We start from the raw sequence: 223803 nt of genomic DNA, 5'->3' as shown, positions 1-223803 counted from the left end.
GCGGCGGCAGCTGCGCCTGGCGGATGCGCCGCCGGGTATCTTCGAGGCTCTGGCGATATTCGTCGGCCAGCCGTTCCGCTCGCTCGGCGTGGCCCATTGCCTGGCCCATCAACCGAATGCTGGCGAGCTTGACCTCGACGCCCTGGTTGAAGTCGACGACGATGTAAGGAATGTTGAGCCGTTGCAGCACCGGCAGGTAGTTGGCGAAGCCGTCGAGCTGCCACTTCGCCAGGATCAGCAGGTCCGGCCGCGTGGTCAGCAGGCGTTCAAAATCGAAGCTCTGGTTATAGAGCGAACCGACATCGACCAATTGAGCGAGCCGCGGCAGCGCGGCCTGATAGCGCGCCCATTGGCTGGTGCGCAAGGCCCAGTCGCTTTTGGAGAAGGCGACGACCTGTTGATAGCTCTCCGGGCCGTTCACTGCCAGAAAATCTTCGTAGTAAAAGCCGATATAGGCGCGCTGTGCGGGGGCGGTCAGGGTGACGCGACGTCCTTCAACGTCGGTGAGGTGAATTTCAGCTTGTGCGAGGTGGCAGAAAAGCAGCCACGTCGCCAGCATCCAGGCGATACGCGATAACATGATTGACATCCCTTTACGATTAATTGTGATGTTATAATGTAACAATTAATCGTAAGATTCAAACTTTCGTCGTCGATGAATCGGCTGCGGGCACGTCGGATCGCACCCAGCGGATATTGACCCAGAAAGGGTGTGGATAAAATCGCCCGCCGCGATCCTGCGCGGGCGAAGAATTTTTTGTGAGAAATCCCTCCGCCTTGCGCAACAATCGTTTACAATTTGCCAAATCCCGGTCGCGCGCCGTTTTTGTAAAGTTTCGTATTTTTAGTAGGTTAATGACGCGCGACTCTTGAAACTGTGACGAATGCCCATACGATCTAGGGTATCTTGGACAGCGTTTTGTTAACATTTATGAGGAAGTAAACATTTTATGATGCGTATAGCTCTGTTCCTGCTCACCAACCTGGCGGTGATGTTGGTTTTCGGGCTGGTGCTCAGCCTGACAGGAATCCAATCCAGTAGCGTTCAGGGCCTGATGATCATGGCCGGTCTGTTCGGCTTCGGCGGCGCTTTCGTGTCGTTGCTGATGTCCAAGTGGATGGCGCTGCGCTCCGTCGGCGGAGAAGTGATTGAACAGCCGCGTAACGAAACCGAAAACTGGCTGCTGGAAACGGTGCGCCGTCAGTCGCAGCAGGCGGGCATCGCCATGCCGCAGGTCGCTATCTACCATGCGCCGGACATCAACGCCTTCGCCACCGGCGCGCGCCGCGACGCCTCGCTGGTCGCCGTCAGCACCGGCCTGCTGCAGAGCATGAGCCGTGACGAAGCGGAAGCGGTCATCGCGCACGAAATCAGCCACGTCGCCAACGGCGATATGGTGACCATGACCCTGATTCAGGGCATCGTGAACACCTTCGTGATCTTCATTTCACGCCTGATCGCGCAGGTCGCCGCCGGTTTCCTCGGCAACCGCGACGGTGATGGCGAAGGGGAAGGCAACGGCAACCCGATGATTTACTTCGCGGTGTCGATGGTGCTGGAACTGGTGTTCGGCATCCTGGCGAGCATCATCACCATGTGGTTCTCGCGTCACCGCGAGTTCTACGCCGACGCCGGCTCCGCCAAACTGGTGGGCCGCGAGAAGATGATCGCTGCCTTGCAGCGTCTGAAAACCAGCTATGAACCGCAGGAAGCCGGCAGCATGATGGCGTTCTGCATCAACGGTAAATCCAAGTCGTTCAGCGAGCTGTTCATGTCGCACCCGCCGCTCGACAAGCGTATCGAAGCGCTGCGTACCGGCCAGTACCTGAAGTAATCGGCTGAATGAAATGAAAAACCCCGGCTTGCCGGGGTTTTTTTATGGCATGCCTGAACCGCTTTTTCAGCGTCGACGGGGGTTAACGTGGCGCAAGAGCTCCCCGAAGTCCATAAAGCCCGCCTTCGAATAACGCCTGTCGGCCTCTCTGTGCGTTTACCGCCGCGGAGCGAGACGAGGGTAAGCCGCATCCTGGCTGAGTGACGACCGGCTGTTTGGCTTTGGAAGCGCATGTTATATGCTTTGGCGCAATGACATTTGTCCCTGAGGCCCTATGAAAATCAACCACCTTCCCTTGCTCAACGGTGATGAGCCACCGGCGCGCCTAGCGGAATTGACAGGCGGTATCGCCGATGCGGTTGCGGAACTGTTCAACCGGCATGATGACGATGCTGAACGGCCAGCTATTCGCTGGCATTCAGGCGATCTTCACCTCCCGGCATTTTTCCCCGACGAGCACGACAGCCACGATTACGATTACCTGATCGTGGACGGCGATATGATCGTGGAAGGATGCCTGGCGGTATCGCCGCAGCGCGAGGACGGCGGCATTGTCGTGCTGGGGCGGCTGCAGGCGGATACGCTGATTTGCTGGGGCGGACTGGTCGTGCGTGATGATGTCCGCATACGCCATGCCTATTGCAGCTCAGGAAACGACGGTGCGTTCGTGGTGGGGGGGGATCTGACCGCGCTCACCCTGGTAGAGACGGGGGAGTTTATCCATGTCCATGGCGATCTCGATGCGCGGTGTCTCGCTTCGTTGCAGAACTTCGTTCAGGTTGACGGAAACACGCGCTGCGATTGCCGCATCGACAGCGCTCAGGCCGAAGATCTGATCAAGCGCATGTTCGCCCCTGGCTTACTGAAGGGCTTCGAGGGGGTGGATAACGACGGCCAACGCATTGTTGGCTGGTATCCGGATGACGACGCCTATTTAGCGTGTCTACGACAAGGCCGCAGCCCTTTGAGGAGCGGCGACTGACGCCAGGCCTGCGTCGCGCTCGATGTGGCCCGGCTCTTTCTATGCCCGCTATTTCACCTCGCGGCTGGGCTGCGCCGTTTGCGCGGTCGATTGGGTGATGCGCAGGCCGCTGACCGCCGCCGCCAGGGTAGCGAACACCCCAGCCAGGATCAGTGAAGCGTGGGTGCCGGAGGTAGGGAACAGGTTGAACATCAGCGCCACCAGCGCGGCCCCCGAGGTTTGCCCCAGCAGGCGGGCGGTGCCCAGCATGCCGCTGGCGCCGCCGCTGCGGTTGCGCGGCGCGGCGGAGATGATGGTGTGGTTGTTGGGCGACTGGAACAGGCCGAAGCCGGCGCCGCACAGCACCATGCGCCAGATGATGTCCATATTCGACGGCGCCGCCGGCAGCAGCGCCAGCGAAAACAGCCCGAGCGCGAACACCGCCAGCCCAATGCAGCCCAGCAGGCCGGCGTGCACGCGCTCCACCAGCCGACCGGCGATCGGCGCCATCACCACGATCGCCAGCGGCCACGGCGTCAGCAGCAGCCCGGTCGCCACCTCGTCGCGGCCCAACGCGCTTTGCAGGAAGAACGGCAACGACACCATCGCCAGCATTTGCGCAGCGAACGAACAGATTGAGGTGCCCATCGACAGGGCGAAGATCGGGATACGCAGCAGGTCGACCGGCAGCAACGGAAATTCCTGGCGCAGCTGGCGGCGCACGAACACCGCGCCAATCGCCAGCAGCGCGGCAATCTCGCTGAAGATCAGCGTCAGGCTCTGGCCCTGGGCGAAGCCGCTGATGGCGGTGATCAGCAGGCCTAAGGTCAGCGCGTTCAGCACGGCGCTGGTAGGATCGAAACGGCGATTATCGCTTTTTTGGCCGTTAGCCGGCAGGAATTTCATCCCCAGCAGCAGCGCGACGATGCCGATCGGCAGGTTGATGGCGAACAGCCACTGCCAGGATGCGACCGACAGGATAGCGGCCGCCACCGTCGGCCCGGCCGCCGAGGAGCAGGCGACGATCAGCGAGTTGATGCCCATGCCGCGGCCGAGAAAACGCTGCGGGTAGATGATGCGGATCAGCGCGGTGTTGACGCTCATAATGGCGGCGGCGCCAAAGCCTTGCAATACGCGGGCGATGGTCAGCGTGAGCAGCGAGTCGGACAGGGCGCAAAACAGCGAGGTGATGCTGAACACCAGCAACCCGGCCTGATAGATGCGGCGATAGCCGACCAGATCGCCGAGCGAGGCCAGCGACAGCAGAGAGACGGTGATCGCCAACTGATAGGCGTTGACCACCCAAATGGAGCTGGCCGGGCTGGCGTTAAGATCGCGCGCGATGGTGGGCAGCGCCACGTTGGCTATCGCGCCGTCGAGCACCGATACGGTAATGCCGAGGGCGATGGCGAGGATCGCCCCATAGCGTTGCGGGACGGGGAGGCCGTCGGAACAAGGACGCATGTTGGTCTCAGCGGTATTTATTCAGGGGAGTATTATCATGCTAATCATAATCACCTGCGATTGCATGCCCGTTGCCCGCTTAATTGTAAATAGCGGTGAGCAGGCCGGGGTTATCCATTTGGCTTCAATCGCTTAGCGTTCAGCCGCGTTGCGCGCCGCGATCTGTTCCGATTATACTGAAACCCTTGTTTAAATTTCCTGAAACAAAACCGTTAAGTAGGGCATTCACCATGGCTAACGCAGATTCAGACAAGCAACCGGATGCCGTCTCATCCGTGATGAAAGTGTTCGGCATTTTGCAGGCGCTTGGCGATGAGCGCGAGATTGGCATTACCGAACTTTCCCAGCGAGTGATGATGTCCAAAAGCACCGTCTACCGTTTTCTGCAAACCATGAAAGCGTTGGGCTACGTATCGCAGGAAGGCGAGACGGAAAAGTATGCGCTGACGCTCAAGCTGTTCGAACTGGGCGCCAAATCGTTGCAGAACGTCGATCTGATCCGCAGCGCCGACGTGCAGATGCGCGAACTGTCAAACCGCACCCGCGAAACCATCCACCTCGGCGCCCTGGACGAGGACGGCATTGTCTATATCCACAAGATCGACGCGATGTACAACCTGCGCATGTATTCGCGCATCGGCCGCCGCAACCCGCTGCACAGCACCGCCATCGGGAAAGTGCTGCTGGCCTGGCGCGGGCGGGATGAGGTGGCGCAGATTTTGTCGCAGATTGACTTTACCCGCAGCACCGAGCATACCCTGACCAGCGCCGCCGAACTGTTGCCGGTGCTGGATCGGGTGCGTGAGCAGGGATTCGGCGAAGATGTCGAAGAGCAGGAGGCGGGGATCCGCTGCATCGCGGTGCCGGTATTCGACAGGTTCGGGGTGGCGATCGCCGGGCTGAGCATCTCTTTCCCGACGCTGCGCTTTTCCGACGCGGCGCGGGAGGAGTATGTGGCGTTGCTGCACGTCGCCGCCCGGCGCATCTCCGAGCAGCAGGGCTATCACGACTACCCGTTCTGACCGTCATTTCGATGAGCGAGGCGCTGCCATGGCAGCGCCTTGTTGTTATTTCGCGCCGGGCGTCAGCCGCTGAGAAATCCGCTCCAGCACCAGCATCAGCAACAGCGTGGCCGCCACCAGGATCATGGTCAGCGTCGCGCCGTTGGCGATGCTGCCGCGATCGGTCAGGCTGAAGATCGTGACCGGCAGCGTCGCCCAGCTCGGCGGGTAGATCATCATGGTCGCGCCCAGCTCCCCCATCGACAGCGACAGGCTGAGTGCGAAGGCGGAGATCATGTAGGGGGCGATCATCGGTAGGGTGACGTGACGCAGGCGGAACAGCGGCGAAGCGCCCAGGCTGGCGGCGACGTTCTCGTAGTCGCCAGGCAGCCGGGTCAGCCCGGCCATCACGTTGCCGAAGGTAAAGGCGGAAATCAGCACGAAGTGGGCGGCGGGCACGATCAGGAAGGTGCCGTTCATCTGCAGCGGCCCCTGGCTGAACGCCACCAGCATCCCCAAACCGATAGAGACCGAAGGCACCGCGCTGGGAATGAAAAACAGCGTGCCCAGCAGCCGCTGGCCGCGCCCCTGATGGTGGCGCAGCGCCAGCGCCGCCCAGGTGCCGCACAGCAGCGCGAACAGGCTGGCGCTGAAGCCGATAGCCAGACTGGCGACCAGCGCGTCCCAGGAGGCGCCGCTGAAGGCCTGGCGAAAGTGGCTGAGGGTGAAGCCGCTCGGCAGCACGCCGTTCCACTGTTCACTGAGGCTGGACATCAGGATCACCGCCAGCGGCAGGCAGAAGAACAGGGCGAACAGCGTGACCGTCAGCGTGCAGGTCAGGGTGCGGCCGGTGCGAGACCAAATCAACATCGTCAGTTCCTCAGCCCGGCGCGTGCCGCGGCATAGCGGTAAAGGGAGAACAGCCCGAGCGACAGCGCGATATTCACCACGGCGATGGTGCAGGCGACGGCGTAATCCGCCTCCAGAATCGCCTTGGAGTAGACCATCATCGGCAGCGTGGTGACGCCCTTGGCGCCGATAAACAGCACGATGCCGAACTCATTGGTGGTCAACAACAGACACAGGCTGCCGCCGGCCAGCAAGGCCGGCAGTGCGGCCGGTAAAATCACCTGGCGCACCACGCGCCCCGGCCGGGCGCCGAGGATGCTGGCGGCCTCAAGCTGGCTGCGGTCGATCTGCGCCAGCGCCGCCATCAGCGGGCGCATCACCAGCGGCGTAAACACGGTGATTTCCGCCAGGATCACTCCCCAGATGGAGTAAAGAAAGTCGACCGGCGGCAGGGTGAAGCCGAAGGTCGCCATCAGCGTGCCGTTCAGCAGGCCGGCGGAGCCGTAGATAAAGGTGAAGGCCAGCGTGATCAGAAAGGTCGGCATGGCGATAAAGGTATCGATCACTCGGGCGATCAGCCGGCTGCCGGGGAACGGCGTGAATACCAGCAGCAGCGACAGCAGCGTGCCGAGCACCAGGCAGCCCAGCGTCGCCAGCAGCGCGATCTGCAGCGTGTTGAGCAGGGCACCGACAAAGCGGCGGGATTCGAACACCTGTTGCAGCGCGGCGGCGCTGAACAGCCCCTGGTCGTCGGTAAACGCCTGTTTGACGATCAGCGCCAACGGGTAGAAAAACAGTGTCGCCAGCACCAGCAGCGGCAACAGGATCCACAGGCGGCGCGGCAAACGCAGCCGAAAGGACGGACGAATAAGCGTAGAGTCGGTCATGTCAGTCCTCGATCAGTACCGCATCGTCGGGGGCGAAATAGAGCGGCACGCGCTCGCCGATCTGCGGCATCCGGCTGCGATGAGTGGTGACCACGCGCAGCGGATGGCCTTCCGCGTCGAACTGCAGGTGCGTCAACTCTCCCTGCCAATGAATATCATGCAGCGTGCCGATGATGCAGTTGCTGCGCTGGGCATCGGCATCGAGCGCAATGTGCTGTGGCCGGATGCACAGCAGCTTGTCGAAGCCGCGTTGTGCGCCGTAAGTGAAACAGCCGATCACTTTGCCGGCGCAGCTGACGGTGGTCATGCCTTGCTGCGCGGTAGTTTCCAGGGCGGTAGCCGGCAGCAGGTTGGCGCGGCCGAGGAACTCGGCGGCGAAGCGGTTCGTCGGATGGTGGTACAGCGCGCGGGTTTCGCCGTGGGCGATGAGATGGCCGTCGCGCATGATGCCGATCTTGTCCGCCAGCGTCAGCGCTTCGCCCTGATCGTGGGTGACGTACAGGATGGTCAGATCCGGCAGCTCGCGGTGCAGGCGGGCGATCTCTTCCACCATGCTGTGGCGGATTTGCGCGTCCAGCGCCGACAGCGGCTCATCCAGCAGCAATACTTTGGGGCGCACCGCGATGGCGCGAGCGATCGCCACCCGCTGTTGCTGGCCGCCGGAAAGCTGGTTGGGATAGCGCTTGGCGTAGGCGGACATGCCGACGATGGCCAACGCCTCTTCGACGCGCTCGGCGGTCAGGCCGCGCGGCTTGCCCTGGGCGCGCAGGCCGAACGCCACATTGTCCTCGACGCGCATATGCGGAAACAGCGCGTAGTTCTGTACCACCATGCCCAGGCCGCGCTCATAGGGCGGCACGTCGGTGACATCGACGTCACCGATGGCAATACGCCCGGCGGAGGGCTGCACGAAGCCGGCGATCGCCCGCAGCACGGTGGTTTTACCCGAGCCGGAGGGGCCGATCAGCGCCAGCACTTCGCCGGGGGCGATGGTGAGCGTCAGGGGTTTCAGCACCTCGGTGCCGCGATACGACACGCTGACGCGGTCGAGCTGAATGCCCGACGGCCCGGCGATGTCGAGGCTGCTATCCCGCGCCTCGGCGCGGGAAGTGAGGGTAGAAGGCATGGTCAGCGTCATTCTGTCACCTTGTGCCAGCGGGAGATATCGGCGGACAGGCTGCTCACCACCTGGTTCCAGTCCGGCGCCCAGATCTCTACACCCTGCAGCGCGGCCTGCGACTGCCTGAAGTTATCGTCGGTCGGGGTGACATCCTTACGCACCGGCATGCCGTAGGAAATGGCGCTGACGCTGCTCTGGGCTTCTTTGCTCAGCAGGAAATCGATCAGCTTTTTGCCGTTGGCGCTTTGCGGCGCGCCTTGCACCAGGCCGATGTAGTAAGGCAGCACCAGCGTGCTGCGTTTGCCGTCCGGCCCGGCCGGCCAGAACACCTTCACGTTCGGGTTGCTGCGCATCTGCGCCAGGTTCATCTGCAGATCGCCGTTGGCTACCAGCAGCTCCCCCTTATTGACCAGCGCGGTCAGCTTGCCGGTGGAGGCCGAAGGGCCGACGTTGTTGCTTTGCAGCTTGCCGAGGTAGTCGAAACCGGCGTCTTTGCTGCCGAAGCTGTGAAACGCCTGCAGCATCACTGCGGTGCCGTCACCCGCCTGGCCCGGCGTGGAGTACTGCAGCTTATTGCGGAACTGCGCGTCCAGCAGCTGTTGATAGCTGGCAGGCGCCTGCGGCAGCAGTTTGGCGTTATAGATGAAGCTCAGGTAGTTGTTCACCAGTGGCACGAACTGCGGCTGGGCGTCGGCGATCTGCGCCGCATCCTGCGGGGTGAAATCCTGCAGCAGTTTTTCCGCGGCGGCGCGCTGGATGAACGGCGGCAGCGTCACCAGCACGTCGGCCTGCGGGTTGCTGCGCTCCTTCGACAGGCGCTCCACGATGGCGCCGGAGCCGCCTTCGACGTACTGCACCTTGACGCCGGTCGCCTGGGTGAAGGCGTCGAACTGGGTTTGATACCAGCTGTGATCGCCGTCGTGCAGACCATCGGCGGAGTAGACGGTCACCACCGCATCGGCGGCCCAGGCCGGCGCGGCGCCGAGTGCGATGGCGGTCATCACGACCAGACGAGAAAATTTCATAGCTTCAGCCTCACTGTTGCGGGTTAATGCGAAACTGGTATACACCAGATATGCGGCCAAGCTAATCGGCAAATATGACAAACAAATGAAAGCGGCAAAATATATTTGCCTTAAAAGGGGGATCGAGCGTGGGTGAGGAAGGCGGGGCGGCGGGCGCCGGCCCCGTGATAATCGAGGTTAGAGCGTATCGACTTCGATGCGCAGGCTGTCGTGGCGCCAGTATTCAATATCGAAATCGAGGATGCGGCCGTGCTGATCGTAATTCAGTCGACGCAGCAGCAACGCGGGCAAGCCGACCATGGCGCCGAGCGCGTTGGCGGCGCGGTAAGGCAGGGCGGTCGGGTAGAACGACAGGTGCATGTTGCTGTAAATCAAATCGTAATGCTGTTGATAAACCTCGGTCAGGCTGCCGTTGAGATCGTGCCTGAGCAGTTCCGGCACCCGCTGCGGCAGGCAGTGGTTCTCGCAATAGCAGATGGCGCGGCCGTCGGCATAGCGCACGCGGCGCAGCAGATACACCTGATCGAACGGTTCGAGCGCCAGCGGCTGCATGACGTCGAGCGGCACCGTGGTTTTTTCGCCGGACAGCAGCGCGGTGCGCGGCGTGCGCCCTTGCTCCTGACAAAGGCGGTGGAAATTGGTGTTTTGCGTCGGATCCAGCCACAGCCGCTCCGGCGTGACGAACCAGCCGCGACGATCGGCGCGGTAGATGGCGCCGGTGGCTTCCAACTGCGCCAGGCTCTCGCGAATGGTGACGCGGGTGGTGGAGAAGATGGCGCACAGCTCGCGCTCCGAAGGCAGCTTATCGCCGGCCTGCAGCGCGCCGCGGGTAATGCGCGCCTGGAGCTGATCCTTGATCTGCAGGTAGTGAGGCATATCGCCCTGATGTTCTTTCATTTCATCTCGCTATGGCATCGGCCCGACATTCCGGCACGCGCTTATTATACATAGCCAGATGAATTTTTTGTTTCACCGCGCTTTGTCGTTTGACCGGGGCAGGAATTTGCCGCCACAATGATCGCAATCTGGTATAGACCAATAGGTGAATAACATGTCCGATCGTAACTACCTGCTGTTGACCCCCGGCCCGTTGACCACGTCGAAAACGGTGAAAGAGGCGATGCTGTATGACAGCTGCACCTGGGATGAAGATTACAACCTCGGCGTGGTGCAGCGTATTCGTCAACGGTTGGTGGCGCTGGCGACGCCGTCTGCCGGTTATACCTCGGTGCTGCTGCAAGGCAGCGGCAGCTTCGCGGTAGAGGGCGTGCTGGGCACGGTCATCGGCCCGCACGACAAGCTGCTGATCGTCAACAACGGCGCCTACGGGGCGCGGATGATCGAAATGGCGCGGCTGATGGATATCGACCACCACGCTTTCGACTGCGGTGAGGTGAATGAACCGGACGTGGCGGCGATGGAGGCGGTGCTGAAAAGCGATGCGCGCATCAGCCATATCGCCATGGTGCACTGTGAAACCACCACCGGCATGCTCAATCCGCTGCAGAAGGTCGCCGGTCTGGCGGCGCGCAATGGCAAGACCTTTATCGTCGACGCCATGAGCAGCTTTGGCGGCATCCCGTTGGATGTGGACGCGCTGGGCATCGATTTTCTGATCAGCTCCGCCAACAAATGCATTCAGGGCGTGCCGGGCTTCGCGTTCGTCATCGCCCGCCGCAGCGAGCTGGAGAAATGCGCCAGCCGTTCACGCTCGCTGTCGCTGGATCTGTATGCTCAGTGGCGCTGTATGGAGGATCAGGCCGGCAAATGGCGCTTTACGTCGCCGACCCACACCGTGCTGGCCTTCGCGCAGGCGCTGAAAGAGCTGGAACAAGAGGGCGGCATTGCCGCGCGCCACCACCGCTATCAGGCCAATCAGCGGCGGCTGGTGGCGGGTATGCGCGAGCTGGGTTTTGAGACCCTGCTGGACGATGCGCTGCACTCGCCGATCATCACCGCGTTCTATTCGCCAAAGGCTGATACATACCGCTTCGCCGAGTTTTATCAGCGTCTCAAGCAACAAGGCTTCGTGATTTATCCCGGTAAAGTGTCGCAGAGCGACTGCTTCCGTATCGGCAACATCGGTGAAATCTATCCGCAAGATATCGAACGTTTGCTGGCGGCCGTCGGGCAGGCGATGTACTGGAATCAATAAGGATTGACCATGAAACAGATCAACGCAGTGATCCTCGACTGGGCGGGCACCACGGTGGACTTCGGCTCCTTTGCGCCAACGCAGATTTTCGTCGAGGCCTTCAAGCAAACCTTCGATATCGACATCAGCCTGGCGGAGGCGCGCATTCCGATGGGGCTGGGCAAATGGCAGCACATCGAGGCGCTGGGCAAGCTGCCGGCGGTCGACGCGCGCTGGCGGCAGAAGCTGGGACGCTCGATGAGCCATCAGGACATTGACGCGCTGTATCAGGCGTTTATGCCGCTGCAAATCGCTAAAGTGATCGACTTCGCCGATCCCATCGAGGGCGTGCCGCAGGTGATTGCCGCTTTGCGCGAGCAGGGCATTAAAATCGGTTCCTGCTCCGGCTATCCGCGCGCGGTGATGGAAGTGCTGGTGCCCGCCGCCGCGCAGCGCGGCTACGCGCCGGATTACTGGGTCGCCACCGACGATCTTGCAGCCGGCGGGCGACCGGGGCCGTGGATGGCGTTGCAGAACGCGATCGCGCTGGGCATCGATGCGGTGGCGCATTGCGTGAAGGTGGATGACGCGGTGCCGGGCATTGCCGAAGGGCTGAACGCCGGGATGTGGAGCGTCGGGCTGGCGCTGTCCGGCAACGAGTTTGGCGCCACCTGGCAGGAGTATCGCCGGATGACGGCAGGCGAGATAGAGCGCCGCCGCGCGGCGGCCGCCGATAAGCTGTACGCGGCGGGCGCGCACTATGTGATAGACACGCTGGCGCAATTGCCGGCAGCGATCGCCGACATCAACCGCCGGTTGGCCAACGGCGAGCGGCCGTAACGACCGAACGCGGGGCATAAAAAAACCGGGGATTATCCCCGGTTTTTTCGTTCTGAGACGGCGTTAGCGATGCGCCAATTCGACTTCGTCTTCGCTGTCCATCACGGCTTTGTCGGTTTGCTTCATCAGCTGGCTGGTGATGGTGCCCGCCGCCATGGAACCGTTGACGTTCAGCGCGGTACGGCCCATGTCGATCAGCGGTTCGACCGAGATCAGCAGCGCGACCAGCGTCACCGGCAGGCCCATCGCCGGCAGCACGATCAGCGCAGCGAAGGTGGCGCCACCGCCCACGCCCGCCACGCCGGCGGAGCTGATGGTGACGATGCCGACCAGGGTGGCGATCCACACCGGATCCAGCGGGTTGATGCCGACGGTCGGCGCCACCATCACCGCCAGCATCGCCGGGTAGAGGCCCGCACAGCCGTTCTGGCCGATGGTGGCGCCGAACGATGCCGAGAAGCTGGCGATGGATTCCGGCACGCCCAGGCGACGGGTCTGCGCTTCCACGTTCAGCGGAATGCTGGCGGCGCTGGAGCGGCTGGTGAACGCGAAGGTGATCACCGGCCACACCTTGCGGAAGAACTTCATCGGGTTAACGCCGGTGAAGGCCAGCAGGACAGCGTGAACCACAAACATGATGGCCAGGCCGATGTACGAGGCCACCACGAAGCTGCCGAGCTTGACGATATCGTGAATGTTGGAACCGGCGACCACTTTGGTCATCAGCGCCAGCACGCCGTAAGGCGTCAGCTTCATGACCAGACGCACCAGCTTCATCACCCAGGCCTGCAGGGTGTCGATAGCCACCAGCACGCGCTCGCCTTTCGGCTTGTCGTCTTTCAGCAGCTGCAGCGCCGCCACGCCGAGGAAGGTGGCGAAAATCACCACGCTGATGATCGAGGTCGGGCTGGCGCCGGTCAGATCGGCGAACGGGTTTTTCGGGATGAACGACAGCACCATCTGCGGCACCGTCAGATCGGCCAGTTTACCCACGTAGTTGGTCTGGATCGCCGTCAGGCGCGCGCTTTCCTGCGCGCCCTGCACCAGGCCTTCGGCGGTCAGGCCGAACAGGTTGGTGACCAGCACGCCCACCAGCGCCGAGATCAGCGTAGTGAACAGCAGCGTGCCGATAGTGAGGACGCTGATTTTGCCCAGCGAAGAGGCGTTATGCAGCTTGGCCACCGCGCTCAGGATCGAGGCGAACACCAGCGGCATGACGATCATTTGCAGCAGTTGCACATAGCCGTTGCCGACGATGTTGAACCAGCTGATGGATTCTTTCAGTACCGGGTTATCGGAGCCGTACACCAGCTGCAGGCCCAGACCGAACACCACGCCGACCACCAGGCCGACCAGCACTTTTTTCGCCAGGCTCCATTGCTTGTGGCGGGTTTGCGCCAGCAGCAAAAGGAGCGCGACAAACACCAGCACGTTAATCACGAGCGGAAGATTCATCCCCAATGTCTCCAATAATCTTTCTTATAAAAACGACTACGCATCACGTATGTCGCGATGTAAATATCGTAACAGTTTGCTGAGTGGCCTACTTATATCCAAATGGAATTTGATATAGCTTTTTGTGTGTTTTTGTTCGTTTTATATACTTCAAGGTGATGAGTTAGGCGGTTTTTTGTGATCAGAGTCTGATATTTCTGATTTGCTCGACATAGGATTGCACCGGCAGGGTGAAATCACCTTGCCAGCAGATGGCAAACGCCACCAGGCACAGACACAGCACCCGCTCCAGCTGGTTGCCTTTTTGCGAGTTGAGCAGCGGCAGGCGAAAACGCCAGCGGCATGGCCACAACAGCGGCACGCCGGCGGGGGTGAGCATGTCGGCCAACAGATGGCTGAAGTAGCCGATGATCATGGCGTGCAGCGCATCGGCCGGGATCGGCCAGCTGCGCGGTACGTCCAGTTGGAACAGCGCCATGCCGCCGGCGATCGCCAGCAGGCTGTGGGTGAAACCACGGTGGCCGAAGGCGCGGGCGATGGGCAGGGCAATCCAGCGCAGGCGCTGGCCCAGCACCGACTTGGGGTGATCGATGTCCGGCAGCAGCGAGGTCAGCAGCGCGGCGGGTATGATGTGCCACCAGTCGCCGGTAGCCAGCTCTGGCGTCACTTCCGCCTTCTTGGCGAAGATCGCGCAAGCGACAGAGAATATAAGGTGTCCTTCCGCGGTCATGCTGTTGCGATTCCGGCTGGTAAACTGTTAATTTATCCAGTATATGGGAAAATTCCCAGTAGTGGAAGCAGTTACCCTGTAACCAATTGTTTATTTTCCCCTGTTTTACAACGGCTTGTTACGGCAGTGGGTAACAAATCATCGATTTTGACGGGCGAGAACAAAAAGCGGGCAATGGGGGGAGTGAAACGGAAAGCAACGAGCGCGGTTTTACTGCGTGCGGCGGGAGGAAGCGGCGGCCTTGAAGCGCGCTGCGTGGCAGTGACAACGCGCTGCGGGCCGTCGCTTTCCCTGCCATGCAGCATAATGAGAACGTCACGCCAATTCAATAAAATGAAACGGTGTTTCGTTTATTTTGCGGTGCGGATCCCTTTTATGCCGCAGGGCGCCGGTGCCCGGCGCCGCAGAATCAGGCAAAGTGGGCAGGGGTGAGCTGTTCGAGGGTCTCCAACTGGTGATCCGCCAGCGCCCAGCGCGGGTCGTGGCGGTATTCGGCGGCCGGGATCACGATGGAACGCATGCGCGCGGCCTTGGTGGCGATCATGCCGTTAAAGGAGTCTTCCAGCGTGATGCAGCGCAACGGATCGCTGCCCAGGCGTTCGGCGGCGATCAGGTAGACCTCCGGATGCGGTTTGCTGTACGGCAGGTATTCGGCGGAAACCAATTGATCGAAGTAGCCTTCAAGATCGAACATCTTCAGCACCTGCCGTTGCATGTGCAGCGGCGAGGCGGAGGCGAGACCGATGTTCAGCCCCTGGCTGCGGCACAGCTCCAGCGCCTGCCGGACGCCAGGCAGCAGCGGGCGCGTCTCGTGCACCAGCTCGATGGCGCGCTCGATAATCCGCGCCGACACCTCTTCAAGCGTAACCCCTTGCCACGGCATCGCCTGGTACCACATTTTCACCACCAGATCGATGCGCAGCCCCAGCGTGTCCGGCAGCTTGTGACGGTCGGACAGATCCAAGCCCAGCGCGCCGAAGATATCCAGCTCGGCCTGCAGCCACAGCGGTTCCGAGTCGATCAACAAGCCGTCCATATCAAAAATTGCGGTTTCAATGCGTTGCGAATAAGCCATTAGCGGTTAACTCCTGCCGGCGCGGGTGAATGTGCCCGACACTTTATCATCGCCGGTGACGAGACTAAAACCTTTGCCTGCGCGTGTGGCTTTTGCCAAAACGCAGGATATTCCACACCTCGCGCAATTTTAGCCACCATCGCTGGTGTTGACGCTCGGAAACCTGTTGCAACATGCGCGCATAGTCCAGCACCAACCCCGGCGTCCAGGTCATGCTTTCACCGCGGCTGCGCAGTACCGCCAGCATCCACAGGTTGGGATCCAGCACCAGCAGCAGAAAACGGCGCCACAGATGTTTATCGCCCAGCACGCCTTCCAACGCGCTGTCGAGCGCGCCGATGACAGTGGTGGAGCAGTTGCGCCGGGTCAGATTGTAGGTGGCGTCCTGCCGATAACGCAGCCAGAATGCGCGCAGCGCCGCCGGGTTATAGCGGTAGAATTGAATTTTCTTGTCCGGTGGGCACCAGGCGGCGATCTCGCCCGCCAGGTCGGGCAGGAAACGTCCGTCGACGTTGTTCTGTTCGCCGGCGTGCAGCAACTGACGGAAATCCTGAACGGAATGGCTGATGTCGTTGAGTGGGTAGTGGCTGATATACACATCCGGCGCGAGCGCCAGGGCGGCGTGACCGGTGGAGATATTGCCGCCGCCGTCGACCGCCGCGATGTATCGGTCGACGATGTAACGCCGGCGCGGATCTTTAGCCGCGCCAATCGGTGTCCAGACATACACCGTGAGCGGCGCAGTCTCATCCGCCGGGGAGGATGGCTGCCGCGCGGGGTGCTGATTCAGAGAGAAGTTTGTCAGTCTGCGGGCGATACGCAATAAAGCCCAGCCGGAAAGCACCATCATCACGCCGAGGCAAAAGGGCACCGTCATCCGGTGCGGCGCCGGCCAGCCGACAAAGATCATCAACGAAAGCAGGATCTCGCCGCCGCCCGCCAGCGCCACGCCTTTCCATCGACTGTGCTGAATCACCGTGGAGGAGGCGATGCGCACGGCGCCGTCAAGCAGCAGCGCGCTGCCAAACACCACGGTGGCGACGATGTTATCGTCTGCGGGCACGTCCAACGTTAAAAAGGCCATAAAGACAAAACCCAATCCTTTCAGCAGCACCGGCCTGCTGGCCGAAGAGCCGATCACCAGCGCGGCGGATATCGCCACCAGCCCCTCCAGCGCCAGGATGACCGCCAGCGCATCCAGCGCCAGCACGGACCGGCCATCCTGCAGTATGTCGAACAGCATCAGCGCCCCTGCGGCTATCCACAGCCAACCGAACAGCACCAGCAGGCGGCGCTGGCCGTGCAGCGCCTGCGCGCCCAGCAATAAGATAATCAGTCGAATCATGGCGGCCTCTGGCTAAACGGATAACGTTATCTCTTCAATGATAGTGCCCGGATGTCGTTAAGCAGTTGATTTCGGCGAATTCGGCTAAGCTTGTAGCACAGCGGGAATGAAGAAAACGGTGGGCGAGTTTCGCCAACTGCAGGTAGACTTAGCCGATTCGGTTACGTCGCTAACAAGGGGAACACATGACGTATCAACAGGCCGGGCGTATCGCCATTTTGAAACGCATTCTCGGATGGGTGGTTTTTATCCCGGCGTTGCTGTCGACGCTGATTTCCGTGCTGGGCTTTATCTATCAGCACAGTGAAAAAACCAAGGGCATCAACGCAGTGATGCTGGATTTTGTCCACGTGATGGTGGACATGGTGCGTTTCAATACGCCGTTCCTGAACCTTTTCTGGTACAACTCGCCGGTGCCGGACGTGGATAAAAGCCTGTTCAGCGGCGCCAATTTGATGTTCATCATCATCTATATATTGATCTTCGTCGGGCTGGCATTGCAGGCTTCCGGCGCGCGCATGTCGCGTCAGGTCAAGTTCATTCGCGAAGGACTGGAAGATCAGATGATCCTGGAGCAGGCCAAGGGCAGCGAAGGGCACACGCGTCAGCAACTGGAGGAACGCATCACGCTGCCGCACCACACCATTTTCCTGCAGTACTTTCCGCTGTACATCCTGCCGATCGTGATTGCAGTGATCGCCTGGTTCGTGATCCGCCTGTTGGGGCAGTTGGCCGGCGCGGCCTGAACCATGAACGGGGCGCCGAGCGGCGCCCCGGAACGTTATGACGCTTCCGGCTGCAACAGCGCCTCCACCGCACGTTGCGCAGCCACCAAATGCTGGCCGCCGAACAGGTTGCTGCGGTTGAGCAGGTAGTACAGCTGATACAGCGGCTGGCGCTCGATAAATCCGGCCCCCAGCGGCCACACGCTCTGATAGCCGTCGTAGATCTGCGGCGGCAGCTCCGGATACAGCGGCAGCATCGCCAAATCGCACTCTCGGTCGCCCCAGTAGCTGGCCGGATCGAACAGTATCGGCCCGTGGGCGGTCATCGCGCAGTTGCCCGGCCACAGGTTGCCGTGCAGCAGGGAAGGCTGTGGTTGGTGGTGCTGCAAGCGCAGATACACCCGATCGACGATGTCGTCGATGTCGCCGAAGGTCATGCCTTTTTCCGCCGCCAGCTGCAGCTGCCAGCCGATGCGCTGCTCGGCGAAGAATTCCGACCAGCGGCGTTGCCAGGCGTTGGGTTGCGGGGTGGTGGTCAGATCGCTGTCGAAGTCGAGACCGAACTGCGGTTGCTCGCTCCACTGGTGCAAATGCGCCAGCTGCTGGCCCAGGCAGTAGGCGCCGTGAGCATCGAGGGGTTTCAGCTGCTGATACTCCAGCAGCAGGAAGCTGTAATCGCGATCGCTGCCGACGCCGTACACTTCCGGCACCCGCACGCTTTTGCTGCGCGCCAGCAACGCCAGCTGATCGGCCTCGGCGGTGAATATCGGCAGTTGTTCACGGGCGTCGCATTTCACGAACACCTCGTTGTCACCGTAACTCACGCGCCACGCCGGGTGAATGTCGCCCCCGGGCAGTTCAATCCTTTCGCGTATCTCTGCGCTGCCAAGATGTTCACTTAACAGACGGCTAACGGCTTGCCACATGGTATGTCCCCCTCTGTGCTGCCTGATAATTCATTAGGTTAGCGTCTTTCCCGTGGTGAAAACACGACGCGGCGCACAGCCGGCGTCAAAGGCGGCGATTTTTTCAGCGCCTCGCCAGCTCAAAGTATATACCCTATTGATTAATTTAAGCGCAATACCGATTGCAACTTGATGACAACGGATAAGCGAGGGGAGGATAAGATGCGGCGGAGAGCACCGCCGCATCAGAGAGGCGTTTAACTGCCAATGGGGGCGTTTTGGTTACCCTGTAACGGACGCAGCTTGCTGTACAACAAGGCGATCACGAACAGCGCGGCCTGTACGATGACGATGCAGGGGCCGGTGGCGCCGTCGATGTGGAAGCTGATCAGGGTGCCGAGCACGCAGGAGAACACCGACACCACCGTCGCCACCATCAGCATGCGGTCGAAGCGGCGGCACAGCATAAAGGCGATGATGCCGGGGGCGATCAGCATGGCGATCACCAGGATCACCCCCACGGCCTGCAGCGAGGCGACGATGGTCATCGCCAGCAGGCACAGCAATCCGTAGTGCAGCAGCTTGACCGGCAGGCCAATCACCCGCGCATGGTGCGGATCGAAGCAGTACAGCATGAAGTCTTTGCGCTTGAGCAGCACCACCGCCAGGGTGATGCCGGCGATCAGCAAGGTTTGCTTCAGTTCGCCGTCGGTAATGCCCAGCATGTTGCCGAACAGAATGTGGCTCAGGTGCTGGTCGGTATCGATGCGCGAGAACAGCACCAGGCCGAAGGCGAACATGCCGGAAAAGACGATGCCCATCACCGTGTCTTCTTTCACCCGGCTGTTCTCTTTCAGGTAGCCGGTGGCTACCGCGCAAAAAATGCCGGAGAGGAAGGCGCCGATCGCCAGCGGGATGCCGACCACGAACGCCACTACGATGCCGGGCAAGACGGCGTGCGAGATGGCGTCGCCCATCAGCGACCAGCCCTTGAGCACCAGATAGCAGGAGAGCACGGCGCACACCACGCCGGTAACGATGGCGGCGACGATCGCCCGCTGCATGAACGGGTAGGCGAAGGGTTCGCTGAGCAGTTGATACAGGGTGTCCATCAGCGGCCTCCGGTTTGCGAATGTGCCACGCGGCGCCGGGATGCCAGCAGGCCGTGTTTCGGCGCGAAGAAGAACGCCGCCAGGAATACCAGCGTTTGCAGGGTGACGATCACCCCGCCGGTGGCGCCGTCGAGGAAGAAACTCAGGTAGGCGCCGATGCCGCTGGTCAATGCGCCGATGATGATGGCGATAATCACCAGCCGGCTGAAGCGGTCGGTCAGCAGGTAGGCGGTAGCGCCCGGGGTGATCACCATGGCGATCACCAGAATGGCGCCGACGGTTTGCAGCGCGGCGACGGTGCAGGCGCTGAGCAGGGTGAAGAACAGGATCTTCAGCTTCAGCGGCGACAGGCCGATCGACACCGCGTGGCTTTCGTCGAAGAACACCGCCAGCAGATCTTTCCACACCAGGCACAGGATCAGCAGCGAAACGCCGATGATGATTTCCACCTGCAGCACGTCTTCGTCGGCGATGCCGAGGATATTGCCGAAGATGATCGACTGTACGTTGACCGAGGTGGGGTTGAGCGACACGATCAGCAGGCCGACGGCGAAGAAGGTGGAGAAGATAAAGCCGATGATGGCGTCTTCGCGCAGCCGGGTGATGTGGCGCACCAGCGTCATCGCCAGCGCCGCCAGCATGCCGGTGAAGAAGGCGCCGGCGGCGTAGGGCAGGCCGAGGGCGTAGGCGCCGGCCACGCCGGGCACCACCGAGTGCGACAGCGCATCGCCCATCAGCGACCACCCTTTCAGCATCAGGTAGGCGGACAGGAACGCGCAGGCGGCGCCGACGATGGCGCTGACCCAGATGGCCTTCACCATGTAGTTGTAACTGAAAGGTTGCAGCAGAAGGTCCAGCATCAGGATTGTTTCTCCCTGGCCTGGCTGTTGGCCGGCGGATCGCTTTTGGTGTGGCCGTAGAACACCGCCGGGCGTTCATCGTCGGTCAACACCGTGACGGTGCGCGGATCGTTGTCGTCGTGCAGATCCGGGCCGGAAAGGTTGATATGGCGCAGCACGCCGCCGAACGCCTGCTCCAGGTTGCTCTGGGTGAAGGTGGTCTCGGTCGGGCCGGCGGCCAGCACCGTGCGGTTGATGAGGATCACCCGATCGCAAAATTCCGGCACGCTGCCGAGGTTGTGGGTGGAGACCAAAATGAGATGGCCCTCGTCGCGCAGCGCGCGCAGCAGCTCGATAATCGCATTCTCGGTTTTCACATCCACGCCGGTGAAAGGCTCATCCAGCAGCAGCACCGTGCCCTGTTGCGCCAGCGCGCGCGCCAGAAATACGCGCTTCTTCTGGCCGCCGGACAGCTCGCCGATCTGCCGGCCGCGCAGCTCGCTCAGGCCGACGCGCTCCAGCGCCTTGTCGACCCGCAACCTGTCCTCACGTGACGGAATGCGCAGGAAGTTCATCTTGCCGTAGCGGCCCATCATCACCACGTCTTCCACCAGCACCGGGAAGTTCCAGTCGACGTCTTCGGTCTGCGGCACGTAGGCGATCAGGTTCTTTTTCAGCGCGTCCGCCACCGGCTTGTCGCTCAGCGACACCTGGCCGGCGGTAGGCCTGACCAGGCCCATGATGCTTTTGAACAGCGTCGATTTGCCGCTGCCGTTGACGCCGACCAATGCGCAGATCGAACCGCCGCTCAGGGTGAAGCTGGCGTTGTGAATGGCGGTGTGCCCGTTGTTGTAGGTTACGGTGACGTCGTCCACGTTCAATTCAGGGCGGACAAACGGTTCATGGGTCATTGATCGAATCCTTTGGCGATGGTTTGCACGGTGGTGTTAAGCAGGTCGATGTAGGTCGGCACCGGGCCATCGCGGGTGGACAGCGAGTCCACGTACAGCACGCCGCCGTATTTGGCGCCGGTTTCTTTCGCCACCTGCCTGGCCGGCTTGTCGGAAATGGTGCTCTCGCTGAACACCACCGGAATATGGTGGGCGCGCACGGCGTCGATCACCCGGCGCACCTGCTGCGGCGAGCCTTGCTCATCGGCGTTGATCGGCCACAGATAAACCTCTTTCAACTGATAGTCCTGCGCCAGGTAGCTGAAGGCACCTTCACTGGTCACCAGCCAGCGCTGTGCGGCCGGAATGCGCGCCAGGCGTTCGCGCAGCGGGGCGTCCAGCGCGCCGATTTTCTCTGCGTAGGCCTTGGCGTTGCGGTTATAGGTTTCCGCATTGGCCGGATCGTGCTCCACCAGCGCCTTGCGGATATTCTCGATATACACCAGCGCGTTGCTTGGCGACATCCAGGCATGCGGGTTCGGGTTGCCGTTATAGGGCCCTTCGCGGATCGGCAGCGGGGTAATGCCTTCGGTGACTACCGCCGCCGGCACCTGTTTGATGTTTTCGAAGAAACGCTGGAACCAGCGCTCCAGGTTCATGCCGTTCCACAGGATCAGGTCGGCGTGCTGTGCCTTGACGATGTCGCGCGGAGTCGGTTGATAGTCGTGGATCTCGGCGCCCGGCTTGGTGATGGATTCCACCACGGCGGCGTCACCGGCCACGTTCTGGGCGATATCCTGAATGATGGTGAAGGTGGTCACCACGCGCAGCTTTTTTTCCGCCAGCGCGTTTTGGCTGACCAAGGCGGCGCCGAGCAGCAGGCAGGCGAGCATGAAAGGGCGTAACAATGCGGCAGAGCGGGAAGGGCGACTGCGACGAAAAGCGCAACTTATCAATGGCATGATGACGTCTCCTGGTTCAAATGAAAATGATTATCAATATCAATTGAAGCGAAGTCAAGCGCCACTTGCCCACCGCCGGCGGGGTATTTCTCCAACTGAAAAAATAATACCGTCCGGGGAGTTATAGCATTTTATGTATCAGTATGTAACCGCTGAAGGTAGTCCTCACAGCTGCATATCGCCACCTCCGGCTGTTTTCCCAATGCCAACTGCCCGAACCCCTGCGCCAGGCGCAGCACATCCTCTTGATCCAGCACGGTTATGAACGCAAAACTGTTGCTGCCGAGTTCGTGGTGAACGCCATTTTCGTCTGTCACCGACGTGACAAAACCCTCGCGCGTCAATTGCCCGGTCAGCTTCGCCAGGTCGGTTAATCCCTCTTCCTGATAGCGAAAAGTCACCACAAAGCAGCTTGTTGCAGATTGACTCATAAATCACCTCTTGGTATATGGATAGCTTGAGATTAGCCCAAAAAATTACTGCAGGTGTCCTTACAAGTTGTATATGCTACGCAACTCATTGAAAGGAGTGAGGGATTCTGTGAAAACAAAAATAGGTTGCCTTACGGCAATTTTACTTTTGTCGGGGTGCGCCAAAGACCCGCAAACGGCAAGCAATATTTCAGGCAGTGGCACAACGCGCGGCGGTTGGTTAAAACCCCCTCCGCAGGCACCGGTAAACCGCACGGGCACCCCGGTTGCTTATAACGATTACATTCGTCAGGCGGCCAGCAACTATGGCGTTGACGAAACGCTGATTAAAGCGATTATTCAGGTGGAGTCCGGGTTTAACCCGAACGTGGTCAGCACCTCGAACGCAGTGGGATTGATGCAGCTTAAGGCTTCTACCGCCGGCCGCGACGCCTATCGCATGAAGGGACGAAGCGGGCAACCCAGCTCGCGTGAGCTGAAGGATCCGGCGGTCAATATTGATCTGGGAACGGCCTATATCAATATTCTTCAAAGCCAGCAGCTAGCCGGGATCAACAACCCACAGACTTTGCGTTACGCCACCATCGTTTCGTACGTGAATGGGGCGGGCGCCATGTTGCGCACCTTCTCTTCGGACAAGCGCGTGGCGGTCAATCGCATCAATCAGATGAGCCCGGATGAGTTTTATCAGCACATCCAGAAAAAGCACCCGGCACCGCAGGCGCCGCGCTATTTGTGGAAGGTGACCACCGCCTATCAGGCGATGTCGCAGTAATCCTCTCTTTTGTCGAATCGGCCGCTGAACGCGGCCGATTTTGTTTTCGGCACCGTTCCAGCGCGCGACCCACCTCTCATTTTTCGTTATTTCCTCACCGCTTATCGGAAAAACCGCACAAAAAGTTAAATTTACGTTAGCAGATAAATCTTTACGTTCATTCAATAAGTTACCGGTAACATTTTTGCTTTTGTACGCATTCTGACCTTCAATAAATATACAAATAAGTAACAAATTATTTTAAAAACCCGTATCGATCGCAAGGTTGCGGTTAAATAGTTGTGACTATCTTTGGATGGAATGTGACATGTCGAATCATAAAACCAACAATTCGCGGCGCGATTTCTTGTTGAAATCGATGACCTTAATTCCTGCGGCGGTAATTGGTGGCAGCGGCGTTGGCGCGCTGACGGCACCGACACCGGCGGTCGCAGCCTCGAACACCTCAACGCAGAACGATTACCAACCGACCTTTTTCACCCCGGAAGAGTGGGCCTTCATCAAGGCCGCCGTCGCGCGCCTGATCCCGGCCGACGATCGCGGCCCCGGCGCGCTGGAAGCCGGCGTGCCGGAGTTTATCGATCGCCAGATGAATACCCCGTACGCCACCGGCTCCATCTGGTACATGCAGGGGCCGTTCAACCCCGATGTGCCGAAGGAGATGGGCTATCAGCTGCCGCTGGTGCCCAAGCAAATCTACAACCTCGGCATCGCAGACGCCGACGCCTACAGCAAAAAAACCGCCGGCAAGCCTTTCGCCGAACTGGATGGCGCGCAGCAGGACGCCATGCTGCAAAAGTTCGAGTCCGGCGAGGCGGAGTTCCGGCAACTGCCGTCGAAACTGTTCTTCTCCTATCTGCTGCAAAACACCCGCGAAGGTTTCTTCAGCGATCCGATCCATGGCGGCAACAAAGACATGGTGGGTTGGAAGCTGATTAATTTTCCGGGCGCGCGCGCCGATTTTATGGACTGGGTTGAGCGAGGGGAGCGTTATCCCTTCCCACCGGTCTCGATTCGTGGGGAGAGGGGCTAACCATGGCAACGGTAATGAAAAAAGTAGACGCGGTGATCGTCGGCTTCGGCTGGGTGGGCGCGATCATGGCCAAAGAGCTGACCGAGGCCGGCCTCAACGTGGTGGCGCTGGAGCGCGGCCCGATGCGCGACACCTATCCGGACGGTTCTTACCCGCAGGTGATCGACGAGCTGACCTATAACATTCGGCGCAAGCTGTTCCAGGATCTGTCGAAAAGCACCGTCACCATTCGCCATAACAGCAGCCAGACCGCGGTGCCTTACCGCCAGCTGGCGGCGTTCCTGCCGGGCACCGGCGTCGGCGGCGCCGGCCTGCACTGGTCGGGCGTGCATTTCCGCGTCGATCCGATCGAACTGCGCATGCGCAGCCATTATGAAGAGCGTTATGGCAAAAACTTCATTCCGAAGGACATGACCATCCAGGACTTCGGCGTGACTTACGACGAGCTAGAGCCGTTCTTCGACAAGGCGGAGAAAGTGTTCGGCACCTCCGGCACCGCCTGGACCATCAAGGGGCAGAAAGTAGCGCAGAAGGGCGGCAACCGCTTTGCGCCGGATCGCTCCGACGACTTCCCGCTGCCGGCGCAGAAAAATACCTACTCCGCTCAGCTGTTCGAGAAAGCGGCGCTGGAGGTGGGTTACCACCCTTACAACCTGCCGTCCGCCAACACCTCGGATTCTTACACCAACCCGTACGGCGCGCAGATGGGCCCGTGCAACTTCTGCGGTTTCTGCAGCGGCTACGCCTGCTACATGTATTCCAAGGCCTCGCCGAACGTCAACATCTTGCCGGCGCTGCGCATGGAGAAACGCTTCGAGCTGCGCACCAACGCCAACGTGCTGAAGGTCAACCTGACCGACGACAAATCCCGCGCCACCGGCGTGAACTACGTCGATGCGCAGGGCCGCGAGATTGAACAGCCGGCCGATCTGGTGATCCTGGGCGCGTTCCAGTTCCACAACGTGCACCTGATGCTGCTGTCCGGCATCGGCAAGCCTTACGATCCGGTAACTGGCGAAGGGGTGGTCGGGCGCAACTTCGCCTACCAGAACATGACCACCATCAAGGCGTTCTTCGATAAAGACGTGTTCACCAACCCGTTCATCGGCGCCGGCGGCAACGGCGTGGGCGTGGACGACTTCAACGCCGACAACTTCGATCACGCCAAAGAAGGCTTCGTCGGCGGTTCGCCATTCTGGGTCAACCAGGCGGGCACCAAGCCGATCTCCGGCCTGCCGACCCCGCCGGGCACCCCGGCCTGGGGCAGCAAGTGGAAAGCGGCGGTGGCGGATGCCTACACCCATCACGTCTCGATGGACGCCCACGGCGCGCACCAGTCGTACCGCAATAACTATCTGGATCTCGATCCCAACTACAAGAACGTCTTTGGCCAGCCGCTGCTGCGCATGACGTTCGACTGGCAGGAAAACGACATCAAGATGGCGCAGTTCATGTACGACAAGATGGCGCCGATCGCCAAGGCGATGAACCCGAAACTGATCGCCGGCAGCCCGAAAAACGCCAACAGCCACTTCGACACCACCAGCTACCAGACTACCCACATGAACGGCGGTGCGGTGATGGGGGAAGATCCGAAGACCAGCGCGGTCAACCGCTATCTGCAGAGCTGGGACGTGCACAACGTGTTCTCGATCGGCGCATCGGCCTTCCCGCAAGGGCTGGGCTACAACCCGACCGGCACCGTGGCGGCGCTGGCTTACTGGTCTGCCCGCGCCATTCGCGAGCAGTATCTGAAAAACCCAGGCCCATTGGTGCAGGCATAAGGACGGCGAACGATGAAAGCATTTGTACCGGCACTGGTTCTCAGTGCAGTGAGTTTTTCCGTTTGGGCGCAGGACGCCACCGTCAGCAGCGAGCTGATCAAGCGCGGCGAGTACCTGGCGCGCGCCGGTGACTGCGTGGCCTGTCATACCGATGGCAAGAACGGCAAAACCTTCGCCGGCGGCCTGGCGATGGAGACGCCGATCGGCACCATCTACTCGACCAACATCACGCCGGACAAGAAAACCGGCATCGGCGATTACAGCTTCGAGGATTTCGACAACGCGGTGCGTAAGGGCGTAGCCAAAAACGGCAGCACCCTGTACCCGGCGATGCCGTACCCGTCGTTCGCGCTGGTGAAAGAGGACGACATGCGCGCCATGTATGCCTATTTCATGCACGGCGTGCAGCCGGTGGAACAGGCCAACAAGGACTCCGACATCCCGTGGCCGCTGTCGATGCGCTGGCCGCTGAGCATCTGGCGCGGCATGTTTGCGCCGTCGCCGGCGGACTTCGTTGCCGACGCCAAGGCCGATCCGGTGATTGAACGCGGACGCTACCTGGTGGAAGGCCTGGGCCACTGCGGCGCTTGCCATACCCCGCGCAGCATCACCATGCAGGAGAAAGCGTTGAGCAACAGCGAAAGCGACGACTACCTGTCCGGCAGCAACGCGCCGATCGACGGGTGGGTGGCTTCCAGCCTGCGCGGCGACCGCAAGGACGGCCTGGGCAGCTGGAGCGAAGCCGAGCTGACCGAGTTCCTGAAAACCGGCCGTAACGACAAGGCGATCGTGTTCGGCGGCATGAGCGACGTGGTGGAGCACAGCCTGCAATACCTGAGCGACGACGATCTGACCGCCATCGCGCGCTACCTGAAATCGCTGCCGCCGAAAGACGGCAAGCAGCAGGCGGCGCCGGTCGAAGACAGCGTGGCCAAGGATCTGTGGCGCGGCGACGACAGCAAGCCCGGCGCGGCGCTGTATGTCGATAACTGCGCGGCCTGCCACCGCACCGACGGCGTGGGCTACAAGCGCGCCTTCCCGTCGCTGAAGGGCAATCCGGTGGTGCAGACCGAGGACGCGACTTCGCTGATCCACATCGTGCTGACCGGCAACACTACGCCGGCGGTGCAGGGGGCGGTATCCAACATCACCATGCCGCCGTTTGGCTGGCGTCTGAACGATCAGCAGGTGGCGGACGTGGTGAACTTCATCCGCTCGAGCTGGGGCAACAGCGCCAAACCGGTGAGCGCTTCCGACGTAGCCGACGTGCGTAAAGACCGCTCGATGATCCGCGACGAGAAGGAGATGGGCAGCGCCGAGGTGCCGGACCATCCGGACGCGAAGAAATAAACCGCTTAAGGGCTCCGCAAGGGGCCCTTAGTTTTTACTGAGTGCGCCGTTTTTTTCAGCACATTGTGTTCGCAAATCGTCCGTTCAGCCGATAAAACATAGACCCGCAGCGGATTTTTCATTATCCTTTGCCGTCCTTTCATCAGGCGTAAGTATGAAATATCGCTTTAATTCACTGATTATTATTAAAAAACTCGCGGAGAAGGATATCCCGTTAGGCGCAATCGTTGTCGCCGCAGATTAAGGTAGACTGTCTCATGAGTACGATTTCTCCCGATTCAGGCACGCTGACGGCCGCTAAGCCTGCCAAATGGAACAAAACCGACACCGTCTGGATGTTCGGTCTCTATGCGACTGCGGTGGGCGCCGGTACGTTGTTCTTGCCGATCAACGCCGGCCTGAACGGCCCGCTGGTGTTGCTGTTGATGGCGCTGTTCGCTTTCCCGCTGACCTATTTGCCGCACCGCGCGCTCAGCCGCTTCGTGCTTTCCGGCTCCAGCCGCGACGGCAACATTCACGATGTGGTGGTGGAGCACTTCGGCGTGCTGGCCGGCAAAATCATCATGATGCTGTATCTGATGGCGTTCTTCCCGATCGTGCTGGTGTACAGCATTTCGATCACCAACGCGCTGGACAGCTTCCTGATCCATCAGTTCCACGTGGCCCCGCTGCCGCGCATCTGGCTGAGCCTGGCGGTGGTGGTGGTGCTCAATCTGGTGCTGCTGCGCGGCAAAGACAGCATCGTGGCGGCGATGGGCATGCTGGTGTTCCCACTGCTGGTGTTCCTGATGGGCATTTCGCTCTATCTGATGCCGAGTTGGAATACCGCCAACTTCGTGCACGGCCTGGCCGCCACCCGCTTCGACACGCCGGGGTTGTGGCATTCGCTGTGGCTGGCGGTGCCGGTGATGGTGTTCTCCTTCAGCCATGCGCCGATCATCTCTTCCTTCGCCTCGACCCAGAAGAGCCTGTACGGCGACAAGGCGGAACGCCGCTGCGCGCGCATCATGCGCTATAGCTATGTGCTGATCTGCGTTACCGTGCTGTTCTTCGTGTTCAGCTGCGTGCTGAGCCTGTCTCATGAAGACATGCGGCAGGCGAAAGAGCAGAACATCACGGTGCTGACTACGCTGGCCAACAAGTTCTCCAACCCGCTGATCGCCTACCTTGGCCCGGTGATGGCGATGCTGGCGATGGCCAAATCCTATCTCGGCACTTCGCTGGGGGTGACGGAAGGGGCGACCAGCCTGATCGACGGCGTCACGCGCGCGGTCGGCAAGCCGCTCAGCTCGCGCATGACGCACCGCATCTCGGCGGTGGCGCTGTTCCTGCTCACCTGGGCGGCGACGGTGTGGAACCCCAGCGCGCTGCACATCATCGAAACCATCAGCGGCCCGCTGATTGCCGCCATCCTGTTCATTCTGCCGATGTACGCCGTGCGTGCGGTGCCGGCCATGCGCCAGTACCGCGCGGCGAGCAACGTATTCGTGCTGGTGATGGGCCTGATTGCGCTGTCGGCGCTGATCTACGGCCTGATGTGATCCCCTGGGCGCGCCGCTTCCGGCGCGCCTCTTATCCTTCCTTTACACATCCCTTTGCAATTAATCGCCGACATGCCGGGCGTTATCTTTGATAATGCAAGCCATTCTCATTAGTATTTTCTGAATGTATTCATGACTAAGGAGTTTTTCGTGCACCGTCGAATCATTTTGCCGGCGCTGGTTTGCGCCGCCTTGCTCGCCTCTCCGGCGATGGCCACCACTTATCCGCTGACGCTGACCGACACGTCCGGCCAGACGATCACCCTCCAGCAAGAGCCGAAACGCATCGTGGTGCAGGACGGGCGCGACATTCTCACGCTGGCGCTGCTCGATCGCGCCAATCCGTTCGGCCGGCTGGTGGCCTGGAATAACCTGCTGAAGAAAAGCGATGCGGCGACCTGGGATATCTTGCAGAGCAAATGGCCGGGGGCGAAAAACATCATCGATATGGGATTCAGCGATAAGGGTGAAGTGAACCTGGAGAGCGTGATCGCCAAGCGGCCCGATCTGATGATCGCCCAGCTGCGCTCCAAGCCTTCGCTGAGCCAAACCGGCGTGCTGGATAAGCTGAAGGCGCTGAACGTGCCGGTGCTGTTCATCGATACCATGCTCAAGCCGGTGGAAAACACGCCGAAAAGCGTGACGCTGCTGGGGGAAACCCTCAACCGCGAAAGCGAAGCCAAGCAATATACCGATTATTATCAGCAGCATTATCAGGCCATTCTGGCCAAAACGCAGGCGGTGGCACCCAAACCGCGGGTGTTTTTCGAAGCCAAGGCTGGCCTGAATGGGCTGGAGTCCTGCTGCTTCACCCATGCGCACGTCGGCTGGGGGGCGCTGGTCGAGGCGGTCGGCGCGCGCAACATCGGCTCTGCGCTGTTGCCGGGCGCGACCGGCGACGTGGCGCTGGAAAAAGTGATCGCCATGAAACCGGACGCCTACATCGTTTCCGGCTCACAGTGGGCCAGCAAGACCAACGCCGCGGTGCCGTTCGGCTATGGCGTGACGCAGCAACAGGTGGATGAGGCTTTCAACCGCATGAAACAGCGCCCGGGCTTCGCGCAGGTGTCGGCGGTGAAAGAGGGGCGGTTCTACGGCATCTACCATAATTTCTACAACCATCCGTACAACATCGTCGGGCTGGAGTATCTGGCGAAGTTTATCTACCCGGCGCAGTTCCCGGATCTGGATCCGGCCAACACCTACAGCGAGATCCTCAGCCGCTTTACCGAAGTGCCGGAAGGCAAGGGCATTTTGGGCGCGCAGGCGCCGATGGGGAAATAACGGCAACGGGCGCGACGATCGCGCCCGTTTTGTGTGATCAGGCGGCCGGCGTATAGGTGGAGATGATCTCCAGCACGCCGTTGATAATGAACTGTACCCCCATGCACACCAGCAGGAAGCCCATCAGGCGCGAGATCGCCTCGATGCCGCTTTTCCCCACCAGTCGCATGATGGCGCCGGAGCTGAGCAGGCAGCCCCACAGGATCACCGCGACCGTTAGGAAGATGGCGACCGGCGCCACGGCCAGCACCCAGGGTTCAAAACCCAGCGTGTTCGCTTTGACGCTCGACGCCGAGCTGATGATCATCGCGATGGTGCCCGGCCCGGCGGTGCTCGGCATGGCCAACGGCACGAAGGCGATGTTGGCCGATGTCTTGTGGCGCAGCTCGTGCGACTTGCTCTCCACCTCCGGCGCCTCATCGGCGCTTTGTTGCGGGAACAGCATGCGGAAACCGATGAAGGCGACGATCAGGCCGCCGGCGATGCGCAGGCCGGGGATCGAAATACCGAAAGTGTTCATCACCACCTGCCCGGCGTAAAACGCCACCGTCATGATGCAGAACACATAAACCGAGGCCATCAGCGACTGCTGATTGCGCTCTTCGCGCGTCATATTACCGGACAAACCGAGCAGCAATGCCACCGTGGTCAGCGGGTTGGCCAGCGGCAACAGCAGCACCAAACCCAGTCCGATGGCCTGGAATAACTGCAAAATACCCGTCATAAAGTAGACTCCCTGTGCAACGTTCAGGCCGCCAAGCGGCGGCCTACGAGCTAAACAGCCTAGCCTGCCGCGTGCCTGGCGGCAATGGGGATAGCTCGTAACGTTAATTAACCGTCGGCCGGCGTTTCATCATTGCCGTTGCACTCGCCGGCGAGCTCAGGTTCATCCTCACATCCCAACGGGGCGTCGTTGACCGCAATCGCCCGCGGCGCCGAACGCGCACCAAAATGCATCAGCCCCTATAACGTCGTTAATACCGCGCACCCATGATGAGCGCAGGCTGAAAAACGAGCGGCGCTCAGAAAAAATGCACAATTTTTGTGTTTTATGGCCTTTTTCGCCGCAATTGGCCGGTAAAGGCCGACGTTCAGCACCAATTGCTACACCCCGCAGGCTCAGCTGCCTACCATAGGCGCGCTTTAAAACGATAATGAGATTGATTATGCAAGACGAGTTGAAACTTTTACTGGGGAAAATCAGCGCATTCGCGCTTTCCGCCGCCTTCATGGCGGCATTGGTCGGCCTGGTGTTTATCGATGTGCACTGGTTGCATAACTTCGTGCATGAAACCTCGCTGACCGAAGCGGCGCAGGAACTGTTGCTGCTCGCCATCGCCGGCGGTTTTTTCGCCGCGGCCTGGCGGCAGGCGGAACGCCGCTCCGCCTGGATGCTGGTCGGCGGCTTCTTTCTCTGCATGCTGATCCGCGAGATGGACTTCGCTTTCGATGCGTTGTGGCACGGCGCCTGGGTGTGGTTCGCGCTGGCGGTCACCTTGGTCTGTCTGTGCCATGCCGCCAGGCACATTGCGGCGACGGTGCGCGGCCTGGCCGATTTCGTGACGCATCCCGGCTACGGCATGATGTGCGCCGGTCTGCTGTGCATTCTGGTGTTTTCACGCCTGTTCGGCATGAGCGCGCTGTGGCAAACGCTGATGCTGGACGGCTATAACCGGGTAGTGAAAAACATGGTGGAAGAGGGCTGCGAACTGCTGGGCTACGGCCTGTGTCTGTTGGCCGCATTAAGTTATTTGAAAGACGCCTTGAAGTCGCGAAAGGAGAATCGTTAGCTGAAAAATCATGATGTTATAACGAGCATGGTAGCCCGTTTTTCGGGTCAGTTCGCGATCACCCCCAACCCCGCATTCGTGGGGTTTTTTTTACGTTGTTTGAGAATGGGCACAATAGCGACCGTTTGGGCTCGGGTTCGCGGATAGGTATAGTTGTCGCACTGTATATAAATACAGTTTTTTGGCTTGCTGTGTTGGAAAGTGTCAGTAACCAACGATAACCTATTGATATTTAATCATTACAAATTAAGGATTCCATTTATGAGTGATGAATACGAATACGCCGCCGACGCCGCGACTGAAGTCGAAAGCTTTGAACGCCTGCGCCAATTGGCGCCGACGGCCGAAGGCGAGAAAATCAAGCTGCGCAGTTGGCATACAGATAAAGACCTTGGCGGCGGCGAGTTTGTTGGACACTTGGGCAACGCGAGCGATGATGGCGGCATTATTGCCGCAGGCAACGGTTACTATTGGAAGCGCATTCTGGAAAATGAAGTGCACGCCAATATGTTCGGCGCCTTGCCGGCTTCCGTGGATAGTCAATACGACTCCGCGCCGGCGTTCCGCGCCGCGGTTGCGGCGGTCAAAATTCATAACCGCAGCAAGCTTTACTACGAAGGCAACTATAACCTCAAATCCGTCGGCCCAACGGTATATGAGCTGCCGTATGACGACGGTACCGTTTCCCCTAATTTTAAAGCCAAGGGGGAAGTTGACATCGATCCGGAAGAGATTCATACGATGCCGATCGTTTTGGATATTCCGAGCTATGTGGTGTTGGAGGGGCTGGGCAATATCAGTTCAGCGTTGATCTTCACCTGGCGGCGCGGCGAAGGTCCGATCGACACGCAGCAGGCGATCGGCATCTGTTGGCGCGTTGCGGGTTATCCCGCCAAAGACCGCATGACGGACATGGTTCGCGGCGTTGGGTTGGTTAACACATCCATTTCTTCTGCCTTTATCGGTTGCCTGGCGGACGGCGTTTTGTTCTACCGGATCAATTTCCGCGACCTGATTTTCAATAACTGTGGCTTGCCGTTCATCGCGCAGGGCTCGGATGCCGTGACGTTCGCCGGTTCCACCTCTCTGGAGTCATGCATGGCGGGCATCATCATTGGCGGGATGTGGCTGACGCGCAACGATACCTGGGTGGGCGGCAAGTGGGTGCCACCTTATGCCGACGACACCGACGTTTATGCCATGGGCTGGTGCGACTACACCACCTTTGAATTCCTGAGCGGTTCTTATCCTTCCCCTGGCTATACGCCGCGCCATAAGGTGCTTGATGAGTTTTTCAATACCTACTTCTACAAATCAGCCAACTCCGAGCCAGTGGCGAAGGGCGGGCGTTTAACCGCCACGGATTTCCAGGGTATCGTGTCGGACTATAATGGAAAGGATCCGTATCGCGGCGTGGCGGGGCGTTTCTTCATCAACTTCTCTCGTTACAAACGCGGCAACTGCAACGTGCAGATTAAGGACATGAAGGTTTATGGCCCACCGCGCGTACCGGTTTATACGCCACGCATTCAGGGGCAAGATTATTACGGCACTATCGAGAATGCCTACATCGAACGCGTTGGTTTTATCGAACATACCAAGCCCTGGAGCGATGCGAACGATTTCTACAAGAGCCTGGATACCTTTAACCCGGATTATAAAACATGCCCGAACCTGGTCGCTGAAGGGGTGATTGGCGCGCGCAAAGTTACTTTGCAGGGTACGCCATATCGGCCGACATCCCAGGGGATGGCCCACAGCAATACCCGCCAGCATTTTAACATTTGGACCGATGATCTGGAGAAGTGGAAAGAGAACACGAGCAGCTCTGCCGTGATTAACGATTGCCTGGTTTATGACAACAATGGCAAAGGGTGGTGGGTCTGGCGTAATTTTATGGATCGAGTGTTTACTCGTCCGCTGATTTTCAACGAGGATGATGTCGGCAAACTGGAGAAGGCGTTTAAGTGGCGCGTAGACCAGTTGGTGCTCAGTTTGAAATCCGCCGGCGCGACGGTGGCGTCGATCAATGCGAACGCACAATGGTTTAGCGGGTTGGGCTACATTAGCGTGGAGATCCCTATTCCCGACAACGCCGCCAGTGATAACGGCATGCTGTCCGTTACCTGGCTGCCTAAGATTGATCCGGACTCGCCGACGGGTATCAAGGGCACGACGTCCATGGTATCGGGTTACAGCATCGTCACAACCGAGAATATCGACGTCAAGAATGGCGCCGGCACGGTTGTTGGCAGCTTTAGCCAGAAAAAAGAAGTCAAAGGCGTCACCATGAACAATCAGCAGCTCTACCTGCATTCGGATCGCGAGTGCAGCGATGCGGCGCGATTGAAAATGAGTGACTTCAAACCCGGCAGCAGCATTACGGTTCAGATCTGCTTCCCGGCCAAGTTTAACTGGTATTGATTTTTGCAAGCGCTTTAGTTTTAGAGGGAGGGGAGGCTCCTCCCTTTCTTATCAGGCTTTACGCCCATTCAGCGAATTTTTGCTCAATCCTTTGGTGGAAGATGGCCTTTCTAAAGTGATAAACTCATTATCCCGTTATGACGTAACAACATAGTACATTTGAAACTGTGTCTCTATGCGTGTACATATCTGGCAGGGTAAAGCTGGATAGCGTCGATAACATCTTGTAGTTAAACAACATTGTATTTCTTCATGTGATCTGTCGTGTGGGTCACCACTGTAGATAAGGAATTATTAATGCCTGTTATTACTCTTCCTGACGGTAGTCAGCGTCATTTCGACCACCCCGTTTCCCCAATGGATGTCGCGCGCGATATCGGCCCTGGCCTGGCGAAAGCCTGTATCGCCGGTCGCGTCAATGGCGAACTGGTTGATGCCAGCGATCTGATCGAATCGGATGCGCAGCTGGCCATCATCACCATCAAAGACGAAGACGGTCTGGAAATCATGCGCCACTCCTGCGCGCACCTGCTGGGTCATGCGATCAAGCAGCTGTGGCCGGATACCAAAATGGCGATCGGTCCTGTTATCGACAACGGTTTCTATTATGACGTGGATATCGACCGCACCCTGACGCAGGAAGACCTGGATCTGCTGGAAAAGCGGATGCACGAGTTGGCCGATAAGGATTACGACGTCATCAAGAAGAAGGTCAGCTGGCAAGAAGCCCGCGACACCTTCGCTGAGCGCGGCGAAATCTATAAAGTGGCGATCCTGGATGAGAACATCAGCCATGACGATCGTCCTGGCCTGTATCACCACGAAGAATACATCGACATGTGCCGCGGCCCGCACGTGCCGAACATGCGTTTCTGCCACCATTTCAAGCTGCAGAAAACCTCCGGCGCTTACTGGCGCGGTGACAGCAAAAACAAAATGCTGCAGCGTATCTACGGTACCGCCTGGGCAGACAAGAAGCAGCTGAACGCCTACCTGCAACGCCTGGAAGAGGCGGCCAAGCGCGATCACCGCAAGATCGGCAAACAGCTCGATCTGTATCACATGCAGGAAGAAGCGCCGGGCATGGTGTTCTGGCACAACGACGGTTGGACTATCTTCCGCGAGCTGGAAGCCTTCGTGCGCATGAAGCTCAAAGAGTACCAGTACCAGGAAGTGAAAGGTCCGTTTATGATGGACCGCGTGCTGTGGGAAAAAACCGGCCACTGGGAAAACTACAAAGACGCCATGTTCACCACCGCGTCGGAAAACCGCGAATACTGCATCAAGCCGATGAACTGCCCGGGTCACGTGCAGATCTTCAACCAGGGCCTGAAGTCGTACCGCGATTTGCCGCTGCGCATGGGCGAATTCGGCAGCTGCCACCGCAACGAGCCTTCGGGTTCCCTGCACGGCCTGATGCGCGTGCGCGGCTTCACGCAGGATGACGCCCACATCTTCTGTACCGAAGAGCAGGTGCGCGCCGAAGTGAACGAATGCATTCGCATGGTCTATGACGTGTACGGCACTTTCGGCTTCGACAAGATCGCCGTCAAGCTGTCGACTCGCCCGGAAAAACGCATCGGCACCGACGACATGTGGACCCGTGCGGAAGAAGACCTGGCCGCCGCGCTGACCGAGAACGGCATTCCGTTCGAGTACCAGCCGGGCGAGGGCGCCTTCTACGGACCGAAAATTGAATTTACCCTGCATGATTGTTTGGATCGCGCATGGCAATGTGGTACCGTGCAGCTCGATTTCTTCTTGCCGGGCCGTTTGGGCGCGTCGTACGTTGGCGAAAACAACGATCGCGTCGTGCCGGTAATGATTCACCGCGCCATTTTGGGCTCCATGGAACGCTTCATCGGTATCCTGACCGAAGAATACGCCGGGTTCTACCCGACCTGGATCGCTCCGGTGCAGGTGGTGGTGATGAATATCACCGACAGCCAGTCTGATTACGTCCAGCAATTGACCAAAAAACTGCAGGATGCAGGTATTCGCGTGAAAGCGGACTTGAGAAATGAGAAGATTGGCTTTAAAATTCGCGAACATACTTTACGTCGAGTCCCTTACATGTTGGTGTGCGGCGACAAAGAGGTCGAAGCTGGCAAAGTTGCCGTTCGTACCCGCCGTGGCAAAGACCTGGGAAGCCTGGACGTAAACGAAGTCGTAGACAAGCTGCTGAAAGAGATTCGCAGCCGTAGTCTTCATCAACTGGAGGAATAAAGTATTAAAGGCGGAAAACGAGTTCAACCGGCGCGTCCTAATCGCATTAACAGAGAAATTCGCGCGCAAGAAGTTCGCCTAACCGGCGTCGATGGCGAGCAGATTGGTATTGTCAGTCTGAATGAAGCTCTTGAAAAAGCTGAGGAAGCGGGCGTTGATTTAGTAGAAATCAGCCCAAATGCCGAACCGCCAGTTTGCCGAATCATGGATTACGGCAAATTCCTCTACGAGAAGAGCAAGTCGACGAAAGAACAGAAGAAGAAGCAAAAAGTTATTCAGGTCAAGGAAATCAAATTCCGTCCTGGCACCGATGATGGCGACTATCAGGTCAAACTACGCAACCTGATTCGCTTTCTGGAAGATGGCGATAAAGCCAAAATCACCCTGCGTTTCCGTGGGCGTGAGATGGCGCACCAGCAGATCGGTATGGAAGTGCTTAACCGCGTCCGTAAAGACCTGTGTGAAGATATGGATCTGGCAGTGGTCGAATCCTTCCCTACGAAGATCGAAGGCCGCCAGATGATTATGGTGCTCGCTCCTAAGAAGAAACAGTAAGGCTTACAAGTAATGGAACCCGCGCGGCGCTTGCGCTGTGTGGGTTTTATTCGCCCAACTGATTCGTTGTTTAACAATGCGAAGTGGATTTAATTAAAATGCCAAAGATTAAAACTGTACGTGGTGCAGCCAAGCGCTTCAAAAAAACCGGCAGCGGTGGTTTTAAGCGTAAACATGCCAACCTGCGTCATATTCTGACCAAAAAAGCAACCAAGCGTAAACGTCACCTGCGTCCGAAAGGCATGGTGTCTAAAAACGATCTGGTCCTGGTTACCGCGTGCCTGCCGTACGCATAAGCCATTTTTTTTGAATTTAGAATAAGACTTTAGGAGAGAGCATATGGCTCGCGTAAAACGTGGTGTAATTGCACGCGCACGTCACAAGAAAATCATGAAGCAGGCGAAAGGTTACTACGGTGCCCGTTCGCGCGTATATCGTGTTGCCTTCCAGGCAGTAATCAAAGCAGGTCAGTATGCTTACCGTGACCGTCGTCAACGTAAGCGTCAGTTCCGTCAGCTGTGGATTGCACGTATCAACGCAGCTGCTCGTCAGAACGGTCTGTCTTACAGCAAGTTCATCAACGGCTTGAAAAAAGCCTCGATCGAAATTGACCGTAAGATCCTGGCTGACATCGCAGTCTTCGACAAAGTGGCCTTCGGCGCACTGGTTGAGAAAGCGAAAGCAGCTCTGGCGTAAGTCAGTTGAAGAGGGAGCTTGCTCCCTCTTTTAATCTTTGTTTTCAGCGACAAATATTGACTTTTATTGCCCGCCGCTATATCACTGGTGGACAATTATCGACAAGGTACCGCAATCATGCACGCAGCTCTTTTTCGTTTCTTTTTTTACTTTAGCGCCTGATTTCAGGAGGCTTTGCGCGTAAGAAAAGAAACGAAAAGTAGCGCCTAAGCCTCCCTCGTGGAGGCTTTTTTGTTTTTGGCCATCGTCTCGCCTTGCCAGGCGTTGCGGTGAGGGCGGCAGACGCAACGCGGGCCATGCGCCGCGCAGGCGAGCCGGCCGGCCGGCAACGTATTGAAAAGTCTTTGAATAATGGTCAAAGGCGTGTTCGAATATAGATAACAATTACTTAGGGCCATCCCGGCCAGAGGAAGAGGAAAGCAATGCCACATCTCGCAGAGCTGGTTGCCAATGCCAAGGCAGCCGTAGAAGATGCCCAGGATGTTGCCGCGTTAGATTTGGTGCGCGTCGAATATTTTGGCAAGAAAGGTCATTTCACCTTGCAGATGCAGTCTCTGCGTGACGTACCGGCGGAAGACCGTCCGGCGGCCGGCGCGGTGATCAACCAGGCCAAGCAAGAGGTGCAGGACGCGCTGAACGCGCGTAAGAACGCGCTGGAAAGCGCCGCGCTGAACGCGCGCCTGGCGGCTGAAACCATCGACGTCTCCCTGCCGGGCCGTCGCATGGAGAACGGCGGCCTGCATCCGGTGACCCGCACCATCGACCGTATCGAAACCTTCTTCGGCGAGTTGGGCTTTTCCGTTGCCACCGGCCCGGAGATTGAAGACGATTATCATAACTTCGACGCGCTGAACATCCCTGGGCACCACCCGGCGCGCGCCGACCACGATACCTTCTGGTTCGACGCCACACGCCTGCTGCGCACCCAGACTTCCGGCGTGCAGATCCGCACCATGAAGAACCAACAGCCGCCGATCCGTATCATTGCGCCGGGCCGCGTTTACCGTAACGACTACGATCAGACTCACACCCCGATGTTCCACCAGATGGAAGGTCTGATCGTCGATAAAGACATCAGCTTCACCAACCTGAAGGGCACGCTGCACGATTTCCTGAACAACTTCTTTGAAGAAGACCTGCAGGTTCGTTTCCGTCCGTCCTACTTCCCATTCACCGAGCCGTCCGCTGAAGTGGACGTGATGGGCAAGAACGGCAAGTGGCTGGAAGTGCTGGGCTGCGGCATGGTGCATCCGAACGTGCTGCGCAACGTCGGCATCGATCCGGAAGTTTACTCCGGCTTCGCCTTCGGCATGGGCATGGAGCGCCTGACGATGCTGCGTTACGGCGTCACCGACCTGCGCGCATTCTTCGAAAACGATCTGCGTTTCCTCAAACAGTTTAAGTAAGGCGGGAATATCACATGAAATTCAGTGAACTCTGGTTGCGCGAGTGGGTAAACCCGGCCATCAGCAGCGAAGCATTATCCGATCAAATCACCATGGCCGGCCTGGAAGTGGACGGCGTGGATCCGGTTGCCGGCGCGTTTAACGGCGTTGTGGTGGGTGAAGTGGTCGAGTGCGGTCAGCACCCGAACGCCGACAAACTGCGCGTCACCAAGGTCAACGTTGGCGGCGACCGCTTGCTCGACATCGTTTGCGGCGCGCCGAACTGCCGTACCGGCCTGAAAGTGGCGGTCGCCACCGTGGGCGCGGTGCTGCCGGGCGATTTCAAAATCAAAGCCGCCAAGCTGCGCGGCGAGCCTTCGGAAGGCATGCTGTGCTCGTTCTCCGAGCTGGGCATTTCCGACGATCATGACGGCATCATCGAGTTGCCGCTGGATGCGCCGATCGGCACCGACATCCGTGACTACCTGAAACTGAACGACAACACCATCGAGATCAGCGTTACCCCGAACCGCGCCGACTGCCTGGGTATCATCGGCGTCGCGCGCGACGTGGGCGTACTGAACCAGGTGGCGCTGACCGAGCCAGACATGAGCCCGGTGGCCGCTGCGATTGACGCCACGCTGCCGATCCGCGTTGACGCGCCGCAGGCGTGCCCGCGCTATCTGGGCCGCGTGGTGAAAGGCATCGACGTCAAGGCGCCAAGCCCGCTGTGGATGCGTGAAAAACTGCGTCGCTGCGGTATCCGCTCCATCGATGCGGTGGTTGACGTCACCAACTATGTGCTGCTGGAGCTTGGCCAGCCGATGCACGCTTTCGATCTGAGCCGCATCGACGGCGGCATCGTGGTGCGCATGGCGGAAGAAGGCGAAACGCTGAGGCTGCTGGACGGCAGTGAAGCCAAACTGAACGCCGACACCTTAGTGATCGCCGATCATCAAAAAGCGTTGGCGATGGGCGGCATCTTCGGTGGCGAGCATTCCGGCGTCAACGGGGAAACTCAGGACGTGCTGCTGGAATGCGCCTTCTTCAGCCCGCTGTCGATCACCGGCCGCGCGCGTCGTCACGGCCTGCACACCGACGCTTCTCACCGCTATGAGCGCGGTGTCGATCCGGCGCTGCAGTACAAAGCGATGGAACGCGCCACGCGCCTGCTGCTCGATATTTGCGGCGGTCAGGCCGGCCCGATTATCGACGTGACCCACGAGAACGAACTGCCGAAGCGCGCCACCATCACGCTGCGCCGCGAGAAACTGGATCGCCTGATCGGCCACGTGGTGCCAAGCGAGCAGGTCAGTGACATTCTGCGCCGCCTGGGTTGCCAGGTGACCGAGCAGGGCGACAGCTGGCAAGCGGTCGCGCCAAGCTGGCGTTTCGATATGGAGATCGAAGAGGATCTGGTGGAAGAAGTGGCGCGCGTTTACGGCTACGACAACATCCCGGATGTGCCGGTGCGCGCCGATCTGGTGATGACCCAGCATCGCGAAGCCGATCTGACGCTGAAGCGCGTGAAGACCATGCTGGTCGATCACGGTTATCAGGAAGCGATCACCTACAGCTTCGTCGATCCGAAGGTGCAGGCGCTGCTGCACCCGAATGAAGAAGCGCTGATCCTGCCAAGCCCGATTTCGGTAGAAATGTCGGCGATGCGCCTGTCGCTGTGGACCGGCCTGCTGTCTGCGGTGGTGTATAACCAGAACCGCCAGCAGACGCGTCTGCGCCTGTTCGAAAGCGGCCTGCGCTTTGTGCCTGATAGTGCGGCAGATCTGGGTATCCGTCAGGATGTCATGCTGGCGGGCGTGATCGCCGGCCATACGCACGATGAACATTGGGATCTGGCGCGCAAGCCCGTCGACTTCTATGATTTAAAAGGGGATCTGGAGTCCGTCCTCGAGCTGACCGGTAAATTATCCGAAATTCAGTTCCGGGCGGAAGCCAATCCGGCCCTGCATCCAGGGCAAAGTGCGGCGATTTATTTGCACGGCGAACGCGTAGGTTTCATCGGTGTGGTTCACCCGGAACTTGAACGTAAACTGGATCTTAACGGCCGCACCGTGGTGTTTGAACTGGAGTGGAACAAGCTTGCGAGCCGCGCCGTGCCTCAGGCGCGGGAGATTTCGCGCTTCCCGGCAAACCGCCGTGATATCGCCATTGTGGTGGCTGAAAACGTCCCCGCAGAAGATATTTTGGCCGAGTGTAAGAAAGTTGGCGTAAATCAGGTAGTTGGCGTAAACTTGTTTGACGTGTACCGTGGCAAGGGCGTGGCAGAAGGTGACAAGAGCCTGGCTATCAGTCTGGTATTGCAGGATACCGCTCGTACACTGGAAGAAGAGGAGATAGCCGCTACCGTTGCAAAATGCGTAGAGGCTCTAAAACAGCGATTCCAAGCATCCTTGAGGGATTGAACCTATGGCGCTTACTAAAGCTGAAATGTCAGAACACCTGTTTGAGAAGCTTGGGCTTAGCAAACGGGACGCCAAAGACCTGGTGGAACTGTTCTTTGAAGAGGTCCGTCGGGCTCTTGAGAATGGCGAACAGGTAAAACTGTCGGGTTTTGGCAACTTTGATCTGCGTGACAAGAACCAACGTCCGGGGCGTAACCCGAAGACCGGCGAAGACATTCCGATTACGGCGCGCCGTGTGGTGACCTTCCGTCCGGGGCAGAAGCTGAAAAGCCGGGTAGAAAACGCCAGCCCGAAAGGGTGAGTGACGTGACATCAAAAAAGGCCGCTTGCGCGGCCTTTTTCTTTTCTGAGACAAAATTCAGCCCATTCCTAATGGGCAATGCATGAATTAAGATTATTCATTAAATCACCTCGGCGAAAATTTATTTAATCTAAATTACGGAGTATTCTTATATCTTATTTTGTGTGGTGAGCAGCCATATTTATTGTTTCAATAACGGCCGTAATAATGGCCAGGGCCGTCGCCGCGGTGGCCACCGCCCCCGTGCGGGCCCCAGCAGCAGGCGCTCAGGGTTGAGGCCAGGGCTACAACGGTCAGCAGCATACCGATACGTTTAATCATCTTATAATCCTCCGGTGGAAATCCATTTAACTATAATTGCCGCGCCGCTTGAGAGACGTCAGTTATTCGTTAAATCTTGTCAGTGGTTATGATAATTAAAGGTGGCGGCAAACAGTGTAGGGATTGTGTAAGGCCGTCGAAAACAATCTGAAAATAGGCATCGGTGAGATAGTCGTTAAATAAGCACGCTGATATAACCACTGCAGCAAGAAAATAGAGTGAGAAGGTGAAATGAAAAAGATCCTGTTGCTGGTGTGTTTCCCGCTGTTGCTGCCGCTGGCGGCGAAGGCCGATGTCTCCGTCGATATCAACGTGCCGGGCGTTTCTCTGCATCTGGGGGATCAGGACCGTCGCGGCTACTACTGGGATGGCTACGACTGGCGTCCACCGCAGTGGTGGCATGCGCACCAGGGCCGCGGCCTGGGTGAGCGCAATGCGCGCGGTATGTACTGGGACGGCGGACGCTGGCAACCTTCGCCGCCGCGTGGCTATGAGCATCGTGGGCCGGAACGCAGCGGCAATCCATTCCACGGCGATCGCGATAGTGGCGACCACGACCGCCGTCATGACGATCGCGGTGACCATGACCGCCGCGATGGCGGCCGCGGCCAACCTTATCCACCGGGCAACTCCGGCCCGCATCGTTAATCCCTGAGTTTATCGGCGGCTGGTTTTGCCATCATTGTTGCGATGACGGGCAAGGCCAGTTGCTGCTTTCCTGAGCCACTATCTACGCAAGACTTCCCCTTGCGGCGTTAACCCCCTAATATTCGACTCAAACGTCAATTATCCGGCCACGACAGCGGCCGGCAGGGAACCGCCGCGCATGCCAACCAGCCGTACCTTCACCTTACTGTTGCAACATCAACGCTACCGCGATAAACGCCAGCTCAGTCTGTTGGCGCTGGGCGTGGCGGTGGCGTTGCTGGTCAGCCTTTGCGCCGGCGACCAATGGATATGGCCGTCAGAGTGGTTCAGCGATCGAGCTCAACTGTTTGTTTGGCAACTGCGTTTGCCGCGCGCGCTGGCGGTGATGCTGGTCGGCGCCGCCCTGGCGGTGGCGGGCGCGGTGATGCAGGCGCTGTTTGAAAATCCTCTGGCGGAGCCCGGTCTGCTGGGCGTAGCTAACGGCGCCGGCGTAGCGCTGGTGCTGACGGTGTTGTTGGGGCACGGTTTGTTGCCGGTGGCGCTGATGAGCGCCGCCGCGATAGCCGGTGCGCTGGCGATGACCTTCTTATTGCTGGGCTTCGCTCGCCGGCGACGTCTGACCAATGCTCGGTTGTTGCTGGTCGGCGTAGCGCTGGGCATCGTGTGCAGCGCGCTGATGACCTGGGCGGTCTATTTCAGCACCAGCCTCGATCTGCGGCAGCTGATGTACTGGATGATGGGCGGTTTCGGCGGCGTCGACTGGCGCCAAAAGTGGCTGGTGCTGGCGCTGCTGCCGGTGTTGCTGTGGCTGTGTGGCCAGGGCCGAGCGCTCAACCTGATGGCGCTGGGCGAGGTGCAGGCGCGCCAGCTCGGGCTGTCGCTGCATGTGTGGCGTAACCTGCTGGTGCTGGCGATCGGCTGGCTGGTTGGCGTCAGCGTGGCGCTCGCCGGGGTGATCGGCTTCGTTGGGCTGGTGATCCCGCATATTTTGCGGCTCACCGGCCTGACAGACCAGCGCTATCTGCTGCCGGCCTGCGCGCTGGCGGGAGCCGGGGTGTTGCTGGTGGCCGATGTGATCGCCCGCGTTGCGCTGCTGGCGGCCGAGCTGCCGATCGGCGTGGTGACAGCCACGCTGGGGGCGCCGCTATTTATCTGGTTACTGACCCGGACAAAAGGCGTAAGGTAGTTTTCTTCATTCACCTGCCATTAAAAAACCAAAGGATGACAACCGATGAGCAAGCCAATCGACAACCTGCCGTTACAAACCATCGAAAATCAGACGACCACGCTGGGTGCCTATCAGGGCAAAGTGCTGCTGGTGGTCAACGTGGCCTCGGAGTGCGGCCTGACCAAGCAGTACGAAGGGCTGGAAGCGCTGTACGAAACCTATCGCGAGCGGGGGCTGGAAGTCCTGGGGTTCCCGTCCAATGAATTCCTGGGCCAGGAGCCGGGCAGCAACGAAGAGATCCTGGCGTTTTGCCGCGGCACCTTCGGCGTGCAATTCCCAATGTTTGCCAAGATTGAGGTGAACGGCGAACACCGTCATCCGCTGTACCAAGCGTTGATTGCCGCACAGCCGGAGGCCGTCGCGCCGGAAGGCAGCGAGTTCCTGGCGCGGATGACCAGCAAAGGGCGTGCGCCGAAGCATCCCGGCGATATTCTGTGGAACTTCGAGAAATTCCTTATCGCGCGCGACGGCACGGTGATCCAGCGCTTCTCGCCGGACACCACACCTGAGGATCCGGCGCTGGTGGCGGCGGTGAAACAGGCGCTGGCAGGGTAATACGGATGCTGCAACTCGTTGAGGTTGGGGTGGCGGGGCGCCTGGCGCCTTTTTCGGCACAGATTGACGGCGGGTTGCAGGTTCACCTGATCGGCCCAAATGGCGCAGGGAAGAGTACCCTGCTGGCGCGGGTGGCGGGTATGCTGCCGGGGCGGGGCGAAGTCTGCCTGGACGGACGCGCGCTCTCCGATTATCCGGGGAGCGAGCTGGCGCGCCGACGCGGTTATCTCAGCCAGCAACAGCCGCCGGTGTCGCTGATGCCGGTGTTTCAGTATTTGGCGTTGCACCGGCCTGCCGGCGCGGCGCAAACCGAGGTGGAACACACCATCCTCTATCTGTGCCAGCGGTTGAAGCTGGTGGATAAACTGTCACGCATGCTGACACAGCTTTCAGGTGGAGAATGGCAACGGGTGCGGCTGGCGGCGGTATTGCTGCAGGTGTGGCCCAGCGTTAACCCGCACAGCCGATTGTTGTTGCTGGATGAACCAACCAATAGCCTGGATGTGGCGCAAAAGGTCGCGCTGGATCGCCTGCTGCGCGAATTCTGCCAAAGTGGGCGCAGCGCGCTGGTGTGCGCACACGATCTGAATCATACCCTGCAGCAGGCCGATCGGGTTTGGTTGTTGCACGCTGGGCAGTTGGTCGCGCAGGGCATCACCCGTGAGGTGATGGCGCCCGCACTGTTGTCGCAGATCTATGAAGTGGATTTCCACCTGCAGTGGGTGGGGAACCAGCGTTGGATCATGACCCGCACGGCTTAATTCGCCCTGGGGTATAAATATAAACGAAAACTAAACGTAGTGAATATAAATAGCCGGGTAATCATCGGCTATTATTGTGCCGCCTCTCATTTTCTCGTGAGTTTTCTTGAAAAACGCCAATGACGTGCTACGCTTGATTCGGCAAAAATAAAATAAGTAAATAATTATTAATAAATATAATTACCTGATTTACATAATAAATTTAAATTAATGATGACAGCGCCTATCCATCAGTTCTCTTACTGATGACAAGCCTCGTCTTAAGGTTTAGTTAAGCTTGCGGCCTTACATTGGCAGTTAATCCACGGAAACGATTCTTCTCTGGCGTTTAATATTCGTTAAACGAAAGGGATTTACAGTGTCATCAAAAGCAGCTCGATACGTTTGGGGTTAACTATGGATCAATTTTTGCCTTTCTCTCGTCCGGCCATCGGCGACGAAGAAATCGCCGCGGTAGAGAAAGTGTTGCGTTCCGGCTGGATCACCACCGGGCCGCAAAACCAGCAACTGGAAAATGACTTCTGTTCCACTTTCGGCTGTAAGCACGCCATCGCCGTCAGTTCCGCCACCGCGGGCATGCACATCACGCTGATGGCGCTGGGCATCGGGCCCGGCGACGAAGTCATCACCCCTTCGCAAACCTGGGTTTCCACCCTCAACATGATCGAACTGCTGGGCGCTACGCCGGTGATGATCGACGTTGACCGTGAGACCTTGATGGTCAGCGCCGCCGATGTCGAGGCTGTCATCACCCCCAAAACCAAAGCGATTGTTCCGGTGCATTATGCCGGTGCTCCCCTGCAGATGGATGCGCTGCGCGCCGTGGCCGAACGCCACCGCTTACCGCTGATCGAAGACGCCGCCCACGCGGTCGGCACGCGCTACAACGGCGAATGGGTCGGCGCACGCGGCACGGCGATTTTCTCTTTCCATGCGATTAAAAACGTGACCTGCGCTGAAGGCGGTCTGATCGCCACCGATGACGATGCGCTGGCGGATCGCCTGCGTTGCCTGAAGTTCCACGGTCTGGCCGTCGATGCCTTCGATCGCCAGCAGCTAGGACGCAAACCGCAGGCCGAAGTGGTGGAGCCAGGTTACAAGTACAACCTGTCCGACATTCACGCGGCGATCGCCGTGGTGCAGCTGTCGCGCTTCGCTGAGCTGAACGCACGGCGTAAGGCGCTGGCACAGCGCTACCTGAGCGCGTTGGAAGGCTCGCCGTTCCAACCGTTGGGCGTGCCGGATTATCCGCATGACCACGCCTGGCACCTGTTCATGGTCCGCGTCGATCCGGCGCGTTGCGGCATCGATCGCGACCAACTGATGGAGCGCCTGAAAGAGGTTGGCGTCGGCACCGGGCTGCATTTCCGCGCCGCGCACACCCAGAAATTCTACCGTGAGCGTTATCCACAGCTTTCTTTGCCGAATACCGAATGGAACTCGGCGCGACTGTGCACCTTACCGCTATTCCCTGACATGACCGACGCCGACGTGGATCGCGTGGTCAATGCCTTGTCTTCTGTTGTGGAGTCTTTACGTGTCTCGCGTTGAACCGATTAAAAAAGTGTCGGTAGTCATTCCGGTATACAACGAGCAGGAAAGCCTGCCGGCGTTGCTGGAGCGTACTACTGCCGCCTGTAAGCAGTTATCTCAACCTTATGAAATCATCCTCGTCGACGATGGCAGCAGCGACAACTCCGCTGACATGCTGACCGCGGCGGCGGAAAAGCCGGACAGCCACGTGATCGCCGTTTTGCTGAACCGCAACTACGGCCAGCACTCGGCGATCATGGCCGGTTTCAACCAGGTGACCGGCGATCTGGTGATTACGCTGGACGCCGATCTGCAGAACCCGCCGGAGGAGATCCCTCGTTTGGTCAGCGTGGCGGAAGAGGGCTATGACGTGGTGGGCACCGTGCGCGCCAACCGTCAGGACTCCTGGTTCCGCAAAAGTGCCTCGCGCGTGATCAACATGATGATTCAACGCGCCACCGGCAAGTCGATGGGGGACTACGGCTGCATGCTGCGCGCCTACCGTCGTCATATCGTTGAGGCGATGCTGCACTGTCATGAGCGCAGCACCTTTATCCCGATTCTGGCGAACACCTTCGCCCGCCGTACCACCGAGATCGACGTGCGCCACGCTGAGCGCGAGTTTGGCGACTCCAAGTACAGCCTGATGAAGCTGATCAACCTGATGTATGACCTGATCACCTGCCTCACCACCACGCCGCTGCGTTTGCTCAGCGTGGTCGGCAGCGTCGTGGCGCTGTCCGGGTTTGTGCTGGCGCTGGTGCTGATTGCGCTGCGTCTGCTGCTCGGCCCTGAATGGGCCGCCGGCGGCGTGTTCACCCTTTTCGCCGTCCTGTTCACCTTTATCGGCGCCCAGTTTGTCGGCATGGGGCTGTTGGGTGAATACATCGGCCGCATCTATACCGACGTGCGTGCGCGTCCTCGCTATTTTGTTCAGAAAGTGGTCGGTGCACAGCATGACCACAATACTCAGGAAGAAGAATGATGAAAGCTATTGTATTTGCTTACCATGATATTGGCTGCGCAGGTCTGAAAGCGCTGACTGAGGCGGGTTATGACGTGCAGGCCGTGTTCACGCACACCGACGACCCTGGTGAGAACAACTTCTTCTCCTCTGTGGCCCGTTTGGGCGCCGAATTGGATCTGCCGGTCTATGCGCCGGAAGACGTAAATCACCCGCTGTGGGTTGACCGCATTCGCGCACTGCAGCCGGACGTGATCTTCTCGTTCTATTACCGCCACATGCTGAGCGACGAGATCTTGTCGCTGGCGCCGCAGGGCGGTTTCAACCTGCACGGCTCGTTGCTGCCGCGTTACCGCGGTCGCGCGCCGGTGAACTGGGCGCTGGTGAATGGCGAAACCGAAACCGGCGCCACGCTGCACAAAATGGTGAAACGCCCGGACGCCGGTGACATCGTCGGTCAGCAGAAAGTGACCATTGCCGACAGCGACACCGCGCTGACGCTGCACAAAAAAGTGCTGGAAGCCGCGCAGATCGTGTTGAAAGAGCAGCTGCCGAAGCTGAAGAACGGCACCGCCACCTTCACCAAGCAGGATGAGTCTCAGGCCAGCTACTTCGGTCGCCGCACCCCGGCGGACGGTGAGATCCTGTGGCACAAATCCGCCAAAGAGATCAACAACCTGGTGCGCGCCGTCACCGAGCCGTACCCGGGTGCCTTCAGCTACCTCGGTCAGCGCAAGCTGATCGTCTGGCGCTCTCGCGTGCTGGACACCCAACACGATAAACAGCCGGGCACCGTGCTGAGCACCGCGCCGCTGGTCATCGCCTGTGGCGAAGGTGCGCTGGAGATCGTCGCCGGTCAGAACGACAGCGGTCTGTATGTGCAGGGCAGCCGCCTGGCGCAGGAAATGGGTATCGTCACCGACGTGCGTTTGGCCGCCAAGCCGAATGCCGTAATGAAACGCCGCACCCGCGTGCTGATCCTCGGGGTCAACGGCTTCATCGGCAACCACCTGACCGAGCGCCTGCTGCGCGATGACCGCTACGACATCTACGGTCTGGATATCGGTTCCGACGCCATCAGCCGCTTCCTCGACAACCCGCGTTTCCACTTTGTGGAAGGCGACATCAGCATCCACTCCGAGTGGATCGAGTATCACATCAAAAAATGCGACGTGGTGCTGCCGTTGGTGGCGATCGCGACGCCGATCGAATACACCCGTAACCCGCTGCGCGTGTTCGAGCTGGACTTCGAAGAGAACCTGAAGATCGTTCGCGACTGCGTGAAATACAACAAGCGCATCATCTTCCCGTCCACATCTGAAGTGTACGGCATGTGCGACGATAAAGAGTTCGACGAAGACCATTCGCGTCTGATCGTCGGGCCAATCAACAAGCAGCGCTGGATCTATTCGGTCTCCAAACAGCTGCTGGATCGGGTGATCTGGGCTTACGGCGCCAAAGAAGGCCTGAAGTTCACGCTGTTCCGTCCGTTCAACTGGATGGGGCCGCGCCTGGATAACCTGGACGCTGCGCGCATCGGCTCTTCCCGCGCCATCACCCAACTGATCCTCAACCTGGTGGAAGGTTCGCCGATCAAACTGATGGACGGCGGCGCGCAGAAACGTTGCTTCACCGACATCAACGACGGCATCGAAGCGCTGTTCCGCATCATCGAGAACCGCGACGGCCTGTGCGACGGCCAGATCGTCAACATCGGCAACCCGACCAACGAAGCGAGCATTCGCGAGCTGGCGGAAATGCTGCTGGAAAGCTTCAACAACCACCCGTTGCGCGATCGCTTCCCGCCGTTTGCCGGCTTCAAGGACGTAGAGAGCAGCAGCTACTACGGCAAAGGTTACCAGGACGTCGAGCACCGCACGCCGAGCATCAAAAACGCTCACCGCCTGCTGGGTTGGCAGCCGACCATCGAGATGAAGCAAACCGTCGCCGATACGCTGGACTACTTCCTGCGCACAACCGTTCAGGAAGGGAACGGTGCATGAAGAAAGTCGGTCTGCGGGTTGATGTAGATACCTTCAGCGGCACCCGTGAAGGGGTGCCGCAGTTGCTGGACCTGTTCGAAAAGTACGACATTCAGGCCAGCTTCTTCTTCAGCGTGGGACCGGACAACATGGGGCGCCATCTTTGGCGCCTTTTGCGTCCGAAATTTCTGTGGAAAATGCTGCGTTCGAACGCCGCCTCGCTGTACGGCCTGGATATTCTGCTGGCCGGCACCGCCTGGCCGGGGCGCAATATTTCGCGCGCGTTGGGGCCGCTGATGAAGCGCACCGCCGAAGCTGGCCATGAAGTCGGGCTGCACGCCTGGGATCACCAGGGCTGGCAGGCCAAGGTCGGCAAGTGGAGCGAGGCGCAATTGACCGAGCAGGTGCAATTGGGTGTCGACGCCCTGAGCGCCTGCACCGGCCAGCCGGTGAAATGCTCCGCCGTGGCGGGCTGGCGCGCCGATACGCGCGTGCTGGAGGTCAAGCAGCGCTTCGGCTTCCATTACAACAGCGATTGCCGCGGCACTCATCCGTTCCGTCCGGTGCTGAGCGACGGGCGTCACGGTACGGTGCAGATCCCGGTGACGTTGCCGACCTTCGATGAAGTGATTGGCAGCGAAGTCAGTATGGCCGACTTCAACGACTATATTCTGCGCGCCATCGAGAACGATCGCGGCGTGCCGGTGTACACCATTCACACCGAAGTGGAAGGCATGTCGCAGACGGCGATGTTCGAACAGTTATTGCAACGCGCACAGCGGCAGAGCATCGAATTCTGTCCGCTGAGCGCGCTGTTACCGCAAGATTTGGCGTCACTGCCGTTGGGCCGCATCAAGCGCGCTCCTTTCCCCGGCCGCGAAGGTTGGCTGGGCTGTCAAACCGATGTGAAGGACGTTACATGAAGGCGCTAAAAGGATCCTGGGCCATTCTGCTGGCCGTTTTTTTTGCTCTGGTTTACCTGATCCCGCTTAATGGCCGCCTGCTGTGGCAGCCGGATGAAACGCGTTATGCCGAGATCAGCCGTGAAATGCTGCAGCGCGGCGATTGGGTGGTGCCGCATCTGCTGGGGCTGCGCTATTTCGAAAAGCCGGTAGCGGGTTACTGGTTCAATAACATCAGCCAATGGCTGTTCGGCGAAAACAACTTTGCGGTGCGCTTCGGCTCGGTGTTCAGCACCGGCATGACCGCATTGCTGGTGTTCGCGCTGGCGATGCTGATGTGGCGCAATGCGCGCCGCGCCAGCCTGGCGGCGCTGATGTTCCTGTCGATGGTGCTGGTGTTCAGCATCGGCACTTACAGCGTGTTGGATCCGATGATTTCGCTGTGGCTGGCGGCGGCGATGGTCAGCTATTACCTGACGCTGAAGGCCTCCTCGGTCAAGGGCAAGCTGGGCGCTTACGCCTTGCTGGGTCTGGCCTGCGGCATGGGCTTTATGACCAAGGGCTTCCTGGCGCTGGCGGTGCCGGTGATCGCGGTTATCCCGATTGTCATTCAGCAACGCCGCATCAAGGATCTGCTGTGCTATGGCCCGGTGGCGATCGTGACCGCTACGCTGCTCAGCCTGCCGTGGGCGCTGGCGATCGCGCAACGCGAACCCGATTTCTGGAATTATTTCTTCTGGGTCGAGCATATTCAGCGTTTCGCCGAAGATAATGCCCAACACAAGGCGCCGTTCTGGTATTACCTGCCGGTTCTGCTGGCGGCGGTGCTGCCTTGGTTGGCGCTGCTGCCCGGCGCGCTGCTCAAAGGTTGGCGCGAGCGCGTACAGCGTCCGGAGCTGTTCTTCCTGCTGAGTTGGGCGCTGATGCCGCTGATCTTCTTCAGCATCGCCAAAGGCAAGCTGCCGACCTACATTCTGCCGTGCATGGCGCCGCTGGCGCTGCTGATGACCGCCTATGCGGAAGACTATGCCGCCACGCTGCGCGCCAGGCTGTTCAAGGCCAACGCCTGGTTGAACGGCCTGTTCGGGCTGATCGGCATCGTGGCGCTGGTGGTGTTAAGCTCCGGTCTGCTGCCGAAAGCGAATCTGTTTACTCCCCAGGAGTGGCCGAAAGTAGTGCTCGGCCTGATCGCCTTCGGCGGCTGGCTGCTGTTCGCACTGGTTTCTGCGCGCGATAACGGCCGCCAATGGCGCTGGGCGGCGGCTTGCCCGGTGCTGCTGTGCCTGGTGATCGGTTACGCCATTCCGCAACAGGTGACCGATTCCAAACTGCCGCAAAACTTCGCCCGCGCCACGATGGCCGAACTGAGCGACAGCCGCTATGTGTTGAGCGACAGCGTCGGATTGGCGGCCGGCCTGGCCTGGGAACTGAAGCGCAGCGACGTGCTGATGTACAGCCAGAAAGGCGAGGTGGCCTATGGTCTGGAGTATCCGGACGCCAAGGGGCACCTGATCAGCGATGCCGACTTCCCGCAGTGGCTGGCGCAGGCGCGCAAGCAGGGAAATGTGTCGCTGGTGTTGCAGCTGTCCCGTGATGAAGCGCTGCCGCAGGAGCTGCCGGCCGCAGACAAGGTGGATCGTATGAACCGCCTGGTGCTGATGTGGTATAAACAGCAACCATGATCGGTTTTTTGTTGGTGATAGTGGTCAGCCTGCTCACCTGTGGTGGGCAGCTGTGCCAGAAACAGGCGGCGCACTGCTGGGAACGGGCAGACGAGGCGCGGCTGAAACAGACGCTGCGCTGGTTGGCGCTGGCGGTGTTGCTGTTGGGGCTGGGCATGGCGGTGTGGCTCAATGTGTTGCAACGCCTGCCGCTCAGCCTGGCTTACCCGATGCTCAGCCTGAACTTCGTAATGGTGACGCTGGCGGCGCGCTGGCTGTTTCATGAGCCGACAACCGTTCGCCACTGGTGCGGCGTGGCGTCGATTATGCTGGGGATCCTGCTGATGAGCGTGCATTCATGAGGGGCTATGCCTGGGGCGCCGCCAGCGTGTTGCTGGTGACGCTGGCGCAGTTGCTGATGAAGTGGGGCATGGTGCAAATCCCGCTGATGTCGTTCGCCGACGTCTCGTTGGCGCTGATCGGCGACTACTGGCTGCCGCTGCTGGCGGTGGGCGGTGGCATCTTCGGTTATGCGCTGTCGATGCTGTGTTGGTTCTTTGCGCTGCGCCATCTGCCGTTAAACCGCGCTTATCCTCTGCTGAGCGTCAGCTATGCGTTGGTTTACCTGGCGGCGGTGATCCTGCCGTGGTTTAACGAATCCGCTACGCTGCTGAAAACGTTGGGCACGCTGTTTATTCTGTTCGGCGTCTGGCTGATTAACAGCAAACCCGAGACAAAATCGCCGCAATAGCGCCAAAACCGGCGATCCCGCCATTATCTCCCTTATGGCGCTTGCCTTTTTCACCGTGCGGGAGATAAATTAACGCCAAATGGCGCTCTCCTTACGTGATGCCGGCTTTGCCTCGCAGGCGGTGTGGTGGTGTACCGGATGGCATAATGCGGCGACGTGTTCAATGAAGGGATATTATGCGGATGCGTGTGTGGTTTTTATTAGCCAGTTTGATCCTCGCCGGGTGTAGCAGCCATGCGCCGCCGCCCAGCGGCCGCCTCGCGGACTCTATCGTGGTGGTGGCCCAGCTCAACGAACAGTTGCGCCAATGGTACGGCACGCCATACCGTTACGGCGGTCTGGATCGCGGCGGCGTAGATTGTTCCGGCTTTGTTTACCGCACGTTCCGCGATCGCTTCGACATGCAACTGCCGCGTTCGACCGAAGAACAAACCTCACTGGGCACCAAGGTTTCACGCGATGAGCTGATGCCGGGCGATCTGGTGTTTTTCAAAACCGGCGGCGGTGAGAACGGCCTGCACGTCGGCATTTACGATACCAACGACCAATTTATCCACGCGTCGACCAGCCGCGGGGTGATCCGCTCCTCGCTCGATAACGTCTACTGGAAGCGGGTGTACTGGCAGGCGCGACGCATTTAGCCTTAACCCGTTGATTTGGTGTATCATGGCGGCATCTCGTGTTTTGAACGGTGCCTGCCATGAACAGCCTGCGTTTACTGATCTCCGACTCCTACGATCCCTGGTTCAACCTGGCGGTGGAAGAGTGCATCTTCCGCGAAATGACCACGCAAAAAATTCTCTTCCTGTGGCGCAATGCCGAAACGGTGGTGATTGGCCAGTCGCAGAATCCCTGGAAAGAGTGCAATACCCGGCGTATGGAGCAGGACGGCATTCGGTTGGCGCGGCGCAGCAGCGGCGGCGGGGCGGTATTTCACGATCTGGGCAATACCTGCTTCACCTTTATGGCCGGCAAACCGGGCTACGACAAGAGCGTCTCGACCGACATCATTCTGCAAGCGCTGCGGCAGTTGGGCGTCACAGCCGGCGCGTCGGGGCGCAACGATCTGGTGATGGAAACCGCCGACGGGCCGCGCAAAATATCCGGCTCGGCCTATCGAGAAACGCAGGATCGCGGTTTCCACCATGGCACGCTGCTGCTGAATGCCGATCTGGAACGGCTGGCGGACTACCTGAACCCGGATCCCAAAAAGCTGCAGGCCAAGGGTATCACTTCGGTGCGTTCGCGCGTCGCCAACCTGGCGGAGTTTTTGCCGGGCATCAGCCATGAGCAGGTATGCGACGCTATCGTGCAGGCCTTCTTCGCCCACTATGGCGAAACGGCCGAGCCGGAGATCATTTCGCCGGATGTATTCCCCGATCTGCCCGATTTTGCCGCGCAGTTCGCCAAACAGAGCAGTTGGGAATGGAATTTTGGCAAGGCGCCGACGTTCAGCCACTTGCTCAACGAACGCTTTGTCTGGGGCGGCGTAGACCTGTTCTTCGATGTGGAGAAGGGGGCGATCGTTCGCGCGCAGGTATTCTCCGACAGCCTGAATCCCGCCCCGCTGCAGCGGTTGGCGGAGATTCTGGTGGGCTGCGCGTATCGAAGCGAGTCCGTTGCCGCTTGCTGTGACCGGCTGATGGCGGACTATCCTCAGCAGGCGGCCGAATTAACCGAGCTGCGGCAATGGCTGAGCGAAACGATCCGCTAGCGCAGGCCTGGTGATGAAGGGATGAGCGTGCTCATCCCTTTTTTTATCGCTGAAATCGACGTTTTGCATGGTGGTAGCGCAGATTTTCTGAAAATCAAGGTGGGCATTTTTTTACGTTTTCAATGCCGCGAATAACGGGCGGAATTGATGCGTTATTAAATTTAATCAGTCGTCGTTAACGGCAGGGAAAATTGGCGTTAAGAAGGAAAGATTATTTTACTTTATTTAGGATTTTTCTTAAATAAAACAAAGGAGATAAGTCAAATTTAGCCATAAATCCATTCAACTTAAGTCAAATACCTTTTCGCATAACGCGTTTGGCGGCTACCTTGGCATAAGTTCGGCTGCTTTTCTTTGCGCCTTTTACGATTGTCGTATAGCTTTAATCTATCAATTAAATGATATTTCATGGGTATTTACATTGATATTTCCGATTAATCCCAGAGGGATTGATCGATAAAATATATTGATATACGATGATACGCTAGCCATTCATCCTGTGGCATTAAAATGAACATCCAACTCGAAGCTGACTTTATTAGTAGCTATGTTTTTCAACCTGTTTACTCAATGGAGGGCGGGCTGTTGGCGGTGGAAATGTTGAGCCGTTTCAACAGTCTCGACGGTGATTTAGCCATGCCGGCCGAAATTGGGATTAATTTATTGGCGCCTGAACAAAGGATTGAGTTATTTAATGAGCAACTGAAACTTGCGGAGCAGCATGCGGCTTGGTTTACCGATAACAACGTACAGTTGACCATCAATATCGAAGAAACCATCGTTGAGCTTATTCTTTCCGATTCGGCGTTGTGCCAAAGGATCGGGCAATATCCTTTTATTGCATTTGAAATGAGTGAGAGTTTTCCGAATCTTTCGGCCGGTAAGAACAACCCGAGCGTGCGGCGATTAAGCGAAATGTTTACGCTGTGGCTCGATGATTTCGGTTCCGGTAAGGCCACGTTGACCGCGTTGTACGATGGTTTGTTTGACTACGTAAAGATAGACAAACGTTTTTACTGGCAGCTGTTTACCCATCAGGGGTATGACGTGGTCATTGACTCGTTGTTAAAGAATATCAACCTGTTATGTAACGGCGTGATCGTCGGAGGAATAGAGAAAAAAGAGTATTTTAATAAACTCAGATACGCCGGTGTTTTAGGCCTGCAAGGTTTTTTATGGCCCAGCGTTGGTGTGGATAATCTGCAAGCTTTGCTAACGATGCCCAGCGAGTTCAATAATTAAGAAGTGATATAAAAAGCTACACCCTATGAGGTAAATAATGCGCGGGGTGAGGTTAACGTGATTCCGCCGTCGTTATTCACCTCGTTTGGGGCTGATAATCGCGTTTGTCCGCCAGCGTTAAACCGCGTTCCCACCGCCAGGCGGAAGCGCCAAACTCCCTGCATCCGTCCTGACGGCAGGCGGATGCGTTCTCCCTGCATTCCTTCGGTGTTAATCCGCCCGTTCACGCTCTACACTACGCTGAAACGGAGGGCCTATGCCGCAGTTCGATAACGCTTACTACCAACAGTTACCTGGTTTCTACACCGCTCTGAATCCGACGCCGCTCAAGGATACGCGCCTGCTGTACCATAGCGAGCCGCTGGCGCGCGAGCTGGGGCTGGATGAAAGTTGGTTTACTCAGGATAAAACCCCGATTTGGGCGGGAGAAACGCTGCTGCCGGGCATGCAGCCGCTGGCGCAGGTGTACAGTGGCCACCAGTTCGGCGTGTGGGCCGGGCAACTGGGCGATGGCCGCGGCATTTTGCTGGGCGAACAGGTCATGGCGGACGGCAGTCACCGCGACTGGCACCTGAAGGGCGCCGGGCTGACGCCGTATTCACGCATGGGTGATGGCCGCGCGGTGCTGCGTTCGGTTGTCCGCGAGTTTCTGGCCTCTGAGGCGTTGCACCATCTGGGGATCCCCACCACGCGTGCGTTAACTATTGTCACCAGTCAACAACCGGTATATCGCGAGCAGCCGGAACGCGGCGCGATGCTGCTGCGGGTGGCGGAAAGCCATGTGCGCTTCGGCCACTTCGAACACTTTTACTACCGCAAACAGCCGGAGCAGGTGCGGCAGCTGGCGGATTTCGTCATCGCCCGTCACTGGCCGCAGTTGCAGGATCAGGCCGAGCGTTACCTGATGTGGTTTACCGACGTGGTCGAACGTACGGCGCGCCTGATCGCCCATTGGCAAACCGTCGGATTCGCCCACGGCGTGATGAATACCGACAACATGTCGATTCTCGGCATCACCATCGATTACGGCCCTTACGGCTTCCTCGATGACTATCAGCCCGGCTATATCTGTAACCACTCCGACCATCAGGGGCGCTACGCTTTCGACAATCAACCGGCGGTGGCGCTGTGGAACCTGCATCGCCTGGCGCAAACACTGTCGGGGTTGATGAGCACTGAACAGCTGCAGCAGGCGCTGGCGGCGTATGAACCGGCGCTGATGCGCGCTTACGGTGAACAGATGCGCGCCAAACTCGGCTTCTTCACGCCGACGGCGCAGGATAATGACGTGCTCACCGGTCTGTTGAGCCTGATGGCGCAGGAAGGGCGGGACTATACCCGCACGTTCCGCCTGTTGAGCGAGACCGAACAGCAGCAGGCGCAGTCGCCGCTGCGCGACGAGTTTATTGACCGTGCGGCGTTCGATGCCTGGTATCAGCAGTATCGTCAGCGTTTGCAACAGGAGCAGGTGAGCGATGCGGATCGGCAACGATCGATGAAGGCGGTGAACCCGCGCCTGATCCTGCGCAACTATCTGGCGCAGCAGGCGATTGAGGATGCGGAGAAAGACGACGTGGGCCGTTTGCGGCGGTTGCATCAGGCCCTGTTGCGGCCGTTCGACGAGGCGCCGGAGTATGACGATCTCGCCGCGCTGCCGCCGGACTGGGGCAAGCATCTGGAGATTTCCTGCTCCAGCTGAGATGAAAAAGGGCGCCTAATGGCGCCCTTGACGTTATTGACGCAGGTAGACCTGCGGCAGCGGCACTTCGGGATGATGTACTACGCCGAGATCGGCCTGATACCAGCGGGTGAGGATCTCTGTCTGCAGCACCTCCTGCGGCGTGCCGCTCGCCACCAGGCGCCCCTGATGCAACAGCAGGATCCGATCGGCGTACAGCGCGGCCAGATTAAGATCGTGCAGCACGCAGCAGACGCCCAACGGCTGTTGGCGCGTCAGCGAGCGCAGCAGGCGCAGGGTGTGCTGCTGGTGGTACAGATCCAGCGCCGAGGTCGGCTCGTCGAGAAACAGCCAGGCGGGGGACGGTTGCGGCTGCCACAGCTGCGCTAACACCCGCGCCAGTTGCACCCGCTGCTGTTCGCCGCCGGAAAGCTGACGGTAGTCGCGCTGCGCCAGCGCCAGGCAGTCGGTTTGCGCCATTACCTGCTGGATCGCCTGGTGCTGGTCGCGTTTGCCGTGCGGCGCCCGCCCCATGCTGACCACTTCTTCCACGCTGAAGGAAAACGCCAGATCGCTGTACTGGCGCATCACGGCCCGGACTTTGGCCAACTGTTGCGGTGCCCAGTGTTCCAGCGGGCGGTCAAGCAGCCGGCATTCGCCGCAGTCCGGCGTCAGATAGCCGGTCAGCAAGCGCAGCAGCGTCGATTTTCCGGCGCCGTTAGGGCCGATAATCGCCACCATTTCACCGCCGGCGAGGCTGAGCGAAACGTCGTTGATCAGGCGGCGCGCACCGAGGCTGTAACGCAGCTCTCGGGCCGTCAGGCAGGCGGCGTTATCCACCGGTTCGCTCCCGCTGGCGCATCACCAGCCACAAGAAGTAAGGACCGCCGATCAGGCTGGTCATCAACCCCACCGGCATTTCGGCCGGCGCCACCAGCGTGCGCGCCAGCGTATCGCTGACCAGCAACAGGCAGGCGCCGCCCAGCGCGGAGCAGGGCAGCAGCCAGCGGTGATCGCCGCCGAGGCGCATGCGCACCAGATGGGGCACCACCAGACCGACGAAGCCGATCACGCCGCTCATCGCCACCGCCGCGCCGATCAGCAGGGCGCTCAGCAACAGCAGCTGCAGCTTGGCGCGCTGGACATTCACCCCGAGGTAGTGGGCCTCTTCATCCCCCAGCTGCAACAGGTTCAGCCGGCGTGCCTGCAGCAGCGTCAGCAGCGCCGTAGGCAAAATCAGCGAGGCGGAAACCGCCAGCGTCGGCCACTGCGACTGGCTGAGGCTGCCCATCATCCACAGCGAGAACTGGCGCAGCTGTTGATCGCTGCTGACGTAGGAGAGCACGCCGATGGCCGCCATGCACAGGGCGTTGATGGCGATGCCCGCCAGCAGCAGTCGCGAAAGATTGCCATGCCCGCTGCGGCTGATGCCGTAGATCAATAACGATACCAGCAGGCTGCCGAGGAACGCCGCCAGCATATGGCCGTACAGCGCGATCGTCACCGGCAACGCCAGCGGCATCACGATGAACAGCGCGACAAACAGCGCGCCGCCGCTGCTGATGCCCAGCAGGCTAGGATCCGCCAGCGGGTTGCGGAACAGCCCCTGCATCACGGCGCCGGACACCGCCAGCGCGCAGCCGATCACCACCGCCAGCAGTACGCGCGGCAGGCGGATATTCAGCCAGATGTGCCAGGCGGCGTCGCTGAACGGTTCGCGCCACAGGGTGCGAAACGACAGCGTCAGCGCGCCCAGGTTGGCGGCGACCAGCGCCAGCAGCGTCAGCAGCACCAGCAGACCGATGATGGCCCACTGAGGCGAGGTGCGGCAGCGCATTACTTTTGCTCCGCCGCGTGGCGCAGCTTGGCCAGCGCCGCCGGCGTTTCCAGGCCGAAGCCCAACAGCGCCATGTCATCGACAATCAGCACGCGACGCTGCTTGCCCGCCGGCGTCAGCGCCAGACCCGGCAGCGTCCACAGCTGCTGTTCGCCGCCGAGGGTGCGCACGCCGTCGGTGGTGACCAGCAACAGATCCGGCGCGCTGGCGATCACGCCTTCCTGCGACAGCGGGCGGTAGCGGTCAAAGCCCTGCATGGCGTTTTTCAGGCCGGCGGCGGCGATCACCGCGTCGGCGGCGGTGTGTTGCCCGGCGGCCATCGGCGTAATGCCGCCGTGGCTCATCACAAACAGCACCTTGACTGGCAGCGGAGTGGTATCGACCGCCGCCAGCTGCTGTTGATAGCGCTCGCTCAACTGCTTGCCTTGCTCAACGCGTTGCAACGCGGCGGCGATCGCGGCGATCTTCTGCGGCACCGCCTGCAGGGTGGTGTCGCCCGGCACGCTGACCACTTTGACGCCGCTGTCCGCCAGCTGTTTGAGCACCAGCGCCGGCTGTGCCAGCTCGGTCGTCAGCACCAGCGTCGGCTTCAGCGCCAGAATGCCTTCGGCGTTCAGCTGGCGCATATAGCCGACGTCCGGCAGCTTTTTCACCGCTTCCGGGTGCAGGCTGGTGCTGTCACGGGCGATCACGTCGTCGCCGGCGCCGAGCGCAAAGGCGATTTCCGTCACGTCGCCGCCGATCGAGACGATGCGCTGCGCCGCCGCGGTGGTGAGCGGCAGCGCCAGCGTCATCATCAGCGCCAGGCGGCGGATTAAGGAAGATTTCATGCGGCGATATCCTTGGCGGCGAGCGCAGCAACCTGTTCGCGCCACTGGGTTTGCTCCGGCTGGCCTTCGGTGCGTTGGCCATACAGCTGCGCGATCTGCGTGCCGTCTGCGGCGAACAGCTCCAGGCTGGTGACGATGCCGTCCTTGGTCGGTTTGCGGGTGATCCAGCTTTCGGCGATGGCGCCTTCAATCAGATGCAGCGTGAAGCGGCGGTTGAACACGTTGATCCAGCCTTCCTGCGGCATCAGACGTTCGATCTGGCCGGTGAAGATCTGCACGCAGCCGCGGTTGCCGACGAAGATCATGATCTCGTTTTGCTGCTGCTGCGCCGCTTCCAGCAGCTGCGACAGCGCGCTGTTGTCTACCTGATAGGCCAGATCGTCGCCGACGGCGCGGAAGGCCTGCTGGCGCGTCAGCTTATTGCGGCTCAGCAGCTGGAAGAACTGGTGAACGTCGGTCATCGCGCGCCATTCAGCGTCGATTTTGGCATGATCCTGCGTCGTTTCATCCGCGGTGCTCGCCTCGGCGGGCTGCAGGGCCAGCGCCGGGTTTTCTTCGCTCAGATGGCGCTCCACCAGCGCCATCCAGGCCGGCAGATCGGTTTCTTCGGTGGTATAGACCTTGTGCAGCGCATCGCCCTGTTGGTCGAAGAACTGAATGCTGTGGCGCACGCCGCGCTTGTTGGTTTCGCTCATGGCGAAGACGCTGGTCCAGTGGTTGAGGAACAGGCGCAGATCCAGCTCGCGCGGGTTGAGGATCAGCCCGGCGTGGCCGTTTAGGTGCTGGTTGCGGTAGCGGCCCATCTGCTCATGTACCGCATAGCTGTTGCGGGTGATGGACTTGGTGACGCCCACTTGCTCGAGTTCGGTCAGCAACGTGCGGGCGTCGGCCTGCAGGCGGCGGGCGTCGTGGCCAACGCGGGCGTGCGTCAGTTCCGCTTCGCTGACGCCGAGGATCGCCGCCAGATCGCGGGCGTATTTGCCGGGGTGGTCGATTTTGGCCTGTTGGTAGCGTTCGTATAGGGTGTTGCTCATGCGGGATTCTCCTGCGCTGTAATGCGAACGGCGGACAACCGGGTTGTCCGCCAGATAGTCAAATGATTACCACTGGTAGCTGACCAGCAGTTTGGCGTTGCGGCCATCCTGCGGGATGCCCGGCGGCGAGTAATATTCTTTGTCGAAGGCGTTGCCCAGCACCACGGTTGTGGTGACGCCCTGCAGGCGGTCGCGGCCCTTATAGCTCAGATAGAAGTCGTTGACGCCGTATCCGCCTTGTTCCGAGTAGGTGGCGGGCACTCGCTTGGCGCGCTCGGCGAAGGTGGCGACCCAGCCGACGGACAGACCGGTTTCGCCCAGTGGCACGTCCAGCGAGCTGGTGACGGTATCCGGGTTGATGTCGGCCAGCCATTCACCGGTCGCTTCATTTTTGCCACGGGTGCGGTTATAGGCCAAGTCCCAGCCGAACCACGGTGTTTTATAACTGAGTGCCGCGTCCCATCCCCAGATCTTGGCGCGATCGACGTTGGTTGAAAATGTGGTGCAGCTGATGCAGTAAGGCCCGCGTGGCCCACGTCCTATCTCCATGGTGTAATCGGGAGTGATGTAATCCTTAGCCTTGGTATCGAAGTAGCTGGCTTTGAACTGCAGGCTATCATCGGCCAGCATCAAATCATCGAAACGCAGACCAAATCCGTACTCTTGGGTTTCGTTGGTTTCTGGTTTCAAATTTGGGTTAGGCACCCAATAGTTGGTGAGGGTGGTAGGCCCCATGGGTATCGAAAAGTGTTTGGAGTCGTTGTACATCTCACCCATCGTCGGCGCGCGGAACGCCTGAGAGTAGGAGCCGAACAGCATCAACCAATCGGTGGGGGTAATGCTGACTGCGCCGCGTGACGACCACTTGTCAGCATTGACATCGGCATAACCGTCGCTTGAACCTTTGTAATTGTCATAGCGGGTGCCGGCGAGCAGCGTGATGGGCAGATCGCGCAGCGTAATTTCATCCTGCAGCCAGCCGGAGGCGAAGTTGATCTTGGCTTGCGGGAAGCTGGTGGTGGCGCCTCCCGGCTGCTGTTTCTGTTCATAGACCTCGGAGCCGTAGGTCAGCAGGTGTGACGCAAAGCTGTCGGCGAACAGGCGCGTGCGATTTTCCAGCTTGCCGCCGTTGGTGGTCTGCTTGCGGAATTCGTCGGTCGCGCCGACGTTGTGCGCATTGATTTTGACTTCCGAGGTGTACAGCTTGACGGTGGCGTCCAGCCAATCCTGGCCGACCGGCTTGAGCTTATAGCTCAGAGCAGCGTCGCGCTGAATGGTGGAACGGTTGGTCTTCGGGTTGCTGCTCGAGCTGTCCGGCGTCTGCGGGTTTTTCGGCTCTTGGGCGTCGTTGTTGTAATAACGCAGATCGCCGCTCAGAGACTGATTGTCGTCGATCTTCCAGGTGCCTTTGGCCAGCACGTTGCTGATGGTTTCGTCGTTAGGCGCATCGAAACCGTTGCCCTGACGCAGATTGCCGACGTCGCGAGTGCCGAACGACAGCAGGCCGTCGAGGTTATCGGTCTTGCCGTAGGCGCTGGCACCCATGCCCATACTGTGATCGCCGCTACCGGCAGTGCCGTAGACGCGGAACCCGCTATCGCGGCCCGGCAGCAGCAGATCGGCGGCATCGACGGTCTCGTAGGCGATGACGCCGCCCAGCGCGCCGCTGCCGTACAGCAGCGCAGAAGGGCCGCGCACGATTTCAATGCGCTTGACCAGCGCCGGATCGAGGAAGGTGCCGCCGATGTGGCCGGTATCGGTCCCCTGGCGAATGCCGTCGACCAGCGTCAGCACGCCGTTCTTGCCATAGCCGCGCATCGTCACATCCTGGCCGTTGCTGCGCCCGGTGCCGTTGACGGTGATGCCCGGCACGCGCCGCAGCATATCGGCGGCGGAGGTGGCGGTCTGGCTTTCCGGCGAATTGCCTTCGATGACCGTGACCATCATCGGCGCTTCAAAGCTGCTGCGTTGGTTGCCGGTGGCGACCACGGTCATGGTCTCGTCGGCGGCTTTGGCTTTTTTCGCCTGCGCCGCGTTGGAAGGGGATGTTGTGCTGGTGTTTTGTGCCAAGGCCACCGTAGGCAGAGCGCAGGCAATCGCCAGACTCAAAGCGGAAAAACGCAGCCGGGTGGAAAATGTCAGAGGCATGGTGCAACTCTCCGTATGTAATAAAACATATCAATAGATTTGCTGGCTGCCTGGATCAAACGATCGGGGTGGCTGGCGTTTGAGGATTCTGTGGTTATTTGGTCAGGATCAATTTCCCGGCTTTGGTCTGCCGCAGTTGATAGCGCTGGCCCTGATGGGTAATGAACGCGATGCCGTCGGCGCCGAGCAGCTGTGCACTGTCGTAGCTGGGCGGCGCGTTTGCGCTGTGCTCGTTCGGGGCCGCGGCGGCGGGGGTTGGCGTGTTGGCAGTATCCATCATCATTGTGCTTAAAAAACAGACCATTAAATGGTAATTAATATCAAACTGAGAATCATTATCATGTGAAGGAAAGGTTACATCAAGGAAAATTTTCTTACCGATGGAACCTTTTTGTCGAACGGGCATCCGGCGGCGGGCCGAGCGCACTCGGCCCGTAAAAAAGGGGCGTTATTTCAGCAGGGTTTCGATACGGTCGAACAGACGCTCGGGTTTGGTGATCGGCGCAAAACGCGTCACGCGCTGGCCGTCGGCGGTGAGCAGGAACTTGGTGAAGTTCCATTTGATGCGGTGGCTGCCGAGAATGCCGGGCGCCAGGCGTTTCAGCTCATTGAACAGCGGGTGCGCGCCGGGGCCGTTAACGTCGATCTTGCTGAACAGCGGGAAACTGACGCCGTAGTTAAGGCTGCAAAAATTGGCGATCTCCAGCGGGCTGCCCGGTTCCTGAGAACCAAACTGGTTGCAGGGGAAGCCGAGCACCATCAGGCCACGTTCGCGATAGTATTGCCACAGATTTTCCAGCCCGCGATATTGCGGGGTGAAGCCGCACTTGCTGGCGGTGTTGACGACCAGGTAAGCGCGCGCCGGGAAATCGCCCAGCGTTTTTTGCTCGCCCTGCAGCGTGACGCAGGGAATGGATAACAGAGAGTGAATCATGCCGGGGCTCCCAGTGCATTTCGGCGGGTGCTAAAGCGTTGCAATCAGTATAGATGAGCAGGGCGGGATGAATAAAGCCGGGGCAAGGCCCCGGCCTGTGCTGCGTCAGAAACGGCTATCGACCGCATCCGCCAGCATCGCCAGCAGCTGTTCGCTGTCGGACCAGCTCAGGCAAGGATCGGTGATCGACTGGCCATAGGTCAGCGGCTGGCCGGCGACGATCTTCTGCGTGCCTTCCACCAGGAAGCTTTCGGCCATCACGCCGGTGATGGCGGCGGAGCCGGCGCGGATCTGCTGGCAGACGTTGTCGGCCACTTCCAACTGGCGGCGATGCATTTTCTGACAGTTGCCGTGGCTGAAGTCGATCACCAGGTGCTCCGGCAGATCGAACTCGCGCAGGCTGTCACAGGCGGCGGCGATATCGCTGGCGTGGTAGTTCGGCGTCTTGCCGCCGCGCATGATGATGTGGCCGTACGGGTTGCCGCTGGTCTGGTAGATGGTCATCTGGCCATGTTTGTCCGGCGACAGGAACATGTGCCCGGCGCGCGCCGCGCGAATGGCGTCGATGGCGATGCGGGTATTGCCGTCGGTGCCGTTTTTGAAGCCGACCGGGCAGGAGAGCGCCGAGGCCATTTCACGGTGGATCTGGCTTTCGGTGGTGCGCGCGCCGATGGCGCCCCAGCTGATCAGGTCGGCGATATATTGGCCAACCACCATGTCCAGGAATTCGGTGGCGGTCGGCAGGCCGAGCTGGTTCACTTCCAGCAGCAGGCGGCGCGCCATTTCGATGCCGCGGTTCACCTGGAAGGTGCCGTCCAGCGCCGGATCGGAGATCAGGCCTTTCCAGCCGACGACGGTGCGCGGTTTTTCGAAATAGGTGCGCATCACGATCTCCAGGCGGTCCTGGTAACGTTCGCGCAGGGCGTTCAACCGGCCGGCGTAATCGACGGCGGCGTCGAGATCGTGAATGGAGCAGGGGCCGATCACCACCAGCAGGCGGCGGTCTTCGCCGGTGAGGATTTTTTCAATGCGTTTGCGTGACGCTGTCACGTTATCGGCGACGGCCGCCGAGATCGGCAGCTTGTCCGCCAACGCTTGCGGCGTGACGAGGCTGTCGATGCGCGCGGTCCGCAGTTCATCTGTTTTGTGCATGTTGTTCCCTGGAAACTGTTCTTCTCTGCGGCAGGAGTGCCGGGAAGTGATGGCGATCACAATAACGCAAAAAGCGCTGAATTCAACCGTAGAGATTGCGTTCTGTTGATCAAAGCCGCGAAAAAAAGCACAAAAAAATCAGCTGCTGCTGAAATAAACGGCAGGCGGCGGGGCGCGACGGCCCCGCGAGGAAAAGATCAGAACATGCGGCGGCTCATGCCAAGGATGTCGAGGATTTTGGTGGAGATCTCTTCGACCGAATAGTTGGTGGTATTGAGATAGCGGATCTGGTTTTTGCGGAACAGCGCCTCGACCTCGGCGATCTCCATGCGGCACTGGCGCAATGAGGCGTAGCGGCTGTTTTCGCGCCGTTCTTCGCGGATCGCCGCCAGGCGCTCCGGATCGATGGTCAGGCCGAATAATTTATGCTGAAACGGTTTCAGCGAGGCCGGCAGGTGCAAATTGTCCATATCGTCGGCGATAAACGGGTAGTTGGCGGCGCGGATGCCGAACTGCATCGCCAGATAAAGGCTGGTGGGGGTTTTGCCGCAGCGCGACACGCCGAGCAGGATCACCTGCGCCTGATCGAGGTTGCGCAGCGAAATGCCGTCGTCATGCGCCAGGGTATAGTCGATGGCGGCAATGCGCGCGTCGTACTTGCCGAGGTTGCTGGCGGTCAGGCCGTGGGTGCGGTTCGGCACCGGCGTCGGCTCCACCTCCAGCTCACCCTGCAGCGGGCCGACCAGCGCCTGCACGATATCCTGACAGAAGCCTTGGCTCTGAACGATCACGTCGCGCACTTCCGGCGAGATGATGGAGTAAAACACCAGCGGCCGTACACCGGTTTCATTATAGATATCATCGATTTGTTGGCGAACTGCGCGTGCGCGCGCCTCGGTTTCGACAAACGGCAAGGTGTACGTGGTCGCCGTGACCGGGAACTGCGACAGCACCGCGTGCCCCAGCACTTCGGCGGTGATCGCCGTACCATCCGAAATATAAAAAACGCTTCTTTCCACCCGAGGCTCCTTACCTGAAAACGGTGTTCCTGCTGTCATCACTGCCAATATCATGAGCCGCAGACGATCCGCGGGTAAAGGGGAGAGGGAAAAAATTGTGACGGCGGAGCGGTAAAGCGTCTTGCGGCGGCGCACGAAGAAAAGCGCGCTTTGGCGGCGGTAGAAATCGCGGCGCAGCGACGCTGTTCGAGCCGAAACGTAAATTTGTCGCTATTTTCACCAAAAACGATAGCGTTTGCGTGGTCATTAAAACAGAATTTTAAAAAGAGCGTAATTTGTTGAGAACTAAGCTTTTCGTGCGATTGGGAACGGTTCCCAGGCAAATCAGCCGGTTAGGACATTCTCTTAAAAACCACTTTCTTCAGTGGGTTGATCGATTCACCTTTCCATTTTCCCCGGATCAGTGTGCTAGTCTGATTCGGCTCCGTGTTAGCGGTGCCGTAAAGCAAGCGAATTAAATCCGTCTTTACCCTACTGATAGCAATAAGGATTGTCTCGATGTCCAACAATGGCCCAGACTTGCGTAATGTGCTTTGGTACAACCAGCTTGGCATGCACGACGTTGACCGTGTCGGCGGCAAAAATGCCTCCCTCGGTGAAATGATCACCAATCTTTCCGATTTGGGCGTGGCCGTGCCTAACGGTTTTGCCACCACCGCACAGGCGTTTAACGATTTTCTCGAACAAAGCGGTGTTAACCAGCGCATCTATCAGTTACTGGATCAGACTGACGTTGACGACGTTGCCCAACTGGCCAAGGCCGGCGCCCAGATCCGCCAATGGGTGATCGACACGCCGTTCCACGCCGAGTTCGAGCGTGAAATTCATCAGGCTTACCAACAGCTCGCCGACGGCGAACCGGAAGCTTCCTTTGCGGTGCGCTCCTCGGCCACGGCGGAAGACATGCCGGACGCCTCCTTTGCCGGTCAGCAGGAAACCTTCCTCAACGTGCAGGGCATCGACGCCGTAATGGTGGCGATCAAGCACGTGTTCGCGTCGCTGTTCAACGATCGCGCCATCTCTTATCGCGTGCACCAGGGCTACGATCACCGCGGCGTGGCGTTGTCGGCCGGCGTACAGCGCATGGTGCGTTCGGATCTGGCCTCCTCGGGCGTGATGTTCACCATCGACACCGAGTCCGGCTTTGATCAGGTGGTCTTCATCACCTCCGCTTTCGGCTTGGGTGAAATGGTGGTGCAGGGCGCGGTGAACCCGGATGAGTTCTACGTGCACAAACCGACGCTGCAAAACGGCAAGCCGGCGATCGTGCGCCGTAACCTGGGTTCGAAAAAGATCCGCATGGTATACGCGCCGTCGCAGGATCACGGCAAGCAGGTGCGCATCGAAGACGTGCCGGAAGCGCAGCGCAGCCGTTTCTCGCTGACGGATGAAGAAGTGCAGGCGCTGGCGCAGCAGGCGATCCTGATCGAAAAACATTACGGCCGCCCGATGGATATCGAGTGGGCGAAAGACGGCCATACCGGCAAGCTGCTGATCGTGCAGGCGCGCCCGGAGACCGTACGCTCCAACGAGCAGACCATGGAACGCTACCAGCTGAACGGCACCAGCCCGGTGCTGGTGGAAGGCCGCGCCATCGGCCACCGCATCGGCGCCGGTCCGGTGAAAGTGATCCACGACATCAGCGAAATGGATCGCATCCAGCCGGGCGACGTGCTGGTGACCGACATGACCGACCCGGACTGGGAGCCGATCATGAAGAAGGCCGCCGCGATCGTCACCAACCGCGGCGGGCGCACCTGTCACGCGGCGATCATCGCCCGTGAGCTGGGCATTCCGGCGGTGGTGGGCTGTGGCCACGCCACTGACGTGCTGAAAGACGGCCAGAAAGTCACCGTCTCCTGCGCGGAAGGCGACACCGGCTTCGTTTACAGCGACATGCTGGACTTCAGCGTGCAGAGCTCCGAAGTGACCGAGCTGCCGGATCTGCCGCTGAAGATCATGATGAACGTCGGCAACCCGGATCGCGCTTTCGACTTCGCGCGTTTGCCGAACGAAGGCGTGGGCCTGGCTCGGCTGGAATTTATCATCAACCGCATGATCGGCGTGCACCCGCGCGCGCTGCTGGAGTTCGACCAGCAGACGCCGGCGCTGCAAAATGAAATTCGCGCGCTGATGCAGGGTTACGATCACCCGGTCGAGTTCTACGTCGGTCGCCTGACCGAAGGCATCGCGACGTTGGGCGCCGCCTTCTGGCCGAAGCGCGTGATCGTGCGTCTGTCCGACTTCAAATCCAACGAGTACGCCAACCTGGTGGGCGGCGACAAGTATGAACCGCACGAAGAGAACCCGATGTTGGGCTTCCGCGGCGCCGGCCGTTACGTGGCCGACAGTTTCCGCGATTGCTTCGCGCTGGAGTGCGAGGCGGTGAAACGCGTGCGTAACGATATGGGGCTGACCAACGTCGAAATCATGGTGCCGTTCGTGCGCACCGTGGCGCAGGCGGAAGCGGTGGTGGCCGAGTTGGCGCGTCAGGGGCTGAAACGCGGCGAAAACGGGTTGAAAGTGATCATGATGTGCGAAATCCCGTCCAATGCGCTGTTGGCGGATCAGTTCCTCGAGCACTTCGACGGCTTCTCCATCGGCTCCAACGACATGACTCAGCTGGCGCTGGGGCTGGATCGCGATTCCGGCGTAGTGTCGGAACTGTTCGACGAGCGCAACGAGGCGGTGAAAGCGCTGCTGTCGATGGCGATTCAGGCGGCCAAGCGCCACGGCAAATACGTCGGCATTTGCGGCCAGGGCCCGTCTGACCATGAAGACTTCGCCGAGTGGCTGATGGAGCAGGGCATCGACAGCCTGTCGCTTAACCCGGACACTGTGGTGCAGACCTGGATCAATTTGTCGAAAAAGAAATAATGTCTCGGCCTCACTGAGGCATTAACGCCGGGCCGCAGTTAACGCTGCGGCCTTTTTATTTCCGAATGTAAATAACGGCGCGTAAAATAATCAATTCGACGAAAAAAGAATAAAAAAAAGCCCACCGTAGGAGATGGGCAAAGACTACACACAGCAATTCACATGTATGGCATTACATTGTTCAGAAAGGTTGCTTTAAAATCAGTGATTTGAAGCAATAGATGGCCATAATACTAGATTTTTGAACGCGACTAGTCATTAAGAATCATCCTAATCGATAGCGGCATCACATTTTATTTGCGGGAGTTATCTCTTTTTTCCGTTTGCAACAAACAGGGATTTACATTGCACCTTTCATTCGCCGTACCGTAATCAATATAGGGCGGCATTATATTGGGCGGAGATATTACTCGAATGAGGTAGGAATAATGACGGGCGTGAAAAGTTCCGCCCGACGGTGCGGGCGGAAGGGGGAATTAGCGTTTTTCCAGCTCGTCGATGACTTGCTCCGGCGCGGAGGTCGGCTCCGGCGCTTCATCCATCCAGGCGGTCAGCAGGCGATAAGACACCGCCAACACCACCGGGCCGATGAACAGGCCAATCATGCCGAAGGCCAGCAAACCGCCGATAACGCCGGACAGGATCAGCAGCAGCGGCAGATCGGCGCCCATGCGGATCAGCACCGGGCGCAGCACGTTATCCAGCGTGGCCACCACGCAGCTCCAGACCAGCAGCACGGTGCCCCAGGTGGTGTCGCCGTGCCAGTACAGCCAGATGATGGCCGGCACCAGCACCAACAGCGGCCCCAATTGCGCCACACAGCAGATGAAGATCAGCATCGTCAGCAGAGTGGCGGCAGGAATGCCGCTTACCGCCAGACCGATGCCGCCCAGCACCGACTGCACCAACGCCGTCACCACCACGCCCAGCGCGACGGCGCGAATTGCCTGGCCGCCCAGCAGCACCGCCGCATCGCCGCGCGCGGAACCGAGGCGCACCGCAAAGTGGCGGATACCCAGCGCCACCTGTTCGCCGCGCGCGTACAACAAGGCGCTGAACAGCAGCATCAGCGCGCAGTGCAGCAGCAGACGGCCGATATGCGCCGCCTGCGCCACGAACCAGGTGGCGGTTTGGCCAAAGTACGGCTGCACCTTCGCCAGCAGCGCGGCGCCGCCGGCGTTAACCAGCGTGTGGTAGCTGGTATAGAGTTTGTCGCCGATCATCGGCACGGACTGCAGCCAGGCGAGATCGGGAATATGCAGTTTGCCCGGCGAACTGGCCCAGGCGATCAGCGGCGCGCTGTTATCCACCACGCTGCTGATCAGCAGTGAGATAGGCAGAATGAACAGCAGGATCAGCAGCAGGGTCATGACCAACACCGCCAGCGAACGGCGGCCCCACAGCAGCTTTTGCAGTTTGAGCAGCAGCGGCCAGGTGGCGATCACCACCATGCCCGCCCAGGCGAAGCCGAGAATAAACGGTTGGATCACCCAAAAACAGGCGACGATCATGATGGCGATAAACAGCACGCCGAAAATAATTCGCGGTAAGTCGTAACGCGATTGCGGGAGTGGCATCAGTGGGTTCTCATCCTGGTCAATTAAATCCCTGGCACCGGCGAATCGGGGTGCCTGTCGGTCGGTTTCTCACCGCCGGGCGGCCGCCTGTGGCGGCGCTCGCAGGGCGGTAATAATGTGAATGCCTTCACTAAACGAGTATGTTAGTTTTTAGTGTCACTAAAAAATAGGGTGGGTCTGAATTAAAGGCCCGATTCAGCGTACATCAGCGCATAAAAAATAGACGGACAGGGTCAAAAAAGCGAATGATCCCACAGATTTCTCAGGCGCCCGGCCTGGTTCAACGGGTGCTCGACTTTTTGGAAGCACTGAAGCAAAACGGATTCAACGGCGATACCGCCACCAGCTATGCCGACCGGCTGACGATGGCCACCGACAACAGTATCTATCAGCTGCTGCCCGATGCGGTGGTGTTCCCCCGTTCCACCGCCGACGTGGCGCTGATCGCCCGTCTGGCCGGAGAAGAGCGCTTCAATACGCTGACCTTCAGCCCGCGCGGCGGCGGCACCGGCACCAACGGCCAGTCGCTCAATACCGGCATCGTGGTCGATATGTCGCGCCATATGAACCGCATTCTGGAGATCAACGTCGAACAGGGCTGGGTGAAAGTCGAAGCCGGGGTGATCAAGGATCAGTTGAATCAATACCTGCGGCCGTTCGGCTACTTCTTCTCGCCGGAACTGTCCACCAGCAACCGCGCCACGCTGGGGGGAATGATCAACACCGATGCCTCCGGCCAGGGCTCGCTGGTGTACGGCAAAACCTCCGATCACGTGTTGGGGCTGCGGGCGGTGCTGCTGGGCGGTGAGATGATCGATACCCGCGCCATGCCGACGGCGCTGGCGGAAACGATTGCTCTGGAAGAGACCGCCGAAGGGCGCATCTACCGCACGGTGCTCAACCGCTGCCGCGAGCAGCGCGCGCTGATCCTGGAGAAATTCCCCAAGCTCAACCGCTTCCTCACCGGTTACGATCTGCGCCACGTGCTGAGCGACGATCTGCAAACCTTCGATTTGACGCGTATTCTGACCGGCGCCGAGGGCACGCTGGCGTTTATCACCGAGGCGCGGCTGGACATCACGCCGCTGCCGAAAGTGCGCCGCCTGGTCAACGTGAAGTACGATTCCTTCGACTCGGCGCTGCGCAATGCGCCCTTTATGGTCGAGGCCAAGGCGCTGTCGGTGGAAACCATCGATTCCAAGGTGCTGAACCTGGCGCGTGAAGACATCGTTTGGCACTCGGTGAACGAACTGATCGCCGACGTGCCGGATAAAGAGATGCTCGGGCTGAACATCGTCGAGTTCGCCGGCGACGATCGGGCGCTGATCGACGGCCAGATGGAGGCCCTGTGCCAACGGCTGGACGAATTGATCGCGCAGCGGCAGGGCGGCGTGATCGGGTACCAGATCTGCGGCGATCTGGCGGGCATCGAGCGCATTTACAACATGCGCAAGAAGGCGGTCGGGCTGCTGGGCAACGCCAAAGGGCGCGCCAAGCCGATTCCGTTCGCCGAGGACACCTGTGTGCCGCCGCAACATCTGGCGGACTATATCGTCGAATTTCGGCAACTGCTCGATGACCACAATCTGAGCTATGGCATGTTTGGCCACGTCGACGCCGGGGTGCTGCACGTGCGCCCGGCGCTCGACATGTGCGACCCGCAGCAGGAAGTGCTGATGAAGCAGATCTCCGATCGGGTGGTGGCGCTGACCGCCAAATACGGCGGCCTGCTGTGGGGGGAGCACGGCAAGGGGTTCCGCGCGGAATACAGCCCTGAATTCTTCGGAGAAACGCTGTATGAAGAGCTGCGCCGCATCAAGGCGGCGTTCGATCCGGATAACCGCCTGAACCCAGGCAAGATCTGTTCGCCGCTGGCGGTGGATGCGCCGATGATGCAGGTGGACGCGGTCAAACGCGGCACCTTCGATCGCCAGATCCCGGTCGAGGTGCGCACCTCGTTCCGCGGCGCGCTGGAGTGTAACGGCAACGGCCTGTGCTTCAACTTCGACGTGCGCAGCCCGATGTGCCCGTCGATGAAGATCAGCGGCAACCGCATTCATTCGCCGAAAGGGCGGGCGACGCTGGTGCGCGAGTGGCTGCGTCTGTTGGCCGAGCAGGGGGTCGATCCGCTGGCGCTGGAGAAGCAGCTGCCGCAGCAGCGCCTCAGCTTGCGCGGCCTGATCGAGAAAACCCGCAACAGCTGGCACGCCGGCAAGGGTGAGTATGACTTCTCGCATGAAGTGAAAGAGGCGATGTCCGGCTGCCTGGCCTGTAAGGCCTGTTCAACCCAGTGTCCCATCAAGATTGACGTGCCGGGATTCCGTTCGCGCTTCCTGCAGCTTTACCACACTCGCTATCTGCGCCCGGTAAGCGACTACATGGTCGCCGGCGTGGAGAGCTATACCCCGTTGATGGCCCGCGCGCCGAAGGTGTTCAACTTCTTCTTCCGCCAGCCGTGGCTGCGGGAGATGAGCCGCAACGCCATCGGCATGGTCGATCTGCCGCTGTTGTCCAGCCCGACGCTGCGTCAGCAGCTGTCCGGCCACCGCGCGACCACGCTGACGCTGGAGCAGTTGGAAGGGCTGAGCGCCGAGCAGCGCGCAGAACACGTGTTGATCGTCCAGGATCCGTTCACCAGCTATTACGACGCCAAAGTGGTGGCGGACTTTGTCCGGCTGGTGGAGAAGCTCGGCTATAAACCGGTGCTGCTGCCGTTCTCGCCGAACGGCAAGGCGCAGCATGTGAAGGGCTTCCTGACGCGGTTCGCCCGCACCGCGCGCAAAACCGCCGATTTCCTCAACCGCGTGGCGCAGCTAGGCATGCCGCTGGTGGGCGTCGATCCGGCGCTGGTGCTGTGCTACCGCGACGAATACCGCGAGATCCTCGGCGCCGAGCGCGGCGATTTCCAGGTGCAGCTGGTGCATGAATGGCTGCAGCAGCGGATCGCGGATCGCGCCGAACAGCCGGCGACCGGCGAGCCGTGGTATCTGTTCGGCCACTGCACCGAAACCACCGCGTTGCCGGCCAGCGGCCAACAGTGGGCGGCGATCTTCGCCCGCTTCGGCGCCAAACTGGAGAGCGTCAGCGTCGGTTGCTGCGGCATGGCGGGCACTTACGGCCATGAAGCCAGGAACCTGCAAAACTCGCTCGGCATTTATGAGCTATCATGGCATCCGACGCTACAGCGTTTGCCGCGGCAGCGCTGCCTGGCGACCGGCTATTCCTGCCGCAGCCAGGTGAAACGCATCGAGGGCAATGGCGTGCGCCACCCATTACAGGCACTTCTGGAGATGATTGAGTGAAATTGTGGAAACGTGAAACATCGCTGGAGCAGCTGAACCGCGCCGGCGACGGCTGCATGGTCAGCCATGTGGGCATCGAGTTTACCCAACTGGGCGAGGATTTCCTCGAGGCCACCATGCCGGTCGATAGCCGTACCCGGCAGCCGTTCGGGCTGTTGCACGGCGGGGCGTCGGTGGTGCTGGCGGAATCGATGGGATCGATGGCCGGCTACCTGTGCAGTGAGGGCGAGCAGAAAGTGGTGGGGCTGGAGATCAACGCCAACCACCTGCGCGCGGTGTTCGATGGCCAGGTGCGCGGGGTGTGCCGCGCACTGCACGTCGGCCGTCGCCATCAGGTGTGGCAAATCGAGATCTTCGACGCGCGCGATCGGTTGTGCTGCACCTCGCGTCTGACCACGGCGGTCATCGACTGATCCCCGCCGCTTTCCGCAGGCGATCGGCCTGCGGAGCCTTTCGCTTTACAGCTGAAACGGCACGCGTTTGACGAAGTCCTTCTGAAACGCGTTCGCCTTCTCCCAGGTGCCTTCCATCGCATATTTTTGGCAGATCAGCGTCAGCGTATGGCGGGCGAAGTGGTAGCTTTGCACCCGAAACAGCTGGCAACGCTGTGGGTTGTTGATCTCGACGATCAGCCGGTTGTGCAGCTTGCTGAGCGCGTGCAGGTAGCTGTCGTCGTCGCCGTTCTCCAGACACAAATTGGCCATGGTCAGGCTGACGCTGTTGTACCGCTTCAGGTGGTCGATATTGCATTCCGGGCGCCGTAGCGCCGCTTCGGCCATGTAAAAGTCCACCGTGGCGTCGCGCACGCTGAATTTGTAGTCATCAATCTTGCCCAGCAACCATGCGTTGATCGAAAGAGTCATTGGCTTCGCGCTCAAATTCAAATTGAATGATAATCATTATCATATAAACTGCCGCGCTGCCGATCAATCCCCGGCGTGGCGTTTTTTCATCGCGCGGGGTGTAAAAGGCCGCCGACGACCCAACTTGATGCTGAGCGACTAAACTTTAACCTGAGGGCGCGCGCTTGCGCTGCGCCACGAAATGCCGATAAACGCACATTTACGACAGACAGAATGCAGAAATAGGTATTTTCTATGAATGTTTAGATCGGCAACGTACCGCGGCGCTGTAACGCTGACGGGCCACCGGGGAGTGCGGTACGGTGATGCAGGATAAAGAATAAATTCATAGGGATAGCATGCACACCTTGCCGCCAGACGCCGCAAGCCGCCACGGATGTCCCGCTGGCTTGCCGCACGCCGCAGCGAAAAACCGCGCTTGCGGCGGATACCCCCGCAAAACAAACGGTTGAAGTGATAATCGTTATCACTAACATATAAGCAACCCAGATTGGCTGTGGCCAAACACGAGTGTGAGGTAGACCCTATGCAAACGGAGAATGTCGGCACTTTTTCTCTGGATGAAAATGTCTGGCAAGGCATTTCGCTCAGCGACAGCGCCGTACGACAAATAACCAAACTGATGCAGCAGGATCCGCAGGTGAAAGGGCTGCAGCTAGGGGTGAAACAATCCGGCTGCGCCGGCTTTGCCTATGTGCTGGATCTGACCCGCGAACCCGCCGATGACGATCTGCTGTTTGAGCGCGACGGCGCCAAACTCTATGTGCCGCTGAAGGCCATGCCGTTCATCGATGGCACCACGGTAGATTACGTCCGCGAAGGGCTGAATCAGATATTCAAATTCAACAACCCTAAAGCTCAGCATGCCTGCGGGTGCGGCGAGAGCTTTGGCGTTTGAGCGATGCAATCAACATGACACGAAGCAATGTAGAAATGCCTAATGAAGTGCAGGCTTGGGTCAGCGAAGGTCGCTACAAAGAAGGTTTCTTCACCCAGCTGGCAACCGATGAGTTGGCCAAGGGCATCAACGAAGAGGTGGTGCGCGCCATCTCGGCCAAGCGCAACGAACCCGAGTGGATGCTGGAATTCCGCCTTGAGGCTTATCGCGCCTGGCTGCAGATGGAAGAGCCGCACTGGCTGAAGGCCAATTACGAACGCCTGAACTACCAGGACTACAGTTACTATTCGGCGCCGTCCTGCGGCAGCTGCGACGATGCATGCGGTTCGCAACCCGGCGCCGAGCAGCAACCGGGCGCGGCGACGGAAAAAGATTACCTGACCAGCGAAGTGGAGCTGGCGTTCAACCAGCTCGGCGTGCCGGTGCGCGAGGGCAGCGAGGTGGCGGTGGACGCCATCTTCGACTCGGTCTCGGTCGCCACCACCTACCGTGAAAAACTGGCGGAGAGCGGGGTGATCTTCTGTTCGTTCGGCGAAGCGATCCAGGAATACCCGGATCTGGTGCGTCAATACCTGGGGCGCGTGGTGCCGTCCAACGATAACTTCTTCGCTGCGCTGAACGCCGCGGTGGCCTCCGACGGCACCTTCGTCTATGTGCCGAAAGGCGTGCGCTGCCCGATGGAGCTGTCGACCTACTTCCGCATCAACGCCGCCAAAACCGGCCAGTTCGAGCGCACCATCCTGATCGCCGACGAAGGCAGCTACGTCAGCTATATCGAAGGCTGTTCCGCCCCGGTGCGCGACAGCTACCAACTGCATGCGGCGGTGGTGGAAGTGATCCTGCATAAAGACGCCGAAGTGAAATACTCGACGGTGCAGAACTGGTTCTCCGGCGGCGAGAGCAAGGGCGGTATCCTCAACTTCGTCACCAAACGCGCGCTGTGCGAAGGCGCCGGTTCGAAAATGTCCTGGACCCAGTCGGAAACCGGCTCGGCCATCACCTGGAAATACCCGAGCGTGATTTTGCAGGGCGACAACTCGATCGGCGAATTCTTCTCGGTGGCGCTGACCAGCGGCCATCAGCAGGCGGATACCGGCACCAAGATGATCCACATCGGCAAAAACACCAGGTCGACCATCATCGCCAAAGGCATCTCCGCCGGCCACAGCGAGAACACCTATCGCGGCCTGGTGAAAATCCTGCCGGGGGCGGAAAACGCCCGTAATTTTACCCAGTGCGACTCGATGCTGATCGGGCCGGACAGCGGTGCCCACACGTTCCCTTACGTTGAAGCGCGCAACAACAGCGCTCAGCTGGAGCACGAAGCCACTACCTCGAAGATCGGCGATGACCAGCTGTTCTACTGCCTGCAGCGCGGCATCAGCGAGGATGACGCCATTTCGATGATCGTCAACGGTTTCTGCAAGGACGTTTTCTCCGAGCTGCCGCTGGAGTTCGCCGTCGAGGCGCAAAAACTCCTGGCCATCAGCCTGGAACACAGCGTGGGTTAATCGCCGCATTTTTAGCGCCGTCGGCGCTATCTGAGGACACAGCATGTTAAGCATCAAGAATTTGAAAGTCAGCGTGGAAGGCAACGAGATCCTCAAGGGATTGGATCTGGAGATCAAACCGGGCGAAGTGCACGCCATCATGGGGCCGAACGGCTCGGGCAAGAGCACGCTGTCCGCCACGCTGGCCGGGCGTGAAGAGTACGAAGTGACCGAAGGGGAAGTCACCTTCAAGGGCAAGGATCTGCTGGAGCTGGATCCGGAAGATCGCGCCGGCGAGGGCGTGTTCCTGGCCTTCCAATACCCGGTGGAGATCCCCGGCGTCAGCAACCACTTCTTCCTGCAGACGTCGGTCAACGCGGTGCGCAAATACCGCGACCAGGAGCCGCTGGATCGCTTTGACTTCGCCGATTTCATCGAAGAGAAAATCGCGCTGCTGGACATGCCGGCCGATCTGCTGACCCGTTCGGTCAACGTCGGCTTCTCCGGCGGCGAGAAAAAACGCAACGACATTCTGCAGATGGCGGCGCTGGAGCCGGATCTGTGCATTCTCGATGAAACCGATTCGGGCCTGGACATCGATGCGCTCAAAATCGTCGCCAACGGCGTCAACTCGCTGCGGGACGGCAAGCGCGCCTTTATCATCGTCACCCACTATCAGCGCATTCTGGACTACATCCAGCCGGATTACGTACACGTGCTGTCCCAGGGGCGCATCGTCAAATCCGGCGATTTCTCGCTGGTGAAACAGTTGGAGGAGCAGGGCTATGGCTGGCTTACCGACCAACAGTAATTCAAACGCGCTGCAGCAGCTGTATCGCCTGTTCGAAGGGCGCGGCGGCGAGCGTTCGCCGCATGCGCTGGCGCACTGGCAGCAGGCGCTGCGCCTCGGCTGGCCGACGCGCAAACATGAAAACTGGAAATACACGCCGCTGGAGAGCCTGCTGGAGCAGCAATTCCTCGAGCCGCAGCCCGCCCCGGTGAGCGCAGAGCAGCTCGATGCGCTGGCGCTCGGCATCGATGCCTGTCGGCTGGTGTTTATCGACGGCCGCTACAGCGCCGCGCTGAGCGATGGCGACCTGGGCGACTACCAGTTCGAGTTGACCGCCTATGGCACGCCGCAGGCGTTGCCGGAGCCGATCCAGCCGGAGATTTTTCTGCACCTGACCGAAAGCCTGGCGCAGGAAACCAGCCTGATTCGCTTGCCGGCCGGCAAGATCCCTGCACGCCCGCTGTATCTGCTGCACATCAGCAGCGGACGCGGCGCCGCCGGGGAAGTGAACACCGTGCATCACCGCCATCATCTGGAGATCGGGCGCGGGGCTGAGGCGGAAGTGATCGAGCACTACGTCAGCCTGGGCGAGGCCGCACACTTTACCGGCGCGCGCCTGACCGCCAATGTGGCGGACAACGCCGGGCTGCTGCACTGCAAGCTGGCGTTTGAGAGCCAGCCAAGCTACCACTTTGCCCACAACGATCTGGTTATCGGCCGCGACGCGCGGGTGAAAAGCGACAGCTTCCTGCTGGGCGCCGGCCTGACGCGGCACAACACCAGCGCGCAGTTGAACGGCGAAGGCGCGAATCTGGTGATCAACAGCCTGGTGCTGCCGGTGGGCAAAGAGATTTGCGACACCCGCACCTATCTGGAGCACAACAAGGGCTATTGCGAAAGCCGCCAGCTGCATAAAACCGTGGTCAGCGATCGCGGCAAGGCGGTGTTCAACGGCATGATCAAAGTGGCCAAGCACGCGATCAAAACCGACGGCCAGATGACCAACCATAACCTGCTGTTGGGCAAGGTGGCGGAAGTGGATACCAAGCCGCAGCTGGAGATCTACGCAGACGACGTCAAGTGCAGCCACGGCGCCACCGTGGGGCGCATCGATGAAGAGCAGCTGTTCTATCTGCAGTCGCGCGGCATCGACAAGCACGCGGCGCAGCAGATGATCATCTTCGCCTTCGCCGCCGAGCTGACCGAAGGCATCGCCAACGACACCATCCGGGAACGGGTGCTGGCGCGCATCGCCCAGCGCCTGCCGGGGGAGGCTGCATGAGTTATCCGATTGAACGCGTGCGCGGCGATTTCCCGCTGTTGGCGCGTGAGGTGAACGGCCAACCGCTGGCCTATCTCGACAGCGCCGCCAGCGCGCAGAAACCGCAGGCGGTGATCGACCGCGAGCTGGATTTCTACCGCCACGGGTATGCGGCGGTGCATCGCGGTATCCACACCCTGAGCGCCGAGGCGACTCAGCAGATGGAAGCGGTGCGGGAACAGGCGGCGCGCTTTATCAATGCCGCCTCGGCGGAAGAGATGGTGTTCGTCAAGGGCACCACCGAAGGCATCAATCTGGTGGCCAACAGCTTTGGCCGCCACCTGCTGCAGCCGGGCGATGCGATTCTCATCACCGAGATGGAGCACCACGCCAACATCGTGCCGTGGCAGATGCTGGCGCAGGAGCGCGGGTTGCAGCTGCGGGTGTGGCCGCTGCAGCCGGACGGTACGCTGGATCTGGCGCGGTTGCCGGAACTGGTCGACGCGTCCTGTAAACTGCTGGCGCTGACCGAGGTCTCCAACGTGCTGGGCACCGTCAACCCGGTGCGTGAGATCATCGCCCGCGCCAGAACCCTGTCACCGGATCTGACGGTGCTGGTGGACGGCGCGCAGGCGGTGATGCACCAGCGCGTCGATGTCCAGGCGCTGGACTGCGATTTCTACGTGTTTTCCGGCCATAAGCTGTATGGCCCTTCCGGCATCGGCATGCTGTATGGCCGCCAGGCGTTGTTGCAGCAGATGCCGCCGTGGGAAGGGGGCGGCTCGATGATCCGGCAGGTCAGCCTGACGGCGGGCACCACCTTCGCCGATCCGCCGTGGCGCTTCGAGGCCGGTTCGCCGAACACCGCCGGCATCATGGGGCTGGGCGCGGCGTTTGATTACGTCGAAGCCTTGAGCCTGAATGCGATCCACGATTATGAACAGTCGCTGATGCATTACGCGCTCGAGGCGCTCAAGCAGGTGCCGACGCTGAAAATCTATGGTCCGGCGCATCGCGCCGGGGTGATCGCCTTCAATCTGGGAGAGCACCACGCCTATGACGTCGGCAGCTTCCTCGACCAGTACGGTATCGCCATTCGCACCGGCCATCACTGCGCGATGCCCCTGATGGCGTTTTATCAGGTGCCGAGCATGTGCCGTGCTTCGCTGGCGTTATATAATACCCGCGAAGAGGTGGACCGGCTGGTGGCCGGGCTGCAACGCATTCATCAGTTATTAGGTTAGGCCGGGGCGCGTCCCCGGCGGTACAAAAGGATCCCCATGGCGAATTTGCCGGACAAAGATAAATTGGTGCGTAATTTCTCCCGCTGTCTGAACTGGGAGGAGAAATACCTGTACGTGATTGAACTCGGCGCTAAATTGCCGCCGCTGGACGAGGCGGAGCGGCAGGCCGGCAACCTGATCTCCGGCTGTCAGAGCCAGGTGTGGATCGTGATGCGCCGCGATGAGCAGGGGCAGGTCGAGTTTCACGGCGACAGCGACGCGGCGATCGTCAAAGGGTTGCTGGCGGTGGTGTTCATTCTTTATCGCCAATTGACGCCGCAGCAGATCGTCGATCTCGATGTGCGGCCGTTTTTCACCGAGCTGGCGCTCAGCCAACATCTGACGCCTTCGCGCTCGCAGGGGCTGGAGGCGATGATCCGCGCCATTCGCAGTAAAGCGGCGCAGCTGGCCTGATCCATAACGCCTTCATCCTCAAGACTCATTGATACCTGTGCTTTGTCAATGAGTCTTTACAATTCACGATTTTCCTCCGGGCAACGCGCCCAATTCAGTGATATTTCAGCAGCTTAACTGTTGACGTTTCGTTGACAATCAATGACGGCGATTACGTTATAACGTGTTGATTTTTAGAGGACTTATTGCCTTTGATACCAGCGTTGCTAGTATTAATCAGGTATTGTCTGATTTACCCACCACCTGGCGCTCGTTAGCCTTGTGGGCGAACCGTCATAAAAAATATAGGGATGATAATGAAACGTGCGTTGAGTTTAATGGGCATGGTCTTCGCCACCGTATTGGCCGGCACGCAGGCCGCCAGTGCGACCGAGTACCCGCTGCCGCCGCCGGACAGCCGTCTGATCGGCGAAAACACCACTTATACCGTGCCAAACGACGGCCGCCCGCTGGAAGCCATCGCCGCTGACTACAAGATCGGCCTGCTGGGCATGCTGGAAGCCAACCCCGGCACGGATCCGTTCCTGCCCAAGCCGGGTACGGTGCTGACCATTCCGACCCAAATGCTGCTGCCTGACACCAAGCGTGAAGGGATCATCGTCAACCTGGCCGAGCTGCGCCTTTATTACTACCCGAAAGGCGAGAACAAAGTGATCGTCTATCCGATCGGCATCGGCCAGACCGGGATGCACACGCCGCTGGAGGTGACCTCCATCAGCCAGAAGATCCCTAACCCGACCTGGACGCCCACCGCCAACATCCGCAAGCGCTATCAATCCCAGGGCGTGACGCTGCCTGCGGTGGTGCCGGCCGGCCCTGAGAACCCGATGGGGCTGTTCGCCCTGCGTCTGGCGATGGGGCGCGGTGAATACCTGATCCACGGCACCAACGCCAACTTCGGCATCGGCATGCGCGTCAGCTCCGGCTGCATTCGTCTGCGTCCGACGGATATCGAGGCGCTGTTCAACATGGTGCCGCGCGGCACGCGAGTGCAGGTGATCAACGATCCGGTGAAGGTTTCGGTCGAGCCGGACGGCAAACGCTATGTTGAAGTGCACCAGCCGCTGTCGCGGGTGGAAAGCGACGATCCGCAGACCATGCCGATCGCGTTGTCTAAAGCGGAGAAAGCCTTTGCGGCCGATGGTCAGACCGATCGCGCCGTGTTCGATAGCGCGGTTGTACGCCGTTCTGGCATGCCGGTGCTGGTCAACGTAGGGGAGAGTCCGTCGGCGGTGAGTTTGACGCCTGCAGCGGCTCCTGCGGCGAATAAGAGCCCATTCAAGGCAGCGCCAATCAGTTCGGTGAACTAAGTTTGCAGGATTGAGCGGTCGAAGAGGGGTTCAGCGTGCTGAACCTCTTTTTTTTTGCTTGCGGTGCAGGAAACACCTAGGCTGACGAACAGACAAAAAAAAACGGCGCACAATGTGCGCCGTTTTCAATAACCAAAGCTATCTTACTTTTTGTAAGCGTGAGCTTGGTTGTCCAGACGCTGGTTAGCGCGTGCTGCGTCGTCTTTAGCAGCTTGAACGTCAGAACGCATTGCGTTCACGTCGTTGCTCAGCTGATCAACTTTAGCGTTCAGAGTCTGAACGTCAGAAGACAGTTGATCGATTTTAGCGTTGCTAGAGCAGCCAGCCAGCAGAGTGGAACCCAGGATTACCGCGCCCAGTACCAGTTTAGTACGATTCATTATAACACCCTCTAGATTGAGTTAATCTCCATGTAGCGTTACAAGTATTACACAAACTTTTTTCGAAAGAGAATAATTTTTTAGTGTTGAGGTGCTTTATTTTGATCGTTCGCTCAAACTTGCATCTGGTTTTACAAATTAGTTAAAAAAACGAGGGAAAACAGCCGGCTTCCATGGGACTACTCCGATTCTTTATTAGCTAAATAATGAGCGGATCGCGGTTGCGTTTTGAGTAAAATAGTTTACTGCTGATAAAAAAAACGCCGCAAAGCGGCGTTTTGAGCAAGACAATTATGTCACGTTTTATATTACAGCACGTGCACCGAGGCCGTGTTGGTGGTGCCGCTCGGCACCAGCGCGCCGGAGACCATCACCACGACGTCGCCTTTCTGCGCCAGGCCGCTGGCCAGGGCGGCTTCTTTACCGATGCGGTAGAAGTCGTCGGTGGAGGCGATTTCCTTGACCATCTGCGGGATGACGCCCTTGCTCAGCACCAGCTGATGCGCGGTAGTCTCATTGGTGGTCAGCGCCAGGATCACCGCGTTCGGGAAGTATTTACGCACGGATTTTGCCGACTTGCCGCCGCTGGTGGCGACCACGATCAGCGGCGCGTCCAGTTTCTCGGCGGTTTCAACCGCGCCGCGGCACACCGCTTCGGTGATGCGCAGCTTGCGACGATCGTTCAGGGTGTCGATACGGCTTGGCATCACGCGATCGGTACGCTCGCAGATGGTCGCCATGATGTTGACCGCTTCCAGCGGGTATTTGCCCTTGGCGCTCTCGCCGGACAGCATGACGGCATCGGTGCCGTCCAGGATGGCGTTGGCAACGTCGCCGGCTTCCGCGCGGGTAGGGCGCGGGTTTTTGATCATGGAATCGAGCATCTGGGTGGCGGTGATGACCACTTTACGCGCGCGGTTGCATTTCTCGATCATCATCTTCTGGGCGAAGATCACTTCTTCTACCGGGATCTCGACGCCCAGATCGCCACGGGCAACCATGATGCCGTCGGACGCTTCGAGGACTTCGTCGAAGTTGTTCAGGCCTTCCTGGTTTTCAATCTTGGAGATGATCTGGATCTGCTCGCCGCCGTGGGCTTTCAGGTGCTCGCGGATCTCCAGCACGTCGGAGCGTTTACGGATGAAGGACGCCGCCACGAAGTCGACGCCTTGCTCGCAGCCGAAGATCAGGTCGCGTTTGTCTTTCTCGGCCAGCGCAGGCAGCTGGATGGACACGCCCGGCAGGTTAACGCCTTTGTTCTCGCCCAGGTCGCCGTTGTTCAGCACCTTACAGATGACTTCGTTCTCGGTCACGTTGGTGACTTCCATGCCGATCAGGCCGTCGTCAACCAGCACGGTGTTGCCGATCTTCAGGTCGGCGGCGAAGCCGGCGTAGGTGACCGCCACGCGCTCGCTGTTGCCGATCACGCTCTGGTCAGTGGTGAAGGTGAAGGTTTGGCCGGCGACCAGCGAGGCGTCTTTGCCGCCTTCCAGTTTCATGGTGCGAATTTCCGGGCCTTTGGTATCCAGCAGGATGCCGGCGTTGATACCGGTTTTCGCCATCACGGCGCGCATGTTCTTGATGCGGTTGCCGTGCTCTTCATAGTCGCCGTGAGAGAAGTTGAGACGCATCACGTTCATGCCCGCATTGAGCAGGTTGGTCAGCATTTCTTCCGATTCGGTTTTTGGACCGATGGTACAAACAATTTTGGTCTTTTTCATGGCGGAGTTTTCTACAAGTTGTGATGGATAAAAAACGAATTTGACCGGCGCGGTTTACGCCGGTAGGGAATTTGGGCCGTGCCTGGTGGTGAAAAACATAGTTAAGGATAGGTGACGACAGTTGAAGTGGGGCGGAAAAATTCAGCCCGCGCGGGGGCGCGGGGATGCTGCGCAACGGGGTAAGATCACATCGTGTTGTTATTGCGTTTTCGCAGATCAAGGGCTGAAACCATTCAACTGATAGACGTTGCGCATTATAAAGGCTAAGCGGCGGGAAACAAAATAAAAAACCGCGGCGGTGCGGCGGATAGAGCAAAACGGGGGTAAATGTGGCGCAAATGCAACGCGTTGCGGGCAGCTTGTTGCGCAAATAACCTTTCTGTAAATGCGGTTTAACGCGTTTGGGGAATTTCCAGCAGCGTGCCGGCGCTCAGGCAGAAGCAGCCGCTGGCGACGTTGGCCGGCAGGGTAAGGCTCTCGCCGGCACGTACTATCCGGGTGTTGCCGCCGAGGGTGAACTCGAATTCGCCGGATATCACCCGGGTTTGCAGCGCGTGCGCGGGCTTTTGCAGCTGGCCGAAGGCGCCGGCCTCGAAACGCACTTCCGCCGCCGGCGAACCGTCGCTCATCACGCCTTCACGGCGGGCAAGGCCATTGTCGAGCGGCAAAAAGGCGGTTTTGGCGGTGAAGGTGGTCATGTGGCGTTCCTGATGGCTGATGGCGGTAGTTCGGCGCAATCGACATGAAAAATCGAACGGTCGGGCAGAGACGATACAACGGGAAGTATAACGTGACAGGGAGAGATGAATCAGCAATATGGTGCGTCCGAGTGGACTCGAACCACCGACCCCCACCATGTCAAGGTGGTGCTCTAACCAACTGAGCTACGGACGCACTGCGCTGCTTCTGAAATTTGGTGCGTCCGAGTGGACTCGAACCACCGACCCCCACCATGTCAAGGTGGTGCTCTAACCAACTGAGCTACGGACGCACTGTACTGCTTCAGGAATTTGGTGCGTCCGAGTGGACTCGAACCACCGACCCCCACCATGTCAAGGTGGTGCTCTAACCAACTGAGCTACGGACGCATCTTTTCCTGTCTGTCATGGCTGACAGCGGGGACGAATATTAACGAGCTACCCGCGCGCTGGCAAGGGGAAAAGCGCAATTTTATTCGGTATTTCACGCGATTGCTGAGGTTGTGCGCAGTCCGGCGTTTTTTTCCGCAAACCGCAGCCCGGCCGGGGAGGAAACCGGCCGGGCTGCGGGTTCAGCGTGTGGATCGCTGCAGGATGACGGTGGTCGGCTGTTTCTGTAGCCAGCGCATGCGCAGCGCCATCATGATGGCGGCGAAGGTCAGTCCGATGATAAAGCCGATCCAGAAACCGCTTGGCCCCATCGCCGGCACCAGCGCATCGGTTAACGCCAGCAGATAGCCGCTCGGCAGGCCCAACACCCAATAAGCGATAAAGGTAATGAAGAAGATCGCGCGGGTATCTTTATAACCGCGCAGCACGCCGCTGCCGATCACCTGGACCGAATCCGAGATCTGGTACAGCGCCGCCAGCAGCATCAACTGCGAGGCCATCGCCACCACCGCCGGGCTGTCGTTGTACAGCAGGGCGATCGGTTCGCGGAAGGTGGCGGTAAACAGCGCGGTGCAGACGGCCATGGTGATGCCGACGCCGATGGCGGAGTAAGCGGCGACGCGCGCGCCTTCGACCGAACCTTCCCCCAGACGATAACCGACGCGGATGGTGGCGCCGACGCCCAGCGACAGCGGCAGCACGAACATCAGCGCGCTGAAGTTAAGTGCGATCTGGTGGCCGGCGACCGCGACGATCCCCAGCGGTGAAACCAGCAGCGCCACCACCGCGAACAGCGTGACTTCGAAGAACAGCGCCAGCGCCACCGGCATGCCGATGCCGATCAGGCGCCTTAGCGCCGCCCAGTCCGGGCCGCCGAGATCGCCGGCCTGGCGTTTGATGTCGCGCTGCGACGGCGCGCGCTTCACGTACCAGCGCATCATCAGGAACATGATCCAGTAGACACTGCCGGTGGCGACGCCGCAGCCGACGCCGCCGAGTTCCGGCATGCCGAACTTGCCGTAGATAAAGATGTAGTTGATCGGGATATTCACCAGCAGGCCGAGGAAGCCGATCACCATGCCGGGTTTGGTTTTGGACAGCCCCTCGCACTGGTTGCGCATCACCTGGAAGAACAGGTAACCCGGCGCCCCCCACATGATGGCGTGCAGATAGCCGACGGCTTTATCCGCCAACTGCGGATCGATGTTGTGCATCATGTCGATGACGAACTTGCAGTTATACAGCACGACGATCAGCAGCACAGAGACGCCGGAGGCCAGCCAGAAGCCCTGACGCACCTGATGGGCGATGCGATCGCGACGGCCGGCGCCGTTGAGCTGGGCGATAACCGGGGTCAGCGCCAGCAGCAGGCCGTGGCCGAACAAAATGGCCGGCAACCAGATCGAGGTGCCGACCGCCACCGCCGCCATGTCGGTGGCGCTGTAAGCGCCGGCCATGATGGTATCCACCACGCCCATGGCGGTTTGTGATATTTGCGCGATGATGACCGGGATAGCGAGAGCCAATAAACTACGCGCTTCAATTAAGTACTTCTGCACGCATACACCTTTTCTATTTATATATGTGGGAGGGAGGGCTGCCGCGAGAGGACAACAATTAAAATAGCGGAATTTTGTCAAAAAGATTGTACCTGCTCGGCGTCGTTAAGCAAACGCCGCAGATAAATAGTTATTAAATGCGCAGCCATTCTTTTTTTGCCGTCGCGGATTTGGTTTTCAGCGCCAACTGGGGCAAACTGCCGGTAGCGTTTTAACCTATTTAGCAAGAAGAGGCACATATGTTCACCGGTATCGTACAAGGCACCGCGCCGCTGGTCGCCATTGATGAGAAACCCAATTTCCGCACCCACGTGATCGAAATGCCAGCCGAGCTGCTGCCGGGGCTGGAGCTGGGCGCGTCGGTGGCCCATAACGGCTGCTGCCTGACCGTCACCGCGGTGGAAGGCAACCGCGTCAGCTTCGATTTGATCAAAGAAACGTTGCGCCTGACCAACCTCGGCGATCTGGCGCTGGGCGACATCGTCAATATCGAGCGCGCGGCGAAGTTCAATGACGAAATTGGCGGCCATTTGATGTCCGGCCATATTATCTGCACGGCGGAAGTGGCCAAGATTTATACCTCGGAAAATAACCGCCAGGTATGGCTGCGCATGCCGGATGCGGAATTGATGAAATATGTGCTGCACAAAGGTTTCATCGGCATCGACGGCATTAGCCTGACCATCGGCGAAGTGGTGAATAACCGTTTCTGCGTGCACCTGATCCCGGAAACGCTGGATCGCACTACGCTGGGTAAAAAACGCCTCGGCGACAAGGTGAACATCGAGATCGATCCGCAAACGCAGGCGGTGGTGGACACCGTCGAGCGCGTGCTGGCCAATCGGGAAGCGACGTTGGCCGCGGCGATGGCGCCGGCGCACAAAGACTGACAGCGATTTTGGCGTGACCGCCGGCATCGAATCATAAGCAGAGAGGAGAAACGCGTGAAGTTTTATGGGAAAACGTTGTTGTTAACCGCGTTGCTGGCGCTGAGCGCTTGCAGCAGTTCGCCTGAGCAGGGCGCGGGCGCGCAAATGGCCGATGCGGACGATACCTGCGGCGCTTCGCAGTATCAAAATTTTGTCGGCAAACCGATGACCTCGCTGGAAGGCGTGCGGATCGACGGCAAGGTGCGAGCCATTCCGTACAACTCTGCCGTCACCATGGATTTCAACCTGCGCCGTCTGAACTTCCTTGGCGACAGCGACGATAAAATTATTCGCGTTTATTGCGGTTAACCCGCAGGGTTCGAAAGAGCAAAAAAAAAAGCCCCGGCGAAGATGTTGCCGGGGCTTTTTTATCGGGAAAGCGTTCAGCGGGCGACGCGAATGCCGCCTTCAACGCCTTTCGGGCTGAACACCACCTGCCATAGCTGTAGATCGCGCGCCCGGAACGCGCCGGCGCAGGCGTTCAGGTAATAGCTGAACATCCGTTCGAAGCGTTCGGAATAGCGCTCGGCGAGCTGCGGCCACGCCTGTTTGAAGCGCTCGAACCAGGCCATCAGCGTGCGATCGTAGTCGGCGCCGATGTTGTGCCAGTCTTCCATCACGAAATGGCCTTCGCTGGCCTCGGCGATATGTCTCACGGAGGGCAGGCAACCGTTCGGGAAGATATATTTGTTGATCCAGGGATCGACGTTCATGTCGGTCTTGTTGGAGCCGATGGTGTGCAGCAGGAACAGGCCGTGCGGCGCCAGATTGCGCTCCACCACGTCGAAATAGGTGCGGTAGTTTTTCGGCCCGACGTGCTCGAACATGCCGACCGAGACAATGCGATCGAACTGCTGGTGCAGATCGCGGTAATCCTGCAACAGGATCTGCACATCCAGCCCGGCGCAGCGCGCCTGAGCCAGCTTCTGCTGTTCGGCGGAAATGGTCACGCCGACCACCGACACGCCGTAATTTTTCGCCGCATAGGCGGAAAGACCGCCCCAGCCGCAGCCGATGTCCAGCAAACGCATGCCCGGCTGCAGCTGCAGTTTCTCGCAGATCATCCGCAGCTTGGCTTCCTGCGCTTCCTCCAGCGTGGTGGCGTCTTTCCAGTAGCCGCAGGAATACTGCATGTAAGGATCGAGCATCAGGGTAAACAGATCGTTGCCGAGATCGTAATGCTCTTTGCCGACGATCCAGGCGCGCTTTTTCGATTGCAGATTGGTCAGGCGCGCGGCGGCGATACGCAGGGTATCTTTCAGGTGGTGGGGGAGTTTCTTCTCCAGCCCGGCGCTGACCACGCGCTGGAAGAACATATCCAGCCGCTCGCACTCCCACCAACCGTCCATATAGCTTTCGCCCAGGCCCAGTGACCCTTGCTGCAAAACGCGTTTAAAGAATTCGGGATTTTTAACCTGAATATCGAAAGGGCGCGATCCGTTGATTTCGATACCGGCCAGACCGAGCATTTCGTGCGCGATACGGTACCACTGGTTATCCTGGATGCTCAGATCTTCTATACACGATGAACTCATAGCTTCTCCATCACCTTCTTCTGACTGATGACCCGTTAGGAAACAGCTTAGACAATTTCTGCGGGTGCATACCTATACCAACGGGAAATAAGCCCGCGGCGTCTGATATCCGACTATGAACAGAGGAAATTTAAAGAAACGGCCCGACGCAAACGGCGCAGGATAAACGCCCCTTTAAAAAAAGAGTGTGACGCAAGGCGCGTACACAATAGCTGATTGAGATATAGAGATTATAAGGTGTTACTTTGCAAGGTTGTTTTTGAGTATAGGCGTGCCGAGGCGTTGACTCAACTGTAAATCGCACTCGGCACGCATATTCTTTAAGTGATTATTAATCTTGGCAATTATGACGCTGAGTTAGCATGTTCCCGCTGTGCCTTTTGCTGCGCATCGGCCGCTTTTCCCCGCTGCAGGAAATAACCCAGCGCGGCCAGGACTACCGTAGATACCATCACCGTCACCGTCGCCAACAGCGGCTGGGCAATAAACGCCGACACCAGCATGCTTGCCACAAAACACAGCCCCAATTGCAGCGTATTTTGCAGCGCGGCGGCTTTGCCGCTGCTTTCCGGGAACGGCATCAGCGCATTCGCCACCATGATCGGGTAGCCGGCGCCGTTGACCAGCGCCATCACGCAGAACGGGATCAGCAGTGTGGTGAGCGTCGGATTGGTCAGGGTCGCCACCAGATACAGCGCCACCATGCTGACACCATAAGCTACCAGCAGCCACGGCAGCAGAGTTTTGCCATTGATGCGCTTGAGCGCGGCGCGGCAGCCGTAGCCGCCCAGCAGGAAGGCCAGCGTTTGCGGCACATAGCTCAGACCGATGTCGCTCGGGCTATAGCCCATATCGCCGAGGATGAACGGCGAACCGGTCAGCCAGGCGAAGAAACCGGCCGAGCAGGCGGCGTACATAGCGACGTTGCCGCTGAACACCGGAGATTTCAACAGTTGCCAGAAGCTGACGCCGTTTTTCGGCGCGTCGGCGGCGGGGTGCGTTTTGGCGCGCTCTTTGAGCAGCAGCGTCGGCAGCAGCAGCAGCGCGGTGATCACCAACAGCGCGGCGAAGATCGCACGCCAGCTGGCGTGGTTCAGCAGCCAGGCGCCAAGCAGCGGCGCCAGCGCCGGTGACAGCGCCACCAGCGGCATGATGGTGGCGAACACGCGGTTGGCCTGGCCTTCGCGATAGCGGTCGACCACCAGCGCTTGCCAGATGGCGGTGGCGGAACAGACGCCGACGGCCTGAATAAAGCGCAGTATCCAGAGCTGCACGGCATTTTCTACCCACAGCATGCCCAGGCAGCCGAGCGCGAACAGCGTCAGGCCGATCAATAATACCGGTTTGCGGCCCAGCCGGTCGGAGAGCGGCCCCCACAGCAGTTGCGCGAAGGCGAAGCCGGCCAGGAAGATGCTCAGGCTGGCGCTGACCGCGCCGGCGGAAATTTGCAGTTCCTCCCGCATGGCGCCGAAGGCGGGCAGGTACATATCGGTCGCCAGATAACCCAACATGCTCAGGCCGGCGAGGTAGAACATAAAGCCAAAAGAATTTCGCATGGTATTTCTCGTTAATATTTTAGTGTCGCAGGTTTTTAGCGCCGGCCAGTGTATCCGGCTGGATCTCTGCTTGTGAAACGGTAATATTTGCAAAGTGCTGTTAAAAAAATTGAAGGCAAAGCGATGTGGTCTGAATATTCTCTTGAAGTTGTTGACGCGGTGGCGCGCACCGGCAGTTTCAGCGCGGCGGCGCAGGAGCTGCACCGGGTACCGTCGGCGGTGAGCTATACCGTGCGGCAACTGGAACAATGGCTGGCGGTGCCGCTGTTTGAGCGGCGTCACCGTGATGTGGAGTTGACGCCGGCCGGCGCGCTGTTTATCAAGGATGCGCGAGTTGTTATCAAAAAAATGCTCGACACCCGTCGCCACTGTCAGCAGGTGGCCAACGGGTGGCGCGGCCAGCTGAATATCGCAGTCGACATCATCGTCAAACCCCAGCGCAGCCGCCAGCTGGTGCTGGATTTCTACCGCCATTTCCCCGATGTTGAACTGATGCTGCAACCCGAAGTGTTCAACGGCGTTTGGGATGCGTTGGTGGACGGCAGGGCGGACATGGCGATCGGCGCCACGCGCGCGGTGCCGGTCGGCGGCGGCTTCGCTTTCCGCGACATGGGGGATATGAACTGGCTGTGCGTAGTCAGCCCACAGCATCCGCTGGCGCAACTGGCGGGGCCGCTGCACGACGATCAACTGCGGCCGTACCCCTCGCTCTGCCTGGAGGACACCTCGCGCAATTTGCCCAAGCGCGTCACCTGGACGCTGGATAACCAGCGGCGGCTGGTGGTGCCGGACTGGACATCGGCGCTCGACTGTCTGTGCGCCGGGCTGTGCGTCGGCATGATGCCGGCGCATCGGGCGCTGCCGCTGGTGCAGCGCGGTGAGCTGAAGGCGTTGCAGCTGCAGCAGCCGTTTCCCGCCAGCCCTTGCTGCCTGACCTGGCAGCAGGATAAACCGTCGCCGGCGATGAGTTGGCTGCTGGCGTATCTGGGCGATGGGGAGACGCTGAATCAGGAGTGGCTGAGCGAGGCGGCGCCGGAAGCCGTGCAGGCTTCCGGCTCAGGGGATTAGCGGCGGTAGTCGATGAACGGACCGTCGGCGACCGAACGGCGTTCCACCAGCTTCGGATGCACTTCGATCACCTGCGATTCTTCGCGCTTGCTGATGATGCGATCCAGCAGCATGGTGAAGGCCATTTCTCCCAGGCGCTCTTTAGGCTGGTGAATGGTGGTCAGTGCCGGGGTGAAGTAGCGTGCGTTGCGCACGTTGTCATAGCCGATCACGGAAATATCCTGCGGCACTCGCAGCCCCAGCTCGTCAGCGGCGCAGATGGCGCCCATCGCCATGATGTCGCCGCCGCAAAATACCGCGGTCGGCCGCTGTTTTTGCGACAGGATTTGGTGCATCGCCTTGTAGCCGGACTCCGGCTCGAAGTCACCCTGGACGATCCACTCTTCGCGAATGTCGATATGCGCTTCCTGCAGCGCCTTCATAAAGCCCTGATGACGGCCGCCGCCGGTGTTGCGCGACAGCTGGCCCGGGATGGCGCCGATATCGCGGTGACCGCGCTCGATCAGGTAACGGCCGGCCAGATAGCCGCCTTCGAACGCGTTATCGATGATGGTGTCGGTGAAGTCGCCGCGCGCGGCGCCCCAGTCCATCACTACCATCGGGATATTACGGTAGTCCTCCAGCATGCCCAGCAGTTGATCCGGGTATTCGGAACACATGACCAGCAGGCCGTCGACGCGCTTTTGCGCCAGCATCGCCAGGTAGGCGCGCTGCTTGTCCAGATTGTTATGCGAGTTGCACAGGATCAGGGTGTAACCTTTGCTGTAGCAGCTGTTTTCCACCGCCTCGATCACTTCGGCAAAATAGGGCGCTTCGCTCGAGGTGGCCAGCAGGCCGATAGACTTGGTGTGATTGACTTTCAGGCTGCGCGCCACGGCGCTCGGCGAGTAGTGCAGCTCTTTGATCGCGGCCCACACGGCCGCTTTGGTCTCTTCGGCGACGAAACGAGTCTTATTGATGACGTGCGAAACGGTGGTGGTGGAAACGCCCGCGCGTTTGGCCACATCTTTAATCGTTGCCATGTAAGGAATGACTCCTGAACTCACATGTTTACAGCATGTAAGTGTGATGTTAATCGTTTGCCTACGTAGATCCTTCTCCAGAGAAGCGAAAACTGAGTTTTTAGTGTGTTGAAGTCTTCAGCGCTTAATCAGGAGGGGCATGGATGCCGGTACGCAGTTGTGAACTGCGAATTTTGTCGCATATTGAACAAAAGTGGAAGAGGTAATCGAGATTATAAACCGGGAAATGATAACAAGATTTTATCGGCGAACTGTGGGAAAATGATTTGACGTACTAATTGTGCGCCTTTTATCCTTAGGAAAGCCCATTTTAAAGGAGTTGTCATGGATACCGATCTGAAGATGTCTCTGTTCACTACCGTCGGCGCGTTGGCGATGATCATCGCTTTCAGCTTTGTCGCCGCGTTGAACTGATCTCCCGCCGGTTTTAAAAAAGGCGCAGCCTGGCTGCGCCTCGTCACTTCGGCAAGGCCTGCGTTTACGCCAGGTTTTCCGCCGCAAATTTCCAGTTGACCAACGCCCAGAAGTTTTCCAGGTATTTTGGACGCGCATTGCGGTAATCGATGTAATACGCGTGTTCCCACACGTCAACGGTCAGCAGCGGTTTATCTTCACCGGTCAGCGGAGTTGCCGCGTTGGAGGTGTTGACGATCGCCAGCGCACCGTCCGGTTTTTTCACCAGCCAGGTCCAGCCGGCGCCGAAGTTTTTCACGGCGGCATCGGTGAACTGCTCTTTGAACGCAGCGAAAGAGCCGAAGGATTTGACGATCGCCGCCGCCAGTTCGCCCTGCGGTTCACCGCCGCCCTGTGGCGACAGGCAGTGCCAGTAGAAGGTGTGGTTCCACACCTGCGCGGCGTTGTTGAACACGCCGCCGTTGGAGGTCTTGATGATCTCTTCGAGCGATTTGCCCTCGAACTCGCTGCCTTTCACCAGGTTGTTCAGGTTAACCACGTAGGTATTGTGGTGTTTGCCGTAGTGGTATTCCAGGGTCTCGGCGGAGATGTGCGGCTCGAGCGCGTTTTTCTCATACGGTAATGCAGGTAATTCAAACGACATTGCTTCCTCCTTTACAGCGCCACTTTCTTCCCGCCCAGGCGGGAGCCAGATGGGCCGTTTTTTATTGTGGTCATTCAATCTTAACAATTTTCATCATAAAAAACAGGAGGAAAAGCGAGAAATGCGCGTGGGGAAGTGCGATGGGCGATAGCTTGAGCAGGCGGTTGCGACCGGGGCCGCAACCGCGCAGAACAGGGAATTAACGGATGGTTTTCGGCGTCACTACGCGGCGTGCGCCGATGTAATGATTTTGCCAATAGTCGTTGTCGAGCTGGCTGATGCGGATCTCTTCGCCGGTGCGCGGCGACTGGATGAATTTGCCGTTGCCGAGATAGACGCCGACATGGTCCGCCACGCCGCGGTTGTTGATGCGGAAGAACACCAAATCGCCGCTTTCCAGTTCGCTTTTCTTGATCGGCGCCGCGTCGCGCAGGTGATACATTTCGTTGGCGGTGCGCGGCATCTTGATTTTCACCACGTCCTTATAGGCGTAATAGATAAGGCCGCTGCAGTCGAAGCCGGTGCGCGGCGAGCTGCCGCCCCAGCGGTAAGGCTTGCCCATCTGATCCATCAGCTTGGCCATCGCGGTCTGTTTGGCATGCTGGTAACGTTTTTTGTGCGCCGGGCTGAGTTTTAACGGCTTTTCTTCACGCGCCAGTTTGGCGGTGGCCATACCGGCGTCGCGGTGGCGGCCATAGCCTTTTTTATAGCCCTTTTTCGGAGGGGTGACTTTAATCTTGGCGGTTTTCTGCGCTTTGGCCTTGGGTTTGGCGCTGACGATCTTTTTCGCGCTTTTCTCGCTTTTGGCCTTGGCGGTCTTGGTTTTTTTCTCGGGGGCCGTCACTTTGGCTTTTTTGGCGGCTTTATCCGCTTTCTTTTTTCTGCGGTCATCGGGCCGCGCTTCATTAGCATGGCTTTTACGCTGCTCGGCGGCAACGCGCGCCTGTGGCGCAGCGTGCGCCAAATTGAAGAAGAGCTGCGTAAACAGCAGCGCAAAGAGCGTAAGAATTAAACGCATGTCGACGTCACCAACCTTGGCCCCGAAACGGATATCGAAAGAGTTACAGTATTCCCGAACTTCACCATATAAAACAGCGAAGAACTCATAAATAATAATCCATATTGTGAGAAAACGTTAATGACATTTTTTTTGGTTTAAAATCAGCCTGTTGATGTATAAAAAAGCACCAGGCGACGGTGGCGGATATAATTAAGCCGCGCCGTCATCGCGGCGCAATATATTAGTGAAATGGTCGGATTAAAAATGTTATTCTCAACGTATGTTTTGACCGGAATGACGTGGCCGGTGAAACGCGATCGGCGGCGGGCGAATATCCTTGCAAAAGATGGCGTTTTCTTGCGACTGTTCCAGCCGCTACAATAGCCCGCGTGATGCATGTTGTAGCCATGAAATGTGGCTTGAGGAAGCAATAAATGACGACGACACTTGAAAAAATTCAGCACCAGATCGCTGAAAACCCGATTCTGCTTTACATGAAAGGTTCGCCAAAGCTGCCGAGCTGCGGCTTTTCCGCGCAGGCTGTGCAAGCGCTGTCCGCCTGCGGCGAGCGTTTCGCCTATGTGGACATTTTGCAGAACCCGGATATCCGCGCCGAGCTGCCAAAATACGCCAACTGGCCGACGTTCCCACAGCTGTGGGTAGATGGTGAGCTGGTCGGCGGTTGCGATATCATCATCGAGATGTATCAGCGCGGCGAACTGCAGCAACTGATCAAAGAAACGGCAGAAAAGTACAAAGCGCAGGAAGACCAGCAGTCTTAATCGACGGGCTTGCGATTATCGCGTAACGGGCGGCGCCAGTGCAAACTGGGCCGCCTTTTTTGTTGGTTTTATTCGGCGAGATCGCCGGCGGGCAGCGGCCAGCCGCCGAGACGTTTCCAGCGGTTAACCAGCTCGCAAAACAGCAGGGCGGTTTGCTCGGTGTCGTACAGCGCGGAGTGTGCCTGGCTGCTGTCGAACGGCATGCCGGCGGCGATGCAGGCTTTGGCCAGCACCGTTTGCCCCAGCACCAGGCCGCTCAGTGCGGCGGTGTCGAAGGTGGCGAACGGATGGAACGGGTTGCGCTTCAGGCCGGCGCGTTCGGCCGCGGCCATCAAAAAGCTGTGATCGAAGTTGGCGTTGTGCGCCACGATAATGGCGCGATTGCAACCGCGATCCTTGAGCCCTTTGCGCACCGCTTTGAAAATGGCGTGCAGCGCGTCATATTCGCTGACCGCGCCGCGCAGCGGATTGTGCGGATCGATGCCGTTAAACGCCAGCGCTTCCGGCTGCAGGTTGGCGCCCTCGAAAGGCTCCACGTGGAAGTGCAGGGTTTCGTCCCGCTGCAGCCAGCCGTCCTCATCCATTTTCAGCGTGACGGCGGCGATCTCCAGCAACGCATCGGTATTGGCGTTGAAGCCGGCGGTTTCAACATCTATTACTACGGGATAAAACCCACGAAAACGACCACTCAGGGCGTTAAGATCACTTTTCTCGGCCATCAGTTTCTTATCTTCATCGAATGCAGCGCGCATTATGGCAAATTTTGCGCCCGGTTGCAGGCGCTATCGCGCGGAGAATCAGCAGGGCGCCAACGCGCCCTGAAGGGGAGGCTTAGTGGCCGAGGCCCTGACCGGCGTGTTTGTTTTCGATCAGCTCGATTTTGTAGCCGTCCGGATCTTCGACGAAGGCGATAACCGTGGTGCCGCCTTTCACCGGGCCGGCTTCGCGGGTGACTTTGCCACCGGCGCGACGGATGCTGTCGCAGGTGGCGGCGACGTCGTCCACGCCCAGCGCCAGGTGGCCGAAGGCGGTGCCCATGTCGTAGCTGTCGGTGCCCCAGTTATAGGTCAGTTCGATAACTGCGCCTTCGCTCTCTTCCGTATAGCCGACGAAAGCCAGGGAGTATTTGTACTCCGGGTTTTCGCTGGTGCGCAGCAGGCGCATGCCTAATACCTTGGTGTAGAAGTCGATGGCGCGTTGCAGGTCACCGACGCGGATCATGGTATGGAGTAAGCGCATAATTCCTCTGAATTGACTGTGCCGTGGCAGACGGCGGGTGGATTGAAGCACAAGCGAGTATAGCCTTGTCCCGCAAGAGAATTCAACGTGACGAGCTGGTGACAATGTCACTTTGTGGTCTCGCGTCGAGGGTGTCTAAATATTGATCGAGTGTACCGATCGATACAGAGTAATTGATCTGCACAATCAATTATCTATTCCAGCGGCGATCGTGTAAAAATCGAACGGCAATAAAGATCAACACCAGGGAACAGCGGCCCGCCTCGTGCGGGCCTTTTTGCTTTGCGCGCGACGCATAAAAAACGGCCATGCGATTGCGTGGCCGTTGGGGTCAGGACAGATTACTTCGCCAGAAACGGATAGTCGGTATAGCCTTCGGCGCCGCCGCCGTAGAAGGTTTCCGGCTTAGGTTCGTTCAGCGGGGCGTGCTGGCGGAAACGCTCTACCAGATCCGGGTTGGCGATGTAGCTGCGGCCGAAGGCCACCGCGTCGATGAAACCTTTTTCGATCAATGCTTCGGCTTTTTCGGCGGTGTAGGCGCCGGCACCGACGATCACCCCTTTAAAGTGGGCGCGCACCGAGTCGCGGAAGGCGTCGGAATACGGTTTGCCGCCGGCCCAGTCAGGTTCGGAGATGTGCAGGTAAGCGATATTGCGCTTATTCAGCTCTTCCACCAGATACAGCGCTGCTTCTTCCTGATCTTCGCCGTTGTCCAGCCCGTTGAACGGTCCCAGCGGCGAGATACGGATACCGATGTGTTCGGCACCCCATTCGGCGATGGTGGCGTCGACCACTTCCAGTGTCAGGCGGGTGCGATTCTCAATGCTGCCACCGTATTGATCGGTACGTTGGTTGGACGCCGGTGACATGAACTGGTGCAGCAGATAGCCGTGGGCAGCATGCAGTTCGATGAAGTCGAAACCGGCTTCGCGTGCGTTGGCGGTTGCCTGGCGGAAATCGTTGATGATGCCCGGGATCTCGCTGGTTTCCAGCGCGCGCGGCGTGGAGGTCGGCACGCGCACCCAGGCGCCGGTTTCATCACGCACGGTGGTGCGGGTTTCGGCGTTGATGGCCGAAGGCGCGACCGGCGCTTGCCCGCCTGGCTGCAGGCTGGCGTGGGAAATGCGGCCTACGTGCCACAGCTGCACGGCGATATGGCCGTTGTTGTCATGCACTGCCTGCGTGATGTTTTTCCATGCGGCGATCTGCTCCGGCGTATGCAAACCGGGCGCGCCGGCGTAGCCTTTCGCCTGGAAGGAAACCTGGGTCGCTTCGGTCACGATCAGGCCGGCGCTGGCGCGCTGTGCGTAATATTCCGCCATCAGCGGCGTAGGAATATCGCCCGGCTCGATGCTGCGCAAACGCGTCAGCGGAGCCATAAACACGCGGTTGGGCAGGGTGATGGCGCCAACCTTCAGCGGAGAGAGCAATTTTTCAGTCTTCATAGTGCATCCTGTATTTAATAGACCGGTCGTCTAGTAATGGGCGATAAAAAACCATGAACTGCATTTTTTCAATAAAAATAAGTTGTTACCGTTACGGTTGCGGCGGGCGCAGCAGCAACTCGATGCTTTCCAGCGCGCTGGTCAACGGCGCCAGCGAGTGACGGATCTTGGCGCGCAGCGTGGCGCCGAGCCACAGTGAATACAGCGTTTCTGCGGTTGCCGCCGGGCTCATGGCTACCGACAGCGAGCCCTCGGCGATACCGCGCTCGATGGCCTCCTGAAGGTGGCCGATCACGCGAGCGGTGCCCGTTTCCAGCGCATGGCGCATCGGTTCCGACAGATCGCTCACCTCGGCGGAAAGCTTCACCGCCAGGCAGGCGTTGTGGCATTCGCTGCGGCAGTGGTAGCTGATAGCCTGGGCGTAATAGCCGAGCAGCTGGTGGCGGGCATCACCGCGTCTGTCGGCAAACAGCGCCTGCATTTCTGCATCATAATGCGCGAAATAGCGCTGCAGCATCGCTTCGCCGAAGGCTTCCTTCGAGCGAAAATAGTGGTAGAACGAGCCTTTCGGCACGCCCGCGGTGGCCAGCAGTTCGCTCAGCCCCATGCCGGTAAAGCCCAGGCGCAGGCTGAGGGTTTCGCCGGTGGCGAGCAGATGTTCACGTGTATCCACGTTGCAATGCGTTGATTTGGTCATCATGGTGCCGAGCATAATAGACCGATTGGTCTAGGTCAATGGGAATAAAAAAACCGGCGCACAAAACGCCGGTTGTCTGCAAACTATTGTGCCCCAGCGGCACGCGGAAGTTAAGCGCTACGCCGCGTTGCGGCAGCGTTGCAGGATATCCAACTGGGATTGATATTCGCGGGTTTGTACGTTCAGCATGCCCAACAGGGTGTGGAACAGGTTGTCCTGCGAAACCTCGTCCTTTTCCGCCAGCGTATTCAGACACTGGCGATCGATGCCGAAATTGCGCTGATAGTCGGCCGACATCCACATCAGGAAAGGCACGTGCGTTTGCTGGCTCGGCGCGAAGACATAAGGCGTACCGTGCAGATACATGCCGTTTTCCCCCAGCGATTCGCCATGATCGGACAAATAGACCAGCGCGGTATTGAAACGGTCGTCATACTGCCGCAGCAGCTTGATGGTGGCATCGAGCATCGCGTCGGTATACAGGATTGAGTTGTCGTAGGTGTTCACCAATTGTTCATGGCTGCAATCCTGGATCTGATTACTGTTGCAGGTCGGCGAAAACGCCTGGAATTCTGGCGTGCTGCGGCGGTAGTAAGCCGGGCCGTGGCTGCCCATCTGGTGCAGCACGATCACGCCGTCGTCTTTCAGGCTATTGATGTAGTCGTTCAGCTTGTACAACAGCACGTTGTCCATGCAAACCTCGCCGTCGCAGTCCTGCGGCGGTTTCAGCTTGGTCATGTCGATGTGCGGCACCCGGTCGCAGGCGCCTTTGCAGCCGCCGTCGTTATCGCGCCACAGCACATTGACGCCGGCATGCGCCAGCACGTCGAGCATGCCTTCCTGGTGCGTCGCCTGGGTCGCGTCGTACTCCTTGCGTGGCATGTTGGAGAACATGCAGGGCACGGAGATCGCCGTTTCGGTGCCGCAGGAGCTGGCGTTTTTGAAGTAGACCACGTTGTCCTGCTTCAGGCGCGGATTGGTTTCGCGTTCATAGCCGCCTAGGGAGAAGTTTTCGGCGCGGGCGGTTTCGCCCACGACCAGGATCACCAACGTTTTCTTGGCCTGCCTGGCGATCAGCGGCCCTTTACGCGCATCTTCGCCGATCTTGACCAGCGGCAGATTGCGGGTGAAGTAACGCTGTTCGGTAAACTTGATGGTGCCGGCCACGAAGTTGGAAGGCGTCAACATCTTCACCACGCTCTTATTGTTGCGGATCAGCGAAGCGTAGTCTTTGTAGAACAGCGCGGCGACGATCAGGATCACCACCAACGACAGCATGACGTTGGCGGCGCGCAGTCCGACCATGTACCACCAGGGGCGAGTTTGGCGAATTTGAGTGAAGCAGACCGCCACCGCCGGCAGAATGCCGAGCAGCGTCAGCCACAATCCCATGCGCGGCGTCAGCAGCGCGGTCGCCTCCTGAGGGTTGGTTTCGAAGGCGTTCTGCATCATGTTGCCGTCGATCACCACACCATAGCTGAACATGAAATAGTTGGCTGCGGCGCTGCCGAGCAAGAAAAAGATGATCAGCGGCTTGCGCAGGTAGGGCACGGTCAACACGCTGAAGATGATATTCAACGCACAGAAGATCACCACCGGCATGCTGGCGGCGAAAATCACGCTGTGGGCGCTATCGAAGGTGATATACGACCAGGCGCGCTGCAGGAATAAGGCGTTCTGAAATAAAGTGAAGAACAGGGCGGCGGCGAGGGTAAAACCGAGGCTGTTGCACCGTAAGCGTTGACGTAACCACATTGCCAAATCGGGATCCTGAAAGTAGATAATGCCTTGAAATCTACCGGATGAAACTTAAGAAAACCTTAGAAACTCAGATTACTGGCGGCGGAGAATACGCGGAAAACGCCAGGCCGAGCGGCCTGGCGGCGGGGCGGTTTAGTAGGCGGCGGTGAATTGCGCGCGAATAAACTGAGGCTTTTCAATCTCATCAACGATAGCGACCGCCAGGTCTTCCACCGAAATGCTGGCCGGCGCTTCGCCGTTCATCAGCAGTTGCGTGGTGCCGAGGCGGAACTGGCCGGTGCGTTTGCCCGGCTCCAGCAGGGCGGCCGGCGAAAGATAGGTCCAGTCGAGTGCCGACTCGTTACGCAGTTTGTTGCGCAGATCGCGCACCGCCTGCGCGCCGGGGCGGATATTTTCCGGGAACTGCGGCGTATCCACCAGTTCAACGCCCGGCGCCACTTCCAGGCTGCCGGCTCCGCCGACCACCAACAGGCGTTTGACGCCGGCCTGCTCGACCGCGGTGAGGATCTGCTGGGCGCCGCGGGTGGTTTTCTCATACAGGTTGTCTTCACCCCAGCCGGGGTTGTAGGCGCTGATCACCGCGTCCTGGCCGCGCAATTGTCCCGCCAGCCAAGCCGTATCGGCGACGTCGCCCAGTGCGACGGTCAGATTGGCGTGCTCCGGTAACTCTTTTTTCTGGCGCGCGATTGCCGTCACCTGAATACCGCGAGCCAGCGCTTCATCCACCACGCGGCGGCCAACAAAACCGGTTGCTCCAATAATGGCTACTTTCATCTGTATGCTCCTTCGGGGATAGGTTCAGTATCGTGAGGCAGGCCGAGGTGCCTGCCGCGTGGTTTCTACTCTAGTCCTTAACAATAGCCGTGATTAGTGCCATATTCATGCTTTCTTGATTAAGTAAAACTTCATAATCGTGGATAAACTCAATCGAATGGCGGTATTCGCCACCGTGGTGGCGGAGGGCTCGCTGGCCGGTGCGGCACGGCGGCTGGGCATGACGCCGTCGGCGGTCAGCCAGCACATGCGCTCGCTGGAGAAGGCGCTTGGGGTGCCGTTGCTGCATCGTTCCACCCGCCGTCTGGCGCTGACCGAGGCAGGAGCGGCGTTCTATCCCGGCTGCGAGGCGATGCTGCAACAGGCGCTGCAGGCGGAGCAGCGGTTGGCGGAGCTGCGGGATACGCTGGTGGGGGAGCTGCGCATCGCCACCCCGGTCGGCATCGGCGGCCGATCGCTTGCGGAGGCGTTGTCGCCGCTGTTGCAGGCGCATCCCAAGCTGACGCTGCGAGTGCTGGCGGACGATCGCATCGTCGATATGATAGAACAGCGGGTCGACATTGCGCTGCGGGCCAACCGGCAGCTGGCGGACGCCAATATGATTGCGCATCCGCTGACGGCGTGGCCGATGGTGCTGTGCGCCGCACCGCGTTACCTCAGCCAGCATGGGGTGCCGGAAAAACCGCAGGATTTGGTACAGCACCGCTGGATCTCCAGCGGCTACAGCGGGGCGCATCTGGATTTGCAGCACCAGTCCGGCCAGCAGGTCAAGCTGCGGCTGGCGGAAGGACAGATCGTCAGCGAGAGCATGAACGTGATGCGCGCCTTTACCCGTGCCGGGCTGGGCATTTCCGTTCAGCCGCTGTATGAAATTGGCGACGAACTGCAGCGCGGCGAACTGTTGCTGCTGTTGCCGGAGTGGCGGCCGGCGGCGCTGCGACTGCACGCGCTGACGCTCGAACGCAATGTGCCGGAAAAAAGCCGCCAGGCGCTGCGCTATTTGCGTGACTATTTTCGCCGCAATGGCGAAAAGGGACTTGCCAGCGGCGGCGATGGCGTCTTCAATTAGCAAGAGAACGCAGGAGGAGCCCCGTGGCGCAGCAGCTTGAGTTTTTCGACATCCCCAGCCCGTGTCGCGGCATTTGTCAGGCCGACGATCGTGGATTCTGCCGTGGCTGCCTGCGCAGCCGCGAGGAGCGTTTCGGCTGGATGACCATGAGCGATGCGCAAAAGCGCGAGGTGTTGCGCCTGTGCCGTCAACGCTTCCTGCGGCTGCAGCGCGCCAATAAAGCGCCTGACGAGCCGCTGCCGGAGCAGCCGTCGTTGTTTTAACCTTTCCTGATCTGCCGCACGTTCGTGTGGCTTACCGCTTCCCTGTGCCTCACCGGCTTGTGTATGCTGGCTGACAACTAATGTCATGAGGTTTTCGCAATGGTAGAACGTATTCGTCTCGCGCCGCAGGGGCCTGAATTTTCCCGCATGATTTGCGGTTACTGGCGGTTGATGGAGTGGGGCATGTCACCGCAGCAGCTGCTGACGTTCATCGAACAGCATGTCGAACTGGGCGTCACCACCGCCGATCACGCCGATATCTACGGTGGCTATGCCTGCGAACAGGCGTTCGGCGACGCGCTGCGTCTGAAGCCGGCGCTACGCCAGTCGCTGGAATTGGTGACCAAGTGCGGCATCGCCACCACCGCCAAGCCCGGTAACCCTATTGGGCATTACATCACCGACCGCGATCATATCGTGCAGAGTGCGGAACAGTCACTGCGCCATCTGCATACCGATTACCTCGATCTGCTGCTGATCCACCGCCCGGATCCGTTGATGGATGCTGACGACGTAGCCGAAGCCTTCGTTGCGTTGCACAAAAGCGGCAAGGTGCGCCATTTCGGCGTATCCAACTTTACGCCCGCGCAGTTCCAACTGCTGCAGTCGCGTCTGCCGTTCACGCTGGCGACCAACCAGGTGGAGATCTCGCCGATTCACCAACCGGCCATTCTCGACGGCACGCTCGACCAGTGCCAGCAGCTGCGCATCAAGCCGATGGCCTGGTCCTGCCTGGGCGGCGGGCGCCTGTTCAACGACGCCGAGTTTCAGCCGCTGCGCGACGAGTTGCAGCGGGTGGCGCAAGAGATCGGCGCGGAGACCATCGAGCAGGTGGTGTACGCCTGGGTGATGCGTCTGCCGTCGTCGCCGTTGCCAATCATCGGCTCCGGCAAGATTGAGCGAGTGCGTTCGGCGCTGAAGGCGCAGAAACTGGTGCTGAGCCGCCAGCAGTGGTTCCGCATTCGCAAGGCGGCGCTGGGGTATGATGTGCCTTAAGGCGGGCAGAAAGAGGAAAGCCGGGCGGCGAAAGCACCCGGCTTTTTTTATGCCGATCTTTAGGCCAACACCACCTGATCGGGGTTGAAATGATCGAGCGAGACGCCGATCAGAGTGACCTGGCTGTGGCCGAAGGCCAGCACCAGATCGTCGTTTTGCTGCGTGGCGTAGTCGCGGATATTGCCGCTGGCGCCTTCGGTGCCGATAAATACCAGTTTATCGCTGGCGTTGAAGCCATACAGCTGGTCGCGGCCGAAATCGCCGCTGAACAGGAAGGTGTTGCCGTTGCCGACGCCCTTCAGGATGTCATCGCCGCTGCCGCCGACGAAGGTCAGGTTGCCGCCGGCGTGGCCGATCAGCGTGTCGTTGCCGGCGTTGCCGAACAGCCAGGCGTCGTGGCTGCGAGCCTGCAGGACGTCATCGCCGTCACCGCCGGTGGCGGCGGCGGCATAGGCTTTGAGGCCTGAGTCCGATTTCAATCCGGCGGCGGTTACCTGATGATCCACTTCTTTGTTGAAGATAAGCCAGGAGGTTTCTTTGCTGCGCAGGGTGCTGATGTCGTCCGCCAGCGTAATGCCGCCCTTGGCGTCGCGCAGGTAAAGCGTGTTGCCGTCGTAGGCGACCTCGGTATTCTTCAACGCCTGCTGGGTATCGAAGATATTGTGGCCTTTGCCGCCGGCGATCAGGTTATAGCCGCCGGCGTCGCGGAAGATATCGTCGCCGTCGCGGCCCTCGAGATAATCGTTGCCTTTACCGCCCTTGATCAAATCATTGCCGTCGCTGCCGATGATAAACGTCGGCCCGCTGTGCGTTTCCGCGTTGCGGTTCAGATCTTCCACCCAGGTACTGCCGCGCGTCACGTTCGACAGGTTGGAGACGATGATGGTCGAGTCTTTGTCGGTCAGCGAATAAAACTCGGAGTTCAGCACCCGCATCAGGCCGTCCTGATAGAAGAACGGCAGGTGCGACAGCCAGGTCGGAATGTTGAGAATGGAAAACGGCAGCAGGTTCCAGGCGTCCGATGCGTAGTGGTCGTTGAAGTTGACGATATTGTTGGTGGCGGAGGTATGGGGCGCATCGTGCACGCCTAACGACGCCCCGGTCAGCGTGGTGCCGTCGAGCGCGCGAAACACCGGATCGTTCTCATAGCCGATGTTGATCACCTTGCCGCCGGCTTCGTACTGGGTCGGCGAGGCGAAGGCGACATAGTTGGACTGCGCGTAGAAGCCGCCCCAGTTGGCGTCGCTCTGCGCCGCCATGCTGTTGACCGCCAGCCCGCCGAGGCTGTGGCCGCTGACCACCACGTCCTCGCCGCTCAGCCCGTGGGCCTGCGCGAATTTCGCCACGTCGCCCAGCAAGTTGCCGAACGCCTTCAGCGTATAGCCGTCGGCGTAACCTTTCGGCCCGAACCCGGCCAGCAGATCGTTAATCACATCGCCGATGGTATCGCCGATCAACGACTCGCGCGGGCCGCTGGTGCCGCGAAATGAGATGCCAATGGCGGTGAGATTGCCTTCGCTGTCATATTTGCCCAGCACCTCGGCCTGCGCGGTGGTGTAACCGGCGGTCTCGCCGTAGTAGGTGCCGCGCGCATCGGTTTTGCCGGCGTAACCCAGCTGCGCGGCGCTGATCACCGACCAGCCGGCATTGTTTACCGCTTCCTGCGCGGCCTGTTCGGAGTCGGGGTTCCAGGGAAGGCCGGGCAGGCCGCCCTGCGACTGGGTGCTGCCGATGAGCGCCGTGATCAGCGTCAGCGGCAGACCGAGCCCGAAACCGGTCTGGTGATAGCCTTCATCGAAGCCGTTATCGATATTGTGGTAAGCGTAGGTAGAGATGGCCAAGGCGTCGGAAAACAGCGCCTTTGACGCGTTTTCGTCCAGATCCTTATAGCTAAAGATGCCCATATCAGTTCCTTATGAAGTATGCCGCCTGGCCGGGAAGTGAACTCTCGCGCGTCGGCGGTGGAAACAGGGAAACAACGTTAGCCGAACGACAGCTGGTCAGAGGACCAACATCGGTAGAATTATTATTGGTGCTAAATATTAGGCCCGCGAATCAAATTGGCGAGATTGTGCGTTGGTTAACAGTGCTGGCGTTGGCTCTCCTATACTGATAACTCGATATAGTCATTAAGGAGACTGATTGATGAAACGTTATTGGTATGCGGCGCTTGGCCTGATGGCCTGCGGGGCCGCTCAGGCGGCGACGGTCGACGTTGAGATGAATTTGGTGACCGGGCAGGGTATCGGTCAGGATATCGGCAAAGTGGCCATCAGCGAAACGCCTTACGGCTTACTGTTCACGCCGAGCCTGAAAGCCTTGCCGGCCGGGGTGCACGGTTTCCATGTGCATGAGAAAGGCAGCTGCGAGCCGGGCATGAAGGACGGCAAGGCGGTGGCGGCGCTGGCGGCTGGCGGGCATTTTGATCCGCAAAAAACCGGGAAACACCTCGGACCCTATGCCGACGGGCATCTGGGCGATTTGCCGGCCATCTATGTGACCGCCGACGGTATGGCGAACGATCCGGTGTTGGCGCCACGGCTGAAAAAAATCAGCGAAATTGAGGGCAAGGCGCTGATGGTGCACGCCGGCGGCGATAATCACTCGGATCATCCGCTGCCGCTCGGCGGCGGCGGCGAACGCTTCGCCTGCGGCGTGATCAAGTGATCACCCGCCGCTAACGGCCGCAGTGGCGGCGGGCTGGCCAATGGCCTGTTGCAATTGCTGCAGCGAGCAGTAGAGCCGCCAAATCAGGCCGGCCAGATCGCGCGCCGCCTGTTCCGGGTGGTGCGCCAGCGCGTTGCTCATGCGCAGCAATTCCTGCAGCGTGGCGTCCAGCGAGCTGTGCTGCACGCCTTTCTCCGTCATGATGCCGCGCAGGCAGTGGATACAGACGTTGCGCACCGCCGACAGCGGATCTGAGCGGGTTTGCCAGTCGCGCAGCTGCCAGACGATATGGCTGCAGTTGAGCAGCACCACGCCCCAGCGCAGCAACCAGGTGCGCGACTCCTGATCCTGACTTTGATTGAGCTGGCTGATGCGATGGTAGATCAGCGATTCGAACTGGCTTTCGCTCTGCTGCGGCCGTTTGCTCAACTGATCGATAAAGTCGCGCCGCAGCGCGCGGATAATGCGGCGGCTTTTGCGTTTGTCCGAGCTGGGGCGCAGGATCTGAAACGCCAGCCCGGCCAGCAGCACGCCGACGACTTTAGCGATGTTGTCATTGATAAAGGACTGGTAGTCATAGCTCGGCGGATTGCTGACGGTCAGAAACGAGCCCATAAAGACGATCAGCTGCCCCCAAAGCGCGGCATAAGGCGGGTTCTGCAGCTTGAGCATCTGCATGGTCACCAGGATCGGGAACAGGAAGGCGCAGAACACCCAGAAATCGTCAATCTGGATCATCAAACCGAATTTCACCACGAAGCAGGCGACCGAGAGCAGCAGCACCGCCTTGAGCAAGGTGCTGACGCTGTTGATCGGCGAAGGCGTGGAGGAGTAGAGCACGCAGCTGATGGCGGTGAGCGTCAGCGCCGCGCTGCCGGCGTCCCATTGCGTGTTGATCCAGTAGGCGCAGCCGATCACGATGCACAAAAAGGTGCGCAGGCCGTTGTAGGCGGCTTCATAGCTGTCGGTATGGCGCGCCAGCGAAGTGGCGCGCGGCGGTTGGAGATCGCTGACCGCTGTGGCGCTTTCCAACCGCCGCAGCCAGCGGTTGCAACGCAGGTAAAGCCAACAGAAATCGCGCAACCGCAGCCAGAAGGCGCGATGGCGATAGTCCGCGGGATCGTGCGGCGCGATCTGCTGGAGCAGGCGCGCCAAGCGATATTTATCGGTGGCGGGATCGCGCAGCTCGTCCAGCAGTTGCGTCAGCACCGGCATCAGATTGACGGGGCGATCCGGCCAGTTCAGCAGCATGCGGCGCAGGCTGGAGATGACGCTGGTAATGCGCAGCTGCTGGTGCAGCAGATAGTTGAGCAGGTTATTTTGCCGCCGCAGCCGGTAGTGGCTCCAGAATGCCTGAATGCGCAGCAGGTTCATGGTCAGGATCTGGCCGATGACCCCTTCGTGCGAGGTGCGCATCTGCGCGGTGACCTCCGGCTGCCACAGCATGGCGGCGTGCTCCAGCAGGCGCAGTTGCATGCGCCGCAGCGAGGTCATCAGGGCTTCGCCGTCGGAGGTGCTGGGCAGGATCATCATCATCAACCCGCCGCACAGAATGCCGGTGATCACTTCGCAAACTCGCGCCTGGGCGATGTCGAAGATCTGCTGGGTATCGGTGACGTTGACCGTGCCGAAGGCGATGATGGCGGCGGTATAGCCCGCCAGCGCGAAGGCATAAGAGACGTTGTTTTGGTAATGGTTGGAGACGTAAGTGCACAGCCCGATCCAGGCGGCGATGAACAGCGTAAACAGCCAGGGATCGTTCAGGCAGTGGCCGGCGATCGCCACCGATGCGGCGGCGCCCACCAGGCTGCCGAAGATGCGGCCGATGCTTTTGCTGATCACGCCGCCGATGGTGGGGAAGCTCACCACCGCGGCGGAGGTAAGCGCCCAATAGGGTTCGTCGAGTTCGAGCACGAACGCGACCCACAGCGCCAGACACATCGCCAGCGAGTTGCGCAGCGCATAGCGCCATTGGCCGCCGGTCGCCTTACCCCAGGGGGTACGGCTCCACTCCAGAAAGGGCAGGTTCACACTTTAGTTCCGCTGATGAATCGAAATGGTGCAGGTGGTGCCGGCAACCAGCGTCAAATCGGCGGGCACGTTGAGCAATTTTATCCGCACCGGCACGCGCTGGGCCAAACGCACCCAAGGCACATTAGGCTTAACGTCCATTAATAGATCGTTGCTGCTGTCGACGCTCTGATCGTAAATGGCGCGTCCGATACTCTCTACTTCCCCCTGCAGCGGCGTGTTGCCGTTATATAAAACGATGTCCGCTTTATTGCCTTCTTTTATATGTTTCAGCTTGGTTTCTTCGAAATAACCGAGTACATAAAACGAATGGACATCCACCAGCGCGACCAAAGGCGTGCCGGCGTTGGCGTAGTTCCCGACCCGCGCCTGCAGATTGGTGATATAACCGTCGGTCGGCGCGTAAATTTTAGTTTTGCTCAAATTCCATTTGGCCTGTTCCAGGTTGGCCTGGGCGGCTTTATAGGCGGCCTTCATTGCCTGAGCGGCTAAATTGGACTCGTCCAAGTCTTCAGCGGAAATAACGTTACGCGGCAACCCGCGGCGGCGGGCTGCCTCGTGGTCCGCTTTGGCCAGATCGGATTGCGCTTTCGCCACAGCGGCCTCGGCATTGTCCAGCGCAATCTGGTAGGGCACCGGGTCGAGGGTAAAAATCAGACTTCCCGCAGGTACGAACTGATTGTCATTCGCACTTATTTTCTCTAATCTTCCAGAAACTTCAGGGGTGATATTGACGAGTTCGGCGCGCACTTTTCCATCACGGGTCCATGGGGATTGCATATAATAATTCCAAAGCCACCAGCCGGCGCAGACGGCAATGGCGCAGACGAGCACCGTAGAAAAGTATTTTAATGTTTTATGCTGCATGGGTTACCAACTCGCTAAAATCCATAAGGAACCGCTGACGGTCAGAACGAAAATGGACAGATCCATCAACATGGGATGCCAGATTTCACCGGAATACATCCAGTCTCTCAGCAGCTGATGAATCAGCAACCATAAGACCAGTCCTAGTAAAAAAGCTTTAAATATAGGTGGAAAATAAAGCGATGCCCCCAGGACCAAATCGGGTAAGGGGGATGAGGTGTGTAACCATGATGTATTCACATTAACAATCCCTAAGGGTGAATATGTTGAATATTTGCATAACGATTAAACAATAGCGGCTAAAAAGAGTGGCTATTTCCACAATATACATTATATACATTTGTGTTTTTAATGTGAGTTACCCAAAATAGTCTAAACTCTGGGAGGTAATGTTAGCATGCTAATTATAAGGAGGGGGAAGTGGAGTCAACATTAGGTTCAGATTTAGCACGATTAGTTCGTGTTTGGCGCGCGCTCATTGATCATCGGCTCAAGCCGTTGGAGCTGACCCAAACGCACTGGGTCACTTTGCACAATATCAATCGTTTGCCGCCGGAGCAGTCGCAAATCCAGTTGGCCAAGGCGATCGGTATCGAGCAACCGTCACTGGTTCGCACGCTGGACCAATTGGAGGAGAAAGGGCTGATCACGCGTCACACCTGTGCCAACGATCGCCGCGCGAAGCGCATCAAGCTGACCGAAGCGGCCGATCCGATCATCAGGGAAGTGGACAGTGTGATCACGTCGACACGCAGTGAGATTTTAAGCGGCATTACCGCCGACGAAGTGCATCTGTTGGTAGGGCTGATTGGCAAGTTAGAACAAAATATCACCGAACTGCAGAACAAATAATAATATTCTTATTTTCTACGATTACAGTTTCACAGCATCAGAAATAAAACCGGAGGCGATTGCCTCCGGTTTGCCGTTTGTCGCCGACTGACTTACAGCGGGGAAACGGTGATGGTGTCGCCCATGCGCGCCATACGCACACGCTGGCCAGGGCTGAACTTGCTGTCGCCCGCTTTCTGTACCACCACGATGTTCTCTTTCTGGTCGGTCTTGATTTCCAGCTCGTAGCCGGAGGTACGACCGGCCACTTCACCGATGCTGTTACCTGCCGCGCCGCCGGCAATAGCGCCCGCCGCGGTAGCCAGCGTACGACCGGTGCCGCCGCCAACGGTGTTGCCCAACAGCCCGCCAATCACCGCGCCGCCGATCATCCCCATGGCGTTGGAGCCTTCGCCGCCCTGAATTTTAACCGGACGCACGGAAACCAGCGTCCCGTAGGTGACGGTCTGTACCTGCTTGGCCTGCGAGGACGAGTAGACATCGCCGGACATGGATTCATTGGCACAGCCGGCCAGCGTAACGGCGGCGACGGCGACGACGAGAAGACGCTTGATCATATAAAACTCCTGATGGTAGTAGTCCATAGCCTGGCAATGTTCACCAGGCAAGATTCAGTGAAAATGATAGACAAAGTATGGCTGAAAGTTGACACACCGCCATGCTTCATCGCTGCATGCAGCTTAACTTTTCTCTGTTCAACCAATAATAAACCGCGGTTTACCTTTATGACAGCCTTGGCGACATTCCGTCGCCTGTTATGGCACGGTTTAACACATAGCCCGTGCCACAGCGGCGCCAGAGGGCATCTGGCTCACGGTGCGTAAAAAAAGCATCATAATTCATGGCGTTAATCCGGCAATTCTGGTTTATTTGTCAGGATAAATTTTGCTTACCGCGCGGGTTAGAGGATGTTGCTATGAAGTCAGGCCGCTATATAGGCGTCATGTCCGGCACCAGTCTGGACGGAATCGATGTGGTATTGGCCGCGATCGACGATCGCATGGTGGCGCAGCAGGCCAGCTATAGCCATCCGATGCCGATGGCGTTGAAAAAAGAGATCCTGGGGATGTGCCAGGGGCAGCAAACTACGTTGGCCGCCGTCGGCCGGCTGGATGCGCAGTTGGGTACGCTGTTCGGCGAGGCGGTGCTCGGCCTGCTGAAGCAAACCGGCATCGACGCGGAGCAGGTCACCGCCATCGGTTGCCACGGCCAGACGGTGTGGCACGAGCCGGAAGGCGACGCGCGTTTCTCGATGCAGCTCGGCGATAACAACCGCATCGCGGCGCTGACCAATATCACCACCGTCGGCGATTTCCGCCGGCGCGACATGGCGTATGGCGGGCAGGGCGCCCCGCTGGTGCCGGCGTTTCATCAGGCGCTGCTGGGGCATCCCGTCGAGCGGCGCATGGTGCTAAACGTCGGCGGCATCGCCAACCTTTCTCTGCTGTTGCCCGGTACGGCGGTGCGCGGTTTCGATACCGGGCCGGGCAACATGCTGATGGACGCCTGGGTGTGGCGCCACCGCGCGCAGCCTTACGATCAGGACGGCGGCTGGGCGATGCAGGGGCGGGTCTGCTTGCCGTTGTTGCAGCAGATGCTGGCGGATCCGTACTTCGCGCAGCCGGCGCCGAAAAGCACCGGCCGCGAGTATTTCAATATCGCTTGGCTGGAGCGGCAGCTGGCCGGATTGCCGGCGATGGCGCCGGTCGACGTTCAGGCCACGCTCACGGAACTGACCGCCGTCAGCATCAGCGAACAGGTGCAGCTGGCCGGCGGGTGCGAGCGTCTGTTGGTGTGCGGCGGCGGGGCGCGCAACACGCTGCTGATGGCGCGTTTGTCGGCGCTGCTGCCGGGCACGGAAGTTGGGCTGACCGACGATTTCGGCGTCAGCGGTGACGACATGGAGGCGTTGGCCTTTGCCTGGCTGGCCTTCCGTACGCTGTCCGGCCAGGCCGGCAACCTGCCTTCGGTAACCGGCGCCAGCCGTGAAACGGTGCTGGGTGGGATTTATCCGGTTTTGCCATTGGGGGGCCGTTAGCTCTGTTAGGATAGCCTGTGAAGGATTTTTCTAAGGAGCAACAGCATGAAAAAAGTCATTTTCGTCGCCGGCGCGCTGGCGCTGTCCGGCTGTAGCTACATCCTGCCGCAGAGCAGCCAGACGATGCACTACCAGTGCGGCACCACGCCGTTGACGGTGGCGCTCGACGGCAAGGCGAGTGAAGTCAGCCTGCTGATGGATGGCGAGCAGCTGCATCTTAAGCAGGTGCTGGCGCTGACCGGCGCCAAATACAGCGACGGCAAATACACTTTTTGGTCGAAAGACCGTAACGCCTATCTTGAGCGCAACGGCAAGGTAGTCATGAGCGACTGCGTGTTGACGGAGTGAGGGTTGACGGCGGCGTCGGAGCGATTGAGTTCCTGACGCCGCAGGCGCAGAATGTAACGACGGATTTTTTCAGTTGGTCGATAACCCAGATGATTGAAAAGAATGAGTTTGATGTTGCGGACCTGCGCCGTGAATACACCCGGGGCGGCCTGCGCCGCAACGATCTGACCGCCAGCCCGCTCGAACTGTTCGAGCGTTGGCTGAAACAGGCCTGCGACGCGCGCCTGGCGGATCCTACCGCCATGTGCGTCGCGACCGTCGACGAACACGGCCAGCCTTATCAACGCATCGTGCTGCTGAAGCATTTCGATGAGCAGGGGCTGGTGTTCTATACCAACCTCGGCAGCCGCAAGGCGCAGCAGCTGGCGCACAACCCGCATATCAGCCTGCTGTTTCCCTGGCACATGCTCGATCGCCAGGTGATTTTCCTCGGTCAGGCGGAGCGTCTGTCGACGCTCGACGTGCTGAAATATTTCAACAGCCGGCCGAAGGACAGCCAGATCGGCGCCTGGGTCTCGCAGCAATCGTCGCGCATTTCCGCGCGCGGCGTGCTGGAGAGCAAATTCCTCGAGTTGAAGCAGAAGTTCCAGCAGGGCGAGGTGCCGTTGCCGAGTTTCTGGGGCGGATTCCGCGTGAAATTCGACTCCGTCGAGTTCTGGCAGGGTGGCGCCCATCGCTTGCATGACCGTTTCCTGTATCAGCGGGATGGGAATGACTGGAAAATTGACCGACTGGCACCCTGAAGGCGGAAAATCCTCTCTAAGCGCTGGTGCTGATGCCGCCGGCGCTTTATTCTATGCGTTACCCTGAATTTTTATTTCGCCACTGGGCGAAAGGCCGTGTACCGGCAAAGGTGCATTCGTTTATACATGGAGTCATTGATGGCAAGCAGCAACTTGATTAAACAACTGCAAGAGCGGGGCCTCGTTGCCCAGGTTACGGATGAGGAAGCGTTAGCGGAGCGACTGGCGCAAGGGCCAATTGCACTGTATTGCGGTTTCGATCCGACCGCTGACAGCTTGCATTTGGGCCATCTGGTTCCTCTGTTGTGCCTGAAGCGCTTCCAGCTGGCCGGCCACAAACCGGTAGCGCTGGTGGGCGGCGCCACCGGCCTCATCGGCGATCCGAGCTTCAAAGCGGCGGAGCGCAAGCTGAACACCACCGATACGGTGAACGAGTGGGTGGAGAAGATCCGCAAACAGGTTTCCCCGTTCCTCGATTTCGACTGCGGCAGCAACAGCGCTATCGCGGCCAACAACTACGACTGGTTCGGCGGCATGAACGTGTTGACCTTCCTGCGTGACATCGGCAAGCACTTCTCCGTCAACCAGATGATCAACAAGGAAGCGGTCAAGCAGCGCCTGAATCGCGACGACTCCGGCATCTCCTTCACCGAGTTCTCCTACAACCTGCTGCAGGGCTTCGATTTCTCCGAACTGTACAACCGCCACCAGGTGGAGCTGCAGATCGGCGGTTCCGATCAGTGGGGCAACATCACCTCGGGTATCGATCTGACGCGTCGTCAGCATCAGAAGCAGGTGTTCGGCCTGACCGTGCCGTTGATCACCAAAGCCGACGGCACCAAGTTCGGTAAAACCGAGGGCGGCGCGGTCTGGCTGGCGCCGGAAAAAACCAGCCCGTACAAGTTCTACCAGTTCTGGATCAACACCGCCGACGCCGACGTTTACCGCTTCCTGAAATTCTTCACCTTTATGAGCCTGGAAGATATCAACGCGCTGGAAGAAGAAGACAAAAACAGCGGCAAGGCGCCGCGCGCCCAGTACGTGCTGGCGGAAGAAGTGACCGGCATGGTGCACGGTGCGGAAGGCCTGGCGGCCGCCAAGCGTATCACGCAGAGCCTGTTCTCTGGTGCGCTGCACGACATGACCGAAGCGGACTTCGCCCAGTTGGCGCAGGACGGCATGCCGACGATTAAACTGGATCGCGATGCCGATCTGCAGCAGGCGCTGGTGAATGCCGAGCTGGTGCCGTCACGCGGCCAGGCGCGCACCATGATCGGCTCCAACGCGGTGACCATCAACGGCGAGAAACAATCGGATGCCGAATACCGTTTCAGCGACGCGGACCGTCTGTTCGGCCGCTACACGCTGCTGCGCCGCGGTAAGAAACACTACTGCCTGGTGGATTGGCAGTAAGCGAATAATAACGGTAAGGGGCCCTGGCGGCCCCTTTATTTTTGCGCAGCCGCCCGGCTGCCGTATTCCGAACGAGTTCTGTCGATGAAAAACATTCTTTCTATCCAGTCGCACGTGGTGTTTGGTCACGCCGGCAACAGTGCGGCTGAATTTCCGATGCGCCGCATGGGCGTCAACGTCTGGCCGCTGAACACGGTACAGTTCTCCAACCATACGCAATACGGCCAGTGGACCGGCTGCGTCATGCCGGCCAATCACCTGACCGAGATCGCGCAGGGCATCGCCAATATCGATCAACTGAAGCGCTGTGATGCGGTGTTGAGTGGCTATATCGGTTCGCCGGAGCAGGGCGACCATATTCTGGCGATCGTGCGCCAGGTTAAGCAGGCGAACCCGAATGCCTGGTATTTCTGCGATCCGGTGATGGGACATCCGGAAAAAGGCTGCATCGTGGCGCCGGGCGTGGCCGAGTTTCACTGCCGCCAGGCGTTGCCGTGCAGCGACATGATGGCGCCGAACCTGCTGGAGTTGGAGATGCTGAGCCAGATGGCCGTCACCAACGTGGCCGATGCGGTGCAGGCCGCCCGCGCGCTGATCGCCAAAGGGCCGCGGCTGGTGCTGGTCAAGCATCTGGCCCGGGCCGGCTATCACGCCGACTGTTTTGAAATGCTGCTGGTGACGGCGGACGAGGCTTGGCACATCAGCCGGCCGCTGGTGGACTTCGGCGCGCGTCAACCGGTCGGCGTCGGCGATTTGACCAGTGGTCTGCTGCTGGTGGATCTGCTGAAGGGTGAGGCGCTGGATAAAGCGCTGGAGCACGTGACCGCCGCCGTGTATGAGGTGATGCTGACCACGCAGGCGATGGGCGAGTACGAACTGCAGGTAGTGGCGGCGCAGGATCGGATCGTGCAACCGCGCAGCGAGTTCAAAGCGGTAAAACTGTAAGTGCAACGGGCCCCGGCGATAGCCACCGGGGCCGAATGTTTACTTCAATCCTTCGGCGTTCAGCGCCGCATCCACCGCCGGGCGCGCTGCAACGCGATCGAACCAGGCCGCCAGATGGGCGTGTTTGCGCACGTCGAACTGCAGGGCGAACGCCCAACGCAACACGGTGAACAGATAGGCGTCGGCCACGCTGAAACGGTTTCCCAACAGGAAGTGCTGCTTCGCCAGCACCGAATCCAGATAGCTGAACTGTTGCTCCAGCCTGGCGCGCGCGATGGTTTTGTATTCCTCGGGCGTTTTCGGGTTGAACAGCGGGCTGAATCCTTTGTGCAGCTCGGTGGCAATGTAGTTTAGCCATTCGATCGCGTGGTAGCGCGACAGAGTGCCCGCCGCCGGGATTAGGTTGCGATCCGGCACACGGTCCGCCAGGTATTGCACGATCGCCACGCCTTCGGTCAGCAGGCTGCCGTCATCCAGCAGCAGCGCCGGGACCTGTCCCTTGGGGTTGATGGCGAGGTAATCGGCGCCGCTCTCGGTTTTCTTCTGCGCCAGATCGACCTTCTCCGCCGTAAAATCCAGCCCTGCCTCACGCAGCACGATATGCGGGGACAGCGAACAGGCGCCGGCTTTATAGAACAGTTTCATCGGAAGCTCCTTGTTGATGACGAATGACGGGCATGCTTAACCTCTCATCGTAGTCCCATAGCACCAAAATTACAGCGGCTTAGCTAACAAATTTAACCGACGATCGCCTCGGCGGGCTGCAGCTGCGCCAGCGTCGCGGCGATCTGCTGCTGCAGCGCCGGCGGCGCCACCTGCATCGGCGAACGCAACTCGTTGGCGATCAGCCCCTGCTGGGCCAGCACCGTCTTGACCGGCGCCGGATTCGGGAAGCTGAACATCTGGTGGATCATCGGCAGCAGCTCGTAGAAGTTGCTGCGCGCCGCAGCCAGATCGCCGGCGGCGACCTGCTGCACCAGCTGGACGAAACGTTCCGGGTGAACATGCGCGGCGGCGGAGATGGCGCCGGTGCCGCCGAGGCACAGCGTGGTGAGGATCAGATTGTCTTCCCCGGTCATCACATCGATTTCGCCATCGGCGATCAGCGCCATGGTGGTGTCAGGGTTGCCGCCGCAGTCCTTGATGGCGGTGATGCGCGGATGGCGTGCGAGCCGGCGCAGCGTGGCCAGCTCCATGGCGATGCCGGTGCGCTGCGGAATGTTGTACAGGATCACCGGCACGGTGGAGGCGTCGGCCAACTGGGTAAAATAGTCGATCAGGCCGCATTGCGAAGGGCGGATGTAGTAAGGCGCCGGGATCAGCACGCCGGCGATGTCGCGCAGCTGAATGGCCTGCTGCATTTGCAGCGTGGCGGCCATGTTATTGCCGGAAAGGCCCATCACCACCTGGCGTGCAGGCGCCACTTCCAATACGGCGTCGAGCACCGCCAGCTGTTCTTCTTTGCTCAGCGCGGCGGCTTCACCGGTGGAGCCGCAGACCACCAGACCATCGATGCCGGCGTCGAGCAGGTGCCGCGCCAGGCGTTGCACCGCCGGCAGGTCGACGGCATTGTGATTGAAAGGGGTAACCATCGCCACCCAAATACCCGAAAATGAGGCCATAAAATATTCCTTCTGTGTGACCGACAGAGAAGCCAGATGAGAAAATTGAAGGCGGGGCGTTGCGTGCCATCCAGTCAGCTCATCTGACGGGACAGCGCGCCCCGGTCAAATGAGCGTCTGTTTCTTCGATGTAACCGCCGCCAAACCGCCAAGGGGCAACGCAGGCGTCATCAGAATATCAGCGTTGCGTGGGTAGGCCATGGCAGTCTCGCGAAAAGGGGAAGTGGGGTGATAATGAATATTCTTCATCAGACTGTCAATTTACAACAGATTGATAACATTGTTATTCATGATTCGCCGGTGAGGATGAGTTTGGCTAATAAATAAAAATCCCCGCCGCGGCGGGGAGGGTTGGCTCAGCGCGGCGGGCGGGAGCCGATGGTGGCAGACCAACTGAAAGTGTCGCCACTTGGCCGGTAGCGGTTGGCTTTGCGTTCTGCACGCTCCGCCTTGGCGAGTTTCGCTCTGGCGGCCATGATGCGCGCTACCGCCTCATCCTTGACCTTGTGTTGTTCGGCGTTGGTCAGCGGCCTGCCATGGCTTTTACGCGCCTTGTCCAATTCGGTTTTCACTTCCCGCTGTTCGCTTTCCGTCATCTCTTTCAACGTCAACTTTTTCATCTGTGCCGCCCGTTCGGTGAAGTTGACTTACAGTTTAGCGGCGTTATATGACCGAAAATGTTATGGGCATAACGAAAATGCCCCGTAGGCCGGCATTACACCTCTTCCAGCAGATCGTCGACAAAGCGCCGCATGCGTTCGGTGCGCTGTTCGGCCATCTGCCGCCCGGCAGCGGTCTGGAAGCCGTCTTGCAGCTTGAACAGTTTGGTTTCGAAGTGGTCGAGGCAGAAACGCTTGTCGTCGTATTGGCGATGTTCAGCCCGCGGATCGGCGGCGTCATACAGCGCGCTGCGCATGCGGCCGCCGATATAGAAGCAGCGCGCCACGCCGATAAGGCCGATAGCGTCGAGGCGATCGGCATCCTGCAGGATCTTCGCCTCCAGCGTTTGTGGCGGGATGCCGGCGGAAAAACTGTGCGCTTCAATGGCGTGAGCCACCGCCGCGATGTCCGCCGGCGCCCATTCCAGCCGGGCCAGCGTCAGCGTGGCTTGCTCCGCCGCCATGCGCGAGGCCAGATGGCGCTGCGGCGAATTCTTTTCCACCGCGACGGCGTCGTGCAGCAGCACCGCCGCGCAGAGAATGCGCCGGTCGCCGCCTTCCAGCTTGCTGATCCGACGGCAGTTCTTCCAGACCCGGTGCAGGTGCGCGACGTCATGCGAACCGTCGTCCGACTCGAGGGTGAGCGGCAGCAACGTTTGTGCCAGCGCCTGGTAAGGGGAGAAAGGTTGTAACAGCTCTTGCGTCAGCGAGGGTAAAGACACGTTCAGCTCCTGTTGGGGGAAATCGGTCAATCAGCATAGCCGTGCCGGATGCCGGGAGGATGACAGTAAAACGGCTATTGTTTACTAAAGTGCAACCCACTATTGTCATAACTGCGGTTTTTGCAGCGAAACAAGCAACCTAGAATAGCCGAATTCCGCCGTCTCCGCTTGGTGAGAGCCTGTGTCCGCGGGGATGGCCGGAATATCCTCATCAGCCATGGGAGAAGAGACATGCCAACCCCTCTTGAAATAGTGCGCGCAACCTATGAAGGCAGCTCCGAAGAAAACGGCCGCAATCTGCTGGCGGCGCTGGCCCCCGATGCCGAGTGGACCGAAGCCGCCGGTTTCCCTTACGCCGGTACCTATATCGGCCCGGAGAACATCATCAAGAACGTGCATCAGCGCCTGGGCAGCGAATGGCAAGGTTACCGCGCCGACGTCGATCACTTTTACGACGCCGGCGACAACGTGATCGCTCAGGGTTTTTATCACGGCACCTACCGGGCCACCGGCAAATCCTTCAGCGCCTCTTTTGCGCATATTTATACGCTGCGCGCCGGCAAAATCGTGAAGTTCGTGCAGATCGTCGACAGTGCTAAAGTGCTGGAGGCGATGCAGCCTTAATCGCCGCTGCGCTTGCCGAATTTGCGGTCAAACTCGCGCCGGTAACCCCGGGCCTTGTTGCGATCGCGGATCCACAAATAGCCGCACACCAGCGCAACCGCTCCCGAGAAGGTGACGTTGCGCATATCCCGGTCATACCAAAACACCAACAGCGCATCCAGCGCCGCAATCAGCGCGATCCATTTGTACATATGGGATTGGCGCCGCGTGGCGGCGTTGAGTCGTTTTAACTGTCTGGCTTCGTCCAACACCGGTTTTTGCTGCATAGCGTTTCGTTATCGTCAGGCTGTTCACGCTAAATTAGCAGAATTTCCCTCACCGTCGCAAAGATTAACGCGCGGCGTCATGCGGTTTTCACCGCCCCTGGCGCGGCGCAGAAAATTTATGCGTGGGCGCTTGAATTGTTCATTGGGCGTGATAGGTTATTTATTCGTTATTTTTGGGTTTTTATTCATAATTCGCCGTGTCATCAAGCTGCAGCACTGGGCGGTTAACGTGATGGGTTCGACGCATGCGGCGGTTAACTTCGGCAGGAGGATGTGATGAACGATAAAACGGCACGCCCGCAGGATGTGGTTCAACAACAGCTTGACGCCTATAACGCCCGCGACATCGAGGCCTTTATGGCCTGCTGGGCGGACGACGCCCAGTATTACGAGCATCCAGACACGCTGCTGGCCAGCGGCAAGGCGGCGATCCGTGAACGGCATCTGGTGCGTTTCCAGGAGCCGAGTCTGTATGGCGAACGGATAAAACGCATGGCGGTAGGCAATATGGTGGTCGATCAGGAAGTGGTGACGCGCAATTTCCCGCAGGGGCGCGGCAAAATGGATGTCATCGCCATCTATGAAGTGGAACAGGGGCGGATCGCCAAAGCCTGGTTCAAGATCGGCCCCTGCGTGCCGGATGAGGGCGCGCTCTAGCCGCGCATTACTGCAACGCCATCACCGCCTCTATTTCCACACACACCGCGGGTGAGAACAACGCGCTGACCGCCATCAGTGAACAGGCCGGCAGCGCGCCATCGAAATAGTCAAACAGCACCGGGCGCACGCCCGCCAGATCGGCGATGTCGGTCAGGAACACGCTGATTTTAATCAATGCCTTGAGGTTGACGCCTTCGCTGGCGGCAATGGTGGCCAGCTGTTCGAGGATCTCCTGCGTTTGCTCCGGCGCGCTCAATCCCTGAGCGTCGGTGGCGAAGGCCGTCAATCCGGAAACGTATAAGCGATCGCCGTGGCGCACCGCATGCACATAGGGGCCGCCCGGCGTCGGCAACTGCGGATAATTCGTGCGTTTTAATGATGTCATGGTCAAACCCCGCGCAAGACCGGTTAATAAAATCGACAAACTTGGTTAGGATACTGAAGAAACGGCGGCCAGGCGCCGCGCACCGATGATATTTGAGAGTATCATCCCTCTTTATTTTATACGTCGTCTTCACCCGAATGTGACAGTGCGGCGCAGCTCGGCCACAAGGACGCATGAGACGATGAACCCGATTTTTACTCCCTACCTGCAACGCTGGCAACTGGAACAGGATGGCAAAGCCTTCGAAACCCACAGCAGTCTGCTGATGCCGGTGCGTTACCGGGGCGAGGCCGCCATGCTGAAGATCGCCCGCGAGCAGGAGGAGCGCTTCGGTGGCCGGCTGATGTGCTGGTGGCGCGGGGAAGGCGCCGCGCTGGTGCTGGCGTGGCACGACGACGGCATTCTGCTGGAGCGCGCGCAGGGCGAAGGTTCGTTGGCGCAGCTGGTGCGTGATGGCGACGATGAGCAGGCCACGCAGATCCTGTGCCGGGCGATCGCCGCCTTGCATGCGCCGCGAGAGGCACCGCTGCCCGAATTGATCCCGCTGCAGGAGTGGTTCAGCTCGCTGTGGCCGGCGGCGCAGGCGCACGGCGGCATGCTGCGCCTCAGCGCCACAACGGCGGCGGAATTGCTCAGCAGCCCGCGAGAAGAAAGCGTGCTGCACGGCGATATCCACCATGACAATGTGCTCGACTTCGGCGAACGCGGCTGGCTGGCGATCGACCCCAAGCGTTTGTACGGTGAACGGGGCTTCGATTACGCCAATATCTTCTGCAATCCCAACTACGGTATCGCCACCGATCCGGCCATTTTCCAGCGCCGCGTGGAACAGGTGTGCCGGTTGGCCGGGTTGGATCGCCGGCGCTTGCTGCAATGGATCCTGGCCTGGTCGGGGCTCTCCGCCGCCTGGTTCATGGAAGACGGGCAGGCGGCTGACATTGACTTTCGCGTGGCCGAACTGGCGGCGCGCGCGTTGGATATCCCGTTGCCGGACGGCGATTCAGGGTTCATCCTGCCAGTAATCGAGCGAGGTTGAAGGGCGCTGCAGGTAGCGCACCTGCTCGCCGTCTGCGCTGCGCGCCATCGCCTGGTATTTGCCGGAATCCGGGTACATCACCAGCTCCGGCTGTTCGCGCGTGCTGACGGACAGGTACTTCAGCGGCGCATCGGAAGTGTTGATGATCTGGTGCGGGTATTCCGGGCCCGGCGGAATGAAAATGACATCCCCGCTGACGATCGGCAGCATTTCTCCTGCCACCCGCAGCGTACCGCTGCCTTCCAGAATGATGAACATTTCCTCCTGAGCGTAGTGAAAATGGTAGGGGCAGGAACGCATGCCCGGCGCCACACAATCGAAAGAGGCGCCCAGCTTGTCGGCGGCGGTGCCGGTGCCGAGACGGGCGCCGACGCTGTCATACAACGGCGGCCGCCGGTCATGTTTCATCTCTGCCTGTTCGACATTGCGTATCAGGCGCTGAGCCAACAGCGCGGCTTTCTCAGTCATAAGCTTCCTTGGTGACGGCGTCACTTATTAGGTGAATTGACGGTCAGACGACAGAGAAAGTGAAGGCGCCACGGCGTCGCTTGTCAATGTGGACCGCCCGTTACGCCTCGGAGGTTCGCCGCGGCAGCGACAGCAGCAGATGAGCGATGGCGCCGCCGACAATGCCCCAGAAGGCCGAACCGATGCCGAGCAGCGTGACGCCGGAGGCGGTGATGAGGAAGGCGATCAGCGCCGCGTCGCGCTGTTTTTCATCATGCAGCGCGCGTTGCAGGCTGCCGCCGATGGTGCCGAGCAACGCCAGCCCGGCGATGGTGTGGATCAAGGCGACCGGCAACGCGCTGAACAGCAGGCCGATGGCGCCGCCGAACAATCCGGCCAGCAGGTAAAAGCCGCCGGCGGCCACCGCGCCCATATAGCGCCGCTGCGGGTCGGGATGCACGTCCGGCCCCATGCAAATGGCGGCGGTAATGGCGGCGATGCACACCGAGAAACCGCCGAATGGCGCCAGCAGCAGCGCGGTCAGCGCCGTCCAGGCGATCAGCGGTGAGGTGGGGACACGGTAACCCGCTGCCTGCAGCGTAGCGATCCCGGGAGCGTTCTGTGAAGCCATGGTCACCACGAAGAAAGGCACGCCGATGCCGAGCAGCGTCGGCCAGCTGAAATGCGGCGCGATAAATTCCGGCACGGCGAACGCCGGCGTCTGTTGCGTCAGCTGGATATCGCCCTGCAGCGCGGCGATCGCCAGCCCAATCGCCAGCGTCAATACGATGGCGTAGCGCGGCAGGTAACGGCGGCTGAGCAGATAGGTCAGCCCCATACCGGCGCTGAGGAGGAAATTGAGCTGTAGCGAAGTGAAGGCGTCCAGCCCGAAACGCAGCAGGATCCCCGCCAGCATCGCGGCGGAAATTGCCTGCGGAATATAATCCATCAGGCGAGCGAACAGCCCGGTGACGCCGCACAGCAGGATCAGTCCCGATGCGAAGATAAACACCCCGATCGCCTCGTTGATCGGCGTGCCGGGCAGGCTGGTGACCAGCAGCGCCGCGCCGGGCGTCGACCAGGCGGTGAGGATCGGGGTGCGATAGTAAAGCGACAGCCCGAGGGAAGTGACGCCCATTGCGATCCCAAGTGTGCTCAGCCAGCCGCCGATCTGCGCCGGCGTAGCGCCCGCGGCGGCGGCGGCCTGGAAAATGATGGCGGCAGAGCTGGTGTAACCGACCAGAACGGCGACAAAGCCGGCCATGATGGCGGGCAGGGTCAGATGACGCAGGGTGACGGCAGGGCGCATGAGCAGCTCCAATCGGTGGTTGTGCGTTATAACGCACGGCAAGAAATCAGCATAGCACCGTGCGCTATAGCGCACAAGCGGGTATAATCGGGCACGATACGCAGAGGAGAACAGGATGCAGGAACTGGCCGGCCATTTGGCGCACACCCTTCGCACGCTGCGCGCACAGCGCGGCTGGAGCCTGACGCAGGCGGCGGAATACACCGGCGTCAGCAAGGCGATGCTCGGGCAGATTGAACGCGGCGAGTCCAGCCCGACGGTGGCGACGCTGTGGAAGATCGCCACCGGTTTCAACGTGGCGTTTTCCGCCTTTCTTGAGGCCTCACCCGCCCAGCAGCAGGCGACGTTGCACCGCTATGGCGATCTGCCGGTATACGATCAGGACAACGCCGACATGCGCGTGGTGCCGCTGTTTCCCTACGATCGCCAGCTGGGTTTCGATATGTTCGTCATCGATCTCGCGCCGGGTGCGCTCAGCGAATCGTCGCCGCATGAGCCGGGCGTGATCGAGCATGTGATCGTGATCAGCGGCCGATTAGAATTGGCGATAGACGGCGCTTGGCACAGCCTGGCGGCCGGCGAGGCGATGCGCTTTCAGGCCGATCGGCCGCACGCTTACCGCAATGCCGGTTCGCAAACGGTGCGCATCCACGATCTGATCCACTATCCTCAATCCTGATTCAACGCGGCGGCCATGGGCTTTGACTCCGCGCCGCCAAACGCCTACCTTGTTGAAAATGACTCTTATTTCACAGGCTGTCGCCCATGACGGGGCGGCGTTGCAGCCGACTCAAAAGGAGCTTGATTTTGCCGGTCACCAATCGACGTCAGTTCATTAAACTCAGTGCGCAAACCGCAGGAGCCGTATTCGCGATGACTTCATTACCTAACAGTATCCGCCTGGCGATGGCGGCGGAGGGCGGCGCGGCCGCCGGCGATGAATTCCTGTGGCTGGAAGAGCTGCAGGGTAAAAAAGCGCTGCACTGGGTGCAGCAGGAAAATCAACGCACCGTGGCACGTTTCGGTCAGGGCGAAGACTTTCAGCGCATTGAGCGCGAAGTCCTGGATATCCTCAATAAAGACACCCAGATCCCGTGGGTGAGCAAACGCGGCGAGTACTATTACAACTTCTGGCAGGATCAGGCCAACCCGCGTGGCCTGCTGCGGCGCACCACGCTGGACGAGTACCGCAAGGCCAAACCGGCTTGGGAGACGGTGCTGGATATCGATGCGTTGGGCAAAGCGGAGGGCAAGGATTGGGTTTATCAGGGCTCGCAACCGCTGGCGCCGGAATACCGTTATTGCCTGATGCAGCTGTCGCCGGACGGCGGTGACGCCACCGAAATCCGCGAATTCGATCTGGTTGCCAAACGTTTCGTCAAAGACGGTTTCAACGTGCCGGTGGCGAAAAGCCGGGTTTCCTGGGTCGATCGGGACACGCTGTTCATCGCCACCGATTTCGGCCCCGGCTCGATGACCCAGTCCGGCTACGCGCGCATCGCCAAACGCTGGCGGCGCGGTACGCCGCTGAGCGCCGCCGAAACGCTGTATGAAGCGCAGCCCGAAGACATGGCGGTCTTCGCCTATCACGACCGCACGCCGGGCTTTGAGCGCGATTTCGTCGGCCGCAGCCTGGACTTCTATCGCCGTGACTATTTCTTGCTGGCTCAGGATGGTCGGCAGAAAAAAATCGACATCCCGTCCGACGCCGAGCTGGACACGCATCGGGAATGGCTGCTGATCAAACCGAGCAGCGACTGGGAAGTGGGCGGCAAGCGTTATCCGTCCGGCGCGCTGCTGGCGGCCAACTTCGATGACTATCTGGCGGGCAAGCGCGAACTGCAGCTGCTGTTTACCCCGACGGCGGAGCAGGCGCTGAGCGGCTACAGCGGCACCCGCGATCACCTGATCCTCAGCATCATGGATAATGTGGTCAACCGGCTGGAGGTGCTGACGCCGCAGGGCGGCAGCTGGCAGCGTCGTCCGCTGGGCAACCCCGGCGCCATCAGCACCCTTTCCGCCGGCGGCATCGACGAAGAGAGCAACGCCTATTTCCTGACCGTCAGCGGGTTCCTGCAGCCGACCTCGCTGTATATGGGCAATCTCGACGGCGGTAAGGCGACGCTGTTGAAACAGGCGCCGCAGGACTTTGACGCCGCCGGCTATCAGGTCAGCCAGCATTTCGCGCGCTCCAAGGACGGCACCCGCGTGCCGTATTTCCAGATCGCCGCCAAAGATCTCAAGCTGGACGGCAGCACGCCGACGCTGCTGTATGGCTACGGCGGGTTTGAGGTGCCGCTGTTGCCGGGCTATCTCGGCGGCAAGGCGCCGGCCTGGCTGGAGCGCGGCGGGGTGTACGTGGTGGCCAACATCCGCGGCGGCGGCGAATACGGCCCGGCCTGGCATCAGGCGGCGCTCAAGCAGAACCGCCATCGCGCCTATGAGGATTTCGCCGCCGTGGCCGAAGATCTCATCGCACGCAAGGTGACCTCGGCGCCGCATCTCGGCGCACGCGGCGGCAGCAACGGCGGCCTGCTGGTGGGCAATATGCTGACGCTGTATCCGCAGCTGTTCGGCTGCATCGTCTGCGAAGTGCCGCTGCTGGACATGCAGCGCTATACCCAGCTTTCCGCCGGCGCGTCGTGGATCGCCGAATACGGCGATCCGAGCAAGCCGGAGGAGTGGACCTACATCAAGACCTTCTCGCCATACCACAACATTCAGGCGCAGACGGCCTACCCGCCGGTGCTGTTCTATACCGCGACCAGCGATGATCGGGTCAACCCGGCCCACGCCCGCAAAATGGCGGCGCGCATGCAGGCGATGGGGTATCAGCAGGCCTATTTCTATGAAAATACCGAAGGCGGGCACAGCGCCGCCGCCGACAAGCACCAGGCGGCGTTCCACAGCGCACTGGTAAGCGAATTCATGTGGGCCAACCTGAGCGGCAAACCCAAGTCAGCGTAAGCCTTTTTCTTGCGGCATAAAAAAACACCGGGGCGTTAACCCCGGTGTTTTTATTTACGCTCAATCCGCCGGCGGTCAGCGAGCCGCAGTGGCTTCCTGCGCTTGCCGATTGGCGTCTTCGGTGGTGTCCAGCGTCATGCGGTACAGCTTCGGCGCGGTCAGCATCATCAGGATAGCGATGACGGCGGTGACGATGCCGATCTGCATAAACACATGGCTGTAGATGGCCAGCGAAGCGTGCGCGTCGTTGATGTCGCTTGGCACGGCGGTCAGACCGGCAACCTTACCGGCGATCAGCGCGGCGGCGGCGGTAGTCAGGAACCAGGAGCCCATGATGAAGCCCATCAGACGCTGTGGCACCAGTTGTGCCACCATCGCCAGACCCAGGCCGGAAATCATCAGCTCGCCGATGCTCTGCAGCGCGTAGCTCAGGATCAGCCAGTTGACCGACACGATGCCCTGTTCGTTGGCGAAGCTGGCGCCCCATGGCAGCACCAGGAAGGCGCAGGAGCAGAGGATCATGCCGAAAGCGAACTTGTGCGGCATCGGCAGGCGATCGCCCATTTTGTTATACAGCGCGGCCAGAATTGGGCTGGCGAGCATGATCCAGAACGGGTTCAGCGCCTGATACTGCTCCGGCTCGAAGGCGACGCCGAAGATGCTGTGTTCCACGTTATGGATGGCGAAGAAGTTCAGCGAGGTTGGCATCTGGCTGTACAGCACGAAGAACACCACCGCTTCCAGCATCAGCAGGAAGGCGACGATCATCTTGCGGCGTGCGGCGCCGTGCAGGGCGAAGGTTTCCTTGGCGAACACCAGAACGATACCGGCGGAAACGAGGGCCAACGCCCAGCGCGCGATCACCTGGTTGTGCAGCAGCCAGCTGGACACGGCGATCAACGCCACGATGCCGACCAGCACCATCAGCAGCTTCGGCAGATGCAGCGGCTTGAAGTCAGGTCTGGAGCCGTTTTCCTTCACCCACTTGTGGCACATCATAAAGTTGACCAGGGTGATCAGCATGCCGACCACGCTCAGGGAGAACGCCACGCTCCAGCCGTATTTCGCCGCCAGCCACGGGGTGGCCAGCATGGAGAAGAAGGAACCGATGTTCACCGACATGTAGTACATGGTGAAAGCGCCGTCGATGCGCGGGTCATCTTTCTCATAGCAGGTGGACAGCAGGGAGGACGGGTTAGCCTTGAACAGGCCGCTGCCCACGGCGATGGTCGCCATGCCCATGTAAACCCAGAAGATGTCGTGGCCGGAGTAGGCCACCATGGCGTAACCGGCGGCCAGCACCAGTGCGCCGAGCACGATCACGCGTTTGGCGCCCAGCACCTTGTCGCCCAGCCAGCCGCCGATGGCGACGAAGCCGTATACCAGGGCGCTGAAAGAAGAGAACAGGGTGATGGAATCGGCTTCGCTCATGCCGAGCATCTTGACCAGATAAACCGCCATGATGCCCTGCAGGCCGTAATAGCCGAAACGCTCCCACAGTTCGATCGAGAAGATCAGGTAGAACGCTTTCGGTTGTTTGAACGCGTTAAGGCTAACGCTCTCCGGGTGTTGGTTGTTTGCTGTTGACACTGGTACCTCTGTTTTTTCGCAGCCCGTCTTTGGAGGACGGGAAAGTACAAAAGTTGATGCGGAACGGCATCCTTTTGCGTTGTTATAGGATGGGGACGGCGGTTAATGTTCACTATCTTTGTCAACGTGGCAAGCAGTTTGTCATATTCGGTTACATTTAACGCTCGCAGGATTATGCTGCGATGTTGCAAATGTTATGCAGTATTAACTTTCGGGTTTTAATGGTTTGCCGATTTTTTGTTTTGATTAAAAGCTATACGGATTTTAAGCAGGGATATATTCTGCTGAATTGCTATTTTTTAGCGCATCAGTGTATGTGTGGTTGTTAATCCATTGGAATGTTGTGCATATGCAGCGTTTTGTAAAATTATAGAAATTTAGGAAAACGGGACTGGCATTTGTGAACGCCTTGTGATCCTGAAAGCGTGACGTTCACCGCAATTTTTGACTAATTTTTCGCTTGAAAATAACGCGGCACTGAGTTTTTCACTGAAAACCGCGATAACGCCGGGGTTACTGCTGCGCGATATCACATTTCCGATAAAAAAGAGGCGCTGGCGGGGGGAGTGGCGGCGACGGGGGCGGTTTGCCGCACCCGTCAGACTCAGGATTCCGGATAAACCTTCTCTTTATACTCGCACAGATCTTCGATGATGCAGGAGCCGCAGCGCGGTTTGCGCGCGATGCAGGTGTAGCGCCCGTGCAGGATCAGCCAGTGGTGGCAATCGACCTTGAATTCGGCGGGCACCACCTTCAACAGCTTCTCTTCCACCTGATCGACGTTCTTGCCCGGCGCGAAGTGGGTGCGGTTGCACACCCGGAAGATGTGGGTGTCCACGGCGATGGTCGCCCAGCCGAAGGCGGTATTGAGCACCACGTTGGCGGTCTTGCGGCCGACGCCCGGCAGCGCTTCCAGCGCGGCGCGATCTTCCGGCACTTCGCCGCCGTGCAACTCCAGCAGCATACGGCAGGTTTTGATCACGTTTTCGGCCTTGCTGTTGAACAGGCCGATGGTCTTGATGTACTCCTTGACGCCATCAACCCCCAGCGCCAGCATGGCGGCGGGGGTGTTGGCGACCGGGTAAAGTCTGGCGGTCGCTTTGTTGACGCTCACGTCGGTGGCCTGCGCAGACAGCAGCACGGCAATCAGCAGTTCAAACGGCGTGGTGTACACCAGCTCGGTGGTCGGGTGCGGGTTGTTGTCGCGCAGCCGGGTCAGAATTTCCAGTCGCTTCTGCTTGTTCATCAGGCCTTCTCAGCACGTCCTTGTTCCAGCAGCGGTTCCGCCGCCGCGGCGCGGGCTTTGCGCGCCTTCATTTTTTCGTCGATCAGATACTTGACCGCCAGCAGCAGCCCCAGGCCGATAAAGGCGCCCGGCGGCAGCATCGCCAGCAGGAATGGGCTGTCGAAATGCACCACTTCGATGCGCAGCGACTTGGCCCAGCCGCCCAGCAGTTGGTCGGCGCCGTCGAACAGCGTACCGTTGCCCAACAGTTCGCGCATCGAGCCCAGCGTCACCATCACGCCGGTGGCGCCAAGGCCGATGGCCATGCCGTCCAGCGCCGAGAGGCCGACCGGCTTCTTGGCGGCCACCGCTTCGGCGCGGCCGACCACGATGCAGTTGGTCACGATCAATGGAATAAAGATGCCGAGCGACTGATACAGGCCGAAGGCATAGGCGTTGATCAGCATCTGCACGATGCTCACCACCGCGGCGATGATCATCACGTAGATCGGAATACGCACTTCGCTTGGCACCCAGCGGCGCACCGCGGAGATGGAGGCGTTGGTCAGAGTCAGCACCAGCGTGGTGGCCAGCCCCAGGCCCAGCGCGTTGGTGACGGTGGAGGTCACCGCCAGCAACGGACACATGCCCAGCAACTGCACCAGGGCGGAGTTGTTTTTCCACAACCCCTGAACGATCAATTCTTTGGCTTCACTCATTCGGCGGCTCCACACGCAGGTAAGCTTTCAAGTTTAGGCGGCAGCGTTTCCATATACAACGCCGTGCGGCGCACCGCATTGACCACCGCCCGCGGGGTGATGGTCGCGCCGGTGAACTGGTCGAATATGCCGCCGTCTTTCTTCACCGCCCAGCGCTTATCGTCCGGGCCTTCGATTTTCTTGCCGCTGAAGAAGGAAATCCAGTCGGAAATGCGCAGTTCAATTTTGTCACCCAGCCCAGGCGTTTCGTGGTGTTCAATCACCCGGGTGCCGAGCACCGTGCCGTTGAAATCGGCGCCGACCAGCAGCTTGATGGCGCCGGAGTAGCCGTCCGGCGCGGTGGTTTCCAGCGCGGCAGCCGTCGGCTGCCCGTTTTTGCGCGCCAGGTACAAGCGGTGCGGCGCGCCGTCGCCCAGCGCCGGATCGCTGACCAGCAGGCATTCGTTCTGCATGATGTTGTCGTAGTTTTCCGGCGGTACCACCTGATCGAGCAGCGCTTTTTGCTGCAGCGCCGCCTGATGGGCGATGGTGGTTTTCGTCAGGGCGTAAACCACGGCGGTCAGGCCGGTGGTGACCGCCGCAAACACCGCCAGCGTGGTGCCGTGCTTTCTCATGGAATTCAGCATGGCGGCTCCTTAGCGATGGCCGTACACGCGCGGCTGCGTGTAGTGGTCGATTAACGGGACGGTGATGTTGGCGAGCAGCACGGCGAAGGCCACACCATCAGGGTAGCCGCCATAGACGCGGATCAGCCAGACCAGCACGCCGATCAGCGCGCCGTAGATTAAGCGGCCCTTCGGCGTGGTGGAGGCGCTGACCGGATCGGTGGCGATAAAGAACGCACCCAGCATGCTGGCGCCGGAGAACAGGTGGATCAGCGGCGAAGCCTGATGCGCCGGATCGATCCACCAGGCCAGACCGGAACAGAAGGCGATGGCGGCCAACATGCTGAAAGGGATTTGCCAATGGATCAGGCGGCGCGCCAGCATAAACAGGCCGCCGGCCAGGAAACCGAGGTTGACCCACTGCCAGCCGATACCGGCCAGCGCGCCGCCGAACAGCGGCTGCTGCAACACCTGTTCCACGCTGTGGCCGCTGCGCAGGCCGGTTTTGAAGCCGTCGAGCGGCGTGGCCTGGCTGATGCCGTCCACGCCCATTTGCAGTTCGTGCAGCGTCGCGCCCTGTGCGGTATGGCCGCTGAAAATCGCCAGCAGCGTGTCGTGGAGCGACAGCGCGGCGGCGCGCAGTTCATCCGGCGGCAGCCAGCTGGTCATCTGCACCGGGAAGGAGATGAGCAGCACTACGTAACCGACCATCGCCGGGTTGAACGGGTTCTGCCCGAGGCCGCCATACAGCTGTTTGGCGATAACGATGGCGAAGAAGGTGCCGATGACGATCATCCACCACGGCGCCAGCGGCGGCAGGCTGATGCCGAGCAGCAGCGCGGTCAGCAGGGCGGAGTTATCCGCCAGCCGGCTGCGCACCGGCAGCTTGCGCAGCCTGAGGATCGCGCCTTCTGCAGCCAGCGCGACGATCGCCGCCAGCGCCACCTGAATCAGCACGCCGTAGCCGAAAAACCAAATCTGCGCCGCAATGCCGGGAATGCACGCCAACATGACCCATAGCATAATGCGGCTGGTGCTTTGCTGGTTGTGGGTGAAAGGCGAGCTGGCGATGTGTAAGCCTTTGGCGGCTGTGGGTGATACCGGCCTGAACTTCATAGAGTAACGATACCTTCTGCGCCGCGCCTGCGGCAGTTTCGATGCGCCATACTGCGGGCGCGGCAAAAATGATAGCCGAGCATTCTACCTGATTCGATGCGAGGGTAATACGCCTTAATGATAGGGGTATTCGGCTTTCCGCACATCTGGCGATCGGGGTGGCGCGATTTGATTTTTTTTTGGCCGGGAAATGGGCTAACGTGAGGAATTGTCAGTGGAACTTGCGCCGTCATCGACCGCGGGAAATGGGGTAAACGTCTGAATGAGATATCATTTTTCTCCAGATTTCCGCACAAAATAACAACTTTCACATAATCCGTGTAGGTTACTATCGCGAACATTATTGAGTCAGTGAATCCATAATAATGACAAATGAAGACATTTTTTTTATTGAAGAGCTAATTGAGTGGGTGGAGATACATCTGGAGAAACGGCCAAACCTGGATGAAGTCGCGCGTATTTCGGGCTATTCCAAGTGGCATCTGCAGCGTAAATTCAAGCGTATTACCGGCATTCAACTCGCCACCTATATCCGTTCGCGCATCCTGACGCGCGCCGCGGTGGCGTTGCGCATTACTCGTCGCTCCATCATCGATATCTCCGATGAGCTGGGCTTCGACTCTCAGCAGACCTTTACCCGCATGTTCAAGCAGCGCTTCGGCACTACCCCCAATCGCTACCGCTCGATGGAGCACTGGGACGTGAAAAACCTGATGCCGCGCTTTAACTTCGAAGCCAGCTACGGCGCCGGTTATTACCCGGAAGTGAAGCGGCTGACGCTGCCCGACATGCAGCTGGTCGGCTTCACGCGCCGGCTGGATTTCGCCTCCGAACAGGAGCTGGAGTACTCTTCCTGCATGGCGATGAAGGACGAGATTTTCAACGACTTCTTCAAGGGGCTGCACGTCGACTGTCGGCGGATTTACAGCATTTACTCCCCTCATGCCGGGGAGGGCGATGAGCTCTCATCAACGCTGGTGATGGCGGTCGATCCTGAACACAGAAAGGATATTCTTTCCAACCATCAGATAGACACCTTCCATTTGCCGAGCCGCGAGTTTATCTCTATCAACCATAAGGGGTCGGCGAAAGAGTGTTTGCAGTTTTTCGGCTACCTGATGTCGCATGTGATGCCGGGGTTGAAGGATAAAGTGCACGGCAGTATGGAAATGGAGATCATTCAAACCAAAGAGTGGAATCCTGAATCCAAACTGCGTCAGATTGAAGTGGATTACACCTACCTGATTTCTATCGATTAAATGGCGCCTGGCGTCAGCCAGGCGCCGCTATCATTATTTGTCTTCCGTTTCCGCCGCCAGCGATTCTCTGGCGGCTTTTTTGGCTTTGGCGCGGGCGATAGCCGCSGCGACCGCCGCCTTGCGCGGATCTTCTTCGGCGGCAGCCGGCGCCGGTTCCGTCGGTGCAGGGGCATCCGCCTGCTGCGCCGCTTTCTTGGCCTTGGCGCGGGCGATAGCCGCCGCGACCGCCGCCTTGCGCGGATCTTCTTCGGCKGCAGCCGGCGCCGGTTCCGYCGRTGCAGGGGCATCCGCCTGYTGCGCCGCTTTCTTGGCTTTTACGCGRGCCAGTGCCGCCGCGACCGCCGCCTTGCGCGGATCTTCTTCGGCGGTAGCCGGCGTCGTTTCCGCCGGAGCAGGGGCATCCGCCTGCTGCTCTGCCTTTTTGGCCTTCACGCGCGCCAGGGCGGCCGCAACGGCCGCTTTACGCGGATCGTCCTCTGTTGCCGCCGGGGCGGAGTTGTTTGCCGCCGGCGCCTCTTTGCGCGCTTTCACGCGGGCCAGCGCCGCGGCCACGGCGGCTTTACGCGCGTCGTCGCCGGCGGTCGCCGGTGGCGCTTCCGTTTCCACCTCGGCAGCCAGCTGGGCACGACGTTCGCGCGCCTGCGCTTTACGTGCTTCGCGGGCAGCGATCACCTCGCTGTTATCCGGCTGCTGGCCGTTGACCGGCGTAACCGCCGCTTCGGCATTCTTGCTGCGCACGCGCGCCAGCGCGGCCTGCACTGCGCCCTGATCGTCGTCGGTCAGTTTGACGGCGGCCTTTTTATGTCGCTCTTCACGCGCCAGTTTTTCACGCTCCAGACGCGCCAGCTTGGCCTCGTAACGCGCCTTGGCCTCGGCGGTGCGCGCCGCTTCCAGATCGATAGCCTTGATTTCGGCCTTTTCCTGCCGGTAGTACTGTACCAGCGGGATATTGCTGGGGCAGACGAACGCGCAGGCACCGCATTCGATGCAGTCGAACAGGTTATGGTTGCGCGCCTTGTCGTGCTCCTGCCCGCGGCTGAACCAATACAGCTGTTGTGGCAGCAGCCCGGCAGGGCAAGCGTCTACGCACAGGCCGCAGCGGATGCAGGACTGCTCCGGTTCCTGCGGCGTCATTTCATCCACCGTCGGCGCCAGAATGCAGTTGCTGATCTTGACGATTGGCACGTTCAGCGCGGGCAGGGTGAAGCCCATCAGCGGGCCGCCCATGACCACCATCTGCTGCGCCTGCGGGCGGAAACCGACGAAGTCGAGCAGGTGCTGCACCGGCGTGCCGATGCGAGCCCACAGATTGCCGGGGCGCTCGATCGCCTCGCCGGTCAGGGTCACTACGCGCTCAATCAGCGGTTCGCCGTCGACGATCGCTCGCTTGATGGCGAAGGCGGTGCCGACGTTTTGCATCAATACGCCGATAGCGGAGGAGTGCTTACCGTGCGGCACTTCCTTGCCGGTCAAAATTTTGGTCAGCTGCTTGGCGCCGCCGGACGGGTATTTGGTCGGGATGACGCGCAGCGCAATGCCGGGCTGGCCGCGCAACGCCTGTTTCAGCGCCGCGATTGCCTCCGGTTTATTGTCTTCGATGCCGATCAACGTGAGCTTGGGTTGCAGAATGTGTTGCAGGATCTGCGTGCCTTCAATGATCTGATCGGCATGTTCCTGCATCAGACGGTCGTCGGCGGTAATGTAAGGCTCACACTCGGCGGCGTTGAGGATCAGCGTTTCCACGCCGCTCATGCCGCCTTGCAGTTTGCTGGCGGTCGGAAAACCTGCGCCGCCCAGGCCGGCGATGCCAGCCTGATGAATACGTTGAATCAGTTCCGCGGCGGGCGATTGGCGATAGTCCGCCACCGGATCGCGCTCGCACCAGCGGTCTTCCCCGTCTGCCTCGATAATCACGCACAGCTCCGTCAGCCCGGACGGGTGCGCGGTGATGTGCGGCGTAATGGCGCTGACGGTGCCCGAGGTCGGGGCGTGCACCGGCACGGTGCGGCCGCGGCCGACGGTCAGCGGCTGGCCTTTCAACACCCGATCGCCGGCGCTGACGCACAGCTCGCCTTCCGGCCCCAGATGCTGTTGCAGCGGAATGATAAAGGTCTTGGGCAGGGGCGCGACACGCAGCGGCGCACCGCTGGACTGCGTTTTCATTTCCGGTGGATGGATCCCGCCGTCGAAATCCCAGATCCGGTCTTTTTTAAAGGCGGCGAACAGATTAAGCATGTTGCTCCACGTGGATCACTTGCACCGGGATCGTCTTCATGTCCCACTTCCAGTTGGCGGTGGTGGTAGCGACCGGTCTCATTTCAATACAGTCGGTAGGGCAAGGGGCGACGCACAGATCGCAGCCGGTACAGAGGTCGGTGATGACGGTATGCATGGCGCGGGTGGCGCCGACGATGGCGTCCACCGGGCAGGCCTGAATGCACTTGGTGCAGCCGATGCAGTTGGCCTCGTCGATATAGGCCACTTTACGCTCCGGCTCGGCGGCGGCTTCGCTGCCCAGCGGCTGCGGCTCGACGTTGAGCAGCTCCGCTAGTTTCAGCATCACCTGTTCGCCGCCCGGCGCGCATTTGTTGATCATCTCGCCGTTGGCCACCGCCTCGGCATAGGGGCGACAGCCGGGGTAGCCGCACTGGCCGCACTGGCTCTGCGGCAGGATCGCATCGACCTGCTCGGCGACCGGATCCTCTTCCACCTCAAAACGGCGCGCGGCGTAGCCCAGCACCAGTCCGAACAGCAGCCCGAGCGCGCTTAGAGCCGCGATAGCTATCCACAACGCAGTCATTAGAATTTCACCAGCCCGGTAAAGCCCATAAAGGCCAGCGACATCAGCCCGGCGGTGATCAGCGCGATCGAGGAGCCGCGGAACGGCGCCGGCACGTCGGCCACCGCCAGACGTTCGCGAATGGCGGCGAACAGCACCATCACCAGCGAGAAACCGGCGGCGGCGCTAAAGCCGTAAACGGCGGACTGCAGGAAGTTGTAGCCGAGGTTGACGTTAAGCAGCGCCACGCCCAGCACCGCACAGTTGGTGGTGATCAGCGGCAGGAAGATGCCCAGCAGGCGGTAGAGCGCCGGGCTGGTTTTGCGCACTACCATCTCGGTGAACTGCACGACGACGGCGATCACCAGAATGAAGGAGAGCGTGCGCAGGTACACCAAATCCAGCGGAACCAGAATAAAGGTGTTGATCACCCAGGCGCTGACGGAGGCCAGCGTCATGACGAAGGTGGTGGCCATTCCCATGCCGATGGCGCTTTCCAGCTTCTTGGAAACGCCGAGGAACGGGCACAGGCCAAGAAACTTCACCAGAACGAAGTTGTTCACCAGTACGGTGCCGACAAACAGGAGCAGGTATTCGGTCATTGCGATGCCTAAAAAAATAAAAGCCGCCTATTATCGGGAATCGGCGGCCGGACGACAACATATGATTCGCAGGGGTATTGCCTTTTTTGGCGAAAATTTACACAAAATACCCGATAAAACGTGCTGCAACCGCCTTTAACGTTCGGTAAAGGTGCCTTTGACCCGCTGCGAGCGCTTGATATAAGGCACCAGCAGCGCCGCCATCAGCAGCGGCCAGCCGAGGCTGCGCACCGCCACTTCATCCGGCACCGGCGCGAAGGCGAAGGCTTTCACCGCCAGGATCACCGTGATCAGCAGCCATAACAAGAACAGTTTAGGGAAGCGCTGCGACCGATGGCAGAACAGAAACACCAGCCACAGGGTAAAGCCCCACATCAAGAGCGTGGTCAGCACCGAAAAGTACCATTGCAGGGTAAACGCCTGGGCGTTGGTCAACAGATAGTCGCGCGACTCGGGCATGAAGATCGCCATGGCGTACAGGAGCAGCATCAGGCTGGCGCTGAGCAGGGTAACGATCAGATAGGCCAGCGGGGCCAGCAACCAACCGCCGATACGAGAGTATTCAGCTTGAGACATAAAACGGCTTCCTGATTGAATCGGGGATCACAGGCGGCATAGCTTAGCGGGTAATATAGGCTTCGTCATCTCTATCAAGCGGATAGCTCGGCATCGCGACGCCGGGCCGCACGTTTGGCTACTCCGGCCTCGCTTCGAATTAACATCTCATTTACTTCTTGTTCCATCCGGCCGCATGGTGTCAAATCGAAAGGGTCTGTCGTGAGCCTGCAAGAGGAAATCCCATGGCTGAAAAAATTCGTGTCGGGCTGGTCGGTTACGGCTACGCCGGTAAAACCTTTCATGCGCCGCTAATCGCCGGTACGCCGGGGCTGGAACTGGCCGCCGTTTCCAGCAGCGATGCCGGCAAAGTGCACGCCGACTGGCCATCGATGACGGTGGTGGGCGATGCGCAAGCGCTGTTCGCCGATCCGGCCCTCGATCTGATCGTGATTCCCACCCCTAATGACACTCATTTCCCGCTGGCGCAACAGGCGCTGGCCGCCGGCAAGCACGTGGTGGTGGATAAACCGTTTACCGTGACGCTGTCACAAGCTCGGGCGCTGCAACAGCAGGCGCAGCAGAGCGGTTTACTGCTGTCGGTGTTCCACAACCGCCGCTGGGACAGCGATTTCCTGACCCTTAAAGCGTTGCTGAACGACGGTTCGCTGGGCGAGGTGGTGTACTTCGAATCGCACTTCGATCGCTACCGGCCGCAGGTGCGTCAGCGCTGGCGCGAACAGGGCGGCGTCGGCAGCGGCATCTGGTTCGATTTGGGGCCGCATCTGCTCGATCAGGCGCTGCAAGTATTCGGCAAGCCCGACCGACTGTTTGTCGATCTGGGTGAGCTGCGGCCGGGGGCGCAGGCGGTGGACTATTTCCACGCGTTGCTGAACTATGGCGATCGACGCGTGGTGCTGCACGCCAGCATGCTGGCGGCGGCGGAGAGCCCGCGCTACGTCGTGCACGGCACCCGCGGCAGCTATGTCAAATACGGCCTCGATCCGCAGGAGGACCGGCTGAAGGCCGGCGAGCGCTTGCCGCAGGCCGATTGGGGCTATGACATGCGCGACGGCGTGGTGACGCTGTCACGTGACGATCTGCTGGCGGAGCAACCGCTGCTCAATATTCCCGGCAATTATCCGGCTTATTACGCGGCGGTGCGCGACGCGATCACCGGCATAGGCGAAAACCCGGTGCCGGCCGCCGACGCCATCGCGGTGATGGCATTGATCGAACTGGGGTTGGAATCGGCCCGGCTGCAGCAGGCGCTGCCGGTGGCCTGATCCCGTCCGTTTCTCAGCGGCTCGGTGCACAACGCCGGGCCTTTTCATGGTGTTAGGTGCAAGGAAATCCGTTTCATGTCCTGGTTGCAGCGTTTGCGCATTGATAAATTTTTGCTGGTTCTGATTTTGGTGGTGATCGTCGCCTCGCTGTTCCCCTGCGAAGGCATCTGGAAAACCTTCTTTGAACACCTGACCACCGCCGCCATCGCGCTGCTGTTCTTTATGCACGGCGCCAAGCTGTCGCGCGAGGCGATCGTCGCCGGCATGAGCCACTGGAAGCTGCATCTGCTGGTGTTCCTCAGCACCTTTGCGCTGTTCCCGCTGCTCGGGCTGGCGATGAACCTGCTGGTGCCGGGCATCATGACGCCGACGGTCTATCTCGGCTTCCTCTATCTGTGCGCGCTGCCGGCCACGGTGCAGTCGGCCATCGCCTTTACCTCGGCGGCGGGCGGCAACGTGGCGGCGGCGATCTGCAGCGCCTCAGCGTCCAGCATTCTTGGCGTGTTCCTGTCGCCGCTGCTGGTGGGGGCGTTGATGCATACCCAGGGCGGCAATACCGACGTGCTGCACGCCATTGGCTCAATCATTCTGCAACTGATGGTGCCGTTCGTGATCGGCCATCTGGCGCGGCCGCTGATCGGCAAGTGGATCGACCGCCATCGCAAACTGATTAACCTGACCGACCGTTCGTCGATCCTGCTGGTGGTGTATACCGCGTTCAGTGCGGCGGTGGTGGAAGGGATTTGGCACCGTATCGACGGCTGGTCGCTGCTGACCATCCTGGTGATGTCGCTGGTGCTGCTGACGGTGGTGCTGGTGATCAACACCTACGCGGCGCGCTGGCTGGGCTTCAACACCGCCGATGAAATCACCATCGTCTTCTGCGGTTCGAAAAAGAGCCTGGCGAACGGCATCCCGATGGCCAACGTGCTATTCCCGGCTGCGGCGGTGGGCGCCATGGTGCTGCCGCTGATGATTTTCCACCAGGTGCAACTGATGGTGTGCGCGGTGCTGGCGCAGCGCTATGCGCGTAAAACCGCCAAACAGCGGGCCGAGGCGGAGGCGCTGGCGGCCAAATAGGCCGCAGGCCGCTAACGGTGGCCCAGCGCGTCGAGCAGAAAGTCGGCGCGCTCATCGGGTGAGGCGCGCGGCAGCTCTTGCAGCCGATAGCCATAACGGCGATAGATGGCCACCATCGCCCGATAGGTTTGCTCGGCTTTGGCGAAAGACTGTTTTCTCTCGCTGTCCTGCGCATAAATCGCTCGCCACGGCGGGGCGATGAACACCGTATCGGCATAGCGAAAGGCGTCGATCGCCGCTGTTAAGGGGGCGGGGATCGATAATCCGCACAGCGTCAGGTAACCGGCGATATCCGGCAGGCCGCGATCGAAGAACCAGCATGTTGCGCCCGTCGCTTCGCGCCATGAACGCAGTTCCCAATCGAGCATCCGCTCGGCGAAAGCCTGGCGATCGCCCCACGGCAGCGCATTGCCGCCAATACTCACCTGATCCTGAATAATCGCCCGGCCCGCCTCCTGCGAATGCGGGTAACCGCGGCGATGAAGAACGTCGATGAGCGTGCTTTTGCCCGAACCCGGGCCGCCGGTCAGCACGATACGGCGTAGTTTGTCAGACATGCGGAATTCCTCTCTTGCAACAGAGTGATGGGGTGAAAACAGCGATAAAGACGAGCAGGCGGAAGAAAACGGGGGATGAGAAGAAGGCGCCGTTTGGCGCCTGGGGAGATTAGCCCTGAACTTTGGCGCGCAGCGCCTGTTTTTCCTGCTCGCTGAGGAAAGCCAGCTTCAGGCCGTTTTCCTGCGCGGTGCGGATTTCTTCCGGCGTCAGCCCGGCCTGCGGCGCGGCGACGCGGTATTCATGCTCGATCTCGATGCCCTGAACCGCCGGATCGTCGGTGTTGATCGACGCCAGCACGCCGTGGCGCAGGAAGGTGGCCAGCGGATGCTGCGCCAGCGACGGCACGGTGCTGGTTTGGATGTTGGAGGTCAGGCAGGACTCGATGCCGATGCCGTGTTCCGCCAGGAAGTCCATCAGCGCCGGATCTTCGACCGCTTTCACCCCGTGGCCGATACGTTCGGCGCCCAGCTCGCGGATCGCCTGCCAGATGCTTTCCGGGCCGGCGGCTTCGCCCGCGTGCACGGTGATGCGCAGGCCGGCGTCGCGCGCACGGTTGAAGTGACTGAGGAACAGGCTGCCGGGGAAGCCCAGCTCATCGCCCGCCAAATCCAGTGCGGTAATGCCGTCGCGGTGCGCCAGCAACCCTTCCAGCTCCTGCAAACAGGCGGCCTCGCCAAAGGTGCGGCTCATGATGCCGATCAGGCGAATGTCGATATCGCGATCGCGGCAGCCCGAGCGGATCCCGTCGATCACCGCTTCCACCACGCCGGCGACCGGCAGCTGATGCTTCATCGCCATGTAGTAAGGGGAAAAACGCAGCTCGGCGTAGTGCAGGCCGGCGTTGGCTGCGTCCTCGACGTTTTCGTAGGCCACCCGGCGGCAGGCGTCCAGATCGCCCAGCACCGCTACGCCCCAGTCCAGTTTCTGCAGGAAGCTGACCAGATCCGGTTCGGTGTGGGTGATCTGCACGTGCGGGCGCAGGCTCTCCAAATCGTTGGCCGGCAGGGTGAGGTTGAACTGGCGACCGAGGTCGAGAATGGTCTGCGCGCGGATGTTGCCGTCGAGATGGCGGTGAATGTCGGTAAGCGGTAGGCGGGGATCGATCATGCTGGGCACTCGCTAATTTATCGTAGGTAAAGTGCAGAACAGTATAAAAACAAATGAATGAAACTTGCCATCTCGTTGCATAAAAAAGTGACTTGCATCACAAATAATGCGAGGTGTATCGCATTATCGTCGTGAATCAGGCTTTCAACACGCTGACGCCCGCCTGCTGCAACGGCGCGATCAATGCGTCGTCGGTGGCGCGTTCAACGATGATGGTATGCGCCAGCGTAATATCGCCGATCGCATACTGCGAGGCGGCGTTAAGCTTGGCGGCGGAAGCCAGCACCACGGTTTCCGCCGCGCGGGCCGCCAGCGCGCGCTTGATGTAGGCCTCTTCCAGATCGCCGGTGCTCAGCCCCGCAGTGGGGTGCACGCCGGTCACGCCCATAAAATAGATATCGGCGCGAATATGCGACATCGCTTCCACCGCGGCGGCGCCGACGCTGACGATCGAATGCTTGTACAACCGGCCGCCGATCAGGATCACCTCCACCGTGGGATGATCGGCCAGGCCCACGGCGACGCTGGGGCTGTGGGTGACGATGGTGGCGTTCAGGCTGAGCGGCAGCTGCCTGACCAGCTCGGCGGAGGTGGTGCCGCCGTCGATGATCACCACCTGGCCGGGGGCGATCAGCGCCGCCGCCGCTTTGGCGATCGCGCGTTTGGCGCCGGATTCCAACTGATTGCGTTCGGCGAAGCTGGCGATGGCGGATGAAACCGGCAGGGCGCCGCCGTGCACCCGCTGCAGCAACCCCTCGGCGTCCAGTTCGCGCAGGTCGCGCCGGACAGTGTCTTCCGACAGCCCGAACAGCTCGCTGAGCTGCTTGGCCAACACCTGGCCGTCCTGAGCCAGTTTCTCCAGGATGATTTTCTTGCGCTGGCTGGTCAACATGGCCATTTTTCCCTCAAATTTGCTTTGCACGAAATATCTTGATTATACACGAAACTGCACGATAGTATCAATTTCCTTCCTCTGGCGGAGTAAACCGATGATAGCCACCAAAGACAGGGTTCGCATTGTCGAAACCCGGGTGTTGTCCGATGACTGGTACCTGCTGAAAAAAACCACCTTTGATTTTCTGCGGCGCGACGGCGTCTGGCAGCGGCAAAGCCGTGAGACTTACGATCGCGGTGACGGCGCGGTGATTTTGCTGTTCAACCGGCAGGCGCAGACGGTGATCCTGACGCGCCAGTTCCGCTTTCCGGTGTTCGTCAACGGTCATGACGGCATGCTGATTGAGGCCGCCGCCGGGCTGCTGGACAACGCGTCGCCGGAGGCGCGCATCAGAGCCGAAGCGGAAGAGGAAACCGGCTATTTCGTGCAGAACGTGGAGAAAGTGTTCGAGGCGTACATGAGCCCAGGTTCGGTCACCGAGAAGCTGCACTTTTTCGTCGGTGAATATCAGGCGGGCGATCGCGTCAACGAGGGCGGCGGGGTGGCGGCGGAGGGCGAGGATCTGGAGGTGATCGAGCTGCCGCTGGCGCAGGCCCTGCAGGCGATTCGTCAGGGCGCGATCGTTGACGCCAAGACCATCATGCTGCTGCAGTTTGTCGCCTTGAACCGGACGTTGGAGGAAGAACGATGAAAGCACAACAAATCCTGATCGCCGGCCCCTATCGCAGCGGCACCGATGGCGATCCGCAGCGTATCGCCGCCAATCTGGCGCGCCTGGAACAGGCGGCGCTGGCGGTTTACCTGCGGGGACACGTGCCGGTGATCGGCGAATGGCTGGCGCTGCCTTTGGCGGCGGCGGCAGGCTCCACTCAGGTTGGCGATGCGGTGAGCGAGGTGTTTCTTTACCCGGTGGCCCATCGGCTGATTGCGCAGTGTCAGGCGGTGTATCGCATCGAAGGGGCATCTGCGGGAGCCGATAACGACGTGCGGTTAGCTAACGAATGGGGATTGACGGTCTATCGTCATCTGGAGGAAATTCCGTCTGTTCAGGCGTAACCGAGGGGCGGGCAGAGGCTCGCCCCCTCGCGTTATTTCTCGCCCAGCACCACCCTCAACCCGGCGATCAGCTTGTCCATGCCGGCCTCCAGCTTGCCGCGCGGGCAGCCGACGTTGAGACGCAGGAACCCGCGGCCTTCCTCGCCGTAGGTAAAGCCCGGCATGATCGCCACCTTTTCGCGCTCAATCAGCGCCTGCTGCAGCGCCCGATCGTCTACGGCCAGCGGCCGCAGATCGATCCAGGCCAGGTAGGTGGCCTGCGGCGGGCGCCAGCCCAGCGCGGGAAACGCCTGCTCCAGCCGTTCGGCGACGTAGCTCAGATTATCCTGCAGATAGTCGCGCAGGGCGTCCAGCCAGGGTTCGCCGTGGCGATAGGCAGCCACGTGCGCCGCCACCGCCAACACCGCCGGCGAGGAGAGGCCGTCGCGGGATTTGAGCTGCTGGAAGTAGGCTTCGCGGCTGGCGTCATCGCTGATAAAGCCGTAGGCGCCGGTCAGCGCCGGGATATTGAAACTCTTGGAGCCGGAGGTCAGCAAGGCCCAGGCGCCGGTCGCCACCTGGCTCCACGGCGTATGGCGGTGTTCCCCCCATGCCATATCCATGTGGATTTCGTCGCTGATGACGCGCACGTCGTGGCGCTCGCACAGTTCGGCCATCTGCTGCAACTCGTCGCGGCGCCACACTTTGCCGGTGGGATTATGCGGGCTGCACAGCAGCAGGATCTTGGTTTGCGGCCGCGCCAGCAACGCCTCAAGGTGCGCCATGTCGCAGCGCCAGTCGTCGCCGGCCTTGTGCAGCGGGCAGGCCAACAGCTGGCGTTGGTTGGCGAGGATCACCTTGTAGAAGGCGTCGTAGGCCGGGGTATGGGTCACCACGTAGTCGCCCGGCACGGACCATTGGCGGATCAGCTGCGCCGCCATGTAGATAACGGAGGGGCCGTACACCGCCGTTGCGGTGTCGACAGCGGTGTTGAAACGTTGCTGATACCAGTGGCGCAGCGCGCCGAGAAAATCTTCGTGCTGCCAGCGGCTGTAGCCCAGCACGCCGTGCTGCAGGCGTTGCTGCAACGCCTCGAGAATGCACGGTGCGGTGGCGAAATCCATATCGGAGATGGTGAACGGCAGCAGGTCGTCGCTGCCGAAACGATCGGCGATATAGTCCCACTGGGTGCACCAGGTGCCGTGGCGGTCGATCGGGGTGGAGAAATCAAACATGGGTGGCTCCCTGCAGCGCCGCGGCAGGTTGCGCCGTGGCTATCAGTGAGTCTAATTCATCTTTCACCGATTGCACCTGCGGGCCGATCACCACCTGCAGATTATGGTCGTTGAGATGCACTACGCCGATGGCGCGGTTGGCCTTCAGCGCCGCGTCGTCCACCCGGCTCATGTCGTTGACCGACAGGCGCAGGCGGGTGATGCAGTTGTCCAGCGTGATAACGTTGCCCGGGCCGCCGAGGGCCGCCAGAATCGCCGGCACGTTGTAGCCGGATTTGCCCACCGCGCCGCTCGGCGCGCTTTGGCTGACGGCGCTGTCGCTCTCACGGCCCGGCGTTTTGATGTTAAAGCGCTGGATGGCGAAGCGGAAAATGGCGTAATAGCCGACGAACCAGACGGCGGCCACCACCGGCACCAGATACCACTTGGTGGCGGTGCCGTGCAGAATGCCGAACACCACGAAGTCGATGATGTTGCCGTCGGTGTTGCCGATGGTCACGCCCAGCAGCGCCATCACGGTAAAGCCCAACCCGGTGAGCAGCGCGTGGATCAGATACAGGAACGGCGCGACGAACAGGAACAAAAATTCGATCGGTTCGGTGGTGCCGCCGACCACGCAGGCCACCACGCCGGAAATCAACAGCCCTTTGATTTTGTGACGATTCTCAGGCTTGGCGCAGTGGTACATCGCCAGCGCCGCGCCCGGCAGGCCGCCGAGGAACGCCGGCATTTTACCCTGTGACAGGAAGCGGGTGGCGCTCTCGGCGAAGCCGGTGGTGGTCGGGCAGGAGAGCTGCGCCTGGAAGATGGTCAGGGCGCCGCTGACGCTGTGGCCGCACACCTCCATCGTACCGCCCGCCTCGGTAAAGCGGATCAGCGCCACCAGAATGTGCTGCAGGCCGAACGGCAGCAGCAAGCGTTCACCGGTGCCGAACAGCATCGGGCCAAAGGCGCCGGCGCTGTTGATCACCCAGCCCAGCCCGGTGATGCCGGCGGCGAACCACGGCCAGATCAGCGGGATCACCAGGCCGCACAGGCCCAGCACCACGGTGGTGACGATTGGCACGAAGCGCGTGCCGCCGAAAAACGCCAGCGCGTCCGGCAGGCGGATGGTGTGGAAGCGTTCATGCAGGCGATAGACGATGATGCCGACGATCACCGCGCCGAGGATGCCGGTATCGATCGACTGAATGCCGAGGATGTTCTGGATATTGTTGGCTTTCAGCACCAGCGGATCGCTGGTGGGCAGCACGCCGGCGGCGGTCAGGTAGAAGTTGGTGCCCAGATTCAGCACGGCGAAGCCGACGAAACCGGAGAACGCGGCGACGCCTTTGTTTTCGCGCGCCATGCCCAGCGGAATGGCGATGGCGAACATCACCGGCAGGAAGCTGAAGGCGAAGGAGCCTACCTTGCTCATCCAGGTGAAGATCAGCTGGAAGATCGGGTGGCCGATAAACGGCATCAGGGTGATCACGTCGCGGCTGCTCAGCGAGCTGCCGATCCCCAGCATGATGCCGCAGAAAGAGAGCAAGGCGACGGGCAACATGAACGTTTTGCCCAGGCTCTGGAAGAACTCCCAGAGGGTGATTTTGGGTTTGTTGGCTGCTGACATAACCGACTTCTCCTGGCGAAAAGACGAGCAAAAAGGGGACTGCTGATTAGGTAAAAAGAAGATAAAACGTTTTACCTAGCAAAAATACGCCACCAATCACAAATATGCCGCCCGGTTTTTGGCGACAATGCGGCAGGCAGTAAAACGTTTTACTGAGCTAACGGATTCGGTATACCCTTGATCATTACGGCGCGGGTTGCCCAGGAACGGGTTCGCAGAGACTATGAGCATCAAAAAAATCACCATCACCGATGTGGCGCAGCAGGCGGGCGTGTCGGTCACCACGGTTTCCCTGGTGTTGAGCGGCAAGGGGCGGATTTCGCCGACCACCGTCGAGAAGGTCAATCAGGCGATAGAGCAGCTGGGCTACGTGCGCAATCGTCAAGCGGCGACGCTGCGCGGCGGTGAATCCGGGGTGATCGGCCTCGTTCTGCGCGACATTTGCGAACCCTTCTATGCCGAAATGACCGCCGGGCTGAGCGAAGCGCTGGAGGCGCACGACAAACTGCTGTTTTTAACCCAGAGCGGGCGCGACGGCCAGGGCTTGCAGCGGGCGTTTGACGCGCTGCTGGCGCAGGGCGTCGACGGTATCGTGCTGGCCGGCGGCATTCGCGCGGCGGCTGGGTTGAAGGAGAAGGCGGCCGAGCAGGGCGTACCGTTGGTGTGCGTGGCGCGCTCCAGCGGTCTCGATGGGGTGGACGTGGTGCGGCCGGACAACATGCAGGCCGCCAAACTGGCCACCGAATTTTTGATCAAACGCGGCCACAGCCAAATCGCCTACCTTGGCGGCCAGAGCGACTCATTGACGCGTGCCGAGCGGTTGGGCGGCTTTTGCGCCACGCTGGTGCAGTACGGCCTGCCGTTTCGCAGCGAATGGATCGTCGAGTGCGATTGCCGGCAGCGTGAGGCGGCGCAAGCGGCGGAACAGCTGCTGCGCCACTACCCGAACATTACCGCTGTCGTCTGCCACAAGGCTTCGGTGGCGCTTGGCGCCTATTTTGGCCTGACGCGCAGCGGCCGCAGCATCGGCTCGGATGGGGTTGACGCTTACTACGGGCGGCAGGTGGCGCTGATCGGCTTCGGCGACGTGCCGGAGGCCGAGCTGACCGAGCCGCCGCTGACCTTCGTCTCCAGCTCGGCGCGGGAAGTGGGGCGCAGCGCCGCCGCGCGCCTGCTGCAGCGCATCGGTGACGCCGACCTGCCGGCGCAGAACGTCATTCTGCCGCCGACGCTGATCCGGCGCGGCTCCGCCTAATCCCGCCGCTGTTCCTCTTCCGCCTCCCGGCGGATCCAGCCGATAAAGGTTTTCATCGCCGGCGTCAGGTCCCGCGACTTCAAATGGGTCAGCCAATAGGCGCCAAGCGCGGCCTCGGCGGCGAACGGCCGCTGCAGCACGCCGGCGGCCAGTTCGCGGCGGAACATGCTGACCGGCGCCAGCGCCACACCGTCGCACTGGATCGCGCCTTCCACCATCAGTCTTGACGAGTCGAACACCGGGCCGTTGATCCGCCACGGCGTCACCTGCGCAGCCGTGAACCAGCGCTCCCATTCATCTTTGCGGTAGGTGCGCATCAGCTGCTCGTACTGCAGATCCTGCGGCGTGCGCAGGCGCACGGCGACCGCCGGCGGGCAGAGCACCGTCAGCGGCGCGTCGAACAGCTTGATATTGCAGGTGGCGGGCCAGAGGCCTTCGCCGAAGCGGATGGCGAAATCCATGCCGTCGGCCGACAGATTGACCAGGTTGTTGTGGGTCAGCACCCGTAGATCGATAAACGGGTGCGCCGTGCGGAACGCCGCCAGCCTCGGCATCAGCCAGCCGACGGCGAAGGTGCCGACCACCGCCACCGTCAGCACCTCGTGGAAATGCCCGCCTTCGAACTGCTGCAGCACCGCCTCGATGCGGTCGAAGGCGTCGTTCAACACCGGCAGCAGCGCCTGGCCTTCTTCGGTCAGATCCAGGCCGCGCGGCAGGCGGCGGAACAGCTGAATGCCCAGCTGTTCTTCCAGCATGCGAACCTGCTGGCTGACGGCGGCCTGGGTGACGCGCAGCTCCAGGCCGGCGCGGGTAAAGTTCAGGTGGCGGGCGGAGGATTCGAACGCCCGCAGGGCGTTGAGGGGAAGTCGATTGCGCATTGTCGATAGCCATAAGTTTTTCTTTATGCTGGCTGAAATTATTATCGCTTGTCAACCCGGCGGCAAAATCCGATATTTGGCGCGGCTGCTGAGAGCGTCGCGGCAGCCGTAAAGGAATGACATCATCAACCAGGGAAAGCGCCGTGCATAACGCCAATAAAAACTTTTGGCCGCGGCCGATGCCCTGCAACCTGAGAGCTTCTATCATGACGAAAATGAACCGCCTGGCGGCCGCGTTGATCGCCGCGCTGATCCTGCCGACCGCACAGGCCGCACAGCAGCAGGATATCGACGCCGTTATTCAGCCGCTGATGAAAAAATATGGCGTGCCGGGCATGGCGATCGCCGTGTCGGTTGACGGCAAACAGCAGATTTACCCGTATGGCGTGGCCTCGAAGCAGACCGGCAAACCGATCACCGAGCAGACGCTGTTCGAAGTGGGGTCGCTGAGCAAAACCTTCACCGCGACGCTGGCGGTCTATGCGCAGCAGCAGGGTAAGCTGTCGTTCAACGATCCGGCCAGCCGCTACCTGCCCGAGCTGCGCGGCAGCGCCTTCGACGGCGTCAGCCTGCTGAATCTGGCGACGCATACCTCCGGCCTGCCGCTGTTCGTGCCGGACGACGTGACCGACAACGCCCAACTGATGGCCTACTACCGGGCCTGGCAGCCGAAACACCCGGCGGGCAGCTACCGCGTCTATTCCAATCTCGGTATCGGCATGCTGGGCATGATCGCCGCCAAAAGCCTCGACCAGCCGTTTATCCAGGCGATGGAACAGGGGATGTTGCCGGCGCTGGGCATGAGCCACACCTACGTTCAGGTGCCGGCGGCGCAGATGGCCAACTATGCGCAGGGTTACAACAAGGACGATAAGCCGGTGCGGGTCAATCCCGGCCCGCTGGACGCCGAGTCTTACGGCATCAAGTCCAACGCTCGCGATCTGATTCGCTATCTGGACGCCAACCTGCAGCAGGTGAAGGTCGCACAGCCGTGGCGCGACGCGCTGGCCGCGACGCACGCCGGCTATTATAAGGCGGGCGCGTTCACGCAGGATCTGATGTGGGAGAACTACCCGTATCCGGTGAAACTGTCGCGTTTGATCGAGGGCAACAACGCCGGGATGATCATGAATGGCACGCCGGCTACCGCCATCACGCCGCCGCAGCCGGAATTGCGCGCCGGCTGGTATAACAAAACCGGCTCTACCGGCGGTTTCTCCACCTACGCGGTGTTTATCCCGGCGAAGAATATCGCCGTGGTGATGCTGGCCAACAAATGGTTCCCGAACGACGATCGGGTCGAGGCGACTTATCGCATCATCCAGGCGCTGGAGAAGCGCTGACAATCAGGGGCGCCGGCGGGGCGCCCCTACCACCGATGCTGCCGTTCACGTTGCTCGCGCATGAAATCGATAAAGGCGCGCAGTTTGAGCGGCAGATGTCTGCCGGCGGGGAAGTAGATGAAAAATCCCGACGCTTCGCTGGCGTAACCCGGCAGCACTTCCACCAGTTGCCCCTGTGCCAGCTCCTGCAACACCGTGCCCTGAAAACGCTGTGCGATACCCAGCCCCGCCAACGCCGCATCCTTGATCAGCCTGTCTTCGTTAAAAATCAAACTGCCGCTGACGTCCAGCGCGCGTTCATCGTCGCCCAGGCTGAAATACCAGGGTTCCAGTTTGCCGCTGCCGGGAAAACGGTAGCGCAGGCAGTGGTGAGCAGGCAGATCGTCCGGCGTGGCCGGTGCGCCGCAGCGCGCCAGATAGTCAGGCGAAGCGACCAGCACCCGGCGCTGGCCGTTATCGATCGGCACGGCGATCATGTCCTTTTGCAGCATGGCGTGCATGCGAATGCCGGCATCGAAACTGCCCAGCACCAGATCGGAAAAGCGGTCTTCGGTAAACAGCTCCAGCTGCACCTCGGGATAGCGCCGCTGAAACGCCGCCAGATGCGGCATCACCAGCAGCGAAGCGGCCAACTGCGGCAGCGTAATGCGCAGCAGGCCTGCCGGCTGTGCGCCCAGAGCGCGCACATCGTCCGCCGCCACATCGATCTGGCCCATGGCCGGCGACACCTTCTGATAGAACAACCGGCCCTCGTCGCTGAGGCGCACCGAGCGGCTGGTGCGGTGAAATAAGCGCACTCCCAGCTGATTCTCCAGCGCCTGAATGTTTTGCGACACCGCCGGCGGCGTGACGCCCAGTTGGTTGGCTGCGCGGGTAAAGTTACCCAGGCGTGCGACGGCTTCGAAATAGGGCAGCAGTTGCAGGAGTGAACTCATCTATTAATAACCTGTGCTTAATGATTCATTAAATTATGCCTTATTTTAATTTATGACGAACGTTTTAGACTGGTTTTACTTTCCCTCAGCGAGATAAAAATCATGTCGGCAACACAACGGGCGTTAACAGAACGGATCGCGGCGATCGATCAACAGGCGATGGCCGAAGGGCGCATCGTGGGCAGCGTGGTGCTGGTGGCGCGGCAGGGCGAAATTTGCTACGCCGGGGCGGCCGGTTATGCCGATCGCGAAGCGCGGCGGCCGATGCGGCGAGAAACGCAGTTTCGGCTGTCGTCGGTCTCCAAACCCTATACCACGCTGGCGGCGCTGCGCCTGATTGAACGGGGCAAGCTGAGCCTGGACGATGCGGTCAGCGACTGGCTGCCGTGGTTTACCCCGGCGCTGGCGGACGGCCGGCGCCTGGCGATCAAGATCCGTCATTTGCTGAGCCATACCGCTGGGCTGGACTATCGGCTGAACCAACCGCCGGCGGGCGTTTACCATCAGTTGGGGATCCAGGACGGCGTGGAGCTGTCGACGCTGACGCTGGAGCAAAACCTGCGGCTGTTGGCGCAGGCGCCGTTGCTGTCGGCGCCGGGGGAGCGCTTCAATTATTCGCTGGCGATCGACGTGCTTGGCGCGGTGCTGGAGCGAGTGACGGGCATGTCGCTGCCGCAGCTGTTTGTCGAATGGGTGGCGCAGCCGCTGGGGCTCGGCAATACCGCGTTCCATGCGACGGACGCCGCGAACCTGGCGACGCCTTATTACAATACGCCGCAGGGGCCGCGGCGCATGCCGGAAGGCGTGCGAATCGCCTTGCCGGAAGGCATGGCGGGGGGAGAAGTGACGTTCTCGCCGGCGCGCGCGCTTAACGCCGGGGCTTATCCCTCCGGCGGCGCGGGCATGGTCGGTGATGCCGACGACGTGCTGCGGCTGGTGGAGGCGCTGCGCAGCGGCGGGCAGGGCATTTTGCAGCCGGATACGGTGGCGTTGCTGCGCAGTCCGCACGTCGGCGCCGAGGCGCAAACGCAAGGGCCGGGCTGGGGCTTCGGCTTTGGCGGCGCGCTGCTGGTGGATCCAGATGCCGCGCAGACGCCGCAGCATGCCGGCACGCTGACCTGGGGCGGCGTTTACGGCCACAGCTGGTTCTTTGATCCACAGGCGCAGCTGAGCGTGGTTGTCTTGACCAATACCGCATTTGAGGGCATGTGCGGCCGCTACCCGCAGCAGATCCGCGATGCGGTTTATGCGGCGTAAATAAAAAGGGCCCCGCAGGGGGCCCTTGTTAGGTTTTCAGGCGATTACTGCGCCGGTGCCGGAGTGGGTTCCGCTTCCTGAGCCGGTTCAGCGTCTTCCGCCGGGGCGCCCAGCATGGCGAACTGGCCGATGAACTCCTGCAGCGACATCTTGTTGCCGTTCAGGTCAACCTGATTGTCAGCGTAGTGGAACTTGCTCGCGATCACGCCGTCTTTCTGGGTGGTCAGCTTGAACATCTGACCCATGGCCGCCAGGCCCTGCACTTGCTGCTGCGCCAGTTTCTGCGCGTCTTCCGCATTATAGCCCTGCAACAAGGCGGTCTTCGCGGTCACTTCGGTAGCCATCGCTTCCGGAATGGTCAGGTTGATATCCAGCTTTTTAACCGCCTGCGCGATCAACTGATCCGGCGATTGTGCCGGGGAGGCGGCCTTGCTCGGATCGGTCATCGCCAGATCCAGCGTGAAGACGCTCTCACCCTTGCTGTTTTTCCAGCTCAGCGGGGCGATGCTGAGGCTTGGGTTGCCTTTCAGCAGCAGCGGCAGGTTCTTTTGCAGCATCTCGGAGGTCTGCTGTTCGTAGACGTCCGGATCCAGGTTCTCGCCCTGCTGCAGCAGCGCCATGGTTTGGCGGTTGTAGCTGTCGGAGAAGTCTTTCAGCGCCTTGCCGTCGACGTTGTCGATTTTCAGCGTCAGTTTACCGGCACCGAAGTCGTTGCCCTGCACCTTGAGCGCGTCCATGGTGTAGTCGATCTGGCCGCCGATATTGCTGCTGCCTTGCTCGCCAAACTTGCTCACCAGATTGAAACCGTCCAACGCCACGGTATCTTTACCGTCGATCGTCAGTTTGAACTGCTTCAGCGTCATCGTCTGATCGCCGAGCTTCACGCCGAACTTGCTTTCGTTGCTGTTGCCTTTCAGGTTGAAGCCCTGGAAGGTGATCTGCTCGTTTTGGCCGAATTCGTTCGGGCTGGCGAACACGATAGTGTCGCTATTGGCGTCCAGCGCGAATTTTTTCAGATCGCGGGACACATCGGCGTCAATGGTGGCGCCGCTGAATTTCAGCGAAGATTTATCCTTCTGGTAGTCCAGTGGGATAAAGTCGATGGTGGACGCGGTATCGCCGCTGTACGAGATGCGCGAATCGGCGGTAAACAGCGATTTGCCTTTGGTGGTTTCAAACAGGCCTTTCACCGCCGGGGTGTTTTCCAGCTCGGTATGCACCGACGCCATGCTCGGCAGCAGGTTGAATTTTTTCAGCTGCGCGAACGGGAACGGACCGTGATCGATGGTTTCCAGGAACGCCACTTCTTCACCGGCTTTCAGCGCCGCATTTTCACTGGTATCCGTGCCGTCGGAACGCAGCACATAACGCACTTTACTGCTGAACAGGCCGCGCTGGTAATTTTCATAGCTCAGCTTGACGCCGGCTTTCGGCAGGTAGGCTTTCAGTTGGCCGTTGGCGTTGTCGACGACTTCGCCCATGTGCTGCTCGATCTGTTTCCCGGTGTACCAGGATGCCCCGGTCCATGCTGCGCCAAGAACGACAATGACGCTGACAGCGACTAACGATTTTTTCATAGCTCTGTTTCATCCTTTTTTTCTTATCACCCTCCGTTGCATGGGAGGGGCAAATAGGAGCCGACAAAAAACGCCCGCAGGCGTTTAATTGTGGGGGTAGCTCTCGCTTTCAGCAAGCAATTTGCTGAAATTTATCAACGGTTAGGCCAGCTGGTTATAAACCCGGGCGATGCGGCCGCTGCCGCTGACGTTGACCGGGGATTCGAACGCCCCGATAAAGCAGGACTCGCCCGGTTTGAGCGTCAGGCGTTGCCCGGATTTCTCCAGCGTCGCTTCGCCGGCGACGCAGAACACGATGGCTGCGCTTCGCTGTGCCAGCGCCTGTGGTGCGGCGGTCAAATCGTGCAGTGAGAAGGCGAAATCCTCCACCGGGATCGGGAAGAACAGCTCGTTGCCGCGTTGCTCCGGTTGGGTCAGCAGGCCGGAAGCCGGTTGCGGGCGGAACTGCAGGTTGGCCAGCAGCTCGGGCACGTCGATGAATTTCGGCGTCAGGCCCGCGCGCAGCACGTTATCCGAGTTGGCCATCACCTCCAGCGCCACGCCTTTCAGGTAGGCGTGCGGCGTTTCGGCATACAGGAACATCGCCTCGCCCGGCGCGAGCTGCACCACGTTCAGCAGCAGCGGTGAGAACAGACCGCTGTCGTCCGGATAGAAGCCGGCGATAAAGCGCACGGTATCCCAGGGTTCTCCCTGCTGGTTGTTGAGCGCGGCTTTCAGCACGCCGAGCGCCAGCGATTTTTGTTCGCCACTCATCGTCAACAGGCTGGCGAACAGGGTCGCGAGGTGCGCGGTGTCCGGCTGTTGCAGGAAGGCGGCGATGTCGTGGTGCGCGCCCGCGATCGGTTGCAGCAGGGAAACGATATCGGCCAGTTCGCGAAAGCCGTTCATCGCCAGGAACGGCGTCAGGGCGAAGACCAGCTCGGGCTTGTGATTGGGATCTTTATAGTTGCGTTCGGCGGCGCTCAGCGGGATGCCGGCGGCGTTCTCTTTCGCGAAGCCGATCTCGGCCGCCGCTTTGCTCGGGTGGACCTGGATCGACAGCGGTTGATCGGCGCAGAGCACTTTAAACAGGAACGGCAACTCGCCAAAGCGGCTGGCGACGTCAGCGCCCAGCTGCTTTGGCTGGTCTTCATCGATAAGAAAGCGCAGCGAACGCAGTGCGCCATCGGCGCCGGGCACGCGGGAAGGGCTCTTGGGATGCGCGCCCATCCACAGTTCGGCCATCGGCTGATTATCCGGGTTGGCGATGCCGTAAAGACGGGTCAGCGCATCGTGGCTGCCCCAGGCGTAATTCTGTACCGCGTTGGTCATTTTTTGCATGTCGATAAACGTCCTTTGCGTCATTGCCGCACTAATGGCAATAACTTACTGATTTTATAAGATTCGCTTCATCTGTGCCGACAACCATCATACGCCCGCGTCGGCAGGAACCTTCATGGGCGCGATCAAAAAAACGCCGGATAAGGTTGCGTCCGGCCACGCGGCCAGAGTATAGCGTGATAACGATCGGCGTCTCAAATGGCGCACCGGCCTCAAGAGAGCCCGGCAAATCCGTCAATCGATCGTAGATTGGAGGGAAAGAAATTATTGCCGACAGCGCAGGCTTTCTACGTCATTATTTATTTATCGGCATGTCAAACTATGTCGGCGGAATTTATTTTTTACCTTCTGAGCCATTCTCTTATTATTATTTTTGCGCCAAGTCGGGCGATCACACGCCGAGCTTAAACCTGAACGACAGACCGTTTTACCGTAGCCGTTAATGAGTCGATTTAACGAAACGAAAGGTCTGTTGCATGAAAAATGGTTGCCGTTGTTGGGGCTTTGCACCGGCGCAGCCCAGGGGGCGGTGATCGTCACCTATCCCTACGTGGCCCCGCGCGCCGTGGTGATAACGCCGGCGCCGATCGTCGTTGCACCCGCACCGGTCGCGCTTCCCGCCGTGACTGCACCCGTGGCGCATCCGCTGGCGCGGTGGCGACCGGGGCGTATCGCCATAATGAACGGCAGGATGCCTGCGATGAGATCAATCATTTGCAACAGCAGCGGATCGATGAACTCAATCACTTACAGGCGCAGCGCATCAATAATTTTAATTTGCGTCATGCGCGTTAATTTTCATCTCCGCGTTTATTATCCCGGTTCTTTCTTCGCCTTTATTTCGGCGCGGGTTAACCAACGGCAAATAACCGCGTCATGAATGGGTAAAAGAGATGAATCGTGCTGTGAGATAACTCTCTTAATGCGAATAGTTATTATGTCACTATACTGGGAATGCGTGCCGACGGGGGGTAGCGCGTCGGCCTAACCCTACAATTTTAGGAATTATGCTAAGGAGACAATGATGGCAGGCGTTCGTATCGAAAAAGACTCTATGGGCCCCATCGAAGTACCGGCCGACAAGCTGTGGGGCGCGCAAACCCAGCGTTCGTTGGCGCATTTCCGTATTTCCTCCGAAAAGATGCCGACCGCGCTGATCCACGCGCTGGCGTTGACCAAGCGCGCCGCCGCGCAGGTCAACGTGGATCTGGGGCTGCTGCCGGCCGAGCGGGGCGCCGCTATCATCAATGCCGCCGACGAAGTGCTGGCGGACAGCCATGCCGACCAGTTCCCGTTGTCAATCTGGCAAACCGGCTCCGGCACCCAGACCAACATGAACATGAACGAAGTGTTGGCCAACCGCGCCAGCGAGCTGCTGGGCGGCGTGCGCGGTGAAGAGCGCAAGGTGCACCCGAACGACGACGTCAATAAAAGCCAGAGCTCCAACGATGTGTTTCCCACCGCGATGCACGTGGCGGCGGTGATTGCGCTGCGCGAACACCTGATCCCCGAGCTGAAAGTGCTGCACAAGACGCTGAGCGGCAAGGCCGAAGCCTACCGCGATATCGTCAAAATCGGCCGCACCCATCTGCAGGACGCCACACCGCTGACCCTGGGGCAAGAGATATCCGGTTGGGCGGCGATGCTGGCGCACAATCTGAAACACATCGAGGACAGTATCCCGCACATTGCCGAGCTGGCGCTGGGCGGCACGGCGGTCGGCACCGGCCTGAACACCCATCCGGAGTACGCGGTGCGCGTCGCTAAAGCGCTGGCGGAGTTGACCCATCAGCCGTTCGTCACGGCGCCGAACAAGTTCGAAGCGCTGGCGACCTGCGATGCGCTGGTGCAAGGGCATGGCGCGCTGAAAGGGCTGGCGGCTTCGCTGATGAAGATCGCCAACGACGTGCGTTGGTTGGCGTCCGGCCCGCGCTGCGGCATTGGTGAGATTTCGATCCCGGAGAACGAGCCGGGCAGCTCCATTATGCCGGGCAAGGTCAACCCGACCCAGTGCGAAGCGATGACCATGCTGTGCGCTCAGGTGCTGGGTAACGACGTGGCGGTGAACATTGGCGGCGCTTCCGGCAACTTCGAGTTGAACGTGTTCCGCCCGATGGTGATCCACAACTACCTGCAGTCGATCCGCCTGCTGGCCGACGGCATGCAGGGCTTTAACGAGCACTGCGCGGTGGGAATTGAACCGAACCGCGATCGCATCTCCCAATTGCTGAACGAATCGCTGATGCTGGTGACGGCGCTCAATACCCATATCGGTTATGACAAGGCGGCGGAAATCGCCAAGAAAGCGCACAAGGAAGGGCTGACGCTGAAAGCCGCGGCGCTGAAGCTCGGCTACCTGACCGAAGCGCAGTTCGACGAGTGGGTGCGGCCGGAAGCGATGGTCGGCAGCATGCAGAAATAATGACGTCATGCCTAAATGGGGCGCGGTTGCGCCCCGTCTTTTCAAGCCAACATCTCTAGCACCGATAACAGCGCCTGCGGCTCTGGCCGCTGGGTGTAATCGGCGTGCGCTTCGGCGTAGACAATACGGCCATCGCGGGCGATGACGAATCGCGCCGGCAGCGGCAGCGTCCAGCTGTCATCCTGGTTGAACTGCGCCAGATCGAGGCCGAGCCGCTGTTGATACAGGGCGATCAGCGCGTCCGGCAGGCGGTAACGCAGGCCGAACTGGGCCGCCAGACGGTTGCCTGTATCGCTGAGCAACGGAAAAGTGAGATCGTGATCGCGCGCGGCCTGGCGGCTATGCACCGCGCTCTGCGGCGAAACGGCCAACAACTGCGCGCCGTACTGCGTGATGGCGGGCAATGCGGCCTGCAGCGCCTGCAGATCGAGCGTACAGTAAGGGCACCAGATCCCGCGATAGAAACTGACGACCAGCGGCCCTTTTGCCAACAGCGCCGTGGAAGAGCATGGTCGGTTTTCGCTGTCCGACAGTGTAAAGCCGGGCGCGGCGTCGCCGACCTTCAGGGCGCGTTCGGCCATGCCCGACGCGATCTGCGTCTGGATCGCTTCACGCATCAGCGCGTGATCTTGCGCCGCGAGTTTGAACGGCAGTTGGTCGGCTTCTAATGCCGCTTTGAAGGCATCGAGTTTGTCTTGCAGTGTCATGCGTTCTCCTGACGGGAATGGGGGGAGCGTTCATCTTGCCCATTCCGAAATAGCGCGTGTAGACTGCAATAAATGCTAACTGTTATTCCAGCAAGGAATGCCATGGGTAAATTTGCTGATTACGAAACCTATGCCTGCGTTTACGAGAGCGGCTCCTTTACCGCGGCGGCGCGGAGGCTGCACATGGGGCAGCCGGCGGTCTCAAAAGCGGTGGCGCGGCTGGAACAGCAGCTCGGCACGCGCCTGATGCTGCGCTCGACCCACGGCCTGCAGCCGACGGATGCGGGACAGCAGCTGTATCAACGCACCCGGCGCATTCTGAACGAGCTGGCGGAGACGGAAGCGCTGGTGCAGAGCGCCGGCGAGACCCTGAGCGGCCGGTTGCGGGTCGCTTCGGCGGCGGTGTTCGCCCGCATCGTTCCCTTGCCTGATTTGACGGCGTTTATGCGCGCCAATCCACGGTTGCATGTTGATCTGCTGCTGGATGACGGCAATCTGTCGCTGATTGAAGAAGGCATCGATATTGCCCTGTGTGTTGGCGAGTTGGAGGATTCCGGTTTTACCGCCCGCAAGCTGGGTGAGGTAAAGCAATGCGTGATCGGCACGCCCGGCTATTTTGCCGCTGCCGGTATGCCGCAGCGGCCGGAAGATCTGTTGCAGCACGAGATGGTGATTTACCATCGCCGTGGCGGCGGCGAGCAGTGGCGCTTCAGCCGCGAAGGGGAACAGCGCGCGCTGCGGTTGCCGGGGCGCATGCGGGTTAACGCGGCGGAGTGCGTGCGCGAGTTGGTGCTGGCGGGCTTTGGCGCCACCGTCGCCAGCGAAGGCCTGTTTCGCAGCGAGCTGCAAAGCGGGGCGGCGATCGCGGTATTAGCGGACTGGCAACTGCCGCCGCTGGCGCTGTGGGCGGTGTTCCCCGGCGGCCATTTCGTTTCGGCCAAGGCGCGGGCCTTTGCCGATTTTGTCCAAACCGCGCTATGCAGGGAGCCGTGATATGTCGCGCGCACAACGTTTACTCGATCTGATGCAGCTGCTGCGCAACCACCGTTATCCGGTGGCGGGCCATGCGCTGGCGCAGACGCTGGGCATCAGCATGCGCACCCTGTACCGCGATATCGCCACGCTGCAGCAGCAGGGGGCGGAAATCGCCGGTGAGGCGGGCGTCGGCTATGTGCTGCGCCCCGGCTTTATGCTGCCGCCGCTGATGTTCTCGCCGGCGGAGACAGAAGCGCTGGTGCTGGGGATGCGCTGGGTCAGCCGCCGCGGCGACAGCCAACTGGCGAGCGCGGCGGGTCAGGCGCTGGCCAAGATCGCCGCGGTGCTGCCGCCGGCGCTGCGGGAGGAGCTGGAAGCCAATACGCTGCTTATCGCGCCGGTTCAGGCGCCGCCGGTGGCGGATAAGATGCGGGTGCTGATCCGAGACACCATCCGCTGCGAGCGCAAACTGCATATCGACTACCTCGATCTGGCGGGGCAGCGCAGCGAACGCCTGCTGTGGCCCTTTGCGCTGGGCTTTTTCGATCAGTTTCAGATGTTGGTCGCCTGGTGCGAGCTGCGTCAGGCCTTTCGCCATTTTCGTCTCGATCGCATTCAGGCCGCCACACCGCTTGCACAGCGCTATCCGCGTGGCCGACGGCGGCTGCTGAAAGAGTGGCGCCTCAGCGAGGGCATTGCGGAGCAATAGCGGCACGCTGCTGCCATAAACTGTCAGTCGCGCGCCTTAGTCTGTGCCTATCGGGAACCGGCCGGTTCCCATCACCCAAAGGACAGACCGATGACCCTTCCCAGCATGACCCTGCTTTACGTCGACAACCCGCTCAACAGCGCCGCCTTTTATCAACGTCTGCTGGGGCAGGCGCCGGTGGAGCTTTCGCCCGGCTTTGCCCTGTTCGTGCTCAACAACGGCTTCAAGCTGGGGATGTGGGCCAAACAGGGGGTAAAACCCGCCGCCACGCTGACCGGCGGCGGCGGTGAACTGGGCTTTTTATGCCAGGATCCGCAAGAAGTGGAGGCGCGCTATAACCAGTGGCGTGAGCTTGGGCTGACTATCGAGCAAACGCCGACCGAGATGGAGTTCGGTTACACCTTCGTGGCGCGAGATCCGGACGGCCATCGCCTGCGGGTGTATGCCCTCAGCGAGTAGCGTCGTCGGTATACAGGTGCAGACGCGGCACCAGCAGCCGCAGCGGCCTGGCGTCGGGTTTGTAACGGTGTTTCACCGCCTCGGCGTCGTAGTTGAGCAGTTCGCCGATCTTCGGCACCACGGCGCCGCTTTCAACCTGACACAGGGCGATCAGCGGCAGCGGGCAGGGGTGCTGCACCTGTTTTTGCTGCTGCTGATACCACACCCGGGCGATCGGCTGCACTTTTACCGGCCGTTTGATCTTCAGCGTCGCCTGCTGCGGCAGCCGGCTGACGTCGTCTATTTCGCGGCTGACCAGGGCGGCCCACTGTTCACGGCTGTGCGGCGGCACCGCGCGGCCGGCTTTCAGGCTTTTCTCCAGCTGCGCCAGAATGTCGTCCCGCTTGACGTTTTTGATGATGTGCTTGTTGGCCCAGCCGAAGCGCACGGAGTCGGGATTGCTCAGGGCGGTGAGGGTGCGATAGGCGCTGAGGGTAATCAGCCCGTGCAGATGGGTGTGCACGAACTCGAAACGCTGCTCCGGCGCCAGGCCGGAATCGACGGTGATAATCTGCTCCAGTTCGCCCTTCAGGCGGTTTATCAGCGCCAGCTGCGTTTGCAGCGCCTGATACTCCGGCGGCTCCACCGCCAGACAGATGACGCCGGGCAGGCGCACGGCGGCCTTGCTGCTGACATTCTCCCGGTTATGGTGGATGAACAGCCGCTGATAATGTTCCAGCGCCAGATCGCGCGCCGCTTGCCCCACATGCTGCTCGACCGCGATATGCGAAATGGCCTGATGTTCCTGGCCTTTTTCAACCTCCGGCAGGCTGAACACCCGCGCCGCCAGCAACCGCAGCGGGGTGATCTGCTGCTGCAATGCGCCGAGCGCCTGCTCCAGCTCGTTAAAGCAGGCGTTCATTCGGCCAATCACATCGTATCTGCTCATCGCACACTCCCATATTAGTTACAACATACTATAGAAGAGTGGCCGACTGGGGGCAACATCGGCAAACGAAGAGGGAGCGGCTTCACTGGCCACCCGGCTTGCCAGCGAAAAATACGCCAGAGGGACTTCTACAGCAGGGTGTGAAATAGACTTTGCATTGATAGGGGTTTGATTCATTGATGGATTTTTTCTGTTGGTTGATATTTTGTTTGATCCATTTTCCGCTTGCCGTTGTCCAATCGCTGGAACAAACAGAATGGCAGGACGCTATGAGCCCCTCGGGTTATCTTTTCTTCTGTCATTAACGGGTGCTTTAAACGGAGGTTTACTGTGGATATTAAACAGAAAGTCAAAAACATGACGCTGGAAGAGAAGATCGGGCAAAAAATCATGCTGGATTTTCGCTACTGGGATCAGAACGGTAGCAGCAATCAGGATATGACCGTTCCCGATGCAGCCATTGGCAAGCTGATCACCGATAACCACATCGGTGGGGTGATCCTGTTTGCCAATAATCTGAAAGACAAGCAGCAGATCAAAACGTTGACGGCCTGGTATGCCGCGCTGAAAACCCACGCGGGCGTTCGTTTGTTTATTGGCACGGATAACGAAGGCGGTAACGTTTTCCGGCTGCCGCGCGGCGACTACGCCTCATTCCCCGGCAATATGGCGCTGGCGGCGGCGATCGAGGGCGGTGCGGATAAACAGCTCGCCGTTGAACAGGGCAAACTGATGGCCCAGGATATGCGCGCGTTGCATATCAATACCAACTTTGCCCCGGTCGTGGACGTCAACACCAACCCGTTCAACCCGGTGATTAACGTTCGCGCCTTCAGCGATGATAAGAACACCGTTGCCCGCCTGGCGGAAAACATGGTGGCGGGCATGAAACAGCAGGGGCTGATCACCGCGTACAAACACTTCCCCGGCCATGGCAGCACCTCCACCGACTCGCATACCGGTTTGCCGCGCGTCGATCGTACGCGGGAAGAAGCTTTTGCCATTGATATCGCCCCTTATAAACAGGCCATTGATCGCTGCGCGGCGCCGGATATGGTGATGACTGCGCATATTCAGTACCCCGCACTGGATAACAGCCAGATCGACACCCGCAACGGTGAAAAAATCACGGTGCCGGCCACCATGTCGCGCGAAATCCAGACCCAGATCCTGCGCAATGAGCTGGGTTATGCCGGCGTAACGATTTCAGACGCGCTGGATATGGGCGCGATTGCCGAGCATTTCAGCCAGCAAACAGCGGCTGAAAACGTGTTTACCGCCGGGGTGGATATTGCTCTGATGCCTGTCAGCATCGCCTCGCCGGCGCAGGCGAGCCTGCTGCCCGAGCTTATCCGCTACATTGCGCAGCGGGTGAAAACCGGGCATCTCAGCGAGGCCGATATTGATGCCTCTGTCGAGCGCATTTTGCGCCTCAAATTGCGCCATCACCTGATGGGCCATAGCGATAAACCCTGTTCCCACGACGTTTCGTCCTCCGCGCATCAGCTGGAGAAACGGATTGCCGATCGTTCCATTACCGTGGTTATCAACCGTCAATGTCTGCTGCCGTTAAAGGACAAAGCGCTGCGCTACTTTATTCTGACTCCGTGGGGCGAGCAGGCCAACGGCATTGCGAACGTGATGGCGCAGGAGGGCTACCAGAACGTCGTGGCCGCGAAGGAAACGGAACTGAGCGACGCCCAGGTCAGGGAACATATTGCCGGCTGCGACGTGTTCTTGCTTGGAACCCTCTCAACCCGCTTTACGCCTGCCGAGCAGGATGGGGTCGTGACCGCCGCCACCGGATCGGGTAATGACAGCAGCCCTTATCCGGGCTGGCTGAAATACGCCGCCGAGCAGGGGAAAAAACGCGTTCACCTCTCATTGCGCGCGCCTTACGATATCGTGAACTATGCCGCAGACGTGGATGCGGCTGTCGCCACCTATTCTTACTACGGGTATGACAGCGGCGTATGGCGTGGCCCTTCGATGATATCGCTGGCGCAGGTGCTGACGGGGAAAATCAGACCGCACGGAAAACTGCCGGTTAATACCTGGCATGACTACGATGAGCAAACCAATACCGGCAAGGTGGCGTTCCCTCGCGGGACGGGGCTGAGCTGGTGATGGGATAAGGAGAGGCGTCGTCTGAGAAGGGCGGCGCCGGTAGCTAAACCGCGTTGATAAAGCGGGCGGTTTCTTGCTCCGCACGCCGCGACATGGGATAACCGTCACTCACGGAAGGAGAACATTTATGCCGACAGGCGCAACAAAACTAGGCGGATGGCTGTTGATGGCCGCCATGCTGGGCGTGAGCGGATGCGCCAAACCCCCTGAGCCGGAAAAGCCTCCGCAGCCTGTACCGCCGGCAACGCCGATGCGGGGCATCTGGCTGGCCACGGTCATTGGCTTGGACTGGCCGCCGGCGGCCTCGCTGAAAGCGGAATCCATGCAAGAGCGGGTGCGTCTGCAGAAGCAGGGGCTGACGGACGCGCTGGACGACATGGTGAAAACCGGGATTAACACGGTGTATTTTCAGGTTAAACCGGACGGCACGGCCCTGTGGCGTTCTGACATCTTGCCCTGGTCGGAGGTATTGACCGGCACCGTGGGCCAGGATCCGGGTTATGATCCGCTGGCCTTTATGCTGACAGAAGCGCACCGACGCGGCATCAAAGTGCATGCCTGGCTGAACCCTTATCGGGTTTCCATGAATACCCGACAGCAAACGATTGATGCACTCAATCATACGCTGCAGTCGCCGCCGGCCAGCGTCTATGCGCTGCATCCCGACTGGATACGCACCGCCAGCGATCGCTTCGTGCTCGACCCCGGCCTGCCCGAGGTGCGCAACTGGATCACCGGCGTGGTGGCTGAAGTCGTCAAAAACTACGATGTCGACGGCATTCAGTTTGACGATTATTTCTATTACGAAACGCCGCAATCGCCGCTGGATGATGAAAAGACGTATCGCGCATACGGCAAAGGGTTTGCAGACAAGGCCGACTGGCGAAGAGACAACACGCTGCAATTGATAAAACAGGTTTCCGCCACCGTCAAAGCACTGAAGCCCGCGGTCGCGTTTGGCGTCAGCCCGGCGGGCGTATGGCGAAAAAAAGCGGACGATCCTGCCGGTTCGGCGACGCGGGCCGGCGCGCCGTCGTACGATACGGCCTATGCCGATACGCGCCAGTGGGTCAAACTGGGGCTGCTCGACTATATCGCGCCGCAGCTGTATTGGCCTTTCGATCGTGAAATTGTTCGCTACGACGTGCTGGCCAACTGGTGGGCCGAGGTGGTGAAAGACACGCCGGTTCGGCTCTATGCCGGGGTGGCGCTGTATAAAGTGGGCACGCCATCGGCCAGCGAGCCGGCCTGGACCGTCGACGGCGGCGTCCCCGAGCTGAAAAGGCAGTTGGATCTCAACGAGAGCCTGCCGGGGATGGGGGGAACCATCCTGTTCCGGCAACGTTATCTGACCGAGCCGCAAACGGACAAGGCGGTGGAGTACCTGCAAACTCGCTGGCAACCCGGTCAATAATCACGGGCTATGGCATGACGAGCCGCGGCTAACCACCGCGGCTTTTTCCATTCACAGGCGCGCCGCTTCCGGCAGCCGTTTCAGGTAATGCACCACCAGCAGCGCCAGCAATAGCATCAGGCTGATAAATGCCGCCACGCCATTCCAGCCGAAGCTGTGCCAGAACACGCCGCCCAGGGTGCCGGCCACGCTGGAGCCGACGTAATAGCAGAACAGATACAGCGACGACGCCTGGCCTTTGGCGCGGCGCGCACGGCGGCCGATCCAGCTGCTGGCCACCGAGTGGGCGGCGAAGAAACCGGCGGTGAACAGCATCATGCCGATAAAGATCGCCGGCACCTGCGGCAGCGCGGTAATCAGGATCCCGATCAGCATAATCACGATCGACGCCAGCAGCACCGGGCCGCGCCCGAAGCGCGAGGTGAGCGCGCCGGCCTTGGGCGAACTGTAGGAGCCGGTGAGGTACACCACCGACAGCAGGCCGACGATCGCCTGGCTCAGGTGATAAGGATCCGCCAGCAGGCGATAACCGATGTAGTTGAACAGGGTGACGAAGCTGCCCATCAGCAGGAAACCTTCCGCGAACAGCAGCGGCAACCCTTTATCGTGCCAATGCAGTTTGAAGTTGATCAGCAGGGTGCGCGGGCGCAGCGAGCTGGCGCGAAAATGCCGCGAAGCGGGCAGGATGCGCCAGAACATGCAGGCGGCGGCGAGGGCGAACAGACCGATGACCCCGAGCGAGACGCGCCAGGAGAAGAAGTCGGTCAGCACCCCGGTCACCAGACGGCCGCTCATGCCGCCGATCGAGTTGCCGCTGATGTACAACCCCATCGAGAAGGCGACGAAGCTGGGGTGGATCTCTTCGCTGAGGTAGGTCATGCCGACCGCGGCGACGCCGCTCAGCGACAGGCCGATCAATGCGCGCATCAGTAAAATGCCGTGCCAGCTGGTCATAAAGGCGCAAATCAACGTGCAAACCGCCGCCAGCAGCAGCGCCACCACCATCACCGACTTGCGGCCGATGGCGTCGGACAGCGGCCCGGTAAACATCAGGCCGATCGCCAGCAGGCCGGTGGAGACCGAGAGCGACAGGCTGCTTTCCGCCGGCGAGACGCCGAAGTCTTGCGACAGCACCGGCAGGATCGGCTGCACGCAGTAAAGCAACGCGAAGGTCGCCAGCCCGGCGGAAAACAGCGCCAGCGTGACGCGCATAAACTGCGGCGTGCCGCGTTCGATATAGGGGAGTTTATTGTTGAGGGTGGAGCGTTTTACTTTTGGCGCAGCGGCCGCGTCATCGTTGGCGGCCAGCGTCGACGGCATCACGGCCGCAGAACGCACAGGGGTTGTCACAGCGTTTCCTTACCGAACTTCGGGGAGATAAACAGACACTTTGCAGATAACAAAATGATAGGGAGCGGCGAATTTTTTGTCTAATATATTAATAATTACAATTAAGACTTTTTAAATATGAATATCGAGTTGAGACACCTGCGTTACTTTATCGCCGTGGCCGAAGAGCTGCATTTTGGCCGCGCCGCCGAGCGGTTGCGCATCTCCCAGCCGCCGCTCAGCCAGCAAATTCAGGCGCTGGAAGAGATGGTCGGCGCGCGGCTGCTGGCGCGCAACAACCGCAACGTCAGTTTGACCCAGGCCGGGGAGATGTTCCTCAAAGAAGCCTATCAGGTGCTCGATCAGGTCGGCCGCGCGGCGGAAAAGGCGGCGCGCCTGGATCGCGGCGAACTGGGGGAAATGACCATCGGCTTTACCTCTTCCGCGCCCTTTATCGGCGTGGTGGCGCGCAGCCTGCGCGCCTTTCGCCAGCAGTCCCCGCAGGTGCACATCAAGATGCGCGAAATCAACACCAAACAGCAGATCGAACCGCTGCTGAACGGCGAACTGGATCTGGGGGTGATGCGCAACACGCGGCTGCCGGAAGCGCTGCACTATCAGCTGCTGCTGCGTGAACCGCTGGTGGCGGTAGTGCCGGAAGGGCATCCGCTGGCGGAAACGCCCGGCGGCGCGCTGCGGTTTCAACATTTGGCGCGGGAGCCGTTCGTGTTCTTCTCGCGCGAAGTGGGCACCGCGCTGTACGACGAAATTCTGCTGCTGCTCGGCAAGGCCGGCATCACCCCGTATATCACCCAGGAAGTGGGGGAAGCGATGACTATCATCGGGCTGGTCTCCGCCGGGTTGGGAGTTTCGATTCTGCCGGCGTCTTTCGCCCGGGTGCGGGTGGACGGCGTGCGCTATTTGCCGCTGGCGGAGCCGGACGCCACCACCGAAGTGTGGCTGGTGCACCACCGCCGGCGGCCGTTGACCGCGGCGGCGCAGTCGCTGATGGCGTTGATGCTGAAATGACGTTGAGCTTGGGCAAATAAAAATCAATTCACGCTGAAATTGCGAGGAATTTGTGCAGCAAATCACATAACGAATCAAATAGTTGACGCTGTATGACAAAAGCCCCACCATAACCCCTAGTCTTTATTTAGAAGCGCGAAAAATAGTAGGAGCCGGTTTGTGATTGCGGTTGGGCAGCCTGGGCATATCGATCAAATCAAACAGACCAATGCGGGGGCGGTTTATCGGCTAATCGATCAACTGGGTCCGATTTCGCGCATCGAACTGTCAAAACGCGCGCAGCTGGCGCCCGCCAGCATCACCAAGATCGTGCGCGAGCTGCTGGAAGCCCATTTGGTCAAGGAAACCGAGTACCAGGAGATCGGCAGCCGGGGGCGCCCGGCGGTGGGGCTGGTGTTGGACACCGAAGCCTGGCACTACCTGTCCGCCCGCATCAGCCGCGGCAGCATCACGCTGGCGCTGCGCGATCTCAGCAGCAAGCTGGTGGTGGAGGAACAGCTGCCGCTGGCGGCCGAACACCCCGAACCGCTGCTGAAACGCATCCTGACCGAAGTCGATCAGTTCTTTATCCGCCACCAAAGCAAGCTGGAACGGCTGACGGCGATCGCCATTACGCTGCCGGGCATGATCGATGTGCAGTCCGGCGTGGTGCACCGCATGCCGTTTTACGACGTGCTGGAGATGCCGCTCGGCCCGGCGCTGGAAACCCGCACCGGCCTGCCGGTTTACCTGCAGCACGACATCAGCGCCTGGACCATGGCCGAGGCGCTGTACGGCGCCTCGCGCGGCAGCCAGAACGTGATTCAGGTGGTGATCGACCACAACGTCGGCGCCGGGGTGATCACCGGCGGCCATGTGTTGCACGCCGGCAGCCACAGCGTGGTGGAGATCGGCCACACCCAGGTCGATCCCTACGGCAAACGCTGTTACTGCGGCAACCACGGCTGTCTCGAAACCGTGGCCAGCATTGAGAACATGCTGGAGATCGCCCAGCAGCGGCTAAGCGGCTCGATGAGCTCCAGCCTGCACGGCGCGCCGCTGACCGTCGAATCGCTGTGCGACGCCGCGCTGGCGGGCGATCAGCTGGCGCGGGACATCATTCTCGGCGTCGGCCACAGCGTGGGGCGCATTCTGGCTATCATGGTCAACCTGTTCAATCCCGAGAAGATCCTGGTGGGCTCGCCGCTCAACCGCGCGGCGGAGATCCTGCACCCGGCCATCGCCTCCTGCATTCGCCAGCAGGCGCTGCCGGCCTACAGCGAGCAGGTCAAGGTCGAATCCACGCAGTTCTTCAATCAGGGCACCATGCCCGGCGCGGCGCTGGTGAAAGAGGCGCTGTATAACGGTTCATTGCTGGTGCAGCTGCTGCAAGGCTAACATCAGAACCTCTTATTAATTCCGCAAAAGATTGAGCTACCTCAAGCCCCTAAGCGGCAGCATCCCCTAGAATTTTTCCGAAAGACTTCTTCGCCGCCGGTGCGGCGATACATTGTTAACGGGGCATTCTGGGGCATTTTATTCATGTTGAAGCGTTTATTTGTGACAGGCACGGATACCGACGTCGGTAAAACCGTGGTTTCCCGCGGGTTGATGCAGGCGCTGGCCGCCGAAGGCCGTTCGGTGGCCGGCTACAAGCCGATCGCCGCGCGCTGCCAGGAAACCAGCGAGGGCATCCGCAATAAAGACGCTTTGGTATTGCAGGCATCTTCAACCCTGCCGCTGTCCTACGAGGAGATCAATCCCATCACCTGCCTGGATGAGGTGTTTCATGCGCATGCGACCGAGGACATCAACTATGGCGTGATGAGCAGCGGTCTGCGGGATCTGTCGACCAAAGCCGATACGGTGGTGGTGGAAGGCAGCGGCGGTTGGCGGGTACTGATGAACGATCTGCGGCCTTACGCCGAGTGGGTGGTGCAGGAACAGCTGCCGGTGGTGCTGGTGGTGGGCATCAAGCTGGGCTGCGTCAGCCACGCGTTGCTGACCGCACAGTCGATTATCAACGACGGCCTGCCGTTGCTGGGCTGGGTCGCCAACCGCATCAACCCGGGGTTGGCTCACTATGCTGAAACCATCGCGGCGCTGCAGCAGCGCATTTCTGCGCCGCTGCTGGGTGAAATCCCGTATCTGCCGCGCGCGGAGCAGCGCGAACTGGCGCACTATCTCGACATCTCCACGCTGCTGCGCTAGCGCGCTCAGGCCAGGAAAGGGGCCAACAAACGGGCGGAGACAAACAGCCCCAGGCCGTACACCGTATGCACCAGCAGGCTGATGATGCGGCTACGCGTCGGATTGGGGGTGTTCGCCGCCGCCACGCCAAAGCCCAACGCCGGCTGCATCACGAAGAAGGGCGCCGCCAGGCTCAGCCAGCCGCTCAACAGCGCGACCAGCGGCGTCGGCGCGGCGTACCACGCGATGCCCGCCAAGCCGAGCGGGATAAAGGCGAAGGCGACGCCGATCGCGTAGTGCAGCAGCCATCCCATCGCTTTTTCTCCCCACCGCACCGGCGCAGCCATGATCGGAGCGTGATAAAACCGGCCGTCGAACAGGCCGATAAACCAGCGGCCGACCAGCGCGTAGTTAAGGGGCGGGATGCCCAGCACGCGCTTTTGCACGATGGCCCACAGATCGGTGCACAGCGTGGCGCCCACCCCGGTCAGCACAATCATCAGTAAAATTTCTGTCGTCATTTTCGTGTCCTTAAAGTCACTCATGGTGTAATGTGCGCACAGTGTGCAACTTAAAGTCGACTTCAAGTCAATGGAAAAAGAACTGGATATTGGCGAGGTGGCGCGTTTGAGCGGCATCGCGCCCTCGGCGCTGCGGCATTACGAGAAAAAGGGGCTGATCGCCTCGATAGGCCGCAACGGTTTACGTCGCCAATACGCCGCCGGCGTGCTGGATCAACTGAAGCTGATCGCCCTTGGGCGGCTGGCGGGATTCACGCTGGATGAGATCGCCTCGCTGTTTGACGAGCGGGGGCGCATCGCCCTCGATCGCCGGCTGCTGGCGGCGCGGATTGAAGAACTGGATCGCACCCTGCGGCGTCTGGGGCAGGTGCGCGCCGGTTTGCAGCACATGGTCGATTGCCCTGAACCGGAGCACCTGCAGTGCCCGCAGTTCAGGAAGCTGCTGCAGCAGGGCGAGTTTTAAGCCTCGCGTTTGGGCGGCGGCGCGGTGTGGTAGACCGATACCGGCCGCAGGCCGCGCGACACGGTGGTGGCGATCACGCAGGCCAGCAGAATGCCGGGCAGCAGCGCGTATTCGCCGGTCATTTCAAATACCATCAGCGCCGCCATGATCGGCGCATGGGTGGTGGCGGCCAGCAGGGTAGCCATGCCGGTCAGCGCCAGCAGCAGCGGCACCGCCGTATCCATGCCCGGCCACAGGCCGAACAGCTGGCCGATCATCGAACCGAGCGCGGCGCCGACGAACAGCGTCGGGGTGAAGACCCCGCCGGGCGCGCCCGACCCGCTGCTGGCGAGGATCGCCAACAGCTTGCATACCAGGATCGCCCCCAGCAGCAACACCCCCGGCGGCGCGATCAGCAGCGCCTGCACCACGCTGTAGCCATTGCCCCATACCTGCGGGAACAACAGCGAAAGCAGCCCGACGATCAGGCCGCCCAGCGCCAGCTGCAGCGGCGGCTTCAGGCGCAGCGATCGGAACGCGCGGCCGGTGGCGGTCATCAACCATAAAAACAGCGGCCCGCCGGCGCCGGCCACCACGCCGACCAGCGCCATCAGCAGGTATTGCGTCGGCAAGGGGGCGGCGAGCGGCGTCACCAGGTAGAGCGGCGCCTGGCCGCCGTTGAGCAGGTTGGTCATCAGCAGGGCGCTGACCGCGGCGATCACCACCGGGCCGAGCGAGGCCAGCATCAGGGTGCCGAACAGGATCTCGGCGATAAACAGGCTGCCCGCCAGCGGCGCATGATAGGCGCTGGCCATCCCGGCGGCGGCGGCGCAGGCCACCCACAGTTTCCATTCTTTCTCGTGCGTAAAGCGCTGGGCAAACAGCGAGCCCACCAGCGCCGCCAGCAGGATCATCGCGCCCTCACGGCCGATGGCGCTGCCGCTCGACACCACCAGCAGCGACGCCAGGCACTTCACCAGGCTGGCGCCGGTGTCCAGCTTGCCGTTGCCGGTCTCGATCGCTTCCATATAGTCGGTGGGCGCCGCCGGGCGCTGGTGGCGGTAGCGCTGGTGAACATACAGCAGCAGACCCGCCGCCAGCCCGCCCAACGCAGGCGTCAGGGCGCGCCGCCAGCCGGGCAGCGCGGCGGCGGCGGCCACCAGACTGCCGTCGGCATTGCCGAGCAACAGCCACTCGAGGCCAATCATCGAACGGTGGAACAGCCACACCGCCAGGGCGGCGGCGACGCCGATGAACACGGCGATAAACAGGCTGCGCAGCAGGGCGCGATAGTGGTGCAGGTGGACCAATCTTTTCATGCGTGGGCGGCGTCGTGAGAAAAATCAAAGGGTCATCAGCGCATTGTGCTTGGCGCTCCGGCCGATGACCAGTGAATCTTTATCAAACTGCGGCATGGGCGGGGCGGTCGGCGCCCCGGCGGGGGTTATTGCGGCGTCAGAACCCGGCGCGTGCGGCCGGAGCTGAGGTAGTCGGCGATATAATCCTGCGAGATTTCGCCGCTGTAGCGGCCGTCTTCATCGACGATCGGCATCCAGGACGTATTGTGCTCATACAGCTTCGACAGCACCACGCGCAGGTTCTCTTCCGCGCGGGCGGTGACGCGAAAGCGGTGCAGGCTATCGGCGCATACCCCCGGCGCACCGCGCGCCTCGCGGCGTTTGACGTAACCCAGCGGTTTGCCGTCGGCGTCCACTACCGTCACCGAACGTGCATCGATATCGTCCATCAACCCGAATGCCTCTGTCAGCGGCGTTTCCCGGCGCACCGTCACCGTCTCTTGTTGGTCTGCCACGTCGCCGGCCTGCACCAGCAGCAGGCGCTTCAGCGTGCGATCCTGGCCGACAAAGGAGGCGACGAAGTCGTTCGCCGGGCGCGCCAGCAGCTCATCGGCGCTGGCGTTCTGCACGATCTTGCCCTGGCGGAACACCGCGATGCGATCGCCGAGCTTCAGTGCTTCGTCGATGTCGTGGCTGACCAGCATCACGGTCTTCTTCAGCTGACGCTGCATGTCGAGAAACTCGTTTTGGATGGTTTCGCGGTTGATCGGATCCACCGCGCCGAAGGGTTCATCCATCAGCAGCACCGGCGGATCGGCCGCCAGCGCGCGGATCACGCCGATGCGCTGCTGCTGCCCGCCGGACATCTCTTTCGGGTAGCGGTGCAAAAAGCGCTTGGGATCCAGCGCCACCATGCTCATCAGCTCCTCGGCGCGATCGTGGCAGCGTTTTTTGTCCCAGCCCAGCATGCGCGGCACCACGGTGATGTTCTCCTCGATGGTCATGTTGGGGAACAGGCCGATCTGCTGGATGACGTAGCCGATTTTGCGGCGCAGGCTGACGGTATCCAGCGCGCTGGTGTCTTCGCCGTTGATCAGAATGGTGCCGCCGGTGGGTTCGATCAGGCGGTTGATCATCTTCAGCGTGGTGGTTTTGCCGCAGCCGGATGGACCGAGCAGCACGCAGATTTCGCCTTCCGGCACGTCCAGATTGATGTTGTCGACGGCGTTGAACGGCGTGCCGTTCTTCTGCATGAACTGTTTGGTCAGATTTTCCAATTTAATCATGAGCGGATCCCCTTGGGCGTGAGCGCAATTTGCAAGCGGTGCAATAACCAATCGAGGACGATCGCCAGCAGGCTGATCATCACGGCGCCGGTAATCAACTGGCGGATGTCGCTGCTGCTGATGCCGTTGAGCAGCAGCAGGCCGAGGCCGCCGGCGCCGATCACGGCGGCGATCGCCATCACGCCGATATTCATCACCACGGCGGTGCGAATGCCGCCGAAAATCACCGGCAGCGCTACCGGGATCTCCACCCAGCGCAGGCGTTGCCAGAAGGTCATGCCGATGCCGCGGCCGGCTTCGCGCAGCCCGCCGGGCAGGTTGTCGAGCGCGGTGTGGGTGTTGCGCACGATCGGCAGCAGCGAATAGAGGAACACCGCGGTGATCGCCGGCACGTAGCCGATGCCGTGGCCGATTAAGGAAAACAGCGGGATCATCAGCCCGAACAGGGCGATGGAGGGCACGGTCAGCACCAGCGTGGCCAGGCTCAGCACCGGCGTCGCCAGCCATTTGTGGCGGACGATCAGTACGCCGAGCGGCACGCCGATCAGGATCGCCAGGCCGACGGCGATGCCGACCAGCAGCAGGTGTTCCAGCGTCAATCCGGCGATATAGGCCCAGTTTTGCCAGGCGTAAAGTAAGGTATTCATCATGCCTCCTAAATCAGGCCGCGCTGCTTGAGGAACGCGTCGGCGACCTGTTGCGGCGTCTGGTAGTCGATATCCACTCTGGCGTTAAGCTCGGTGATCACCTGATTGTTGAACTGTTTCGACAGCGTGTTCAGCGCCTCCTCCAACCCCGGCGTGTTTTGCAACACGTCGGCGCGCACCACCGGCGTGACCGCATAGCTCGGGAAATAGCCTTTGTCGTCTTCGAGCACCTGCAGATCGAAGCCTTTCACCCGGCCGTCGGTGGTGTACACCAGCCCGGCGTCGACGAAGCCGTCGCGGATGGCGTTGTAGACCAGGCCGGGATCCATCTGGCGGATTTGCGGGCGATCCAGCGGCATGTCGTACAGCGCCTGCATCGGCTTCAGGCCGTCCGAGCGGCCGGCAAATTCCAGATCCAGTCCCAGCAGCCAGTTGTGTTTCGGGTCGGTTTTACGCACCTGTTCCACTTTGGCCACCAGCTGCGACATCGTGCGGATCTGCTCTTTTTCCGCGCGCCGGCGCTGCATGGCGAAGGCGTAGGTGTTGTTCATGTCCGCCGGCTGCAGCCACACCAGGCCGAGTTTGGCGTCGAGCTTTTTCACCGTGTCGTAGGTTTCCTGCGGCGACATGCGCTTATTGATGTGGTTAAAGATGATCAGCGAGGTGCCGGTGTATTCCCAGGTCATGTCGATCTGCTTGTTGATCATCGCGTTGCGGGTGATCACCGTAGCCAGATTGGTTTTGGGTTCGACCTGAAAACCTTTGGCCCGCAGGTATTGCACGGTGATCGCCGACAGAATGCGCTGTTCGGTAAAGTTCTTGCTCGCCAGCGTCAGCGGGGCGGCCCAGGCGGCCGCGCCGGTCATCAGCAAGGAGAACAGCAGCGCGTGGCGGAGTCGTTGTAACCATCGAGTCATCGCGTTTCTCCCATCAGGATGCGGTGTGCGGGCTGAGCCGGCGGCCGAGACCGGCCAGCGCCAGATCGAGCAGCAGGGCGATCAGCGCGGTGGCGGCGGCGCCGAGGATCAGCGTCGGGAAGTCGTTCAGGTAGATGCCGGGGAAGATCAGCTCGCCATAGCTGCTGGCGCCGATCAAAAACGCCAGCGGCGCGGTGCCGACGTTAATCGCCATCGCGATGCGCACCCCGGCGAAGATCACCGGCAGGGCATTGGGCAGTTCGACCTGGCGCAGCCGCTGCCCGGCGGTCATGCCAATACCGTTGGCGGCCTCGACCAGCGCTGGCGGCACCGAACGCAGGCCGGCATAGGTATTGCGCACGATAGGCAGCAGCGAGGCGAGGAACAACGCCACCACCGCCGGCCGGTCGCCGATGCCGATGATCACCATCGCCAATGCCAACACCGCCAGCGGCGGCAGGGTGTTGCCGACGTTAAAGATCTGCATCACGTGCTCCGCCCAGCGGCGGGCGAAAGGGCGGCTCAGCAGGATACCGCTGGGAATGCCGACCAGCAGCGACAGCAGCATCGAACACACCACCAGGAACATGTGCTGCTGACCGAGGTAAATCAAATCTTCCCGGCGCGACTTGAGGGTTTCCCAACCGATGCCGTAAACCAGCAGCGCGATGACGGCGATAAACAGCAGGCTCCCGAGGAGCAGGCGCCGGTATGGCGCTGACTTGTGCATGATGTTGCGTCCTCCGTTGCGCGGAGCGGCCGACGAGACGGCGCATTCCGCTCTGATTGTTACCCACGGCCCGGCGGGCGTGGCGGTACAAAACGGGCGTTTCGCATGAGGTTAGCGACATTGAGCGAAGGGTGCGTTCGGCACAGCGTGCTGAACGTAGGCTCAATACGTGAGTTAATCAGCATAAGATACTGATATTTAAACCCGAGAAAGCACGAAGCCCAAAGGCGCCGGCTAGGGAAGGTATAGCACCCTGTCGTTGACCGTGCCAAGTTTTATGAACAAAATCAGCTGATTGAGTTTGCCCGTATTGGCGCCGCAGCCCGCGTCAGCGCTGGGATGCGGGTAAAGTGAAAAAAATCCACGGCAAAACGTTACGCCGTAACAGTTAGTCCAAATGGTGCGATTCGCCGCCGGCAAAGGCAGGATGTGAGGGCGGATAGACTTGGCGCTGGCGCTTGCTGATATACTCAGGGAAAATAAAAACGCCAGGAAACCTGCATAACGCCATGACAAATAACGTTTCACCCGCACCCATTGCCCACCGCCCGCTGATCCTGATCGCCTGCATGCTGGCGATGTTCATGTCGGCGATCGAAGCCACCATCGTCGCCACCGCCATGCCGACCATCATCGGCGATCTCGGCGGTTTCTCGCTGCTGGGCTGGGTGTTCGCGGTCTATTTGCTGGCGCAGGCGATCACCATTCCCATCTACGGCCGGCTGGCGGATCTCTACGGCCGCAAGCGGGTGTTTTTCTTCGGCGCGACGCTGTTCCTGCTGGGATCGGTGCTGTGCGGCTTCGCCCCCGACATGTATTGGCTGATCGGCTTCCGCTTATTGCAGGGATTGGGCGCCGGCGCCATCATGCCGATCGCGTCCACCATCATCGGCGACATCTACAGCGCCACCGAGCGGCCGAAGGTGATGGGCTACCTGTCGAGCGTGTGGGGCGTATCGGCGATCATCGGCCCGCTGCTGGGCGCGTTTATCGTGCAACACCTGCCGTGGGCGCTGGTGTTCTGGGTCAACCTGCCGATCGGCCTGCTGGCGATGTTCTTCCTTTGGCGCTATCTGCCGGCGCATCAGCAGTTGCGCCGGCACGCGCTGGATCTGGCCGGCACCGCCTGGCTGACGCTGTTCGTTTCCGCGCTGCTGCTGGCGCTGTTGCAGATGGAAAGTCTCGGATGGTGGGTGGCGCCGCTGCTGGCGCTGGCGGCGGCGTCGCTGGCGCTGCTGATCCGCCAGGAGCGGCGCGCGGTTGAGCCGCTGTTCCCGCTGGCGCTGTGGCAAAGCCGGGTGATCGTCGCCGGTAACATCGGCGGGCTGGTGATCGGCGCGGCGATGATGGGCATCAGCGCCTTTCTGCCCACCTTCATTCAGGGCGTGATGGGGGGCTCACCGCTGGAGGCGGGCACCACGCTGGCGTTGATGTCGATCGGCTGGCCGCTGGCCAGCACGCTGAGCGGCCGTTTGATGCTGATGACTTCGTATCGCGCCACGGCGCTGTTGGGCGCGCTGCTGCTGGTGGCGGGCGGCCTGATCCTGCTGATGTTGCAGCCGAACGGCGGTCTGCTGTGGGGCCGGGTGGCGGCGTTTATGGTCGGCGCCGGCATGGGATTGTGCAACACGACGTTTCTGGTTTCGGTGCAGAACGCGGCGCATTACAGCATTCGCGGCATTGCCACTGCCTGTACGGTGTTTACCCGCATGGTGGGCTCGGCCATCGGCACCGCGATTTTGGGCGCCACGCTGAACCTCAACCTGCAGTGGCGTTTGCCGGAGATTGACGATCCGGTGCAGCGGCTGATGGAGCCGGCGGTGCGGCAGAGCATGGGGAGCGAAGCGCTGGCGCAGCTTATCCAGCAGGTGGCGGCTTCGCTGCATTGGGTGTTCCTGGTATCGGCGTTGGTGTCGTTGCTGGCGCTGGCGGCGGCGATGCTGATCCCGGCGCGTTGTCGGCCGCAAGGCGAAGAGGAAGAGGCGGAGCAGGCGTAAAGGAAAAGGAAAGGGCGCGGCTGTTGCGCGCCCTGGGTAGCCGATGCGGCTTACTGCGCGTTGGAGGTGTCCTGGCTGGTGCCGGTCTGCGCCGCGTCACCACTATCGTCGCCGTTGTTCAGGCGGGTATAAACGATCTTCTGGGTGTCGTTTTCGCAGTGGCCGACCACCTGGCCGCCCGCTTGATCGGCCTGATCGTTAGGCACGATCTCCAGTTTGAAGCCGGACTCCGGAACGCCGTTATTGACGATTTTTTGCGAAATGTCCGCTTTCACGCTTTCACAAGAGGCCAGAGCCGCCAATGGGGCGCCGGCCAGCAAGACAGCGGTTAATATCAGCGTTTTCTTCATCACGTCATCCTTTTAGACAATGAACTTCCTGTAACAGGATAGCAGCAACGGCGGCCGGGTTTCACGCTTGCCCGCCCGCCGCAGGCGGATTAAGGATTAATCCGACGCCCGGTCTGGCGATCCAGACATTTACGGGTGTCCGGTTCCCAGTATGCGTTGACGTTGTTGCTGTCGTTGCAGCGGTCTTCGTCATCCGCCGCGCGATCGGCCTTGTCGAACTCTTTCTCGACGCGAGTGTTGACCTTGTGGCGCAGGGATTTGGTATCATTCCACTGCTCTTTGCTTTGGCGCGCTTCTTCGGTGCTCATCGCGCCGCTGCCTTTGCCATCGACGGTGACGCAGGTGCTGCCCTGCGTGCAGGTGGCGGCCAGCGCCGGCGCCTGCCAGGCGCCCATAACGGCCAGCATGGCGACCGGCAGCATCCCGCGCAGCAGTCGTTGGGTCGAAAATGTTTTCATCGTTTCATCCTTATGAGTGAGTGCGCCTGATGATGGCGACACTGGCGTTACCTCGCCCGCAGGCGTGGTGATAAATATACCACCGCGCTCCTGGAATTCACCAGCCAAGCGCCGATTCGTTTACTTTACCGAGAGAAAACTGCGACCGATGTTAAAAACCACGCTGTTGTTTTTCGCCACCGCCCTGGCTGAAATTATTGGCTGTTTCCTGCCTTACCTGTGGCTGAAGAAGCAGGGCAGCGCCTGGCTGCTGCTGCCGGCGGCATTAAGCCTGATGCTGTTTGTCTGGCTGTTGACGCTGCATCCGGCGGCCAGCGGGCGGGTCTATGCGGCTTACGGCGGTGTGTATGTGGCGACGGCGCTGCTGTGGCTGCGGGTGGTGGACGGGGTGAAGCTGTCTGCGCTGGATTGGGTCGGCGCCGGGGTGGCGCTGGCGGGCATGCTGATTATCGTTTCCGGCTGGCGCGCGGCCTGAGGAAACGCGGCGGGAGTTGCCTCCCGCCGTCGCGGCTCAGGCGCCGCGGTGGATGTTCAGCCCGGCGAAGGACTGGCTGACCGGCATCATTTCCAGCGTGTTGATGTTGACGCGCGCCGGCAACGTCGCGACCCAGAACACCGACTCGGCGATGTCTTCCGGCGTCAACGCATCGGCGCCTTCGTAGGTTTTGTTGACCTTGCCGTCATCACCCTTGAAGCGCACGTTGGAGAATTCGGTGCCGCCCACCAGGCCCGGCTCGATATCGGTCACACGGATGCGCGTGCCGTGCAGATCGGCGCGCAGGCCCAGGCTGAACTGCTTGACGAACGCTTTGGTGGCGCCGTACACGTTGCCGCCGGCGTAAGGCCAGTTGGCGGCGGTGGAGCCGATGTTGATCACATGGCCGACGTTGCGCTCGACCATGGCCGGCAACAGCGCGCGCGTCATGTTCACCAGCCCTTTGGCGTTGGTGTCGATCATGGTTTCCCAGTCATCGGCGTTGGCCTTGTGCGCCGGCTCCAGCCCCAGCGCCAGCCCGGCGTTGTTCACCAGCACGTCGATCTGGCGCAGCTCGGCCGGCAGTGCTTCGATCGCCTGTTGAATGGCGGCGCGGTTGCGTACGTCGAGCCGCACGATGTGCAGCGCTTGGCCGAGTTCTTCCTGCAGCTCTTCAAGACGCTCAAGGCGGCGCCCGGCGGCGACCACCCGATGGCCTTCACGGATAAAACGGCGCGCGATCGCCTCGCCGAAACCGGAGGTGGCGCCGGTAACAAAAATAATCATGTTGCTGTTCCTCAACTGTTTTTACCCTACATGCCTCTATCATTAGCACAAACCCGCAGGCAGTGGCAGGGGTTATCACGGCGGAAAGCAAAAAAGATGACACCGGGCCGGCGGCCCGATGCTGACTAGCGCTGAGGCGGCAGGTGATACACCACTGCGTCATACTTGATGCGCTCGCAACGGCCGGCCAGCACACCGCCCAGCGACTCGACGAGGCGGCGGCTGGCGGTATTCTGCTCGGCCACCGGGTAGAGAAAGTGCGGCGGCTGAAAGCGCTCGCTGGCCCAGCGCGCGATACCCTGTACGATTTCACGGCCGTAGCCCTGGCCATGCAGGCTCTCTTTCACCCAGATGCCCAGCTCCGGGGTGTGGCTGCGTAGGTTGTGCGCGCCGCCGACGCCGACGAACTGCCGGTCTTCGCGCCGGCGGGCGACGAAGATCACTTCTTCACCCTCGCGCATCAACGGCAGCCAGCCTTGCCAGACGTTGGCGAAATCCTCCGGCGACGCCTCCGGCTCAAAGGTCATAAAGCGCGTCAGAGTGGGGGTGATCGCCTGGTAAACATCGTCGGCGTCTGCTGCGGTAAAGGGGGCAATCAACAAACGGTCGGTGTCAACGCGGCACTGAGAAAGGTCATTATGATTCATCTTATTCCCTCGCTTTTCAGGCCAGAATGGCAAAAAAATCCGCGCCCATAAGTTGGGGCGGATCGTCGATATTACGCGCATTGGCGTCAGAAGCGACTTATTTTTCGCCGCTGTGGCGGCGCGGAGTAACGGCTTTATGTGACGGCGTCACGTTGATGGGAAAGGCGGCGGGCACGGTTAACCGCGCCCGCCGCTGCGGATCAGAACTTCACCGAACCTTGCAGATAAATCGTGCGCGGCTGGCCGATGTACAGACCCTTGTTGTTGTCGTCATAGGCGCGGGTGAAATACTCGTGGTTGAACAGGTTTTTCACGCCGACGCCCAGATTCAGGCCGGCCATTTCCGGGCCGAAATCATAGGCGGCGCGCACGCCCCACAGCATATAGCCAGGGATGCGGCCGGTGCTGCCGTCGGCGCTTTCCGCCACGGTGTTGGCGTTGTCGGCGAACTGGCTGGACTGGAACTCGCCGTTAAGGTTAAACGCCCAGTTGCCTGGCGTGTAGTCCAGCCCCAGCGTGCCTTTATGCTTCGGCGAGAACGGCACCTGGTTGCCTTTGTAGCCGCCGTCTTCACGAATGGTGGCGTTGACGTAGGCGTAGCTGGCGTAGGCGGTCAGGTCGTCCAGTTTCGGCGTCAGCTGCGACAGATCGTAACGCAGGCTGCCTTCCAGCCCGGCGTGGCGGGTTTTGCCGCGCGCGGTCACGCTGTCGGTCACCTGGTTGGAGTCGTACTGGTTGTTGAAGTTGATCAGGAACAGCCCGATTTCGCCGGTCAGCGCATCGCCGGCGTAGCGGGTGCCCAGCTCCCAGGTGCGCGCCTTCTCCGGTTCGATCTTGCCGCTGTCCACCGCTTTGCCCATCTGGCTGTATTGCACGGTGCCGAAGGAGCCTTCGGTGTTGGCGTACAGGTTCCAGTATTCGTTCAGGTGATACATCACGTTTAACGCTGGCAGCGGCGCGTTATAGCTGACGTCGAGGCGGTTGTTCTTGATGTAGTTGTTCTGATACGACTTGATGTATTCGTAACGCATGCCCGGCGTGATGGTCCAGTCGCCGATGTCGATGCGATCGTCGATATAAAACGCGTGCGCCTCGGTGCCGGACTGGGTGTCGCGATCGTACGGGCTGGCGGTGGACGGCAGCTTGCCGGTGCTGGCTTTAGTGTAGTAGCGCAGCTCGTGGGTGGATTCGCTGACGTAACGGTAGCCGACGCCGACTTCATGGGCGGAATCTCCCCAGCGGAAACTTTGGCTGTAGCGCGGTTCTACGCCGCGCACCCAGTATTCGCGCGGCGACAGCGTCAGGTTCTTGCCCTGATCCAGATAGCCGCTGCGCAGGGTGTAGGTGTAGAAGCTCTGCACGTCGAACTTGTGCTGCTGATCCGGCTGATACTGGTAGCCGAAGTTGGCCAACTGGCGGCGGCCCCAGAACTTGTCGTACGGGCGCGTCGACTGGAACGGGTTGGCGTTGTAGTCGGCCCGGCTCAGGCCGCCCGGCATCTCCGCTTCGCCTTCGTAGTATTGCAGCAGGCTGTTGAAGGTGTGCACCTCGTTCGGGGCGTAACGGCTTTTCAGCATCACGTCGTCGATTTTGGTCGCGCTGTGCTCGCGCCAGTCGCTGCCGCGGGTGCCGGAGTAGAGCAGCGCCGCGCCGAGGCCGTTGTCGGCGGTGCCGCCGATCATCAGGTTACCGGTGCCTTTCGGGTGATCCTGGCGCGAGGTCGGGCTGAGCTGCCCCTGCATGCCGGCCTCCATGCCGAAGGTTTTCGGGATGGCGCGGGTGACGAAGTTGACGACGCCGCCGACGCTCTGCGGCCCGTAGCGCACCGCGCCGCCGCCGCGCACCACGTCAATCGCATCCATATTGCCGAGCGAGACCGGCGCCAGCGACAGCTGCGGCTGGCCGTAAGGGGCGAAGGGCACCGGGATGCCGTCCATCAGCACGGTGGAGCGGCTGGCGAGGCGGGGGTTGAGGCCGCGAATGCCGAAGTTCAGCGCCATATCGTGGCTGCCGGTGCCGTTGTTCTCCGGGGCCACCACGCCCGGCACGCGGTTCAACGCTTCGCGCACGGTGGTGGTGCCGGTTTTGGCGAACTCTTCGCGGCGCACCACGTCGCGCGCGCCGGGATGTTCGAATACATCGATCTGGCGGCCTTCCGCCAGCCAGTCACCGACTACCGTGATGTCTTCTTCTTTCTGCGGCTGCGGCAGTTTGGCCAGCGTGTAGCCGTTGTTGCCGAGCGCTCGGGCCTGCAGGCCGCTGCCCGCCAGCAGGGCATTCAGGCCGTCATCGACGCCGTAGCTGCCGTTCAGGCCAGGCGAACTTTTACCGGCGGTTAACGCGCCGTCTACCGAAAGCGCGATGCCGGCGCGAGCGGCGAACGCGTTCAGCGCGCCGTCCAGCTCACCGGCTGGAATGTGATAGGTGGCCGCGGCGCTGGCGGCGCTCGCCATCAGCGGTGCGGCGAATGCCAGGCCAATGGCCACGGCCAGCGGTTTGGCCCGTTTTCCCCAAAGCGAAGCCGGAGCGACCTTTCCCCAAGCGTTGTTCATACCTTCTCCTGAATCATTTTTATTTATTGCTGCAGTGTTTTCCTGGGAGTCGGATGAGCAAGGCAAAAGGGATAATCAAAAATGCGATTTTTTATCATTTTCATTTAAAAAATTCAGGCGGGGACGATTTGCAGCCAATAGCGGGTAAAGCTCTGCAGACGTATCGGCAGCGTCTGGCTGAGCAGGGCGAGAGCGCGATCGGTATCGTTGAGCGGGAAACTGCCGCTGACGCGCAGGCCGGCAACGGCCGGATCGCAGCTCAGATGGCCGCGCCGGTAGCGCGCCAGTTCGGCGATCACCCGCTCAAGCCGCCACTGGCTGACGCTCAGCACGCCGCGCAGCCAGCCGTCCTCCGCCGCAGCCGATTGCTTGTCGCCGAAGGCCGTGGCGCTGAAGCTAATCTGTTCGCCGGCGTTCACCCGGCGCGTTTGCCGCGCGTCCTGCGCCAGTTGCGCTTCAACCGCATGCTCCAGCACCGTCAGGCGCGTCTCGCCGCCGCTCTCGCGCACCAAAAAACGGGTGCCGAGCGCGCGCATCGCCCCCTGCGGGCTTTGCACCCATAGCGGCCGGGCGTCGCGTCCGGTGATCAGGCTGATTTCCCCGGCGTGCAAGCGGATCAGCCGTTGACGATCGTCGTAATGTACGTCCACCGCGCTGGCGGTGTTCAGCACCAGCTGGGTGCCGTCGCTTAACACAATGGGTTTGATCTCGCCGGTGGCGGTGCGGTAGTCGGCACGCAGCTCCCGGCCGAACGGCGACTGGTAAAGGAAGCCGCCGCCGCCCACGCCGAGCAACAGCAGCAGGCTTTTCAGCAGGGTGCGGCGATCGATCGCCGCCTGGCGGCCGGCGCGGTCGAGCGCACGGTAGCTGAACTTGCCCGGCACGCCCTGCAGCTGGCTCTGCAGCGCTTCGACGCGCTGCCAGGCCCAGCGGTGATCGTCATGCTGCTGATGCCAGGCTTGCCACTGTTGGCGCTGGCGCTCGGTGACGTGCTCGTCGCACAGCAGCGCATACCAGTGTGCGGCCATTTTCAGTGCCTGGCGCTGCTCGGGGGTGATGGCGTTGCTCATGAATAAACGTCGTTTTCCAGGCTGAACAGCAGGCAATGCTCGGTGGCTTTGGCCATGTATTTTTTAACCGAGCTGACCGACACGCCGAGGCGCGCGGCGATGTCCGCATAGCCCAGGCCTTCGAGCTGCGACAACAGAAAGGCCTGTTTTACCTTCGGCCCGAGGCCGTCGAGCATGGCGTCGATCTGCTGCAGGCTGTCCAGCAGGCTCTGGCGCTGCTCCGGCGACGGGGCATAGCCTTCCGGGATCAGCGCCAGCATCTCCAGATAGGCGCGCTCCAGCGTTCTGCGGCGGAACAGATCGACCATCACCCGTTTGGCGACGGTGACCAAAAAGTCTTTCGGTTCGCGCAGGGTCGCCGCGGCGTCGCTTCTCAGCAGGCGCATAAAGGTGTCCTGCGCCACATCGTCCGCATCGAACGCGCAGCCCAGCCGCCGACGCAACCATCCCTGCAACCAGGCGTGGTGGGTGGCGTAAAGGCGCGACAGCGCGGCGTGCGGGGCAGAGGCGGTGGCGGACATGGTTTTCGCATTGCTGGTCAAAAAGATGCGCGGATGATAATTGAGAATGGTTATCGTTTCAAGTTTGACCGTTGTCCTTAGGCCGAGATTCAACCCCCAGGCGCGCTGTTGAAATAAGCCGTGCGCCGTGAAGATATTCGCTTGCCCATTCATGGTGCAGCGGCGCGATGTTATTTTGGCAGGCAAACGGTTGCTATTTATCCGCCGTCGAAGACTGAGCATGGGTCTTATTCTTTTTCGCCGGCCTATGCTTTTGGATTAATTTCTAATTATTTGTTTTTATTTAAAAATGTATTTTATCGCCGCCTGTTGGCATGCGGCTTGCTATGCTTAAGCCGGTCTTGGCGTTTAGGCGACAAAGGCATTGTTTCATCGGCGCAGGTTATTTCGCGGGTGAGCTTGGCCGGTCGTCACAAGGAAGAAAATAATGGCACTGCAATTCACCACGGCTATTCGTGGCAATTTTTTTGATATCGCAGCCTGTGTGGAGGCGCCGCAACAGCTCGAGGAACGCCTGCGGCATGTTCCCGACGGTTTGCTGCTGCTGAACGACGGCGTCATCGTCTGGTTCGGCAGCTGGCAGCAGGGCGAGGCGCTGCTGCCGCCGGGCTTCACGGTCACGGAATATCGCGACAAGCTGATCGTGCCGGGATTTATCGATACCCACATCCACTACCCGCAAACCGAAATGATTGGCGCCTATGGCGACCAACTGCTGAACTGGTTAAACAATTACACCTTCCCGACCGAAAGCCGTTATGACTGTGAGCAGCACGCCGATGCGATGTCGGCCTTCTTTCTGCAGCAGTTGCTGAGTAACGGCACCACCACCGCGCTGGTGTTCGGCACGGTGCATCCACAGTCGGTCGATGCGCTGTTCAGCCAGGCGGCAGCGCTGAACATGCGCCTGATCGCCGGCAAGGTGATGATGGATCGCCATGCGCCGGAGGCGCTGCTGGAAACGCCGGCGCAGAGTTACCGCCAGACGCGTGAGCTGATTGAACGCTGGCACGGCAAAGGCCGCCTCGGTTACGCCATTACGCCGCGCTTTGCGCCTACCAGTACGCCGGCGCTGCTGGCGCAGGTGCAGCGGCTGCGCGAAGAGTATCCCGACGTTTGGCTGCAGACGCACCTGAGCGAGAACCCGCAGGAAGTGGCCTGGGTAAAAGCGCTGTTTCCGCAGCACCGCAGCTATCTGGATGTTTACCACCGTTATGGCATGACCGGCGATAAAAGCGTGTTCGCTCACTGCTTGCATCTGGAGGAGCAGGAGTGGGACTGCCTGTGCGATACCCGCTCGGCGATCGCCTTTTGCCCCACCTCCAACCTGTTTCTCGGCAGCGGGCTGTTTGACCTGCAGCAGGCCTGGCGCAAGCGGGTGAAGCTCGGTATCGGCACCGACGTGGGGGCCGGCACCACCTTCAATATGCTGCGCACGTTAGGCGAGGCGTACAAGGTTGGCCAGCTGCAGCATTACCGGCTCTCCGCCGTAGAAGCGTTCTATCATGCCACCCTGGGCGGCGCCCGCGCGCTGGCGCTGGACGACAAAATCGGCAACTTCAACGTCGGTAAAGAGGCGGATTTCGTGGTGCTCGATCCGGCGGTCACGCCGCTGCAGCAGTTGCGTCATGCCAACAGCGCCACGCTGATGGAGCAAGGGTTTGTGCTGATGACCCTGGGGGACGATCGTAATATTTATCGCACCTATGTGGACGGCAAGGTAGTTTATCAGGCGGCGCGCTGACGCAGCCGCGCCTGCAACCAAACGCTGAGCGGCGCGGCGACGACGGCGCTCAGCGCGCACAGCCACAGCAGGCGTTGCAAACCGAGCGGGGTGAGGCCGCCGCTCAGCAGCGTGGAGGAGAGCAAGAAGGCCACCGTGGCGCTCAGGTGTATCAGGGCGGTTTGCAGCGTGCCGAAGGCGGCGCGTTGCCGATTGTCCGGCCAGCGCATGCTCAGGGAAGAAATCGCCACCAGCCGCGCGTAGGCCGCTGCGAGAAACGCAATCATGAACAGTTCGCCGCGATCGCCACCGCACGCCGCCAACCACAGGCTGCCCAACAGCAACAGCGTGGCGCTCACCGTCAGCGTCACGGCGCCAAAGCGTTGCAGCCAGCGGCCCGCCAGCACGGTCGCCAGATAGCCGGCTACGCCGCCGATGAGAAACAGCCAGGCCAAATGCGCGTCGGCCACCTGTAGCCGCTGGGTGAGCAGCGGCGCCAGTACCGGGATCAGCAGCATCGGGCTGAACTGCGTCAGACCGGCGGCGGAGGCGAACAGCAACAAACGGCGATCGAGCGTGACGGGGGCGGCGGCCTGCGGCTGCGGCGCATCCCTGGGAACGAACAGTGCCACCAACACCGCCGCCAGCAGACACAGCCCGCCGATAGCCGCCAGTGCAACGCGCCAGTTCGCCACCTCGCACAGGTACAACATGCCCGGCATGCCGATGATGCTCACCAGTGAAAAAGATGCGATCACCGTTGCCAACATTCGGCCGTGCAGCGCGGCCGGCGCGGCGTTGAGCAGCAAGCCGATCCCCACGCCCATCGTGGTGCCGCCCAGCAGACCGGCCAGCAGCCGCAGCGCCAACAGCCAATAAAACTGCCGGGTGGCGGCGATCAGTAAGGTCGTCACGCCCAGCAGCGCGACGTTGAACAGCAGAAAACGCCGCTTCTCAACGCCGCCGATCCAATAGAACGCGCCGATACCGGAAATCACCGCCGCCAGCGTATAGGCCGCGCTGACATAACCGGCGTAGCTGACGGGCACCGAAAAGTCGGCGGCCATATAGAGAAATATCGGGTTGAACACCATGTATTCCAGGGCATTGGTGAATTGAATAAAGGCGATGACCAGCGCTATCGCCGTCAGCTTTCTCGTGGGTGTCATAAGCATCCATCGGTTGCAGAATCAGGCCGGCAGTGTAGCGCTTGGCGTTGAGCGGGATTAGGTGGTAGAAATGGCATGGTTTGTTATCAAATGTGGGATAATCATGCGCGCCAAATTGGATTTAAACCTGTTACGCATTTTCGTGGCGGTGGTGGAGCAAGGCAGCTTCGTCGGGGCCGCCCGGATGCTGGCGATGCCGACCTCCAACGTCAGCCGCGCTATCTCGCAGCTGGAACGCCAGCTCGACCAGCGCTTAATCGAGCGCAGCACCCGCTCAATGCGGCTGACGCCGAACGGCCAGCTGTTGCATGAGCGGGTTCAGCCGTTGCTGGCGTCGCTCGATCATACCGCGCAAACGCTCAGCGAACGGCAGCAACAGCTGCGTGGGCCGCTGCGCCTGTGCGTGCCGAATGAAGTGGGGCCATATCTGTTGGGCGAGCCGCTGGCGGCGTTCGCCGTGCAGCATCCGCAGATCGAAATCAGCTGCGTCACCAATCTGGCGGGAATGGCGTCCCTGCTTGACGATGTCGATCTGGCGGTGATGATCAGCCGGGGCATGCTGGACGACAGCGACTATGTCGCGCAGCCGCTGGCGTCTTTCCCCTGCATCGTGGTGGCCGCGCCGGCGCTGCTGGCGCAGTGGCCGCCGACGGCGGAGATTGAGCAATTCACGCAATTGCCCTGTATCAGTACGGTGGATGCGCTGAAGGGCATGCCATGGCAGTTCGTGCGCCCGGACGGCAAGTTCGTTACCGTCCCGGTCAATGCGCGCTATCGCGTCAATAGCGGGGAGATGGCGCTGAAGGCGGCCCTGGCCGGCGTGGGGTTCGCCATGCTCTCCGAGCTCGGTTGCCGGCCGTTTCTGGCCGACGGACGTTTGGTTGAGATACCGCTGGCCTTGCCGCCGGCGCCGCTGCAGCTGTATGCCGTTTATCCCGGCCGCCGCTATCTGCCGGCCAAAACGCGCGCGCTGCTGACCTTTCTGATACAGCAGGTTGGCGAGGCGACTAACTTCTAATCACTTGTTTTTGCTCAAACTGCCAACTGCGCCTAAGCTAGGTGATGACTCAGAGGGAGCCATTCCCCGAGACCTTATTCCGTGAACATGGAGGAGTTTCGATTTGATGCGTTTATCCACATTGGTGCTGGCGATCGGCATGGCGCTGGGCTCGCAGGCACAGGCAGCAGAAACCCAACCTCACGCCGACCATAGCGCGCTGCCCAGCGGCCAGGCGAAGGAGGCTACCGTGACCGGTGAAGCCAATCAGCACGACAAGCAAAAGACCCAAAACCCGTTCTTCTATCAAAGCCGTCTGCCGTTCCAGGCGCCGCCGTTCAACCTGATCAAGGAGAGCGACTACGCGCCGGCGATCGAAGCGGGCATCAAGCAAAAGCGGGAAGAGGTGGAGAAGATCGCCAACAACCCGGCCAAGCCCAACTTTAAAAATACCTTCGTGGCGCTGGAGCAGGCCGGCTCGCTGCTGACGCGGGTGATGAACGTGTTCGGCGCCATGACTTCGGCCAACACCAGCGACGCGCTGCAGAAGCTGGATGAAGAGACCTCGCCGAAGCTGGCGGCGCTGAACGACGACATCATGCTCAACGGCAAATTGTTCGCGCGCATCAAGGCCATTTATCAGGATCGCGATGCGCTGAAGCTGGATCCGGAATCGCGCCGGCTGGTGGAAGTGACCTACAAGAACTTCGAGCTGGCGGGCGCCAACCTGTCGGACGCCGACAAGGCCAAGCTGAAAGCGCTGAACCAGGAAGCGGCGACGCTGAGCACCCAGTTCACCAACAAACTGCTGGCGGCGAGCAAAAACGGCGCGCTGGCGATAACCGACCCGGCGAAGCTGGACGGTCTGTCCGAAGGCGAACTGGCCGCGGCAGCGCAGGCGGCCGCCGAACGCAAGCTGGAGAAACAGTGGCTGCTGGTGCTGCAGAACACCACGCAACAGCCGTTGCTGCAGAGCCTGAAAGATCGCGACACCCGCAAAGCGCTGTTCGACGCCTCCTGGACGCGTGCGGAGAAGGGCGACGGCAACGATACCCGTCAGACCATTTCGCGTCTGGCCAAGGTGCGCGCCGAGCAGGCCAAACTGCTGGGCTACCCGAACTACGCCGCCTGGAAGCTGCAGAACCAGATGGCCAAGACGCCGGATGCCGCGCTGAGCTTTATGCGCAACATCGTGCCGGCGGCCACCGCGCGCGCCGAGCGTGAAGCCAAAGACATACAGGCGGTGATCGATCAGCAGAAAGGCGACTTCAAGGTGCAGGCCTGGGACTGGCAGTTCTACGCCGAACAGGTGCGCAAGGCCAAGTACGATCTGGACGAATCGCAGATCAAACCTTACTTCGAGCTGAACAACGTGCTGAACAACGGCGTGTTCTACGCCGCCAACCTGCTGTACGGCATCAGCTTCAAAGAGCGCAAGGACATCCCGGTGTATCAGCCGGACGTCAAGGTGTATGAAGTGTTCGACAAGGACGGCAAATCGCTGGCGCTGTTCTATACCGATTACTTCAAGCGCGACAACAAGGGCGGCGGCGCCTGGATGAGCAACTTCGTCGATCAGTCGAAGCTCAACGGCACCAAGCCGGTGATCTACAACGTCGCCAACTTCACCAAACCGGCGCCGGGGCAGCCGGCGCTGCTGTCGTATGACGACGTAATCACCATGTTCCACGAGTTCGGCCATGCGCTGCACGGCATGTTCGCCGATCAGGAATACCCGAGCCTGTCGGGCACCAACACCGCGCGCGACTTCGTCGAATTCCCGTCGCAGTTCAACGAGCACTGGGTCAGCGATCCGAAAGTGTTCAGCCATTTCGCCAAGCACTACCAGACCGGTGAGGCGATGCCGCAGGAACTGGTCGACAAGATCAAGAAGGCCGACAAGTTCAACAAGGGCTACAGCATGACCGAGCTGCTGTCCGCCGCGCTGCTGGATATGCACTGGCACATGCTGACCGCCGATCAGCCGCAGCAGGATGTGGACAAGTTCGAGGCCGAGTCGCTGCAAAAAGACAAGGTGGATCTCAGCTATGTGCCGCCGCGCTACCGTTCCAGCTACTTCCAGCATATCTGGGGCAACGGCTACGCCGCGGGCTACTACGCCTATCTGTGGACGGAAATGCTGGCGGACGATGCCTTCCAGTGGTTCACCGAACACGGGGGCCTGACCGCCGAAAACGGCCAGCGCTTCCGCGACATGATCCTGTCGCGCGGAAACAGCCAGGATCTGGAGAAGCTGTACATCGACTGGCGCGGCAAAGAGCCGAGCATCGAGCCGATGCTGATCAACCGCGGGCTGAAGGACGAGTAAGTACGGCCATTCCCGGTAAGCAAACAAAAGGGCGCGTTATGCGCCCTTCGTCTTTTTTGGCTTGGCCGACAGTCAGCGGTTCACCACCTTGGCCGGCAGGGCCACCACCAGCAGCGAGCTGAGCAGCAGGCAGCCGGCGAAGGCCCAGAGCGCGCCGCCGCTCTTGCCGGTCAGATCCAGCGCCAGCCCCATCAGCGAATTGCTCACCAGCCCGGCGATGTTGGCCAGCGAACAGGCAAGCGCGAAGCCGGTCGCCGCCGCCGTACCGCGCAGGAAGGTGGCCGGCAGGCTGAAGAACACCGGCACCGCGCCGATGATCGCCGCCTGGGCGATGGAGAACAGCAGCACCGTGGCCAGCGCATTGTGGGTGAAGAAGGTGCTGCCGGCCATCGCCAACGCGCCGACGATAAACGGCACGATGATGTGCCAGCGCCGTTCGCGCAGCCGGTCCGAACTGCTGCCGATCAGCAGCATGCCGAGCAGGGCGGCGACGCTGGGGATCGCCGTCAGGTAGCCGATGGTGGTGATGTCGGTGACGCCGGCGGTTTTGATGAAGGTCGGCATCCAAAAGCCCATGGCGTAGGCGCTGAGCAGAATGGCGAAGTCGATGCCGCCGAGCATCCACACTTTCAGGTTGAAGAAGCCGTCGCGGAAGCTGTGCTTGCCGTGATCGGCCTCGGCGTCGTCACGCGCCAAATCGTCGGCGATGCGCTGTTTCTCCTCGGGCGTCAGCCACTTGGCCTGCTGATAAGTGTTAGGCAACAGCCAGAAGGTCAGCACGCCCAACAGCACGCTGGGAATGCCCTCCAGCAAAAACAGCCACTGCCAGCCGTGCAGCCCGTGGCGCATGTCGAAATGGCCCATGATCCAGCCGGAGAGCGGCCCGCCGATCACGCTGGAGAGCGGCAGGCCGATCATGAACAGCGCGATGATGCGGCCACGGCGATAGGTCGGGAACCACAGCGTCAGGTAAAAGAGCACGCCGGGCAGGAAACCGGCCTCCGCCACGCCGAGCAGAAAGCGGATGACGTAGAACTGCGTCGGCGTGGTGACGAACATGGTGGCGGTGGACAGCAGCCCCCAGGTGATCATGATGCGGGCGATCCACATCTTGGCGCCGACGCGCTGCAGGATCAGGTTGCTCGGCACCTCGAACAGAATATAGCCGACGAAGAACAGCCCGGCGCCCAGGCCGAAGGCCGCTTCGCTCAGCTGCAGCGCGTCGGCCATCTGCAGCTTGGCCAGCCCGACGTTGATGCGATCGAGGTAGGCCGCCAGATAACACAGGCAAAGAAACGGGATCAGTTTCCAGGTGATTTTGCGGTACAGCAGCAGCGATTCTGCGTCCGCTTTCCCCGCCAGCGGGGTGTCGACAATGGCCATGATGTTGTCTCCAGGTGGTGCGTGTTGGCCTCCGCAGGAGGCGCCTGTTGTGTTTGCGTGCATGGACGCCGCCCTGTTTCGGGCGGTCGCCTGAGGCGCTGTCTGCGCCTTCGTTATTGTCGTTGCAGGTGAATCGTTGATTCATAACCGGTTCAGATAGTCGAGCGCCTCCCGTTTGTGCACCACGTCGCCGTATTTGCTGTCGATGTCGAACAGGTTGGCTTCGTGCGGGCCGGGGTGACGATCGCCGACGCACTCGCGCACCACCATGGCGCGAAAGCCGTGCTGCACCGCGTCCACCGCGCTGGCGCGGATGCAGCCGCTGGTGGAGCAGCCGATCATCAGCAGCGTGTCGATCCCTTGCGCCACCAGCAGCGGCGCCAGCGCGGTGCCGAAGAAGGCGCTGGCGTATTGCTTGCTCAGCACCACCTCATCGCCCAGCGGCGCCACCGGCGGGCAGAACGCCGCCAGCGGGTTGCCTTCCACCATGCCCTTCATCACCGGCGCTTTCTTGACCCACAGGCCGCCATCGGCAAAATGGCCTGCATGATAGCGGATATGGGTGTGGATCACCGGAATTCCCGTTCGGCGCGCGCAGGCCAGCAGCTCGCGGCTTTCCTCGACTGCGCTTATTACGCCCGGCGCGAACAGCGGCGCGCCTTCGGTGGTGTAGGCCTGCATAAAGTCGATCGCCAGCAGCGCCGGGCGCCGGCCGAAGCCGATGCGCTGGCCCCAGACGCCGCGATAGTTGTCGCTGAGGGTGTCGTTCATTCTGCCTCCTCAATAGGCGCCGGACAGCAGGGCGCCGGCGCCGGGGACGATCGGCTCCAGCTCCAGCGCGGTCAGCATCGCGTAAGTGGTGGCGATGGCGGCGGTGATCACCGGTTTGCCGGTTTGGGCCTCCACCGTCGGGACGGCCGGCAGCGAAGGCATCTGCACGCAGGCGGACAGCACGATAGCATCGACCTCGCGTAAGTCCATCTCGGCGACGATCCCCGGCAGCCTGGCCGGATCGTGCCTGCCGACTTCGAGGTTGTCCGGGATCTCCAGCGCGCGCCATACCTTGACCTCGATGCCTTCGTGCTGGATGTAGTCCACCACCAGCTGGGTCAGCGGTTTCATGTAGGGCGCCACCAGCGCGATGCGTTTGGCGCCGATCACCTTCAAGCCGTTGACCAGCGCGCCGGCGCTGCTGATAACCGGCGCGGCGGCCTGATTGTCTTTCGTCACCTGCGCCAGCCGGGCCTGCGATTCGCGGTGGTAGCCTAGCCCCATCGCCATGATGGCCACCAGGCAGGCGTAGCCGAGCACGTCGACCCGCGCGTCGGACAGCTCCAGCGCGCAGCGGTCGGACTCGGCGTCCATCGCCGCCAATTCTTCTTTATTGACGTGTTTCATGCGCATGCGGCTGGAGTGAAAGGTGAAACGCTCCGGGCGTATCAACTGGCGCGCGCCCAGCATCGCCGGGATCTCGGTTTCCATCGTGGTGTTGGAGCTGGGCACGATCTGGCCGATGCGGTAGTGGTTGCTCATGTCGGTGTTCCTCAGTTAATCCAGAAAATCGCCCAGGGCGCGGAAGAAGCCGTCGAAATCGTCCCACGGGATCATGTGTCCGGCGTTCTCGACCTCGACGATGGCGATCTCCGGCTGCAGCGCGCGGATCTCCGCCCGGTCTTCGGGCTGAATGACGCCGCCTTTGCCCGCGGCCATCAGCAGCGTCGGCATGGTCAGCTGCGGGTAGTCGCGGTGGCTGTCCACCTGATGAAAATCGTCGTAGGCGCGTTGGATAGCCGGCTCGTAGCAGGTATGCAGCCACTCGGCGCGCAGCTGACGCTGTTCTTCGCTCCAGGTTGGGCAAAAGGCGCGCATCTGCTCGGCGCTCATGCCCGGCTGCGACTGCCGGATGGAGTCGGCGTACCATGGCCATTGGCCGGGATAGGCGCGGCGGCCGGGGCCGGAAACCGGCGGATCGACCAGCACCAGCCGCCGCACGCCGGCGGGCCGCAAAGCGGCGGCGCGCAGGGCGAAGCGGGCGCCCATCGAATGGCCGAGCAGGGCGTAACTGTCCAGGTTCAGCGCGGCGGCGAAGGCGTTGACGTCCTGTGCGCAGGTCTCTGCGTCATAAGCCAGTTCCGGGCCGCTGGACGACAAACCGCGGCCGCGCACGTCGAGCACGTAGACGTCGTATTTTTCCCCCAGCCGCTCGGCGACGAAGCCCCAGGTGATCGCCGGGCTGGTGATGCCGGGCACCAGGATCAGCGCCGGGCCGTGGCCGCCGTAGCGCAGATAGTGTTGGCGAATGTCGTTGGCGTGAACGTGGGCGCCGTAGAGGAAGGTGCTCATGCGGCGTTCTCCGATTTCAGCGCTTGCGCGTACAGGTCATAGCCGTAAACCCAGGCCGGATCTTCCTGGGTGCGCAGGAAGGTGTTGGCGTTGGACACCGCCTGCACCCTGGAGGCGCGTTCCTTGCGGTTGGCTTCATACAGCTGGAAGGCGGTGCGGTAGTCGCCGAGGCCGGTTTCCTGCAGGCAGCGGGTCAGCATGGCGGCGTCTTCGATCGCCATCGCCGCGCCCTGCGCCATGTGCGGTTTCATCGGGTGGCAGGCATCGCCGAGCAGCACCAGACGGCCTTCGCTCCACAACGGCAGCGGTTTGCGGTTCAGCAATGGCCATTTGGTGACCTGTTCGCTGGATTCGATCAGCGCCTGCACGATCGGATGGTAGCCGGCGAAGGTCTCGAACATCTCTTCGCGGCTGCTGTCGATGAAGCTGCCCTGGAAATCCCAGGCCGGGTGCGGCACGCCGCTGACGTAGTAATATTCGTCGCGCCGTTGGGTGGTGTAGTAGACCATCAGATGGCGATCCGCCGACCACCACTTCACGCAGTCTTCGAACGTCAGGTTGTATTTCGCCAGCTTCTCGCCGCGGATCAGCGCGCGGTGGGCCACCCAGCCGCTGTAGGTCGGCGCTTCGGCGCCCAGCAGATGCTCGCGGATGCGCGAGTTGATGCCGTCGGCGCCGATCACGATATCAGCGTGGGCCGAGGTGCCATCGACGAAGTTCAGCGCCACCTCGTCACCGCGATCTTCAATCTTGCTCAGGCATTTGCCGAAGTGCAGGGTGCCGGGCTGCAGCGCGGAGAGCTGCAACGCCTGCAAATCGCCGCGGTGCACCGTCACATAGGCGGCGCCGTACTCCCGGCGGGCGAAGGCGCCCAGTTCGATGCGCGACAGGTAGTCGCCGCTTTCGGCGTCGCGGCTGAACCAGAAATCGGGATGAGACGCCATCTGCTCCAACCGTTGCTCAATACCGAGACGGCGGAAAATCTTCAGCACGTTCGGCCCCATGTGAATGCCGGCGCCGAGGCGCGAGAACGCCGGGCTCTGCTCATACAGATCGACGGTAAAGCCGGCTTTTTGCAGCAGCCCGGCGGCGGCGGCGCCCCCCAGCCCGGCGCCGACGACGGCGATGCGTGGTTGTTTGCTCATCATGTTTCCCCTGTCTGTTGGCTTTTTTCAGCGTAGGCCCAACGCGTGGTTGGACGATTGATTTATAGTGTATGCGCTAGATATCGCAAAGTTGCAAAAGTGTTAAATCAGATCTCGCTCACGCTAATTGACAGCGCATTACTGTTAAACTCATGTTAATCACAGGATTGATAAGGCATGAAATAGGACTTTCTTATGATGGCCATCTGTGGCTTGCTTTCTTTTCCTTTTTTGATTTAGATAAAATGAGTGTGTTCGCTTTAAATTGCTTGAAAAATAACCGTCGCCTTGCGGGCGTCGGATACCCTTGACGAGACAGGAGACAGGCCATGGCGGTCAATGAAACCCAGTTGGTACAGCTGTTCGAGCAGGTGCTTACGCTGTCGAAGGTCGATGCTTCGCAGAGCGTGGCGATTTTGAAAAGCCATTATTCCGATGCGCGCACGGTGCGCGCCGCGACCGACGCGGCGCTGCGGCTGGGCGCCAGGGTGTATGCCGTCGAACTGCCGGCGTTCAACCATCCGCGGGCGATGGGCAACGACATGACCGCCTATTGCGGCGATACCGCGCTGACCGGCAACCTGGCGGCGCAGCGTGCGCTGGAGGCCGCCGACCTGATCGTCGATACCATGATGCTGCTGCATTCGCCGGAGCAGGAACAGATCCTGAAAACCGGCACCCGCATCCTGCTGGCGGTGGAGCCGCCGGAGGTGCTGGCGCGCATGTTGCCCAACGCGGAGGACAAAGCGCGGGTGCTGGCCGCCGCCGCCGTGCTGGAGCAGGCGAAGCTGATGCAGGTGACCTCCTCCGCCGGCAGCGATTTCCGCGCGCCGCTCGGGCAATACCCGACGGTGACCGAGTACGGCTATGCCGATGAGCCGGGGCGCTGGGATCACTGGCCGAGCGGTTTCCTGTTCACCTGGCCGAATGAGGAGCAGGCGGAGGGCGTGTTGGTGCTGGAGGTTGGCGATATCTTGCTGCCGTTCAAAAGCTATGCGCGCGAACGCATCACGCTGGAGATCGAACAAGGGTTCGTCACCCGCATTCACGGCGGTTTTGAGGCGGAATACCTGCGCGAATACATGAAATACTTCGACGATCCTGAAGTGTACGGCATCTCGCACATCGGCTGGGGTTTGCAGCCCCGCGCCCAGTGGACGGCGATGGGCCTGCACGACAAGAACGACGGCATGTGCATGGACGCGCGCGCGTTCTACGGCAACTTCCTGTTCTCCACCGGGCCGAATACCGAAGTGGGCGGCACGCGCAAAACGCCTTGCCATATGGACATTGCGCTGCGCCGCTGCGACATTCGTCTCGATGGGCAAACGGTGGTGGCGGACGGGGAAGTGGTGGCGCCGGAGGCGTCGCGCGTGCGCCGGGCGTAATCGTTGCTGCCAACGGCGGGGGTTTGTACTATTCTCGTGGATTCCATAGATGGTGAGAGTAACGCAATGACGCCCCCCGAATACCCGTCAGCCGTGAGCGGCCAACCCGAAAATTATCATTTTACCGAGCAAGTCGGGCACCTGCTGCGCAAGGTTTATCAGCGCCACGTGGCGATTTTCCAGCAAAACGTCGGCGATTCGCAGCTGACGGCGGTGCAGTTCATCACCCTGTGCGCGGTGCGCGATATGGGGCCGAGCTCGCTGACCGAGCTGGTGCAGGTGACGGCGGTGGATCAAGCCACCATCCGCGGCATCGTCGAGCGGCTGAAGGCGCGCGATCTGATCACGGTGACGCCGGATCCGGTGGATCGGCGCAAGGTGGTGGTCGGCCTGACCGACGCCGGCGGCGCGCTGCTGGCGGAAACGGTGCCGCAGGCGGCGAAAATCACAGAATTGACGTTCGGCACGCTGAACCCGGCCGAACGGATAGCGCTGATATTCCTGCTGAATAAAATGCTGGAAGACCCTGCCACCGGCTGATTCGCCCGCGCAACGTCGGTTGCCTGGTGGTCGGTGGCGAGAGGCCAGCCCATAAGACCATCAAGTGCAGGCGGAGACGCAAACAATGGCGATATCTGAAGTGCAATCGCCCAGGGAAGGCGCGAAAACCACGCTGACGGAGCATCCGCTGATGCTGTCGGTGAACGGCGAACAGCTTCATGCGCAGGTGATGGCGGATACGCCGCTCTTGCTGGTACTGCGCAACGATCTGGCGCTCAACGGCCCAAAATACGGCTGCGGCCTGGGTGAATGCGGCGCGTGCACCGTGCTGATCGACGGCGTGGCGGCGCGCTCCTGCGTGATCCCGGCCCTCGGCGTGTCCGGCCGGGCGATCGTGACCCTGGAAGGTCTCGGCACTCGCCAGCGCCCGCATCCGGTGCAGCGCGCCTTTATCGAAGAGCAGGCGGCGCAATGCGGCTACTGTCTCAATGGCATGATCATGACCACCAAAGCCCTGTTGGATCGCAATCCCGCCCCGAGTGAGGCGGAGATCCGTCAGGCGCTGTCCGGCAATCTGTGCCGCTGCGGCACCCATCTTGAAATCCTGCGTGCGGTTCAGCGCGCCATCATTCTCTGCCGCGATGAGGACGCCCACGATCATGACTGATTCCCGTACCCCATCGCCGAGCCAGGCCGAATTGCTGCAGCGCGACGGCGTTCTGTTGATCGTCGACAGCGTGCAACCGCCGCCGGGGCTGGTGCCCAAGGGGCAAACGCCGATGCTGAAGCCCAAGGAGCAAGGGTTGTTTATCGCCCTGTGCGGCAGCGGTGAAATCTATGCCTTTAACGGCCATGTCGATCTCGGCACCGGCGTGCGCACCGCGCTCGGCCAGATTGTCGCCGAAGAGTTGTACCTGCGCATGGATCAGGTGCAAATGGTGTTGGGCGATACCGAGCGCGCGCCGAATCAGGGCGCCACCATCGCCAGCGCCACGCTGCAGATCTCCGCCGTGCCGCTGCGCAACGCCGCCGCCGAAGCGCGCCGTTGGCTGTTGCGCCAGGCGGCGCAGCGCTTCGATGCGCCGGTGGAACGGCTGACGCTGGAGGAGGGCGTGATCCGCAGCCCGCAGGGGCAGGCGCTCAGCTACGCCGAATTGGTGGCCGGCGGTCATGTCGAACTGTCGATTTCCGGCGACGCGCCGCTGAAACCGCAGGCGGAGTATCGCCTGGTGGGCACCAGCGCCGCGCGCGTCGATATTCCGGCCAAGGCGACCGGCGAAACCACTTACGTACACGATATGCGGTTGCCGAATATGCTGCACGGCCGGGTAGTGCGGCCGCCCTATGCCGGTTACGACAGCGGCGAATTTGTCGGCACCAGCCTGCTGGCGGTGGATGAAACCTCGATCGCGCATATTCCCGGCATCGTCAAACTGGTGGTGATCGGCGATTTCATCGGCATTGTCGCCGAGCGCGAAGAGCAGGCGGTCAAGGCGGCGCAGGCGCTGCAGGTCAGTTGGAAAGACTGGCGGCGCAATTTGCCGCAGATGACCGACGTGGCGCAGGCGCTGCGCGACAACCCGCATTCGACCCGGGTGGTGCACGATACCGGCGACGTGGACGCGGCGCTGGCGGCGGCCGACAGGCGTTTCACCCGCAGCTATCTGTGGCCGTATCAGCTGCATGCCTCGATTGGCCCTTCCTGCGCGCTGGCGGACTACCGGCCGGAGCGTCTGCAGGTCTGGTCAGGCAGCCAGAACCCGCACCTGCTGCGCGCCGATCTGGCCTGGCTGCTGGAGTACCCGGAAGCGCAGATCGAGATCGTTCGTATGGAGGCGGCCGGCTGCTATGGCCGCAATTGCGCCGATGACGTCTGCGCCGACGCGGCGCTGCTGTCGCGCGCGGTGGGCAGGCCGGTGCGGGTGCAGCTGACCCGCGAGCAAGAGCATGTGTGGGAACCGAAGGGCACGGCGCAACTGATGGAGGTGGACGGCGGGCTGGACGCCGCCGGGCACCCGGTCGCCTACGATTTTCGCACCTATTATCCTTCCAACGGCGCGCCGACGCTGGCGCTGCTGCTGACCGGCCGGGTCGAGCCGTTGCCGGTGGCCTATGAAATGGGCGATCGCACCTCGGTGCCGCCTTATGAGTATCCGGCGCTGCGCGTCAGCATCGAGGACATGGCGCCGATCGTGCGCGCCTCCTGGATGCGCGGCGTTTCCGCCTTGCCCAACACCTTCGCCCACGAGTCTTATATCGATGAGCTGGCCCACGCCGCCGGCGTCGATCCGCTGGAGTATCGGCTGCGCTACATCAATGATGAACGCGCCAGTGAACTGATGCGCAGCACTGCAGAACGCGCCGGCTGGACGCCGCATACCGAACCGATGCAGACCCCGGCGGAAGACGGCGTGCTGCGCGGGCGCGGCTTTGCCTATGCCCGTTACATCCACAGCAAGTTTCCCGGCTTTGGCGCGGCCTGGGCCGCCTGGGTGGCCGACGTGGCGATCGACAAAGCCAGCGGCGAAGTGGCGGTGACGCGCATCGTGGTCGGCCACGACGCGGGCATGATGGTTAACCCGGACGGCGTGCGCCACCAAATTCACGGCAATGTATTGCAATCGACCAGCCGGGTATTGAAAGAGCGCGTGACCTTTGAGGAATCGACGGTCTCCGCCAAAGAATGGGGGGCCTACCCGATCCTGACCTTCCCGGAGGTGCCGGAGGTGGACGTGGTGATGATGCCGCGCCCTTACGATCCGCCGCTGGGCGCCGGGGAGTCGGCGTCGGTGCCCAGCGCGGCGGCCATCGCCAACGCGGTGTTCGACGCCACCGGCATTCGTTTTCGCGAGCTGCCGATCACCTCGGACAAGCTGCGTGAGGCGCTGAACGGGCCGGATGCCGAACGGCAGGCCGCGCCGCCCAAGAAAAAGAAGCGCGGCAAATGGTGGTTCGGCGGCGCGGCGGGGCTGTTCGGCGCCGTGCTGGGCATCGCCGGCAGCGCCTTGCCGTGGCGGGCGGAGATCGCGCCGGTGGCGACGCCCGGCGCCGGCACCTGGTCGGCCGCCACGCTGGAGCGCGGCCGTCAGCTGGCCGCCGCCGGAGACTGCGCGGTTTGCCATACCGCATCGGAAGGGGCGACCAACGCCGGCGGGCTGGCGATGGCGACGCCGTTCGGCACGCTCTACAGCACCAATATTACCCCGGACGTGGCAACCGGCATCGGCAACTGGTCGTTTACCGCGTTCGATCGGGCGATGCGCCAGGGTATCGCCCGCGACGGCCGCCACCTCTATCCGGCATTTCCTTACACCGCCTTCAGCAAAATGACCGACGGCGACATGCAGGCGCTGTACGCTTATCTGATGTCGCAACCGGCGGTGCGCCAGAGCAACCCGGCCAATCAGATGCGTTTCCCGTTTAACCTGCGGCCGCTGATGGCCGGCTGGAACGCGCTGTTCCTGCGCCAGGGGGAATATCAACCCGATCCGCAACAAAGCGCGCAATGGAACCGCGGCGCTTATCTGGTCAACGGGCTTGGCCATTGCGCCGCCTGCCATTCGCCGCGCAACCTGCTGGGGGCGGAAAAGGGCGGCGCGGCTTTCCTGGCGGGGGGGATGGTGGACGGGTGGGAAGCGCCGGCGCTGAATCAATTGGCCAACGCGGAAAAACCCTGGACCGAGGAACAGCTGTTTCAGTATTTCCGCAGCGGGCATTCCGCCGAGCACGGCGTGGCGGCCGGGCCGATGGGGCCGGTGGTGAGCGAGCTGGCGACGTTGCCGCAGAGCGATCTGCGGGCGATGGCCAATTATGTGATGTCGCTGAGCGCCAAGTCGACGCTGAACGTGGAACCGCAGGCGCAGTTGGCGGCTCGCGCATTGCCGGCGGTGGGGCAACTTGCCGGTGAGCGGTTGTTTCAGGGCGCTTGCCTGGCCTGCCACAGCGCCGCCGCCGGCGGGCCGCAGCTGTTCGGCGTCAGCCCGGATCTGGCCAATAACACCAACATCTTCAGCGATCGCCCCGATAACCTGATCAAGGTGATCCTGCAAGGGATCCCCAAACCGGCCACCGCCGAATTGGGCTTTATGCCGGGCTTTAAGGACAGTTTTTCCGATCGGCAGGTAACGGCGCTGGTGAATTATTTACGCCAACGCTATGCCGGCGACAAACCGGCCTGGCGCGACGTGGAGGCGCAGGTTGCGCGGCTGCGCGCAGAGCCGGGCACGCACTGAGCCGCCTCAGGCATGGCGCAGGAACGCCACCAGCCGCTGCGCCGGCAGCGGCAACTGCGCCGGGTCACGCACCGCGATCGACAGGCGCCGGGTCGCCCAATCGTCCGTCAGCGGCAGTGCGCTGTGCCGAATTTCCGGCTGGCGTTGTGCGCTCTCTTCCGGCACCACCGCCAGCCCGGCGCCGCGCAGCACCATGCGGCAGATGGCGTCGAAATGAGCGGCACGCGCCCGCAATCGCATCGGGCCGCCGCTGCGTATCGCCAATTGCTCAAGATGTTGTTGCAGCGCGCTCTCTTCCGGCAGGCCGATGAAATCAAAAGGCAGGGCGTCCGCAAAGCTGACCTGCCGGCGGCCGCTGAGCGCATGCCCCGGCGGCAGTGCCAGCACCAGACGATCCTGGCGAAAAGGGTAACTTGTCAGCCCGCGCAGATCGGCGTGGTCCGCGACGATGCCGATATCCGCCGCCCGTTCGTCGATTGCCTGCGCGATGGCCGGGCTGGGCAGCTCTTCCAGCGCGATATCGGTGTGCGGGTGCAGCATCAGAAAATCCGCCAACAGCTCCGGCAAAAAGGCGTCGGCGGCGACGGTATTGGCGACGATGCGCAGCTGGCTGCGCTGGCCCGGCGCGAACTCGGCCATATCACCGCGCAGCCGGTCGCGCTGCTGCAATAGCACTCGCGCGTGATGCAACAGGCGCTCACCGGCGGGCGTCGCCTGGACGCCGCGCGGATTGCGCGTCAGCAGCGCTACGCCGGCCTGTTGCTCCAGCCCGCGCATGCGGGCGCTGGCGGCGGCCAGCGACAGCCCGACGCGCTCGGCGCCGGCGGTGATGCTGCCGGTCTCGAGCACTGCCGCCAACAGCCGCAGATCGATAAAGTCAAAATGCATGCGTTTTCCCTCTGTCTTTGCCGCAGGCAGGCTCTGTCATTGCCGCATTGTGCCGCGGCGCGGCGCTGGCCACAATCGAGCCGTTGATTCGCCATAAGGATAGACGCATGTCGCTGACGTTACTCGAAATTGTCGCCCTGACGGGCATTTTTACGCTGGCCGGCACGGTCAAAGGGGCGATCGGCCTGGGGTTGCCGACGGTGTCGATGGGGTTGCTCAGCCTGATGATGCCGCCGGGACAGGCCGCCGCGCTGCTGCTGTTGCCCTCGCTGATCACCAACCTGTGGCAACTGCTGTGCGGACCGCGGTTGGGGGCGCTGTGGCGGCGGCTCTGGCCGATGATGCTGTGCGTCACGCTGGGCACATTGTTGAGCGCGGGGGCGCTCACTGCCGGCGACGGCCGCCTGGCGCCGCTGGCGCTGGGCATGTGTCTGATCGGCTATGCCCTGTTGGGATTCACCCGTTTCGACTGGCGCATTTCCGCCGAGGCAGAGCCTTGGCTGGGGCCGCTGTGCGGCCTGGTGACCGGTACGCTGACCGGCACCACCGGGGTGTTCGTCATTCCGGCGGTGCCTTACCTGAATGCGTTGGGCCTGGCGCGCGATGAGCTGGTGCAGGCGCTGGGGCTGTCGTTCACCGTCTCGACGCTGGCGCTGGCCGCAGGGTTGGCCTGGCATCAGGCGCTGCCCGGCACGCTGCTCGGCGTTTCCTTGCTGTCGCTGTTGCCGGCGTTGGCCGGCATGTGGCTGGGCGGGATCGTGCGTCGTCATTGTCGCCCGCAGCTGTTTCGCCGCCTTTTCTTTATTGGGTTATTAATCTTGGGCGTTGAGATTATTTGGCGATTCAATTAATTGAATCGATAGCATCTGCGTGTAATTAGGTTCGGTATATTATTCTGGGTTTTATTTTAATATGATGAGTTGCAATGTTTAGAACACACTTTTCTTATTGGTTTTTTTATGAAATACAGGATGGTTATGGATTGTTATTAGTGTGTTTTACTTTTGCCATTACAGCTATTTTTAATGACTGTAAAACCAGTAAACCCATAGGAGAGTATTTATGAAGGAAATATTAAGTAGCCAATTCGATGCGGTGTCGGGGGGATGGCAGGATCGCGATGGGAGTGGAAAAAGATCGTCTGATAACGGAGGGTCTGGCTCTTCAGGTCGCGGTGGAAATAACGGCGACGATCGTGGGCTTCAGTCATTTTTGTCAAAAAATAGCCCGTATGGCAGCGGTTCCGGCGCTAGCGGTTTTTGGGGGGATGGTAATTCAATGGCTGCAGGAAATGGTTACGGTGGCAATGGTACTGGGCCGAGAGAGGCCAGAGAGTTCGGAACCAAACGCTAATTAACAGTTGCAATCCCAGCACAGAAGTAACATTCTGTGCTTTTATGGGGTATATGATGAATAGATATGTTGTTTTTATAAAGAGCGATGCGTCAAGGGTGTTGAGAAAGGAAGTGGTTACACGAGAAATAATTAAGGAGATGAGGCGGAAGGGGTTCAGAAAGCATCATGTTGAAGTAGAGGCTGAGAACGAAACCGATGCCATTAACAAACTAAATAAGAACAGCAATGACTATTTGGACTCATTGAGAAATTTTTCCGGTGATTTATGGTTCTGTTCTATTTGTGTTGTCGCTATGGCGCTAGTCTATTTTTTGAGTTAAACCATAATCCAGCATTGAATCATTCAAGTTTCCCATACTATATTTTCGTGGTGATTTAAATGAGCCATCAGGCATTGGGTATCGATTTATCAAAGACAGAAAAGTCATCCGTTCCAAGTATTCTGCATTTTATATGGATTGGTGACTTAAATGAAGTAAGTACTCATTATATCGACATATGGAAAAAAACAAATAGAGATAAGCAGATATTCTTTTGGTGTGACAGAGACGCTTCACTGTGTCATTTACTAAACAATGCCATACGCGATTTCGTCAACGCAAAAAAAATTAAAAATAAAGTTAAGGCTGAATTGGAAATAAAAAATCACGCCTTTAATTATATATACCCAAAAATAAAGACAGGTTTTTCTTTTGATGAGCTGGTTATCGAATTCTTAATAAAAAATGAAATTCCTTATCAGAAACCGCCAAAAGCGATTGAAGACTCATGGTTTGGCAACAGAGGTTTTATAAAAAAGTGCATAGCGGAGCTTTTTTGCAATGGTTTCGATGATTTTATGAGGTATTATTATTATGAGATTATACTAAGGCATAACATTGCCAGTGCAAGTGATATTGTCAGACTTTTAATTATCTATCAGTATGGTGGTACTTATATAGATGTTGATACGCTTCCATACATTGATAACATATATCATAAACTAAATAAATATATAGAAAAAGAGGGCGTTGTCGAGAGCGACTCGCTTCTGTTATTTAAGACCCTATGTCTTTTAAAAAAGATAAATTCAGAAGAGGCGCTGCCTGAAGCCGTGTTCAGCTGCGATGAAAATGAGTTAGGCGTAGATGCTGTTGAATTTAAAAAAATAAAAAGGCTTATCGAACTGGATCTCTCTGAGTTTTCCCAGGATATGATATTGCCATTGGGTGAAACATACGTTCATAAAAATTTATTGGCGCTAGGATCACTCAGAAGATTTAAAGGTGTTTATTTTAATAATTTCATGTCCTCTCACAAAAAATCCAAGGCGGTAAGAATCATCCTTAGAACAATGAAAAAAAGATACCGTTTTTTAGAAAAAAACAATTGCATATTTAACTGTTATATTGATGATGGATCAAGGTGTTATCTGACCAGACTCTTACCATGGAGAACCGAGTTAATAACAAGGGACTATTGCGTGACCCCGGTCTTAACTGGGCCGGGTTTAATTGTTGAGGTTTTATTGGGGTTGGCTTATGAGGTCTTTAATATTGGATATCTGATTGAGCCATCCAGCATTGCGGAGTATATGCAAAACCCTGACTTTGGAATTGCATTGTTTCAACACAATATAGATACACCTGATGGCGCCTATTCCACGTGGCGCAAATAAGAAGAATGGCTTGAAATGCAGAACTGACCTTCTGTTTGTTTTATTGTCAATACAATAGCCTGTGAATTTGAATGTTAGCTATCAATAAGGGACGCTGATCATGTTTCGCCAGGAAGCGATCGAGAATCAGAAAATGAAATGGCGTGGCAGGGCGCTCCTGCTACCCGGCATTCCCTTTTGGCTCACGGCAGGGCTGTGCCTGTTTTTCCTCATTGCTTTTCTCACCTTCACCATCGCCGGTACCTATACCCGGCGGGTCAACGTGACCGGCGAGATCAGCACTTATCCGCGAGCCGCCAACGTTTATTCCGCCGTTCAGGGGATAGTGGTCAAGCAATTTGTCACCGAAGGGCAGGTGATTGCCGCTGGTGCCCCCATTTACCAGATCGACGTCAGCAAGAGTACCCGTAGCGGTGTGATCAGCGATAACCAGCGCCGGGATATTGATGGCCAGCTGGCACGCATTGCGCAAATCATCAGCCGACTGGAAAGCAGCAAGCAGGCCACGCTTATCATGCTGGAACAACAGAAGGCGCAATACACCGCTGCATTCACCCGCTCCACCGATATCCTCAAACGCGCCCAGGAAGGGATACGCATCATGAAGGAAAACATGGAGAACTACCGGCACTATCAGACCCAGGGGCTGATCAATAAGGATCAGCTCACCAATCAGGTGGCGCTGTATTACCAGCAGCAGAACAACCTGCTGGGCCTGTCCGGCCAGAACGAACAGAATGCGTTGCAGATCACCGCGCTGGAAAGCCAGATCCATACCCAGGCTGCCGAATTCGACAACCAGATCTACCAGATGGAGCTGCAGCGCTACGAGCTGCAAAAGGAGCGGCAAAACATCGATGCCACTGGCGATATTATCGTTCGCGCGCTGGCCGGCGGCCGCATCGATTCGCTGAGCGTCACGGTTGGCCAGATGGTCAACATTGGCGACAGTCTGCTGCAGATTATTCCGCAAAACATCGATCGCTATGCCCTGGTACTGTGGGTGCCCAACGACGCCATCCCCTACATTGCCGCCGGCGATAAGGTCAATGTGCGCTATGACGCCTTTCCGGCGGAGAAGTTCGGCCAGTTCGCCGGCACAGTGTCCGTCATCTCCAAAGCCCCGGCCTCACCGCAGGAAATGCTGACCTACCAGGGGGCGCCCAAAGCGGCGCTGACCGCCGCCGTGCCTTACTACAAAGTGATCGTTATCCCGGAAAAACAATCCATTGCTTACGATGGTAAACGTCTGAGCCTGGAAAACGGCATGAAAGCGCAAAGCACTCTGTTTCTGGAAAAAAGGAAGATGTATCAATGGATGCTGTCGCCGTTCTACGACATGAAACACAGTGCGACGGGGCCGGTCAATGAGTAGGAGCACATTCAAACAGCGGGTCAGCCAACTGGATCTGCGGCTGCGCCACCGGGTTCCGATGGTGCACCAGACCGAGTCGTCGGAATGCGGGCTGGCCTGTCTGGCGATGATCTGCGGTTATTACGGCAAAAACATCGACCTGATCGCGCTGCGCCGGCAGTTCAATCTGTCATCCCGCGGTGCCACATTGGTTGGACTGACCGGTATCGCCGAGCAATTGAGGTTGAGCACCCGTCCTCTGTCTCTGGATCTGGACGAACTCGGTGCGCTAAAACTGCCCTGCATTCTGCACTGGGAATTCAACCATTTCGTGGTGCTGGTCAGCGTCAAAGGCCACCGCGCGGTGCTGCACGATCCGGCGCGCGGGCGCCGGGCCGTCAGCCTGACGGAACTGTCGCACAGTTTCACCGGCGTAGCGCTTGAGGCCTGGCCCGGCAGCGAATTCACCGCCGACAGCGTCCGCCATCGCATTCATCTTCGCACGCTGATCGGCAGCGTGCATGGCCTCAAGGGGGCGCTCGGCAAAATCTTTTGCCTGTCTCTGGTGTTCGAAACCATCAACCTGGTGATGCCCATCGGCACGCAGCTGGTGATGGATCACGCCATTCCCGCCGGAGATCGCGGGTTACTGTCGCTCATCTGCGCCGGATTGATGCTGTTTATCTTGTTGCGGGCTGCCATCGGCATGGTGCGGGCATGGTCAGGATTGGTCATGGCGACGCTTATCAACGTGCAGTGGCAGTCCGGGTTGTTCATCCATCTGCTGCGCCTGCCACTCGGTTACTTTGAACGGCGTAAGCTGGGTGACATTCAATCACGCTTCGGTTCGCTGGATACGCTGCGCAGCACTTTCACCACCAGTATCGTCGGCGCCATCATGGACGGCATCATGGTGATCGGTGTGTTGGTGATGATGGTGCTGTATGGCGGCTGGCTGACCTGGGTAGTGCTCAGTTTCACTGCGCTTTATGTGTTGATGCGGCTGCTGACCTATGGATATTACCGTCAGCTGTCCGAGGAGGCGCTGGTGAGAGAGGCGCGGGCCGGCTCGTATTTTATGGAAACGCTGTACGGTATCGCTACCGTCAAGATGCAGGGTATGGCAGAACGCCGCATCGCCCACTGGCTAAACCTTGAAATTGACACCATCAACACGGGTATCCGCGTCACCAGGATGGACATGCTGTTTGGCGGGATCAACACCTTCATAGCGGCGTGCGACCAGATCGTCATTCTGTGGTTGGGAACCAGCCTGGTGATCGATAACCAGATGACCCTCGGCATGTTCGTGGCGTTCGGCGCCTTTCGGGGCCAGTTCTCCGACCGCATCGGGTCGCTGACGGAATTTTTGCTGCAGTTGCGCATGATGAGCCTGCATAACGAGCGCATTGCCGATATCGCCCTGCATCCGCGGGAGGCGCGTAAACCCGATCACCCTTACACGGCGGGGCTGCAACCTTTGGGATTGACGACCCATGCCCTGAGCTATCGTTACGACAGCCAGTCACCGGCTATCTTTGATGGCCTGGACATCAGCGTTGCGCCGGGCGAAAGCGTGGCCATCGTGGGCCCGTCCGGCGCCGGCAAAACCACGTTGATGAAGGTGTTGTGCGGACTGTTTACCCCGGATTCAGGGCGGGTTGAGGTGAACGGTGTCGATATCCGCCAGCTCGGCATCAACAACTACCACAAAATGATTGCCTGCGTGATGCAGGACGACAAACTGTTCTCCGGCTCGATCCGGGAAAATATTTGCGGGTTTGCGGACGAGGTGGACGATGCCTGGATGCAAGCCTGTGCCCGTGCCAGCTATCTGCATGACGTGGTTTTACGCATGCCTATGGGATATGAAACACTGATTGGCGAGTTGGGGGAAGGATTGTCCGGCGGGCAAAAACAACGGCTATTCATAGCCCGGGCAATCTACAAAAAACCGGCTATTTTGTTTCTGGATGAGGCCACCAGCGCGCTGGATAAGGAGAGCGAAGCTGTGGTGAATCAGGCCATCAAGAGACTCAATATCACTAAGCTGATCATTGCCCACCGTGAAACGACCATTGCGTCGGCAGATCGGGTTATACATTTGGGATAAGGGGGGTATCACCCGCGGCACCGGCCATTTTCACTGTTCCCCCCTAAAAACCCAATAAATGGCGATGGGGCAAGGCTATTTTTGCTGCTCGCTTCGGCTTTCAATTTACGGCGCGGCGCATTGCGCGATATTCTGGTTTTCTGATGGGCTGACGGCGGATGAGGGAACCATGACAGACAGCCAGGCGTTTGAACAACAAAGCCTCGACAATCTGCTGAGCTATTGGCGGCGCCATCGCCGCCTGCCGGGCGCGCGCTATCCGGCCGGCCCGACCGACACCCTGTGCGACGTGCCGGGCGTCAGCGTCGGGCATCACACGCTGGCCGACGGCGAATGCCAGACCGGCGTTACCGCCATCGTGCCGCCGGGCGATCTGTTTAACCAGCCGCTGCCGTGCGGCAGCGCGGTGCTCAACGGCTTCGCCAAGCCGCTGGGGCTGGTGCAGCTGAACGAGCTGGGGGTGCTGCAAACGCCTATTCTGCTGAGCAACACCTTCGCCGTCGGCACGCTGTTCAACGCCATGGTGCGGCGCAGCTGTCTGCGTTACCCGCAGATCGGCCGCGGCAGCGCCACCATCAACCCGCTGGTGCTGGAGTGCAACGACGGCTACCTCAACGATATTCAGGCGATGGCGGTGCGTGAGGAGCACGTCTTCAGCGCGCTGGATAACCATTCCACCCGCTTTGCGCGCGGCAGCGTCGGCGCCGGGCGCGGCATGAGCAGCTTCGGCTTGAAAGGGGGCATCGGCACCGCCTCGCGCTATTGCCCAGGGCTTGGCACCACGCTCGGCGTGCTGGTGCTGGCCAACTTCGGCACCCTCGACTCGCTGACGCTGAGCGGCGTGCGCGTTGGCCAGGCGCTGGGCAAACTGTTGGCGGATCCGCCGCCGCAGGTGGACGCCGGTTCGGTCATTATCATCATCGCCTGCGATCGGGCGCTGGACAGCCGCCAGCTGAACCGCATCGCCCGCCGCGCGGGCGCCGGTTTGGGGCGGGTGGGCAGCCATTGGGGGCACGGCTCCGGCGATATCGCGCTGGCGTTTTCCACCCGGTTGCTGGGGGCGACGTTGCCGGACGAACGGCTGGAGCCGCTGTTTGCGGCGGCGGCGGACGCCACCGAATACGCGGTGCTGGATGCCTTGCTGAGCGCGGAAGGCGTCAGCGGTTTCCAGCAGCACGATCGTATGGCGTTGGGCCCGCTGCTCGATCGGCTGGCGGCAAATTAAATAACGGGAGTGTGATGTGAAAGTCTTTATCTCTGCGGATATTGAGGGTATTGCCGGCGTGATGCGGCCGGAGCAGTGCAACCCGGCCCATGCTGACTATGCTGCGGCGCGCGAGCTGATGGAGCAGGAGGTCAACGCCGCCATCGACGGCGCTTTTGCCGGCGGCGCCACCGAGGTGACGGTGGCCGACAGCCACGCGATGATGCAGAACCTGCGCGCCGATCGCATCGATGCGCGGGCGCGCCTGGTGCAGGGCAAACCGCGCGGGCTATCGATGGTGGAAGGGCTGCAGCATCAACGTTATGACGGCCTGATGTGTATCGGTTATCACAGCGCCGCCGGCGAACGCGGCGTGCTGGCGCATACCATCAATGGCCGGGCCTTTTACCGCGTCAGCCTGAACGGCGAGGTGGTAGGCGAAAGCGATCTGTATGCGGCGGCGGCGGCCGAGTTGAACGTCCCGCTGTGGCTGGTGAGCGGTGACGACGAGCTGCAACGCTGGATCGCTGAACGTTATCCGCAATCTGGCTATGTTTGCGTGAAACGCGCCATCTCGCAAACCGCCGCCGAATCGCTCAGCCCTCAGCGGGCGCGGGCGGAGATCCGCGAGCGGGCGATGCAGCAGGTGCGCCAGGGCGCCAGACTGCCGGTGGAGCGCCGCTTCATGCCACCTTACCGGTTGACGCTGATGGCGGCCAAACCGGTGCTGGCGGATCTGTTCAGCCTGGTGCCCGGCGTGCAGCGCCAGGACGCGCTCACCGTGGCCTTCGACAGCGACAACATGGCGGCGCAAATCCGCCTGCTCAGCGTCTTCTCCTCTCTGGCGACGACGCAGAGCTGACTCCCGGTGCGGGTTCCCGCCCGCACCGCACGATTCTCCAACAGAAAATCCCTTATCAAGATTAGGCCTGCTGAATAATAGGCTACGCTAATTATTGCTCTGTTGCGCTATGTCACCTGACCGGCGCGGCAAGCCATTCCCATAACAAGAGTTGTTTCGCCGAAGGCAGTGACGCCTTCGGTTTTTTTGGAGTCATGAGCAATGAGCATATCCCAAGTTCCGCTTTCGCGGCGGCGGTTTATCGTCGGCGCCGGGGCGTTGGTGATCGGCGCCTATCTGCCGTCCACCGGCGCGCTGGCGCGCTCGAACGCCCCGGCCGCCTCCGGCACGGCGGCGTTAGACGCCAACGCCTTCGTTCAGATTGGCGCCGACGGCGTCGTCACCGTCATCAGTAAACACACCGAAGTGGGCCAGGGGGTCTATACCGGCATGGCGACGCTGGTCGCCGAAGAGCTCGACGCCGACTGGGCGCAGGTGCGGGTCGTGGCCGCGCCGGTGGACACCAATATCTACAAGAACCTGGCGTTCGGATTCCAGGGCACCGGCGGTTCCAGTTCGGTGGCCAATGCCTATGAGCAAATGCGGCGCATGGGCGCCATGGCGCGCGCGCTGCTGGTGCAGGCCGCCGCGCAGAGCTGGAAAACCTCGGCGCAGGAAATCACCGTGCAGGCGGGCAAGATCCGCCATGCCGCCAGCGGGCGAGAAGCGGGCTTTGGCGAGTTCGCCGCGCTGGCCGCCACGTTGCCGCCGCCCGATCCCGCCAGCCTGACGCTGAAGGACCCGGCCAATTTCATCCTGATCGGCAAAACGCGCGGTTTGCACCGCGTCGATTCGCTGGCGAAAACCAACGGCAGCGCGCAGTTCTCGCAGGATATCCACGAGCCGGACATGCTGACCGTCACCATCAAGAAACCGCCGCGTTTCGGCGGCAAAGTGGCGACCTTCGACGCCGAGCGGGCGCTGGCGGTGCCGGGCGTGGTGGCGGTGAAACAGGTTGCCACCGGCGTAGCGGTTTACGCCAAAAACACCTGGGCGGCGATCCAGGGGCGGGAACGGCTGAGGGTCACCTGGGACGATGCGCAGGCCGAACGGCGCAACACCGAGGAGATCTACGCCGAGTTCCGCCAGGTGGCGCAGAAAACCGGCGTGGTGGCGAAGAGCCACGGCAAGCCGGACGAGGTGTTCGATAAGGCCGACAAGGTGATCGAGGCTGAATACACCTTCCCGTACGTCGCCCACGCGCCGATGGAGCCGCTGGACGGCTATCTGTTCTGGGACGGCGAGAGCGTTAAGGCGCGCTACGGTTGCCAAATCCAGACGCTTGACCATAAGCAGCTGTGCGATCTGTTCGAGCTGCCGCCGGAGAAGGTGCAGATTGAAACCATTCTGGCGGGCGGCAGCTTCGGCCGGCGCATCGATTTAGGCAACCCGACGCTGGGGCCGGATCTGGCGGCCGACATGGCGGCGGCGGCCAAGGGCATCGGCCCCGGTCACGGCGTGAAGGTGGTGTGGACGCGCGAGGACGACATCCGCAACGGCTGGTATCGCCCGATGATCCTGCACCGCCTGCGCGGCGCCATTCGCGGCGGCAAGGTGGTGGGGTGGATCGATACCGTGGTCGGCCACTCCTGGACGCGCCACAGCGCGATGGATGCGCTGGTGGTCAACGGGCTCGATCAAATGATGGTCGAGGGCGCCAGCGAGGTGTCATACACCTTCGAAGCCTTCCGCTGCGATGCGCACATCGTGCCCGGCAAGGTGCCGACCACCTCGCTGCGGTCGGTCGCCAGCACCCACACCGGCCACGCGGTGGAGAGCTTTATCGATCAGCTGTTGCAGGAAACCGGGCAGGATCCGGTCGAAGGGCGGCTGGCGCTGATGGGCGATGCACCGCGCGCGGCGGGCGTGCTGCGGGCGGTGGCTAAAGCCGCCGACTGGCAGGGCGCCAAGGTGGTGGACGGGCGCGCGCGCGGCGTGGGCGTCGCCAAGGCGTTCGATACCTATGTGGCGCAGGTGGCCGAGGTGTCGATCGGCGAAGGCGGCATCCCGAAAGTGCATAAAGTGTGGTGTGCGGTGGATTGCGGCGTGGCGGTGAACCCCGACGTGATCCGCGCGCAGATCGAGGGCGGCATTGGTTACGGCCTCAGCATGGCGCTATACGGCAATATCACGCTGAAAGACGGCGTGGTCGAACAGTCCAATTTCAATAACTTCCGCCCGCTGCGTATCGATGAGATGCCGGAGATCGAGGTGATCATCGTGCCCTCGACCGAGAAACCGACCGGCGTGGGCGAGCTGGGGGTGCCGACCATCGCCCCGGCGGTCGGCAATGCGCTGGCGCTGCTCGGGCGGCCACGCACTTCGCTGAGCCTGCCGCTGCATAATCCCACTGCGAATCCGGCGTCTGACAAGGAGAGAACCTGATGATTCATTTAACCGTAAACGATCAGCCGCTGACCTTTGAGGGCGATCCGCACATGCCGCTGCTGTGGTTTTTGCGTGACGAAGCCGGCCTGACCGGCACCAAGTTCGGCTGCGGCATCGCCATGTGCGGCGCCTGTACCGTGCATCTGGACGGCGTGCCGGTGCGTTCGTGCATGACGCCGGTCTCCGCCGCCGTCGGCAAGAAAATCACCACCATCGAAGCCGTGGGCGCCACGCCGGAAGGCAAGGCGGTGCAGGAAGCCTGGCTTGATCTGGACGTGGTGCAGTGCGGTTACTGCCAGTCCGGCCAGATCATGAGCGCCAGCGCGCTGCTGGCGCAAAGCAAGGATCCGAGCGATGCGGACATTGACGCGGCGATGGGCGGCAACGTCTGCCGCTGCGCCACCTATGTGCGCATTCGCGCCGCCATCCACCAGGCCGCCAAGGCGTTGGGTTAGGGAGAGATGCGATGAGCAATGCCTTGAAAGGGCTGTTATGGCTGATTATCGCCGTGGTGGTGTTGGCGGGAGGGTACGCGCTGTATACCCTGCTGCGGCCCACCGGCGCTGAGCCGGCGGCGCCGATCGCCGGGGCGCCGGCCGGCATGACCGACAAACTGGCGCGCGGCGAGTACCTGGCGCGCGCCGCCGACTGCGTGGCGTGCCACACTGCGCCGGGCGGCGCGCCTTATGCGGGCGGCTTCGCCTTCAAATTGCCGTTCGGCACCATTTACGGCACCAACATCACCGCCGACAAGGAGACCGGCATCGGCAACTGGAGCGACGATCAGTTCGTGCGCGCGGTGCGTGAGGGCATCGGCCCGCAGGGCAACCTGTATCCGGCGATGCCTTATACCTCGTACACCGGGCTGAGCCGCGACGACGTGCTGGCGATCAAGGATTATCTGTTCAGCCTGCCGCCGGTGAAACAGGCCAACCCGCAAAACGAGCTGTCGTTCCCGTTCAACCAGCGCTGGGGCATGAAATTCTGGAACCTGGCGTTCTTCCAGGAGCAGCGCTTCGCGCCGGATCTCAACAAGGATGAACAGTGGAATCGCGGCGCCTATCTGGCGACGGCGCTGGGCCACTGCGGCGAGTGCCATACGCCGCGCAATCTGGGGTTTGGTCTTAACCAGAGCAAGCACCTGAGCGGTGAAGTGGTGCAGGGCTGGTTCGCCGCCAACATCACGCCGGACAAACAGACCGGCATCGGCGGCTGGAGCGACCAGCAGCTGTCGCAATATCTGACTACCGGCCATGCGCCGGGGCGTAGCAGCGCCGCCGGCCCGATGGCGGAGGCGGTGGAAAACAGCCTGCAGTTCCTGACGCCGGAAGATAATCTGGCGCTGGTGAAATACCTGCGCGACATCGAGCCTATCGCCGGCGACGGCGCGGCGGCGGTGAACCTGCAGCCGAAGGGCGCGGGGGCTTCCACGCCGATCCTGCCGGGCGGGCAAGACAGTTCGCTTGGGCGCCGGGTGTTCGCCAACGACTGCAGCGGTTGCCACCAGTGGAACGGGCCGGGCCGCCAGAGCGAGTACGCATCGCTGGTCGGCAGCACGGCGGTGAACGATCCGCAGGGGCGCAGCGTGGTGCAGGCCATCCTGAAGGGGACGAGCATCAGCGTCGGCGAGCGGCATGAGATGATGCCGGCGTTCGGCAGCGCCTATTCCGACGAGGAAGTGGCGGCGGTCGCCAACTTTGTGGTCGGCCATTTCGGCGACAAGCAGGGCAAAGTCACCGCCAAACAGGTGGCGGAGCAGCGTAAGCAGTAAAGAAAAGCGGCGAGGGAGTTTCTCCCTCGCCGTGGCGTCAGCGACTGCGGCGCGACATCACCCGTTTGTCTTTCGGCCGATCCTGCCAGTCTTCAACCTGGTTATTGAAGTTGTCCGCCAGCAGGTAGGCCGGGGTTTTCGCCAGCCAGTCGGACAACGAAATATCCTGATAAATGCCGTTGTCCATCACGATCAATACCTTCAAATCCTCATCGCCGATGTTCTCGATGTAATGGCCGAAGCCCTGCGGCACGTAACCGACGTCCGAAGGGGCGTACTCTTCCGTCTGCGCGTGGCCGTGCGAGCTGAACACCGTCATTCGGCCTTTGCCGGAGATATAGTATTGCCATTCGTTGGCATTGGGGTGCCAGTGCAATTCCCGGATCGCGCCGGGTTTCACGATCTCGATGATGCCGGTCATGGTGGTGGAGATGGGGAATTCTTTCGACGACACCAAATGGACGCTGCCCGCGTCATTTTCAAAGAACGGCTTTTGCTTCATTAATTCATAACGGTGGGTCAGCGGGGCGTTATTTAATCCGCCGTCGTTTTTCGGCAATGGCAAGGCGGGCGGAACGGCGCCGCCGACAATATAAGCTTCACCCTGTTTGGCCTTGGAAAATACCGCCGCCGGCATGTTGACGCTTTTTTCCAATACCTCTTTCGGCATATGCGCCACCCAATCGGTGATGCTGAAGGTGCCGAATTCGGAGAAATGGCCGTTATCGAACGCCAAAATAAAATGCGCGCCGTCCGCCAACGCCTGAATGGAATGGCCGTAACCTTTTGGGAAATACCAGACGTCGCCGGGCCCGAAATCCGCCACTTCGCATTTGCCCTCGGGATCGAGAATGGTGATGCGCGCATGGCCCTCCAGCATAAACGCCCATTCGGCGGCGATGGCATGCCAGTGCAGTTCGCGCACGCCGCCCGGTTCCAGCGTCATGTCGACGCCGGCCACGCCCTCGGAGATCGGGAATTGCTCGACGGTGGCTTCGCGCGCCCAGCCGCTGGGCAGGCTGCGCTTTTTGCTATCGGTGAATTTGTATTTATAGAGATGCTGCGCATCGGCAGGCGGCTGATAGCTGCTGGGGGGCACGATATTGCGATGGTCGTCAGCAGCGGCATTTTTGGCGATGCCGCCAATCATGCCGGCGGCGGCCGCGCTGACGGCGGAGACTTTCAATATATCACGACGCGATAGCATAGCATTTTCTCCAATATAAAGCCGTGCGCCTGCAGAAGCAGGCGACAGGGAAGGCGCGATCGCCATTGAAATGATTTTTGTCATCGGCGGAAATAGGCTGTGACCCTTAAATCCTAGCGGCTGGAAGGTATTGCGTAGGCGCTTATTTGTTTGCGTTTGTTACTAAGTGAGTGCAGGTTTAATTAATTAAACGGAAGTTGAATAGTCATTGGGTGGGATTAATTTTAGTCGCCGGCTAATTTAAATAAATAATAAACGAACGTCATTTTTTATTGGCCGTTCGGGCTATTTTTATGACTGCCCCACGGTCTCCAGCACCAGTTGCCGAAAGCGCTCGACGATCGGCGAGGCCGGACTGCGCCGTAGCGCCAGGTAAAGCGGGGCGCTGAGCTGCGCTTCTTCGGCGAGAGTGCGGTAGACGATGCCGTCGCCGCCCAGCCGCCGCATCGAACCGGGCACGATGGACACCCCCAATCCGGCGCCGACCAGGCTGAGGGTGGCCGGCAGGCGCGGCGCTTCCTGCACGATGCGCGGGCTGAAGCCGGCACGGTGGCAGGCGGCCAGAATGGCGTCGTACAGCCCCTGGCCGGCCGGGCGGCGATAGAGAATAAACGCCTCGTGGGCCAGTTCGGCCAACGGCAGCGGCTGCTGCGTCTCATGCGCCAGCCGATGGCCCAGCGGCAGAGCGACGATCATCGGCTCGCTGAGCACCGGCTCGACGCTCAGGCCGGGAATGCCGTTGGCCGGCGAGCGCACGAAGGCGGCGTCGAGGCGCTGTTCCAGCAACGCCTCCATCAGTTCGCCGCTGCCGGCCTCTTCCAACTGAGTCGTGATGCCCGGCAGGATGTCGCGGTAGCGGCGCAGCAGGTTGGGCACGAACGGGTGCAGCGCGGCGGAACTGGTGAAACCGATGGCGATATGGCCCTGCTCGCCGCGGGCGGCGCGCTGCACCGCTTCCCGCAGGCGTTCGGCGCGCGCCAGCAGGGCGCGGGCTTCTTCGAACAGCACACCGCCCGCTTCGGTGACGCGCACGCCGCGCGGCAATCGTTGTAACAACTTCACGCCCAATTCGTCTTCCAACCCCTGCAACAGGCGGGTCAGCGGCGGCTGCTGGATAAACAGCCGCTCGGCGGCGCGGGTGATGTTGCCTTCTTCCACCACGGTGACGAACGCCCGCAGGCGACGCAGTTCAATCATAACCATACCTCAAAGGTATCTTTCGTTGTTCCGGAATGCATTAGACATCATGGCACGGCGGCGCGCATGATACCAGACATCAAAACAAGCGATGTGGAACGGCAATGTCATGTCAGATATCAATACGATAAAACCGCACCCGGCGGCAGCGCCGGGCAACGCGGCGCTGTTTTTGGGCTTTCTGTGGCTGGGGTTGATCGGCTTCGGCGGCGTGCTGCCGATGGCGCGCAGCATGTTGGTGGAACGCCGGCGCTGGCTGAGCGGCGAACAATTCACCGAGCTGCTCGGGCTGTGTCAGTTCCTGCCCGGCGGCAACGTGATCAACCTGTCGGTGGCGGTGGGCATGGAGTTTCGCGGGCTGCGCGGCGCGCTGTGCGCCTTGCTGGGTCTCATCAGTGCGCCGACGGCGATTGTGGTGGGGCTGGGCGTGGTGTACGCCCGCTTCCAAAACGATCCTCATGTGCAGCATGTGTTCGCCGGTCTGGCCGCCGCCGCCGCCGGGTTGCTGCTCTCGACCGGGATTAAGATGCTGCTGCCGCTGCGCGGCAAGTGGGCGGCGCTGGCGATTGTGGCGCTGGCATTGATCGCCATTGCCTGGCTGCGCCTGCCGCTGCTGCCGACCATGCTGGTGCTGGCGCCGCTGAGCATTCTGCTGATGTGGCGGTGGCCGTCATGAGCGGGGTATTGATTGCGTTGGCGCTGATCTTCACCGAGCTCTCTCTGCTGGCGTTCGGCGGTGGCATGACCATTCTGCCGGAGATGCAGCGGCAGGTGGTGGAGGTGCATCAGTGGATGAGCGCCCAGGAGTTCAGCGCGCTGTTCGCCATGGCGCAGGCCGCGCCGGGGCCGAACATGATGATCGTGCCGCTGGTCGGTTGGCACGTCGCCGGTTGGGCGGGGCTGCTGGTGTCTTCGGTCGCCAAGTTCGGGCCGTCTTCCATCGTTACGCTATTGGTGATGGGCGCCTGGCGGCGCTTTAAGGATCGCCCGTGGCGCCGCATCGTGCAGGCCGGGCTGGTGCCGCTGACCGTGGGGCTGGTGGTGGCCAGCGGCCTTTTGATCGCCGAGGCTTCCGCGCCCAATTGGCGGCTGGCGGCGATCGTGGCGCTGGCGACGGGCTTGAGCATGAGCAAGCGCCTCCATCCGCTGTGGGTGCTGGCCGGTGGCGCGCTGCTTGGCTTGCTGTTCGCCTGAAGGATTAGCGCGGGATCAGCACAAAGCGCGAAGGGCCGTTGCGGTCGATCAGCTCATAGCGCTTCGGCGCGGTCAGGGCCAGAAACGCCACCATACTCCCTTCGGCGTCGGTCAGCGTCATGCCGTCCGGCGTTGGCCGCCAGGCGACCGGCAGCGCGTGCAGCGCCAGCGGCTGCAGGCATTCTGCTGAGGCGCTGAAGCGGAAGGCGTTGGTATTGGCTACCGCTTCGTCGCTCAGCTGCACCTCGCAGACGGTTTTACCGTCGCCGATGGCGGCGAGCTGCCAGTCGCCCTTCAGCGCGGCGGGTTCCAGCAACGGCAGTGAACTGCCCAGGGCACTGCTGCACAATACGCTCATAATGACTCCTGTCAGGCTGGCGCGGCGCAAGGCGCGCATAAGGAAATGGGTTGGCATCGGGTCACTCCTTTCGGCTGTCCGTTCACACCTTAGCACGTTCCCGGCAGGATGATGAGGCAAGGATTAGGTTTTTTAATCCTCGATAATTCTGATCTAACCGGCGATAACATGCCCAAAAAGACGAGTCATTAGCCCGCCGATACGCTTATCTTTCTCATTAATACTGCGCTAATACAGATCGTTATGATTATTTCCGCCTTAACGCCCGGCGCGGTGATGCGCGGCGGCGTGGGCTCGCGCCGTCGGGGTTAATTACTATACTGGTCAATCCTAAGCCTTGGCTTAGATTAGAACGACTGATGAATAGTCTTACAAAGCGAGTGGATTCCTACTGTGTAAAAGGAGAATGCAATGAGCAGTCGCCACAACGACATTTTGCAAGATGACGATGAGTTCACCAGCCTGGCCGCCACATCCCCCAACGATCACAACTATCAGTTTTACTATCACCAGCCCGGCAGCCCCTATGACGGATTGGGCTACGGCGCGCTGTTCACGCTGGACAACGCTAACCTGTACAGCAACCAGCGCGGCGGGGCAGCCATCAACAACCTGGGTAAAATCCGCGATAACTTCAGCTTCGATCGCGCCGCCGATCAGCTGACGCGGCCGGGCCTGACGCACAACGGCGATCAGGTGTATCACCAGCCGGTGGCGCTGACCTATTCCTTCCTGACGCAGAGCGCGCTGAACCGCATCGGCCAGACCGGCGACGGCGACAAGGGGCTGCAGCCGCTGACCCTGGCGGCGCAGGCTCAGGCGCTGAAATCGATGCAGGCGTGGGCCGACGTGGCGAACGTGACCTTTACCGAGGCGGCGTCCACCGATATCAACCACCGCGCGGATATTACCTTCGCTTACTTCACCCAGCGCGCCGACGGCAGCACCGCCGCCGGCAGCGGCCCGAATGCCATCAACGCTTACGCCTATTACCCGCCGAGTTCCAAATCGGGCAGCGATAACGCCTTCGCCGGCACGGTGTGGTTTAACAAAAACTTCGCCACCCATAAGGCGCCGGTTAGCGGCGACTTCAGCAGCCAGACCTTCACCCACGAACTGGGGCATGCCCTGGGGCTGGCGCACCCGGGATCTTATGACGCGTCGCTGGGCAACCCGAGTTACCAGAACGACGCGGCTTATTATCAGGATTCGCTGCAATACTCGATCATGAGCTATTTCAACGCCGGTTACACCGGCGCCGACACCAAAGGGGTGTATGGCTATGGCCCGATGGTGGATGACATCGCCGCGATCCAAAAATTGTACGGCGCCAACATGAACACCCGCACCGGCGACACGGTGTACGGCTTCAACTCCAACACCGGGCGCGATTTCCTGACCGCCACGGCGGACAACGGCAAACCGGTCAACTTCGCGGTGTGGGACGCCGGCGGCAACGACACGCTGGACTTCTCAGGCTACAGCCAGCAGCAGATGATCAACCTCAACGACGGCGCGTTCTCCAGCGTCGGCGGCGGCACGCAGAACGTCGCCATCGCGCGCGGGGCGATCATCGAGAACGCCATCGGCGGCAGCGGGCGCGATCTGATCATCGGCAACGATCAGGACAACCTGCTGGCGGGCAACGCCGGCTCCGATATCCTGTACGGCGGCCTGGGGGCGGATCATCTGTGGGGCGGCAAAGACGCCAATAACTTCACCGACTATTTCGTCTATCTCAACGCCAAAGAGTCCACGGTGGCGGCGTTCGACGTGATTGAAGACTTCGAGCACGGCATCGACAAGATCGATCTCTCCGGCCTGCGCTTCAACAACAGCCTGAGCGAGCTGCGCTTTATCGACAGCGGCAGCGCCTTCAGCGGCCAGAAAGGCGAGATCCAGCTCAACTTCGACGCCTTCAACGGCACCACCGATCTGTTGATGAACACCCAGAGCAACAGCTACGCCGCCGACTTCAAGATCCACGTGGTCGGGCAGGTGGAGCAGAGCGATATTCTGTTTGCCTGAGGGTGATGAAGGGGAAGAGAAAAGGGCCGAACGGCCCTTTTTTTACGACTGGGCCGCCGCCGCGCTTTCCACCGTGAAGTCGCCGGTGGCCACCTCGCCGGCGCGGCGGTAGTGGGCCACGATCACGCCGCCGGGCGAGACCACCGATTGGGTCAGCGTGAAGGCCGCCGGCGCGGCGTTTTCATCGAACAGCCGCTTGCCGCCGCCGAGCAGCACCGGGTAGGTAAGCAGGCGCAGTTCGTCCACCAGATCGTTGGCCAGCAGCTGTTGCATCAGGGTGCTGCTGCCCTGCACCAGCAGCACCGGCCCCTGACCGCGCTTCAGCTCGCGCAGCCGGGCGATGATGTCCCGCCCCAGCCACTGGCTGTTCTGCCACGCCAGCGTCTCGCCGTGGTGGGTGGCGACGTACTTGGTGGCCTGATTGAACGTGCGGGCGATATCGGCCGAAAACGGGTCGGCCTCGTCGGTGATCTGCGGCCAGTAGCCGGCGAAAATATCGTAGGTGCGCCGCCCGAGCAGCAAATCAAAAGGCGCCGAGAAAAGATCGCTCATCGTTTCCGCGACGGCGTCATCCCAGTAGGGGGCGGTCCAACCGCCGAAGCGAAAGCCGCCGCTGCGGTCTTCGTCCTGCCCGCCGGGCGCCTGCATCACGCCGTCGAGGCTGACGAACGCGCTGGCAATAATCTGTCGCATGGCTGTCTCCTGCAATTGAGTGCCAGCTGAAAGTTTAGCCGCCGTGCAGCGGCCGCGCCAACCGGCCGCTCAGGGTTCCAGCGCCTTGAGCAGCGCCTGATGGAAACGCTCCGGCTCCTCCATCTGCGGCGCATGGCCGAGCCCGGCGAACTCGATCAGCGTGGCGTGCGGGATCAGTTTCGCCGCCTGTTTGCCTAACACGTCATAATGCCCGATCGCGGCCTTGACCGCCGGCGGGGCGATATCGCTGCCGATGGCGGTGGTGTCGGCGGTGCCGATCATCAGCGTGGTGGGCGTTTGCAGATCCTTGAACTCGTAATACACCGGCTGGGTGAAGATCATGTCGTAGATCAGCGCCGAGTTCCACGCCACCAGGCGATGGCCCGGCCCGTTGTTCAGCCCGGCCAGCATGTCCACCCAGCGATCGTACTCCGGCTTCCAGTGGCCGCCGTAGTAAGTGTGCTGCTCATAATTGCGGATGCTCTCAGCGGAGGTGTTCAGCTCGCGCGCGAACCATTGATCGACGCTGCGCCACGGCACGCCTTTCGCCTTCCAGTCCTCAAGGCCGATCGGGTTGACCATCACCAGCCGTTCCACCGCCTGCGGGTACATCAGGCTATAACGCGTGGCCAGCATGCCGCCGGTAGAGTGGCCGATGACGATGGCCTTGCTGATGTTCAGGTTCTGCAGCAGGCCGTGGGTATTTTGCGCCAGCTGCTGGAAGCTGTACTGGTAATGCGCCGGCTTGGTGGAGGAACAAAAGCCGATCTGATCCGGCGTGATCACGCGATAACCGGCCTTGCTCAGCGCCTTGATGGTGTCCTGCCAGGTGGCGGCGCAGAAGTTTTTACCGTGCAGCAACAGCGCGGTGCGGCCGTTGGCGGTGCCTTCCGGCGGCACGTCCATATAGCCCATTTTTAACGGCTGCCCCTGCGAGGTGAAGCTGAACTGTTGCAACGGGTAGGGGTAGTGAAAGCCCTGCAGCTCCGGGCCGAACGTCGGCGTTTCGGCGGCGCCGGCGGCGAACGCGGCCAGCGCGGCGCACAGCAGCGCGCTACGGGTGAATCTCAGCATCCTGATCTCCTGAAAAACGGACGAAAGCCGAGTATAGCCATAATCGGCGCGGCGGCGCGCCGGTGGATTCAGATAATTCTGTAATATGACGGTTTGATTCCCGGCCAGATTCCGGCACCGCTCTTTTGCACAGTGAACGCGGTCACGCCGCGCAACATTCGCCGTATCTGATGGTTTTATTTCAAGGCTAAGTTATGCGATGCTTAAGCATTATTTATGCAAAAGGATCCTCGCATGTCCGCTTTATCCCGCTGCGCTTTCAGCGAAGGCAGCGTCGCTTTGCCGGAAGGCTATGCCGATCGCACGGTCAACGTGCTGTTGGCCGGCGATGATGTTTCCCCCTCAGTCAATATTTCCCGCGATGCGCTGCAGCCGGCGGAGAGCCTGGAAGGGTACGTCACCCGCCAGCTCGATGCGCTGGCGCAGGGGCTGAAAGGCTGGGCGTTCAAAAGCCGCGAACCGGCGACGTTGGGCGATGGGCTGGCCGCCGGTGTGTGGGTGCGCGCCAGCTACCTGCGCGACGGCAAACGCATCTGGCAGAACCAGGCGGTGTTCGCGCTGGCGGAGGGGCGGGTGCTGGTATTCACTCTGGCGATGGCGCGCAAGCTGATGCCGCAAGACGACGCGCTGCTGCAGCAGGTGCTGAACAGCTACCGGGCGGCCTAACGATGAACTCTTTGCGTAAAAGGAACTTACGATGACCGAAGCGGCTCGCGTCGGCGATACCATCGGGCATTCCCATGCCCTGGCCGGCATGATTGCCGGCACC

Annotated in this window: 215 protein-coding genes, 3 tRNA genes, 1 other RNA gene and 1 other annotated feature (1 of these 220 only partly in view); of the genes, 111 read left to right on the top strand and 108 right to left on the bottom strand. The window is 60.5% G+C overall.

Annotated features, from left to right (window positions below; genetic code table 11):
* On the bottom strand, nucleotides 1–580 hold the 5' portion of the coding sequence (locus tag ACOWVD_RS05970; RefSeq protein WP_049239999.1) for an ABC transporter substrate-binding protein. Its footprint begins 512 nt before the window's first position; the window shows 580 of its 1092 coding nt (coding positions 1–580); the start codon lies at nucleotides 578–580; the stop codon falls past the left edge of the window.
* Nucleotides 581–950: 370 nt separating this feature from the next.
* Here ACOWVD_RS05970 and htpX point away from each other — a divergent pair, with 370 nt between their 5' ends.
* Nucleotides 951–1835 carry a protease HtpX gene (gene htpX / locus ACOWVD_RS05965; protein WP_004931482.1) on the top strand — a complete coding sequence of 295 codons (885 nt, stop codon included), beginning with the start codon at nucleotides 951–953 and terminating at the stop codon, nucleotides 1833–1835.
* 274 nt (nucleotides 1836–2109) lie between these two features.
* A complete protein-coding gene (locus tag ACOWVD_RS05960; RefSeq protein ID WP_421105498.1) occupies nucleotides 2110–2817 on the top strand; it encodes a hypothetical protein in 708 nt (235 codons plus the stop codon).
* Between the two features lie 48 nt (nucleotides 2818–2865).
* Here ACOWVD_RS05960 and ACOWVD_RS05955 read toward each other — a convergent pair whose 3' ends face one another.
* Nucleotides 2866–4260, bottom strand: coding sequence for an MFS transporter (locus ACOWVD_RS05955; RefSeq protein ID WP_421105497.1), 1395 nt, complete (start codon nucleotides 4258–4260; stop codon nucleotides 2866–2868).
* Nucleotides 4261–4490: 230 nt separating this feature from the next.
* Here ACOWVD_RS05955 and kdgR point away from each other — a divergent pair, with 230 nt between their 5' ends.
* Nucleotides 4491–5282, top strand: a complete 792-nt coding sequence (kdgR, locus tag ACOWVD_RS05950; protein ID WP_049239997.1) for a DNA-binding transcriptional regulator KdgR — start codon at nucleotides 4491–4493, stop codon at nucleotides 5280–5282.
* A gap of 45 nt (nucleotides 5283–5327) precedes the next feature.
* Here the strand turns inward: kdgR and ACOWVD_RS05945 are convergent, their stop codons facing one another.
* The 5 genes from ACOWVD_RS05945 to phnR all read right to left on the bottom strand — a co-directional run bounded on the left by ACOWVD_RS05945 (nucleotide 5328) and on the right by phnR (nucleotide 10039).
* The gene (locus ACOWVD_RS05945) at nucleotides 5328–6131 is read right to left on the bottom strand and encodes an ABC transporter permease (RefSeq protein WP_103686761.1); all 804 of its coding nucleotides are present in this window, start codon (nucleotides 6129–6131) and stop codon (nucleotides 5328–5330) included.
* 2 nt (nucleotides 6132–6133) lie between these two features.
* Nucleotides 6134–6997: a 2-aminoethylphosphonate ABC transporter permease subunit gene (gene phnU / locus ACOWVD_RS05940; protein WP_421105496.1), complete on the bottom strand. Its 864-nt coding sequence runs from the start codon at nucleotides 6995–6997 to the stop codon at nucleotides 6134–6136.
* Between the two features lies 1 nt (nucleotide 6998).
* Nucleotides 6999–8129: a 2-aminoethylphosphonate ABC transport system ATP-binding subunit PhnT gene (phnT, locus tag ACOWVD_RS05935; protein WP_394854528.1), complete on the bottom strand. Its 1131-nt coding sequence runs from the start codon at nucleotides 8127–8129 to the stop codon at nucleotides 6999–7001.
* Nucleotides 8130–8131: 2 nt separating this feature from the next.
* Entirely contained in the window at nucleotides 8132–9142 is a 1011-nt protein-coding gene (locus ACOWVD_RS05930; RefSeq protein WP_004931467.1) for a 2-aminoethylphosphonate ABC transporter substrate-binding protein, read from the bottom strand.
* A 177-nt stretch (nucleotides 9143–9319) separates the two neighbouring features.
* Nucleotides 9320–10039, bottom strand: a complete 720-nt coding sequence (phnR, locus tag ACOWVD_RS05925) for a phosphonate utilization transcriptional regulator PhnR (protein WP_033633223.1) — start codon at nucleotides 10037–10039, stop codon at nucleotides 9320–9322.
* A gap of 154 nt (nucleotides 10040–10193) precedes the next feature.
* Between phnR and phnW the strand changes: the two genes are divergently transcribed.
* Both phnW and phnX read left to right on the top strand, forming a co-directional pair.
* Complete coding sequence (phnW, locus tag ACOWVD_RS05920) at nucleotides 10194–11297, top strand: 2-aminoethylphosphonate--pyruvate transaminase (RefSeq protein WP_164095024.1); 1104 nt, start codon at nucleotides 10194–10196, stop codon at nucleotides 11295–11297.
* 9 nt (nucleotides 11298–11306) lie between these two features.
* Nucleotides 11307–12116 carry a phosphonoacetaldehyde hydrolase gene (gene phnX / locus ACOWVD_RS05915; RefSeq protein WP_082997710.1) on the top strand — a complete coding sequence of 270 codons (810 nt, stop codon included), beginning with the start codon at nucleotides 11307–11309 and terminating at the stop codon, nucleotides 12114–12116.
* Nucleotides 12117–12179: 63 nt separating this feature from the next.
* Here the strand turns inward: phnX and ACOWVD_RS05910 are convergent, their stop codons facing one another.
* The 4 genes from ACOWVD_RS05910 to ACOWVD_RS05895 form a co-directional block, all read right to left on the bottom strand.
* Entirely contained in the window at nucleotides 12180–13571 is a 1392-nt protein-coding gene (locus ACOWVD_RS05910) for an L-cystine transporter (protein WP_004931458.1), read from the bottom strand.
* A 181-nt stretch (nucleotides 13572–13752) separates the two neighbouring features.
* A complete protein-coding gene (locus ACOWVD_RS05905) occupies nucleotides 13753–14301 on the bottom strand; it encodes a metal-dependent hydrolase (RefSeq protein ID WP_004931456.1) in 549 nt (182 codons plus the stop codon).
* Nucleotides 14302–14710: 409 nt separating this feature from the next.
* Nucleotides 14711–15376: a hexitol phosphatase HxpB gene (gene hxpB / locus ACOWVD_RS05900; RefSeq protein WP_004931455.1), complete on the bottom strand. Its 666-nt coding sequence runs from the start codon at nucleotides 15374–15376 to the stop codon at nucleotides 14711–14713.
* Nucleotides 15377–15440: 64 nt separating this feature from the next.
* Nucleotides 15441–16721, bottom strand: coding sequence for an HdeD family acid-resistance protein (locus ACOWVD_RS05895; protein ID WP_164095025.1), 1281 nt, complete (start codon nucleotides 16719–16721; stop codon nucleotides 15441–15443).
* A gap of 185 nt (nucleotides 16722–16906) precedes the next feature.
* On the opposite strand from ACOWVD_RS05895, the gene ACOWVD_RS05890 reads away from it, so the two are divergent.
* Nucleotides 16907–17467: a YniB family protein gene (locus ACOWVD_RS05890; protein WP_004931453.1), complete on the top strand. Its 561-nt coding sequence runs from the start codon at nucleotides 16907–16909 to the stop codon at nucleotides 17465–17467.
* Nucleotides 17468–17502: 35 nt separating this feature from the next.
* On the opposite strand, the gene ACOWVD_RS05885 is transcribed toward ACOWVD_RS05890, so the two are convergent.
* The 6 genes from ACOWVD_RS05885 to ghoS all read right to left on the bottom strand — a co-directional run bounded on the left by ACOWVD_RS05885 (nucleotide 17503) and on the right by ghoS (nucleotide 22585).
* Nucleotides 17503–18372 carry a fructosamine kinase family protein gene (locus ACOWVD_RS05885; RefSeq protein ID WP_004931452.1) on the bottom strand — a complete coding sequence of 290 codons (870 nt, stop codon included), beginning with the start codon at nucleotides 18370–18372 and terminating at the stop codon, nucleotides 17503–17505.
* Nucleotides 18373–18608: 236 nt separating this feature from the next.
* On the bottom strand, nucleotides 18609–19463 hold the full coding sequence (locus tag ACOWVD_RS05880) for a metal ABC transporter permease (RefSeq protein ID WP_015377685.1): 855 nt from the start codon (nucleotides 19461–19463) through the stop codon (nucleotides 18609–18611).
* Nucleotides 19463–20323: an iron/manganese ABC transporter permease subunit YfeC gene (yfeC, locus tag ACOWVD_RS05875; RefSeq protein ID WP_015377686.1), complete on the bottom strand. Its 861-nt coding sequence runs from the start codon at nucleotides 20321–20323 to the stop codon at nucleotides 19463–19465. The genes ACOWVD_RS05880 and yfeC overlap by 1 nt, the downstream gene beginning before the upstream one ends.
* Nucleotides 20323–21213, bottom strand: coding sequence for a manganese/iron ABC transporter ATP-binding protein (locus tag ACOWVD_RS05870; RefSeq protein ID WP_004931446.1), 891 nt, complete (start codon nucleotides 21211–21213; stop codon nucleotides 20323–20325). Before ACOWVD_RS05870 ends, yfeC begins: the two co-directional genes overlap by 1 nt.
* Nucleotides 21210–22154, bottom strand: a complete 945-nt coding sequence (locus tag ACOWVD_RS05865; RefSeq protein ID WP_031300483.1) for a metal ABC transporter substrate-binding protein — start codon at nucleotides 22152–22154, stop codon at nucleotides 21210–21212. The genes ACOWVD_RS05870 and ACOWVD_RS05865 overlap by 4 nt, the downstream gene beginning before the upstream one ends.
* A gap of 131 nt (nucleotides 22155–22285) precedes the next feature.
* Entirely contained in the window at nucleotides 22286–22585 is a 300-nt protein-coding gene (gene ghoS, locus ACOWVD_RS05860) for a type V toxin-antitoxin system endoribonuclease antitoxin GhoS (RefSeq protein ID WP_015377688.1), read from the bottom strand.
* Nucleotides 22586–22694: 109 nt separating this feature from the next.
* Here ghoS and ACOWVD_RS05855 point away from each other — a divergent pair, with 109 nt between their 5' ends.
* The 6 genes from ACOWVD_RS05855 to ACOWVD_RS05830 all read left to right on the top strand — a co-directional run bounded on the left by ACOWVD_RS05855 (nucleotide 22695) and on the right by ACOWVD_RS05830 (nucleotide 30352).
* Nucleotides 22695–23360, top strand: coding sequence for a transglycosylase SLT domain-containing protein (locus ACOWVD_RS05855; RefSeq protein WP_004931439.1), 666 nt, complete (start codon nucleotides 22695–22697; stop codon nucleotides 23358–23360).
* A 307-nt stretch (nucleotides 23361–23667) separates the two neighbouring features.
* The gene (locus ACOWVD_RS05850; protein ID WP_164095027.1) at nucleotides 23668–24393 is read left to right on the top strand and encodes a gluconate 2-dehydrogenase subunit 3 family protein; all 726 of its coding nucleotides are present in this window, start codon (nucleotides 23668–23670) and stop codon (nucleotides 24391–24393) included.
* A 2-nt stretch (nucleotides 24394–24395) separates the two neighbouring features.
* Entirely contained in the window at nucleotides 24396–26177 is a 1782-nt protein-coding gene (locus tag ACOWVD_RS05845) for a GMC family oxidoreductase (protein ID WP_004931432.1), read from the top strand.
* A 12-nt stretch (nucleotides 26178–26189) separates the two neighbouring features.
* Nucleotides 26190–27527 (top strand): c-type cytochrome, encoded by a 1338-nt coding sequence (locus ACOWVD_RS05840; protein ID WP_004931431.1) that lies wholly within the window; start codon nucleotides 26190–26192, stop codon nucleotides 27525–27527.
* A gap of 257 nt (nucleotides 27528–27784) precedes the next feature.
* Nucleotides 27785–29068: an HAAAP family serine/threonine permease gene (locus tag ACOWVD_RS05835; protein ID WP_325994279.1), complete on the top strand. Its 1284-nt coding sequence runs from the start codon at nucleotides 27785–27787 to the stop codon at nucleotides 29066–29068.
* Nucleotides 29069–29218: 150 nt separating this feature from the next.
* Nucleotides 29219–30352 (top strand): ABC transporter substrate-binding protein, encoded by a 1134-nt coding sequence (locus ACOWVD_RS05830; protein ID WP_197798823.1) that lies wholly within the window; start codon nucleotides 29219–29221, stop codon nucleotides 30350–30352.
* Nucleotides 30353–30389: 37 nt separating this feature from the next.
* On the opposite strand, the gene ACOWVD_RS05825 is transcribed toward ACOWVD_RS05830, so the two are convergent.
* The gene (locus ACOWVD_RS05825; protein ID WP_004931428.1) at nucleotides 30390–31076 is read right to left on the bottom strand and encodes a MarC family NAAT transporter; all 687 of its coding nucleotides are present in this window, start codon (nucleotides 31074–31076) and stop codon (nucleotides 30390–30392) included.
* Nucleotides 31077–31518: 442 nt separating this feature from the next.
* Here ACOWVD_RS05825 and ACOWVD_RS05820 point away from each other — a divergent pair, with 442 nt between their 5' ends.
* The 10 genes from ACOWVD_RS05820 to ihfA all read left to right on the top strand — a co-directional run bounded on the left by ACOWVD_RS05820 (nucleotide 31519) and on the right by ihfA (nucleotide 42152).
* A complete protein-coding gene (locus tag ACOWVD_RS05820; protein ID WP_049239986.1) occupies nucleotides 31519–32142 on the top strand; it encodes a hypothetical protein in 624 nt (207 codons plus the stop codon).
* Between the two features lie 261 nt (nucleotides 32143–32403).
* The gene (locus ACOWVD_RS05815) at nucleotides 32404–34566 is read left to right on the top strand and encodes a hypothetical protein (protein ID WP_049239985.1); all 2163 of its coding nucleotides are present in this window, start codon (nucleotides 32404–32406) and stop codon (nucleotides 34564–34566) included.
* A gap of 297 nt (nucleotides 34567–34863) precedes the next feature.
* Nucleotides 34864–36792, top strand: coding sequence for a threonine--tRNA ligase (gene thrS, locus ACOWVD_RS05810; protein ID WP_015377696.1), 1929 nt, complete (start codon nucleotides 34864–34866; stop codon nucleotides 36790–36792).
* 3 nt (nucleotides 36793–36795) lie between these two features.
* Entirely contained in the window at nucleotides 36796–37347 is a 552-nt protein-coding gene (gene infC, locus ACOWVD_RS05805; RefSeq protein WP_048233542.1) for a translation initiation factor IF-3, read from the top strand.
* Between the two features lie 98 nt (nucleotides 37348–37445).
* Nucleotides 37446–37643: a 50S ribosomal protein L35 gene (rpmI, locus tag ACOWVD_RS05800; protein WP_004931418.1), complete on the top strand. Its 198-nt coding sequence runs from the start codon at nucleotides 37446–37448 to the stop codon at nucleotides 37641–37643.
* Nucleotides 37644–37686: 43 nt separating this feature from the next.
* Nucleotides 37687–38043, top strand: a complete 357-nt coding sequence (gene rplT / locus ACOWVD_RS05795; protein WP_004931417.1) for a 50S ribosomal protein L20 — start codon at nucleotides 37687–37689, stop codon at nucleotides 38041–38043.
* A gap of 113 nt (nucleotides 38044–38156) precedes the next feature.
* Nucleotides 38157–38279, top strand: a sequence feature (Phe leader region).
* The gene (gene pheM, locus ACOWVD_RS05790; protein WP_139074214.1) at nucleotides 38161–38205 is read left to right on the top strand and encodes a pheST operon leader peptide PheM; all 45 of its coding nucleotides are present in this window, start codon (nucleotides 38161–38163) and stop codon (nucleotides 38203–38205) included. Its footprint overlaps the feature before it by 45 nt.
* 186 nt (nucleotides 38280–38465) lie before the next feature.
* Entirely contained in the window at nucleotides 38466–39449 is a 984-nt protein-coding gene (pheS, locus tag ACOWVD_RS05785) for a phenylalanine--tRNA ligase subunit alpha (RefSeq protein ID WP_004931416.1), read from the top strand.
* A 14-nt stretch (nucleotides 39450–39463) separates the two neighbouring features.
* Complete coding sequence (gene pheT / locus ACOWVD_RS05780; protein WP_421105495.1) at nucleotides 39464–41851, top strand: phenylalanine--tRNA ligase subunit beta; 2388 nt, start codon at nucleotides 39464–39466, stop codon at nucleotides 41849–41851.
* A gap of 4 nt (nucleotides 41852–41855) precedes the next feature.
* A complete protein-coding gene (ihfA, locus tag ACOWVD_RS05775) occupies nucleotides 41856–42152 on the top strand; it encodes an integration host factor subunit alpha (RefSeq protein ID WP_004931414.1) in 297 nt (98 codons plus the stop codon).
* Between the two features lie 189 nt (nucleotides 42153–42341).
* On the opposite strand, the gene ACOWVD_RS05770 is transcribed toward ihfA, so the two are convergent.
* Entirely contained in the window at nucleotides 42342–42473 is a 132-nt protein-coding gene (locus ACOWVD_RS05770) for a hypothetical protein (protein ID WP_015377698.1), read from the bottom strand.
* 231 nt (nucleotides 42474–42704) lie between these two features.
* Here ACOWVD_RS05770 and ACOWVD_RS05765 point away from each other — a divergent pair, with 231 nt between their 5' ends.
* The 15 genes from ACOWVD_RS05765 (at nucleotide 42705) to ACOWVD_RS05695 (ending at nucleotide 58113) form a co-directional block, all read left to right on the top strand.
* Nucleotides 42705–43121, top strand: coding sequence for a DUF2502 domain-containing protein (locus tag ACOWVD_RS05765; RefSeq protein ID WP_004931413.1), 417 nt, complete (start codon nucleotides 42705–42707; stop codon nucleotides 43119–43121).
* Nucleotides 43122–43299: 178 nt separating this feature from the next.
* On the top strand, nucleotides 43300–44307 hold the full coding sequence (gene btuC, locus ACOWVD_RS05760; protein WP_033633209.1) for a vitamin B12 ABC transporter permease BtuC: 1008 nt from the start codon (nucleotides 43300–43302) through the stop codon (nucleotides 44305–44307).
* Between the two features lie 45 nt (nucleotides 44308–44352).
* Nucleotides 44353–44904, top strand: coding sequence for a glutathione peroxidase (locus ACOWVD_RS05755; protein ID WP_004931411.1), 552 nt, complete (start codon nucleotides 44353–44355; stop codon nucleotides 44902–44904).
* A 5-nt stretch (nucleotides 44905–44909) separates the two neighbouring features.
* A complete protein-coding gene (gene btuD / locus ACOWVD_RS05750) occupies nucleotides 44910–45665 on the top strand; it encodes a vitamin B12 ABC transporter ATP-binding protein BtuD (RefSeq protein ID WP_021505482.1) in 756 nt (251 codons plus the stop codon).
* A gap of 396 nt (nucleotides 45666–46061) precedes the next feature.
* The gene (gene arnB / locus ACOWVD_RS05745; protein ID WP_049239982.1) at nucleotides 46062–47216 is read left to right on the top strand and encodes a UDP-4-amino-4-deoxy-L-arabinose aminotransferase; all 1155 of its coding nucleotides are present in this window, start codon (nucleotides 46062–46064) and stop codon (nucleotides 47214–47216) included.
* Nucleotides 47203–48183: an undecaprenyl-phosphate 4-deoxy-4-formamido-L-arabinose transferase gene (arnC, locus tag ACOWVD_RS05740; RefSeq protein ID WP_004931408.1), complete on the top strand. Its 981-nt coding sequence runs from the start codon at nucleotides 47203–47205 to the stop codon at nucleotides 48181–48183. Before arnB ends, arnC begins: the two co-directional genes overlap by 14 nt.
* On the top strand, nucleotides 48183–50165 hold the full coding sequence (arnA, locus tag ACOWVD_RS05735; protein ID WP_164095067.1) for a bifunctional UDP-4-amino-4-deoxy-L-arabinose formyltransferase/UDP-glucuronic acid oxidase ArnA: 1983 nt from the start codon (nucleotides 48183–48185) through the stop codon (nucleotides 50163–50165). The genes arnC and arnA overlap by 1 nt, the downstream gene beginning before the upstream one ends.
* Nucleotides 50162–51067 (top strand): 4-deoxy-4-formamido-L-arabinose-phosphoundecaprenol deformylase, encoded by a 906-nt coding sequence (gene arnD / locus ACOWVD_RS05730; RefSeq protein WP_421105494.1) that lies wholly within the window; start codon nucleotides 50162–50164, stop codon nucleotides 51065–51067. The genes arnA and arnD overlap by 4 nt, the downstream gene beginning before the upstream one ends.
* Nucleotides 51064–52728, top strand: a complete 1665-nt coding sequence (gene arnT / locus ACOWVD_RS05725) for a lipid IV(A) 4-amino-4-deoxy-L-arabinosyltransferase (protein ID WP_164095032.1) — start codon at nucleotides 51064–51066, stop codon at nucleotides 52726–52728. Before arnD ends, arnT begins: the two co-directional genes overlap by 4 nt.
* A complete protein-coding gene (gene arnE / locus ACOWVD_RS05720) occupies nucleotides 52725–53069 on the top strand; it encodes a 4-amino-4-deoxy-L-arabinose-phosphoundecaprenol flippase subunit ArnE (protein ID WP_004931404.1) in 345 nt (114 codons plus the stop codon). Before arnT ends, arnE begins: the two co-directional genes overlap by 4 nt.
* Nucleotides 53066–53458 (top strand): 4-amino-4-deoxy-L-arabinose-phosphoundecaprenol flippase subunit ArnF, encoded by a 393-nt coding sequence (arnF, locus tag ACOWVD_RS05715; RefSeq protein ID WP_004931403.1) that lies wholly within the window; start codon nucleotides 53066–53068, stop codon nucleotides 53456–53458. The genes arnE and arnF overlap by 4 nt, the downstream gene beginning before the upstream one ends.
* Before the next feature lie 176 nt (nucleotides 53459–53634).
* Complete coding sequence (locus tag ACOWVD_RS05710; protein ID WP_016927954.1) at nucleotides 53635–54099, top strand: NlpC/P60 family protein; 465 nt, start codon at nucleotides 53635–53637, stop codon at nucleotides 54097–54099.
* Between the two features lie 59 nt (nucleotides 54100–54158).
* Complete coding sequence (locus ACOWVD_RS05705) at nucleotides 54159–55172, top strand: lipoate--protein ligase A (RefSeq protein ID WP_049239979.1); 1014 nt, start codon at nucleotides 54159–54161, stop codon at nucleotides 55170–55172.
* 510 nt (nucleotides 55173–55682) lie between these two features.
* Complete coding sequence (locus ACOWVD_RS05700; RefSeq protein ID WP_004931399.1) at nucleotides 55683–56414, top strand: EAL domain-containing protein; 732 nt, start codon at nucleotides 55683–55685, stop codon at nucleotides 56412–56414.
* Between the two features lie 256 nt (nucleotides 56415–56670).
* On the top strand, nucleotides 56671–58113 hold the full coding sequence (locus ACOWVD_RS05695; RefSeq protein WP_049239978.1) for a protein adenylyltransferase SelO: 1443 nt from the start codon (nucleotides 56671–56673) through the stop codon (nucleotides 58111–58113).
* Between the two features lie 33 nt (nucleotides 58114–58146).
* On the opposite strand, the gene ACOWVD_RS05690 is transcribed toward ACOWVD_RS05695, so the two are convergent.
* From ACOWVD_RS05690 to ppsR, 9 genes are all read right to left on the bottom strand, one after another.
* Entirely contained in the window at nucleotides 58147–58932 is a 786-nt protein-coding gene (locus ACOWVD_RS05690) for a heme ABC transporter ATP-binding protein (RefSeq protein ID WP_049239977.1), read from the bottom strand.
* Entirely contained in the window at nucleotides 58925–59929 is a 1005-nt protein-coding gene (locus ACOWVD_RS05685; protein WP_004931394.1) for a FecCD family ABC transporter permease, read from the bottom strand. The genes ACOWVD_RS05690 and ACOWVD_RS05685 overlap by 8 nt, the downstream gene beginning before the upstream one ends.
* Nucleotides 59929–60759 (bottom strand): heme/hemin ABC transporter substrate-binding protein, encoded by an 831-nt coding sequence (locus tag ACOWVD_RS05680; RefSeq protein ID WP_171403542.1) that lies wholly within the window; start codon nucleotides 60757–60759, stop codon nucleotides 59929–59931. The genes ACOWVD_RS05685 and ACOWVD_RS05680 overlap by 1 nt, the downstream gene beginning before the upstream one ends.
* Nucleotides 60756–61793, bottom strand: a complete 1038-nt coding sequence (locus tag ACOWVD_RS05675; protein ID WP_019456012.1) for a hemin-degrading factor — start codon at nucleotides 61791–61793, stop codon at nucleotides 60756–60758. Before ACOWVD_RS05675 ends, ACOWVD_RS05680 begins: the two co-directional genes overlap by 4 nt.
* Before the next feature lie 66 nt (nucleotides 61794–61859).
* Nucleotides 61860–63941: a TonB-dependent hemoglobin/transferrin/lactoferrin family receptor gene (locus ACOWVD_RS05670; RefSeq protein ID WP_049239974.1), complete on the bottom strand. Its 2082-nt coding sequence runs from the start codon at nucleotides 63939–63941 to the stop codon at nucleotides 61860–61862.
* 94 nt (nucleotides 63942–64035) lie between these two features.
* Nucleotides 64036–64218 carry a hemin uptake protein HemP gene (gene hemP, locus ACOWVD_RS05665; protein ID WP_004931384.1) on the bottom strand — a complete coding sequence of 61 codons (183 nt, stop codon included), beginning with the start codon at nucleotides 64216–64218 and terminating at the stop codon, nucleotides 64036–64038.
* Between the two features lie 171 nt (nucleotides 64219–64389).
* Nucleotides 64390–64875 (bottom strand): glutathione peroxidase, encoded by a 486-nt coding sequence (locus tag ACOWVD_RS05660; RefSeq protein WP_004931382.1) that lies wholly within the window; start codon nucleotides 64873–64875, stop codon nucleotides 64390–64392.
* Between the two features lie 105 nt (nucleotides 64876–64980).
* On the bottom strand, nucleotides 64981–66027 hold the full coding sequence (locus ACOWVD_RS05655; protein WP_004931381.1) for a 3-deoxy-7-phosphoheptulonate synthase: 1047 nt from the start codon (nucleotides 66025–66027) through the stop codon (nucleotides 64981–64983).
* 197 nt (nucleotides 66028–66224) lie between these two features.
* Nucleotides 66225–67085: a posphoenolpyruvate synthetase regulatory kinase/phosphorylase PpsR gene (gene ppsR / locus ACOWVD_RS05650; RefSeq protein ID WP_049239973.1), complete on the bottom strand. Its 861-nt coding sequence runs from the start codon at nucleotides 67083–67085 to the stop codon at nucleotides 66225–66227.
* 459 nt (nucleotides 67086–67544) lie between these two features.
* Here ppsR and ppsA point away from each other — a divergent pair, with 459 nt between their 5' ends.
* Nucleotides 67545–69923, top strand: a complete 2379-nt coding sequence (gene ppsA, locus ACOWVD_RS05645; RefSeq protein WP_004931376.1) for a phosphoenolpyruvate synthase — start codon at nucleotides 67545–67547, stop codon at nucleotides 69921–69923.
* A gap of 109 nt (nucleotides 69924–70032) precedes the next feature.
* On the opposite strand, the gene rprA is transcribed toward ppsA, so the two are convergent.
* Both rprA and ydiK read right to left on the bottom strand, forming a co-directional pair.
* Nucleotides 70033–70144, bottom strand: an RNA gene (gene rprA, locus ACOWVD_RS05640) — antisense sRNA RprA.
* A gap of 255 nt (nucleotides 70145–70399) precedes the next feature.
* On the bottom strand, nucleotides 70400–71500 hold the full coding sequence (gene ydiK, locus ACOWVD_RS05635) for an AI-2E family transporter YdiK (protein ID WP_004931374.1): 1101 nt from the start codon (nucleotides 71498–71500) through the stop codon (nucleotides 70400–70402).
* A 245-nt stretch (nucleotides 71501–71745) separates the two neighbouring features.
* Between ydiK and ACOWVD_RS05630 the strand changes: the two genes are divergently transcribed.
* Nucleotides 71746–74802 carry a D-2-hydroxyglutarate dehydrogenase YdiJ gene (locus tag ACOWVD_RS05630; protein WP_015377716.1) on the top strand — a complete coding sequence of 1019 codons (3057 nt, stop codon included), beginning with the start codon at nucleotides 71746–71748 and terminating at the stop codon, nucleotides 74800–74802.
* A complete protein-coding gene (menI, locus tag ACOWVD_RS05625) occupies nucleotides 74799–75215 on the top strand; it encodes a 1,4-dihydroxy-2-naphthoyl-CoA hydrolase (protein WP_004931370.1) in 417 nt (138 codons plus the stop codon). The genes ACOWVD_RS05630 and menI overlap by 4 nt, the downstream gene beginning before the upstream one ends.
* Before the next feature lie 45 nt (nucleotides 75216–75260).
* Here the strand turns inward: menI and ACOWVD_RS05620 are convergent, their stop codons facing one another.
* Nucleotides 75261–75665: a hypothetical protein gene (locus ACOWVD_RS05620; RefSeq protein ID WP_004931369.1), complete on the bottom strand. Its 405-nt coding sequence runs from the start codon at nucleotides 75663–75665 to the stop codon at nucleotides 75261–75263.
* Between the two features lie 526 nt (nucleotides 75666–76191).
* Between ACOWVD_RS05620 and sufA the strand changes: the two genes are divergently transcribed.
* From sufA to ACOWVD_RS05585, 7 genes are all read left to right on the top strand, one after another.
* Nucleotides 76192–76563, top strand: coding sequence for a Fe-S cluster assembly scaffold SufA (gene sufA, locus ACOWVD_RS05615; RefSeq protein ID WP_004931368.1), 372 nt, complete (start codon nucleotides 76192–76194; stop codon nucleotides 76561–76563).
* A gap of 14 nt (nucleotides 76564–76577) precedes the next feature.
* A complete protein-coding gene (sufB, locus tag ACOWVD_RS05610; protein ID WP_004931367.1) occupies nucleotides 76578–78074 on the top strand; it encodes a Fe-S cluster assembly protein SufB in 1497 nt (498 codons plus the stop codon).
* A 43-nt stretch (nucleotides 78075–78117) separates the two neighbouring features.
* On the top strand, nucleotides 78118–78864 hold the full coding sequence (sufC, locus tag ACOWVD_RS05605) for a Fe-S cluster assembly ATPase SufC (protein ID WP_015377718.1): 747 nt from the start codon (nucleotides 78118–78120) through the stop codon (nucleotides 78862–78864).
* Nucleotides 78839–80125: a Fe-S cluster assembly protein SufD gene (sufD, locus tag ACOWVD_RS05600; protein WP_004931361.1), complete on the top strand. Its 1287-nt coding sequence runs from the start codon at nucleotides 78839–78841 to the stop codon at nucleotides 80123–80125. Before sufC ends, sufD begins: the two co-directional genes overlap by 26 nt.
* Nucleotides 80122–81348 (top strand): cysteine desulfurase SufS, encoded by a 1227-nt coding sequence (gene sufS / locus ACOWVD_RS05595; RefSeq protein WP_049239970.1) that lies wholly within the window; start codon nucleotides 80122–80124, stop codon nucleotides 81346–81348. Before sufD ends, sufS begins: the two co-directional genes overlap by 4 nt.
* 36 nt (nucleotides 81349–81384) lie before the next feature.
* Entirely contained in the window at nucleotides 81385–81801 is a 417-nt protein-coding gene (sufE, locus tag ACOWVD_RS05590) for a cysteine desulfuration protein SufE (protein ID WP_004931358.1), read from the top strand.
* 296 nt (nucleotides 81802–82097) lie between these two features.
* Nucleotides 82098–83111, top strand: a complete 1014-nt coding sequence (locus tag ACOWVD_RS05585) for a L,D-transpeptidase family protein (RefSeq protein ID WP_164095035.1) — start codon at nucleotides 82098–82100, stop codon at nucleotides 83109–83111.
* Between the two features lie 143 nt (nucleotides 83112–83254).
* Here the strand turns inward: ACOWVD_RS05585 and ACOWVD_RS05580 are convergent, their stop codons facing one another.
* The 7 genes from ACOWVD_RS05580 to ACOWVD_RS05550 all read right to left on the bottom strand — a co-directional run bounded on the left by ACOWVD_RS05580 (nucleotide 83255) and on the right by ACOWVD_RS05550 (nucleotide 87859).
* On the bottom strand, nucleotides 83255–83491 hold the full coding sequence (locus ACOWVD_RS05580) for a major outer membrane lipoprotein (RefSeq protein WP_004931354.1): 237 nt from the start codon (nucleotides 83489–83491) through the stop codon (nucleotides 83255–83257).
* A 308-nt stretch (nucleotides 83492–83799) separates the two neighbouring features.
* Nucleotides 83800–85212: a pyruvate kinase PykF gene (pykF, locus tag ACOWVD_RS05575; protein ID WP_421105493.1), complete on the bottom strand. Its 1413-nt coding sequence runs from the start codon at nucleotides 85210–85212 to the stop codon at nucleotides 83800–83802.
* A 392-nt stretch (nucleotides 85213–85604) separates the two neighbouring features.
* Complete coding sequence (locus ACOWVD_RS05570; protein ID WP_049239968.1) at nucleotides 85605–85910, bottom strand: cupin; 306 nt, start codon at nucleotides 85908–85910, stop codon at nucleotides 85605–85607.
* Between the two features lie 119 nt (nucleotides 85911–86029).
* Nucleotides 86030–86106: transfer RNA gene (locus ACOWVD_RS05565), tRNA-Val, on the bottom strand.
* Between the two features lie 20 nt (nucleotides 86107–86126).
* Nucleotides 86127–86203, bottom strand: a tRNA-Val gene (locus ACOWVD_RS05560).
* 20 nt (nucleotides 86204–86223) lie between these two features.
* Nucleotides 86224–86300 (bottom strand) — tRNA-Val (locus tag ACOWVD_RS05555).
* A gap of 182 nt (nucleotides 86301–86482) precedes the next feature.
* Nucleotides 86483–87859, bottom strand: coding sequence for an MATE family efflux transporter (locus ACOWVD_RS05550; protein ID WP_049240188.1), 1377 nt, complete (start codon nucleotides 87857–87859; stop codon nucleotides 86483–86485).
* A gap of 239 nt (nucleotides 87860–88098) precedes the next feature.
* Between ACOWVD_RS05550 and ACOWVD_RS05545 the strand changes: the two genes are divergently transcribed.
* Together ACOWVD_RS05545 and ACOWVD_RS05540 are read left to right on the top strand one after the other, a co-directional pair.
* Nucleotides 88099–88749: a riboflavin synthase gene (locus ACOWVD_RS05545; RefSeq protein WP_004931347.1), complete on the top strand. Its 651-nt coding sequence runs from the start codon at nucleotides 88099–88101 to the stop codon at nucleotides 88747–88749.
* 54 nt (nucleotides 88750–88803) lie between these two features.
* Complete coding sequence (locus tag ACOWVD_RS05540; protein WP_004931344.1) at nucleotides 88804–89097, top strand: I78 family peptidase inhibitor; 294 nt, start codon at nucleotides 88804–88806, stop codon at nucleotides 89095–89097.
* A 74-nt stretch (nucleotides 89098–89171) separates the two neighbouring features.
* Here ACOWVD_RS05540 and cfa read toward each other — a convergent pair whose 3' ends face one another.
* Both cfa and punC read right to left on the bottom strand, forming a co-directional pair.
* Entirely contained in the window at nucleotides 89172–90323 is a 1152-nt protein-coding gene (gene cfa, locus ACOWVD_RS05535; protein WP_004931341.1) for a cyclopropane fatty acyl phospholipid synthase, read from the bottom strand.
* 344 nt (nucleotides 90324–90667) lie between these two features.
* The gene (punC, locus tag ACOWVD_RS05530; RefSeq protein WP_044031342.1) at nucleotides 90668–91879 is read right to left on the bottom strand and encodes a purine nucleoside transporter PunC; all 1212 of its coding nucleotides are present in this window, start codon (nucleotides 91877–91879) and stop codon (nucleotides 90668–90670) included.
* A gap of 123 nt (nucleotides 91880–92002) precedes the next feature.
* Between punC and punR the strand changes: the two genes are divergently transcribed.
* Nucleotides 92003–92947 carry a DNA-binding transcriptional activator PunR gene (punR, locus tag ACOWVD_RS05525; protein ID WP_049240186.1) on the top strand — a complete coding sequence of 315 codons (945 nt, stop codon included), beginning with the start codon at nucleotides 92003–92005 and terminating at the stop codon, nucleotides 92945–92947.
* Here punR and purR read toward each other — a convergent pair.
* Nucleotides 92944–93969 (bottom strand): HTH-type transcriptional repressor PurR, encoded by a 1026-nt coding sequence (gene purR / locus ACOWVD_RS05520; protein ID WP_004931336.1) that lies wholly within the window; start codon nucleotides 93967–93969, stop codon nucleotides 92944–92946. The genes punR and purR overlap by 4 nt on opposite strands.
* A gap of 324 nt (nucleotides 93970–94293) precedes the next feature.
* On the opposite strand from purR, the gene ACOWVD_RS05515 reads away from it, so the two are divergent.
* A complete protein-coding gene (locus ACOWVD_RS05515; protein WP_004931335.1) occupies nucleotides 94294–94383 on the top strand; it encodes a YnhF family membrane protein in 90 nt (29 codons plus the stop codon).
* A 64-nt stretch (nucleotides 94384–94447) separates the two neighbouring features.
* On the opposite strand, the gene sodB is transcribed toward ACOWVD_RS05515, so the two are convergent.
* Both sodB and ACOWVD_RS05505 read right to left on the bottom strand, forming a co-directional pair.
* The gene (sodB, locus tag ACOWVD_RS05510; protein WP_021505464.1) at nucleotides 94448–95026 is read right to left on the bottom strand and encodes a superoxide dismutase [Fe]; all 579 of its coding nucleotides are present in this window, start codon (nucleotides 95024–95026) and stop codon (nucleotides 94448–94450) included.
* A 199-nt stretch (nucleotides 95027–95225) separates the two neighbouring features.
* A complete protein-coding gene (locus ACOWVD_RS05505) occupies nucleotides 95226–96044 on the bottom strand; it encodes a C40 family peptidase (RefSeq protein ID WP_004931330.1) in 819 nt (272 codons plus the stop codon).
* Between the two features lie 416 nt (nucleotides 96045–96460).
* Here ACOWVD_RS05505 and ACOWVD_RS05500 point away from each other — a divergent pair, with 416 nt between their 5' ends.
* On the top strand, nucleotides 96461–96808 hold the full coding sequence (locus tag ACOWVD_RS05500; RefSeq protein ID WP_004931329.1) for a Grx4 family monothiol glutaredoxin: 348 nt from the start codon (nucleotides 96461–96463) through the stop codon (nucleotides 96806–96808).
* A gap of 68 nt (nucleotides 96809–96876) precedes the next feature.
* Here ACOWVD_RS05500 and rnt read toward each other — a convergent pair whose 3' ends face one another.
* The 6 genes from rnt to ACOWVD_RS05470 all read right to left on the bottom strand — a co-directional run bounded on the left by rnt (nucleotide 96877) and on the right by ACOWVD_RS05470 (nucleotide 102724).
* Nucleotides 96877–97560: a ribonuclease T gene (gene rnt, locus ACOWVD_RS05495; RefSeq protein WP_016927925.1), complete on the bottom strand. Its 684-nt coding sequence runs from the start codon at nucleotides 97558–97560 to the stop codon at nucleotides 96877–96879.
* Nucleotides 97561–97639: 79 nt separating this feature from the next.
* Nucleotides 97640–98047, bottom strand: a complete 408-nt coding sequence (gene gloA, locus ACOWVD_RS05490; RefSeq protein WP_004931325.1) for a lactoylglutathione lyase — start codon at nucleotides 98045–98047, stop codon at nucleotides 97640–97642.
* Nucleotides 98048–98388: 341 nt separating this feature from the next.
* Nucleotides 98389–99492, bottom strand: a complete 1104-nt coding sequence (locus tag ACOWVD_RS05485) for an alkene reductase (protein ID WP_004931322.1) — start codon at nucleotides 99490–99492, stop codon at nucleotides 98389–98391.
* Between the two features lie 91 nt (nucleotides 99493–99583).
* Nucleotides 99584–100204, bottom strand: a complete 621-nt coding sequence (locus ACOWVD_RS05480) for a TetR/AcrR family transcriptional regulator (protein WP_021505463.1) — start codon at nucleotides 100202–100204, stop codon at nucleotides 99584–99586.
* A gap of 102 nt (nucleotides 100205–100306) precedes the next feature.
* Nucleotides 100307–101944, bottom strand: a complete 1638-nt coding sequence (gene eptA / locus ACOWVD_RS05475; protein WP_049240185.1) for a phosphoethanolamine transferase EptA — start codon at nucleotides 101942–101944, stop codon at nucleotides 100307–100309.
* A 138-nt stretch (nucleotides 101945–102082) separates the two neighbouring features.
* Nucleotides 102083–102724 (bottom strand): NAD(P)-dependent oxidoreductase, encoded by a 642-nt coding sequence (locus tag ACOWVD_RS05470; protein WP_004931317.1) that lies wholly within the window; start codon nucleotides 102722–102724, stop codon nucleotides 102083–102085.
* A gap of 139 nt (nucleotides 102725–102863) precedes the next feature.
* On the opposite strand from ACOWVD_RS05470, the gene ACOWVD_RS05465 reads away from it, so the two are divergent.
* The 3 genes from ACOWVD_RS05465 (at nucleotide 102864) to ACOWVD_RS05455 (ending at nucleotide 105052) form a co-directional block, all read left to right on the top strand.
* Nucleotides 102864–103793 carry a LysR substrate-binding domain-containing protein gene (locus ACOWVD_RS05465; RefSeq protein ID WP_187212313.1) on the top strand — a complete coding sequence of 310 codons (930 nt, stop codon included), beginning with the start codon at nucleotides 102864–102866 and terminating at the stop codon, nucleotides 103791–103793.
* A 23-nt stretch (nucleotides 103794–103816) separates the two neighbouring features.
* Entirely contained in the window at nucleotides 103817–104056 is a 240-nt protein-coding gene (locus ACOWVD_RS05460; protein ID WP_049240184.1) for a DUF1289 domain-containing protein, read from the top strand.
* A 99-nt stretch (nucleotides 104057–104155) separates the two neighbouring features.
* Entirely contained in the window at nucleotides 104156–105052 is an 897-nt protein-coding gene (locus ACOWVD_RS05455; RefSeq protein ID WP_004931312.1) for an aldo/keto reductase, read from the top strand.
* A gap of 59 nt (nucleotides 105053–105111) precedes the next feature.
* Here ACOWVD_RS05455 and ACOWVD_RS05450 read toward each other — a convergent pair whose 3' ends face one another.
* On the bottom strand, nucleotides 105112–106956 hold the full coding sequence (locus tag ACOWVD_RS05450) for a polyurethanase (RefSeq protein WP_197799901.1): 1845 nt from the start codon (nucleotides 106954–106956) through the stop codon (nucleotides 105112–105114).
* A 241-nt stretch (nucleotides 106957–107197) separates the two neighbouring features.
* Between ACOWVD_RS05450 and sodC the strand changes: the two genes are divergently transcribed.
* Nucleotides 107198–107719, top strand: coding sequence for a superoxide dismutase family protein (sodC, locus tag ACOWVD_RS05445; RefSeq protein ID WP_033642927.1), 522 nt, complete (start codon nucleotides 107198–107200; stop codon nucleotides 107717–107719).
* Here the strand turns inward: sodC and ACOWVD_RS05440 are convergent, their stop codons facing one another.
* Genes ACOWVD_RS05440 through ACOWVD_RS05430 form a run of 3 tightly spaced genes read right to left on the bottom strand, consistent with a single transcriptional unit; the run spans nucleotide 107720 to nucleotide 110857 of the window.
* Entirely contained in the window at nucleotides 107720–109750 is a 2031-nt protein-coding gene (locus tag ACOWVD_RS05440; RefSeq protein WP_049240182.1) for an FUSC family protein, read from the bottom strand.
* Between the two features lie 3 nt (nucleotides 109751–109753).
* On the bottom strand, nucleotides 109754–110617 hold the full coding sequence (locus ACOWVD_RS05435; protein ID WP_049240181.1) for an HlyD family secretion protein: 864 nt from the start codon (nucleotides 110615–110617) through the stop codon (nucleotides 109754–109756).
* A gap of 3 nt (nucleotides 110618–110620) precedes the next feature.
* Nucleotides 110621–110857, bottom strand: a complete 237-nt coding sequence (locus ACOWVD_RS05430; RefSeq protein WP_004931303.1) for a DUF1656 domain-containing protein — start codon at nucleotides 110855–110857, stop codon at nucleotides 110621–110623.
* A gap of 180 nt (nucleotides 110858–111037) precedes the next feature.
* On the opposite strand from ACOWVD_RS05430, the gene slyA reads away from it, so the two are divergent.
* Entirely contained in the window at nucleotides 111038–111469 is a 432-nt protein-coding gene (gene slyA / locus ACOWVD_RS05425) for a transcriptional regulator SlyA (RefSeq protein ID WP_004931301.1), read from the top strand.
* A gap of 92 nt (nucleotides 111470–111561) precedes the next feature.
* On the opposite strand, the gene ACOWVD_RS05420 is transcribed toward slyA, so the two are convergent.
* Entirely contained in the window at nucleotides 111562–112026 is a 465-nt protein-coding gene (locus ACOWVD_RS05420) for a glycine zipper 2TM domain-containing protein (RefSeq protein ID WP_004931299.1), read from the bottom strand.
* A 359-nt stretch (nucleotides 112027–112385) separates the two neighbouring features.
* On the opposite strand from ACOWVD_RS05420, the gene anmK reads away from it, so the two are divergent.
* From anmK to pdxY, 5 genes are all read left to right on the top strand, one after another.
* Nucleotides 112386–113507, top strand: coding sequence for an anhydro-N-acetylmuramic acid kinase (gene anmK / locus ACOWVD_RS05415; protein ID WP_033633173.1), 1122 nt, complete (start codon nucleotides 112386–112388; stop codon nucleotides 113505–113507).
* Between the two features lie 45 nt (nucleotides 113508–113552).
* Complete coding sequence (locus tag ACOWVD_RS05410) at nucleotides 113553–113855, top strand: MliC family protein (protein WP_004931294.1); 303 nt, start codon at nucleotides 113553–113555, stop codon at nucleotides 113853–113855.
* An 89-nt stretch (nucleotides 113856–113944) separates the two neighbouring features.
* Complete coding sequence (gene pdxH / locus ACOWVD_RS05405) at nucleotides 113945–114598, top strand: pyridoxamine 5'-phosphate oxidase (RefSeq protein ID WP_004931292.1); 654 nt, start codon at nucleotides 113945–113947, stop codon at nucleotides 114596–114598.
* A 138-nt stretch (nucleotides 114599–114736) separates the two neighbouring features.
* Nucleotides 114737–116011: a tyrosine--tRNA ligase gene (gene tyrS / locus ACOWVD_RS05400; protein ID WP_015377740.1), complete on the top strand. Its 1275-nt coding sequence runs from the start codon at nucleotides 114737–114739 to the stop codon at nucleotides 116009–116011.
* An 84-nt stretch (nucleotides 116012–116095) separates the two neighbouring features.
* Nucleotides 116096–116956, top strand: a complete 861-nt coding sequence (gene pdxY / locus ACOWVD_RS05395; RefSeq protein ID WP_197763763.1) for a pyridoxal kinase PdxY — start codon at nucleotides 116096–116098, stop codon at nucleotides 116954–116956.
* 39 nt (nucleotides 116957–116995) lie between these two features.
* On the opposite strand, the gene gstA is transcribed toward pdxY, so the two are convergent.
* The 4 genes from gstA to ACOWVD_RS05375 all read right to left on the bottom strand — a co-directional run bounded on the left by gstA (nucleotide 116996) and on the right by ACOWVD_RS05375 (nucleotide 119989).
* Nucleotides 116996–117601 carry a glutathione transferase GstA gene (gene gstA, locus ACOWVD_RS05390; protein WP_004938367.1) on the bottom strand — a complete coding sequence of 202 codons (606 nt, stop codon included), beginning with the start codon at nucleotides 117599–117601 and terminating at the stop codon, nucleotides 116996–116998.
* Nucleotides 117602–117693: 92 nt separating this feature from the next.
* Nucleotides 117694–118578 (bottom strand): 4-hydroxy-tetrahydrodipicolinate synthase, encoded by an 885-nt coding sequence (dapA, locus tag ACOWVD_RS05385; protein ID WP_049240177.1) that lies wholly within the window; start codon nucleotides 118576–118578, stop codon nucleotides 117694–117696.
* A 356-nt stretch (nucleotides 118579–118934) separates the two neighbouring features.
* On the bottom strand, nucleotides 118935–119198 hold the full coding sequence (locus tag ACOWVD_RS05380; RefSeq protein WP_019455965.1) for a DUF3811 domain-containing protein: 264 nt from the start codon (nucleotides 119196–119198) through the stop codon (nucleotides 118935–118937).
* A gap of 95 nt (nucleotides 119199–119293) precedes the next feature.
* The gene (locus tag ACOWVD_RS05375; RefSeq protein ID WP_004938376.1) at nucleotides 119294–119989 is read right to left on the bottom strand and encodes an HD domain-containing protein; all 696 of its coding nucleotides are present in this window, start codon (nucleotides 119987–119989) and stop codon (nucleotides 119294–119296) included.
* 201 nt (nucleotides 119990–120190) lie between these two features.
* On the opposite strand from ACOWVD_RS05375, the gene ACOWVD_RS05370 reads away from it, so the two are divergent.
* The gene (locus ACOWVD_RS05370; protein ID WP_004938379.1) at nucleotides 120191–120583 is read left to right on the top strand and encodes a nuclear transport factor 2 family protein; all 393 of its coding nucleotides are present in this window, start codon (nucleotides 120191–120193) and stop codon (nucleotides 120581–120583) included.
* Here ACOWVD_RS05370 and ACOWVD_RS05365 read toward each other — a convergent pair.
* A complete protein-coding gene (locus ACOWVD_RS05365; protein WP_004938382.1) occupies nucleotides 120580–120849 on the bottom strand; it encodes a hypothetical protein in 270 nt (89 codons plus the stop codon). The genes ACOWVD_RS05370 and ACOWVD_RS05365 overlap by 4 nt on opposite strands.
* A gap of 276 nt (nucleotides 120850–121125) precedes the next feature.
* On the opposite strand from ACOWVD_RS05365, the gene ACOWVD_RS05360 reads away from it, so the two are divergent.
* Nucleotides 121126–121506 (top strand): nuclear transport factor 2 family protein, encoded by a 381-nt coding sequence (locus tag ACOWVD_RS05360; RefSeq protein ID WP_015377744.1) that lies wholly within the window; start codon nucleotides 121126–121128, stop codon nucleotides 121504–121506.
* Nucleotides 121507–121513: 7 nt separating this feature from the next.
* Here ACOWVD_RS05360 and ACOWVD_RS05355 read toward each other — a convergent pair whose 3' ends face one another.
* Nucleotides 121514–121894 carry a RidA family protein gene (locus ACOWVD_RS05355; protein ID WP_028128181.1) on the bottom strand — a complete coding sequence of 127 codons (381 nt, stop codon included), beginning with the start codon at nucleotides 121892–121894 and terminating at the stop codon, nucleotides 121514–121516.
* A 190-nt stretch (nucleotides 121895–122084) separates the two neighbouring features.
* Here ACOWVD_RS05355 and ACOWVD_RS05350 point away from each other — a divergent pair, with 190 nt between their 5' ends.
* Complete coding sequence (locus ACOWVD_RS05350) at nucleotides 122085–122930, top strand: aminoglycoside phosphotransferase family protein (protein WP_370456260.1); 846 nt, start codon at nucleotides 122085–122087, stop codon at nucleotides 122928–122930.
* Here ACOWVD_RS05350 and ACOWVD_RS05345 read toward each other — a convergent pair.
* Together ACOWVD_RS05345 and ACOWVD_RS05340 are read right to left on the bottom strand one after the other, a co-directional pair.
* On the bottom strand, nucleotides 122895–123398 hold the full coding sequence (locus tag ACOWVD_RS05345) for a cupin domain-containing protein (RefSeq protein WP_049240176.1): 504 nt from the start codon (nucleotides 123396–123398) through the stop codon (nucleotides 122895–122897). The two genes, ACOWVD_RS05350 and ACOWVD_RS05345, sit on opposite strands and share 36 nt — an antisense overlap.
* Nucleotides 123399–123498: 100 nt before the next feature.
* The gene (locus ACOWVD_RS05340; RefSeq protein WP_273890418.1) at nucleotides 123499–124686 is read right to left on the bottom strand and encodes a benzoate/H(+) symporter BenE family transporter; all 1188 of its coding nucleotides are present in this window, start codon (nucleotides 124684–124686) and stop codon (nucleotides 123499–123501) included.
* Between the two features lie 115 nt (nucleotides 124687–124801).
* Here ACOWVD_RS05340 and ACOWVD_RS05335 point away from each other — a divergent pair, with 115 nt between their 5' ends.
* Together ACOWVD_RS05335 and ACOWVD_RS05330 are read left to right on the top strand one after the other, a co-directional pair.
* Nucleotides 124802–125365 carry a helix-turn-helix domain-containing protein gene (locus ACOWVD_RS05335; protein WP_015377747.1) on the top strand — a complete coding sequence of 188 codons (564 nt, stop codon included), beginning with the start codon at nucleotides 124802–124804 and terminating at the stop codon, nucleotides 125363–125365.
* Nucleotides 125366–125559: 194 nt separating this feature from the next.
* The gene (locus ACOWVD_RS05330) at nucleotides 125560–127653 is read left to right on the top strand and encodes a prolyl oligopeptidase family serine peptidase (RefSeq protein ID WP_164095041.1); all 2094 of its coding nucleotides are present in this window, start codon (nucleotides 125560–125562) and stop codon (nucleotides 127651–127653) included.
* Between the two features lie 75 nt (nucleotides 127654–127728).
* Here ACOWVD_RS05330 and dtpA read toward each other — a convergent pair whose 3' ends face one another.
* From dtpA to rsxD, 5 genes are all read right to left on the bottom strand, one after another.
* A complete protein-coding gene (dtpA, locus tag ACOWVD_RS05325) occupies nucleotides 127729–129243 on the bottom strand; it encodes a dipeptide/tripeptide permease DtpA (RefSeq protein WP_021505447.1) in 1515 nt (504 codons plus the stop codon).
* Between the two features lie 604 nt (nucleotides 129244–129847).
* Nucleotides 129848–130489: an endonuclease III gene (gene nth, locus ACOWVD_RS05320; protein WP_004938407.1), complete on the bottom strand. Its 642-nt coding sequence runs from the start codon at nucleotides 130487–130489 to the stop codon at nucleotides 129848–129850.
* Nucleotides 130489–131187 carry an electron transport complex subunit E gene (locus ACOWVD_RS05315; RefSeq protein WP_049240173.1) on the bottom strand — a complete coding sequence of 233 codons (699 nt, stop codon included), beginning with the start codon at nucleotides 131185–131187 and terminating at the stop codon, nucleotides 130489–130491. Before ACOWVD_RS05315 ends, nth begins: the two co-directional genes overlap by 1 nt.
* Nucleotides 131184–131813 carry an electron transport complex subunit RsxG gene (gene rsxG / locus ACOWVD_RS05310; RefSeq protein WP_421105492.1) on the bottom strand — a complete coding sequence of 210 codons (630 nt, stop codon included), beginning with the start codon at nucleotides 131811–131813 and terminating at the stop codon, nucleotides 131184–131186. Before rsxG ends, ACOWVD_RS05315 begins: the two co-directional genes overlap by 4 nt.
* Before the next feature lie 9 nt (nucleotides 131814–131822).
* Nucleotides 131823–132908, bottom strand: a complete 1086-nt coding sequence (gene rsxD, locus ACOWVD_RS05305; protein WP_048323269.1) for an electron transport complex subunit RsxD — start codon at nucleotides 132906–132908, stop codon at nucleotides 131823–131825.
* A 365-nt stretch (nucleotides 132909–133273) separates the two neighbouring features.
* Between rsxD and ACOWVD_RS05300 the strand changes: the two genes are divergently transcribed.
* Nucleotides 133274–134167, top strand: coding sequence for a helix-turn-helix domain-containing protein (locus tag ACOWVD_RS05300; RefSeq protein WP_049240172.1), 894 nt, complete (start codon nucleotides 133274–133276; stop codon nucleotides 134165–134167).
* A gap of 33 nt (nucleotides 134168–134200) precedes the next feature.
* On the opposite strand, the gene rsxC is transcribed toward ACOWVD_RS05300, so the two are convergent.
* The 4 genes from rsxC to ACOWVD_RS05280 form a co-directional block, all read right to left on the bottom strand.
* Nucleotides 134201–136402 carry an electron transport complex subunit RsxC gene (gene rsxC, locus ACOWVD_RS05295; RefSeq protein ID WP_421117821.1) on the bottom strand — a complete coding sequence of 734 codons (2202 nt, stop codon included), beginning with the start codon at nucleotides 136400–136402 and terminating at the stop codon, nucleotides 134201–134203.
* Complete coding sequence (gene rsxB, locus ACOWVD_RS05290) at nucleotides 136395–136967, bottom strand: electron transport complex subunit RsxB (RefSeq protein WP_004938428.1); 573 nt, start codon at nucleotides 136965–136967, stop codon at nucleotides 136395–136397. Before rsxB ends, rsxC begins: the two co-directional genes overlap by 8 nt.
* Nucleotides 136967–137548 carry an electron transport complex subunit RsxA gene (rsxA, locus tag ACOWVD_RS05285; protein WP_004938443.1) on the bottom strand — a complete coding sequence of 194 codons (582 nt, stop codon included), beginning with the start codon at nucleotides 137546–137548 and terminating at the stop codon, nucleotides 136967–136969. Before rsxA ends, rsxB begins: the two co-directional genes overlap by 1 nt.
* 135 nt (nucleotides 137549–137683) lie before the next feature.
* Nucleotides 137684–138124, bottom strand: coding sequence for a DUF2569 domain-containing protein (locus ACOWVD_RS05280; RefSeq protein WP_015377754.1), 441 nt, complete (start codon nucleotides 138122–138124; stop codon nucleotides 137684–137686).
* A 224-nt stretch (nucleotides 138125–138348) separates the two neighbouring features.
* Here ACOWVD_RS05280 and ACOWVD_RS05275 point away from each other — a divergent pair, with 224 nt between their 5' ends.
* Both ACOWVD_RS05275 and ACOWVD_RS05270 read left to right on the top strand, forming a co-directional pair.
* Complete coding sequence (locus ACOWVD_RS05275; protein WP_421105490.1) at nucleotides 138349–139389, top strand: oxidoreductase; 1041 nt, start codon at nucleotides 138349–138351, stop codon at nucleotides 139387–139389.
* A 75-nt stretch (nucleotides 139390–139464) separates the two neighbouring features.
* Entirely contained in the window at nucleotides 139465–140469 is a 1005-nt protein-coding gene (locus tag ACOWVD_RS05270; protein WP_004938453.1) for a bile acid:sodium symporter family protein, read from the top strand.
* A gap of 11 nt (nucleotides 140470–140480) precedes the next feature.
* Here the strand turns inward: ACOWVD_RS05270 and ACOWVD_RS05265 are convergent, their stop codons facing one another.
* The 3 genes from ACOWVD_RS05265 to ACOWVD_RS05255 all read right to left on the bottom strand — a co-directional run bounded on the left by ACOWVD_RS05265 (nucleotide 140481) and on the right by ACOWVD_RS05255 (nucleotide 143026).
* Nucleotides 140481–141026, bottom strand: a complete 546-nt coding sequence (locus ACOWVD_RS05265) for an AAA family ATPase (RefSeq protein WP_164095046.1) — start codon at nucleotides 141024–141026, stop codon at nucleotides 140481–140483.
* 109 nt (nucleotides 141027–141135) lie between these two features.
* A complete protein-coding gene (gene add / locus ACOWVD_RS05260) occupies nucleotides 141136–142134 on the bottom strand; it encodes an adenosine deaminase (protein WP_049241200.1) in 999 nt (332 codons plus the stop codon).
* Between the two features lie 136 nt (nucleotides 142135–142270).
* Nucleotides 142271–143026: a DeoR/GlpR family DNA-binding transcription regulator gene (locus tag ACOWVD_RS05255; protein ID WP_049241210.1), complete on the bottom strand. Its 756-nt coding sequence runs from the start codon at nucleotides 143024–143026 to the stop codon at nucleotides 142271–142273.
* A 97-nt stretch (nucleotides 143027–143123) separates the two neighbouring features.
* Here ACOWVD_RS05255 and ACOWVD_RS05250 point away from each other — a divergent pair, with 97 nt between their 5' ends.
* Nucleotides 143124–143720 (top strand): NUDIX domain-containing protein, encoded by a 597-nt coding sequence (locus tag ACOWVD_RS05250; RefSeq protein ID WP_015377759.1) that lies wholly within the window; start codon nucleotides 143124–143126, stop codon nucleotides 143718–143720.
* Entirely contained in the window at nucleotides 143717–144085 is a 369-nt protein-coding gene (locus tag ACOWVD_RS05245; protein WP_049241198.1) for a hypothetical protein, read from the top strand. The genes ACOWVD_RS05250 and ACOWVD_RS05245 overlap by 4 nt, the downstream gene beginning before the upstream one ends.
* 32 nt (nucleotides 144086–144117) lie before the next feature.
* Here the strand turns inward: ACOWVD_RS05245 and ACOWVD_RS05240 are convergent, their stop codons facing one another.
* Both ACOWVD_RS05240 and malX read right to left on the bottom strand, forming a co-directional pair.
* Nucleotides 144118–145299: a MalY/PatB family protein gene (locus ACOWVD_RS05240; protein ID WP_049241196.1), complete on the bottom strand. Its 1182-nt coding sequence runs from the start codon at nucleotides 145297–145299 to the stop codon at nucleotides 144118–144120.
* Nucleotides 145292–146911: a maltose/glucose-specific PTS transporter subunit IIBC gene (gene malX / locus ACOWVD_RS05235; protein ID WP_015377762.1), complete on the bottom strand. Its 1620-nt coding sequence runs from the start codon at nucleotides 146909–146911 to the stop codon at nucleotides 145292–145294. The genes ACOWVD_RS05240 and malX overlap by 8 nt, the downstream gene beginning before the upstream one ends.
* A gap of 223 nt (nucleotides 146912–147134) precedes the next feature.
* Here malX and ACOWVD_RS05230 point away from each other — a divergent pair, with 223 nt between their 5' ends.
* Entirely contained in the window at nucleotides 147135–148166 is a 1032-nt protein-coding gene (locus tag ACOWVD_RS05230; protein ID WP_015377763.1) for a Mal regulon transcriptional regulator MalI, read from the top strand.
* Here ACOWVD_RS05230 and ACOWVD_RS05225 read toward each other — a convergent pair.
* Nucleotides 148163–149044, bottom strand: a complete 882-nt coding sequence (locus ACOWVD_RS05225; RefSeq protein ID WP_049241194.1) for a LysR family transcriptional regulator — start codon at nucleotides 149042–149044, stop codon at nucleotides 148163–148165. The genes ACOWVD_RS05230 and ACOWVD_RS05225 overlap by 4 nt on opposite strands.
* A 206-nt stretch (nucleotides 149045–149250) precedes the next feature.
* Between ACOWVD_RS05225 and blaSRT the strand changes: the two genes are divergently transcribed.
* Entirely contained in the window at nucleotides 149251–150387 is a 1137-nt protein-coding gene (gene blaSRT / locus ACOWVD_RS05220) for an SRT/SST family class C beta-lactamase (RefSeq protein ID WP_164095048.1), read from the top strand.
* 26 nt (nucleotides 150388–150413) lie between these two features.
* Here blaSRT and ACOWVD_RS05215 read toward each other — a convergent pair whose 3' ends face one another.
* Nucleotides 150414–151322, bottom strand: coding sequence for a LysR family transcriptional regulator (locus ACOWVD_RS05215; protein ID WP_049241193.1), 909 nt, complete (start codon nucleotides 151320–151322; stop codon nucleotides 150414–150416).
* A 102-nt stretch (nucleotides 151323–151424) separates the two neighbouring features.
* Between ACOWVD_RS05215 and ACOWVD_RS05210 the strand changes: the two genes are divergently transcribed.
* Nucleotides 151425–152579 (top strand): serine hydrolase domain-containing protein, encoded by a 1155-nt coding sequence (locus ACOWVD_RS05210; RefSeq protein WP_164095050.1) that lies wholly within the window; start codon nucleotides 151425–151427, stop codon nucleotides 152577–152579.
* A 44-nt stretch (nucleotides 152580–152623) separates the two neighbouring features.
* Here ACOWVD_RS05210 and ACOWVD_RS05205 read toward each other — a convergent pair whose 3' ends face one another.
* Both ACOWVD_RS05205 and manA read right to left on the bottom strand, forming a co-directional pair.
* A complete protein-coding gene (locus ACOWVD_RS05205; RefSeq protein WP_049241190.1) occupies nucleotides 152624–154156 on the bottom strand; it encodes a YdgA family protein in 1533 nt (510 codons plus the stop codon).
* A 141-nt stretch (nucleotides 154157–154297) separates the two neighbouring features.
* The gene (gene manA, locus ACOWVD_RS05200; protein ID WP_049241189.1) at nucleotides 154298–155476 is read right to left on the bottom strand and encodes a mannose-6-phosphate isomerase; all 1179 of its coding nucleotides are present in this window, start codon (nucleotides 155474–155476) and stop codon (nucleotides 154298–154300) included.
* A 442-nt stretch (nucleotides 155477–155918) separates the two neighbouring features.
* Between manA and ACOWVD_RS05195 the strand changes: the two genes are divergently transcribed.
* Complete coding sequence (locus ACOWVD_RS05195) at nucleotides 155919–156356, top strand: hypothetical protein (RefSeq protein ID WP_239504280.1); 438 nt, start codon at nucleotides 155919–155921, stop codon at nucleotides 156354–156356.
* Nucleotides 156357–156500: 144 nt separating this feature from the next.
* Nucleotides 156501–157898 carry a class II fumarate hydratase gene (gene fumC, locus ACOWVD_RS05190; RefSeq protein ID WP_197763755.1) on the top strand — a complete coding sequence of 466 codons (1398 nt, stop codon included), beginning with the start codon at nucleotides 156501–156503 and terminating at the stop codon, nucleotides 157896–157898.
* Between the two features lie 41 nt (nucleotides 157899–157939).
* Here the strand turns inward: fumC and ACOWVD_RS05185 are convergent, their stop codons facing one another.
* Nucleotides 157940–158605, bottom strand: coding sequence for a peroxiredoxin-like family protein (locus ACOWVD_RS05185; protein WP_049241186.1), 666 nt, complete (start codon nucleotides 158603–158605; stop codon nucleotides 157940–157942).
* 102 nt (nucleotides 158606–158707) lie between these two features.
* Here ACOWVD_RS05185 and ACOWVD_RS05180 point away from each other — a divergent pair, with 102 nt between their 5' ends.
* The 3 genes from ACOWVD_RS05180 (at nucleotide 158708) to ACOWVD_RS05170 (ending at nucleotide 160748) form a co-directional block, all read left to right on the top strand.
* A complete protein-coding gene (locus ACOWVD_RS05180; RefSeq protein WP_049241184.1) occupies nucleotides 158708–159598 on the top strand; it encodes a LysR family transcriptional regulator in 891 nt (296 codons plus the stop codon).
* A gap of 1 nt (nucleotide 159599) precedes the next feature.
* A complete protein-coding gene (locus tag ACOWVD_RS05175) occupies nucleotides 159600–160289 on the top strand; it encodes a helix-turn-helix transcriptional regulator (protein ID WP_421105489.1) in 690 nt (229 codons plus the stop codon).
* Between the two features lie 90 nt (nucleotides 160290–160379).
* Entirely contained in the window at nucleotides 160380–160748 is a 369-nt protein-coding gene (locus tag ACOWVD_RS05170; RefSeq protein WP_004938508.1) for a VOC family protein, read from the top strand.
* Here ACOWVD_RS05170 and tus read toward each other — a convergent pair.
* Nucleotides 160738–161676: a DNA replication terminus site-binding protein gene (tus, locus tag ACOWVD_RS05165; RefSeq protein ID WP_421105488.1), complete on the bottom strand. Its 939-nt coding sequence runs from the start codon at nucleotides 161674–161676 to the stop codon at nucleotides 160738–160740. The two genes, ACOWVD_RS05170 and tus, sit on opposite strands and share 11 nt — an antisense overlap.
* A gap of 330 nt (nucleotides 161677–162006) precedes the next feature.
* On the opposite strand from tus, the gene ACOWVD_RS05160 reads away from it, so the two are divergent.
* Together ACOWVD_RS05160 and ACOWVD_RS05155 are read left to right on the top strand one after the other, a co-directional pair.
* A complete protein-coding gene (locus ACOWVD_RS05160; RefSeq protein WP_421105487.1) occupies nucleotides 162007–163803 on the top strand; it encodes a glycoside hydrolase family 3 N-terminal domain-containing protein in 1797 nt (598 codons plus the stop codon).
* Between the two features lie 127 nt (nucleotides 163804–163930).
* Nucleotides 163931–165217, top strand: a complete 1287-nt coding sequence (locus tag ACOWVD_RS05155; protein ID WP_421105486.1) for a glycoside hydrolase family 10 protein — start codon at nucleotides 163931–163933, stop codon at nucleotides 165215–165217.
* A gap of 51 nt (nucleotides 165218–165268) precedes the next feature.
* On the opposite strand, the gene ACOWVD_RS05150 is transcribed toward ACOWVD_RS05155, so the two are convergent.
* On the bottom strand, nucleotides 165269–166537 hold the full coding sequence (locus ACOWVD_RS05150) for an MFS transporter (RefSeq protein ID WP_031300458.1): 1269 nt from the start codon (nucleotides 166535–166537) through the stop codon (nucleotides 165269–165271).
* Nucleotides 166538–166684: 147 nt separating this feature from the next.
* Here ACOWVD_RS05150 and ACOWVD_RS05145 point away from each other — a divergent pair, with 147 nt between their 5' ends.
* From ACOWVD_RS05145 to bioD, 3 genes are all read left to right on the top strand, one after another.
* Nucleotides 166685–167575, top strand: coding sequence for a LysR family transcriptional regulator (locus ACOWVD_RS05145; RefSeq protein ID WP_004938523.1), 891 nt, complete (start codon nucleotides 166685–166687; stop codon nucleotides 167573–167575).
* Nucleotides 167576–167734: 159 nt separating this feature from the next.
* Nucleotides 167735–168952, top strand: coding sequence for a sugar metabolism global transcriptional regulator Mlc (gene mlc / locus ACOWVD_RS05140; protein ID WP_004938526.1), 1218 nt, complete (start codon nucleotides 167735–167737; stop codon nucleotides 168950–168952).
* A gap of 144 nt (nucleotides 168953–169096) precedes the next feature.
* On the top strand, nucleotides 169097–169765 hold the full coding sequence (gene bioD / locus ACOWVD_RS05135) for a dethiobiotin synthase (protein ID WP_164095054.1): 669 nt from the start codon (nucleotides 169097–169099) through the stop codon (nucleotides 169763–169765).
* A gap of 5 nt (nucleotides 169766–169770) precedes the next feature.
* Here the strand turns inward: bioD and ACOWVD_RS05130 are convergent, their stop codons facing one another.
* Nucleotides 169771–170265: a DUF2938 family protein gene (locus tag ACOWVD_RS05130; protein WP_164095055.1), complete on the bottom strand. Its 495-nt coding sequence runs from the start codon at nucleotides 170263–170265 to the stop codon at nucleotides 169771–169773.
* A 70-nt stretch (nucleotides 170266–170335) separates the two neighbouring features.
* On the opposite strand from ACOWVD_RS05130, the gene ACOWVD_RS05125 reads away from it, so the two are divergent.
* Complete coding sequence (locus ACOWVD_RS05125; RefSeq protein WP_049241177.1) at nucleotides 170336–170728, top strand: helix-turn-helix domain-containing protein; 393 nt, start codon at nucleotides 170336–170338, stop codon at nucleotides 170726–170728.
* Here ACOWVD_RS05125 and clcB read toward each other — a convergent pair.
* The 5 genes from clcB to ACOWVD_RS05100 form a co-directional block, all read right to left on the bottom strand.
* On the bottom strand, nucleotides 170725–172026 hold the full coding sequence (clcB, locus tag ACOWVD_RS05120) for a voltage-gated ClC-type chloride channel ClcB (RefSeq protein WP_049241176.1): 1302 nt from the start codon (nucleotides 172024–172026) through the stop codon (nucleotides 170725–170727). The two genes, ACOWVD_RS05125 and clcB, sit on opposite strands and share 4 nt — an antisense overlap.
* 125 nt (nucleotides 172027–172151) lie before the next feature.
* On the bottom strand, nucleotides 172152–173291 hold the full coding sequence (osmV, locus tag ACOWVD_RS05115; RefSeq protein WP_021505258.1) for an osmoprotectant ABC transporter ATP-binding protein OsmV: 1140 nt from the start codon (nucleotides 173289–173291) through the stop codon (nucleotides 172152–172154).
* Nucleotides 173288–173938 (bottom strand): osmoprotectant ABC transporter permease OsmW, encoded by a 651-nt coding sequence (gene osmW, locus ACOWVD_RS05110; RefSeq protein ID WP_004938544.1) that lies wholly within the window; start codon nucleotides 173936–173938, stop codon nucleotides 173288–173290. Before osmW ends, osmV begins: the two co-directional genes overlap by 4 nt.
* An 8-nt stretch (nucleotides 173939–173946) precedes the next feature.
* Nucleotides 173947–174804 carry a glycine betaine ABC transporter substrate-binding protein gene (locus ACOWVD_RS05105; protein ID WP_229705511.1) on the bottom strand — a complete coding sequence of 286 codons (858 nt, stop codon included), beginning with the start codon at nucleotides 174802–174804 and terminating at the stop codon, nucleotides 173947–173949.
* 64 nt (nucleotides 174805–174868) lie between these two features.
* Nucleotides 174869–175585 carry an ABC transporter permease gene (locus ACOWVD_RS05100; protein WP_004938551.1) on the bottom strand — a complete coding sequence of 239 codons (717 nt, stop codon included), beginning with the start codon at nucleotides 175583–175585 and terminating at the stop codon, nucleotides 174869–174871.
* Between the two features lie 509 nt (nucleotides 175586–176094).
* Between ACOWVD_RS05100 and ACOWVD_RS05095 the strand changes: the two genes are divergently transcribed.
* Nucleotides 176095–177582, top strand: coding sequence for an MDR family MFS transporter (locus ACOWVD_RS05095; RefSeq protein WP_016927859.1), 1488 nt, complete (start codon nucleotides 176095–176097; stop codon nucleotides 177580–177582).
* Nucleotides 177583–177632: 50 nt separating this feature from the next.
* On the opposite strand, the gene ACOWVD_RS05090 is transcribed toward ACOWVD_RS05095, so the two are convergent.
* The gene (locus ACOWVD_RS05090) at nucleotides 177633–177932 is read right to left on the bottom strand and encodes a DUF1161 domain-containing protein (protein ID WP_004938557.1); all 300 of its coding nucleotides are present in this window, start codon (nucleotides 177930–177932) and stop codon (nucleotides 177633–177635) included.
* Nucleotides 177933–178021: 89 nt separating this feature from the next.
* Nucleotides 178022–178390, bottom strand: a complete 369-nt coding sequence (locus ACOWVD_RS05085) for a DUF1283 family protein (protein WP_004938560.1) — start codon at nucleotides 178388–178390, stop codon at nucleotides 178022–178024.
* Between the two features lie 148 nt (nucleotides 178391–178538).
* Here ACOWVD_RS05085 and ACOWVD_RS05080 point away from each other — a divergent pair, with 148 nt between their 5' ends.
* On the top strand, nucleotides 178539–178865 hold the full coding sequence (locus ACOWVD_RS05080; protein WP_004938563.1) for a YnfA family protein: 327 nt from the start codon (nucleotides 178539–178541) through the stop codon (nucleotides 178863–178865).
* Nucleotides 178866–178901: 36 nt separating this feature from the next.
* Here the strand turns inward: ACOWVD_RS05080 and ydfG are convergent, their stop codons facing one another.
* The 5 genes from ydfG to fecI all read right to left on the bottom strand — a co-directional run bounded on the left by ydfG (nucleotide 178902) and on the right by fecI (nucleotide 184441).
* Complete coding sequence (gene ydfG / locus ACOWVD_RS05075) at nucleotides 178902–179651, bottom strand: bifunctional NADP-dependent 3-hydroxy acid dehydrogenase/3-hydroxypropionate dehydrogenase YdfG (RefSeq protein ID WP_274851901.1); 750 nt, start codon at nucleotides 179649–179651, stop codon at nucleotides 178902–178904.
* A 125-nt stretch (nucleotides 179652–179776) separates the two neighbouring features.
* Nucleotides 179777–180298: a GNAT family N-acetyltransferase gene (locus ACOWVD_RS05070; RefSeq protein WP_004938571.1), complete on the bottom strand. Its 522-nt coding sequence runs from the start codon at nucleotides 180296–180298 to the stop codon at nucleotides 179777–179779.
* A gap of 200 nt (nucleotides 180299–180498) precedes the next feature.
* Nucleotides 180499–182850 (bottom strand): TonB-dependent Fe(3+) dicitrate receptor FecA, encoded by a 2352-nt coding sequence (gene fecA, locus ACOWVD_RS05065; RefSeq protein ID WP_049240127.1) that lies wholly within the window; start codon nucleotides 182848–182850, stop codon nucleotides 180499–180501.
* Between the two features lie 113 nt (nucleotides 182851–182963).
* Complete coding sequence (gene fecR, locus ACOWVD_RS05060; RefSeq protein WP_049240128.1) at nucleotides 182964–183920, bottom strand: ferric citrate uptake sigma factor regulator FecR; 957 nt, start codon at nucleotides 183918–183920, stop codon at nucleotides 182964–182966.
* Nucleotides 183917–184441, bottom strand: coding sequence for a ferric citrate uptake sigma factor FecI (gene fecI, locus ACOWVD_RS05055; RefSeq protein WP_015377788.1), 525 nt, complete (start codon nucleotides 184439–184441; stop codon nucleotides 183917–183919). Before fecI ends, fecR begins: the two co-directional genes overlap by 4 nt.
* Nucleotides 184442–184561: 120 nt before the next feature.
* Between fecI and ACOWVD_RS05050 the strand changes: the two genes are divergently transcribed.
* Both ACOWVD_RS05050 and guaD read left to right on the top strand, forming a co-directional pair.
* Complete coding sequence (locus tag ACOWVD_RS05050) at nucleotides 184562–184912, top strand: hypothetical protein (protein WP_342135099.1); 351 nt, start codon at nucleotides 184562–184564, stop codon at nucleotides 184910–184912.
* Nucleotides 184869–186185: a guanine deaminase gene (guaD, locus tag ACOWVD_RS05045; RefSeq protein ID WP_274864216.1), complete on the top strand. Its 1317-nt coding sequence runs from the start codon at nucleotides 184869–184871 to the stop codon at nucleotides 186183–186185. Before ACOWVD_RS05050 ends, guaD begins: the two co-directional genes overlap by 44 nt.
* On the opposite strand, the gene ACOWVD_RS05040 is transcribed toward guaD, so the two are convergent.
* The gene (locus ACOWVD_RS05040; protein WP_049240131.1) at nucleotides 186170–187333 is read right to left on the bottom strand and encodes an MFS transporter; all 1164 of its coding nucleotides are present in this window, start codon (nucleotides 187331–187333) and stop codon (nucleotides 186170–186172) included. The genes guaD and ACOWVD_RS05040 overlap by 16 nt on opposite strands.
* A 103-nt stretch (nucleotides 187334–187436) precedes the next feature.
* Here ACOWVD_RS05040 and ACOWVD_RS05035 point away from each other — a divergent pair, with 103 nt between their 5' ends.
* Together ACOWVD_RS05035 and dcp are read left to right on the top strand one after the other, a co-directional pair.
* Nucleotides 187437–188351 carry a LysR family transcriptional regulator gene (locus ACOWVD_RS05035; RefSeq protein WP_421105485.1) on the top strand — a complete coding sequence of 305 codons (915 nt, stop codon included), beginning with the start codon at nucleotides 187437–187439 and terminating at the stop codon, nucleotides 188349–188351.
* A 106-nt stretch (nucleotides 188352–188457) separates the two neighbouring features.
* Nucleotides 188458–190659, top strand: coding sequence for a peptidyl-dipeptidase Dcp (dcp, locus tag ACOWVD_RS05030; protein ID WP_028128196.1), 2202 nt, complete (start codon nucleotides 188458–188460; stop codon nucleotides 190657–190659).
* A gap of 72 nt (nucleotides 190660–190731) precedes the next feature.
* On the opposite strand, the gene ACOWVD_RS05025 is transcribed toward dcp, so the two are convergent.
* The 5 genes from ACOWVD_RS05025 to ACOWVD_RS05005 all read right to left on the bottom strand — a co-directional run bounded on the left by ACOWVD_RS05025 (nucleotide 190732) and on the right by ACOWVD_RS05005 (nucleotide 195533).
* Entirely contained in the window at nucleotides 190732–192042 is a 1311-nt protein-coding gene (locus ACOWVD_RS05025; RefSeq protein ID WP_004938595.1) for an MFS transporter, read from the bottom strand.
* 141 nt (nucleotides 192043–192183) lie between these two features.
* Nucleotides 192184–192813, bottom strand: a complete 630-nt coding sequence (locus ACOWVD_RS05020; RefSeq protein ID WP_421105484.1) for an N-carbamoylsarcosine amidohydrolase — start codon at nucleotides 192811–192813, stop codon at nucleotides 192184–192186.
* A 9-nt stretch (nucleotides 192814–192822) separates the two neighbouring features.
* Nucleotides 192823–193575, bottom strand: coding sequence for a maleate cis-trans isomerase family protein (locus ACOWVD_RS05015; protein WP_015377793.1), 753 nt, complete (start codon nucleotides 193573–193575; stop codon nucleotides 192823–192825).
* Between the two features lie 15 nt (nucleotides 193576–193590).
* The gene (locus ACOWVD_RS05010; protein ID WP_164095060.1) at nucleotides 193591–194385 is read right to left on the bottom strand and encodes an alpha/beta fold hydrolase; all 795 of its coding nucleotides are present in this window, start codon (nucleotides 194383–194385) and stop codon (nucleotides 193591–193593) included.
* Nucleotides 194382–195533 (bottom strand): FAD-dependent monooxygenase, encoded by a 1152-nt coding sequence (locus ACOWVD_RS05005; protein ID WP_076740247.1) that lies wholly within the window; start codon nucleotides 195531–195533, stop codon nucleotides 194382–194384. Before ACOWVD_RS05005 ends, ACOWVD_RS05010 begins: the two co-directional genes overlap by 4 nt.
* 326 nt (nucleotides 195534–195859) lie before the next feature.
* Between ACOWVD_RS05005 and ACOWVD_RS05000 the strand changes: the two genes are divergently transcribed.
* From ACOWVD_RS05000 to ACOWVD_RS04985, 4 genes are all read left to right on the top strand, one after another.
* Nucleotides 195860–196918 (top strand): 2,5-dihydroxypyridine 5,6-dioxygenase, encoded by a 1059-nt coding sequence (locus ACOWVD_RS05000; RefSeq protein ID WP_049240135.1) that lies wholly within the window; start codon nucleotides 195860–195862, stop codon nucleotides 196916–196918.
* 66 nt (nucleotides 196919–196984) lie between these two features.
* A complete protein-coding gene (locus ACOWVD_RS04995; RefSeq protein WP_004938613.1) occupies nucleotides 196985–197458 on the top strand; it encodes a MarR family winged helix-turn-helix transcriptional regulator in 474 nt (157 codons plus the stop codon).
* 85 nt (nucleotides 197459–197543) lie between these two features.
* On the top strand, nucleotides 197544–198086 hold the full coding sequence (locus ACOWVD_RS04990) for a (2Fe-2S)-binding protein (protein ID WP_004938615.1): 543 nt from the start codon (nucleotides 197544–197546) through the stop codon (nucleotides 198084–198086).
* Nucleotides 198079–201651 carry a molybdopterin cofactor-binding domain-containing protein gene (locus tag ACOWVD_RS04985; RefSeq protein ID WP_049240138.1) on the top strand — a complete coding sequence of 1191 codons (3573 nt, stop codon included), beginning with the start codon at nucleotides 198079–198081 and terminating at the stop codon, nucleotides 201649–201651. The genes ACOWVD_RS04990 and ACOWVD_RS04985 overlap by 8 nt, the downstream gene beginning before the upstream one ends.
* Nucleotides 201652–201657: 6 nt before the next feature.
* On the opposite strand, the gene ACOWVD_RS04980 is transcribed toward ACOWVD_RS04985, so the two are convergent.
* Entirely contained in the window at nucleotides 201658–202539 is an 882-nt protein-coding gene (locus tag ACOWVD_RS04980; protein ID WP_197763747.1) for a LysR family transcriptional regulator, read from the bottom strand.
* Nucleotides 202540–202646: 107 nt separating this feature from the next.
* Here ACOWVD_RS04980 and ACOWVD_RS04975 point away from each other — a divergent pair, with 107 nt between their 5' ends.
* The 11 genes from ACOWVD_RS04975 (at nucleotide 202647) to ACOWVD_RS04925 (ending at nucleotide 215283) form a co-directional block, all read left to right on the top strand.
* The gene (locus ACOWVD_RS04975) at nucleotides 202647–203390 is read left to right on the top strand and encodes a sulfite exporter TauE/SafE family protein (protein ID WP_049240139.1); all 744 of its coding nucleotides are present in this window, start codon (nucleotides 202647–202649) and stop codon (nucleotides 203388–203390) included.
* A gap of 269 nt (nucleotides 203391–203659) precedes the next feature.
* Nucleotides 203660–203896 carry a hypothetical protein gene (locus tag ACOWVD_RS04970; protein WP_049240155.1) on the top strand — a complete coding sequence of 79 codons (237 nt, stop codon included), beginning with the start codon at nucleotides 203660–203662 and terminating at the stop codon, nucleotides 203894–203896.
* A 52-nt stretch (nucleotides 203897–203948) separates the two neighbouring features.
* On the top strand, nucleotides 203949–204215 hold the full coding sequence (locus ACOWVD_RS04965; protein WP_049240156.1) for a hypothetical protein: 267 nt from the start codon (nucleotides 203949–203951) through the stop codon (nucleotides 204213–204215).
* 59 nt (nucleotides 204216–204274) lie between these two features.
* Complete coding sequence (locus ACOWVD_RS04960) at nucleotides 204275–205552, top strand: TcdA/TcdB catalytic glycosyltransferase domain-containing protein (RefSeq protein WP_421105483.1); 1278 nt, start codon at nucleotides 204275–204277, stop codon at nucleotides 205550–205552.
* Between the two features lie 100 nt (nucleotides 205553–205652).
* Nucleotides 205653–206927, top strand: coding sequence for an HlyD family secretion protein (locus ACOWVD_RS04955; protein WP_049240141.1), 1275 nt, complete (start codon nucleotides 205653–205655; stop codon nucleotides 206925–206927).
* Nucleotides 206920–209019, top strand: coding sequence for a peptidase domain-containing ABC transporter (locus ACOWVD_RS04950; RefSeq protein ID WP_049240142.1), 2100 nt, complete (start codon nucleotides 206920–206922; stop codon nucleotides 209017–209019). Before ACOWVD_RS04955 ends, ACOWVD_RS04950 begins: the two co-directional genes overlap by 8 nt.
* 169 nt (nucleotides 209020–209188) lie before the next feature.
* Nucleotides 209189–210244, top strand: a complete 1056-nt coding sequence (locus ACOWVD_RS04945; RefSeq protein WP_021504539.1) for a P1 family peptidase — start codon at nucleotides 209189–209191, stop codon at nucleotides 210242–210244.
* Nucleotides 210245–210260: 16 nt separating this feature from the next.
* Nucleotides 210261–211085, top strand: coding sequence for a M55 family metallopeptidase (locus tag ACOWVD_RS04940; protein ID WP_015377804.1), 825 nt, complete (start codon nucleotides 210261–210263; stop codon nucleotides 211083–211085).
* Between the two features lie 201 nt (nucleotides 211086–211286).
* Nucleotides 211287–213509, top strand: a complete 2223-nt coding sequence (locus ACOWVD_RS04935) for a xanthine dehydrogenase family protein molybdopterin-binding subunit (RefSeq protein ID WP_049240143.1) — start codon at nucleotides 211287–211289, stop codon at nucleotides 213507–213509.
* Entirely contained in the window at nucleotides 213509–213967 is a 459-nt protein-coding gene (locus tag ACOWVD_RS04930; RefSeq protein ID WP_004940763.1) for a (2Fe-2S)-binding protein, read from the top strand. Before ACOWVD_RS04935 ends, ACOWVD_RS04930 begins: the two co-directional genes overlap by 1 nt.
* Before the next feature lie 11 nt (nucleotides 213968–213978).
* Nucleotides 213979–215283, top strand: coding sequence for a c-type cytochrome (locus ACOWVD_RS04925; protein ID WP_049240144.1), 1305 nt, complete (start codon nucleotides 213979–213981; stop codon nucleotides 215281–215283).
* Nucleotides 215284–215320: 37 nt separating this feature from the next.
* Here the strand turns inward: ACOWVD_RS04925 and ACOWVD_RS04920 are convergent, their stop codons facing one another.
* Together ACOWVD_RS04920 and ACOWVD_RS04915 are read right to left on the bottom strand one after the other, a co-directional pair.
* A complete protein-coding gene (locus ACOWVD_RS04920) occupies nucleotides 215321–216490 on the bottom strand; it encodes a cupin domain-containing protein (protein WP_015377808.1) in 1170 nt (389 codons plus the stop codon).
* 291 nt (nucleotides 216491–216781) lie between these two features.
* The gene (locus ACOWVD_RS04915) at nucleotides 216782–217693 is read right to left on the bottom strand and encodes a LysR family transcriptional regulator (protein WP_088381557.1); all 912 of its coding nucleotides are present in this window, start codon (nucleotides 217691–217693) and stop codon (nucleotides 216782–216784) included.
* A 103-nt stretch (nucleotides 217694–217796) separates the two neighbouring features.
* On the opposite strand from ACOWVD_RS04915, the gene ACOWVD_RS04910 reads away from it, so the two are divergent.
* On the top strand, nucleotides 217797–218363 hold the full coding sequence (locus ACOWVD_RS04910) for a chromate transporter (protein ID WP_015377810.1): 567 nt from the start codon (nucleotides 217797–217799) through the stop codon (nucleotides 218361–218363).
* Nucleotides 218360–218881, top strand: coding sequence for a chromate transporter (locus ACOWVD_RS04905; RefSeq protein WP_197763743.1), 522 nt, complete (start codon nucleotides 218360–218362; stop codon nucleotides 218879–218881). Before ACOWVD_RS04910 ends, ACOWVD_RS04905 begins: the two co-directional genes overlap by 4 nt.
* Nucleotides 218882–218885: 4 nt before the next feature.
* On the opposite strand, the gene ACOWVD_RS04900 is transcribed toward ACOWVD_RS04905, so the two are convergent.
* The gene (locus tag ACOWVD_RS04900) at nucleotides 218886–219239 is read right to left on the bottom strand and encodes an AprI/Inh family metalloprotease inhibitor (RefSeq protein WP_004940750.1); all 354 of its coding nucleotides are present in this window, start codon (nucleotides 219237–219239) and stop codon (nucleotides 218886–218888) included.
* Nucleotides 219240–219650: 411 nt separating this feature from the next.
* On the opposite strand from ACOWVD_RS04900, the gene ACOWVD_RS04895 reads away from it, so the two are divergent.
* A complete protein-coding gene (locus ACOWVD_RS04895; RefSeq protein ID WP_197763742.1) occupies nucleotides 219651–221267 on the top strand; it encodes a serralysin family metalloprotease in 1617 nt (538 codons plus the stop codon).
* Between the two features lie 42 nt (nucleotides 221268–221309).
* On the opposite strand, the gene ACOWVD_RS04890 is transcribed toward ACOWVD_RS04895, so the two are convergent.
* Both ACOWVD_RS04890 and ACOWVD_RS04885 read right to left on the bottom strand, forming a co-directional pair.
* On the bottom strand, nucleotides 221310–221960 hold the full coding sequence (locus tag ACOWVD_RS04890; RefSeq protein WP_164096040.1) for a dihydrofolate reductase family protein: 651 nt from the start codon (nucleotides 221958–221960) through the stop codon (nucleotides 221310–221312).
* A 69-nt stretch (nucleotides 221961–222029) separates the two neighbouring features.
* Complete coding sequence (locus tag ACOWVD_RS04885; protein WP_197763741.1) at nucleotides 222030–223034, bottom strand: alpha/beta fold hydrolase; 1005 nt, start codon at nucleotides 223032–223034, stop codon at nucleotides 222030–222032.
* A gap of 234 nt (nucleotides 223035–223268) precedes the next feature.
* Here ACOWVD_RS04885 and ACOWVD_RS04880 point away from each other — a divergent pair, with 234 nt between their 5' ends.
* Entirely contained in the window at nucleotides 223269–223700 is a 432-nt protein-coding gene (locus ACOWVD_RS04880; protein ID WP_197763740.1) for a DcrB-related protein, read from the top strand.
* Nucleotides 223701–223803: the final 103 nt, after the last annotated feature.

This window comes from Serratia sp. SA088 (assembly GCF_049065515.1).
Lineage (GTDB): Bacteria > Pseudomonadota > Gammaproteobacteria > Enterobacterales > Enterobacteriaceae > Serratia > Serratia nematodiphila.
Note: the sequence above shows the minus strand (reverse complement) of the source record. Positions and strands in the feature narration are given on the sequence as shown.

What these genes read in the sequence shown, in the direction of transcription:
- htpX (WP_004931482.1), top strand. Translation starts at nt 951, where the DNA reads ATGATGCGTATAGCTCTGTTCCTGCTCACCAACCTGGCGGTGATGTTG.
- ACOWVD_RS05960 (WP_421105498.1), top strand. Translation starts at nt 2,110, where the DNA reads ATGAAAATCAACCACCTTCCCTTGCTCAACGGTGATGAGCCACCGGCG.
- ACOWVD_RS05955 (WP_421105497.1), bottom strand. Translation starts at nt 4,260, where the DNA reads ATGCGTCCTTGTTCCGACGGCCTCCCCGTCCCGCAACGCTATGGGGCG.
- kdgR (WP_049239997.1), top strand. Translation starts at nt 4,491, where the DNA reads ATGGCTAACGCAGATTCAGACAAGCAACCGGATGCCGTCTCATCCGTG.
- ACOWVD_RS05945 (WP_103686761.1), bottom strand. Translation starts at nt 6,131, where the DNA reads ATGTTGATTTGGTCTCGCACCGGCCGCACCCTGACCTGCACGCTGACG.
- phnU (WP_421105496.1), bottom strand. Translation starts at nt 6,997, where the DNA reads ATGACCGACTCTACGCTTATTCGTCCGTCCTTTCGGCTGCGTTTGCCG.
- ACOWVD_RS05930 (WP_004931467.1), bottom strand. Translation starts at nt 9,142, where the DNA reads ATGAAATTTTCTCGTCTGGTCGTGATGACCGCCATCGCACTCGGCGCC.
- phnR (WP_033633223.1), bottom strand. Translation starts at nt 10,039, where the DNA reads ATGAAAGAACATCAGGGCGATATGCCTCACTACCTGCAGATCAAGGAT.
- phnW (WP_164095024.1), top strand. Translation starts at nt 10,194, where the DNA reads ATGTCCGATCGTAACTACCTGCTGTTGACCCCCGGCCCGTTGACCACG.
- phnX (WP_082997710.1), top strand. Translation starts at nt 11,307, where the DNA reads ATGAAACAGATCAACGCAGTGATCCTCGACTGGGCGGGCACCACGGTG.
- ACOWVD_RS05910 (WP_004931458.1), bottom strand. Translation starts at nt 13,571, where the DNA reads ATGAATCTTCCGCTCGTGATTAACGTGCTGGTGTTTGTCGCGCTCCTT.
- ACOWVD_RS05905 (WP_004931456.1), bottom strand. Translation starts at nt 14,301, where the DNA reads ATGACCGCGGAAGGACACCTTATATTCTCTGTCGCTTGCGCGATCTTC.
- hxpB (WP_004931455.1), bottom strand. Translation starts at nt 15,376, where the DNA reads ATGGCTTATTCGCAACGCATTGAAACCGCAATTTTTGATATGGACGGC.
- ACOWVD_RS05895 (WP_164095025.1), bottom strand. Translation starts at nt 16,721, where the DNA reads ATGATTCGACTGATTATCTTATTGCTGGGCGCGCAGGCGCTGCACGGC.
- ACOWVD_RS05890 (WP_004931453.1), top strand. Translation starts at nt 16,907, where the DNA reads ATGACGTATCAACAGGCCGGGCGTATCGCCATTTTGAAACGCATTCTC.
- ACOWVD_RS05885 (WP_004931452.1), bottom strand. Translation starts at nt 18,372, where the DNA reads ATGTGGCAAGCCGTTAGCCGTCTGTTAAGTGAACATCTTGGCAGCGCA.
- ACOWVD_RS05880 (WP_015377685.1), bottom strand. Translation starts at nt 19,463, where the DNA reads ATGGACACCCTGTATCAACTGCTCAGCGAACCCTTCGCCTACCCGTTC.
- yfeC (WP_015377686.1), bottom strand. Translation starts at nt 20,323, where the DNA reads ATGCTGGACCTTCTGCTGCAACCTTTCAGTTACAACTACATGGTGAAG.
- ACOWVD_RS05870 (WP_004931446.1), bottom strand. Translation starts at nt 21,213, where the DNA reads ATGACCCATGAACCGTTTGTCCGCCCTGAATTGAACGTGGACGACGTC.
- ACOWVD_RS05865 (WP_031300483.1), bottom strand. Translation starts at nt 22,154, where the DNA reads ATGCCATTGATAAGTTGCGCTTTTCGTCGCAGTCGCCCTTCCCGCTCT.
- ghoS (WP_015377688.1), bottom strand. Translation starts at nt 22,585, where the DNA reads ATGAGTCAATCTGCAACAAGCTGCTTTGTGGTGACTTTTCGCTATCAG.
- ACOWVD_RS05850 (WP_164095027.1), top strand. Translation starts at nt 23,668, where the DNA reads ATGTCGAATCATAAAACCAACAATTCGCGGCGCGATTTCTTGTTGAAA.
- ACOWVD_RS05845 (WP_004931432.1), top strand. Translation starts at nt 24,396, where the DNA reads ATGGCAACGGTAATGAAAAAAGTAGACGCGGTGATCGTCGGCTTCGGC.
- ACOWVD_RS05840 (WP_004931431.1), top strand. Translation starts at nt 26,190, where the DNA reads ATGAAAGCATTTGTACCGGCACTGGTTCTCAGTGCAGTGAGTTTTTCC.
- ACOWVD_RS05835 (WP_325994279.1), top strand. Translation starts at nt 27,785, where the DNA reads ATGAGTACGATTTCTCCCGATTCAGGCACGCTGACGGCCGCTAAGCCT.
- ACOWVD_RS05825 (WP_004931428.1), bottom strand. Translation starts at nt 31,076, where the DNA reads ATGACGGGTATTTTGCAGTTATTCCAGGCCATCGGACTGGGTTTGGTG.
- ACOWVD_RS05820 (WP_049239986.1), top strand. Translation starts at nt 31,519, where the DNA reads ATGCAAGACGAGTTGAAACTTTTACTGGGGAAAATCAGCGCATTCGCG.
- ACOWVD_RS05815 (WP_049239985.1), top strand. Translation starts at nt 32,404, where the DNA reads ATGAGTGATGAATACGAATACGCCGCCGACGCCGCGACTGAAGTCGAA.
- thrS (WP_015377696.1), top strand. Translation starts at nt 34,864, where the DNA reads ATGCCTGTTATTACTCTTCCTGACGGTAGTCAGCGTCATTTCGACCAC.
- rpmI (WP_004931418.1), top strand. Translation starts at nt 37,446, where the DNA reads ATGCCAAAGATTAAAACTGTACGTGGTGCAGCCAAGCGCTTCAAAAAA.
- rplT (WP_004931417.1), top strand. Translation starts at nt 37,687, where the DNA reads ATGGCTCGCGTAAAACGTGGTGTAATTGCACGCGCACGTCACAAGAAA.
- pheS (WP_004931416.1), top strand. Translation starts at nt 38,466, where the DNA reads ATGCCACATCTCGCAGAGCTGGTTGCCAATGCCAAGGCAGCCGTAGAA.
- pheT (WP_421105495.1), top strand. Translation starts at nt 39,464, where the DNA reads ATGAAATTCAGTGAACTCTGGTTGCGCGAGTGGGTAAACCCGGCCATC.
- ihfA (WP_004931414.1), top strand. Translation starts at nt 41,856, where the DNA reads ATGGCGCTTACTAAAGCTGAAATGTCAGAACACCTGTTTGAGAAGCTT.
- ACOWVD_RS05770 (WP_015377698.1), bottom strand. Translation starts at nt 42,473, where the DNA reads ATGATTAAACGTATCGGTATGCTGCTGACCGTTGTAGCCCTGGCCTCA.
- ACOWVD_RS05765 (WP_004931413.1), top strand. Translation starts at nt 42,705, where the DNA reads ATGAAAAAGATCCTGTTGCTGGTGTGTTTCCCGCTGTTGCTGCCGCTG.
- btuC (WP_033633209.1), top strand. Translation starts at nt 43,300, where the DNA reads ATGCCAACCAGCCGTACCTTCACCTTACTGTTGCAACATCAACGCTAC.
- ACOWVD_RS05755 (WP_004931411.1), top strand. Translation starts at nt 44,353, where the DNA reads ATGAGCAAGCCAATCGACAACCTGCCGTTACAAACCATCGAAAATCAG.
- btuD (WP_021505482.1), top strand. Translation starts at nt 44,910, where the DNA reads ATGCTGCAACTCGTTGAGGTTGGGGTGGCGGGGCGCCTGGCGCCTTTT.
- arnB (WP_049239982.1), top strand. Translation starts at nt 46,062, where the DNA reads ATGGATCAATTTTTGCCTTTCTCTCGTCCGGCCATCGGCGACGAAGAA.
- arnA (WP_164095067.1), top strand. Translation starts at nt 48,183, where the DNA reads ATGAAAGCTATTGTATTTGCTTACCATGATATTGGCTGCGCAGGTCTG.
- arnD (WP_421105494.1), top strand. Translation starts at nt 50,162, where the DNA reads ATGAAGAAAGTCGGTCTGCGGGTTGATGTAGATACCTTCAGCGGCACC.
- arnT (WP_164095032.1), top strand. Translation starts at nt 51,064, where the DNA reads ATGAAGGCGCTAAAAGGATCCTGGGCCATTCTGCTGGCCGTTTTTTTT.
- arnE (WP_004931404.1), top strand. Translation starts at nt 52,725, where the DNA reads ATGATCGGTTTTTTGTTGGTGATAGTGGTCAGCCTGCTCACCTGTGGT.
- arnF (WP_004931403.1), top strand. Translation starts at nt 53,066, where the DNA reads ATGAGGGGCTATGCCTGGGGCGCCGCCAGCGTGTTGCTGGTGACGCTG.
- ACOWVD_RS05710 (WP_016927954.1), top strand. Translation starts at nt 53,635, where the DNA reads ATGCGGATGCGTGTGTGGTTTTTATTAGCCAGTTTGATCCTCGCCGGG.
- ACOWVD_RS05705 (WP_049239979.1), top strand. Translation starts at nt 54,159, where the DNA reads ATGAACAGCCTGCGTTTACTGATCTCCGACTCCTACGATCCCTGGTTC.
- ACOWVD_RS05700 (WP_004931399.1), top strand. Translation starts at nt 55,683, where the DNA reads ATGAACATCCAACTCGAAGCTGACTTTATTAGTAGCTATGTTTTTCAA.
- ACOWVD_RS05695 (WP_049239978.1), top strand. Translation starts at nt 56,671, where the DNA reads ATGCCGCAGTTCGATAACGCTTACTACCAACAGTTACCTGGTTTCTAC.
- ACOWVD_RS05685 (WP_004931394.1), bottom strand. Translation starts at nt 59,929, where the DNA reads ATGCGCTGCCGCACCTCGCCTCAGTGGGCCATCATCGGTCTGCTGGTG.
- ACOWVD_RS05680 (WP_171403542.1), bottom strand. Translation starts at nt 60,759, where the DNA reads ATGAAATCTTCCTTAATCCGCCGCCTGGCGCTGATGATGACGCTGGCG.
- ACOWVD_RS05675 (WP_019456012.1), bottom strand. Translation starts at nt 61,793, where the DNA reads ATGAGCAACACCCTATACGAACGCTACCAACAGGCCAAAATCGACCAC.
- ACOWVD_RS05670 (WP_049239974.1), bottom strand. Translation starts at nt 63,941, where the DNA reads ATGCCTCTGACATTTTCCACCCGGCTGCGTTTTTCCGCTTTGAGTCTG.
- hemP (WP_004931384.1), bottom strand. Translation starts at nt 64,218, where the DNA reads ATGGATACTGCCAACACGCCAACCCCCGCCGCCGCGGCCCCGAACGAG.
- ACOWVD_RS05660 (WP_004931382.1), bottom strand. Translation starts at nt 64,875, where the DNA reads ATGATTCACTCTCTGTTATCCATTCCCTGCGTCACGCTGCAGGGCGAG.
- ACOWVD_RS05655 (WP_004931381.1), bottom strand. Translation starts at nt 66,027, where the DNA reads ATGCACAAAACAGATGAACTGCGGACCGCGCGCATCGACAGCCTCGTC.
- ppsR (WP_049239973.1), bottom strand. Translation starts at nt 67,085, where the DNA reads ATGACAGCAGGAACACCGTTTTCAGGTAAGGAGCCTCGGGTGGAAAGA.
- ppsA (WP_004931376.1), top strand. Translation starts at nt 67,545, where the DNA reads ATGTCCAACAATGGCCCAGACTTGCGTAATGTGCTTTGGTACAACCAG.
- ydiK (WP_004931374.1), bottom strand. Translation starts at nt 71,500, where the DNA reads ATGCCACTCCCGCAATCGCGTTACGACTTACCGCGAATTATTTTCGGC.
- ACOWVD_RS05630 (WP_015377716.1), top strand. Translation starts at nt 71,746, where the DNA reads ATGATCCCACAGATTTCTCAGGCGCCCGGCCTGGTTCAACGGGTGCTC.
- ACOWVD_RS05620 (WP_004931369.1), bottom strand. Translation starts at nt 75,665, where the DNA reads ATGACTCTTTCGATCAACGCATGGTTGCTGGGCAAGATTGATGACTAC.
- sufA (WP_004931368.1), top strand. Translation starts at nt 76,192, where the DNA reads ATGCAAACGGAGAATGTCGGCACTTTTTCTCTGGATGAAAATGTCTGG.
- sufB (WP_004931367.1), top strand. Translation starts at nt 76,578, where the DNA reads ATGACACGAAGCAATGTAGAAATGCCTAATGAAGTGCAGGCTTGGGTC.
- sufC (WP_015377718.1), top strand. Translation starts at nt 78,118, where the DNA reads ATGTTAAGCATCAAGAATTTGAAAGTCAGCGTGGAAGGCAACGAGATC.
- sufD (WP_004931361.1), top strand. Translation starts at nt 78,839, where the DNA reads ATGGCTGGCTTACCGACCAACAGTAATTCAAACGCGCTGCAGCAGCTG.
- sufS (WP_049239970.1), top strand. Translation starts at nt 80,122, where the DNA reads ATGAGTTATCCGATTGAACGCGTGCGCGGCGATTTCCCGCTGTTGGCG.
- sufE (WP_004931358.1), top strand. Translation starts at nt 81,385, where the DNA reads ATGGCGAATTTGCCGGACAAAGATAAATTGGTGCGTAATTTCTCCCGC.
- ACOWVD_RS05585 (WP_164095035.1), top strand. Translation starts at nt 82,098, where the DNA reads ATGAAACGTGCGTTGAGTTTAATGGGCATGGTCTTCGCCACCGTATTG.
- ACOWVD_RS05580 (WP_004931354.1), bottom strand. Translation starts at nt 83,491, where the DNA reads ATGAATCGTACTAAACTGGTACTGGGCGCGGTAATCCTGGGTTCCACT.
- pykF (WP_421105493.1), bottom strand. Translation starts at nt 85,212, where the DNA reads ATGAAAAAGACCAAAATTGTTTGTACCATCGGTCCAAAAACCGAATCG.
- ACOWVD_RS05570 (WP_049239968.1), bottom strand. Translation starts at nt 85,910, where the DNA reads ATGACCACCTTCACCGCCAAAACCGCCTTTTTGCCGCTCGACAATGGC.
- ACOWVD_RS05545 (WP_004931347.1), top strand. Translation starts at nt 88,099, where the DNA reads ATGTTCACCGGTATCGTACAAGGCACCGCGCCGCTGGTCGCCATTGAT.
- cfa (WP_004931341.1), bottom strand. Translation starts at nt 90,323, where the DNA reads ATGAGTTCATCGTGTATAGAAGATCTGAGCATCCAGGATAACCAGTGG.
- punC (WP_044031342.1), bottom strand. Translation starts at nt 91,879, where the DNA reads ATGCGAAATTCTTTTGGCTTTATGTTCTACCTCGCCGGCCTGAGCATG.
- punR (WP_049240186.1), top strand. Translation starts at nt 92,003, where the DNA reads ATGTGGTCTGAATATTCTCTTGAAGTTGTTGACGCGGTGGCGCGCACC.
- purR (WP_004931336.1), bottom strand. Translation starts at nt 93,969, where the DNA reads ATGGCAACGATTAAAGATGTGGCCAAACGCGCGGGCGTTTCCACCACC.
- ACOWVD_RS05515 (WP_004931335.1), top strand. Translation starts at nt 94,294, where the DNA reads ATGGATACCGATCTGAAGATGTCTCTGTTCACTACCGTCGGCGCGTTG.
- sodB (WP_021505464.1), bottom strand. Translation starts at nt 95,026, where the DNA reads ATGTCGTTTGAATTACCTGCATTACCGTATGAGAAAAACGCGCTCGAG.
- ACOWVD_RS05505 (WP_004931330.1), bottom strand. Translation starts at nt 96,044, where the DNA reads ATGCGTTTAATTCTTACGCTCTTTGCGCTGCTGTTTACGCAGCTCTTC.
- ACOWVD_RS05500 (WP_004931329.1), top strand. Translation starts at nt 96,461, where the DNA reads ATGACGACGACACTTGAAAAAATTCAGCACCAGATCGCTGAAAACCCG.
- rnt (WP_016927925.1), bottom strand. Translation starts at nt 97,560, where the DNA reads ATGCGCGCTGCATTCGATGAAGATAAGAAACTGATGGCCGAGAAAAGT.
- gloA (WP_004931325.1), bottom strand. Translation starts at nt 98,047, where the DNA reads ATGCGCTTACTCCATACCATGATCCGCGTCGGTGACCTGCAACGCGCC.
- ACOWVD_RS05485 (WP_004931322.1), bottom strand. Translation starts at nt 99,492, where the DNA reads ATGAAGACTGAAAAATTGCTCTCTCCGCTGAAGGTTGGCGCCATCACC.
- ACOWVD_RS05480 (WP_021505463.1), bottom strand. Translation starts at nt 100,204, where the DNA reads ATGCTCGGCACCATGATGACCAAATCAACGCATTGCAACGTGGATACA.
- eptA (WP_049240185.1), bottom strand. Translation starts at nt 101,944, where the DNA reads ATGTGGTTACGTCAACGCTTACGGTGCAACAGCCTCGGTTTTACCCTC.
- ACOWVD_RS05470 (WP_004931317.1), bottom strand. Translation starts at nt 102,724, where the DNA reads ATGAAAGTAGCCATTATTGGAGCAACCGGTTTTGTTGGCCGCCGCGTG.
- ACOWVD_RS05455 (WP_004931312.1), top strand. Translation starts at nt 104,156, where the DNA reads ATGGTAGAACGTATTCGTCTCGCGCCGCAGGGGCCTGAATTTTCCCGC.
- ACOWVD_RS05450 (WP_197799901.1), bottom strand. Translation starts at nt 106,956, where the DNA reads ATGGGCATCTTTAGCTATAAGGATCTGGACGAAAACGCGTCAAAGGCG.
- sodC (WP_033642927.1), top strand. Translation starts at nt 107,198, where the DNA reads ATGAAACGTTATTGGTATGCGGCGCTTGGCCTGATGGCCTGCGGGGCC.
- ACOWVD_RS05435 (WP_049240181.1), bottom strand. Translation starts at nt 110,617, where the DNA reads ATGCAGCATAAAACATTAAAATACTTTTCTACGGTGCTCGTCTGCGCC.
- ACOWVD_RS05420 (WP_004931299.1), bottom strand. Translation starts at nt 112,026, where the DNA reads ATGATCAAGCGTCTTCTCGTCGTCGCCGTCGCCGCCGTTACGCTGGCC.
- anmK (WP_033633173.1), top strand. Translation starts at nt 112,386, where the DNA reads ATGAAGTCAGGCCGCTATATAGGCGTCATGTCCGGCACCAGTCTGGAC.
- ACOWVD_RS05410 (WP_004931294.1), top strand. Translation starts at nt 113,553, where the DNA reads ATGAAAAAAGTCATTTTCGTCGCCGGCGCGCTGGCGCTGTCCGGCTGT.
- pdxH (WP_004931292.1), top strand. Translation starts at nt 113,945, where the DNA reads ATGATTGAAAAGAATGAGTTTGATGTTGCGGACCTGCGCCGTGAATAC.
- tyrS (WP_015377740.1), top strand. Translation starts at nt 114,737, where the DNA reads ATGGCAAGCAGCAACTTGATTAAACAACTGCAAGAGCGGGGCCTCGTT.
- pdxY (WP_197763763.1), top strand. Translation starts at nt 116,096, where the DNA reads ATGAAAAACATTCTTTCTATCCAGTCGCACGTGGTGTTTGGTCACGCC.
- gstA (WP_004938367.1), bottom strand. Translation starts at nt 117,601, where the DNA reads ATGAAACTGTTCTATAAAGCCGGCGCCTGTTCGCTGTCCCCGCATATC.
- dapA (WP_049240177.1), bottom strand. Translation starts at nt 118,578, where the DNA reads ATGGCCTCATTTTCGGGTATTTGGGTGGCGATGGTTACCCCTTTCAAT.
- ACOWVD_RS05380 (WP_019455965.1), bottom strand. Translation starts at nt 119,198, where the DNA reads ATGAAAAAGTTGACGTTGAAAGAGATGACGGAAAGCGAACAGCGGGAA.
- ACOWVD_RS05370 (WP_004938379.1), top strand. Translation starts at nt 120,191, where the DNA reads ATGCCAACCCCTCTTGAAATAGTGCGCGCAACCTATGAAGGCAGCTCC.
- ACOWVD_RS05365 (WP_004938382.1), bottom strand. Translation starts at nt 120,849, where the DNA reads ATGCAGCAAAAACCGGTGTTGGACGAAGCCAGACAGTTAAAACGACTC.
- ACOWVD_RS05360 (WP_015377744.1), top strand. Translation starts at nt 121,126, where the DNA reads ATGAACGATAAAACGGCACGCCCGCAGGATGTGGTTCAACAACAGCTT.
- ACOWVD_RS05355 (WP_028128181.1), bottom strand. Translation starts at nt 121,894, where the DNA reads ATGACATCATTAAAACGCACGAATTATCCGCAGTTGCCGACGCCGGGC.
- ACOWVD_RS05345 (WP_049240176.1), bottom strand. Translation starts at nt 123,398, where the DNA reads ATGACTGAGAAAGCCGCGCTGTTGGCTCAGCGCCTGATACGCAATGTC.
- ACOWVD_RS05340 (WP_273890418.1), bottom strand. Translation starts at nt 124,686, where the DNA reads ATGCGCCCTGCCGTCACCCTGCGTCATCTGACCCTGCCCGCCATCATG.
- ACOWVD_RS05335 (WP_015377747.1), top strand. Translation starts at nt 124,802, where the DNA reads ATGCAGGAACTGGCCGGCCATTTGGCGCACACCCTTCGCACGCTGCGC.
- ACOWVD_RS05330 (WP_164095041.1), top strand. Translation starts at nt 125,560, where the DNA reads ATGACTTCATTACCTAACAGTATCCGCCTGGCGATGGCGGCGGAGGGC.
- nth (WP_004938407.1), bottom strand. Translation starts at nt 130,489, where the DNA reads ATGAACAAGCAGAAGCGACTGGAAATTCTGACCCGGCTGCGCGACAAC.
- ACOWVD_RS05315 (WP_049240173.1), bottom strand. Translation starts at nt 131,187, where the DNA reads ATGAGTGAAGCCAAAGAATTGATCGTTCAGGGGTTGTGGAAAAACAAC.
- rsxG (WP_421105492.1), bottom strand. Translation starts at nt 131,813, where the DNA reads ATGCTGAATTCCATGAGAAAGCACGGCACCACGCTGGCGGTGTTTGCG.
- rsxD (WP_048323269.1), bottom strand. Translation starts at nt 132,908, where the DNA reads ATGAAGTTCAGGCCGGTATCACCCACAGCCGCCAAAGGCTTACACATC.
- ACOWVD_RS05300 (WP_049240172.1), top strand. Translation starts at nt 133,274, where the DNA reads ATGACAAATGAAGACATTTTTTTTATTGAAGAGCTAATTGAGTGGGTG.
- rsxB (WP_004938428.1), bottom strand. Translation starts at nt 136,967, where the DNA reads ATGACTGCGTTGTGGATAGCTATCGCGGCTCTAAGCGCGCTCGGGCTG.
- rsxA (WP_004938443.1), bottom strand. Translation starts at nt 137,548, where the DNA reads ATGACCGAATACCTGCTCCTGTTTGTCGGCACCGTACTGGTGAACAAC.
- ACOWVD_RS05280 (WP_015377754.1), bottom strand. Translation starts at nt 138,124, where the DNA reads ATGTCTCAAGCTGAATACTCTCGTATCGGCGGTTGGTTGCTGGCCCCG.
- ACOWVD_RS05275 (WP_421105490.1), top strand. Translation starts at nt 138,349, where the DNA reads ATGGCTGAAAAAATTCGTGTCGGGCTGGTCGGTTACGGCTACGCCGGT.
- ACOWVD_RS05270 (WP_004938453.1), top strand. Translation starts at nt 139,465, where the DNA reads ATGTCCTGGTTGCAGCGTTTGCGCATTGATAAATTTTTGCTGGTTCTG.
- ACOWVD_RS05265 (WP_164095046.1), bottom strand. Translation starts at nt 141,026, where the DNA reads ATGTCTGACAAACTACGCCGTATCGTGCTGACCGGCGGCCCGGGTTCG.
- add (WP_049241200.1), bottom strand. Translation starts at nt 142,134, where the DNA reads ATGATCGATCCCCGCCTACCGCTTACCGACATTCACCGCCATCTCGAC.
- ACOWVD_RS05255 (WP_049241210.1), bottom strand. Translation starts at nt 143,026, where the DNA reads ATGTTGACCAGCCAGCGCAAGAAAATCATCCTGGAGAAACTGGCTCAG.
- ACOWVD_RS05250 (WP_015377759.1), top strand. Translation starts at nt 143,124, where the DNA reads ATGATAGCCACCAAAGACAGGGTTCGCATTGTCGAAACCCGGGTGTTG.
- ACOWVD_RS05245 (WP_049241198.1), top strand. Translation starts at nt 143,717, where the DNA reads ATGAAAGCACAACAAATCCTGATCGCCGGCCCCTATCGCAGCGGCACC.
- ACOWVD_RS05240 (WP_049241196.1), bottom strand. Translation starts at nt 145,299, where the DNA reads ATGTTTGATTTCTCCACCCCGATCGACCGCCACGGCACCTGGTGCACC.
- malX (WP_015377762.1), bottom strand. Translation starts at nt 146,911, where the DNA reads ATGTCAGCAGCCAACAAACCCAAAATCACCCTCTGGGAGTTCTTCCAG.
- ACOWVD_RS05230 (WP_015377763.1), top strand. Translation starts at nt 147,135, where the DNA reads ATGAGCATCAAAAAAATCACCATCACCGATGTGGCGCAGCAGGCGGGC.
- ACOWVD_RS05225 (WP_049241194.1), bottom strand. Translation starts at nt 149,044, where the DNA reads ATGCGCAATCGACTTCCCCTCAACGCCCTGCGGGCGTTCGAATCCTCC.
- blaSRT (WP_164095048.1), top strand. Translation starts at nt 149,251, where the DNA reads ATGACGAAAATGAACCGCCTGGCGGCCGCGTTGATCGCCGCGCTGATC.
- ACOWVD_RS05215 (WP_049241193.1), bottom strand. Translation starts at nt 151,322, where the DNA reads ATGAGTTCACTCCTGCAACTGCTGCCCTATTTCGAAGCCGTCGCACGC.
- ACOWVD_RS05210 (WP_164095050.1), top strand. Translation starts at nt 151,425, where the DNA reads ATGTCGGCAACACAACGGGCGTTAACAGAACGGATCGCGGCGATCGAT.
- ACOWVD_RS05205 (WP_049241190.1), bottom strand. Translation starts at nt 154,156, where the DNA reads ATGAAAAAATCGTTAGTCGCTGTCAGCGTCATTGTCGTTCTTGGCGCA.
- manA (WP_049241189.1), bottom strand. Translation starts at nt 155,476, where the DNA reads ATGCAAAAAATGACCAACGCGGTACAGAATTACGCCTGGGGCAGCCAC.
- ACOWVD_RS05195 (WP_239504280.1), top strand. Translation starts at nt 155,919, where the DNA reads ATGAGTCGATTTAACGAAACGAAAGGTCTGTTGCATGAAAAATGGTTG.
- fumC (WP_197763755.1), top strand. Translation starts at nt 156,501, where the DNA reads ATGGCAGGCGTTCGTATCGAAAAAGACTCTATGGGCCCCATCGAAGTA.
- ACOWVD_RS05185 (WP_049241186.1), bottom strand. Translation starts at nt 158,605, where the DNA reads ATGACACTGCAAGACAAACTCGATGCCTTCAAAGCGGCATTAGAAGCC.
- ACOWVD_RS05180 (WP_049241184.1), top strand. Translation starts at nt 158,708, where the DNA reads ATGGGTAAATTTGCTGATTACGAAACCTATGCCTGCGTTTACGAGAGC.
- ACOWVD_RS05175 (WP_421105489.1), top strand. Translation starts at nt 159,600, where the DNA reads ATGTCGCGCGCACAACGTTTACTCGATCTGATGCAGCTGCTGCGCAAC.
- ACOWVD_RS05170 (WP_004938508.1), top strand. Translation starts at nt 160,380, where the DNA reads ATGACCCTTCCCAGCATGACCCTGCTTTACGTCGACAACCCGCTCAAC.
- tus (WP_421105488.1), bottom strand. Translation starts at nt 161,676, where the DNA reads ATGAGCAGATACGATGTGATTGGCCGAATGAACGCCTGCTTTAACGAG.
- ACOWVD_RS05155 (WP_421105486.1), top strand. Translation starts at nt 163,931, where the DNA reads ATGCCGACAGGCGCAACAAAACTAGGCGGATGGCTGTTGATGGCCGCC.
- ACOWVD_RS05150 (WP_031300458.1), bottom strand. Translation starts at nt 166,537, where the DNA reads ATGCCGTCGACGCTGGCCGCCAACGATGACGCGGCCGCTGCGCCAAAA.
- ACOWVD_RS05145 (WP_004938523.1), top strand. Translation starts at nt 166,685, where the DNA reads ATGAATATCGAGTTGAGACACCTGCGTTACTTTATCGCCGTGGCCGAA.
- bioD (WP_164095054.1), top strand. Translation starts at nt 169,097, where the DNA reads ATGTTGAAGCGTTTATTTGTGACAGGCACGGATACCGACGTCGGTAAA.
- ACOWVD_RS05130 (WP_164095055.1), bottom strand. Translation starts at nt 170,265, where the DNA reads ATGACGACAGAAATTTTACTGATGATTGTGCTGACCGGGGTGGGCGCC.
- ACOWVD_RS05125 (WP_049241177.1), top strand. Translation starts at nt 170,336, where the DNA reads ATGGAAAAAGAACTGGATATTGGCGAGGTGGCGCGTTTGAGCGGCATC.
- clcB (WP_049241176.1), bottom strand. Translation starts at nt 172,026, where the DNA reads ATGAAAAGATTGGTCCACCTGCACCACTATCGCGCCCTGCTGCGCAGC.
- osmV (WP_021505258.1), bottom strand. Translation starts at nt 173,291, where the DNA reads ATGATTAAATTGGAAAATCTGACCAAACAGTTCATGCAGAAGAACGGC.
- osmW (WP_004938544.1), bottom strand. Translation starts at nt 173,938, where the DNA reads ATGAATACCTTACTTTACGCCTGGCAAAACTGGGCCTATATCGCCGGA.
- ACOWVD_RS05105 (WP_229705511.1), bottom strand. Translation starts at nt 174,804, where the DNA reads ATGACCGGCGCGGCCGCCTGGGCCGCCCCGCTGACGCTGGCGAGCAAG.
- ACOWVD_RS05100 (WP_004938551.1), bottom strand. Translation starts at nt 175,585, where the DNA reads ATGCACAAGTCAGCGCCATACCGGCGCCTGCTCCTCGGGAGCCTGCTG.
- ACOWVD_RS05095 (WP_016927859.1), top strand. Translation starts at nt 176,095, where the DNA reads ATGACAAATAACGTTTCACCCGCACCCATTGCCCACCGCCCGCTGATC.
- ACOWVD_RS05090 (WP_004938557.1), bottom strand. Translation starts at nt 177,932, where the DNA reads ATGAAGAAAACGCTGATATTAACCGCTGTCTTGCTGGCCGGCGCCCCA.
- ACOWVD_RS05085 (WP_004938560.1), bottom strand. Translation starts at nt 178,390, where the DNA reads ATGAAAACATTTTCGACCCAACGACTGCTGCGCGGGATGCTGCCGGTC.
- ACOWVD_RS05080 (WP_004938563.1), top strand. Translation starts at nt 178,539, where the DNA reads ATGTTAAAAACCACGCTGTTGTTTTTCGCCACCGCCCTGGCTGAAATT.
- ydfG (WP_274851901.1), bottom strand. Translation starts at nt 179,651, where the DNA reads ATGATTATTTTTGTTACCGGCGCCACCTCCGGTTTCGGCGAGGCGATC.
- ACOWVD_RS05070 (WP_004938571.1), bottom strand. Translation starts at nt 180,298, where the DNA reads ATGAATCATAATGACCTTTCTCAGTGCCGCGTTGACACCGACCGTTTG.
- fecA (WP_049240127.1), bottom strand. Translation starts at nt 182,850, where the DNA reads ATGAACAACGCTTGGGGAAAGGTCGCTCCGGCTTCGCTTTGGGGAAAA.
- fecR (WP_049240128.1), bottom strand. Translation starts at nt 183,920, where the DNA reads ATGAGCAACGCCATCACCCCCGAGCAGCGCCAGGCACTGAAAATGGCC.
- fecI (WP_015377788.1), bottom strand. Translation starts at nt 184,441, where the DNA reads ATGTCCGCCACCGCCTCTGCCCCGCACGCCGCGCTGTCGCGCCTTTAC.
- guaD (WP_274864216.1), top strand. Translation starts at nt 184,869, where the DNA reads ATGGCACTGCAATTCACCACGGCTATTCGTGGCAATTTTTTTGATATC.
- ACOWVD_RS05040 (WP_049240131.1), bottom strand. Translation starts at nt 187,333, where the DNA reads ATGACACCCACGAGAAAGCTGACGGCGATAGCGCTGGTCATCGCCTTT.
- ACOWVD_RS05035 (WP_421105485.1), top strand. Translation starts at nt 187,437, where the DNA reads ATGCGCGCCAAATTGGATTTAAACCTGTTACGCATTTTCGTGGCGGTG.
- dcp (WP_028128196.1), top strand. Translation starts at nt 188,458, where the DNA reads ATGCGTTTATCCACATTGGTGCTGGCGATCGGCATGGCGCTGGGCTCG.
- ACOWVD_RS05025 (WP_004938595.1), bottom strand. Translation starts at nt 192,042, where the DNA reads ATGGCCATTGTCGACACCCCGCTGGCGGGGAAAGCGGACGCAGAATCG.
- ACOWVD_RS05020 (WP_421105484.1), bottom strand. Translation starts at nt 192,813, where the DNA reads ATGAACGACACCCTCAGCGACAACTATCGCGGCGTCTGGGGCCAGCGC.
- ACOWVD_RS05015 (WP_015377793.1), bottom strand. Translation starts at nt 193,575, where the DNA reads ATGAGCAACCACTACCGCATCGGCCAGATCGTGCCCAGCTCCAACACC.
- ACOWVD_RS05010 (WP_164095060.1), bottom strand. Translation starts at nt 194,385, where the DNA reads ATGAGCACCTTCCTCTACGGCGCCCACGTTCACGCCAACGACATTCGC.
- ACOWVD_RS05005 (WP_076740247.1), bottom strand. Translation starts at nt 195,533, where the DNA reads ATGATGAGCAAACAACCACGCATCGCCGTCGTCGGCGCCGGGCTGGGG.
- ACOWVD_RS05000 (WP_049240135.1), top strand. Translation starts at nt 195,860, where the DNA reads ATGGCGGTCAATGAAACCCAGTTGGTACAGCTGTTCGAGCAGGTGCTT.
- ACOWVD_RS04995 (WP_004938613.1), top strand. Translation starts at nt 196,985, where the DNA reads ATGACGCCCCCCGAATACCCGTCAGCCGTGAGCGGCCAACCCGAAAAT.
- ACOWVD_RS04990 (WP_004938615.1), top strand. Translation starts at nt 197,544, where the DNA reads ATGGCGATATCTGAAGTGCAATCGCCCAGGGAAGGCGCGAAAACCACG.
- ACOWVD_RS04985 (WP_049240138.1), top strand. Translation starts at nt 198,079, where the DNA reads ATGACTGATTCCCGTACCCCATCGCCGAGCCAGGCCGAATTGCTGCAG.
- ACOWVD_RS04980 (WP_197763747.1), bottom strand. Translation starts at nt 202,539, where the DNA reads ATGCATTTTGACTTTATCGATCTGCGGCTGTTGGCGGCAGTGCTCGAG.
- ACOWVD_RS04975 (WP_049240139.1), top strand. Translation starts at nt 202,647, where the DNA reads ATGTCGCTGACGTTACTCGAAATTGTCGCCCTGACGGGCATTTTTACG.
- ACOWVD_RS04970 (WP_049240155.1), top strand. Translation starts at nt 203,660, where the DNA reads ATGGGAGTGGAAAAAGATCGTCTGATAACGGAGGGTCTGGCTCTTCAG.
- ACOWVD_RS04965 (WP_049240156.1), top strand. Translation starts at nt 203,949, where the DNA reads ATGAATAGATATGTTGTTTTTATAAAGAGCGATGCGTCAAGGGTGTTG.
- ACOWVD_RS04960 (WP_421105483.1), top strand. Translation starts at nt 204,275, where the DNA reads ATGAGCCATCAGGCATTGGGTATCGATTTATCAAAGACAGAAAAGTCA.
- ACOWVD_RS04955 (WP_049240141.1), top strand. Translation starts at nt 205,653, where the DNA reads ATGTTTCGCCAGGAAGCGATCGAGAATCAGAAAATGAAATGGCGTGGC.
- ACOWVD_RS04950 (WP_049240142.1), top strand. Translation starts at nt 206,920, where the DNA reads ATGAGTAGGAGCACATTCAAACAGCGGGTCAGCCAACTGGATCTGCGG.
- ACOWVD_RS04945 (WP_021504539.1), top strand. Translation starts at nt 209,189, where the DNA reads ATGACAGACAGCCAGGCGTTTGAACAACAAAGCCTCGACAATCTGCTG.
- ACOWVD_RS04935 (WP_049240143.1), top strand. Translation starts at nt 211,287, where the DNA reads ATGAGCATATCCCAAGTTCCGCTTTCGCGGCGGCGGTTTATCGTCGGC.
- ACOWVD_RS04930 (WP_004940763.1), top strand. Translation starts at nt 213,509, where the DNA reads ATGATTCATTTAACCGTAAACGATCAGCCGCTGACCTTTGAGGGCGAT.
- ACOWVD_RS04925 (WP_049240144.1), top strand. Translation starts at nt 213,979, where the DNA reads ATGAGCAATGCCTTGAAAGGGCTGTTATGGCTGATTATCGCCGTGGTG.
- ACOWVD_RS04920 (WP_015377808.1), bottom strand. Translation starts at nt 216,490, where the DNA reads ATGCTATCGCGTCGTGATATATTGAAAGTCTCCGCCGTCAGCGCGGCC.
- ACOWVD_RS04915 (WP_088381557.1), bottom strand. Translation starts at nt 217,693, where the DNA reads ATGGTTATGATTGAACTGCGTCGCCTGCGGGCGTTCGTCACCGTGGTG.
- ACOWVD_RS04910 (WP_015377810.1), top strand. Translation starts at nt 217,797, where the DNA reads ATGTCAGATATCAATACGATAAAACCGCACCCGGCGGCAGCGCCGGGC.
- ACOWVD_RS04905 (WP_197763743.1), top strand. Translation starts at nt 218,360, where the DNA reads ATGAGCGGGGTATTGATTGCGTTGGCGCTGATCTTCACCGAGCTCTCT.
- ACOWVD_RS04900 (WP_004940750.1), bottom strand. Translation starts at nt 219,239, where the DNA reads ATGAGCGTATTGTGCAGCAGTGCCCTGGGCAGTTCACTGCCGTTGCTG.
- ACOWVD_RS04895 (WP_197763742.1), top strand. Translation starts at nt 219,651, where the DNA reads ATGAGCAGTCGCCACAACGACATTTTGCAAGATGACGATGAGTTCACC.
- ACOWVD_RS04890 (WP_164096040.1), bottom strand. Translation starts at nt 221,960, where the DNA reads ATGCGACAGATTATTGCCAGCGCGTTCGTCAGCCTCGACGGCGTGATG.
- ACOWVD_RS04885 (WP_197763741.1), bottom strand. Translation starts at nt 223,034, where the DNA reads ATGCTGAGATTCACCCGTAGCGCGCTGCTGTGCGCCGCGCTGGCCGCG.
- ACOWVD_RS04880 (WP_197763740.1), top strand. Translation starts at nt 223,269, where the DNA reads ATGTCCGCTTTATCCCGCTGCGCTTTCAGCGAAGGCAGCGTCGCTTTG.